The sequence below is a fragment of the Saccharopolyspora soli genome, from assembly GCF_022678645.1.
GTDB classification, from domain to species: domain Bacteria; phylum Actinomycetota; class Actinomycetes; order Mycobacteriales; family Pseudonocardiaceae; genus Saccharopolyspora; species Saccharopolyspora soli.
Window position 1 is genome coordinate 57672 of sequence record NZ_JALBWV010000001.1, and the last position, 230686, is coordinate 288357.

Below are 230686 nucleotides of genomic sequence, written 5' to 3' on the forward strand. Positions count from 1 at the left end.
GCTGTCGGCGGAGATCGAGGAGAAGCCCTTGACGAAACCGCCTGCGTTGACCAACTGTTGGATCTTCCGGGTCGCTTCCAGCACCGCCGGGTCGGACCAGGCCCCCGGCTTGTTGGCGACCACGTTGTTCAGCACCTCGGGCCCGCCGATGCGGTCGACCAGGTACGCCAACCACGGCAGCAGCGGCCACTTGGCCTGGCCGCCGACGGTGAACGGAGCGATCCCCGCGGCCTGGAACCTCGGCACCAGGGCCATCAGCTCGCCCCAGGTCTTCGGCGGCTGGGCGCCGATGCGGGCGAAGAGATCCTTGTTGTAGTAGACCATCACCGGCTTCACACCGTTGTTCGGCAGTGCGTAGGTGCGGCCGTTGACCTGCCCGGCCGCGGCGATCGAGGGCAGGAAGCGGTCCTTGAGCGCGGGGTCGGCGGCGAGGTCGGTGAGGTCGTCGACGGAACGAGCGTCTACATAGGACTTCAGTACGCCGCCGCCCCAACCGTAGACCAGCGTGGGTGCGTCACCCGCACCGACCGCGGTGCGGATCTTCTGCTTGTACGGGTCGTTCGCGAATGCCTGGATGCCGAACCGGCGGTCCGGGTGGCTGTTGTTCCAGGCATCGAAGGAGTTCCGGAAAGCCTGCTGCGTGACACCGTTGAGGATCCAGACGGAGGCGGTGCCATCGCCGCCGCCCGCGTTGTTGCCCGCCTGCGGTCCTGACGTGCCACAGGCGGCGGCTCCTGTCAGGAGCACGGCGAAACCGGCCGCCAGCAGTGTCCTTCGCGACGCCTTCATGCTGCCCGCCTCTCTGCCCCGGTCACGGCGGCGTGCCCGAGGACGTCGTAGTAGCGCGGCCCCGGAGCCCAGGCGACTGGCATCGGTGCCTTGCCTCTAGCTGGCGAAGCGAGGTCCTGCGCGGGCGACGACAGCGTCGTGCGAACCCGCATGGGCACGCAGGGCGTCAACGTCGTCCGTCGGCCGGGCGCTGCGGACAGGACCCGGCTCGCCTCGATTCGCGGACATCGTGCAGTGCCCGCGGATGCGGTGTCAATCGTTATCGACAACGTTATCGATAACGTTCTATACCTAGTAGCATTCAGGTGTGAGCAACAGCCGTGTGACCATCCGCGACGTCGCCGCGCAGGCAGCCGTGTCGGTGGCGACCGTTTCCAAGGTGCTCAACGATCGCCACGGCGTGGCGGCCAGCACCGTCGAGCGGGTGCGTGCGGTGATCGCCGAGCTCGGCTACGAGTCGAGCCTGGTGGCTCGCAGCCTGCGCAACCACCGCACGAACGTGATCGGAATCCTGGTGTGGGACATCGAGCCGTTCAGCGCCGAACTGCTCAAGGGTGCCGCCCGCGCCATCCGGGGGACCGGCTACGAGTTGGTCGTCTACTCGGCTGGCCGGGAAGGCGCCGACCAGGTGGGCTGGGAACGCCGCTACCTGTCCCGGCTGTCCGGGACGCTGATCGACGGGGCGGTGATGGTGACGCCCACCGTGCTCACGCCGGAGTCCAGTGCGCCAGTGGTGGCCGTCGATCCGCGCGTCGGCGGACAGGGTGTTCCGGCGGTGGATTCGGACAACTTCCACGGCGCCCAACTGGCCACCGAGCACCTGATCGGTCTGGGCCACCGGCGGATCGGCTTCCTCGGTCGGCCGCCACGCGACCTGGAGTCCGCGCGACGGCGCGAGGAGGGGTACCGCAGCGCGCTGGAAGCGGCGGGCATCGACGCTGACCCGGATCTGATCGGCGTCGCCGGGTACGACGAGGAGACCACCCGGGACGCCGCCCGACGATTGCTGTTGCTGCCGGAGCGGCCGACGGCGATCTTCGCGGCGAACGACCTGTCGGCTATCGCCATCATGGACGTCGCGCTGACGCTGGGCATGCGGGTGCCCGCCGACCTGTCGATCGTCGGTTTCGACAACGTTCCGGAAAGCCGCATGACGCAGCCCGCCCTGACCACGATCGACCAGCCGATCCAGCTGATGGGCCAGCGGGCGATCGAAATGCTGGTGGAGATGCTCGCCGGACGCGAGCTCGCCGAGCCGCACGTCCGCCTGCCAACCCGGCTCCTGGTGCGCGACTCATGCGCTGTGCCGCCCGCGCGAACCGACGACGTCAGGCCGGACGAACGACTGGAAACCGGCTGACCGCCCGTGGTCAGCCGCTGCTGGCGGTGGCTTTGACGCCGCCGATCTCGCCGTTGCGGAACGCGTCCACGAACAAGCGGTGGTCGTCGCGCACCACGTCGGCGTAGCGGAGCGCGAAGTCGGCCAGCCAGGCGGTGAACTCCGCCTCGCGCCCGCCGACGACTGTCGTGATCGCGTCCTCGGTCTGGAACCGCACCAAGCGGTTGTCCGACTGGGCATCCGAGACGCAGTGCACCTTGGCCATCGCCCTGCCGAGGAAGTCCAGCACCGGGAGGATCTCTTCGGGCTCGGTCAGGTCCTGCCAGTCCAGATCCGACTCGTACGGCGACAGTTCGTCGACGACGTAGCCGACACCGTCGATCTCGGTGTAGCCCAGCAGCGGGTCCGCGTGCGCCTGCAACGCGCGCTGGGACACCGCGGTGCGATGGCCGTGGTGGAGGAAGTAGTCGCGGATGTGCTCGTCGGTCACCACCCGCGACGGCGCGGCCACGTTGCCCTGCTTCATGGACAGGACGGTGTCGTTCTCCAGCGCTTCGGTCGGCCCCTCGATGAGGATGTTGTAGGCGGGTAGGCCAGCGCTGCCGATGCCGAACCCGCTGCTGCCGACTACGTCCTTGATCGTGTAGGCGACATCCCGCATCCGGTTCTCCGGTGGAATCGTGGCCAGGTAGCGCTGGAAAGCGGCCTCGACCTTCTCCCGCTCCGCCGCACCGAGTCGGCGAACCCCGCTGCCTGCTCGGAAACGGCGGTCGTAACCCTCGGCTTCGGTCATCCTGTCCAACATCGCGGTCCTGCTGCTCAACCGCGTCTGCTGCAGCAACTCGTGGATCGTGCCCTCGGTGGTCGCCAGCCGCAGCGAGTACTGCGAGTCGCCGTCGGCTTCGGAGAAGATCCGCACCTGGTCCAGATAGGACGTGGCAGCGTGTTCCACGAACGCGATGATGTCGTCGTCGGGCAGGGCCTTGCTCCACCCCAGCAGCGCCACGCTCGCCGCGAAGCGCTGCAGATCCCACGTGAAATGTCCGAGATACGCCTCGTCGAAGTCGTTGACGTCGAAGACCAGCACTCCGGACCCGTCCATGTACGTGCCGAAGTTCTGCGCGTGCAGGTCGCCCTGGATCCACACCCGACTCGTGCGCTCGTCCGCCCATGGATCTGCCAGGCGCACCACATCGGCGTAGAACAGGCAGGCGCTGCCCCGGTAGAAGGCGAACGGATCCGCGGCCATCTTCCGGAATTTCGTCCGGAATGCCGCTGGATCCCGGTCCATCAACTCGGCGAAGGTGCTGACCAGGGTCTCGCTGATCCAGGCTCGACGTACTGCGGGCGTGTCGGCGTCGAGAAGACGCGCAAGCTCAGGCATGGCAAACCTTCCGTGCACCCATCGCCTCCAAGCTTAGCTTGCGAGCGGAGCACCCGAACGTGACCTGGTTTCGGACGATTTGGCACTCGGTGTCCGCTTTGGTGGTCAGAATCCGTTGTGCGGCAAAACTTTTCGTTGGTCGAACGCCATTGCCAAGAAGACCGGAGGACGCCTGGTGGTCACCTGCGCAGCAACGCCGCGCGTAGGCGCCCACCCGCAGCGGCGACGACGAGTGGTTGCCCCGGAAACGGGAACAGCACCCACGAGCGGTGCTCCGCCGATCGTCCGGTGGATCCAGTGGTCACGTAGCGGCTCGCTGGTGCTGCGCTGGTCCGCTCAAAGTGGACGATCCGGGTTTCGTCGGCACGCGCGGAGAATCTCCGACGGGGGACTAGTTGAGGGTGAAGCGCAGCGAGATCCGACGCGAATGCCGCCGCGGCCAAGCCCGCAGGATCCCGTGGTGCTCCGCGGGCCACCGGCAGATGATCACGTTCAGCGGGCGTCCGAACTGATCCATCAACCGGACCAGGAACCCCTCGGTGTGCGCCGAATCGAACGGCCCGACCCGAGCCTGGAAGAACACCGCGCCGCGATTGGAGATCGCCTGCAGCACGTTGACGTCGCCGAAGTAGTTCCGGAATCCGGTCAGGAGGTTCTTCTTCCGAGTGGCCCCGGTCCGCTCGGGCGCGGCGTGCGGTAGCGTCCAGGCCACCCAGAGCACCTCGGCCTCCGGTATCCACGCCTCGTCCACGGCCGCCACAGCCCGCTGGCGCGGTACCACGGCCGTCACCCGAGCGCGCATCATCTCCCTCAGGTAGGGCTCGTCGATCAACCCCCAGCGCGCCAAGTACTGGCCAACGGTCGCCGGACTGAGCAGGATTCGGTACTCGCGGTTCACCAGTTCGGCCACGGCTTGCCGGGTCCACAACGCGTGGGGCAGGTCGTGCTCGTCGGGGGTGCCTGCGGCGATCGTCTTGACGGTCCACGCCTGTTGCGCCGGGGACAGCGCGAGCTGCTCACCCGGTCGCCGACCGCGGACCTTCGGGCGGAAGGACTCCTCGCCCGTTCGCCGGTAGGCCCGCAGCCACGCACCGACCGTCTTGCGGGACACCCCGAGCAGGCGCGCCACCTCCGTTCGGGAGGATCCCGATTCGACTGCGGCCACGGCCCGCCTGCGCAGCTCCTCCAGCGCTTCCGGGGAAAGATTGCGAGCGTCACGTGCGGTCATCATGCTCAAGCCCTGAAGTCTGCCGGATGTCCGGTCAACACCAGGCATCCGTGAGTGAATGATTGATCACCTTTGGTGTGCAGACCACCGCGGTAGCTGGTGCGCCGGGAACAACGCCCGCTTCGCGTCTGTTCGAACGAACGGACCACCGGTTGGCCCGCCGCTGGAATCCGCGGGCGCGTTCTTCCTCGAACTGAGCACAGTGGACACCACCGGCTCGGATGCCGTGGCGGCCCCTGGCGCGGGCGCGAACGGGGATCGGCGTCGCCTGAGCCTTCCGGAGTTGAACGTGCGCTGCAAATGCGGTGCGCGCATCGCGTTCCCTTCTTCTTTTGTCGAGGGCGAACCATCCGCCGCGATGGCGGAAACACCGCGGCACGGACATTACGGATGCCACCCGTTTCGACCGCGCGACCCGATGGTTAACTGTGCATCACAAGAGATTCACCGCGTGTTTCCGCTTGCGGTGCTGGGCCCATTTTCGCGCGGCGCTCCCGAACTGGCCGAAACGAATAGAGGTGTCGGCGGCCGCGCTCGACCCGACCCGCTCAAGAATGGTGAAGGCGCTGTTCAGCGGCCCGAGGGAGGTGCGGTGCCCACCGCCGGCCACATGTCACCTATTTGCGTCACCGATCATTATCTCGATATCTGACGGGATCGTCAGAATGCCGTCGCGGCTTCGGCGCGCGGTTAACCTCCGCGAGCCCGCGAGCTGCGAAAATCGTTGTCCTGGCGCTGTGTTTCTCCGCGGTGAACGAATATTGCCGCGCGGCGCCAATTGCTGGTCGGCGGTGTTGGCGGATGTGCCGCGCTCGTGCCACCATGTCGCTCCACCGGAAGATCAAAATCCTGCTGAGCGCGACCCGAGAATTCGGTCGCCGCGGCTGTCGGCTCACTGCCGGGCGCGGGTGTCGCGGGATCCAGCGGGCGTTCCGCCCGCCCGCTGGACCCCAATGGTGACCCCGTCCGCATTACAGGGCCGCCCCCAACTGTAGCCGGGGGGCAGCCGAATACCTGTGGGGAACCTATGAAAAGCGCCATGGGAACCTGTGAGAACGAAAGCGCGCACTCCGGTGGAACGCTGACCGCTGCGGTTCGACCGGGGCGACGGGAACGCCCAAATGTCCGCTGTGGACGGTTGGAGCCGGTCCTCCTCCTAGAGGTCCAGCACCAACCGGGCGCTGCACGATCGAGACACGCAGATCATCATCGTGTCGTTCGCGGCTCGTTCCTCGTCCGTGAGCAGGGAGTCGCGGTGGTCGGGAACGCCGTAGAGCACCGGCGTTTCGCAGGTGCCGCAGATGCCACCCCGGCAGGAGGACAACGCCGGAACGCCCGCCTGCTCGACGACTTCGAGGATCGACCTGTCCTCCGGAACCGTCACGGTGATCCCCGAGCGCGCGAGTTCGACGTCGAACGGAAGGCTCTTCCGCGTGTCGGCGCTCGTCTTCGGGGAGAACCGCTCAACGTGCAGGCTGCCGAGCGGCCACCGCGCACAGCGCTCCTCGACCGCGGTCAGCAGCGGTTCCGGACCGCAGCAGTAGACCGCGGTGGCTTCCTGCGGTCGCCCGAGCAGCCCGTCCAGGTCCAGCAGTCCGGCCTCGTCCTGCGGCCACACGCTCACCCGGTCGCCGTATTGCTCGGTCAGTTCGGTGCGGAACGCCATCGAGGTGCGCGTCCGACCGCCGTACACGAGCCGCCAGTCCGCGCCCCGCGCCTGGACCTGCGCGACCATCGGTGCGATGGGGGTGATCCCGATTCCGCCCGCGATGAACAGGTACCGCTGCGCATCGACGAGCCGGAAGTGGTTGCGGGGACCGCGGATCCGCACCATGTCGCCGTCGGCCAGTTGGTCGTGCACGTGCTCGGAACCGCCGCGGCCAGCGGGCTCGCGCAGCACCGCCACCTGGAGCACCGAACGGTCGGCCGGGTCACCGCACAGCGAGTACTGGCGCACCAAGTCCTCGCGCAGCACGAGATCCAGGTGCGCACCCGGTTCCCATTCGGGCAACTGCTTCCCCTCCGGGTGGCGCAGGGTCAGCCGCACCACGTCGTCGGCGACAAGTTCTTTCCGGTCGAGCAGGACCTCTAGCTCCACCTCGGTCCTGGACAGGACACCCGCAGTCATCAACGCCTCCTCAGCGAGAACTCACGCCGGTGCGCAGATCATGATCAGCGCGCCCAGGATCATCCTGGTTTCTCGGGATTGAATGCCGTTCACCGGCTTTCCGCTGCTCGCCGTCCGCTCGATCGGTGAGCGTGCCGATATGGCAGCGGTTGCTTTGTTCGGCAGCGCAATCGTGGCACAACGCGGTGCTTCTGACCAGCGGAGTTCCGCGCCGAGCGGCCTATTTTTGAACACGCTTTAACCTGCCGGAAACATCGGGTAGCGGCGGTGTTCGCGCAGTTCGCGGACGTTCCGCGGAACAACAGGACACGCGGTCGTGCTGGAACGCATGCAGGTGTCCCAGAAATGGCGGACGGGCAAATGTGTAACACCTCTGCGGCGCCTAGGGCGGTTGTCGTAGTGCTCTGATCAGCTGTTTTCTGGCGAAGTGCGGCGTTCGGCGAGTGTTCCTCGGTGTCCGGTATATGCGTGCCCGCAATTGTGGAAGCGCCCGGAGAATATGCGGAATTCACCACCGAGGAAACGGTGAAGGCAGGTCGAATTAATACCTCGTGATGCGGCGGTTATATGCCAGCCATCTGGTCGACACGGATACCCGACGTAATGGCGGGACCGCGACTTCCGCCGTCGCGGGCAGCCGCCGAACGAGGTTCCGCCACCTCCGATCGACCGGAGCGAACCGGTCGTTGTTCGGCGATGAACGCAGAAAGGAACAGCATGCTCGCACCGCATTTGCAGCACCTGTCCCCCTCCGCTCTGCCCAGTTCCCGCAAGCTCGCCACCGCCGTCGGAATCGGCGTTCTGGGCGTGCTCTTCCTGTCACCCACCGCCTCGGCGCACGTCTCGGTCACTCCGGATACCGTGGTGGCAGGTGAGCGGTCCACCGTGTCCTTCCGCGTGCCGAACGAACGCGATGACGCGTCCACGGTGCGAATCGAGGTGAACTTCCCGGCGGATCGGCCATTGACATCCGCCACGCCGCGCGCCGTCCCCGGCTGGACCATCACCGTCCACAAGCAACAGCTCAGCAACCCGATCAGCACCGAGCACGGAACCCTCAGCGAGGCGGTGACCTCCATCGTCTGGGAGGGCGGCCAGATCGCCCCGGACACGTTCCAGGAATTTCCGGTGAGCATCGACTCGTTGCCGCACGAGGCGGGCCCGCTCGTCTTCAGGTCGCTGCAAAGCTATTCCGACGGCGCGATCGTCAGGTGGATCGACACCGAGGCAGCGGGGCAGCCCGAGCCGGAATACCCGGCACCGTCCTTGTCGGTGGTACAACCACAGCCGCCCGCCGCCGCCGAGTCCACTTCGGACACCCCAGCCCGACTGCTCGGCGGCGCCGGGCTCCTCGCCGGACTGACCGGGCTCGGCTGGGCGGCTCTTGGCAGGCGCAAGCCTGCGCAAGCGCGAGCGGCCACGGCCGAGCAGAAGGAGATGGCGCGGGTGTAGGGACTGCCGTGGTGCTGCGAAGACTGCTCGGCGTTCTCGGCGTGCTCCTGATCCTCTTGGTCACCAATCCCGGCACCGCCTCGGCACACGCCGTGCTGTTGGGCACCACGCCGGGGAACTTCGAGGTGCTCACCACCGCGCCGCGCGAGGTCACACTCCAGTTCAACGAACCCGTCGACATCGGCCTGGCCGAGATCCGGCTCATCGGCCCAGGCGGCGCAGAGGTCGCGGGCATCGGCCGACCAACGCATCCGCCGGAACGCCTCGACGTCGTGGCCGCGACCTTGCCGACCGAGCTGGCTGCGGGCACGTACACGGTCGCTTTCCGGGTGGTGTCCACCGACGCTCATCCGGTGCCGGGCGCGTTCGCCTTCAGCGTCGGCCAGGTCACGGGCGGCGTCGCGTCCAGCGCGGGACCGGAGACCGGCGGTGCCGGCGGCGCGGTATCGGCGCTGTACGGCGTCGCCCGCTGGCTCGCGTACGTCGGGCTCGCACTGCTGGTGGGTACGGCCTTCTTCGTCGCGGCGTGCTGGCCGGGCGGCGAGGTGGTGGCCGGGGTGCGCCGATTGCTGTGGAATGCCTGGGGAATCCTGTTCGCGGGCACCCTGGGCGCGTTCGTCGCGTACGGGCCGTACGCCGCAGGCGGATCCATCGGCGACCTCGCCGATCCGGCCTTGCTCGGTTCGACCCTGGGCAGTCGGATGGGCGTGGTGCTCGCCGTGCGACTGGGTCTGCTGGGATTGGTCGCCGCCGCACTCGTGCACGCGCTGCGCCGCGCGCCGTTCGCCCAGCACGAGGCCCGAGACCAGCGCTTGCGGACCGGATTGGTGCTCGTCGGTGCTGTTGTGCTGGTCGTGACCTGGAGCCTGGCCAGCCACAACGCGAGCGGTGCCCAGGTCGTGCTGGCATTGCCGGTCGACGCGGCGCACCTGCTCGCGATGGCGGTTTGGCTCGGCGGGCTGCCGGTGCTGCTCGGCGTCTTGCTGCGTTCGCGCGACGTGGTGGGAATGCGGATCGCGATCCCCCGGTTCTCCCGAACCGCGCTGGTCTGCGTCGGCGTCCTGGTGGTGACAGGCACCTACCAGGCATGGCGCGAAGTCGGCACGCCGTCCGCCCTGTTCGGCACGACTTACGGCGCGGTGCTCGCGGTGAAGCTCGGCGTGGTCGTCCTGCTCGTGGGTTCGGGAGCGTTGGCCCGCAACTGGGTACGTCGGCACTACGGGTTCGATGCCGTCGCGGTCGCCGACAAACCGCGGACCCGCAAGGAGAAGCGGCGAGCCCGCAGCAGGCCCGGAGCTCGCGAAGTCAGCAGGTTCCGCCGGTTGATCGCGGTGGAGCTCGCACTCGCCGCGGCGGTGCTCGGAGTGACCGTGTCCCTGGTCAGCGCGGAACCCGCCACCGCCGAACTCGCCAGGATGCGTGCGGCGGCGGAGACCCCGACACGCGTCGGGCCGGTCAGCGGCATGCTGCCGTTCGACGCCGGTGGCGGCGAACAGGGCGTGGGCAAGCTGGCGGTGCTGGTGACACCCGGTGTGGTGGGCAGGAACGAGGTGCACCTCGCGGTGTTCGACGCGAACGGGCGACCGAAGCAAGTTCCCGAACTGCGTGCCGAACTCCGGCTGCCGACGCGTTCCGTCGGACCGCTGCCCGTCGACCTCCAGGTCATCGGCGGCACCCACGCCATCTCGCCGAACGTGCCGATCACGATGCCGGGGGAGTGGGAAATCGCCGTCACCGTGCGGACCTCCGAAATCGACCAGACCGTCGTGCGAATTCCGATCGGTGCGCGTTGACCCCAGGGAGACTGGATGTGGGATGGACCAGCACCCGAGCGTGATCAAGGTTGGTGCGCGCAGCCTGCCGGTGGAGGCGCTGGAGCGGCTTCGCCGCCAGGTCGTCGCCGCCGTCGAGTCCGGCGTTTCGCAATCGCACGTCGCGCGCACGTTCGGCGTTTCGCGGAAGACCGTCGGGACCTGGGTCCGCGCCTACCAGGAGAAGGGCGAACAGGCGTTTCGCCCGCGGCGTCGTGGCCGCCGCCGCGGGGAACAGTTGGCGCTGTCCACGGCACAGCAGGAGTGGCTGGTCACGACCGCTGTGCGCGGTTCACCGGACGAGTTGGGCCTGCCGCACCTGTTGTGGACCCGGCGGGCGGTCGCCGATCTGATCCGCGCGCGGTTCGCGATCACGCTCAGCCCGGCGACGATCGACCAGTACCTGTCCCGATGGGAACTGCTCGGCAGATCCGACCAACTCGCACCGGGGCACGACGGGTCGCGACGGGGCCTGGGCGGCCGCGAAGTGCTGTGGACGGCGTGGACGTGCCCGCGTCCGTTGGTGGGTCCCGATCGATTGCACGCACTGGTGGCGGTCACGAATCGCGGTGTGCTGTTCTTCCGGCTGGGTGAAAGCCCTTTCGACGGCGAGCGGCTGGCCGATTTCCGCAAACGGCTGCGCGTGCAACTCGCGAGCGACATAACCGTGGTAGTGCGGATGTGGCCGGCTGAACAATCACAACTGCTCGGGCACTGGCGGGCTGTCGAGCCCGACGTAGTCCTGGACTTGGCGACGCACTGAGCTCGCGGTCAGGCGCACTTTCCGCGCCTTCTGCGGTTCATCGTGTTCGGTGGCAAATGAACCGACACGACCCGCCGTATTCGATCGCCGCGGACTCGCCTCATTCGTGTCACGCGGCTGTTAAATGTGTTGGCAGATCTTCCTGGAACTGGTCGTCACGGTGCGTCGAGTCGGGATTTCCGGAGGGGCAAACATGTTCCACCAGGTTGCGCGGTCGGCCGATGTCGCGGCATGGCGCGGCCGTAACCTATTTGCGCGACAGTCGTCGGATCGGTCGATCGAAGCCAATCCGGTCCGCTCGTACCGGAAATCGCCGGAGACCAGTTCAGAAGATGCTTTCCCCGATCGGAAACACGGACGAAACCCGGTTGCGGCAACGATTTCCGAGCCACTGGGAAGAAGCCGTCGAGAGTGCCACCATGCCAGCAAGCCGTGTTTCTCCTCGCCCGAGAGTTCCACATCGGGCCACCGCACACCTGAGAGAAAGCCGAGAATTCGTCCCAGCTCGCACCAGGAGGCGAACCGCATGCGAACCCGGCGTTACCTCGCAGTCGGAGCGGCGACCCTCGCCTGCTTCAGCGCTGAGCCCGCCAGCGCCGCAGCTGCCACCGACCCGGTGACCGCCGCGAGTTGTACGGCGGTCTTGGACGGCGTGGCCGGCCAGGGGGTCCTGCTGGACCCCCGTGCGGTGGCCGATCCGATCGCCGGGGCCCTCGGCCTGCTGGATCCGCTCGACGGTCTGCGGGAACCGTTCCGCCAGGCGTGGAACGCCGCACCGCCGATCCCCGTTGGCGCCGTTCCCGTCGGCGAGGCGGTGTTGTCCGGGACCCAGATCGCCGACGCGGCCATCGCGCGGCTGCGGGAAATCCCAGTCGTGGCACCGGTTCTCGATCCGCTGATCCCCGCCGCGCATTCGGCGCTGAGCACGGTGTGCGGCATGGTCGTCCGCGGCGACCAGCCGGGAGCTCCCAGTGGTGGCGAGCCCCCGGCGTCACCACCACCGGGTCCGCCGTCCGCGCCGCCACCGTCCAACGAGGCGCACTGGAACGCGCCGGGGTCGTCGTCGGATTCGTCGAGTCGCGATGTCGTGCGCTTCGGCGTTCCACTCACCGGCACATGGCCTTTCGGGCTCGACAACCGCGTCGTCGGTGTTCTCCAGCCGGGCGCGCCCGGCGCGGGTGGTGGGGAAACCGAGGTGCTGAACTCCCAGGCCGATCTGTCGGCGGGACGTGCGGACCCGTTGCCCCCGGAAGCGCACCGCCCGCCTTTGGCGGCGCTGCTGGCGGCACTGTTGATCGCCCTGGTCAGCGCGCAACTGGTCCGCACGTGGGTGTCGCGGTCCAAGCCTTAGCGGCGAAAAGGGGCGCTTCGCGGGACGCCCGTTCAGGGGCGAGGATTTAATCGCGCAGGGCCGTCGGACGTGCGCCGTCGAGAACTCGGCGAAAATCATCCAAGCCGGGTGCCAACGCCTGGATCGCAAACACCTGCCGCCGCTGGGAAATACCCGCGTCGCAAATCAGATGGGGCTGCTTCCCGCGCTCTTCCCGTCTCTTGGCCAGCCATTCCGCGGCGCCGGTCGACACCGCGAACGTTCTGCGCCGTTTCTTCGCGACGCGGCTGGGAAGTATTTAGCTGAAACGCGTGTGGACCGGTTATCTGCACAGTTCCTCACTGGTCGGGTGAATTGCGCTGTGAGCGGCGTTTTACGGTCGGTTTACTCGGGTATCTGGTTCCTTGACGGTGATCATGTTCTAATTTTTGCGTTCGACTTGTTCGGACGGTGCCGTTGGTAGCCGACCGCTGGTGTGGGAACTCCGCGTTTTGCCGGGGATGGCGGTGGAGTTCGGCATTAATCCGTTTCGGGGCAGCGTTGTTGTGCGGCGCACTTCGAGGCGGGTCGGAACCACGGCTGGTTCGGGGGAGGTCCCGCCGGTGCGCGACGCCTTCGGACGTGCAACATCCGCTGGCGATCTGGAGATCGCACGGATACAGAAGGGAATCACATGTCCTCAAACGCTCCCCCAGGGGGCCGACGATTCCGCCCCACAACGGTGGTGTCGGTAGGCGTCGCGGTGGCCACCGCCTCGACGGTGGTCGCCGCGGCACCGGTGGCCGCCCTGCCGGTCGGCATCGGTCCGGTGCCGATCACCTTCACCCTCAACGACAGCAACGGCAACTGGTTCGATTCCGGGCTCGAACTCTTCGGCGGCAAGTCGCTCGCCGTCGCCGAGTTGCCACGGGTCGGCACGTCCGCCCTGGACGGCGGGATCGTCCCCAGTTTGCCGGACGGGGGTGGCTTGGGCCTGGGCAGCCAGAGCACAGCCCAGACCGCCGGGCTGATGAACGTCAACCTGGTGGACTCGCTCACCGGTCTGGTGACGGACCCGGCGAAATCGGCGCCGACACTGGGCCAGACCGGGGCCAGCCTGGCCGATGCGCTCAACCTGGACAGCACCATGGCAGCGGTGCAGTCGCTGGCCGCCGCCGAACCGGAGGCACGGCCGTACGCCGCCCAGGCGCAGGGGTTGCTGAACCAGTTCCAGGCGGAGGTGGCGAACCTCCCGGTCGACGCGCCGATCAACCTGAACAGCCTGCCGGTCGGTCTCGACCTCCAGCGGGCGCTGAACGATCTGGCGATGTTCGCGGAGAAGGGCCCGGCCATCACCGCGAACTTCACGATCGCCCAGCCGGACAACGAGTCGCTGCACGACATCACCTCGTTGATCTGGCCGGAGGGGGCACCTTTCTTCGAGCAGATGGGCGCCTTCGCCGGGGAGGATTCAACGCAGCTGACCGAGCCGGGCCTGTACGCCTGGGCGTGCACGATCCACCCGTACATGCTCGGTGCGACCGTGGTCGACGACCCGCTGACCATCGGCCTGGACTTCGGCAAGAAGCTCCAGGTCAACTCGCGGGATATGGCCGTGCCGTCGAGCGCGGACGTCATCCAGCAGCTGGTCCGGATCTTCTTCACGGCCACCGTGCCGGACAACTGGCAGCACTTCAGCAACAGCCAGCCGACCGAGTGGAATCCGGTGTTCCCGCCAGCACCGATCCTGCAGTACGACGAGCAGGGGAACCCGTTGCTGGTGCCCAACCTGGACGCGTACTACGACAAGAAGTTCGAGTACCCCAGGGCGTTGCCCCAGCTGACTCCACCGAAAACCCCTGGTGTGGGGGAGGTTTGGATAGATACCCAGATGGAGGAGTACGCGGGCAAGAGCAAGGTCGGTGCGCCCACGAAGATCAATGTTGAGAACTGGACGATCGACCGCAAGATCTCCGGTTCGAGCATCAACATGAACAACCCGCACAACATGTGGACGGACCGGGACTACAAGTACCTGTACCAGACGGAATGGTTCGACGATGAGCTTTCCGTCTTCGATCGGGCCACCGGTGAACACCTGCGGACGATCGAGGTCGGCCCGGATCCCTCCCACGTGATGACCCGCACCGATACCGACCAGGTGCAGGTCGCCATCAACGGTGGGACGGACGTCGTGGAACTCTCACCGGGTGCCACGAAGATCGACCGGCGGATCCCGGTCGGCCCCTCCAACGAGCCGCCGCAGCATCCGCACGCGTTCTGGCTCAGCGGGGACGGGAAGACCACCGTCACACCGAACGTCAACCCCTACGACGCCAGCGTGATCGACAACGCGACCGGAACGTACCGCAAGGAACCGACCGGCGAGCTGCCGATCGCCACCGGGATGACGCCGGACCAGTCGAAGTTCTACATGGCGGACTTCCTCGGTGCGAGCATTTCGTGCGTTTCGCTGGCGGAGGACGCTTGCGTGCAGGACGGCAAGAAGGTCCACAACGCGAGCATCGACTTGTGGGAGAACTACGACCCGGTCGCGGGGCGGGACGGGGACAAGCCGTGGGGTGGCCTCACCATCCAGCTCCCGGTGAGCCCGGACGGCAAGGCAATGCTGGCTGCCAACACCTTCAGCGCCACGGTCTCGGTCATCGACCCGAAGACCGACACGGTGGTCAAGGAACTCGGGTGCAACGCTGGCTGCCACGGCATCAACTTCGGTGCGAAGCAGGGCGGCGGTTACTACGCCTACGTGTCGAACAAGTTCTCCGACGCGGCGCAGGTGATCGACGTCGATCCCAACGGTGATGGCAACATCTCGGATGCCACCATCGCCGGTCAGTTGCTGCTCGAACCCACTGCGGACACCAAGATGGAGGACACCCTCACCGGGCAAGCCGGGATGGGCGGTCAGGGTGTGTTGCCGATTCCGCTGGTCTACAACGGTTGGTCGCAACAGGTTCCTGCTGGATGGCGGGAAAAGCTGACTCCGCAGCAGCTGAACCCGATCAGCTGAGTTGATTCCGCAACAACTCAGCTGCTTCGAGCCATCTGACGACAGCAGGTGAAATCGCGCCTGGGGCCGGGGTTTTCCTCGCCCGGTCCCAGGCTGCGACATCCCGGGAGATCCCATGGTTCATCGTCCGAATTGCTTCCCCGTCCGCTTGGCCGGGCTGCTCGTGGCGGTGCTGGTGACAACCTTCGGCTCGCTGGCCCTGGCCCCACCCGCCGCGGCCCGCGTCTCCATCGTGCCCGACACCGTGCGGGGCGGCGGTACCGAGACCTTCGCCTTCCGACTGGCCAACGAACGGTCGGATACCACGAGCAACCGGCTGGAACTCGTTTTCCCCCACGACGTGCCCATCGCGTTCGTCGAGGTCGTCCCGGTCCGAGGATGGACCGCCACCATCACACCCCGTCCGCTGGATCCGCCGGTCAGGGTGGGGGATCGGGTGATCGACGAGGTCGTCGGTTCGATCGTCCTGGCAGGTGGCCCCGTCGGACCCCGCCAATTCGAACCATTCCTCATCACGATGGGTCCGCTGCCGGCTGGTGGCCGAATGGTGTTCGAGGCGACGCAAACCTTCGGCGACGGTGCCGTCGAACGCTGGACCAGCGATGGCGGCCGGACCACCCCCGGTGCTCCGGTGATCGTCATCGACTCGGGAACCGCGCCCGGCGCTCCGCCTCCGCCGGTGGCCGCCGACCTGGGCACCCCGCCGCCAGGACCAGCGGATCGACCCCAGGCCAGGGAGGTGGGGGACGACACCAACAGCGGCCTGCTGGTCGGTGCTCTCGGCCTCGGCGCGGCGATCATCGCCCTCGTCGGGTTCTGGGAGTACCGGCGCCGACGCCCAACACCCGCGCCAGCAGCGAAAGCCCTGCCGACGAGCGAACCCGATGACGTCGAGCAGCCGAACGCCGTGGAGGTGGTTGACCGATGACGCTCGTTGAACAACGCCCCCGAACCGGGAGCACCGGCACCCGCGGGTCGGCGATCACCGGCGGGATGATCGCGTGGGTGCTGCTGGTGCTGGCCTGCTGGGGGACGCTGCTGGCGGTGGCCGCGCCGGTGTCCACCGATGTTCCCGTGCTGCGGTCGACTTCCCCCGGCGCCGGCGCGACGGCTCGGCCGGACGACCTGCTGCTGAGCTTCGACAGGCCGGTTCCCGCCGGATTGGCCGTGGTACGCATGACCGACCCCTACGACCGGGAGTTCGACCCGGGTCGACCCACCCACCCGGACGGCCGCGCGGACACCATCTCGGTGCCGATCCCGAAGCAGAAATACGCTGGCACGTACCACGTGGCGTGGCGCGTGCCGACCAACCAGCTCGGCTCGGTTGGCGGAACGTTCACCTTCGACCTGGCATCCCGCAGCCCGGTGCCAGCTGCTCCACGACTCGACGCCGGGCCGAGCACGGTCGCGACGATCGGCTTCGCGGTGGCCCAGTTCGGCGCGCTCGCCGCGTTGGCGCTGCTCGTCGGCACGGTGGCGTTCGTCGCGATGGTCTGGCCGAGAGCTGTCGACAGCACAGCTGCTCGTCGACTCGTCGGGTACTCGTGGGTCGGGCTCTTCGTGGCCACGCTCGCGGTCGCGGTGACCTACGGGCCGTACGCGGCCAACGCACCGCTGACCGAAACCTTCCACTTAGGACTCATGGTGGGCACGTTGCAGTCCGAGATGGGCGCCACGTTGCTCGCCCGGTTCGCCGTGCTCGCCCTGGCCGGGATCGGCCTCGCGCAGTTCATGTCCAGCGCGCCCGCGCAGACCGTGCGCTCGCGTTTGCTTGGCGGTGGTTCAGTCCTGGGCTGCGCGGCGGCATTGGCGACCACGTGGAGCTTTGCCAGCCACAGCGTGGTGGGGCCGTTGGTGCCGCTTTCGGTCGTGGTCGACGCCATCCATCTCACAGCTGCGGCGGTGCTGGCTGGCGGCTTGGTGATGTTCGGCGCGGTGCTGCGGCGCAAGGATGTGGTCGCCGACCTCCCCGCCATCGGGACTAGGTTCGCACGCACCGCGTTGGTGTGCGCGAGTGTGCTCGTGGCCACTGGCGCGTACCAGATCTGGCAGCAGGTCGGTGGATTCACCGCGCTGGGCACCCCAGCGGACTGGCTGTGGGTCGCGAAAATCGCACTCGTCCTGGTGCTCGCCTGGACCGGGTTGGTCGGATACTGGCGTCTGGGTCAACACCTGTACGAACCGGAATCCGTTGGCGCAGCGGAAAAACGCCGCGCCAAGCGTGGTTTGCCCGCCGGAGTGCCGAGCCGATTGCGCGGACTGGTGCTGGCCCAGGCGGGAATCGCCGCGGCGGTCGTGGCCGCGACGACGACGCTCGGCGTCGGGCAGCCCAGCCGCATCGCGCGGGCCGAACCCGCCGCCGACCGGCAACAGGCACCGCCTGCTCGGCTGGCGTTCGACACCGGGGGACGGGACGGCCAGGGCTCGTTGGACCTGATCGTCGTCCCGGCGGCGGGGGAGAGGGCGCTGCACGTCTCGGCGTTCGACCTGGCGGGCGAGGTCAAGGACGACCTGACGATCACCGCGGTGTTCAACCCGCCGACGCGGTCCGACAAGCCGGTGCCGGTTCCGCTCCGGAAGGTGGCAGCGGGTTACTCGGCTGGTTCGGTGCGCCTGCCGAGCAGCGGCCAATGGGAGCTCGCGCTGACGGCCCGGTCGATCGACGGGAAGCAGCAGACCTTCTACGGCGTGGTCGGCGTCGCCTGACGTCGTACCCAGCCCCAGCCCGCCTGCTCGACATCCCAAGGAGATGCCGTGTCCTCGCCCGGTACCGATCGGCAAACCCGCCCGCCCGTTGCCAAAGCCAACGCGAAGCAGCCCCGGACCAGCGCGGCTACTGCCGTCCGGCTGCTCGCTCGTCGGGTGCATTTCCTGGCCGGGATCGCGGTCGCACCTTTCCTGGCGGTGTTGTGCCTGACAGGACTCGTCTACGCGTTCAGCCCGCAGATCCACGATGACCTGTACCACTCCCAGTTGTACGCGAACGAGCCCGACGGCTCTCCGCGGCCGGTGTCGGAGCAGGTGCGGGCGGCGCTGGCCGCGCATCCGGAAGGTGCCCTGCGGTCGGTCATCACGCCGTCCGGGCCAGGCCGTACCACCCAGGTCGTGCTGTCGGTCCCCGGCCTGCGGGGCGTCGGTGACGGTGCCGAGGGCAGGACGGTGTTCGTCGACCCGTACACGAACTACATCAACGGCGAACTGACCACGGTCGGCAACCTTCTGCCCGCCAATGTCTGGCTGCGCCAGCTGCACAGCAACTTGCACCTGGGGGAGCCGGGACGGCTTTACGCGGAGTTGGCCGCGAGCTGGCTGCCGCTCATCATCCTCGGCGGCCTGGTGGTTTGGCTGGCCCAGCCACGTCGCCGGAAGCGCGTGACGTGGCGCGAGCTGCTCGTGCCCACCCAGCGCGGTGCCCCTGAAGGATGGGCGCGGCTGCGCGGCGTCCACGGACCGCTCGGGCTGTGGTTGGCCGTCGGCTTGCTCGTCCTCGGCGTCACGGGCCTGGCCATTTCCCAGTTCGCGGGAGGTAGGTCGGACCAGGCGGCCAACCCGCTGCACCTCCGGGCGCCGACGCTCACCGCGGCGCCGGTGCAGGTGCCGACGAGTCCGTCGGCGATGCCGGAAGTCCCGCCTCCGGTGACGCCGTCGCTGCTACCGGAAACCCCGCGGTCGACGTCGGAGGCGGCAGCGGGAGTGCCGGAAACTTCCACTGCGGAACCGGAACCGCCGTCGAGCACGCCGGAAACGCCGCCGTCGGTGCCGGAAACCACGACGGTGCCCGGAACGACCCCACCGGAGCCGACGACGCCGGAAACTCCTTCGCGAGAGCCGGAGCGCCCGTCACTGCTGCCGACGGTTCCCCCGCTGCTGCCCTCGATCCCACCAGAACTGCCCTCGATTCCGCTGGGGTCGTCTCCGGTTCTGCTGGTGTCGCCGACGTTTCCGGCGTCGGCGAGCCCCGTGCGGATCAGCATCGACCACGCGCTGGCCGTGGCCAGGGCAGCGGGCCTCGGCGGCGAGGTGATCGTCACCCCGCCCAACGGGGACGGCGGCGTGTTCACCGTCGCGGAACGCTCGGTGGGGCTGCCCATCCAGCGGGACAGCATCGCGATCGACCCCTACACCGCACAGGTGGCCGAGCGGATCGGCTGGGCGGACTACTCCTTCGCGGCGAAGCTGACCACGTTGAGCGCGGAGTTCCACACCGGCACGCTCTTCGGACTTGCCAACCAACTCCTCTTGGCGGTGCTGGCGATCGGGCTCCTCGTGCTGATCGGACTCGGCTACCGCATGTGGTGGGTGCACAACCCGTACCGGGGGAAGTGGGCCGCCCTGCCGCCCCCGGTGTGGCGCCAGTTGTCGCGCCCGGCCCTGGTTCTCGTCCTGCTGACCGTCGTCGCGCTGAGCTGGGTGCTGCCGGTGCTAGGCATCAGCCTGGTGGCTTTCGTCGCCCTCGACAGCGTGATCAACGCGGTCCGGCGGCGACGCGCTGGAACCGCGAATCGCTAGGCGACCGGTGCACGAATTCTTCAGACGGAGGTACCTGGCGTGTTTCTGCCCGACGAACACGATTGCTGGAAGAACCTCAGGAACCGCGCGGTGCTGCTCGTCGGGGTGCTAGCGCTGGCCGGACTGGACGGCGTGGTCCGGGAGGTCGATGTCGGCGACGCGGCGCGCGGCGTCGGCCCGCCCCCACCCGCGCTTGCTCCGGCCGAGCGCGGCGCCCCGCTGTACTTTGAGCTGCCGCCGGACTTCCCGGTCCAGGCGAACTCCGTTCCCGAGCCGCAGCAGACCGCGAGTCGGCCATCCGCATTCGGAATTCCAACCACGGTCCTGTCCGCCTACCGGCGCGCCGCCGACTCGGTCTCCGCGACCGATCCCGGCTGCCGACTCACCTGGTCGGTGCTCGCCGGGGTCGGGCGGGTCGAATCCAACCACGCGAGGAACGGGAACGTGACGGCCCGCGGTGACATGCGGGCACCGATCTACGGCCCGGAACTGGACGGGACCGGCGACAAGGCGGCGATCCGCGACGACGACGGCTGGGCTCGCGCCGCCGGACCCATGCAGTTCATCCCGTCGACCTGGGCGAAGTGGGCAGCTGACGGCTCCGAAGACGGCCGGGCGGATCCGCAGAACGTCTTCGACTCGACCTTGGCAGCGGGCCGCTACCTCTGCGCCGGGAACACCGATCTGTCCACAGCGGACGGACTTCGCGCAGCCCTGCTGCGGTACAACCATTCCACGCAGTACGGGTACGTCGTGACGGAATGGATCCGAGCGTACGAGCGGGGCGGACATGCGATGCCCGACCACCCCGAGACAGCTGATCCGCGGCACGAACTCGCCGCGGGCCCGCCACCCGCTGCCAACGATGGCTCTCCCGATCACACCGGTGCCGCTGAGCCGTCACCCGATCCGGCTCAACCGCCCCAGGATGATGGCCCAGCGCCGCCCGACAAGTGCCCGGCGCAGGACCCGGTCCGCACCGTCCACGGGATGCTGTGCCGAGTGGAGCCGGTGCTCGACCTGGTTGTCGGAACAGCACCGATCCACCAGGTGCCACCGCTGCGGGGAGGACATAACTGGTAGCGGAGGGTGGTGGAGCTGGCGATTTCGCGCGAAATCGCCCCACCGCCGCCCCAAGAACAGACTTCGAGATTGTCAGTCGAGGCTCCGGGGCCAACCAGTGCCCCGCGGCGATCCCGTTGGTACATCGGCCGATCAACGGTGATTCGCCTGCCGTCCATCTGGCGAAACTACGGTTTGTCCGCCTTTCTCCATTCCGTGTGGAGGCACACCGCTGAAAAGGTGGCACATGTCAGACAATCTCGGTCCCCGCGAGTCAACCCCGTCCCGCCGCCAGGTCCTGTTGGCCGGTACGGCCGCCATCGGCGCGGCCGCCCTGAGCACCACCGGCCTCGGCACTGCCGCGAACGCCGCTGGGGCGGGCGTTGCGGCCGTCCGCGCGCCGTTCACGCTCGGCGTGGCTTCCGGCGACCCCGTGCCGGACGGTGTGGTGTTGTGGACCCGCTTGGCCCCGAACCCGCTCGCCGAAGACGGTCTCGGCGGTATGCCCGACCAGATCGTGCCGGTGCAGTGGCAGGTCGCGGCGGACGAGAAGTTCCGCGACATCGTGGCCGCCGGGGCCGAGCTCGCCCTGCCGGAATCGGCGCACTCGGTGCACGTCGAGGTGTCCGGGCTGCGTCCCGGTGCCGAGTACTTCTACCGCTTCCGCGCCGGTGCCGAGCTCAGCCCGGTCGGCCGCACGAAGACCGCGCCGCGTTCGGGAGCGCGCCTCGACCGGTTCGCGTTCGCCTTCGCCAGCTGCCAGAACTACCCGGACGGCTACTACAACGCCTACGCCCACATGGCCGAGGAAGACCTCGACCTGGTCGCCTTCCTCGGCGACTACATCTACGAGGGCAACGCCGCGGGCAGCATTGGGCGCCCGCACGTGCCCGCGCGGGAGATCTTCACCCTCGCCGACTACCGCACCCGGCTCGGCCAGTACAAGTCCGACCCGAACCTGCAGGCCGCGCACGCGGCGTTCCCGTGGGCGGTCGTCTTCGACGACCACGAGGTGGAGAACAACTGGGCCGGGGACATCTCGCAGGTCGACACCGAGCCCGACCAGGACCCGGCGGTCTTCCGCGAGCGCCGCGCCCAAGCGTTCCAGGCGTACTACGAGCACATGCCGCTGCGCCGCGCCCAGCGTCCGACGGGGCCGGACATCCGCATCAACCGCCGGTTGACCTTCGGCGACCTGGTGGACGTCCACCTGCTGGACACCCGCCAGTTCCGCAGCGACCAGGTCCCGGCCGACCAGCGCGCGGACCCCTCGCGCACGATCCTGGGCACCGACCAGCGGGAATGGCTGCTGCGCGGCTTGGCTGGCCCGACCGCGCGCTGGAACGTCCTGGCGCAACAGGTGTTCTTCTCGCAGCGCGACTTCACCGCGGGTGACGCCGATTCCTTCAGCGACGACGCCTGGGACAACTACCTGGTGGAACGCAACCTGGTGCGCGACCGGTTGGCCGAGGCGTCCAACCCGGTGGTGATCACCGGTGACGTGCACGCCAACTACGTCGCGGACGTGAAGGCCGACTTCGACGACCCGGCCTCGGCGACGGTGGCCAGCGAGCTGGTCGGCACCTCCATCACCTCGGGTGGCAACGGGATCGACCAGAACCCCGGCGATCTGGTCCAACTCCAGGAGAACCCGCACATCAAGTTCATCAACCGCAACCGCGGTTACGTCCGCAACGTCATCACACCGACGGAGTGGACGGCGGACTACCGGATCGTGGATTACGTGAACACCGCTGGTGCCCCGATCCGCGACCGAGCCCGCTTCGTGATCGAAAACGGCCGCCCAGGCGCCGTCCAAGTCTGACCACGGGTGCGTGCGCAACCGACCCCTGCCCAGTTGCGCACGCACACCGCACGGGAACGCGGCTCAACAGCCAGCGGGCGGCAGGACCAGGGAGGCCGCCATTCGGAGGGCCGCCACCTGCGTTCCATCGCCCGCGTTCGGACGGTTGTCCGGCGCCAGCGGGATGAGCATCCTTGGCATACCGAGATCATCCCGCGACAGGGGCGCGTATGGGCGATACCCACGCCGAAACTCACCGCGGCACGTTCTGGGCGATGCTGGATCCGGCGGAGCGGGTGCTGATGCGCCAGGCCGGGACGGTTCGCCGGTTCGAGCCCGGTGAATCCCTGTGCAGGCAGGGGGATTCGTCCCGGCACGTCTACGTCCTGCTGCTGGGCAGCATCGAGATCGTCACCGACGTCGCCACCGGCTACGAGGGCGTGCTCGCGGTTCGCGGACCAGGTGACATCGTGGGCGAGTTCGCCGCGCTGGACGGCAAACCGCGCTCCGCGACGATGCGGGCGCTCGACCTCGTCGAGGCCATCGTGGTTCCCGTCGAACGGTTCAACGCGCTGTGCCAGTCCAGATCTCGGCTCGCGTGGACGGTTCTGCGGGTGATCGTGGAGCGATTGCGGGAGATCAGCCGTCAACGGGCGGAACACGGCGGTCGGTTGGTCGAACAACGCGTGGCGGCCCTGCTGATCGAGCTCGCGTCGCGGTACGGCGTGACGGCCGGGGACGGCGTCACGATCTCGATACCGCTCACGCAGAAGAGCATGGCCGGTCTGGTCGCGGCGTCCCGGGAGTCCGTGGTGCGCGTGCTGGGTGGGTTGCGGCGTCAGCGTTTGATCAAGACCGGCCGCAGGCGGGTGACAATCCTCCGCCTGGAGGAATTGAAACGGCTCGTTTCCTGATCCTCGAACGGCTTTCGGCCAATGAGTCAGGTGACGCAGTAGGCGGCAGCGGTTTGCCGTACATGTCTGTCATGGCCTTTCGAGGAGGAGGTTGACGGACATGGCAAGAAGTAGTTCGCAGCACACCAGCTCGGATGCTCCAGGGACGACGTCGATGCCCGCTATGCCGAAAGAGGAGACCACCGGACGCCATCGTCGTCGGCGGAGCCCGTCGACGCTGCTGTGGAACGCGTTGTTCACCGTCGTGCAGCTGTGGGGGCTGATCATCGTCCTGGTGCACATCCAACCCGACGGCATGGCCAAAGCGGCGCTGGCCGCGGTGATGGCTGCCGCGGTGATCGCGGTGATCTCGGCATGGCAGGAGGCGTCGTAGCTGCCGATGCTCAGCGGCAGCAGTACTCGACCGGTGGAAAGTGGTGCGTCCGCGCTGCTTTCCGCACGCCTTCGCGCGGCCGGTCGGCGAGCAGACGGCGGATGTCGATTGGACCGGCCGGAGGCGTTGGCTTTGCCAAATCGAAGATCAAACGGATCACCTGCGGGCCTACTGCCGCGATACAGTGCGTGGCAGGCCGATGTGTTGCGCCGGGGCTGTTGCCAGCGCTGATCGGAGTCACGGGGGGAGACGGCGCACGGGTATCGCGGGTTGGGAGGGGGTCTCATGCCGCAGTACTCAGAGGCGGAATTTCGGAGCATCGTGCTGGTCGATGTCGCGAGTTTCAGCGATGCGAGCCGGAAGTTCCTCGGTCAGCTCGCCGTGCATCGCGGTCTTGAGGAGTTGTTGGAGCGGGCCTTCGACGAGGCGGACGTCGGATGGCACTCGTGCGAGGTGGAGGATCGCGGCGACGGGAAGATAATCCTGGTGCCCCCGAACATCCCCAGGATCAGGCTGGCCGATCAGTTGTGGAACAGGCTGCTCGCCGGGCTGCGCCGACACAACGCGGTGCATTCCGACGCGGCGGTCATGCAGCTCAGGGTCGCGTTGCACGCCGGTGATGTCCGGCAAAGTCCCAATGGAAAGGTCAGCCCGGCAATCAATTTCGCGGCCCGCATTCTCGACGCGCGGGACGCGAAGAAGTCGTTGGCGCGGACGGGCAGCGCGCTGGCCCTGATCGCGTCGGAGGATTTCTTCCGGAACGTGATCGAGCACGACCAGGCGGCCGAGCCCGATGTGTTCCGGCAGATTTCCGTGGTGGTCAAGGAGACCAGCACCGTCGCGTGGTTGCGGCTGTCCGGCTCCACGGGTGAGACGACGACTTCCGAACCGGTGTCGGTGGAACGGGACGTACCGCACCGCGTCCTCGACCTCCTGCCAGACGACGACCTGAGCCAGTTGCGGGAATCGTTGAGCGAGGTCGTGGTCCCGCAGCTGCCGACGCTGCTGCGCCGAGCTGCGGGACCGGGCGTGCCGCCCGCGCCGCCCGGTGCGAGCGCATGGGAGGTCCTGGCGTATTTGGCTGATTTCAACGCGGGTGCCGATGGGTTTCCGCCAGCGCTGTCATTCGTCGAACTCCTGGCGCGGCAGGTCCCCGACAGCTCGCTGCGCGCTCGCCTTCGGGAATGGAACGACACACAGGCTCAGCGTCTTCAGCTCAGCTCCGAACTCGCGAAGCTTCGGGAAACCAACACCGAGCCGATCACGGCTGATGCCCGGCTGCATCTGATGATCGTCGTGCAGCACGATGGGATCGATCCGGACCGTTTCGTGGTTTCGCATTGGCGGCAGGATGATCCCGACGAATGGCCGCCCGCGCGTGGCGACATTCGTACGGTCCGGGGCGACGAGATCGAACGGCGGGTCGATGAGTTGGTGCTCGACGCCGAGCGGGCGTGGCGAGGCCACGCGGGCACCGTGGCTTTAGAGGTCGTCCTGCCCCGAGCTCTGCTGAGCCTTCCCGTCCACCTGTGGCGCAAGGAGCACGAGTCGGGAGTACCGCGCCCGTTGTGCCTGGACTACCCGGTCGTGGTGCGTTCGCTGGAACGGATGAGGTCCGACTACTGGCACCGGGTGTGGAAACGCCGTTGGCAGACGATGCGGGAAGACCCGTGGGAGGCGGAAGTCCACTTCGCCCGTCCGGCTGGCCCGGACAGCCCGCACGCTATCGATGCCGTGCTGGAGAGGGAACAGCGGTGTGCGGCGATCGTGCTCACCGAAGCCCCGCAGCCAGAACCCCGCAGCGGTGACCAGTTGATGTCCGCTCTGCGGTCCGGTTTGCCAGCAGTGCTGTGGCATCGTCGCGACGATTCGGAAAGCTTGCGGGAGATCGTCGAATGGTTGGCCAAAGAGGGCGGCTTGGGTGATCTGCCGCCCCGAACCCATACCGTCCGGCGGGATGCGCACCTCGATTCGCCTACTCCGTTCGATGTCAAGGCGGTGCAGGAAATGGTTGTGCTGTGGGATGATCCTGGGCGTTTGTTGACCCCCGACGAGCTCGCGGGCTAGGCAGAGGGACGCCTCGAATGGGCATCGACGAGCACCCCGACGGCGGCGCGGCACAGCGGCAGTCGCCGAGTTTCGGCACGCCTGGTTGGTGGATCTACCGCGGTACTGGCCGCCCGTTGCGCGACATCCGGCTGACCGACGTCCTCCCGGCTCCGCCGCCCTGGCGGGATTTCGGCGGCGGCCCGATCGCCGTGCGCGATGTGCCTCCGCCGGACGACGGTGAAGCTCGGCGTCGGCTCGGTGCGGAGTCGCACCTGTCGGAACGCAATGTCGACCCGCACGAGGTGGACATGGTGAACGCGGCGCTGTACTTGCGCCGCCCGTTGCTGGTCACCGGTCGGCCCGGCACCGGGAAGTCGAGCCTGGCGTACCGCATCGCCCGGGAATTGGGACTGGGCCGGGTGCTGAGGTGGCCGATCACGAGCCGCACCACGTTGAATTCGGGTCTGTACGCCTACGACGCCATAGGACGCGCGCAGGCCGCCGCGACGCGGCAGGCGTTGGCGCGGTGGGGCGTGGACGCGGACACCTCGTCGCTGAGCGCGGATCGCGCGATGACCCTCGCGGAACCGCCAGTTGGCGAGTTCCTGCGACTCGGACCGTTGGGGACGGCGTTCCTGCCCGCCGAGCTTCCTCGCGTCCTGCTGATCGACGAGCTGGACAAGAGCGAGGTGGACCTGCCGAACGACCTGCTGAGCATCTTCGAGGACGGCCAGTTCACCATCTCGGAGCTGGAGCGGATGCGGGACCGATCGCCCGAGGTGACCGTGCTGGCCGACGACCCAGGTACGACGGCCACTGTCGTCGACGGCCGGGTGAGCTGCCGTGCCTTTCCGATGGTCGTGATCACCAGCAACGGGGAGCGGGAATTCCCGGAGGCGTTCCTGCGCCGCTGCCTGCGGCTGACGATCAAGGAGCCCACCATCGAGCAACTCGCCGCGATGGTGGCCGCACACCTCGCCGATTCCGACGACGAGCAGCGGCAACGAATGATCCAGGAATTCCTCGACCGCGCGGCGGATGGAGGTGGCCTGCCAGCCGACAAGCTGCTCGACGCGGTGTACCTGGCGACCTCGGGCGCCTACCACGACGACGATTCGTGGTCGCGGTTGTTGGACGCACTGTGGCGGCAACTGACCTCGGTAACGTGACGTGCGCGCCGAAGGTGACTCGGAGTCGGCAGGTCCCGCCCGGTTGGCGGGACGGACGCCAGACGGCTCCGCAGCCACCCAGCGCCTCAGAACCGATGATCTCGCCTGGTCCGATCTGGCGGATGCCGTCTGGTTGACCGCCGCCACCCAGTACGCCTGGCGATGGCAGCGAACCAGCGACCGCGCGCAACCCAACGGGGAGAAACCGCACCCAGCTGCGCAATACGCAGAGGGTACGGACCACACGGCGGAATCGGGCCGAGACGACCGAGCATCGACCGAACCCGAACAGCGGTCCATCCAACGCGAGGACGCGGGCTACAGTTCTGAACAGCACACCACCGCAGAGCATGACGACGACATCCACGTCGAGCCGACGGCCAGTCGGTCGGCCGAGATGCCGGAACCCGTTGGCGGAGCCCCTGTTCGGCTCGACAACACCGCACGACCTGCGTTCCGCCCACGGGCCGCCGGGCCGAACATCGCCCGCGCATTGCGGCCGTTCAAACGCCAGGTTCGTTCCCCGCACCCGGAGGATGCGCTTCTGGACGAGGAGGCGACCGCCGAGCGGGCCGTTGAAGATGGGCTGTGGTTGCCTATGACCCAGCCGAACATGACGCGCTGGCTGGATTTGACGCTGGTCGTGGACACCAACCCGTCTATGGCGCTGTGGCGCTCGACGATCAATGCTGTCGTCACGTCGCTGGAACGGCTCGGTGCGTTCCGCTCGATCCAGCAACGCTCGCTGGACACCCGTGAAACACCGCTGTTGCGCGGCGCTACCACGGAAACGCCCACCCGCAGCCCTGCGGAACTGATCGATTCATCCGGTCGGCGGGTCGTTCTCATCCTCACCGACGGCGTCGGCGAGTGCTGGCGGCAGGGTCTGATCTCGCCATTGCTCGCTCAGTGGGGCACATCGATGTCGGTAGCGGTCGCGCATCTGCTACCGCAGCGGCTCTGGCGTCGCGGTGGCTTGCGCCCGCAGCGTGCGAGAGTGACCGCGCCACGCTCGGTGGCACCGAATCGACAGTGGACGGTCGAGCTACCGGACGCCTGGCTGGATCCCGACCCGGTGCCAGCCAACGCGGTCGCCGTGCCGGTCCTGGAGCTGGAAACCCGCTGGCTGGCGCGCTGGGCGCAGTTGGTCGCGGGGTACCGGACGCGATCCGCCGACGCCGTGGTTACATTCGCCCATGATCATTTGCCTGAACCGGCCGAGGACGAGACTTCCGCCCGTGACGATGACGACGTTATCGGGTCCCCTCAGCGGCGCGTCATGAAATTCCGCAGCTCGGCATCGCCGCCGGCGTTCCGCCTCGCGACGTTGCTGGCCGCAGTGCCGGTCAGCGTGCCGGTCGCTCGGCTGATCCAGGCCGAACTGGTTCCGGATTCCGGTCCTGCTCACGTGGCCGAGGTGTTCACCAGCGGCTTGCTGCGCGTGGACAACTCCACCGACGTGGCAGGTTGGGAAACGGCTCGCTTCGATTTCGACCAGCCGATCCGAGAAGTCCTGCTCAGCGGCGCCCGCCGCTCGGAGACTGCGCACGTCGTGCGTGTCGTCGCCGATGCTCTTGCCGACCGCGTCGCTGGCGTCAGCCAGCTCCGCGACGCCCTGGACGCTCCTGATGCGACGCCAATTCCTCGTCTATCACAAGAGACGGAGATTGAGCGGGCACTGATGCGCGCTCTTTCCGGGCCTTATCTCGTTCGCGCGGGCAGGTTGGACGAGCTGCTCCACCATAGCTCTCGACCGGAAGATACACCTTCGGTCGAAAATTCGGCCCCTTCATCGACCGATGCTTTTGACAGCAACATCCAAACGGTGAGTGAGAAAATGTCACTTTCGAGCACCGAATCAACGAACGACCCCCAAACATCGATCCCGGCCCCGGACGATTGGGGGGTCCGGTCGGCGACTGAGACGGGCGAGGGTGCGACCGACGCGGAGGATCCGGCCAGTCCACCGTCCACTGTGGCGGCCCGAATTCTCCGTGAACGGCGGCCGGAGGACGTCCCGCCGATCTGGGGCGACGTGCCGCCGCGCAATCCGATCTTCACGGGCCGCGAAGATCCGCTTGCGGAGTTGGACGGTCGATTGACGGCTGGCGGCACCACCGCCATCCTGCCTGCGGCGCTGCACGGCATGGGCGGCATCGGCAAGACCCAGATCGCGGTCGAGTACATATATCGCCACCTGCAGGACTACGACCTGGTGTGGTGGGTTCAGGCCGGGCAGTCCTCCCAGATCCGCGCCGGGCTCACCGAGCTGGCCCAGGCACTGCGCCTGCCCGGAAGCTACGAAGCCCACACGGCCGTGCCCGCGGTTCGGGAGGCGCTCCGGCGCGGTCATCCCATTCGAAGATGGCTGTTGGTGTTCGACGCTGCCGAAAGTCCGGAGGCGGTACGCCCCTTCTTCCCGTCCAACGGGCCGGGCGAAATCCTCATCACATCCCGGAATCCCGACTGGGCCGAAGTAGCTCGCCCTTTGGAGGTCACACTGTTCGAGAGGGCGGAGAGCAAGGAGTTGTTGCACAGCCGCGGCCCGGAGATCACTGATGAGGAGGCCGACGCGCTGGCCGACAAGTTGGGAGACTTGCCGCTGGCCATAGCCCAGGCCGCCGCGTGGCGAGCGGAGACCGGCATGCCGGTCAGCGAATACTTGCGCGTGTTCGACGAGAAGGTCGCCGAGATCCTCGACGCATCGGCAACCAACGACTACGAGGTGCCGCTCGCAGCTGCTTGGAACGTCTCGTTCGACCAGTTGGAGTCTCGAAACCCCGCCGCTCACCAACTCCTGCAGGTGTGCGCGTTCTTCTCGCCGGAGCCGATCTCCCGCAGCTTGTTCACCGGCGTCCGTGGCACGGTGATCTCGCCGGAGCTGGATGCCGCGTTGCGCGATCCGATCCGGCTGGGCCGGGCTATCCGCGACATCAACAGGTATGGCCTGGCGAAGATCGACCATCGAAATGACACCCTGCAGTTGCACCGGCTGGTGCAACTGGTCCTCCGCGACCGGATGCCACCACAGCGCCGTGCGAACATGTGCCACGGTGCCCATCTGCTGCTGGCCAACCTCAATCCGAACGACCCGGTTACCCCGTCGCAATGGCCGCGATACCAGGCCATCCTGCCGCATGCGTACGCGTCGGACGTGTTGGAATGCGAGGACCCCTGGGTGCGCCAGTTGGTCATCGACTTGATGGAGTACCTGTACTTCTGGGGTGACCACGAGGAGTGCGTGGCGCTGGGCCAGCGAGCCCTCGACGTATGGTCGACGACGTTGGACGAGACAGACCCCCAGTTGCTCCACGTGGCTGGCAAGCTGGGTGTCTACCTGTGCAAGCTGGGCCGATACGCCGAAGCTGCGGAGCTCAACCAGCGAACGCTTGCCCTGCGCCAGCAGACCTCCGGCGAGAACAGCGAGGAAACCCTGGACGCGGAACTCACCGTCGCGTTTGACTTGAAGGCCAAGGGTGAATTCCTGTCGGCCAGGGACATGAATGAGCAAACCTACCGCAAGGCGAAGGGACTGTTCGGCGCCGACGATCCGGTTTCCCTCGCCGCCGCACACGACCTGGCCGTGACCCTGCGGCTGGCCGGGGACTTCCAGCGGGCACGGGAGTTGGACGAAGACACCTACCGGCGGCAGGTCGAGGTACGTGGCTTTGACAGCTCGCAAGCCATCTCCACGTTCGCCGGGCTCATCCTGGACCGTCTTGAGCTGGGCGACTACGCCTGGGCCCACGGCGAAGCGGAACGCCTCGCCGACCGCTCCCGGCAGCTCTTGGGCGAGGACAACGTGAGGACCCTGCTACGACAGCACCAGTTGTCCATCGCGGCGCGCAAGAACGGGGAGCACCAGAGCGCATTGGAGCTGTCCAGTCAGGCATTGGAGCGGTTCCGCTTCCGCTACGGTGCCGATCATCCGAGCACCCTCAGTTGCGCCGTATCGCACTCCATGGATCTCCGGCAAACCGGTGAGCTGCAGGCCGCTCGTTCGCTCGGCGAAGACATCTTCGATCAGTTCCGCCGCAATCTCGGCGAGGACCACCCGCACACCCTGTCCGCGGCCGTTGACCTTGCGGTCACGCTCCGGTTGCTCGGCGAAGCCGACAGCGCGCGGCAGCTCGACGAACGGTCGGCCCAGCGGTTCCGCGCGGTGTTCGGCCCGGACCAAGCGCACGCCTTGGTGGCCGCGATCAACCTAGCCAGTGATGTGGCCGTGCTCGGGGAGGTCGAGACGGCCCTGACGCTGGGTACGGAGGCAACGGAACGTGCTGAACGAGTGTTCGGTATCGAGCACCCCACCACCCTAGCGGCGACCCACAATCTCGTTCTCGATCTCCGCGCCCTGGGCCGCACCGAGGAGGCGGAGTCCAAACATGCCGACGTGCTGATCCGCTATCGCCGAGCGCTGGGTGAAGCGCACCCCGGCGTGATAAGTGCTGCTAGAGGCGTTCGCGCCAATTGCGACATCGATCCCCCGCCGCTGTGATCTCGCCAGCTGGCCCGGCTCAGGTGAGGAAACGTCCGATCCAGTCGGCGAGCTCGTCCGGCGCAGTCACGCTTGCCGCGCCAGTTCGAACTCTCCGGTGCACTGCGCGGACCAGTTCGGGACAGGTCAGCAACGCCCGAGCGGCTGGTCGCGCACCCAACCCGGACAGGGCTAGGCCCAGCCCGACCCAGGAGGCAGGGCGGTCCGGGTCCGCGGCCAGTTCCGCCTGGTAGCCGACTACGGCATCGGTGAGGCGACCGCTGGCGTAAGCGAAATCCGCTGGCGTCGCATCGGGAACGGTCGACCACACTTCAGACGGCATGTGTTGGCCGTGGGAATCGGCTGGCGCGCTGGGCGCCGATTCGCCGAGGCCGAGGCGGACCAGGTCGGTCCGTGCCCGCGACCAGGGACCATCTGGTACGGGGGTGGGCGTCCGGTCGCTGACCACGCGGATCCCGGCCAGGCGTCGCCGCCCCGCCAGCCAAGCGTCCGCCACCGCCGCGACGGTTTCCGGGATCGGTCGCACATACCGAATTCGCCACCCGGCGTAGTGATCCGAGGCCAAGGCTGCGGCCATGTCGGCCAGGTCGGCGGGAATCGGTTCGTCCTGCCATGGGCCCAACCGCTCGGCGATGCCGTCGACGAACCGCCGCCCCGCCTGAGTCAGAACCGGATCGTCCCGCAGAACCTGGAGTGCGCCCCAGGTCACAGCACGCCAGTAGGCGAACTCGAATACGGCACGGCGATCTGAGAATCCCGGATCGGCGTGCGCCAACGCCCGCCAGAACATGGTGACGCCGAAAAACGCGTAGGTGCCTTGGAGCATTCCGGCCATTGGGCGCGGATCGTCCCGCCACGGCGCGTAGAACCGCTCCCGCGGATCCTCCTCCCGCAACCTGGTCAAGTGGAGCAGGCCCCCCAGCCGGATGTGCTGGAACTCGTGGACGAGCATGGCGGCCAACGCGACTGCGTCGGCTGGTCGGCTGACGATGGCGCTGCCGAAGGCTTCTCCGGTGGAAGCACTCGGCTCCCGGAACGGAATCGCCGGGCGTGGCACCAGTGAGTTCAGACCAGCGCTGAGGGCATCGGCGATTTCGGGGAGGTGCTGGACGATCAGGCGCCAGGCGTCCTTGAGCAGTCCTCGCCACGTGTCCATCTCGGTGGTGCTGATCCGCTGCGGCAACACCGGCTCGTAAAGCCCGCGGTAGGGATCTATATCGTCTAGGCGCACCGCGAGCGCCTGGCCATGCGCTCGAACCGAGATGTGCCGAATACCCCACCAGCCTGGGGCGTCCATGGAGTGATCGGGCGGTATGCGCACACACGCCGTCCCACTGCGGATTTCCAGCCGTCCGCTCTCGCCGTGCACGTCGGCCACCGAAAATCGTGCCTGCGCGGGCAGACGCGCTAGACCGATGGTCGGCAGAATCGCCCCGCCGTGCCACACCGGTACCGACGTCTCGAACCGAAGCCCGGCACGGATCGCCGCCGCTGCGGCAAGCGCATGTATATGTCCGATGTGTACCCACAGTGGACAGACCCCGGTGGTTTGGTGGTGGAACAAGCGCGTGGTGTAACCGGCCCAACTTCCCGTGTAGGGATGCGCGAGCATCAGATCAAGCACTCTAGGCGCTTTCGCTTGGACTCGCGTCAGCAATTCCCAGGACGATTCCGGGGAAGGTAGCGGTCCCCGCAGGTCTGGAACCTTGGCCACCTCGTCCACCAGTGCTCGCAGCAGGAGCAATCGCCGACTGCGCTCCGCGCGACGCAACCGGCGAACGGTGCGGGCACCACCCGAACCGCGAGCGAGGTCATCGAAGTCGGCCCACGACAGGCGGTGGAGAGCGACATCTTCCGGGACACTATCTCGGCCGACGGGCACGGCTGCTCCTCGACGGTTGGCCCGGACGTCCGCCGACTGAAACTAGCGCAGCGGGAAGCAGCGGAGTCAATCGGCCCTCTCTTTGCCGTCGTTGGTGCCCGATTCCGTCACCCCAATGTCCGCTGCCCGTTCCACCACGTGTCGTAATGATCGGTACAGCGCCGCATGGTTCAGTGTTCTCAGCTCTGAAAGTGGGACCATTTCGAGGTCGATTAGTTCCGACTCGACGCCCGGTTCGGCGTCAACCGAGAAGAAGGTCATGTTGACGGCTCCCTCGTGTCCGGCACGTGCGGGGGTGGGCACGTGCTTCCATGATGTCTTGTTGCACGCGCAATGTGAAGCCGATTTCTCGCAGTACCGCAGCATGACCCCGCCTGTTTGCCGCTGAATGCTCAGGACTTTCCGCTGGGTAATGGGCTCTTTCCGCGTCGGATTCGGGCTTTCCGCGTTGCCGGGTTCGTTGGTCTGCTCAGGCCAGGGTTTCGCGGTGGGTTTCTCTGGCTGTTAGGACCGCTGTTAGGGAGATCGCTGAGATGGCTGCGTAGTAGGCGACCACCGACCAGACCGTTCCCGTCGCCGCTAGTAGGGATGCCGCTATCAGGGGGAAGAAGCCGCCGATCACGCCTCCGAGTTGGCGGCTTACGCCCAGGCCGGAGAATCTTCTCGTCGCGCTGCGGAAGAGTTCGGCGTAGAAGCTGCCTTCCGTGGCGAACAGCATCGTTTGGATGAACGCTGGTGGGATCGCGATCGCCAGGATCACTAGCGCGTTGTTCCTGGTCGCCAGCAGCGGGAAGAAGACGAACGCCACGTAGAGCGCTCCGATGATCAACGAGGTCGCCATCATGATGCGGCGGCCGACGAAATCCGAAATCCGGCCGAACAGCGGGTTCGCCACGATGCCGACGACGTTTCCGATGAGCACGCCGATGAGCATCACGGAGTTCTCGATGTGCAGTTCCTGGGCTCCGTAGACCAGCACGTAGACCGTGAAGATCTGCAGCATGCTCGTTTCGGTGATCACGCAGAGGAAGATGGTGATGCACGCCTTCGGCTCCTCGCGCAACGCCGCGATCAGCGGCAGTTTGCGCGGGGTTTGCGCCGCTGCCTGCTTGAACACCGGCGATTCCTCGATCTTCGCGCGGACGTACACGCCGACCAGGACCAGCACGGCGCTGAGCAGGAACGGGATTCGCCATCCCCAGGAGATCCGGTCGTCGGCTGGCATCGCCGCCACCAGACCGGCACCCAACGAGGCCAGCACCGAACCCGCAGCCGCGCCGATCTGGATGACGCCAGCGTATCCGCCGCGCTTGCCCTCCGGCGCGCTCTCGGTTGCCAGGATGACCGCGCCCACGGTCTCACCGCCGAGCGCGATGCCCTGGATGAACCGCAGCAGCACGAGCAGGACCGGGGCGACGACGCCGATTGCGGCATAGGTGGGCAACAGGCCGATGGCCGTGGTCGAGGCGCCCATGACGATCAGCGTGATGAACATGACCGGTTTGCGGCCGATGCGGTCGCCGAAATGGCCGAACACGATGCCGCCCAGCGGTCGGGCGAGGTATCCGACCGCGAAGGTGCCCAGGACCGCGACCGTGGCCACCAGCGCGTTGGTCTTCGGATAGAACAGCTCCTCGAAGACCACCGGTGCGATCAGGCCGAAGAGCAGGAAGTCGAAGTACTCGATGGTGGTGCCGATCGTGCCGGACACCAGGATCCTGCGCCGCTGGGTGCGGATTCGCCGATCCTCCCGATCGTGTTCTGCCACGCTGCCGACGGCCATTTCCAGCCTCCTTCGGGTTGCCTTTGCACGGTGCTGCGACACCGGTTGGGAAGTTCGATCGAGAGTTGCCGGAGCACGCGCCGCAGCGCGGGTTCGCCTGATGCCGGAAGGTGCCGCGCGACCTGCGGTCAGTCCTCGTGGACGATGACCCCGCGGATGATCTTGCCGTCGTCCAGGTCCTGGTAACCCTGGTTGATCTCGTCGAGGCCGTACCGCTGCGTGATCAGCTCGTCGAGCTTGAGTCGGCCGATCCGGTACAGGTCGAGCAGGCGCGGGATGTCGTAGAGCGGATTGCACATCCCGAACACGTGGCCTTGGACCCGCCGCTGGTAGCCGACCAGCAAGCCGTTGGCCGCGAGCTGGATCTGGGTGTCCGTGCTGCGGCCCACCGAGGTGATGGTGACCTGACCGCCCTTGCCGACGATCGAGGTGGCCTGCGACACGACGTCCGCGGTCAGCACACCCACGGTGCAGATCGCGTGGTCCGCCAGCTGTCCGCGGGTCAGCTCGACTACCGCCTCCTGCGCCTCGGCGGCGTTGTCGAAGACGTGCGTGGCGCCGAAGTCGAGCGCCTTCTGCCGTTTGAACGACACGGGATCAACCACCACGATGTAGCGGGCACCCGCGTACCGCGCGCCCTGCACCGCGTTCGAACCCACCCCGCCGGCACCGAAGATGACCACAGTGTCGCCGGTGCGGACACCGGCGGCGTAGACGGACGAGCCCCATCCGGTGGGGACACCGCAACCGACGAGCGCGGCGACCTCGAAGGGGATGTCGGCGTCGATCTTCACGCAGGACGCTTGGGAAACGACCGCGTGCCGCGAGAACGTGCCCAGCATGCAGAACCCGCCGAGGTCCTCGCCAGCGTCGTCGTGGAAGCGGAACGTGCCGTCGGAGAGCATCCCGGTGGCCATCTGGGCGCCCTGGTCGCAGAGGTTCTGGCGGCCCGTCGAGCAGTAGCGGCAGGTACCGCAGGCCGGGATGAAGGAGCAGACCACGTGGTCGCCGCGCTCGACGCGGGTGACGCCCGGCCCCACGTCCTCGACGACACCGGCGCCCTCGTGCCCGCCCACGATCGGCAGTCGGCAGCGGCTGTCGCCGGTTCGCAGGTGCTCGTCGGAGTGGCACATGCCGGAGGCTGCGAACTTGATCCGCACCTCACCCTCGCGCGGCGCGTCCAGCTCCAGATCCGCGAGCTCCCAGGGCTCGCCGGACTCGCGGATGATGGCTGCTCTGGTCCTCATGGCCCTTCCCGTCTTCGTTGACTGGGTGAGTTCCCAAGTGCGGAACGGTACGTAGCTCGTAGCGTCAGTACGAGCGACAAATGTCGCTGCGGAGCCGAGTCATGCGTCACTGGTCCCGTGCGGCGGTCAGGTCCAGACTTCTTCGGCCACCTCGACCAGGAGGGCGAGCTTGGCCCACTGCTGATCGACCGTGATCTCGTTTCCGTCCACTGTGGAGGAGAAACCGCATTGGGGGGAGATGCACAGCTGGTCGAGGGGGACGAATTTCGCCGCTTGGTCTATTCGGTGCTTGAGGTCGTCCTTGCTCTCCAGGACACCCGTCTTCGTTGTCATCAGCCCGAGCACCACCTGTTTTCCGGGTGGCAGGAAGCGCAGTGGCTCGAAGCCCCCGGAACGCTCGTCGTCGAACTCCAGGAAGAAGCCGTCCACGTCGAGTTCGGTGAACAGCGCTTCGGCGACGTAGTCGTAGCCGCCTTCGGCGACCCACGAGGAGCGGTAGTTGCCGCGGCACAGGTGGACCGTGACCGCCAGGTCGTCCGGGCGGTCCCGGATGGCTGCGTTGATCTGCCGGATGTTCACCAGGTGTTGGGTTTCCGGGTCGCCGCCCAGTTCGGCCAACATGGCCCGCTGCTTCGGGTCGTTGAGGTAGGCCAGGCTGGTGTCGTCCAGTTGCAGGTAGCGGCAGCCCAGGTCGTACATGCCGCGCAGTTCGGCGGCGTACGCGGCGGCGAGGTCGGTGTGGAAGTCGTCGAGCTCCGGGTAGATGGTCTCGTCGATGGCCGATCGGCCGCCCCGGTAGAACACCATGCTGGGGGAGGGGATGGTCTGCTTCGGCTCGGCGGTGGTGACCATCCCGCGCAGCGTGGTGTGGTCCGCGCCGAAGATCGTGTGGTCGAGGTGGATTCGCTCGGTCACCCGCAGCGCGTCCGGCGTCCATTCGATGGTGTCGCCGCCCGCGTTCTGGAACCGCACCGAGCGCGTTCCCGCCGTGGTGCCGATGCCGCCGAGTTGGTGGATGAAGTCCATGTGCCACGTCGTCCTGCGGAACTCGCCGTCGGTCGCCGAGCGCAGCCCAATCTCCTCCTGCTTGCGCACGGCAGCTCGGATGGCGTCGTCTTCGACGGCGCGGAGCTGTTCGGCGCTGATCTCGCCATTGGCGCGCTGCTGCCGGGCGGCGACGATTTCCGGTGGCCGCAACAGGCTTCCGACGTGGTCGGCGCGGAACGGCGGCCGGGTGCGGTCGGTCATGTCGTGTCCTCCCAGATCTCGGTTGGGTATCGGTTGACCACGCGGCGTTTCGCCTTCGGCAACTGGCTGGTCGGGTCGCAGGAAACTGCCCCTGCCACCTGACCAGCGGTGGGCTGGTCTTCGTGGTAGTCAGTGCACGAAGTTACGCTGGGTTCCTGTATTTACTTTTGTCTTTGAAGCGGCGCAGCCGCTTAGCCCACCCTTGCATCCGGCACCGCCGCGGGTTCTCAGCGGTGCCATGCGGGGACACCCCGCACCCTGAGCTATCTCGGGAGGACAGCCTCGACGTGGTGTATTGGACATACATGATGTCGGGGATCCCGGACCGAGAAGACTTCTGAGGTTCCGCTACCTGCACCGCTACGCAAAATGAGTTCAAAGAATCTCAAACCGCGGCGGTGCGCCATCCGGGGCGGTAGGTCTCGCGGGCCATCGCCGAGTACGGTGCCGGGCTCACCACCGCGCGCACTGCCAGCTGTTCGTGGGGCTGGACGGTTGTCTTGCGGGAACCTCCGCCGGGCTCTCCCCACATCACCGTCACCTCGGCGCCCAGCGGGACGTCGGGGTTCACCGTCGCCAGCGAGAGCGCGGTGCGCTCGTTCGCGCTGTACCCGGTGAACAGGGACAGCCCGACCAGGTTGCCGTCGGCGTCCAGGACGGAGTCGAAGTTCGACGATCCGTAGTTGGCGTTGGGCAGGTCGAAGAACTGGTAGTCGGGGCCGTTCAGGTTGAACGGCGAGGCCAGGAGCTTCGTGACGTCCTCAGCGTTCCAGGCGAGGGTCACCTTGCGGCGCTGGGTCTCCGGCGTGATCGCCGCGAGCGCGTCGCGCCCCACGAAGTCGTGGTCGAACTTGACGAACGAGCCGTAGCCCAGCTCCCACGGGTTCAGGTAGTAGTCCTCGATCTTGTCGGACACGAAGCTGCCAGCCAGGGCGTTCGTCGCTTCGTAGCTGTCCGCGCCCAGCCACTCGCGGTACGGGCGGAGCTCCTCGCTGGTGTAGACCGCCGGAAGGGGTGACGGGATCCAGCCCGACTCCAGGGTGTTGCACGAGTACGCCCGCGCGCCCGCTGGCTCCAGGCCGAACTCGCGCCCGGCTTCGAGGATGGCGTCACGCACCTTGTCGTAGCTCTCGTAGGGACCCCAGAGCTCCAGACCCGGTGCCCCGGCCATGCCGTGGCGCAGGGTGCGGACCCGCTCGCCTGCCACGTTCAGGTGGCCCATCCGGAAGAAGCGCACCTGCTCGACCGGGCCGCCGTTGACCTTCTCGATGACCGGCCACGCGTTCGGTCCCTGGATCTGGAAGCGCCACAGGTCGCGCGTGACCGGCTTGCCGTAGGGCCGCGAGGGCGAGCGCTGGTCCTGGCGGATGTCGACCTGGTAGCCCTTGCCGCCCTGGTAGGTCAGCCAGTTGGCGACCGGGGCACGACCGACGAAGACGAACTCCTCCTCCGCGAGCCGGAACAGGATGCCGTCGCCGATGACGCCTCCCTCGGGGGAGACCGGGACGAACTGCTTCGCCGTGTCCACCGGGAACTTCGCCGTGCTGTTGATCCCGGTGTCGGAGAGCAACCGCAGCGCGTCCGGGCCGGAGATGAACAGGTTGACCATGTGGTGCGTCTGGTCGAACAGCACCGCCGTTTTGTTCCAGGCGATCACCTCGCGGCGCCAGTTCGTGAACTCCGCCGGGACCACCGGGTAGATGTAGGCCCCGAGCTGCGAGTTGCGGAGCAGTTCGACCGTATTTCCGGTCTGGTCCAGGACTTCCTGCAGGTTCTTCGCGCTCATGTGCTATCCGTTCGTGTACGAGGTCGATTCCCCCGGGCTTCGAGCAGCGCAGGCCGTGGGGGCGAACTGTGGTCGGCTCTCCGGGAAGCGGTCAGAGGCCGTACTCTTCGGCGGTTACGTACTCGACGCCCAGTTCCGCCAGCTTGGCGCGCAGGCCGTAGCGGTCGAGCCCGAGTTCGCCGTTGCGGAACGCTTGCCGCGACGCCTCTTCCTTGTCGACGCGTGCCTGTGCCGCGTCGAGTGCGCGGTCGACGTCCTGCCGTGGCACGACCATGACGCCGTCGTCGTCGGCGAGCACCGCGTCACCGGGGCGGATCAGCTGTCCGCTGACCGTGATCGGTACGTTCACCGCGCCAGCAGTCGCCTTGACAGTGCCCTGGGCGCTGACCGCCGCGGTCCACACCGGGAAGCCCATGGCGTGCAGGTCGGCGACGTCGCGGACGCCGGTTTCGGTGACGAGGCCGCGCACCCCGCGGACTTGGAGCGCGGTGGCGAACAGTTCGCCGAACATGCCGTCGGTGTTGGGGGAGGTGCTGGTGACGACGAGGACGTCACCGGGCTGGCACTGCTCGACGGCGGCGTGGATCATCAGGTTGTCGCCGGGCCAGCACAGCACGGTCACCGCGGTGCCGCCGATGCGCGAGCCGAGGTGCACCGGACGCAGCTCCGGACCGAGGTACCCGGTTCGGCCGAGCGCTTCGTGCACCGTCGCTACGCCGTATTCCGCCAGTTTGTCCACCTTTTCGATGGCGGCGCGGGGCGGGTTGGTGACGACGACCGTTCTCATGCGAGCTCCTCGGTCACTTGCGGGTAGAGGCGCATGTATGCCTCGCCCATCGTGTTGTGCGGCATCCCGAGGTTCGGGCCCGCGTTGCGCTTGACCTGCACGCCGCGGCGCTTGGCGAGATCGGTGTAGTAGTCCCACATGTGCTGCTGCGCGGGCAGGCATTCCATCGCCTTGCGCTTGGTGTCGAACACGGACGTGATGTCCAGCAGCACGTTCGGCTTGAAGTCGCACTGTTCGGGCTGGTGCGGTTCGAAGAAGAACACCGGCGGGGCGCCCAGCGGCTCGCCGGGAGCGTCGTAGCCGACGGCCTGCGCCAGCACTCGGGCCTGCAGCGCCATCCGGGCCGCGGCGGGGTGGTCCTGGTTGTAGGGGTCGACCAGCGGATGGGTGAGCACGACCGCCGGGTTCACCTCGCGGTACACGTGCACGATCCGGTCGATCAGCTCGTCGGACTCCCGCAGCGGGTAGTCCCCGGCGTCGAAGAACTCGATCTCCGCACCCAGCGCGTTCGCCGCGTTCGTGGCCTCCTCGCGCCGGATCGCCTTGATCTGCTCAAGCGACTTGCCCTCGCGCCAGGCTTTGGCCGACTCGCCGCGTTCGCCGAAGCTCAGGCACAGCACCTTCGCCCGTTGGCCACGGCTGGTGGCCAGGGCGATCGCGCCCGCCGCACGCCAGACGAAGTCACCGGCGTGCGCGCTGACCACCAGTAACGAACTCATTCCGGTATCTCCTTGGGTCGTCTTCGGCACTCACGAAGGACAGTAGGAGGCCGGGAGACGGGTTGTGAGGTCCCGCAGTCCGGTCTGCGCTACGTCATTTGACTCACCCGAGGCCAGCGGATTGACCCCGCGAGAGCCGACATCAGCCTGTTTTGGCGGCTTTACCGCTGTCAATAGCGTGATTCGGGTGAGAACGCGGGAAGACCGGCTCGGGTCGGTGGCGGGGCTGCCGTCCGGCACCCACGAGTCGTCGGCGTGCCCGCGAGAAGATCTCCGCATTCTGCACATGGCGGGCATCGCGAGCAAAGGGTCGTCGAGTCGATTCGGGCAGCAGGAGCCGCTGATGCGCGACACCGGCCTACGGCGAGTCGCCCGCGCGATCGGGTCATTTGTCGCGGTCAACTCGGCCTCGATGCCGGAGGAAACGCGGTGCTCGGTCGGCTCTACTGGCTACCGGCGGTGTTGCCGATCCGGAGCACCCGGACCACGGGTTCGGCCGCAGGAGGGACGTCATGGGTGTTGAGAGCCTGGAGGCCGCGATCCGGCGCGTCGGGTCGCCGCTCGAGCTGCTGCGCAACTCGACCGTTCGGCCGCACACGTTCCCCGTCGCCCCGGAGTTCACCAACTGGCGCTCCGAGCAGCGTGCCTGGCGCACCTCGTGCGCGCTGTTCGACCAGTCGCACCACATGACCGACCTGTACCTCAACGGCAAGGACGCGCTGCGGCTGCTGACCGATTTCGGGGTCAACTCCTTCGCGAACTTCGCGCCCGGCAAGGCGAAGCAGTACGTGGCGGCGAACCAGGACGGGTACTTCATCGGCGACGCCATCCTCTTCCACCTGGACGACGAGCTGTTCGACGTCGTCGGCCATCCGACGGTGCTCAACTGGTTGCAGTACAACGCGGAAACCGGCGACTACGACGTCCGGATCGAGCGCGACGAGAACTCCTACGACCGGCCGTCGGGGCCCCCGAAGAACTATCGCTGCGAGTTGCAGGGACCTACCGCGAAACCGCTGGTCGAGAAGCTGATCGACGCACCGTTGCCGGACGTGGGGTTCTTCCACATGACCGAGTTCGGCATCGCCGGGCACCGCGTCCGCGCACTGCGCCACGGCATGGCGGGTCAGCCCGGTTTCGAGCTGTTCGGCCCGTGGGCCGAGGGCGCGGCGGTGCTGTCGGCGATTCTGGCCGCGGGCGAGGAATTCGGCCTCGTCCGCGCTGGCGCCAAGGCGTACTCGACGGCCAACCTGGAGTCGGGGTGGATTCCCACCGCGGTACCGGCGATCTTCGGGCCCGAAATGCGCGGATACCGCGAGTGGCTCGCCGCGGACGCGCTCGGATCATTGGGCGGCAGCGTGGATTCCGCCGACATCACCGACTACTACGTCACCCCGTACGACATCGGCTACGGGCGCGCGGTCAAGTTCGACCACGACTTCCTGGGCCGGGAAGCGCTGGAAGGGATCGCCGCCAACGCGCGCCACCGCAAGGTGACCCTCGTCTGGAACGCCGAGGACGTCGCCGCCGCGATGCGGTCGCTGTGCGAACCGGGCATTCCGGCCAAGTTCATCGAAATGCCGAAGGCCCGCTACGCGTTCTTCCAAGCCGACCAGGTGCTGCGGGACGGAGCGCCGGTGGGCATCTCGCTGGACCTCGGCTACCTCGCCAACGAGCAGGACTTCGTCTCGCTGGCGACGGTCGACGTGACCGCCGCCGAGCCGGGCACCGAAGTCGCGGTCGTGTGGGGCGAGCAGCCCAACTCCACCAAACCAGCGGTCGAGCGGCACCGGCAGGTCGAGGTCCGGGCCACCGTCGCTCCCGCTCCTTATGTCCGGGAAATCCGCGACTCCTACCGCAAGTCCTGAACTTTGGCCAATTCCTACCGGGATCGAGGAGAAATGACGAACTCCCGCGAGGAGGTCGCCGACGGCTCGCGTCGGCGCTCCGATCTGGCGGAACTGGTGCGCAACATCAGCTACGAGGTGATGCCGTTCAAGAAGACCGAGCAGGACGTGCTCACCCACGTGCCCACCACGGTCCCGCTCACCGTCACGGTGACCGAGGCCAAGGGGATGGACACCACGCTGGATCTCACCGAGCGCCTGCTGCGGCTGGGCTATTGCGTCGCGCCGCACCTGCCCGCCCGGTTGTTCATCGACGCCGCACACGTCCAGGACGTGGTGGCCCGGCTCGGCGAGTCCGGGGTGAAGTCCGTCTTCGTCATCGGCGGTGATGCGCCCGAGCCCGTGGGCGCGTTCCCCGACGCGTACTCGCTGCTGCAAGCGATGGAGGCGGCGCACCACCCGTTCCAGGAGGTGGGCATCGGCGGGTATCCGGAAGGGCACGGCGCGATCCCGCAGGAAGCCATCGAGCTCGCGTTGAAGCAGAAGGCGCCGTTGGCCACCCGCGTGCTGACCCAGATCTGCTTCGACGCCACCACGACGAGCGCGTGGGCCGCGCGCATCGCCGCTGCGGGCGTCGAACTGCCCGTGTACGTTGGGATTCCGGGTCCGGTGAACCGGCAGAAGTTGATGCGGATCTCGGCAGGGCTCGGGCTCGGCCAGTCGGCGCGCTTCCTGCAGAAGCAGCAAAGCCTGCTGTGGCGGTTCCTGCTGCCGGGCGGCTACCACCCGACGAAACTGGCCAAGCGGCTGGGCACCGCGTTGCCCAAGGTCCGCAACAACATCCGCGGGTTGCACATCTTCACGTTCAACGAACTCCGCAGGACCGAGGCATGGCGGCAGGAACTGCTCGCCTCAGCTGCCGAGGGGAGTGATCGGCGATGATCGGGAACAGCGCCGCCGAGGACTACGGCCGTCTGATCGTGCAGGGCGCGGACCGACCGGGAATCGTCTCGACGGTGTCGTCGGTCCTGGCCGAGCAGGGCGCGAACATCGTCGCGCTGGACCAGTCCTCCAGCGACCCGTCGAGCGGGCGGTTCTTCCAGCGCACGGTCTTCCACCTCGCGGGTCTGTCCGCGCACCTCGGCGAATTGAACCGGGCGCTGGAGCAGCGGCTGACCGACGACCTGGGCCTGACCTACCGGCTGGTCGAGGCCAAGCGGCGCAAGCGGGTGGCCATCTTCGTGTCCAAGGCCGACCACTGCCTGCTCGACCTGCTCTGGCGGCAGCGGCGCGGCGAGCTGCTCATGAACGTCCCGATGGTCATCTCCAACCACCCCGATCTCGGCGATGACGTGCGGCAGTTCGGCATCCCGTTCTTCCACGTGCCGGTGGCAAAGGACGACAAGGCCAGCGCCGAGAAGGAGCAGCTCAACCTGCTCAAGGGCAACGTCGACCTGCTGGTGCTCGCGCGGTACATGCAGATCATCTCCGGGGACTTCCTGGACGAACTGGACGTGCCGGTGATCAACATCCACCACTCGTTCCTCCCGGCCTTCATGGGCGCTGGTCCCTACCAGCGGGCGAAGGAGCGCGGGGTGAAACTGGTCGGTGCGACGGCGCACTACGTCACCGAAGACCTCGACGAGGGGCCGATCATCGAGCAGGACGTCATCCGCGTGTCTCACCAGGAGTCGGTGCGCGACCTGCAACGCAAGGGTGCGGACGTCGAGCGGCTGGTCCTGTCGCGAGCGGTCGCGTGGCATTGTGACGACCGCGTCATCAGGGACGGCACCACCACAGTCGTGTTCTGAGGAGAACGAGTGACCGCACAAATATTGGACGGACGCGCTGTTTCGGCGACGATCCTTGACCGCGTGCAGAAAGAGGTCGCGGAATTCGTCGCCGAACACGGGCGCGTACCGGTGCTGGCGACGGTGCTCGTGGGCGACGATCCCGCGTCCCAAACATACGTCCGCATGAAGGCGAACCGCTGCGCGAACGTCGGGATGCAGTCCCGCCGGATCGAACTCGACGCGGACATCACGACCGGCGCGCTGTGCGCCAGATCCGGGAACTGTCCGACGATCCGGCCGTGGACGGGATCCTGCTCCAGCACCCGGTGCCCGAGCAGATCGACGAACGCGCGGCGTTCGAGGCGATCGCCGCGGCCAAGGACGTCGACGGGGTCACGCGCACGTCGTTCGCGACGATGGCCTTCGACGAGGGCGGTTTCCACTCGGCGACACCTGGCGGGATCATGGCGTTGCTGGACGCCTACGACATTCCGCTGGCGGGCAAGCACGCCGTCGTCGTCGGGCGCAGCCCCATCCTCGGCAAGCCGGTCGGCATGCTGCTGCTGGCCCGCGACGCGACGGTCACCTACTGCCATTCCCGGACCACCGGGCTGGCCGACTACGTCGCCGAAGCGGATGTGCTCGTCGCCGCGGTCGGTCGCCCGGAGCTGATCCGCGGCGAGTGGATCACGCCCGGTGCCGTGGTGGTCGACGCTGGCTACGCGGACAACACCGGCGACGTCGAATACGCGGCGGCGGCGGAGCGGGCCTCGTTCATCACCCCGGTGCCCGGCGGTGTCGGGCCCATGACCATCGCCACCCTCCTCGCGCAGACGATCAGGGCAGCCCGCGACCATGAAGCCGGGCGCCAGGAGGCCAGCTGGTGGGGAGCTGCGCCGTGATCGACTGTCCCGGCTCGCTGTTCCCGGGTCAGCTCGACGATGTTCTCGAATCTGGTTACCGCGGTTACCATTTCGACGGATCGAACGCCCGACGGTCGGCGAGGACCGAGCACCGGAACACCCGGCCGTCGGTTGTGGGCGAACGCGTCCGCCACTTGGTGCGGCAGGCGGGCGCGCACCGGCACGGCGAATGCTGGTGCGACCGGGTCCGGGACGGGCCCGAACCGGTCGGGCGCTGGTATTGGAAGGACGAGCGGCTGAACAGCACCCCGCGCGCCGATCCGCGAGAGCTCACAGCGACATCCCGGACTCCGTGAGGGAGGGGACATGGGAAAGGCGAAAGACGACTACGTTCTCGATCTGGCGCAGAACCGGCGGGGCTTGGCGCTCAACCGGATGTGCGGGTCGTTCAAGCACGCCGAGAACCGTGCGCGGTTCAGCGCGGACGAGGCCGCCTACTGCGATGAGTACGGGCTTTCCGCCGAGCAGAAGAAGGCGATCCTCGAACGCGACTGGACCGGCATGCTGGACCTCGGCGCGTCCATCTTCTACACGTTCAAGCTCGCCATGATGGACCAGAAGTCGATGCAGTACCTCGGTGGTGTGTTCACCGGGATGACGGCCGAGGAGTTCGCTGCGGCGATGCGCTCGGGAGGGCGGAAGTTTGGCTGAGGTGATCTGGGGTCTGGCGACCTCGCACGTGCCGTCCATCGGGGCAGCGATGGACAATCACAAGACCGAGGACGAGTACTGGAAGCCGCTGTTCGACGGCTACGCGCCAGCGCGGGCTTGGATGGCCGAGCACCGGCCGGATGTCGCCGTGATCGTGTACAACGACCACGCCAACGCCGTCGACCTGGACCTGGTGCCGACCTTCGCGATCGGCACGGCCGAGTCCTACGACGTGGCCGACGAGGGCTGGGGCCGTCGGCCGGTGCCCCAGGTCGTCGGTGCGCCGGAGCTGAGCGAGCACCTGATCCGCGAGCTGATGGACGAATCGTTCGACATCGCCACCTTCCACCAGCTCGACGTGGACCACGGACTGACCGTGCCGCTGTCGATCTACTGCCCCGAGCCGGGTGATGCCTGGCCGTGCGCCGTCGTTCCGGTGCTCGTCAACGTCATCCAGTACCCCCAGCCGACCGCTGCCCGCTGCTACGCGCTGGGCGAGGCGCTGGGACGTGCGATCCGGTCGTTCCCGCAGGACCTGAAGGTCGCGGTGTTCGGCACCGGCGGCATGTCGCACCAGTTGGCTGGCGCACGCGCTGGTCTGATCAACACCGAGTTCGACCGGATGTTCCTGGAAGCCATCGAGTCCGATCCGGCGAAGCTGACCGCGCTGACCCGCGAGGACTACATCCGCGAGGCGGGCACCGAAGGCATCGAGCTCATCATGTGGCTGGTCATGCGCGCGGCGATGAGCGAGAAAATCGCCCGGATCCACGACACCTACCACGTGCCCGCCTCCAACACGGCGGCGGGGCTGGCGCTGTTCGAGGACCTCGGCGACGCGGGAAAGGGATCGGTGGCCGCGTGAGCACTTTCGTTCTGGTGCACGGAGCCTGGCACGGCGGTTGGGTCTGGCAGCGGGTGGCTCCTCTGCTGCGCGCTGCCGGTCACGAGGTGCACGCCCCGACGCTGACCGGCCTCAGCGATCGCGCACACCTGCTCAACCCGTCGGTCGGGCTGAGCACGCACGTCCAGGACGTCGTAGCGCTCATCGAGGCGTACGACGCGCGGGACGTCGTGCTGGTCGGCCACAGCTACGCCGGACAGGTCATCAGCGGTGTCGCGGACCGGATCCCGCAACGCCTGGCCAAGCGCGTCTACCTCGACGCGTTCGTCGGCGACGACGGGGACGCCGCGATCGACCTCCAGCCCGAGACGGTGGCGGAGCACTACCGGGAGTCGGTGGCCGGGCCGGGGTTCGGCTGGCTCATCCCGGTGCGCTCCCTGCAGGTGCTCGGGGTCACCGAGCAGTCCGATGTGGACTGGCTGACGCCCCGCCTGACGCCGCACCCCTGGCTCACCTACACCGAACCGCTGCGGCTGACCGGGGCCGCGGACGGCGTCGCGGCGGCCTTCGTCGAATGCACCGACTGGATGCGGGTGTTCCAGACGCACGCGGAGCGGGCCGCGGCTCGCGGCTGGCCGGTGCACCACATCGCCACCGGTCACGAGGCCATGGTCACCGCCGCCAAGGAGTTGGCCGAGCTGCTGCTGGAAGTGCGCGCATCGTGAGCGCGGCCAGTCCGCCCAGGCCCTGATCATCGGCCGAACCGAGAACCTGGAGAGACGATGGAATTCCTGGTCCGCACCGAAAACCTCCTCCCGGCCGACACACCGGACGAGACCCGCGAACAGCTCCGCAAGGGCGAACGCGAACGCGCGCAGCAACTCCGCGAGGCGGGAATCCTCAAGCGGCTCTGGCGGGTTCCGGGCCGCAACGCCACTGTCGGGCTCTACGAGGCGGAGGACCCGGCCGCGCTGCACGACGCGTTGACCTCGCTGCCGATGTGGAAGTGGATGGACGTGACCGTCGAGGCGCTCGCCACCCATCCGCAAGAGCGGAAGTAGCCGCTACCGTCCACTTCGGACGCAGTCCTCGACGAGGACCGCGAAGCCGCGACGGACACCCCTGTTCGGCGGCATCGCTGCTCAGGGGCGAGATCTACGTCATTTGTCGCGGCTGTTGTGCGGCTGATTGCCGAGCTGGCTGAGTCATTGAGCTGTGTCTTCGAACTCCGCGGATTCCTACCATGAAACGCGGCTGTCGGACCGACTCGACGGGGAGCGCCGATATGGATACCAGCCGCCTGACCGCGATCGATGTGCACGCCCATGTTCTCGCCTCGGTCGCGGAGCAGGAGCGGACGGGTGCCTCGGCGGACTCCTTGGCCGGGGTGTTCGGCTCGATTCCGGAGCTGACCGTGCCGGAGTTGGCCGACTTCTACCGCGAGCGGCAAATGGCGGCCGTGGTGTTCACGGTCGATTCGATCACCCGGACCGGCGATGGGCTGCGGGTGTCCAACGAGGAGATCGCCGAACAGGCCGCCGAGCACCAGGACACCCTGATCCCGTTCGCCAGCGTTGATCCGGGGCGAGGTGCCGCCGGTGTCCGGATGGCGCGCAGGCTCATCTCCGACCACGGGGTCCGGGGCTTCAAGTTCCACCCCAGCAGCCAGGCTTTCTACCCAAACGACCCGGCGGCCTACCCGCTGTACGAGGTGATCGCCGAGGCCGGTCTGCCCACCATATTTCACAGTGGGCAGACGGCGGTCGGTGCCGGGCAGCGCGGCGGCGGGGGAATCCGGCTGAAGTACTCCAACCCGATCCACCTGGACGATGTCGCGGTGGACTTCCCCGACATGCCGATCATCATCGCGCATCCCTCGGTTCCGTGGCAGGACGAGGCGCTGGCCGTGGCGGGGCACAAGCCGCAGGTCTACATCGATCTGTCCGGGTGGTCGCCGAAGTACTTCCCGCCGCAGCTCGTCGTGCAGGCGAATTCGCTGCTGAAGCACAAGATGCTGTTCGGCTCCGACTTCCCCGCGCTCTCGCCGGACCGGTGGCTGAGGGATTTCGCCAAGCTCGACCTCAAGGACGAGGTCCGCCCGCTGATCCTGAAGGAGAACGCGATCCGCCTGTTCGGCCTCGACGCGGCGAAGGAGGGCTGATCCGGTGGACGTCTCCTACGGGACCATCTGGGAAGCCGTTGCCCGCCGGATGCCCGACGCCGTCGCCATCTCCGAGCCCGGTCGGGACTACACGTACGCGGAGTTCGAGCAGCGCTCCGCACGGCTGGCCGCGGCGCTGGCCGACACCGGCATCGGCCCCGGCGACAAGGTGGCGTGCTACCAGTACAACGGGGCCGCGTACCTCGAAACCGTGTTCGCCGCGCTGAAGATCGGCGCGGTCCCCATCAATGCGAACTACCGCTACACCCAGGACGAGCTGTCCGCGCTGCTCACCGACGCCGACGCGGCAGCGCTCGTCTTCAGCGGCGAACTCGCCGCGAACGTGACCCACGCCGTGCAGCACGTGTCGACCTTGCGCCTGTTGGTCCGGGTGGGTGCCGCGCCCGCCGACCGGCCGGGACCCGAGGTCGTCGAGCTCGCGGACCTGCTCGCGGCGACCGAGGCGCGCCCGGCGGAGGAACGTCCGGGGTCGGACCAGATCTTCATGTACACCGGCGGCACCACCGGGAAGCCGAAAGGCGTGATCTGGCGGCAGGCCGACCTGCTGCACTCGATCGCCGTCGCGACCTACCGGCCGCTCGGAGTCGACGCACTGCCTTCGACGCTTGACGAGGCGGTCGAGATCGCCGTCGCGGCGCACCAGCGTGGCCAGGCTCCCGCGACGATGCCGATCGTCCCGCTGATGCACGGCACCGGGTTCTTCAACTCGCTGGCATCCCTGCTGGTCGGTGGCCGTATCATCACCGCGCGCCCCGGCAGGCTCAACCCGCGGCATATCTGGGAGACCGTCGCCGAACAGCGCGTCGGGCGGATCATCGTCGCGGGAAACGCGGTGTGCCAGCCGCTGGTCGACGACTTGGTCGCCGCCGAACGGGCCGGGACGCCGCATGATCTCAGCTCGCTGAAGTCGGTCCTCAGCTCCGGCACGGCGTTCAGCGACCAGCTCAAACGCGCCCTGCACGAACGAGCCGACGTCACGATCAGCGATGCGATCGCCTCAAGCGAGGGCGGCCCCTTCGCCTTCGCGATCACCTCGTCCGTCGATGACTTGCCAGCCCGTTTCTTCCCGGTGCCCGCCACGAAGGTCATCGGGGCCGACGACAGGGAGGTCGTGCCCGGCAGCGGGGAGAAGGGCGTGCTGGCCTACAGCGGCCCGATTCCGCTCGGCTACTACAAGGACACGGCCAAGACGACCGCCACGTTCCGCGTCATCGGCGGGGTTCGCTACGCGATCCCAGGGGATTTCGCCGAGATCTCCGCCGACGGTGCCATCCGCTTCCTCGGCCGGGGATCGGGGGTCATCAACACCGGCGGCGAGAAGGTTTACCCCCAGGAAGTCGAGGACGCGCTGCTGACCCACCCGGACGTGACCGATGGTGTCGTCGTCGGTGTCGCGGACGAGACCTGGGGCGAACGAGTCGCGGCCGTGGTCGCGACGGCGAACGAAGAGCTGACGGAACAGGAGATCCAGAATTGGGTCCGCCGCAACCTGGCTGGGTACAAGGTGCCCCGCGACGTAGTGCTGCTACCCAGGCTGCCCCGAACACCATCCGGCAAGGTAGAGGTGTCCTGGGCCAGGAAAACCATCGAAGCCAACACCAAACCGACCGCGCGGTAGTGCTCGACCGCCGAGACGTGGATCGTTCGTTGCGCTGAACGGATCTTGTGGTACGGCCGTACGGGCAGGCAAACTCCTGGCCCATGGCGAAGTCTATGCGCTTTGCGCTGTTGTCCGTTCTCGTCGCCGTTCTCGCGGTGGTGGGATTCGTTGTGCCTTCTCAGGCCGCCCAGCGCGGCGGCGGGGTCGATCCAAGGCCCAGCACCGCTGAGCTCGCTCGGGAACTGCTGGAACTCCAATGGCGGAGCCGGGGCGAGATCCAGGTTTCCCCGATCGGCAAGTCCAACCAGGGCAGGCCGGTGTGGAGCGCGCGGGTGGGGGGCGGGCCGTTGCGCATCCTCTACATCACCCAGCAGCACGGCGATGAGCCGCTCGGCACGCCCGCGGCGCTGGAATTCCTGCGCGAAGTCGGTGTCGGGCAGAGCAGCGACCAGCGGTGGCTGCGGTCGCAGGTCACTGTGGACATCGTGGTGCGGGCCAATCCCGACGGCCACGAGCAGAACTGGCGGTACAACTACGCTCCCGACGCGGATCCGGAATACGGCGAGGCGGGCAAGGGCTACGACATCAACCGCTACCACGATCCGGCGGTCGCGCCCGAGGACAACCCGGCCACCGAATCCGGTCTGATCCAGCGGCACTACGCGGAGTTCCAGCCGCAGATCGTGGTGGACTACCACATGCAGGGCCGCTACCTCGACGACCAGGGTCGCGAAATCACCGCGTCGCTGATGTGGCCGACGCACCCGGACGTGACGGCGGACGACGTCGCGCTGGCCAAGCAGATCGCGGTGGTGGCGCAACGGTCGATGAACGAAGGCGGCGCCAACGTGTCGCAGTATCCCGGCGACGATTACCAGGGAATCGCCCGCAACGCCTACGGACTGCTCGGCAGCGGCAGCGTGCTCATCGAACTCAGCGACATGGGCGCGGAACACGAGCAAGCGCAGATCACCTCGGCACTGCAGTCCATGCTGGCGATCGCCAGGAGTGCGGCGGACGGTTCGCTGGGAACCGTCGATCCGGGCGAGGCCGACGCGATCCCGCCGCGCGGTGCGCCGATTCCGCAGAACACCGCGGTCAGCGCCGCGCATTCCGACTGAGGTACGTCGACAGCCGATTGCGGGTCTGTTGCCCGACGGCCTGAAAAGCCCGCTGACCAACGCAAAAATCGCGGACCGGCACCGGTCGCGCGAAGGGCTCTCGTCCGCGTTGGGTCGGCGGGCTTTCCGCACATGTCAGCCGTGACCAGGCCGTCACGGCTGAGGTGTCGCACGCAGCGCCACCACGGCCTCGGCCGTATGCGCGAAGAACGTCAGCGTTTCCTCGAAGTACAGCTGCACGCTCGTCTCGTCGTGCCGCAGGTAGCCGATCGAGACGTCTTGGCCGAGGTCCAGTTCGAAGTCGCCGCCGCGGGTGGACAGCAGGAAGGCCCCGTCGATGGCGGGCGCCGAGATGATCGTTTCGCCCAGCAGTTGGGCGAGGCGTTCGTACATCGGATAGCCATCGTCGGCGGCCTCGCTGACGGCGGTGTAGGCCGCGGCACTGAGCGCCAGCCCGTAGGGACCGCCCACACCGGCCCGTCGGAGCGCGGCCAGTGCGTCGCCGATGACGCGGGGGTAGTCGGCCACGTCCGCCGGTAGTGTCAGCTCCGGATTCGACGAGCTGGCGCGCAGGCCCGCGATACCGGCGGCGGCGTACCCCTCGAACACCGCGCGGTCCTCGGCGAACGCGATCTGCCGGGCGGCGTCCTTCACCGGCTGCCAGTCGGCGTCCTTGGCCCCGCGTTCGACGTCGTCGACCTGCTGGCGATCGACGGTGAAGGGCACCCGCAACTCGACGATCGGTTGGCTGCGGCGCGTGCGGGCGTGCACGCCCGCGGACGGCGAGTCGACGGCGTCCAAGTGGCCGGTCCCCACTGCGGACAGTTCGAGCCCGCCCGGCTCGGGCACCTCGACGAGTCGGCGGGCGGCCGCGTAGCTGGTGAACGTGCGTCGCGCCTCGTTCTCCAGGTCGACCCAGGCGGCGTCCGAGATGGGGGCCAGTTCGCGGTGCAGGTTGTTCATGGTGCTGTCCTCCCGTGCAGGTCACCGATCCCGAGGCTTCCGCCGGTCGGGACCCGCGGGCGCTGGGCTGGCCCGGCCGCGTCGGTTTCGGTCTTCGGTTGATCGGGGAGGTCGTCGAGGAAATCGGCGGTCGGTGCGAAGAACAGCGTTCCGGTCACGGCGGTGGAGAAGTCCAGGATGCGGTCGTGGCGTGCCGGAGGATTGCCCAGGAACATGTTTCGCAGCATCTGCTCGGTCACCTCCGGCGTGCTCGCATACCCGATGAAGTAGGTGCCGAACTCACCTCGTCCGACGTTGCCGAAGGGCATGTTGTCCCGCAGTATCTGCCGCTCGGTGCCGTCGGGATCGGTGATCGTGGTCATGGCGACGTGCGAATCCGCTGGTTTGACGGCGTCGTCCAACTCGATGTTGGTCAGCTTGGTGCGGCCGATGACGTTCTCCTGCGCCTCGGTCGAAAGCGCGTTCCAGGCGTCCAGGTCGTGCAGGTACTTCTGCACGATGACGTAGCTCCCACCGGTGAAATCCGGGTCCTCGTCGCCGACGAGGACCGCGGCGCTGGCCACTGGTCCGACCGGGTTCTCCGTGCCGTCCATGAATCCGAGCAGGTCGCGGATGTCGAAGTACTTGAACCCGTGCACCTCGTCACGCACCGTCACTGCCCCGCGCAGGCGCGCCATGATCTGGCTGGCGAGCCCGAAGCACAGGTCCAGCCGCATCGCCCGGATGTGGAAGAGCAGGTCCCCCGGAGTGGACACGGCGCGATGCCGCGGGCCGGTCAGCTCCCGGAACGGGTGCAGTTCGGCCGGGCGCGGCCCGCTGAACAGACGATCCCACGCCTGCGATCCCACTCCGGCAACGCAGCTCAGCCTGCCCTCGGGGGCTCCGAAACCAACGGCGCGCTGCAACCCCGACAGGTCGGCCAGCAGTTCGCGGGCGATCGGCTCGCGGCCCGAGTCGACCGTGACCACGAGGAAGATGGCCGCGGTGGTCAGCGGGCTGAGCACCGGCTGCGAAATCGCGCCTCGGGCCATCATCACTCCCTCGATCGTCGCATCGTGCTGGAGGTGCCGATGCCGCAACGGATCGGCCAGCACAAGCGTGCTGCGACGAGGTGCGCGATGCATCCCGAAGGGGCCGTTGGTCCCTCAACCATCGGGAACGCGGTCCGCCGTGCAGTGCCAGCGCCTGCTCAGTTGTCCTTGAGCGCGCTGGCGAGCATCTTGCGGGTCTGGTTCGGGGTGTGGGCGTCGACCGTGAGCCGGTGGGTGACCTTGCTGTACACCTCGACCTCGTCGGGCTTGTCCAGGTACAGGGCGCCGCAGAGGTGTTCCAGGTAGACGATGTCGGGGATTTCCGATTCGGCGAAGCGGAGGAGGGTGTAGGACCCCTCCGCGCCGGACCGGCCGAGTTCGAACGGCAGGATCTGCAGCGACACCATCGGCATCGTGGTCACTTGGAGCAGGTGCTCGATCTGCTCGCGGAGCACTTCCCGGCCGCCGATCGGTCGGCGCAGCACCGACTCGTCGATCACCGCCCACAACCGCGGCGCTTTCGCCTGGCTGAAGAGCTTCTGGCGCTGCATGCGCAACCGCACCCGCCGGTCGATCTCCTCCGGCGAGGATTCCGGACGTCCCTGGGCGGCGACCGCGCGGGCGTACTTCTCGGTCTGCAGCAGGCCGGGGACGAACTGGATCTCGTAGGTCTGGATCCGGGAAGCTGATTCCTCCAGGCCGACGTAGTCCTGGAACCACGACGGCAGCAGGTCGTTGAAGCTGTACCACCAGCCCGGTTCGTTGGATCGGCGCACCAGGTCCAGGAAGGTTTCGCGTTCCTCCGGGTCGGCCACCCCGTAGAGCGTCAGCAGGTCGGCGACATCGCGTTCCTTGAAGCCGACCCGGCCCAGTTCGAGTCGGCTGATCTTCGATCCGGAACCGCGGATGGCGTATCCGGCTTCCTCGCGGGAGATTCCGGTCGCCTCGCGCAACCTGCGCAGTTGGCTGCCCAGCACGAGACGGCGAGCGGTTGGGCCGCTTCCCGTGGCGCTTTCCGGGGCCACGCGAGACCTCCTGCTGCACTGGCCTTCACCCACTGCTGCGATTCAGAAGCAGAAGGTTACGCCCGAGATAGTAGCCGAGCCGTGCCACAGGTCGAGTGCCGTACCCGAATTGGCGTACCTGAGCCGATCCGACGTCGTCGATCGCCAGGTGGGTCCAGTTCCGAAGACCGAGTTAGCAGCACCCGGAACAAAGATTTCGCCAGGTGCTGGAAACGTGTCAGGATTCCGGCAATTGGCGGCCGCGGGTCTCGGGGCAGAACGGCACCACGAGCATTCCCACCACGTAGACCAGTCCGAGCGTGGAGGCGGCGATGCCGTAGCCGCCGAGGCGGTCGATGATCGTGCCAGCGGTCAGCGGTCCGAGGAAGGCGATGAACCGCGCCGCGTTGAATGCGAACGCCGCGCCGGTGGCGCGCAGGTGCGTCGGGTAGAACTCCGGCAGCCACACCGGCATCCAGGTGTACTGGCCCAGGGTGAAGAAGCCGTTCACCACGCAGAGCAAGAGGATCAGGGCGAGGTTCTGGGTCCACAGGAACAGCACCGGGGTCAACACCAGCGACGCCCCGAAGTACAGCAGCACCGTGGCCTTGCGCCCGAAGCGGTCGGCCAGGAAACCGAGGCTGATGTAGCCCGCGATCGCGCCGACGTTGTAGACCATGCCCGCGGTGCTGGCGAAGCTCTCCGCGGAGTGGCCGTCGCGCGCGGCGACGCTCCCGACGTAAGCCGGTACCCAGGTGGAGATTCCCCACCACGCCAGCGTGGTCACCGTCGACATGATCGAGCCGAGGATGGTCAGTCGACGCAACTTCGGGTCGACCATGATCTGGCGCAGCGTGAACCGCGTGTAGGAGCGGTCCGCGTCGGACAGTTCCTCGTGGCCGCGCAGTTCGGTGCGTCGGTTCCGGACCTTCGTCCAGCGCTCGGACTCCGGAACGCCGCGCCGCAGCCACAGGGCGAACAGCGCGGGCAGCACCCCGAGCAGGAACATGTACCGCCACGCGTCCGGTCCCAGCGGCGCGATGAAGTGCCAGCACGCCGAGGCGACGAAGAAGCCGAGGCCGAGCCCGCACTGCATGAATCCGGCTGCTTTGGCCCTGGCGCGCGTCGGCCACAGCTCGGCGACCAGCGCGGTTCCGGTGCCCCACTCCGAACCGAGCGTGATGCCGGTCAGCAGCCGCAGCACCAGGAAGGACTCCCACGACCACGCGAACGCCGACAACCCGGTGAACAGGGAGTACAGCACGATCGAGGTCAACAACATCCGGCGCCTGCCGACGTAGTCCGCGACGATCCCGCCGATGATGCCACCGGCGCCCCAGCCCAGGAGGGTGAGCGCGATGGTGAGTCCGATGTGGAAAGCGGACTGCCCGCCAGCCTCCGGGGCCAACTGCCGCAACGCCGACCCCGCGGTGAGGATGAGGGCGTAGGTCTCGAACCCGTCGAACAGCCAGCCGAGGTTGGCGGCGGTCAGCGCGCGCCACTGGGTCCGGTCCAGCGTCTGGTACCACCGCTGCGGCGGGGTGTCCGTTTCCGTCATCGCGATCTCCGTTGATTCGTGCGATTTTCCGGCCCTACTGGCCGGTGTTGCCCCGCATGCGGGTGCTGATCGCGACCTCACCGCGCGTCACGATCCAGTTCACGGCGAATCCGAGCACCCCGGCGATCGTGAGCAGCCCGTACACCTGTGCGGAAAGGTAGTTCGCCTGCGCCGCGCCCAGCGCGGCACCCAGCCCGTTGACCCGCGTCACGATCTCCACCAGCAGCGTGATGATCAGCGCGAGCGGCGCGGCGACCCGCACCCCGAGCAGCACTGCCGGTAGCAGCGCTGGCAGCAGGATCTTCGTGGCGCGGTGCCAGCGGGACAGGCCCAGCGTCCTGGGCACGTCGAGCAGGACCGGGCTCAGCGACCGCCTGGCCTGCCGGACCGCCAGCAGGATGGGCCACGTGGCGGGCAGCACCACGACGACGAGCTTCATCTGCGTGGTGTAGCCGAGGATGAGCGCCGCCACCGGGACCAGGGACGCCGCGGGCAGCGCCCGGAGGAACTCCAGGCTCGGCGAGAGCGCGCGGTCCACCGGGCGGCTCGCCCCGATCAGCGTGCCGACCACCGATCCGATCAACGTCGCCAGCGCGAGGCCGACGAGGAACGTCGCCGAGGTGGCGCCCACCGCGTCGAGGAGCTTGTTGCCGGTCAGCAGCGGTTGGATTCCCGCCACCCACTCCGAGGGCGGCGGGAAGTACGGCGAGTCCGGGTCGCCCACCAGTTGCCACAGCGCCAGCAGCGCTGCGAGCGGGAGCAGACCTCGAACCGGCGTGCCGCCGCGGCCCTGCTTCGTCCTGCGAGTCATCACACCTCCCCGGACGCGGCCAGCTGGCCGCGGAAGAGCAACCTCGCCGCACCCATCATGAGTCCGTTGAGCACGATGCCCGCGACACCGATCACGAAGACACCGGCGAACATCTGGCCCGGTTGCAGCGCCTGCGCCTTGCTGACCAGCGTGGCGCCCAGCCCGGCCGGGTTGCCGACCATCTCGGCGACCAGCGTGAGCACCAGCGCGATCGACAGCCCCAGCCGCAGGCCGACGACGATCGACGCGGTGGCGGCGGGCAGCCGGATCTTCCACAGCTGAGCGGGTCGCGACAGCCGCAGGACCACGCCGACCTCGACCATGCGGGCCTCGGTGCGCATGCCGCTGACGGAGTTGAGCAGGATCGGCCACACCGCCGCGTAGAAGCTCACCAGGATCTCCATCTGCACCGAGAAGCCGAACAGCAGCACGGCCACCGGTACGAACGCCACGATGGGCAGGGCGCGCAGGGCTTCCAGGCTGGCCATGGAGTAGCGCCAGACCGGGCGGACCAGCCCGAGCACAGCGCCCGCCGCGACGCCCACGACACCAGCCAGCGCCCAGCCGCTGAGCGCCGCGACGAGCGTGTGGCTGAGCGCGGTCCACAGTTCCCCGGTGCTGCTCAGCTCACCGAGCCCGACCGCGACGTCCGTCGGCGGCGGCAGGTAGGAGAAGTCGAGCAGCTTCGTGCGCACGGCCACCTCCCAGAGCACGAGCCCGAACGCGAACACGGCGATGCCGACGAAGTTGATCCGCCGCCACATCGCTCGTCCGGTGCTCGCAGTGTTGGCCTGGGGACGCTCAGTCATGTCCACCTCGCTCGCCGGTGCGGGCCGGGACGCCGACGTCGTGGCCCAGCGCCTCGTAGACGCGGTGCCGCAGCTCCAGGTAGTCCGCCCGCTCCTTGGTGGTGATCTGGTGCCGGGGGCGGTCCAGCGGAACGTCCAGGGACAGGCCGATCGCCGCCGGACTGCCCGCCAGCACCAGAACGCGGTCGCTGAGGTAGACCGCCTCCTCGACGTCGTGGGTGACGAACACGATGGTCGTCGCGGTGAGTTCCTGCACCTTCTGCAGCTGGTCCTGCAGGGAGGCTTTGGTCATCGCGTCGAGCGCTCCGAAGGGCTCGTCCATCAGCAGGACCTTCGGGCGCATGGCCAGCGCACGGGCGATCTGCACGCGTTGCTGCATCCCGCCGGAGAGCCGCCAGGGGTATTCGTCGGCTCGCTCGGCGAGGCCGACCATGCTCAGCGCCTCATCGACCCGTTCGTCGCGCTGCGGGCGGTCGAATGTCGCCTCGATGCCCAACGCGACGTTGCGGCGCACGGACCGCCACGGCAGCAGCGAGTGCGCGTAATCCTGGAACACGGTGACCACGCCCTCCGGCGGACCGTGCACCGCCGTGCCCTCGTGGTGGACCGCGCCTGCCGAGGCGGGCAGCAGTCCGCCGAGCACGCGGAGCAGGGTGGTCTTGCCGGAGCCGGACGTGCCGAGGATCGACACGAACTCGCCGCGGGCCACCGAGAAGTCGAGGCCGTGCAGGATGTCGAACGGGCCGGACACCCCGGGCAGGGTGACCGCGACACCGTGGCAGGTCAGGCTCTCGTTCGCTGCTGTGGTCATGACGTCGGTAATCCCATCGGCTCGGTCTCGGGCACCTGGTCGCCGCAACCGCGCAGCTGTCGGCTCACCCAGGCGGAGTCCACAACGGACCCGTACTTCATCTGGATGTCGAAGAGGTTCGCGGCGTGCGCGAACGGTGACCGGTCGAAGCAGGCGTCCTCGACGACCAGCACGCGGTAGCCGTGCGAGGCGCCGTCCACCACCGTGGCCCGCACGCAGCCGGAGGTGGTCGTGCCGGTGACGATCAGCGTGTCGACCAGGTGCGCGTGGAGGTAGGTCAGCAGTGGCGTGCCGAAGAAGGCACTCGCCTTGGCCTTGGCGAGCACGTACTCGTCGTCGCGCGGCTCCAGTTCCGGCGGGAACGGTGCACCGTGGACCAGCCGCGCGGTCTCCGGTCCCCGGCTGAGCTTGATCGCCCCGCCGACGAACGCCGCGTCGTCGGGCGCGCCGCGGGTGAGCACGCGCGGAATGCCGAGATTCCGTGCCGTGCCGAGCAGATCGCGGATCGCGGGCAACCGGCGCCAGCCTTCGGGACCGCAGCCCGTCGGGTAGTCCGGTCCGCCGTCCTCGCCGGGCCTGCGGCCCAGGAACGACAGCGTGACGTCGACGACGACCAGGCAAGGTCGAAGCCCCATCGGCACCGCGTCGCCGAACCCCGCGGCGCGCAGCCTCCGCTGTTCCTCCGCCGGGACCAGGTCGGCCCAGGCGGTGTTGCCGTTGCGGTCGGTCATCACGTCACCGCTGCGCAGCCACGAGGCTGTTGAGGTCGACGTCGCTGTTGAACCCGTCGGCGTCGCGCATGGCTTGCAGCCAGACCTGGAGATCCTGGGGACGGACCTCGCTGGTGTAGGTGGGCAGCTTCGCCTCGGTGATCACCCGGTCCGGCAGGCCGGTGTACTGCTTGAGCGCCTGGCGCGCCTGGGCGTCGTTGGCCGCGATGGCCCCCTGCGCCTCGTCGAGCGCGGCCCGGAAGTCAGCGATGACGTCCGGGTGCTGGCGGGCGAAGTCCTGCTGGGCGATCCAGAAGATCGCCGACAGTTCGGGGGCGAGCTTGAGGTAGGGGTCGCCGAGGTTGACCGCGTCCGGGCTGTGCAGCACGTTCGTGGCGAACGGCATCACGGTCTCGACCGCGTCGATCCGGCCGGATGCCAGCTGGTCGGCCTGCGCGGGCCCGTCCACCTGGACGATCTTCACGCTGTTCGGGTCGACGCCCTCGCGCTTGAGCCATGCCTTGGTGGCCACGTGCACCGTTCCGGTCTCGGTCAGCACGCCGAGCGTCTTGCCCGCGAGTTGCTTGACGTTGGTGACGCCGGTTTTCCGGGAACCGATCAGGAAGCCGGTCTCGTTGCCGGTGACGTCGACGGTGGCCCCGGCGACCTGCGTGACCTTGATGCCCTGCTGCGCCGCGGTGATCAGGGTCGTCGGCACCGACAGCGCGACGTCGAAGGAGCGTCCGAGCGCGCCCGGCAGCGTGCCGATGTTCTCGACCTTGGTGAACTCCACCTTCAGGTTGTGCTTGGCGAAGATGCCCTGCTGAAGCGCCACCTGGACGGGCAGGGCAGCCGCGTTGGAATTGTGCGCGATCTTCAGCGTCCGGGGATCGCCGTCCCCGGCCGAGCCGGAATTCGTGGCGCCCGTGCAGGCGACCAGGGTGATCGCGAGCAGCCCGGCGATGGCGCTGGCCGCGAGACGGCGGATGGTCATGAACGACTCCTCGTGGCAGTGGTCGTGGAGGCAGTGATCGGGCGGCGTGATCGGGCAGCGGGATCGGACACTGGGTAGACCCACCGAAGAGTGGACCTGTATATGAAACTCACTGTCCTGGGGAGCGGATAGTAGAGATCCGGCTGGACGGGCGTCAAGGCCCGTTTCGTCCGGGTTAACAGGTCATCGTTGCTGCACAAAATGCGGAGAAATGGGCGAGGTGTGCCACCTTGACACCCATATTTCGCTCTCCTAATGTCCTGCATACAGGATTTATTGTCTCCAATGGTGGTCCATATGAAGCTTGCTTCCGAGTTCTCCGTTCCCGCGTCACCGGAGGAGGTCTTCCCGCTGTTCTTCGACCCGGACACGATGCGCGCCTGCATACCGGGCTGCGAGGAACTGGTGCGGATCGACGAGCGGACCTTCCGCGGGCGACTGGTGAACGAGATCGCCCACGTGCGGTTCTCGGCCGGGTTCTCCGCCGAAATCCAGTCGCTCACCGAGCCCAGCGAAGTCGCGGCCGTGCTCAAGGGCGAGGACCGCCGACTCGGCAGCTCGATCAAGATCGACGCACGGCTCACCGTCCGCCCGGACGGCGCGGGCAGCGTCATCGGCTACGAGATGGACGTGGCGCTGTGGGGCAAGCTCGGCCGCCTGGGCGAGCCGATCATCCGGCGGCGCAGCCGCGAGGTGGAGCTGGAGTTCGCGAAGTCGCTGACCGCCGCCGCCAGCGGCGAGCCGATCGGGGTCGCGAAGCAGCCGAAGACGACGCCTGCACCAGCCATCGCGGCCAAGCCCGCCGCGCCGGAACCCGCTGTGGTCCCGAGCGCGCCGGATGACGACGCGAACCTGCGGAGACTCGCGATCGCCAGTGCCGCGATAGCGGCGCTGGCCTTGATCATCTCGCTGATCACCGCCGTGAGACGAGGACGCTGATGGCCCACCTGCACCGACCCGAGACGCTCGCCGAAGCCTGCGCGTTGCTGGCCGAGCTGGACGATCCGATGGTCTACGGCGGCGGCACCGCCATCCAGATCCTGCTCAAGCAGGGGATCCTCTTCGCGGACAACTTCGTGGACCTGGCACTGATCCCAGGTCTGCGGGAGATCGGGCGGAACGGCTCCGAGCTGCGCGCCGGGCCGATGGTGAGCGTGCGCCGGATGGAGACCGACCGCCAGGTCCGCGAATTCGCGCCGCTGGCCGCGTCCGCCTACCGGAACGTGGCCAATCCCCGCGTCCGCAACACCGCCAGCGTCGGCGGCAACATCGCGCACGGCGATTACCGCCTCGATCCGCCCACCGCGCTGCTCGTGCTGGACGCGACGGTCGACGTCGCTTCGGTGCGCGGCACGCGTTCGATCCCGGTGCGCGAGTTCTTCGTGGACTTCCAGCTCACCGCGCTGGAACTGGACGAGCTGATCACGGCAATCCGCATCCCGGCCGTGCCGCCGCGCGCGGCGGGCCGGTTCGTCAAGAACAGCAGCCTGAGCGCCAATGACTGGCCCTGCGCGTCAGCCGCCGTGCTGGTGGTCGATTCCGGCGCCAAGCGCGAGGTCCGCATCGGCCTGGGCGCGGTGGCCCCGGTGCCGCGTTACGTCTCCTTCGATGCCACCGGTCTGAACGACCAGGAGGTGGTGGACGCGGCGATCGAAGCGATCGCACCAGCTGTCGAACCGATTCCCGACGTGCGCGGAGGTGTCGAGTACAAGGAGCGGCTCGCGCGCGTCACCGTCGAAGACGCCGTCCGCGGCGCATGGAAGGACCTCGATGCCTGAGAGCCCGTCGTCATCGACCACCGGCCTCCCGACGCCGCTGGACTCCGGATGGGTCGGCGGCCGACGTGCGCGCTACGACATGTCCGGGCGGGTTCGCGGCACCATCGGACACGTTGGCGACCAGCCCGCTGGCGTGTGCGCGCACGTGGCCGTGCACCGCAGCACTTGGCCGCACGCGACCATCCGCGCGGTGCACATCGAGGACGCCTTGGCGATGGAGGGCGTCTACGCGGTGGTCACCGGCGCTGACCTGCACAAGCAGTTCGGCGACCGGCTGCTCACCGGTCCGGCGTTCGCCGATCAACCCGCCCTCGCCTACGACAAGGTCCGCTTCGTCGGTGAGCCGGTGGCAGCCGTGCTGGCCGCGGATCTGGCGACCGCCCGTGAAGCCGTGGACGCGATCTTCGTCGACTACGACGAACTGGAACCCGTGTACGACCTGGACGACGCGTTGCGCGGCACCTCGTTCGTGCACGACGAACTGCGCCCGTCCGCGGTCTTCGGCGACCTGCGCCACCTCAGCGGTGTCCGCGACACCAACGTCAACTACGAGTACATCCTGCGGCACGGCGAACCGGAGGAAGCCGCGGCTGGCGGCGCGCGCACCGTCAGCGGCGAGTTCTGGGCGCCGCCGACCCACCACGTGCCGATCGAGCTGCCGTCCACCACGGCGTGGGTCGAAGGCGACCGCCTGGAGATGCTCACCACCACCCAGACGCCTTCCTACGTCCGCCAGACCGTGGCCGACCTGCTGGACCTGCCGCTGAGCCGGGTGCGGATCATGACCCGGCCGCTCGGTGGCAGCTTCGGCGCCAAGATGTACGACCGCCTCGAACCGCTGGCAGCCGCGCTGGCGTGGCACACCCGGCGCAAGGTCCATCTCCCTGCCTCGCGGGAGGAATCGTTCCTGCTCACCACGCGGCACGGCGCTCGGGTCCGGTCCAGCCTCACCGCCGGGCCGGACGGCGAGCTGGTGTCGGCGATCGCCGACGTCGAGTACGACACCGGCGCCTACGCCGACGTCGGCCCGCGGATCACCGCCAAGTCCGGCATGGTCTCGCCGGGCCCGTACCGCATCCAGCACGCGGGCGTGCGGTCCCGCTGCGTCTACACCAACAAGCCCTCGGCCGGACCCTTCCGCGGTTTCGGCGTGCCGCAGGTGACGTGGTCGCACGAGACGCTGATCGACGAGCTGGCGCACGAACTCGGCGAGGACCCGTACCAGTTCCGGCGCCGCCACCTGCTCCGCGAGGGCGACATCGCTTCGACGGGCACCCGGATGCACAGCGCCGACTTCCTCGGCTGCTTGGACGCGGTCGCCGAGCGCATCGGCTGGGACACCCCGCTGGAACGCGGCGCGGGGCGCGTCCGCCGTGGTCGCGGGGTCGCCGTCGGCGTGAAGGCGGTGCTGACTCCGACCATCGCCAACGCGACGCTCCAGCTCAACCAGGACGCCTCGGCGACGCTGCTGATCAGCACGGTGGACATGGGGCAGGGCAGCGACACGATCATGGCGCAGATCGTCGCCGACGTGCTGCGGATGGACAGCCACCGCGTGCACGTCGTGAAGGCCGACACCGACGTGACCCCGTACGACACGATCACCGCGGGCAGCCGCTCCACCTACCACACCGGCAACGCGGTGCGCCGGGTCGCCGAGGCCATGCGCACCCGGCTGGTCGAGCTCGCCGCCGAACAGTCCGGTCAGGACGCCAGCGAGCTGGAGCTCGTCGCGGACGGGGTGCGGCACACCGGCACCGGGCACACGGCGCCGATCTCCGAGCTGATCCGGACCCGGTTCGGCGCGCGGGGCGCCACGCTGACCACCGAGGCGAACTTCACCTCGACCTGGGCGCCCTACGACAAGGAGACGGGCCGGTCGGAGAAGGTGACCGAACACTGGTTCGCCGGTGCGGTCGGCGTCCGGCTCGCCGTGGACACCGCCACCGGCCGCGTCCACATCGAGCACCTGGCGGTGGCCGGGGACGTGGGCCGGGCCATCAACCCCACGCTGGTGGAACAGCAGCTCACCGGCGCGGCGATCATGGGCATCGGCCACGCGCTGTTCGACCAGCTGGTGATCTCCCAGGGCCAGCTCGTCAACGGCACGCTGCTGGACTACCAGCTGCCCTCGATCCGCGACCTGCCCGATGAGCTAACGCCGATCGTCGTCGAAAGTCCGCACGCCGACGGCCCGTTCGGGGCCAAGGGCGTGGGGGAGACCGGAATCCTGGCGGTGGCCCCCGCGATCGGCAACGCGATCCGGGACGCCCTGGGCATCCGCCTGACCCGGCTCCCGCTGACTCCCGAGAGCATCGTCACCGCGCTGAGCGAGGAAGCCACCCGATGACCACCATCACCTTGACCGTCAACGGCACCACCCACCGGGTCGAAGTCACCGACTCAACCCTGCTGCTCGACGTGCTGCGCGAGCAGATCGGCTGCACCAGCGCCCGCGAGGGCTGCGGGGTCGGTGCGTGCGGCGCGTGCACCGTGCTGGTCGGCGGCATGAGCGTGTCCAGCTGCCTGGCGCTGGCGCTGCGCTACGACGGCGCCAGCATCACCACCGCCGACGGGCTCGACGAGAACGACGACGTGGTGTCCGCGTTCGTGGACTGCAGCGCCGCCCAATGCGGTTACTGCATCCCCGGATTCGTGTTGATGTCCCGCGAACTGCTGGCGGAGAACCCGCAGCCGACCGAGACCGAGATCGCCGATCACCTGGAGGGCAACATCTGCCGGTGCGGGACGTATCCGGAGATCCGAAAAGCAGTCGCCACGGCGGCGGAGCGGAGGGCTGCGCGATGAAACTGACGACCAGCTGGGGAGAACTCGCCGCGCTCGACGAGGGCACCGGCGAACCGGTGCTGCTGCTGCACTCGCTGGCCCAGCGCGGCGAGCTGTGGCGGCCGCTGATCGACCGCATGGCGCCGCACGCACGGGTGCTGGCCATGGATGCGCGCGGCCACGGTGACTCCACATGGGACGAAACGCCGTTCTCGGTGCAGGACCTGGCTGAAGACGCAGCGCGGCTGATCACCGAGCTGGACGCCGGTCCGGCCGCGGTCGCCGGGATGTCGATGGGCGGCTGCGTCGCGATCGCGCTGGCCGCCACCCACCCGGAGTTGGTGCGCAGCCTCGTCCTCGCCGACACCACCGCCTGCTACGGCCCGGACCGGCGCGAGCAGTGGGAGCAGCGCGCGCAGGTCGCCCTGGCGAAACCGCGCCGGGAGCAGACGACGTTCCAGCTCGACCGCTGGTTCTCCCCGGAGTTCGTGGCAAGCGATCCCGCGGAAGTGGCGCGAGTGGTGGAGATCTTCGTGCGGACGGACTCGCGCGCCCACGCGCAGGCGTGCCGGGCGCTGGGCGATTTCGACGGCACCGCGCTGCTCGCTTCGATCGCCTGCCCGACGCTGGTGGTGGTCGGCGAACATGATTACGCCACCCCACCGGACATGGCGCGTACCCTGGCCGACGGCATCCCGGACGCCGAATTGCGGGTGTTCACCGAGGCGCGGCACTTCAGCGTGCTGGAGAAACCGGACGCGAAGGACCTGGTCGTCAGCCACCTGCTCGGCAAGGAGGCGTAGCCCCATGTCCGAACCCCTGCTCAGCCTGCGCACCTGGTTGGACACCGTCGCGGGCTTCGGCGAACTGCGGCACGTCAAGGGCGCCCACTGGGACGTCGAGTTGGGCGCCATCGCGGAACTGAGCTACCAGCGGCCGAAACCGCTGGCGCTGCTGTTCGACGACATCGTCGACTACCCGAGCGGCCACCGGGTGCTCACCGGCAGCACCGGATCCGCCCGCCGCCTCGGGCACACCCTGCGCCTCGGCGACGACCTCGACGACGCCGGGCTGAAGGCGGCGCTGCGCGGCAAACCGTCCCAGTGGGCCGCGGCCGCCGCCGACCACCGCACCGAGGTGGTGACCGATGCGCCGCTGCTGGCGAACGTGGTCGAGGGACCGGACGTCGACCTGCTCGCGCTGCCGGTGCCCCGGTGGCACTCCGAGGACGGCGGCCGGTTCGTCGGGACCGGCTGCTTCGTGGTGACCTCCGATCCGGACACCGGCGTCATCAACGGCGGCTGCTACCGCATGGAGGTGCAGGACGAGGGCCGCTCCACCACCATCGCCGCCGTGCCGGGCAAGCACGGCGCGCAACACATCCAGCGCTGGTTCGAGAAGGAGGGCCGGGCGCCCGTGGTGGTGTCGTTCGGCCACGATCCCGTGCTGCTGGTCACCGGCGGCACCGAGGTGCCGAGCGGGATCTCCGAACTCGACTACGCCGGGGCGATCGTCGGCGCACCCGTGCCCGTGCTGCTCGGCGAGCACACCGGGCTGCCCATTCCCGCTGGCAGCGAAATCGCGATCGAAGGCTGGCTGCGCCCGGACCACCTCCGCGATGAGGGGCCGTTCGGCGAGTGGACGGGCTACTACTCGGGCGGGCGGCGGCCAGCCCCGGCGGTGGAGATCACGCGCCTGTACCACCGGGACAATCCCGTGCAGCTCGGCGCCCCGCCCGGCAAGCCCCCGCACGACTACTCCTACATGCGCACGGTCATGAAGTCGGCGATGATCGAGGACGCCCTGAACTCCTCCGGTGTCGCTGGCATCCGCGGTGCTTGGGCGCACGAGGCCGGTGGTGGTCGGCTGTTCATCGCGGTGTCGATCGACAACCGGTACGCCGGGCATTCCCGGCAGGTCGGGCACCTCGCCGCCCAGTTGCCCGCGGCGGCCTACATGAACCGGTTCGTGGTGGTGGTCGACGACGACATCGACCCCACCGATCTCGGCGAGGTGGTGTGGGCCATGAGCACCCGCTGCGACCCGGTGCGTGACATCGATGTCGTCCCCGGCACCTGGGGCAGTAAGCTCGACCCGATGCTGGTCGAGGGTGCCCCGCCCTACAACAGCCGCGCCGTGATCGACGCGTGCCGCCCCTTCGAGCGGCGTGCCAGCTTTCCGGCCGTGTCCACCGGGGATCCCGCTTACCTCGACGCGGTGCTGGAACGCTGGGCGGACGTGTTGAAGTGACGAACCGATGAGGAGTGATCGTGAGTGGCCAGTGATGTTCCCGCGGTGGCGTCGTCAGTGCGCATCCTGGAGCGGCTCGCGACCGACTGGCCGCAGCCCGTCGCGCCGCGGGAACTGGTCAATGACCTGGGGATGAACCGCAGCACCTGCTACAACATCCTGGCGACGCTGCAGCGCGCGGGCTGGGTCACCTCGACCGGCGAGCGGTCCGGTTGGACGTTGGGACCGAAGCTGCTGACGCTCACCGGTGTCACCGACGACATGGCCGCCGCCATCGGCCAGCGCGAGATCGACGAGTTGAGCAGGCGGCTGGGATTCGTCGTGTTCCTGGCGGATCCGGACGGTTCCGGCGGATATGTCGTCATCGCCAAGGCGGAGCGGCAGGTCGGCGTGCGGGTCACGGTCAGCGTCGGCGAGAACTTCCCGTTCTCGGCGCCAGCTCTGATGCACGCCTTCCACGCGTGGCAGCCGCGCGAGAACGTCGACGACCTGGTGGACCGGCTGGGCGTCAAACAGTTCACCCCGCACACCATCGTCGACCGCGATGAGCTGCACGATCGGCTCGCGCGGACGCGGCAGCGCGGCTACAGCACGAGCCTGCAGCAATACGACATGGCGCAGAGCGGAGTCGCCGCACCGGTGTTCGACCGCCGCGGCCAGGTGGCCCGCGTGGTGTGCTCGCTGGCGTTCTTCACCGAGCTGCACGCCGACAACGTCGCCCGCATCGGCAGCTTGGTCGCCGAGTGCGCGGACCGGATCACCGCGCGGACGGGCGGACGTCGACCCGTGGACGAGGAGGTCCAGCATGACCACTGACAACGGGCCGCGACGGCCCTGGGTCGTGGGCGTCACCGGGGCCAGCGGAACGCCCTACGCCGCAGCGGTGCTGCGCGGCCTGCTCGACGCCGGTGAGGACGTCGACCTGGTGCTCAGCCAAGCCGCGCGGCTGACGCTGCTGGACGAGACCGGACATACCGTGCGGGACAAGCACTGGCAGGCCGACGTCGGGGCGTGGATCGGGCGCGACGTGTCGCGGGTGCGCTACTGGACGGCGGGTGACATGGCGGCTGGCCCGGCCAGCGGCTCGTACCGGACGAAGGGCATGGTGGTGGTACCGGCGACCACCGCGTCGGTCGCCGGTATCGCTACCGGCACCAACAAGAACCTGTTGCAGCGGGCCGCCGACGTGACGCTCAAGGAGCGGCGCCGACTCATCCTGGTGCTGCGCGAAACTCCGTTGCGTCTATCCACATTGGACAACCTGCGGGCGTTGGCCGTGGAGGGCGCGATCATCATGCCCGCGAGTCCGGGTTTCTACGCCGGAGCCAACGACATCGACCAGCTGGTGGACTTCCTCGCGGGCCGGGTGCTGGATCTCTGCGACGTCGAGCACGACCTCTACCAGCGCTGGGCGGGCACCCTGGGAGCCGCCAGATCGCGGCAACCCGACCCCGGCCGCGACGACGACGGTGGCGGCGAATTCGATCTCGCCGACTCGGACACCGCATATCTGGCCCCGCGCGCCAGGTAGTTTCCTCCGGGGGCTCGCCGCTCCAGTGTGGACATCCGACGGGCTCGCTGTTTTGCGGTCCCGCGATCTGCCTGGTATGCCCGAGCGAGGCGATTTTCCGCTGCCGAACCGCACCCCGAAGGGACGCAGGATGCCCATCCCGAAGGCCGAGCTGCACGTGCACATCGAGGGAACCCTCGAACCAGAGCTGGCCTTCCGCCTCGCCGAGCGCAACGACGTCAGCCTGCCGTTCCGCTCGATCATCGAACTGCGGAAGGCGTACTCGTTCGACAGCCTCCAGTCGTTCCTCGACCTCTACTACCAGATGATGCAGGTCCTGCGCACGGAGCAGGATTTCGAGGACCTGGCGGCGGCGTACCTCGCACGGGCGGCGCGGCAAGGCGTTCGGCACGCCGAGATCTTCTTCGACCCGCAGGCCCACAGCGAGCGCGGTATCCCGATCGACCGGGTGATCAACGGCCTCTCGCGCGCATTGCAGGCCGCTGCGGAGCGCCACGGTATGACGACCCAGCTGATCTTGTGCTTCCTGCGGCACTTGCCCCAGCACGCGGCGGTGGCGACGCTGCGCGAAGCCGAGCCCCACCTCGATCGCATCAGCGGCGTCGGTCTCGACTCCAGCGAGTTGGGCCACCCACCGGAGAAGTTCCGCGATGCGTTCGCCATGGCGCGGGATCTCGGGCTGAGGTGCGTGGCGCACGCGGGCGAGGAAGGACCTGCCGACTACATCCGGGCAGCGCTGGACGAGCTCAACGTCGAGCGGATCGACCACGGCGTCCGGTGCCTCGACGACGGTGCGCTGGTGGCACGGCTGCGCCGGGAGCAGATCCCGCTGACGGTGTGCCCGCTTTCCAACGTCAGGCTGCGCGTCGTCGATGACCTCGCACAACATCCGCTGCGCACGATGCTCGCCGAAGGTCTGCTGGTGACCATCAACTCCGACGACCCCGCCTACTTCGGCGGGTACGTCGAGGACAACTTCACCGCGGTGCGCGACGCGCTCGGCCTCGGCGAGGAGGACATCAGAACACTGGCGCGGAACTCGTTCCACGCATCGTTCCTCACCGCCGAACAGCGCTCGCGGTATCTCGCCGAGGTGGACGCTTACCGATTCTCGTGAGCCCCGAAGTCCGTGCTAACGCGGGATTCTGCCAAACCCGACAAATCGTTACGCTGTTGGGACAGCGAGGGAGCCAAGGCGACTCCAGATCGGAGGTGGCGGCCATGCGGATCGCCGACGTCCTGCGGAACAAGGGATCGGAGGTGGCGACCATCTCGGCCACCAGCACGGTGTCCGAGCTGGTGGCCGAGATGGCCGACCACAACATCGGCGCGATGGTGGTGACGGATGCCTCCGGCGGGATCCTCGGCATCGTCTCGGAACGCGACGTCGTCCGTCGTCTCAACGACCACGGACCCGACATCCTGCAGGCGCCGTTGACGCGGATCATGACCACCGATGTGGTCACCTGCGGCCCCGAAGACTCGGTCGAGCGGCTGACGGTGGTGATGACCGAGCGCCGCATCCGGCACATCCCCGTCGTCGCCGCGGACCGCATGGTCGGCATCGTGAGCATCGGTGACATGGTCAAGAGCCGGATCAGCCAGCTTGAGCAGGAGCAGGAGCACCTGGAGTCCTACATCACCAGGGGCTGATCGGCGCAGACGTAACCTAGATCCGTCAAAGCGCTATCGCGGCTACGATGAGGTGCATGGATGTGCGCACTCAGATGCTCGAAGCCGCGGAGAAGCTGTTGGACGCGTCCCCGGACCGGGACATCGCGACCCGTGCCGTGTGCGAAGCCGTCGGGGTTGGCGCCCCGGTGCTGTACCGCCTCTTCGGCGACAAGAACGGGCTGCTCAGCGCGGTGGTCGACTACGGTTTCGACCGCTACCTGGCCACCAAGCGCGCCGCGGAGCCCTCCGAGGACCCGGTGGTGGACCTGCGGAACGGGTGGGACACCCACATCGCGTTCGCCCGCGCGCACCCGGCCGTGTACCGGCTGATGTTCTCGCCCAGCTTCGCCCAGGTGCCTGCCGCCGCGCAGGAGGCCATGCGGTTGCTGCAGGACGTGCTGGTGCGCTGCGCGGCGGTCGGCAAGCTGCGCGTCGCCCCGGACATCGCGGCGCAGGCCATCATGTCGGCCAACATCGGTGTCGCGCTGAGCCTGGTCACCCAGCCCGACACCTACACCGATCCGGGCCTGTCGGACCGAGTGCGGGATGCCCTGCACGACAGCCTGCTGGTAGACACCGAGCACTCCGGATCGAACAAGGAGCCGGGTGTCAGCACTGCGGCCCTGCAACTCCTAGCGCTCCTGCGCACCGAGCGCAGCCCACTGGGCGAGCCGGAAACCGCGCTGCTGATCCACTGGCTCGACGAGCTCGGCCGCTCCTCCTGACTGGCGTCGCAACAGCGTCCACATAGGACCCATTTGCGGGATCGGTACGGCGGCGCAGCCGGTTCGCGAACGACGGCGGTACCGTCGGCAACGCGCGCAACTGCCCGCGATCGCGGCAAAACTCCTAGTCAGCGGCTTGTCGTCGGGCCTGCCGGGTGGCGTAACCCGGTCAAGATGCCGGTGACCTGCGGCCGTAACGGCCACCTGCCACGGTATCCGGGTTCGGCGAGCCGACTGACGAGGAGTGGCTGATGTTCGCGGTTCCCGATTTGGATGAGGTGGTCTCGGCCGCGGCCACCCTGGGAATTCGGCTCGGACGGCAGGAAGCCGTGCGGTACCAGGAACACCTGGCCGAGCACCTCAGTGCGCTGGACGAGTTCGTGCAGGCGAGGATCGACGAGGGCAAGCCCGAGATCTCCCACCCGGCGAGGGATCCCGGTCACCGGCCGAGCGAGAACGAGGATCCGCTGGCGGCCTGGCTGTGGAAGTGCACCATCAAGGGAGCCGATGACGGGTTGCTCGCGGGCAGGACGGTCGGCTTCAAGGACCACATCGCGGTGGCCGGTCTGCCGCTGACCTTCGGTTCCTTCGCGATGGAGGGCTTCCTCGCCGACTTCGACGCCACCGTGGTCACCCGCACGCTCGCCGAGGGCGGCACCATCATCGGAAAGCACACCATGAACGGTTTCGCCGGTGGCTTCGGCTTCGGCGGCGGAATCGGGGACTACTGGCGCCCCAAGAACCCGCACAACCCCGAGCACGTCACCGGCGGATCGTCCTCGGGTTCGGCGGCGGCGGTGGCGGCCGGGGACGTGGACATCTCCTTCGGCGGAGACCAGGGCGGCTCGATCCGGATTCCCGCGGCGTGGTCCGGCACCGTCGGGCTCAAGCCCACCTTCGGTCTGGTCTCGCACTTCGGGATCGGGTTCGGTTCCGACCAGAGCCTCGACTTCACCGGTCCGATGACGCGCACTGCCGCCGACGCCGCGATCGCGTTGCAGGCCGTGGCGGGTTACGACGGCCTGGATCCCCGCCAGGGCCGGGAGGTTCCCGAGCGGCTGGACGTGCTCAGCACCCTGGAGGACGGCGTCGCCGGGATCCGGATCGGTGTGCTGGGCGAGGGTTTCGACGAGGCCGAGCCGGATGTGCGCGACGCCGTGATGGCCGCCGTGGACGTGCTGGCCGGGGCTGGCGCGGAAGTGTCCAAGGTGTCGATTCCCGAGCACCGCGCGGTGCACACCGCCGCCAATGCGCTGGGTGCTGAGGGCATGCGCGCGCTGTTCGACACGGGATTCTTCGGCATGTTCACCAAGACCTACTACCCGGCTTCGTTGATCGCGGCGATCAACAGGATGTGGGCCCGCGAAGCCGACCTGCTGCACCCGCGCACGAAGCTGAACTACCTGCTCGCCGAATTCAGTCGGCGGAACTACCACGGCAGGGTCTACGCGAAGGCGCAGAACGTTCGGGCGGCCTACGTCCGGGCCTACGACGCCGCACTGGCCGAGGTCGACGTGCTGGTGATGCCGACCTGCGTGTTGAAGGCGCCCCGGTACGAGGCACCGGAGGACCACCTCGCCGCGGTGGACTTCGACCTGAACGCCGCCGCCAATCCCGCTACCCGCAACACCAGACCGTTCAACTACACCGGCCACCCGGCCCTGGCCGTGCCGTGCGGGAAATCCGGTGGGCTGCCGGTGAGCATGCAACTGGTCGGCCGGTTCTTCAGCGATCCGCTGCTGCTGCGGGTCGCGCACACCTACCAGCAATCCCTTCCACACCAGGAGATCACCGCCGTCTAGCACGGGCGCTGGCGGGTTCGAGGCGAACAGCGCGCCACGGTGCGGTTCGCCGGGTCCGCGCACGTCTTCCGACAGGACGTCGCGGACGGAGAAAGGGGACAGGACATGAGCGAAACCATCGTGACGGGGGCGCCCCCGCTCGCCCGGCCGACCGAGACGACGTCCGCCACGCTTGAGGTGCGCAGGCTCGTCACCGATTTCCGCACCGAAAGCGGCACGCTGCGCGCCGTCAACGAGGTCTCCTTCCGGCTCGACCGCGGTCGGGTGCTCGCCGTCATCGGGGAGTCCGGTAGCGGCAAGAGCGCCATGCTGCGCTCGATCCTCGGCATCCAGCCGAAATCCGCCATCGTCACCGGCGAGGTCCTGCTCGGCGGGCGAGACCTGCTGCGGCTGTCGCCGAAGGAACGCGCCGCCACGCGCGGACGCGACGTCTCCATGGTCTTCCAGGATCCGCTCACCGCACTCGACCCCGTGTACACAGTGGAGCAGCAACTCGTGGAAACGGTGCGCACGCACGCGGAAGTCAGCAGGAGCACAGCCCGTCGGCGCGCGCTGGAACTGCTGGAGCTGGTGCAGATCCCGTCGCCCGCCGAGCGGCTGAGCGCCTACCCTTCCGAACTCAGCGGTGGCATGCGGCAGCGGGTGGTGATCGCCATGGCGGTGGCTGGTTCACCCAAGGTGCTGCTGGCCGACGAACCGACCACCGCGCTCGACGTCACCGTCCAGGCCCGCATCCTGCGGTTGTTCCGCGAACTGCAACAGGCGCAGGACATGGACATGATGATCGTGACGCACGATCTCGCCGTCGCCGCCGACATCGCGGACGACGTCGCCGTCATGTACGCCGGGCGGATCGTCGAAGCGGGACCGATCGGTACCGTGTTGCGGGCGCCGTCGCACCCCTACACCCAGGGCTTGGTCGAAGCGAACGTCCGGCCCGGACAGCGGATCCGGCCGCGGGCCATTCCCGGTGCACCGCCGAGTCTGGCGAGGCTGCCACCCGGCTGCTCGTTCGCGCCGCGCTGCGACGTCGCCACCGTGGCCTGCTGGCAGGAGTTGCCGGAACCGGTGGCGGTCGGCCCCGGTCGGTGGAGCCGGTGCCTGCACAGCACCCCGAGCGGCCCGGTGGAGTCGCCCCATGTCGCGTGACGGGCTCGGCCGGTCGCGGGCGGCCTCGCTGCGGAAGAGCATCGCGCTGATCGCGGTGGCCGCCCTGACGTCGGCGTGCATGGGAGTCAGCGGCGGCGCCCCGGCGGGCGGCCGGAACGGCATGGGCGGCACCCTGCGCATCGCGATGTCGGCCAGCAACATCCCGTTCCCCACCACGCCTCCGGACCAGGGTTACGAGGGGTACCGGTTCGTCGGCAACAACATCTACGACGGGCTGACCAAGTACGACCTCGACCAGTCGGATGCCATTCCCAGCCCGCAACCCGCGCTGGCCACCTCATGGACGCTTTCCCCGGACCAGCTCACCTGGACCTTCAACCTGCGCCGGGACGTCACCTTCCACGACGGCACCCCGTTCAACGCCGACGCGGTGATCTTCCAGCTGGACCGGGAAACGGACACCGAGCACCCGTTCTACGACACGCTCGCGGCCGGTCGCCTGGCCACTTACCTGCTGTTCTTCAAGAGCTGGCAGAAGATCGACGACTACACCGTGTCCATCACCACGACAGCCCCGTACGCCTGGCTGCTCTACGACCTCACGCACGTCTACTTCCCGAGCCCGACCGCGGTGATGAAGTACGGCAACAACAACTACGCGCAGCACGCCACCGGCACCGGGCCGTTCGTGATGACGAACTACGTCGACGGCCAGGTGATGGAGCTGTCCGCGAACGAACGCTACTGGGGCGGGCGGCCCAAGCTGGACAAGATCGTGCTCTACCCGCAGCCGGTCGCGGCGTCCCGGGTGGCGATGTTGCAGTCCGACGGGGTGGACTGGGCCGAGGTGCCGTCCCCCGACGCGCTCGACCAGCTCAAGAGCCAGGGGTACCAGATCTTCATGGGGGAGTACCCGCACGGGATCATGCCCCGGTTCAACCAGTTCCGCCCGCCGTTCAAGGACAACCTCAAGCTGCGGCAGGCGCTCAACTACGCGTTGAACCGGCCTGGCGCCGCCGCGCTGATCAACAACGTCGGCTACCCCGCCAAGCAGTACGTCTACCCCGGACACCCGGACTACGACCCGGCGTTCCCCGGCTACACCTACGATCCGCAGCTGGCCAGGCGACTGCTCGCGGAGGCCGGTTACCGGCCGGGACAGTTGAAGCTGCGCATGGGTTATCCGACCGGAGGGTCCGGGAACATGTTCCCGGACCCGATGATGCAGCAGTTGCAGGCTGACTTCAAAGCGATCGGCGTCGACGTCGAACTGCTGCCGCTGGAGTGGAGCACCATCCTGACCATCGGCTTGACCGGGCTGAACGCACCGGAGTGGTCGGACATCGACATCCTGTGGGCCTCGCCCGCGGCCGGGCAGGAACCGGACGGCTACCAGCTGACCTTCCTGTGCCAGCGGCCGGGGAACAAACCGAACGCGGCCGGGATGTGCAATCCCGACGTGGACCGCAACTACCTCGCCGCGTCGGCCTCCTTCGATCCGCAGGAGTCGAACCGCTACCTGCGGCAGATGATGGACGCCGCGCTGCGGAACGCGGATTTCCTGTTCTGGATGCACGACCTGAACCTGCGGGTGATGGCACCGCGAGTGCACGGTTTCGTGCAGCCGAAGTCGTGGTGGGTCGACTTCACCAAGATCTGGGTGGGCTGAGCATGCTTCGTACCGCGATCCGACGCACCCTGCTGGCGATCCCGACGCTGCTGGGCGTCACGGTGGTGGTGTTCCTACTGGTCAACGTCCTGCCAGGAGATCCGGCCGCGGCGATCCTCGGCGACAACGCCACGCCAGCCGCGCGTGAGCAGGTCCGGCAGCAGTTGGGGCTGGACGAGCCGCTGCCGCTGCGGTACCTGGACTGGCTCACCAGGGCGCTTTCCGGCGACCTCGGGTATTCGCCGTACCGGCAGCGCCCGGTGGCCGATCTGCTCGCCCAGGCCGTCGGCAACACCGCGGCGCTGGCCATCTGCTCGGCACTGGCCGGACTGCTGGGCGGGGTGGCACTCGGCTTCATCGCCGGACGGCGGCGCGGCACCTGGATCGACCGGGTCATCTCGGTCTTCACGCTCTCCGGGTTGAGCATCCCGTCGTTCTTCCTCGCCGTGGTGATGCTGATGGTCTTCGCGGCGAAGCTGCGGTGGTTCCCCGCCGCGGGGACCGGTTTGGACGTCGGTTTCGTCGCGTTCTTCCCGCACGTCGTGCTACCGCTGATCGCGGGCAGCCTGACCGCGCTGGCGATCACCACCAGGGTCACCAGGTCCAGCATCGTGGAGGCCGAGGCGTCGGATTTCGTGCAAACGCTGCGGGCCAAGGGATTGGGCGGCGCCGGGATCGCCCGGCACGTGATGAAGAACGCCATCTCGCCGGTGCTGACCACCTCCGGACTGCAGGTCGGCTACCTGCTCGGCGGCTCGGTGCTGATCGAGACGATCTTCAGCTGGCCGGGCATCGGAATGCTGGTCTACAACGCGGTGAGCACCCGCGACCTGGTCGTGGTGCAGGGCGCGACGCTCGTCATCGCCCTCACCTTCGTGATCGTGAACCTCGTCGTCGACCTCCTGCAGACGGCGATCGATCCACGCCTGCGCCGAGCAGTCCGGTAGGCGCCGTGGAAGTGCTTCGGAAGACCTTGTGCAGGACTGATGGGCAAGACTCCCCACCGGCTCATCGAGGACGACTGGGTGCGGGTGTCCCGCAGGAACCTAGGAGCGGTAGATGACCACGACAAGCGCACCTCAGACCGTCGAGGCGTTGCGCGCGGCCTGGTACGCCGGGGACGTCGGCGTCGAGGCGCGCACCTACTGGGCCGAGACGTGGCGGCGGTTCCGGCGCAACCGGGTGGGCCTGTGCTCGCTCGCCGTGCTGGTCCTGCTGGTCGGCGCGGCGGTGTTCGCGCCGCTGCTGACCCCGCACGATCCGTTGGTGGGCGAGCCGCTGGACCGGCTGGCACCGCTGTTGTCCGCTGGCCATCCGCTCGGCACCGACGAGTTGGGCCGCGACATGGTGGCCCGGCTGCTCCACGGCGGGCGGCTGTCCCTGCTGGCCGGTTTCGCGCCCACCCTGGTGGCGACGCTGATCGGCACGTTGATCGGCACCTGGGCCGGTTTCTCGCAGGGCGTGGTCGGCACCGTGCTGATGCGCGCGATGGACATGATCTACGCGTTCCCCGCCATCCTGCTGGCCATCGCGGTGAGCGCGGCACTCGGTCCGGGGCTGCGCAACGCCATCGTCGCGGTCACGATCGTGTTCATCCCGCCGGTGGCGCGGGTCGCCGAGCAGGCCACCCGCGCGGTCGTGGTGCAGGAGTACATGGAAGCGGCGCGGCTCAGCGGCGCCGGGCGCTTCAGGCTGGTGCGCACCCAACTGCTGCCGAACGTGCTGAACGAGATCATCGTCTACGCCTCCGGTCTGGTCGGGGTGGCGATGGTGATCGCGGCGAGCCTGAGCTTCCTCGGTCTGGCCTCGCAGCCGCCGACCCCGGAATGGGGCTACATGCTCGAAGGTCTGCGCGGCTCGATCTACCTCGCGCCGGAGATCGTCGTCCTGCCGGGCATCTTCATCTTCGTCACTTCGGTCGCCTTCAACACCTTCAGCGATGCGCTGCGCGAAGCCATGAACACCCGACTCAGCTGACCGTCGAGAACAGGGGAGACCACATGACAGCCGCCCAGCACACTGCGGCGCAGCCGCTGCTCCAGGTGGACCAGGTCAGCAAGACCTTCGGCGTCCGCCGCGGGCTGAAACGGGCCACCGTGCACGCGGTGGACGAGGTGTCCCTCGTGGTGCGGCCAAGTTCCACGCTCGGCATCGTCGGCGAATCCGGCTGCGGGAAGTCCACCCTCGCCCGGCTGGTGCTCGGCCTGTACCCGGTCGATGCCGGGGACATCCGCTTCGCCGGGAAGTTGTTGCCCCGCACCGGGAAACGGCCTCGTGCGGTGGTCGAGCAGATGCAGATGGTGTTCCAGGACCCGTACTCGGCGCTCAACCCGCGCGCCTCGGTCGGCGGCTCCATCGCATTCCCGCTGGAGGTCCAGGGCGTGGGCAACGCGGAGGTCCGCGAGCGGGTGGCGCAGGCGTTGGAGGACGTCGGCCTGCACGGCAACTACGCCACCTACTACCCGCACCAGCTCAGCGGCGGCCAGCGCCAGCGCGTCAACATCGCCAGGGCGCTGGCGATGCGGCCGAAGCTTATCGTGCTCGACGAGTCGGTGTCCGCATTGGACAAATCGATCCAGGCGCAGATCCTGAACCTGCTCCAGGACCTGCAGGAGAGCTACCAGCTGACCTACATCTTCATCAGCCACGACCTCAACGTGGTCGAGTACATGAGCGACCACGTGGCGGTGATGTACCTCGGGCAGGTCGTGGAGACTTGCGGTGCCGAGGCCCTCTACCACCAACCGCTGCACCCCTACACCCAGGTGCTGCTCGCCTCAAGCCCGTCGCTGGAGGTCACCGAGCGGACCACGGCGCCGGAGCCGACCAGCGGCGAGATGCCCAGCCCGCTGGATCCGCCCAGCGGCTGCCGGTTCCGCACCCGCTGCCCGTTCGCGATGCCGACTTGCGCGACCACCACCCCGGTGCTCGCCGAGGCCGCCCCCGGCCACCTGGTGGCCTGCCACCTGTACCCGTCGAGTCAACCCGCTGCGAAATGAGGAAGTTGTGGCTTGGTTCGCGCGGGTGGTCGCTCACCTGGCGCAAGCCCGGTCCACACGACCCCGCGAGGAGAGTGAAGTGGCTGCTGATATCAGGGCGACGGTGACGGTGCTGCTCGACACCGCCGGTATCACCGCCTCCGCCGAGGAGTTCGACAAGTTCACCGACAGCTACCCGGTGCTGCGGGCCCAAGCCGACGGCCTCTACCTCCCGCACCTCGACACCGAGGAGCCAGCATTGTCGTTCGATCCGGTCGTCGAATGACCACCGCACGGACATCCGGAGGAGCCATGTCGCAGGACCTGCCGTTGACGATCGAGGATGCCGCCGCCGCGCTGCGCGCTGGCGAGGTGACCGCAACCCAGCTGACGTCCGGGTTCCTGGACCGGATCGCCGCGCTGAACAACACCCTCGGCGCGTTCGTCGCCGTCACGCCCGAGACGGCCCTGGAGGCCGCCGCGGTGGCCGACGAGGACTTCGCGGCCGGGGTGGATCGCGGTCCGTTGCAGGGAATTCCACTGGCGGTCAAGGACATCATCGCCACCCACGACGCGCCGACCACGGCCAACTCGCGGGTGCTCGACCCGGAATGGGGCAAGGGGACGGACGCCCCGGTGGTCGCCCGGTTGCGCGCGGCTGGCTCCGTGGTGCTCGGCAAGTCCACCACGAGCGAGTTCGCCATCGGACTTCCCGACCCGGACAAGGGTTTCCTGGTTCCGCGCAACCCGTGGCAGCTGGAGCACAGCGCCTCTGGGTCGAGTTCGGGCACCGGGATCGCGGTGGCGGCAGGGCTCGCGCTCGGCGGGCTGGGCACCGACACCGGCGGCTCGGTGCGCAGCCCGGCGGCGTTCAACGGGCACACCGGGTTGAAGGTGACCTTCGGCCGGGTACCGAAGAACGGCGTCGCGCCGCTGGGTTACACATTGGACAGCGTGGGACCGATGGCGCGCAGCGCGCACGACTGCGCGGTGCTGCTGGAGGTGATGGCGGGCTACGACTCCGGTGATCCCTGCGCGGCGCGGGTCGACGTCCCGAAGTACGCCGAAATGCTGACCGGCGACGTGCGAGGTCTTCGGATCGGCATGCCGATCCCGTACTTCTACGACTCCGACGAGGTGAGCGAGGAGGTCCGCACCAGCGTGTTCGCCGCGGTGGAGGTGCTCAAGGGCGCGGGCGCCGAGGTGGACGAGATCGTGGTGCCCCATGCCAAACAGGCCAAGGACGCCAACCACATCACGCTGATCGCGGAGGCATACGCCTACCACCGCGACAACCTGGTCAACCGGTGGACCGACTACGGCCGCTACACCCGCCGGACCCTGGTGCGCGGCGCATTCCTCAACGCGGGCGACTACCCGCAGGCGCAACGGTTCCGATCGTTCTTCCGGCGAGCAGTGGCCGAGCTGTTGCGCGAATACGACGTGCTGATCACGCCATCCAGCCCTTCCCCGGCGCCACGCATCGACGAGATGTCACCGGAGAAGCAACTGTTCAGCGCGAACTTCACCGGACCATGGAACCTGATCGGATTGCCAGCGGCTGCGTTGCCGTGCGGGTTCAGCGGCGCGGGCTTGCCGTTGTCGATGCAGATCATCGGCAAGCCGTTCGCCGAAGGCGAAGTGCTCAAGGTCGCCGACGCCTACCAGCGGCTGACCGACTGGCACCGCAAGGTTCCCGAGGTGCTGTCGCCACAACCATGACAACGACTCCTCGCAGTCCCGATATATTCGAAGTGAAGGGCACCTTTGACCGACTGTGCCGGTCAAACGTGCCCTTCACTCGTCACACCGCAGGGGTGAATCCGAGGGCGGGGGTGCGAAATCGAGCATTTACGTCGGTGGTCGGCGGCGGCAACGTGGCGGCGGAAACTGGGGCTTGCGCCGCCGATACCGTGTCGTGCCGGGCGATTTGGCGGCGGACTCGCGAACGGAGGCGGCGTCGTGAGCTCGGGACCAATCGACGAGCGCGAGTACATGGCGAAGGCGCGTGAGCGCGCCCGGTCGGCGGGCGTCGTTCGGCAGCGTTCTTCGCTGCGGCTGCACGGTCTGATCCGATCGGGGATCAGGCTGGGCCTGCTGCCGCATCGGGGACAGCTGGTGGAAGGACAACTCGTTGACGACTACGCCACCAGCCGCAACGCCGCTCGCGAAGCGATGTCCTTGTTGGCCGAGGAGGGACTGGTCACCCGTCGTCCCGGCTACGGCACCGTGGTGGTCGGCATGATCCGCGAACTGGCGCTGGAGGACATCTCCGCGCAGCGCGGCAGCGCGACCGGCGCTGCGGTCGACAATCCGCACGAGTACCAGAACATCGAGATCGAGACGGCTCGCATCCCGATCACCCCGCTGTTGCGGAACCGGTTGCGCACCAACGAATCCACGGTGTGGGTGACGGAATGGATGACGCTGCGCGACGGCGAGCCCTTCTGCATCTACATCAACTACTCGCTGGGCAACAGCGCCCGGCAACTCGGCACCGACGCGGCCTCGGACGGCCTGCTCGCCATCTTCCGCCGCACCTACGGACGTGCCCTGGGACGGATCGACACCACGGTCGAATCCCTGACCTGCGATGCGCGCACCGGTCGGGCGTTGCGGGTCGAAGCGGGTTCGCCGCTGCTGTTCCGGGAGCGGCTGATGGTCGACGTAGACGGGAACCCGCGGGAGTGCAATCACACGTTCTTCGCCGGTGCGAAGGTGTCGCTGCGGTCGGTCACCACGATCGACTCCGACTGATGGTGCCCACCGCGATACCGGCGGTCGTGCTGATGAAGTCCTACCCGGCAGATGCGGGTTTCGACACCACAACCGGGGGTGGAATGCGCCCCGGCCTGGGGGACCGGGCTAGGAGCCGGGCAAATCGCGGAGTTCGGTACGTCTCGTAGTACTGGCGGCGAACCGGATGAAAGAGGTTAATTAGAGACACGAACGATCGCCGACAACGAAAGAGGTCCGCGCAGCGTGTCCACCTCCGCAGAGACCGCGAGTACGCACGGTGATTCCCGGCAATCCTTCGACGATCGCGAGGTGCGCCGACGCTGTCGGCAGGCCCTCGGCGTTACCACGCTCGGACTGATGTTGGTCCTGGTGAACGCCACGTCGCTGAACGTGGCGCTGCCCGCGATGTCCGCGTCCTTCGGGGTCTCGGCAGCCACCGCGGACTGGTTCCTGGTGGCGTTCATGCTCAGCAACACCGCGTTCATCCTGGTCTTCGGCCGGATCTCCGACCTGCTCGGCAGGCGCAGCATCTACCTCGTCGGGCTCGCGTGTTTCACCGTGATCAGCCTGCTGTGCGCGGTCGCCCCGAACGCCCCGGTGTTCATCGTCCTGCGGGTGTTGCAAGGCATCGCGGCAGCCACCACGGTCACCAACACGACCCCGATCCTGGCCGATGTGTTCCCGCCGGAGCGGCTGGTGCAGGGGATGGGCCTCAACCTCACCGCGGCGGCGGTGGCCAACACGATCGGTCCGGCGCTCGGCGGACTGATGATCACGTTCGTCGACTGGCGGGCGCTGTTCCTGGTCAACGTGCCGTTCGGGGTCGCGGCCGTGGTGTTGGGCGCCCGGCTGCTGCCCCGCAGACCGCGGTCGCGGGGCAAGCGGGAGCGCTTCGACGTCGGGGGAGCGGTGCTTTCGACGTTCGGGCTCGCCGCGGTCCTCTACGGCATCAACCGGATCGGGGTGTGGGGGCCCGACGATCCGCGGGTGCTCGGCGCGATGGTGTTCGGCGCGTTGCTGTTGGTGCTGTTCGTGCTGGTCGAGCGCCGGACAGCCGCGCCGCTGCTGGATCTCCAGCTGATCCGCAGGCCGGGTCGTGCCCAGGCTTACGGTGCCGCGTTCTTCAACTCCTTCTGCCGGGCCGGAGTGGTGGTGCTCGTCGGGCTGCACCAGCAGATGGTCGAACAGCGCAGCGCTGCGGTGGCGGGAATCGTGGTGCTGCCGCTGGCATTGCTGATGATGGTGTTCTCGCCGATCTGCGGGCGGCTGGCGATGCGCTGGTCGGCACGCTCGCTGTCGAGCCTGGGCGCACTGCTGGTCCTGATCGGTCTGGTCGGCTTGGCGGTCCAGATGGCGGCAGCGCACCTGCCGGTCGGAATGCTGCTGTGTTGGCTCGGTTTCGTCGGCGCCGGAATCGGCTTGTTCACCGCACCGAACACGGCGTCGATCATGGCCGGGGTGAGCAGCAACCAGCGCGCGGTGGCCAACGGCGTCCGATCGATGCTCTACAACAGCGCGCAAGCGGCTGGAACCGTGGTGACGTTGCTGATCGTTACCACCTGGCTCGGAACGTCGGGAATCACCTCGTACGCGGCGACCGCAGGGGCTTCCGCGGTGCGACTGGGTTTCGTCGTCGCGATGGCAACGCTGGCGGCATCGGCCCTGGTAGCTTTGCTCCTCTCGCTGCTGCGCGGCGGCTCGTGGCGGACCCAGCCAGCAACGCCCGCCGCGAGCGCACGTGCCGAGTAATTGTTCCCGCTGGGCATTCGGATTTCCGGAGTTGAGGTGCGAGGGACGCACCACTCGTAGCGCGCCGCAGTGGCTGGCGGGTTCTCAGAGCCCTGTCAGGGCGGCTGCGGTGGGAGCCCAGCGGTCGGCGTATTCCCTCAGCTTCGGGTCGTCGGCGTAGGTGGCGTCGATGAGGTAGAGGCCGGGGAGTGCGCACGTGGCACCGAGCTCGCTGAGGACCGGTTTGAGCAGTACGTCCGGAGCCAACGCGTGGGCGGGCCCAGCGCCGAGCATCAGCGGCACCGCGACCACCCCTTGCAGCCCGGTACCGCCCGCGAACTGGTCCAGGAACAGCTTGAGCATGCCGGTGTAGGTCGCCTTGAACGTCGGGCTGGCGAACACGACGAGGTTGGATTCCTGCACCGTGCGAACCGCCGCCGCCACCGCTTCATCGCCCCATCCGAGCAGCCCGGGTCCGAGCTCGACGACGTCCACCACGTTGTCGACCGGCCGCGACATGAGCGCTTCGGCGAGCATCCGGCCCGCGTCCAGGGTGCGGGACGCGGGTTTCGGGTTCCCGGCCACGACAGTCGTTTTCACGGCTCCTCCTCGGCTGATGTGTTGTGCGGGTTCCGCGGCGTTGACCGCGGAAATGCCCGGAACCTGCACAACGATGTCGGTGCGGATGGCCGCGCGGCCCCGTGGTCGCAGGGGATCGAAGGCTGTGCCTCGAAGCCAGCGCGCCCCTCGAAGGTAGACCAGGACACCACCTTCGATGCAGGTCGCCGTCGACACGCTGCTGAACTGCGGAGATCGGGTTCCGCGCCGGAAACCCGGCACTTGGTCGCAGGACTGGGCGAGTGATCGGCGGCGGAATCAGTCGGCGTGCTGAGGCCAGTCGAAGCGGGCCGGGACGCCCGGTGACCACAGCACGCTGACCGGTGGCCCGGTAACGCGCAGTCCGGCTGCCGACACGAAGGAATCGGCGAGGTGGGTGAGCTCGGCGCGGTGCAACCGCCAGCGCGGATGGGCGTTGGGGAGATAGCTGGTGCGGCCTCCGCGTGCGCGATGCAGTCCCCACCGGGCGGTGAGGAAGTGCTCAAGCTCGGTTGGGTCGCGCAGCGGCGGTCCGACGCGCACCGACATGCTGCTGGTGATGCCGCCTCCGCTGGGCCACCGACGGCGCGCAGTGTAGGTGAAGTGGTCGCCGTCGCAGACGACGGACATGCGCGACCACAGGTAGGGCAGGCCCATGCCGGCTCGTGCCGCCAGCACCGGGAGCAACCGGTTCGCGTCCATGGATCGGAAAACGACGCCCCGGCGCCCGGAGGAGTCCACCGAGTACAGACGCACGTTGGTCTCCGCGAAGCGGCCCAGGTACGGCAGCCCTGGGCTTCCCGCGACGCCGACGCGGTCCATGCGGAAAGCGACGAGCCCGACGTAGGTCTGCCCGTCCAGCACGTCAGGCCGCACGCCACCGGGCATCAGCGGCCGAACAACCGATGGCTCGACCGGCCAGTGCACGAACGTCACGTCCCGCCACCATTGCGTGCTCATCCGCCCGCGCACCGGCCGTTGGGGTGTAGGCGTGACTGGTTCCAGGGCTGCCATCCTGCTGCTCCAACGAGATTCGACCGGGCGAGTTGATCGTTCCGGGGACCCCTCCCGGTTTCGGTGCCGACAATGGGAAACGGCTCCGCCAGTTTGCCCGAGGAGGGGACGACGATGGATCTGCGGACGCGGCCCATACCGGCGCCAGCGGTCCAGCCCCGCGATCCGCTGGCCATCGCGTTGGCGAACGCCTCGCTGCTCGGCGCCGGGTACTTGATGCTGGGTCGGCGGCGGCTCGCGATCGCCGCCGGATCGGTCACAGCCGTGCTCGTCGCCATGCTGGCCTGGGTCGTGCCGTCGGTGTGGTTCGAGGTCGTCGTGCTCCTGTGGTGGGCGGCCGTCGTGGTGCACGGCTGGTGCCTGGCAGGTGGGCGGCTGACCCGGCAGCGCGGGGTGGCAACGCAGCGATTGATCGCCCTCGCCATCACGCTTCCCGTGCTGCTGTCCGTCGGCCTCCTCCGCTTCGACGCCGCGCGGATCGAGCGCGTCGCTGCCGAGGCTCGCCGCAACGGCGACTGCTCGCAGGCACTGGCGGTCCTGGACAGGATGTGGGTTGGCCACCGCTTGGCCGACGCGCCGCTGACCGCCCGTGGCGACGACACGGTCCAGGCGTGCGAACAGCTTGGGATGGCCAGGGGTGAGCTCGAAACCGCTCGCACTGGCGACATCGAGGCGCTGAAGCTCGGTTTCAGCCGTCTGTCCACAGTGCTCGCTGAACTGCCCGGTCACGAGAAGATGGTCGAGAACGCGCTGGACGGTTTCCTCGACCGCCTGCCCGCCGAGGACGCCTGCGACACCAATGCGATCATCGACTGGCTCGGCCAGCGGCAAGCCAGCGCCGATGTGCTGGACCGGGCGGTCGACGTCGTCCAGCGGATCGCGCCCGCGGCGATCGTCGGGTGCGGCGACGATCTCATGGCGGCCAACGACTGGCAGCAGGCACGTGCGCACTACCAGCAATTGCTCGACCAGTACCCCGGCCACGAGCTCGCCGCCAAGGCCGGTGAGGGCGTCACGCGGGCCACCCAGGCGATCGAGTTGGCGAACGTGCGGGGCCTTCTGCAACCTCCGTCCGAGGGTGAGCAACCCGCCTATTGCGCCAACCCGGCGCCCTACAGCGGCGCCGCCCCCTACGGTGTCGCCGGGCCGGACCGCGCAATGCTGTTCGGCAACGACGAGTACACCAACAGGCTCCCCGCCGACTGGAAGGCGGCCGACGCCGCCGATGCAGTGCTGGTGATCTGCGCTGGCGATACCGAGTACGGAGCCCCGGTCGAAACCTGCCCGTACGAGTCAACCTTCGCGCTCGACGGGTACGACGACGTGACGTTCCGGAAGACAGCGATTCCGGTCCGCGTCTACGAGGTGCGCACCGGGCGGCTCGTGGCCGACACCAGGGTGGAGATCGGCGGCGCGAGCTGTCCGGAAGTGCTGGAGTACACCACCTACAACTACCTCGACGTCGGCCCGCCATCCGAGGTGTACGTGGCCGCGTCGGATCCCGACATAGGCGCCGCCTTCGCTGCGCTGATCACCCCGTGATCCCGTTAGAACTCGCGCGGATTGGGGGTGACCGCAGGTGGTCGTCAGGCAAGCGGCGTGAGCCGCTTCTTCCCAACCTCGCAGCTTGCACCGCCGCGGGTTCACGGTGCCCACCCTTCTGGGGTTCTCCCCGCGAGGACAGCCCCGACGCCGCGTATTGGACATGCATAAGTCGGTGGACATACGTAAGTCGGGGATCCCGGAGTCGAGAAGACCGCTGAGGTTCCGCTACCCGCACCGCCACGCAAACCAACCGGCGCACCCTCCTATTCGTCCACCGTGATGGCCAGTGCTGGGCAGACGGATGCGGCGTGCTGGACGTCGGCGATCAGGTCCGCGGACGGGTTTTCGTTGAGCAGCACCACGATGCCGTCCTCGTCGCGCTGGTCGAACACCTCCCCGGCAGCCACGACGCACTGCCCGGAGGCCACGCACTTGTCCTGGTCGACGGTCACCTTCATGGGAACTCCTGGTCGTTGTTTTGGCCGGTCACCAGGTGACGGGCAGTTCGTAGACGCCGTAGACGGATCCGTCGTGCTTGAACGGGATTTGCTCGACGTCGGCGGCCAGCCGCAGGGTGGGGATGCGCCGGTAGAGGGTGCCGTAGACGACCTGCAGCTCCATCCGGGCCAGCGGCTGTCCGAGGCATTGGTGCACCCCGAACCCGAAGGCCACGTGGTGGCGGGCGTCGCGGTGGATGTCCAGCCGGTTGGGGTCGGGGAAGGCATCGGGGTCCCGGTTGCCGATGTCGTTGGCCATGATCAGCCCTTCGCCAGCGCGGACGACCTGACCGGCGATCTCGATGTCCTCCAGCGCGACCCGGCGCCGCCCGTTGTGCGTGATGTGCAGGTAGCGCAGCAGTTCCTCGACCGCCCCGGAGATCAGCTTCGGATCGTCGGTGTCGCGGAGCGTGGCCAGCTGGTCGGGGTGTTCCAGCAGGGCCAGCGTGCCCAACGCGATCATGTTCGCGGTGGTCTCGTGCCCCGCGATCAGCAGCAGCACCCCCATTCCCGCCGCTTCCTGCCGGGACAGCTCACCGGCCTTGACCCGCTCGGTCAGCCCGGACAGCAGGTCGTCACCGGGGTCGCGGAGCTTCTCGCCCATCAGGTCGTCCAGGTAGCGCGACAGCTCGCCGAAGGCGGCGGTCCGCTCTTCGGGCTTCGCGTCCCTCCTGATGATGATCTTGCTGTTGCTCTGGAAGAAGTCGTGGTCGGAGTAGGGGACGCCGAGCAGTTGGCAGATCACCAGCGAGGGCACCGGCAGGGCGAACGCCTCGACCAGGTCCACCGGTTTCGGCCCGGCCAGCATGCCGTCGATCAGGTCGTCCACGATCTTCTGCACGGCGGGCCGCAGCCCCTCCACCCGCTTGATGGAGAACGGTGCCGTCACCATCCGCCGCAGGCGCGCGTGTTCGGGATCGTCCATCAGGATGAAGCCGATGCTCGACCTGTTGGGATCGATCGGAGCCGGGCTCGGATAGCCGGGGCGGGTGATGTCGGCGCTGACCCGCGCGTCGGCCAGCAGGGCCCGCTGGTCGGCGTAGCGGGTCACCAGCCACGGCGTGCTGCCGTCCCACAGCCGGACCTTCGTGAGCGGGCCTTCTTCCTGCTTGGCCTGCAGATCAGGAGGTGGATCCAGCGGGCACCCCGTCGCCCTGACCATCGGGTACTGCGGGATCTCGGACGAGTTCTCGCCGGTTGGACTCAACGTGCTGGGCATTGCGTACCTCTCCTTTCGGGAGGACGTGCGCCGCGGGGTGCGCGCGTCTTTCACTTGCAGAACGGCGAGTTTCGACTGGGTCAGGTGGCTGCTACGAGGTCGGCGAGCGCATCGACGACCTCCTGCCGCCGCATTCGGGTCTGCTTCGGCATGTTCCAGCCCACCACGCCGATGACCGCGCCCGCCCGCCGGTAGCGCACGACGAAGCGTCGATCCGCCACACCGCCGTCCACAATGGATACTTCGGCGTCCGCGCCAGGCATCCCGTACGCCTGGATCTTGGCGTCGAACTGGTCGGTCCAGAAGTACGGCACCGGGGTGTAGGGCTGGTCCGCGCCGAGGATGTTGGCCGCGACGGTGTTGGCCTGCTCGGTGGCGTTGGTCCGGTTCTCCAGCCGCAGCGAGGTGCCGAGCTGGTCGTGGTGCCAGCGCGCCACGTCGCCGACGGCGTAGATCCCCTCCGCTGCCCGGCAGCGCGAATCGCACACCAGCCCGTTGTCGACCTGAAGGCCGCTGTCGGCCAGCCAGTCCGTTGCCGGATCGGCGCCGAGCGCCACTACGACGACGTCGCCGGGCAGGACCTCCCCGTTGTCCAGGCGAACTCCGGTCACCCTCCCGTGACGTCCGGTCAGACCGCTGACCGGGGCACCGAGCCGCAGGTGGACCCCGTGTTCGACGTGCAGTTCAACGAGCAGTCCCGCGATCAAGGGGCCGAACTGGCTCGCCAGCGGAGCTGGCTGGGGCCCGGTCAGGGTGACCGCGAGTCCCAATCCCCGTGCGGTGGCGGCGACTTCGGCGCCGAGTACGCCGTCTCCGACCACCACGACCCGCGATGCGGCCAGCAGATCTGCGCGCAGTGCCAGGGCATCGTCGAGCGTGCGAAGCACGTGGACACCTGCCAACTCGGCCTGGCCGGGAAGCATGCGCGGCCGCAGCCCCGTGGCCACGACGACAGCATCGGCGCGCAGGGCGCGTCCGGATTCGGTGTGCACGGTGCGGGTCGCGGCGTCCAGACCGACTGCTGGGTCACCGAGGACGATCTCGGCATCCAGTGTGGACAGATGGGTCTGCGGTCGCAGCTGTGCTCGGTCGAGATCCCACGAGCCGGAAAGCACCTGTTTGGACAGTGGCGGGCGATCGTAGGGCAGGTGCCGCTCGTCGCCCAGCAAGGTCAACGTTGCCCGGAAGCCCTTGCGCCGCAAGGACTCCAGGGTCGCCAGTCCGGCTGCGGAGGCGCCAACCACCAGGACGCTGGCTGGTTCGGTCATGCCTTCTCGCTCAACTGGATCGCGGCGGCGGGGCACATGCTCGCGGCTTCGCGGACCGTGGTGTGCAGCGGCTCGGGCGGCTCAGGATCGAGCAGGATCACGATGCCGTCTTCCTCGCGCTGGTCGAACACCTCTGGGGCGAGCAGCACGCACTGGCCCGCGCCGCAGCACTTGTCCTCGTCAACGCTTACCTTCATCAGCGGTTCTCCTCTGCCTGCGGTGCCGCGACCGCAACGCCTTCGTCGTCAGGCCCGCGGGGTCACCGGCGCCAGCCACAACCCCGCGATCGCGTCGATCAGCCCGGTCGCGGCGTCGTGCCAGCTGGACCGGGGTGTCGGGGCGCCCTCGGCGAGCGCGCGTTCGCGCTCGGCGCACGTGTGCACCATCAACTGGCGGGCCATGTCGCCGCGTTCCAGGCGAACTTCCACCGGCAGTTCGGGCAGGCACCGGTTGAAGCCTTCCAGGATCTGGCGCAGCGACGGTGAGGTCATGGCTTCGTCGATCATGATCGCCCGGAGCGCGGGATCGGTCATGACCTGGGCGCCGAACCGGGCGAACCAGGTGGGGGAGCCCAGGGCGGCCAGGTGCTCGGTGTTCGGGCGCACCAGGCAGGCCACCCAGTCCCGCACGTCGGTGGAGCCGTCGACCTCGGCCACCATCCGCACGCGCACCCGCTCGATCTGCTCGGTGTGCTTGCGCGCGATCGCCCGCACCAGATCGGCTTTGGTGCCGAAGTGGTAGCCGACGGCGGCGCTGTTGCCCTGACCCGCGGCCTCGCTGACTTGGCGGTTGGACACCGCGAACACACCGTGCTCGGCGAACAACCGCTCGGCCGCGGTGAGGATCAGTTCGCGCGTCGCGTTGACGCGTTCGGCCCGGACGGTCTTCCCGGCCACGGTCACCACCTCACCGGAACTTCGCGCAACCCGCCGACCGCCAGTCCCTCGACCCGGCGCAGCTCGTCCACGCCGACGGCGAGTGCCAGGGTGGGAAGTCGACGCAGCAGCACATCCAGCACGACCTGCAGTTCGGTGCGGGCCAGCGCCTGTCCCAGGCACGAGTGCGCCCCGGCGCCGAAGGCCAGGTGGGCGTTCGGGCTGCGGCCGAGGTCCATCTCGTCGGCGTCGTCGAACGCCGTGACGTCGCGGTTGGCCGCGGCCATGCTGCACACCACGGTGGTGCCGCCGGGCAGCAGCGTGCCAGCGACCTCGGCGTCCTCGCCGATGTAGCGTGGCATGCCGAACCCCTGGTTGGCGTCGAAGCGCAGCGCCTCCTCAACGGCAGTGCGCACCAGCGACCGATCCGCCACCAGCTGCTCCCACCGCGTGCGGTCGGCCAGCAGCATGGCCACCATCTTGCCGATCATGTTCGCCGTGGTCTCGTGCCCGGCGACCAGCAGACCCTGGCCGGTGGCCACCAGTTCAGCGTCGGACAACCGGCCACCCTCGGCGTCGGTGCCGGTGATCAGCTCGCTGAGCAGGTCTTCACCCGGTGCCGCCCGCTTGGCGGTCACGTGGGCGGCCATGTACTCGACGAATTCGGCCTGCGCCGCGTCGATCTCGGCCTGCGCGTACCGGGTCAGGTTGAGCAGCGTGTCGGACCAGTGGGCGAATTTGTCCCGGTCCGAGTCCGGGACGCCGAGCATGGTGCAGATCACCCACACCGGCAACGGGAAACCCAGGCCCGCCTTGAGATCCGCCGGATGGCCGTGCTTCACCATGTCGTCGATGAGCTGGTCGGCCATCGCTTCGATGCCGGGCCGCAGCGCGGCCATCCTCTTGGCCGTGAACCACTTGCCGATCATCCGCCGCCAGCGCTGGTGCCCGCTGCCGCTTTGGGGTATCGACTCGCCCATCGAACTGTTGAACACCCCGCCCGACTCGTTGGCCGCGATCCGGGCCGCGTCATCGGCGTTGAGCTGCCGGGTGAACCGCGGGTCGGAGAGCACCTGCTTGACATCCGCGTAGCGGGTGACCAGCGACGCCTCGTCCCCGCTGGGCAACGTCACCCGCGCGACCGGACACTCCTGCCGCAGCCGCTCCCACTGCTCCGGTGGCTCCAGCGCCGCTTCGCTGGGAATCGGGTAGTTCAGCACCTGCTCGCGGTCACCGTTTCCCGCCACGGTGTCCTCCTTCGCGTCGGCTCCGGTCCGTACCCAGTTAACCGATCCGGCTGGTTTAAGTCAATCAATTGATTTAATCTCGGACCGGTCGTGTGGATCGATTGCCCAGACGGAGGCCCTTGCCATGCCGAACGCCCTCGCCCAGCCCGACGATGCCGGGGCTTCCCGCTCCCCGCGGACGAACACCGTCGTGTTGGTGCTGGCCCTCGGCGGCATCGTGGTCTCGTTGATGCAGACCCTGGTGATCCCGCTGGTCCCCATGCTGCCCGCGCTGTTGAGCGCTTCGGCCTCCGACGCCACGTGGGCGATCACCGCCACGCTGCTGGCCGGTGCCGTCGCGACGCCGGTGGTGGGCAGGCTCGGCGACATGTACGGCAAGCGGCGCATGCTGCTGGTCAGCCTGGGGCTGCTGGTGGCTGGTTCGGCCGTCTGCGGGCTCAGCAGCACGCTGGCGCCGATGGTCGTCGGACGGGCTCTGCAAGGGCTGGCGGCCGGTGTCATCCCGCTGGGGATCAGCATCATGCGCGATGAACTGCCGGCCGAACGGCTCGGTTCGGCGACGGCGTTGATGAGCGCTTCACTGGGCGTGGGCGGCGCACTCGGCCTGCCCGCAGCCGCCTTCCTGGCCGAGCGCGCCGACTGGCATGTGCTGTTCTGGACGGCGGCGGGCCTCGGCGCGCTCGTCGCCGTGCTGGTGCTGACGCTCGTGCCGGAATCCGAGGTGCGCACCGGTGGGCGCTTCGACTTGGTGGGCGCGGCAGGACTGTCGGCGGGGCTGATCTGCCTGTTGCTGGCGATCTCCAAGGGAGCCGACTGGGGCTGGACCAGCGCTCGTACCGAGCTGCTGTTCGGTGCGTCGGCGGTCGTGCTCGTCCTGTGGGGCTGGTGGGAACTGCGCACCCGGCAGCCGCTGGTGGACCTGCGCACCACCGCGCGTCGCCAGGTGCTGCTCACCAACGTGGCGTCCGCCGTGTTCGGGTTCGCCATGTTCGCGATGTCCCTGGTGCTTCCGCAATTGCTGCAACTGCCCGAGGCCACCGGCTACGGTCTGGGGCAGACGATGCTGGCGGTGGGGTTGGTGATGGGGCCTTCCGGCCTGGTGATGATGGCGATGGCACCGGTGTCCGCGCGCGTCTCGAAAGCCAGGGGGCCCAAGGTGACGCTGATGCTCGGCGCGCTCGTGGTCGCCGCTGGCTACGGCCTGGGCGCCGCGCTGATGTCCGAGGTCTGGCAGCTGGTGCTGGTCTCCAGCGTGATCGGGGCTGGCATCGGTCTTTCCTACGGGGCCATGCCCGCGCTCATCATGGCGGCGGTGCCGGTTGCGGAAACGGCCGCCGCCAACAGCCTCAACACGCTGATGCGGTCCATCGGCACCTCGATCTCCAGCGCGGTCTCGGGCGTCGTGCTGGCGCAGCTGACAATCACGTTCGGCTCGCTCGTGCTTCCCAGCCAGAACGGTTTCCGCCTGGTCATGGTGATCGGCGCCAGCGCGGCGCTCGTCGCGCTCGCGATCGCGGCCTTCCTGCCCGCCCGACGCCCGACTTCCGCCACAGCGGTGCCGCACACCGCCGCGGCACCAGCCAAGGCCGGCTAGCGGCGGGGCGGATCCCCAGAATCGTCCACGGTGGACTATCTGATTGTGAATCCACTGTGATCGGCACGTCGAGCTGTCGATGCGGTCACACATTCGGTGTCGTGATTCGTGTCCTGGTATAAGCTGTGCTCCTACCGATTCGCGTCGGCCAGTTTCTTCCGCGGAACTCAAATCACCCAATTCGCTGAAGGGGGAATTTGAGTGGATGTCTTGCATGGCTCAGGTGTCTGCCAGGACGCCGAGGCCGATCGAAAACCCGCGCGCACCAGGCGGACGGCCTCGGTCGTGCGGAACCGGTTGCTGGTGGGGCTGTCGTTCTCCACTGGTGCGGTCGACGTGATTTGCTACCTCGCGCTGGGCAAGGTCTTCGCGGCGTTCATGACGGGAAATGTGGTGTTCCTCGGGCTGGCCGCGGTCAGTTCGCTGGACTCGGGCGGCTCGCTGGGACCGGACGTCGGACGAGTGGTCGTCGCGATGCTCGGATTCGCAGCGGGTGTGTTGTTTTCGGCGAAGCTCGTCATGCCCTTGAAAAACGGGGCCGTCGAAGTGTGGCCACGTCGAGTCTCGATAGCGCTCGCCGTCGTGGCCGCTGCTGAGGCAGCTTTCCTCATCCTGTGGCTGGCGATCGCCGGTCACCCGTCCACCGTGGTGGGCGACGTCCTGATCGGAATTCTCGCGGTCGCGATGGGAATTCAGATGGACGCCGTTCGATCGCTGCGAGTACCGGAGATCTCCACCACGGCCGCAACCGCCACCATCGTCAGCTTCGTCAACCAGCTCGCGAATCGGTCCGATTCCGCGGACCGCTGGCTGTACGCGCGAATCATGGCGGCCATGGTCGTCGGTGCGGTGGCCGGGGGAGTAGTGCTGTTGTTCGCACCGCTTTACGCCCCGATCATCCCCGTGGTCGTGACGATCGCGGTGATCGCGTTCGCCACGGCCGCGCTGAAGCCAGCAGCTCGCTAGACGGCGCCGTCCGGCGCTGCAAGCGGTCGTGAGTGTTCAGCCGGGCTGGAGCCCGGTTGCGCACTCACGACGCTTGTGGACACCAGTGATCGCGAATTCACTGAGCGCGCCAAAGCGAATGCTGTCGAATGGTTGACGGGTGCGATGATTGGAGGCGTCGCGGGAGCGACCGCGTGCGGCCCAGGCGGAGAGGAGTCGCCTCGTGCTGTTCCGTCAGCTGGAGTACTTCGTGGCAGTAGCCAGGGAGCGGCACTTCGCGCGGGCGGCGGAAGCCTGCTACGTGTCGCAGCCCGCGCTCTCGGCGGCGATCGCCAAGCTTGAACGGGAGCTCAACGTCACGCTGATCAACCGCGGGCACAACTACGAGGGCCTGACCCCGGAGGGCGAACGGCTCGTCGTGTGGGCAAAGCGGATCCTGGCCGAGCAGGACGCGTTCAAGGCCGAGGTGGCCGCCGTCCAGTCGGGCATCACCGGGACGCTGCGGCTGGGTGCGGAACCCACGGCGTCAACGACCGTGGCGCTTCCGGTGGCCGCGTTCTGCGCCGCGCACCCCTTGGCCAAGGTGCAGGTCCGCTCCCGGTCGTCGACGACCGAGCTGCGCCGCCAACTGCGCGATTTCGAACTGGACGCCGCCATCGCGCGCTTCGCGCCGCACGACCAGGAAGGTCTGCAAGTGGTGCCGCTGTACGAGGAGCGGTTCATGGTGCTGGCCTCCGGTGACCACCTCACACCCCAGACCGACACCATGCGGTGGGCCGACGCGGCCCAGTTGCCGCTCGCGCTGCTCACCTCCGACATGCGGATCCGACAGGTGATCGACAGCGCGTTCGCGGACAGCGGGGTCGAGGTGACCCCGCAGGTGGAGACGGATTCGGTCGCTTCCCTCTACGCGCTGGTGGGCGACGGCGAGTGGGCGAGCATCGTGCCGCACGCGTGGTTGCGCGCGATGCCGGTGATCGGCCGGACGAGAGTCGTCCGCCTGGTCGAGCCGGTCGCCAGGGCGCAAGTCTCGGTGGCGATCAATGCGGCGACACCGGGTTCGGTCGTGGCTCGGGCATTCGTCAAGGCGGCCATGGGTTTGCGCCTGGAGGAGTTCTTCGACCAACCGCTGCCGACCGAGCATCCCGTGCGGTGAGCGCGTACTTCTGTTCGATCGCCAGCCGGTCGAGCCCGCCCTTGGCGGTGTGCGGCAGCGCCGCGACGACTTCGAGCCGGTCGGGCACCTCGAAGGCGGCCAGCCGGTCGCGGCAGTACCGCAGGACTTGGTCGGAATCGACGCCCTCGTCCAGAACCACGGCAGCGCCAACCCGTTGCCCGTAGGTCGTGTCGGGGATGGCGAACACGGCCGCTTCGGTCACGCCGGGACAACCGCCGAGGATGTTCTCGACGTGCTCGGGCGAGATCTTCTCGCCCCCGCGGTTGATGATGTTCTTGATGCGCCCGGTGACGAACAGGTATCCGTCCTCGTCCAGCGAACCCAGGTCGCCAGTGCGGAACCAACCGTCGGCGAAGCTGTGCGCCGTCCCGGCCGGATCGGTGAGGTAGCCGCGGGCGACGGTGGCACCGCGCACCCACACCTCGCCCACGGTGCCGATGGGGCACGAGTGGCCGTTCTGGTCGACGACGCGGAGGTCCACGCCGGTCGCCCGGCCGACCGACCCGTGCTTCAGCGGGCCGCGGTGCGGCAGTGGCTCGCTGGTCGCCTGGTGCGTGGATTCGGTCATCCCGTAAGCGGACAGCAGCGGCACGCCGAGCATGCGCTCCAGCGCCCGTCCCGTGGCCGCGTTGAGGGGCGCGCTGCAACTGCGCACGAACCTCAACGGCGCGACCTGCGGGCCTGGGTACTCCCGAGCCGATCGCTCCAGCAGGATTTCGTGGATGGTCGGGACCGCGGTGAACCACGTTGCCGCTGCGGCGCGCACGTCGTCCCAGAACGTGTGCGCCGAGAACCGTCCCCGTTCGGGAAGCAGCACGCATCCCCCGCTGGCCAGGGAGGCCAGCAGCGACGCGAACAGCCCGTGGCCGTGGAAGAACGGCATCGCCGCGACCGTCGCATCGCCGGGTCCCAGCTCGTAGGTGGCGCAGATGTCTCGCACGGAGGCGGCCACGTTGGCGTGTGAGAGCGGAACCATCTTCGCCTGGTCGGTAGTCCCGGCGGTGAACAGGACGAGGGCGTCGCGGTCGGAGAGTTCGTGCGCCGCACCCCGGACGTTTCGCACGGCGTGCGGACTGGCGTCGAGTTCGGAAGTCGCGGTTTCAGCGCGGGAGAAGTCGACGCGCAAGGTCCACATCGGAACGCGAACCTCCGCCACGGGTTGGCCGACCAGTACGGCCTGCGCGCCCAATTCCTCGATCCGGGCGGACATCTGCGACTCGGGGAGTGCGGGGTCCAGTGGAGCGACCACCAGCCCGGCCCGCGCCGCACCCAGCAGCCCAACGACGAACTCGGCGGTGTTGGCGCAGACGAGTCCGACCGCGTCTCCGGGACGCAGCCCCGCGTTGCCCAATCGGGCGGCCACGTCATCGGCCAGGGCCGCGAGGGTGGCGTAGGACAGGTGGACGCGGTCTCCGGTGACGACGAGCGCGCTGGCGTCGGGACGATCGCGGACCTGCCCGTCCAGGAGGTCGAGCAGACCCGTGATCGCCGGAGGCCGGTAGCGGCTCGCGTCGTGTGCGGCTGCCGGAACGGTCATGACCACCACCTCCCTGGTTGGAGCCGTTGTCCGCGAGCCTGCGCTGGAGTGCCGCGCACGTCCAATACGCGCTGGTGAACGCCCGATAGCAGACCTCTATCAAGGTGGTCGCCAGGGCTTGCGGGTTCGATAACCACCGCTTACCAGCTCTTCGGTGACAGGTCTTGGACGCCGCAACGCCCGCTGCGGAGGGTGGAAGTAGCAGGCATCAACCGAACGGCAAGGACCTCGGGATCATGACCACTTCCACGCTGCAGACAGCCGAAAACCCGCGCACCGACGGGTACCACCTGGCCGTCGACGCGCTCAAGCTCAACGACATCCAGACCATCTACGGCGTGGTGGGCATCCCGATCACCGATCTGGCCCGCCTCGCGCAGGCGTCGGGCATTCGCTACCTCGGGTTCCGCCACGAGAGCGACGCGGGGCACGCGGCAGCCGCGGCCGGATTCCTGACCAAGAAACCCGGCGTGTGCCTGACCGTTTCCGCACCGGGCTTCCTCAACGGACTCGTCGCGCTCGCCAACGCCACCCGGAACTGCTTCCCGATGATCCAGATCTCCGGGTCCAGCGAGCGGCACCTGGTGGACCTCAAGCAGGGCGACTACGAGGAGCTCGACCAGCTGGCCGCGGCCGAACCGTTCGCCAAAGCCGCCTACCGGGTGAGCCGGGTCGAGGACATCGGCCTCGGCATCGCGCGAGCGATCCGCACCGCGGTGTCCGGGCGTCCAGGTGGGGTCTACCTCGACATCCCGGCCGCGGTACTGGGCGAGGTCGTCGACGCGGCAGCGGGCGCTGCCACGCTGCGGCGGGTTGTCGACCCGGCACCGCGCCAGCTGCCCGCGCCCGAGGCGGTGGACCGCGCGATCGAGCTCCTGGCAGGTGCGCAGCGGCCGCTGGTGGTGCTCGGCAAAGGCGCCGCATACGCGCAGGCGGACGACCAGATCCGTGAGTTCGTCGAGTCCACCGGCATTCCGTACGTGCCGATGTCGATGGCCAAGGGCCTGCTGCCCGACGGCCACCCGCAGTCGGCGGCCACCGCGCGTTCGCTGGCGCTGCGCCGCAGCGACGTCGTGATGCTCGTCGGCGCCCGGCTGAACTGGCTGCTCAACCACGGCCAGGCACCGCAGTGGAACCCCGACGCGAAGTTCATCCAGGTGGACATCGCCCCCGAGGAGATGGACAGCAACCAGCCCATCGCCGCGCCGCTCGTCGGCGACATCGGGTCGGTGTTCGACCTTCTCGCCGAGCGGGCCAAACCCGGCCAGATCGCGGCCCCCGCCGCCTGGCGGGACGAGCTAGCGGCGCGCTCCGCGCGGAACGTCGCCAAGATGGCGGAGCGCCTCAAAGCCGATCCGCATCCGATGCAGTTCATCGGCGCCCTGAAGGCGGTGCGCGACGTGCTGCACGAGCACCCCGAGGTCTACCTCGTCAACGAGGGTGCCAACGCGCTGGACACCGCCCGCAACGTGATCGACATGCAGGTGCCGCGCCACCGCCTCGACAGCGGCACCTGGGGCGTAATGGGCATCGGCATGGGCTACGCGATCGCCGCCGCCGTCGAAAAAGGTGCGCCGGTGGTGGCCGTCGAGGGCGACAGCGCCTTCGGATTCAGCGGTATGGAGCTGGAGACGATCTGCCGCTACCAGTTGCCCGTGGTCACCGTCGTGCTGAACAACGGCGGCGTCTACCGCGGCGATGACGTCAACCCGCTGGAGACCGACCCGTCGCCGACGACCCTGATGCCCGAGGCGCGCCACGACCAGATGATCGAGGCGTTCGGCGGCAAGGGGTACCGCGCGACCACACCCGCCGATGTCGCCGCCGCCCTGACCGATGCGTTGGCCGCGGGCGGCCCGGCACTCATCGACTGCGCGATCGACCCCTCGGCCGGGACCGAGAGCGGCCACATCGCACACCTCAACCCCAAGGGGATCACCGTCGGCAACATCGCGTCGCCGGAGCAGTGAGCCCCGCACACCGCCCTCTCACCGAGAACAACGAAAGAAGGAAGCACCATGACTGCAAAGCCACTCACCGGAATCAAGGTGATCGACTTCACCGGGGTCCAGGCCGGTCCGGCGTGCACCCAGCTGCTCGCCTGGTTCGGCGCCGACGTCATCAAGGTCGAGCGCATCAACGGCGGCGACGTGACCCGTCGTCAGCTGCGCGACGTCCCGGACCTGGACGCCCTCTACTTCACCATGCTCAACAGCAACAAGCGCTCGCTGGCCATCAACACCAAGTCCGCCGAGGGCAAGCAGGTCATGGAGAAGCTGGTCCGCGAGGCCGACATCCTCGTCGAGAACTTCGCGCCGGGCGCCCTGGACCGGATGGGTCTCGGCTGGGACCACCTCCACGAGCTCAACCCCCGCCTGATCTTCGGTTCGGTCAAGGGCTTCAACGAGGACTCGCCCTGGTCCGACCTCAAGGTCTACGAGAACGTCGCGCAGGCCGCCGGTGGCGCCGCGTCCACCACGGGCTTCTGGGACGGCCCGCCGACCATCAGCGGCTCGGCGCTCGGCGACAGCAACAGCGGCATGCACCTGCTGATCGGCCTGCTCACCGCGCTCATCCAGCGCAATGCGACCGGTGTGGGGCAGAAGGTGTCGGTGTCCATGCAGGACGCCGTGCTCAACCTGACCCGCGTCAAGCTGCGCGACCAGCAACGCCTGGAGCGGGTCGGCTACCTGGAGGAGTACCCGCAGTACCCGAACGGCGAGTTCGGCGACGCGGTGCCGCGCGGCGGCAACGCCGGTGGCGGCGGGCAGCCCGGCTGGGTGCTGAAGTGCAAGGGTTGGCAGACCGATCCCAACGCCTACATCTACTTCACCATCCAGGAGCAGAACTGGGCGCGCACCTGCGAGGCCATCGGCAAGCCCGAGTGGACCGACGACCCGGAGTACGCCACCACGGCGGCGCGCCAACCGCACCTCTTCGACATCTTCGCCGAGATCGAGAAGTGGTTGGCCGACAAGACGAAGTACGAGGCGGTCGACATCCTGCGCGAGTTCGAGGTGCCCTGCGCGCCGGTGCTCAGCATGAAGGAGATCGCCGAGGACCCCGCGCTGCGCAAGAGCGGCACGGTCGTCGAGGTCGAGCAGCAGGACCGCGGCCCCTACCTGACGGTGGGCAGCCCGATCAAGTTCTCCAGCTTCACGCCCGACATCACCGGTGCGCCGCTGCTCGGCGAACACACCGACGACGTCCTCGCCAGCATCGGCTACGACGCGGCCGACATCGCCAAGCTGCACGCCAACCAGGTCGTCGCCTGACCCGGACGCTCATGAAGGTTCCCCGCGCGCGAGCACGCGGGGAACCTTCATGAGCGACGGCGGAACGGCCGTGCGCGTGATCGGCCATCACAGGCCAAGACCGCGCAGCAGGATGCCGAAGCCGCGCCGGAACTCCTCCTCGGGTGGGATGGCTTGGGCCTGTACGGCGGTCTCCGACAGGAATGGGAATTCTTCGGACGGCAGTGCGGCCAGGGCAGTGGTGCCCGGTCCGGACAAGGGGCTGAAGTGTTCGACCTGCAGGGCGCCGAAGACGTATCCCAGGATGGCCCGGAAGGCGATCACCCGTTGCTTCCCGGTGAGTCCCGCTTCCGCCAGTACCGTCAGCACCGTCTCGCCCCAGCGGCGCGAACCAGGCGAACGGTGCCGGTAGGCGAGCAGCAATGGCATGACCGCCGGATGGTCGGATACCGCCACCCGCACTCGGTCGGCGAGCACGCTCAGGCGCCGTCCGGCCGAACCCCGCGGTGTGCTCAGGTCCACGGCTTGCAGGATCAGGTCGACCACGAGTTCCTCGACTTCGCTGCGATCGGTGACGTAGCGGTACAGCGACATGGTGCCCATGCCGAGTTCCTGGGCAACCGTCCGCATCGAGAGAGCGCCGAGCCCGTCGCGGTCGACGACCGCCAGCGCTGCGGTCGCGATCTGGGTGGGCGTCAGGGATCGAGGTCGTGGCATGACCTTTGACAGCGTACAGCATACGCGCATAGTTTCGTAGGCGTACACTGCACGCTTATGGAGGGTCCGTGATGCGAGAGGTCAGCGAGCGCGAGTTGGTAGCCGTCACCGGCGAGCGCATCCGAGTTCCCGATTCCGAGCACCTGGTGCACCTGCAGTTCCGGCGGTTCGCCGGTTGCCCGATCTGCAACGTGCACCTGCGCTCCATCGTTCAACGGCACGACGAGATCACCGCGGCGGGGATCCGCGAGGTGGTGTTCTTCCACTCACCCGCAGCCGAACTGCGCTCCTACGACCTGCCCTTCGCGGTCATCGGCGATCCGGGCAAGCGCTACTACCGCGAGTTCGGCGTCGAATCCAGCCTTCGTGCTCTGCTGCATCCGCGGACGTGGGGCGCGATCCTGCGCGGCTCAGCACTGACGCTCATGGGCAAGTACCGGCCGCCCGCGGCCGCGCAGGCGGGCGGTCGGCTTGGCTTGCCAGCGGACTTCCTGATCGCTCCCGGTGGCCGGGTGCACGCCGCCAAGTACGGCGCGCACGCCTACGACCAGTGGTCGGTCGACGAGTTGCTCGGACACGCTCGGGCGGCGACGTCCCGATGACGTGGTACGACCTGATGCGCTGCACCGACACCTTCGGCGGTGGCGCGTCGGCCCAGGAGACGCCAGTTGGTCGCGGACCTACGTCACGGAGGCCGTGACTGGTGCGGGTGGCGGTGGCCATCGTCGCCTGGCGTGGACGCGAAAAGGTTCCCCGTGCGCGATCATCGCGCGGGGAACCTCTTTCGCGTCGTAATTCTTCCCGCAGAACAAGCACTTCTGGGATCGGCTAGTGGGTGGTGTCCCCGCCGACGGCTCCGTTCACTCCGCTGTCGCCGTGGGAGCCGCTGTAGTTGGAGCCGTGTCCTCGCGGACCGCCGTCCACGCTGCCGTTGCTCGGGCGGGCGTGGGAGTGGTGGTGGGCGTCGTGGCTGCCCGAATGGTTGGCCTGCATCGCGGGCATGGCGGCCAGGTCGGTCGTGGCGGCCGAAGCAACGCCCCCGATGCCCAGCGCCAGCGGCGCGGCCAGGGCCAATCCGACCATTGCTCGTGAAGTGGTACGCATTGCAGTTCCCCCGTCTTGGAGATTGCGATTGATGCTGTCGAGCTTGGCTCGTCGAGCGTGCGTTCCGCGTCGCGGCTAGCAACCAGATGGGCTTACCGGCTAGCTGCAACCGGTGTCCTGGAAGGCCGTAACTACTGGGCGGCTGCCCGCGCCCGCCGCCAGGTGTTCGCCAAGCCGATCAGCAGCACCAGTACCCAGATCAGGCCGAGCGCGACGAGCAGTCCGGTTGACGTGTCGCCGTCGTGCAAGCCGGGACTCGGCGGAGTGCCGTAACGGCGCCACAGCAGCGGAACCGACAGCAACCCGAGCACACCGCTCAGTGCCGCACCTACCAGCAGCGGGCCGCGCCACGAATGCGGCACGACGCGCGTGATGACGAGACCGGCCAACCCGACGACCGGTGCCACGAGCCCGTCGTGCACCACTGGCCCGCCCAGCAACCACGCCCACGCGACGATGCTGCTCGACCCCTGCGACAGCACGAATTGTCCGAACAGGACACCGCCCCACACCAAGGCCGCCAGTCCGGGCAGCGCCAACACCACTCGCGCGGGCCTCATGCCGCCTCCAGTCGGCGCACCCATTTGGTCTGCAGCACGCCCGGCCGGTTCGGCGCGATGATCCGGCACGGGTAGCCGTGGTCGGCGTCGAGCGGTTCGCCGTTGAGCCGCAACGCCAGCAACGTCAACGGATCCGCGGTGTGCACGCCGGGCAGGATGCTGGCCCGGTAGAGCCCGTTGAGCTCCAGCGACACCACGTGCAGGTCGGTCCCCGGCTGGGCACCTGCCGTCCGCAGCAGGTCGGGCAGTGCGACCCCGGTCCAGGTCGCCGACTGGCTCCAGCCCTCGACGCACGCGATCGGCAACTCGGCCGTGGTCTGCGGCAACGCCGTGAGCTCCGACAACGAGAATTCGCTGGTACCGGAGCCGGTGACAACTTCAAGTCGCCAGGCCGGATCGTAAGCGGCCGCCAGCACACCAGCGGCAGCTGCGGTCCGGTTCACCGGCACGCCCTGCGGTCCGTTGTCCGTCCGCCACGACAGCACCGACACCCGGCGCAAGGCGGGCACGGTGGCTCCTGCGGTCGCCACCACCGCGACACCGGTGACCAGCGCGGTCGCGCCGAGGAACCCACGCCGGGACAGGCCCTGAGCTGCTGGTTCGTCCCGGCCCACGCGCTCGCCCAGCGCGCGGCTGATGATCGGCAGCTTCACCGCGATGTGCACCAGGATCGAACCGATCGCGATCCAGGCCACCGCGTAGTGCACGGTCGGGAAGTAGAAGTTCCACGGGTAGTTCTGCGCGACGTTGAGCAGGCCGGTGGTCAGTTCGAAGAAGGCCGCGGCGGACAGCACCAGGATCGACACCCGCTCCAGCGCGTGCGGCAGCGAACGCACCAGCGGCTTCTCGAAGAGCTTCGGGTAGACGCTCCAGAGTTTCGCGAACAGCAGCGGAATCGACGCGATACCGGAGATCACGTGCGTGCCCTGGGTGACCCGGTAGAGCCACACCGGCCGACTCGGCCAGCCGAACCAGGACGGCGGATGCTGGATCAGGTGGCTGATCAGACCCGTCACGAAGCACAACCCGAACGTGAGAGCGAGCCACAGCCCGATCCGCGCAGTCGCCCGCTCGTCGTGCGCTGCCGCACCGAACCGCGGCCCCTCCCGCAACCGTCTCAACACGCCAGCGACGCTAGAACGGCCCCGTGCCAGGTGACAGGGTTTGCCTGCTTACCGATTTGTGACGGGCGGACGCCAGTTGCTCAGGACTTTCCGCGCTGCGCCTCGGCGATGCTCGCGGTGTAGTGGTCGGCGATGTCGTCGCTCGTGCACAGCCAAACCTCCGGCGTCGAAGCGATCGTCTTGAGCACGCGCGCCAGGTACTTGAAGCGGTACGGCTGTCCGACGATGAAGGTGTGCAGCGGCAGGGCCATGACCCGGCCGGTGCTGGCCGAGTCCGCGAGCAGTTGCTCGAACTGGTCGAGGACGATCCGCTCGTAGTCGGGACCGGAGAGCCCAGGCGTCGTCACGAACATCATGAAGTCGTTGACGTCCAACGAATACGGCACCGACAGCATGCCCGGGACGTTCAGCTGGAACGGTTGATCGTCGCAGCACCAGTCGAGGAGGTAGCTGATCCCGGCGTCGGCGAGCAGTTCCGGTGTCGCGGCGGTTTCGGTGAGGCCGGGCCCGAGCCAGCCCCGTGGCCGGGCCGGGAGCGCGGCGTCCAGCGTTGCGAACATCTCCTGCAGGAACTGCGGCTCGGCCGCGGGATCCATGTCGTGCGCCATGATCGAGTTGGTCTTGCCGTGCGCGACCCATGCCCAGTCGCGCGCCACGCCAGCCTCGATGATCTCCGGGTACGCGGTGCACACGTCGGAGTTGACGATGCCTGTGGCGCGGATGCCGACTTCGTCGAAGAGGTCCAGCAACCGCCAGAAGCCGACCCGGTTGCCGTATTCGCGCCACCCGTGCGACAGCGGGTCGGGCACCGGACCACCGGCCCGGTCGATCGCGATGTCCGGGCGGAAGCGCTCGATGTTGAGACCGACGTAGAACGCCAACCGGGCGCCGCCCGGAAAGCTCAGCGGCGGTCGGGAGACGATCGGGGAATAGGAGAAGAGTGGCAGTACCGCCTCTCCGCGTTTTTCAGTGGTGGTTGCGTCCACGCGAATCTCGCGTTTCGTGGTTTCTTGTGGCTGGTTTGCGTCACGGTCCCCTGGGGTGCGGTTGAGGAGGGCTGGGGTTGGTACGGGGCTACTCATGTTTCCTCCACGACGCGGATCTTGGCGGTGGGTTCGCATGAATGCTCGAACCATCACATTAATGTGAAGGTCAAACGAGCCCTGCTATGACGTCGGGCACATGTGGAGATAAATAAGAAGGTGCGTGGGTTGGAGCTCGCCTTGGGGTCGTGAGTGGTAACGGTCGTCATGGCGACCATTTCCACTCACGACGCGGCAGCGGCTCGGACGGTAGGTGCTCGTGAGTGAAAGCGCCGGTTCCAACCCAACACCGCTCACAAGCCTCGGCACCACGCACGCCAATCCCGCACCCTTTACGAGTCGCTGGGCCCTGCGGGCGGGCGGAGTCCGTCGAGGATGATGCGCAGGTTTCGGCGCCCTTGATCGGTTTTTGGTTCGAGCCCGATGGTGTGGTCGGCGGGTATCGCGGTCGCGAGGACGAACGGGATGTCCCGCCAGTCGAGGTCATCGCGGATCACGTGCTTGTCCTGCGCCCGCTGGACGAGTTGGCGCACGGCCCGCTGTAGCTGGTTGATCCGCGGCTTGAGATCGAGATGGGCTCCGGCGCCGGACAGCGCGTCGTGCAAACCACAGCTCGACGTCCGCAACCGCACGTAGACCTCGGCGAACTCGACGAAACCCCGCCAAGCGTCGGAGGCTTCGAGCGCACGCCGGGCACTTTCGGTCATCTCGTCGATGGTGTCCGTGAGGATCGCCGCGAGCAGCGCATCCACTGACGGAACCCGCCGGTAGAGCGTCCCCAGGCCCACTCCGGCACGTTGCGCGATGTCACGAGTGGTGACGGCGAGTCCCTGCTCGTCGAGCGCTTGCCGTGCTGCGGTGATCAGCCGCTCGACGTTGCGTTGCGCGTCCGCTCGCGGGCGGGTTTTGCCCTGCGCGAGCAGCGCATCCACTGCGGAGTGCATGGTCGGAGTGTAGCTAACCGGGTCGCCATGTTCCGGTTCTGGTACGGTCGGATAAATGGAACAGCTTGACCCGGTTATGGAGGCGTGCGGATGACCAGGCCGATTCGCGTCGGGGTGCTGGGGGCCAACCCGGACCGGGGGTGGGCCGCGCGTGCGCACCTCCCGGCGATCATCGCGTCGCCCGAATTCGCACTCACTGCCGTCGCGACAACCCGCCAGGACAGCGCGGAAGCCGCGCGTGCGCGGTTCGACGCACGACACGCGTTCACTGATGCCCGCAGCCTCGCGTCGCACCCCGACGTCGATCTAGTGGTAGTCACCGTGAAAGTGCCCGCGCACGTCGAGTTGGTCACTGCGGCGCTGGAGGCTGGCAAGCACGTGTACTGCGAATGGCCGCTGAGCACGACGGCCGCCGAAGCCGCCGCGTTGACCGCGAACGCGAACTCCGCTGGGGTCCATGCGGCTGTTGGCTTGCAGGCGCGTTTCGCCCCCGCCGTGCGCCAAGCCCGCGCGATGATCGCGGACGGCCGCATCGGGACGGTGCAGTCAGCCACGCTTTACAGCGCTCGCAGCAAGGGGAACACGCGTGACGTTCCTGCCTGGACGGCCTACACCTACCACCGCGGAACCGGTGCCGGTCTGGTCGAGGTCCTCGGTGGACACGCGATCGACCTCGTGCAGCACCTGCTCGGTCCGATCCGCGAGCTGTCCGCGAGAACAGCAATCCGAAGCCCCGAACACCGGATCGCCGAAACCGGCGAACCGATCAACGTCACCGCCCCTGACCACTTCCTCGCCAACGCCGAACTCGACAGCGGCGCGGTCATGTCCATCCAACTGCACGACGGCGAAGCGGCCGCACCGAGGACGCGCATCCAGATCGCAGGCACGGAAGGCAACATCGCGCTCACCTCAGTGCCAGAAGCCAACCCCTGGGCGGCGCAACTGCAGATCGGCGAACTAGCGCTCGCCGAATCTCGACCAGAAAGACCACAGTGGACACCGGTGCCGGTACCGGCCGACGACGCGAGCGAACTGCCAACAGAAGTGGCCAACGTAGCGCGTTTGTACCGACAGCTAGCAAAAGATCTCCGAGCAGGCTCGCGCATCACGCCAGACTTCAGAGCAGCCCACGACCTGCACGAACTCATCGAACAGGCCCTGCTGCCCGGCCAGTGAGTCCGGAACCGCCGGTAAGCGCGTGAACGTGCAAGGAATTGTGCAGGCGTCGGCAAGAAAGGGTGGGTTTTCGGTTCTAGCGTCAGCGGTATGGCAGCAGTCACCATCGCCAGTGAGCAGGACGTCGCCGACTTCATCGAAGCGGATCGGCCCGCCGGTTCGCGGATGCGTTGGGTTTGGGTGCTCGGTCTGGGCGGCGTTTTCTTCGAGGCTTATGCCAACGCCGCGCTGTCCGCCGGGCTCGGACCGCTGACCGACGAACTTGGGCTCGCCGCTGGCGAAGTTGGCTTGCTGGCCGGGTCGTCGATGCTCGTGGCGCTGGTGCTCGGGCCGGTGGCGGGGTTGCTCGCCGACCGGCTGGGGCGGGTGCCGATGTTGGTGGCCGCGAAGGTCGTCGCGCTGCTGTCCGCGATCATCGCTTCGACCTCCTCCGACTTGGCGCTGCTGCTGCTCGGGCGAGGTCTTGCTGGCGTGGCTTGGGCGTTCGACTTCGCCGTCGTCATGGCCTACCTCGCCGAGTTCCTGCCGACGCGCAAGCAGAGCAAGCTCAACCGCTGGCAGGGCATCTGGTACGTCGCCACCACCTGCAACCTCCTGATCACGGTTGCCATCTACCAGGCGGGCGTCGGGCAGAGCATCTGGCGCTGGTCGCTCGCGTCGGCCGGGCTGATCGCTGCCGTGCTCGGCGTGCTGCAAGTGTTCCTGCTCAGCGAAAGCCCGCGTTGGCTGGCGAGCAAGGGCCGCTTCGACAAGGCCGCCCGAACACTGCGCGAGATCTACGGCGTCGACGTGGTCGCGGGCTCGGCAACGGCGGCACCCGCGCGGCCGCGGGAGTCGTCGCTGGGCGACATCTCCCAGTTGCTGCGTCGCCCGTACCGGCGGCGCACGGTGCTGGCCGTCGTCACATTCTTCTGCCAGGGTTTGGAATACTTCGCCATCGGCTGGTACCTGCCGGTGATCTCGTTGCAGCTGTTCGGCGACGACTTCACCGCCGCCGCGCTCGGTGCCACGCTGTTCAACGTGTTCGGCATCGTCGGCGGATTCGCTTCAGGCGTGCTGGCCCAGCGGTTCACCATTCGGCGCACCATGCTCGTCGGATTCGCGCTCGCCGCCGTCGTGCTGATCCTGCTCGGCGTCCTCTTCGACGGCATCCCGCTGTGGCTCGCGTTCACGCTGCCCGCGCTGTTCCTGCTGCTGCACTCCGGTGGCCCAGCGCCTGGCGGGATCAGCCTGGCCGCAGCGGCGTATCCGAGCAACCTGCGCGCCCTCGGCTCGGGCGTCACCAACATGGCGGGCAGCACTGGTGGCGTCGTCGGGTCGTTCGTGTTCCCGCTGGTCCTTGACGCACTCGGGGCGGGACCCGCGATCGTCGTGATGGCCGCCATCCCGCTCACCGGGTTCCTGACGTCCTTGTTGATCCGCTGGGATCCGGAACGAGATCAGCGGCCCAGCGACGCGCGCACGGCGGAGACGATCTCCCCAGCACCGGGCACGTAGGCGTCCTCCAATTCGGGGCTGAGCGGGATTGGCGCGAACGGTGCGCCAACCCGCTCGATCGGCGCGTCGAGGTAGTCGAAGGCGGCGTGCTGCACGGCCGCCGCGATCTCAGCTCCGAAACCCCCGTGCTCGACCGCCTCGTGCGCGACGACAAGCCGGTTCGTGCGGCGCACCGAGGCGACGATCGCGTCGAGATCCAGCGGCACGAGCGTGCGCGGATCGATCACCTCGACCTCGACTCCTTCGGCTGCAAGGCTTTTCGCCGCGTCTAGCGCCTCGTGAACGAGTCGCGACAGCGCGACGACCGTGACGTCCCGGCCCTCTCGCAGCACGCGGGCCTGGCCCAGCGGCAGCGGCTTGATGCGGTCCGGCACCGGCCCTCGGCGGAAGTACAAGGTCTTGTTCTCGATGACCACGACCGGGTTGTCGTCGTGGATCGCGCTCGCGAGCAGCCCAGCGGCGTCCTCCGCGCAGCTGGGCATCACCACCTTGAGTCCGGGTATGTGCGTCAGCCAGCTCTCCAGGCTCTGCGAATGCTGGGCGGCACCCCGGTAACCGGCACCGCCCTGGGTGCGCAACACCATCGGCACGCTCAGCTGGCCACCGGACATGAAATGCGCCTTGGCCGCCTGGTTCACCAGTTGGTCCAGGGCGAGGGTGATGAAGTCGATGTACATGATCTCCAGCACCGGCCGCAGGCCGGACTGGGCGGCCCCGACCGCGACACCGCAGATCGCGGCCTCGCTGATCGGTGTGTTGATCAGCCGCTTCGTGCCGAACTCGTCGGCCAGGCCCGCGGTCGTGGTGTACGGCCCGCCTTGTGCGACGTCCTCGCCGAGCACGAACACCCTGGGATCGGCGCGCATCGCCTCGGCGAGCGCGGTGCTGATTGCCTTCGCGTAGGTCGTTTCGGGCACGGCGCTCCTTCACGCGTAGACGAGCGACGCCGCGCGCGCCGCGGACGGCGCCGGGCTCGCCTTGGCGAACTCCACTGCTTCGGCCACCGCCCGTTCGGCGTCTTGCTCGGCGGATGTCACGTCGTCGTCGGTGAACCAGCCAGCCGTGGTGCCCTGCGCGGCCAACCGCCGGATCGGGTCCTTGCGCTGCCAGTCCTCGGCCGACAGCGCTTCCCGGTAGCGGTCCGGGTCGCCCTCGTAGTGGCCGCGCAGCCGGTGGGTCAGGCATTCCAGCAGCGCGGGCCCTTCGCCGTGCCGCGCTCGCGCGAGCACCTGCCCGAACGCCTCCCACACGGCCGCGGCATCGTTGCCGTCGACCGTCTCCCGTGAGAATCCGTACGGGGCAACCACATCTGCTACCCGCTCCACCACAGTGTGCGCCGAGCGGGGTGTGAACTCGGCGAAACCGTTGTTCTCGCAAACGAAGACCACCGGCAGCCGCCACAACGCGGCCAGGTTCACCGACTCCGCGAAGTGGCCAGCCTGCGCGGCGCCGTCTCCGAAGAACACCACGGCCACGGCATCGCGGTCGGACAGCTGGCTGGCGAGCGCGCTGCCGACCGCCATCGGGATGTTGCCGCCCACCACGCCGGTCGCGCCGAGCAGGCCGTGCTCGGTGTCCACCAGGTGCATCGATCCGCCGAGACCCTGGCACAGGCCGCCCGCGCGGCCCATCAGCTCGGCCATGATCCCGTCCAGCGGTGCGCCTTTGGCGATGGCGTGCCCGTGCGCCCGATGTCCGCTGTAGACGGGATCGTCGCTGCGCAACTGCCCGCACACGGTCGCGGCCACCGCCTCCTGGCCGACGCTGAGGTGGATCAGGCCGTGCACCTCGTCGGCGCGCTTGAGCTGCCCGACGCGTTCCTCGAACGCACGGATCCGGCACATCACGCGGAGCGCGGCCAGCGCCGTACTGCCTTCGAACGCGCTCATGTGGTGGCCTTCGCGTCCGCGGCGGGATCGAGCACCGCCCGCACGGCGAGCGCGATCTTGTCCTCGTCGGGCAGCACGTACTCCTCCATCGGCTTGCTGTAGGCGATCGTCGTGTCCAATGCCGTGACGTGCTTGATCGGTGCTCGCAGGTCGGCGAAACCGTGCTCGGACACCTCGCTGGCGATCACGGCGGCCACCGAGGCGTGCCGGGTGGCCTGGTCGACGAGTACCAGCCTGCCGGTCTTCGCGACGGATTCCAGGATCGTCGCGGTGTCCAGCGGTGCGATGGTGCGCGGGTCGATGACCTCGGCGCTGATGCCGTCGGCGGCCAGCCGCTCGGCTGCGGCGAGCGCGCGGTGCACGGTCCAGCCGGTCGCGACGATCGTGACGTCGCTGCCGGAGCGCTTGACGTCGGCCACGCCGAAGGGCACGGCGTAGTCGCCCTCGGGCACCTCGCCGTTGTCCAGCATGAGCAGGTAGTGCTGCAAGTAGAGCACCGGGTTGTCGTCGCGGATCGCCGTGGTCATCAGTCCTTTGGCGTCGGCGGGGGTGGACGGCAGGGCCACCTTGAGGCCGGGCACGCCGAGGAACATCCCGTAGATCGACCCGGTGTGCTGGCCAGCCCAGCCCGCGGTGAAGCCGTAGCCCGCCTTGAGCACCAGCGGCACCCGCACCTGGCCGCCGGTCATGGTGTGCATCCGCGGTGCTTCGTTGACGACCTGGTCCATGGCGACGAGCAGGAACTCGGCCATGTAGAGCTCGACGACCGGTCGGTAGCCAGCCATCGCGGCGCCCACCGCCATCCCGATCTCCGCGGTCTCCGAGATCGGGGTCACCCGCACCCGGTCGCTGCCGAACGCGGTCAGGTACGGATCGTTCTCGGTGGTCGCGATGTTCTGTCCGAAGTAGAGCACGTTGTCGTCGCGTGCCATCTCCTGCCGGATCGCCTCGTCGATCGCTGCGACGTAAGGCAGCTCACGTGCCACGTTCTCCTCCTGAGAGCCCGGTTTTCGAGTGAAGGGCACCTTTGACCGACATACCCGGTCGAAGGTGCCCTTCACCCATCACTGGATCGGTGGGTGGACTGGGCGGTTTCGGTCCGCGCGACCGCCGGGTTCACGAAGCCTCGGCGTAGGCGAGCGCTTCCTCGGGCTCCGGCAGCGGGCTCTCCAACCCGAATTCGACCGCCGCCGCCATCTCGTCCCGCACCACGTTCGCCAGGTCGTCGGCTTCGGCGGCGGTGAGCACACCTCCGGTGACGAGGGCGCCCCGGAACCGGGGGATCGGGTCGCCGCGTTTGGCGGCCTCGTACTCCTCGACCGCGCCGAACACCACGACCGCCTCGTGCTCGGGGAAGTGCAGCGGCACACCGGGCGGCGCGATGATGTTGCCGTGCGCGCTCAGCCGGTACACCTTGGACTCCACGAGCGTCGGCCCCCCGCCCCCGCGCGCCCGCGCGACGGCCTCGGCGACGGTGTCGTGCACGGCGATGGGGTCGCCGCCGTCCACGGTCACACCGGGCATGCTGTATGCGGTGGCCTTGATCGACAACGGCTCACCGGCGGCCGCGTTGGCGTCCTCCTGGTCGCTGCGCGTGACGACGTTGTAGTTGTTGTTCTCCATCACGTACACGATCGGCAGCTTCCAAAGCGACGCGATGTTCAGCGATTCGTGGAAAGCGCCCTGCTTCGACGCGCCGTCGCCGAAGAAGCACAGCACCACCTGCCCCGCGCCGCGCACCTGGGCGGCATACGCGACACCGGTGGCCTGCGGGATGTTCTGCGCGACGATGCCGGAGGTGCCGAGGAATCCGCGGCTGGGATCCGCGAGGTGCATCGAACCGCCGTAGCCCTGGCACAGGCCGGTCTTGCGGCCGTAGATCTCCGCCATGATCAGGCGCGGGTCGGTGCCGAGCACGATCGGGTACCCGTGGCAGCGGTACGTCGCCATCAGCTGGTCGCCGTCGCCGATCGCCGCCAACGAGCCGACGATGGACGCCTCAGCGCCGTCGGCGAGGTGCGTGTGCCCGCGGATGACACCGGGGTGCTCGGTGAAGGTCCGCTTCACCCGCTCCTCGAACTCCCTGACGCGCAGCATCTGGTTGAGCATCCACACCCGGCGGTCGTCGTCGACTCCGCTCACCGTGGGGCCTCCTGCATCGAATCGTGGACGGAGCGCACCGTCCGGTCGAACATTTCGGAGATGGGCAACGCGCGCAGTTCATCGGAGAGCACCTCGACGCCCCACGGGCCGTCGTAGCCGAGTTCGCGCAGCACCGACACGTAGCCCCGCACGTCGAACTCGCCCTCGCCGGGCAGCCGCCGGTACCGCGTGGTCTCCGAGACGTGGTCGGGCATGTCGGCCCGCATCCCGTCGCTGAGTTCTACATAGGACAGATAGCGGGGCGGTATGACGCGCAGGTCCTCCGGTGTCAGACCGAGCTTGCCGAGGTGCCAGAAGTCCACCGCCAGCCCGCTGTTCTCGGCACCGGCGCCCTCGACGACTTCCAGTGCGGTGTCGAGGGTCGGTGCGTTGAGGTCGAAGGGCATCAGCTCGTAGACGATCGGCGCGCGGTGCCGCGTGGCGGCGTCCGCGCACAGCTCGCCGAAGCGGTCGATGAGCTTGGCGCGCTCGCACGGCGTGCCGAGGATGTTGCCGACCTTGATGTGGTGCGCGTCCAGTTCCGCGGCGGCGTCGAAGAGCAGCTTGCGCGTCTCGTCGGAAGCCTGCCTGCCGGGCGTGCCGGGGTCGAGGAACCAGTCGTTGAGGAACTCGATCTCCAACACGTCGAGGCCGTGGTCGCGGAAGATCTGCCCGATCTCGGCGAGACTGCGGTGTTCGAGCAGGTGCGCGAGGTCGGCGTGCCACAGGCCGAGGCCAGCCATCCCGGTGCGCGCGGCTTCGGCGCAGCGCTGCGGCCAGTCGAACAGGCTCCACTCGCGGCCGGTGTGGACCTCGACCGGACCGGCTGTGGTCCAGTACGAGCCGAGTATGCGAGCCGTCATGGGTCGCTCCTTCCCCCGAGCAGCAGGGCCAGCGGTTCGGTGAGCAGTTCACGCACGCGCGCCAGGAATGCCGCCGCGTCGGCGCCGTTGAGGATGCGGTGATCTGCCGTGAGCGTCGCGCGCAGCACGCGGCCTACCGCTAGCACGCCGTCGCGCGCGCACGCGCGTTCCTCGACGGCGCCGACAGCGAGGATCGCCGCTTGCGGTGGGTTGATCACGGCGGTGAACTCGCTCACCCCGTACATCCCGAGGTTCGACACGGTGAACGTGCCGCCGTCGAGTTCGGCGGGTGTGAGCAGACCCGTGCGGGCGCGCTGGGCGAGCGTGTGCGCGGCGCGGTCGATGTCGGTCAGGGTGCGGGTGTCCGCGTCGAACACGGTGGGCACCAACAGCGCGTCCTCAGCTGCCACCGCGATCCCGACGTTGACCCGTCCGTATAGGTGGAAGGTGTCGTCGAGGTATGCCGCATTGACGCGCGGGTGTGCACGCAAGGCGAGCGCGACCGCCTTGACGACCATGGCGTTGTAGGTCGGTGCCTCGCCGGTGACCGTCGCGATCCGGTCCCGCAGCTCGGCGCAAGCGTCCATGCCGATCTCGGTGGTGACCGTGAATTCGGGGATCGTGCGCTTCGCCTCAACCATCCGCGCGGCCACCGTCCGCTGTCCGGTGGTCGGCTCGACGACCGTCACCGCACCCCTGGCATCCTGCTCAGCACTGGCGGATGGCGTGGCCGCCTCGACGTCGGCGCGCACGATCCGCCCACCGGGGCCGGTTCCGTTGATGGCGGCGAGGTCGATGTTCTTGTCCCGAGCGAGTCGTCTTGCCAGCGGAGACGACTTGAGCCGCACGTCCGCGGTGGCCGCTTCGATCCGCGCGATGGGCGCGCCCACCGCGCGGGTTTCGCCCGCCCCGGCAAGGATTTCCAGCCGCCCGGCGAGCTCAGCCTGGTAGGTCACCGTCGCTTTGTCGGTCTCGATCTCGACCAGGTCGTCGCCGGGGCGCACCTGGTCGCCGGACTCCCGCAGCCAGCCGACGATCACCCCGTCGCGCATCGACTCCGACAGCCGGGGCATGAGCATCTCGGACACCGCGTCACCAACCCGCGACGGAACCGGCGTCCACCGGCATCGCGATGCCGGTGACGAACGACGAGTCGTCCGAGCACAACCACGCGACGGCGGCGGCGACCTCGGCCGGATCACCAGGACGGCGCATCGCCTGCGGGCGCAGGATCTCCTCCTGCCGCTGCGGGCTGATGCCGCTCATCAGCGGCGTCATGATCGCTCCAGGGCACACGGCGTTGACCCGGATCCCCTCCTCGGCGTACTCGATGGCGCCGTTCTTGGTCAACCCGACGATGCCGTGCTTGCTGGCGGTGTAAGCGCTGAGCAGTCGCACGCCGCGCAGGCCCGCGTTCGACGAGGTGTTGACGATCGACCCGCCGCCACCGCGCAACATCTGCTGGATCTGGTACTTCATCCCGAGGAAGGTGCCGCGCAGGTTGACCGCGATGACCCGGTCGAACTCGGCGGCCTCGGTGTCGGCGAGCAGCTTGTGCACGCCGATCCCCGCGTTGTTGTGGGCGAAGTCGAGGGAACCGAACCTTTCGACGACGTGCGCGACGAGCGCTTCGTTGTCCTGCTCGCTGGCGACGTCGCAGGCGAAGAACTCGGCCCGCCCGCCAGCGTCCTCGATCGTCCGGACGGTTTCCGCGCCGCCCTCGCGCGCCGATTCGAGATCGGCCACGACGACCGCGGCACCCTCGGCCGCGAGCCGGATCGCGCAGGCCCTGCCGATTCCGCTCGCCGCACCGGTGACCAATCCTGCCTTGCCGTGCATCACGCTCGAAAGCTAAGCGCACCGGGCCGGGAAGACCTTAGTCTGCGTGCGGGATTACTTGCCCATTCATGCGCGTCGCGGCCGCCCGCCGCACCTCCCGCGGGCTCTGGCCGTACTCGCGCTTGAAGACGTTCGAGAAGTGGGCGGCATCGGAGAAACCCCAGCGGAACGCGATTTCCGTGACGGTGCTGGCACCGGGCTGCTCCAACTCGGCGCGGCAGCGCGCCAACCGGGACTTGCGCACGAACGCCGCGACCGACTCGCCGGTGTCCTCGAACAGGCTGTGCAGCGAGCGCAGCGAAATCGCGTGCGCCCTGGCGATGGACTCGGGGCCGAGACCGGGATCCTGCAGGTGGACCCGGATGTAGCGGCGGATGTCGGCGCGCAGCGCATCGCGAGCGGCGGCCTTGCTGCCGGGTAGCCCCGGCTCGACCGCGGCCCGCAGCAACTCCAGCGCAACGTCGGTGGCGGTGCTGACGGCCGAATCCGCACCAGCGGCCAGACCGGGCAATTCGTCGGCGAGCGCGTCCAGGTATCGGACGAGCAGGCGTGTGCTGGGACTTTCGCCGAGCGAGGGCAGCGCCTGCAGGTCGGCCAGCCGCGGGCACACCGCGAGCACCCGGTCCCTCGGGAAGATCAACGTGCGTTTCACGAACGGCTCGACGACCTCGACGTCGACCGGATGCGCACCGTCCCACAGGATTGCCTCACCGGAGGTGACCACGTGCTCGCCGGAGGCGTAGCGGATCCGCTCCGCACCCCGGCGGACCGTCTGGAAGCCGATCGCCGATTCGCCCACGCCGCCCATCAGCACGTCGTGGCGCCCGGAGAACGGCGTGCACACGCAGTCCACCAGCGTCAGCTCGCCGAACCTGCGGCGCACGACCGTGCCCTGGAACTTCTTGGGCGTGCGATGGGTGAACCGGACGTCGAAGCCGACGTGAGTCGACGCCAGGATGTCCGCCCACTCGTCGGCGACGCCGAAGCGGTCGGCCGTTCGCTGGATGCACCAGCGTTCGGGCGCGTTCGACAAGGGCGCCATTGCCCCGCCTCCCTGTTGCCGTGCGATCGTCCGGTCAGCCTGTCTCGAAAGGTGCCCTGCTTTCAACCGCCGTCTTGGCTACGCGCGCGCGAGTTGTTGTCACTTCACGCGGTTCCGACCGCGTTCGCGGAGTGTGGCGGTAGCGTCGCGGAGGGTCTGCGGAAGGGAGTGTCACGTGCGTGCCGGAGTGTTCCGCGGTGCGGGGCGGATGCCGATCGAGCAGGTGCCCGATCCGGTGGCCGGACCCGCCGACGTAGTGCTGGAAGTGCGGGCGTGCGGGGTCTGCGGCTCCGACCTGCACGCCTACACGCAGGGGTTGTTCACCAAGCCCGGCCAGATCATGGGCCACGAATTCGCTGGGGAGGTCGTGTCGGTCGGCGCGGAGGTCGCGGGTATTGCGCGCGGCGACCGGGTGACCGGGCTGCCCATCCAGCCGTGCGGAGCGTGCCGTCGTTGCCGCGAGTCGGTCGGGCACCTGTGCGAGGTGTGGAACACGCGCAGCATTGCGTTCGGGCTGCCGGGTGCCTTCGCGGAGCAGTTGCGGATTCCAGACGCGGTGCTCGGCTACAACGTCCACAAGTTGCCGGACGCCGTGACCTTCGAAGCAGGTGCGCTGGTCGAGCCGCTCGCCGTCGCCGTGCACGCTGTCCGGCAGGCGGCGCTGAGTCCGGGCCAGTCCGCGGTGGTGCTCGGCCTCGGCACGATCGGACTGCAAGTGGCGCAGGTCCTGATGGCCGAAGGAGCGTCGCCGGTGATCGGCGTCGACCGATCGCCGCTGCGCCGGTCGATCGCCGAACGGCTCGGCGTCACGGTGTTCGCCGACGTGGCCGACGTGCCCGGTGACCCGGAGATCGACACCGTCTTCGAGGTGACCGGCGCGCCTGCCCTGGTGGCTCATGCCGCCGAAATAGCCCGCCCACGGGGAACCGTGCTGATCGTGGCGCTCTACGAGGAGCCCGCCCAGTTGGACCCCACGCGGCTGGTGCACAAGGAGCTCACGGTGCGCGGAAGCGCGATGGTCACCCCGGAGGACTTCCGCGACGCCATCGACCTGCTCGCAACCGGAAAGGCCCAGACGGAACCCCTGATCACGCACCGCAAACCGCTGGCCGAACTGGGCGCCGCCTTCGACGCGCAAACGGACGCGGACCAAGCGGTGAAGGTCATGGTCGTGAACGACTAGGGACTGTTTCAGCAGTGGCCTGCCCGGACCGCAAGTGGCTACGCCGCCGGTAAAACCAGCCCCGGCCGCGCAGCCGGTTTCGAACGGGGACCGCCGATCTCCTGCGGCTGCGGTCGCCTGTCAATGTGGCCGTCACCGCCAGGTAGGCTCCGCACCGTGACGGATGATGCACGGGATGGCGACATCGCCGCAGCTGAGGCCGATCTTCCGGTCATCGACATGTCTGTTCCCAGCATTGCACGGGTCTACGACGCATTCGTCGGCGGCAAGGACAACTACGAGGTCGACCGCGCGCTGTACCGGCAGGTGCTGGAATTCGCGCCGGAAGCGCCCGCGTTCGCGCGCGAGCACCGCGACTGGCTGATCCGGGTCGTCCGCTTCCTCGCTGGCACCGCCGGAATCGACCAGTTCCTCGACTGCGGCTCCGGGCTGCCCACCGCGGAGAACACCCACCAGGTGGCACAGCGCGTCAACTCCGAAGCGCGGGTCGTCTACGTCGACAACGACCCGGTCGTGCAAGCCCATGGGCGGGCGTTGCTGGAGGAGAACGATCGAACTCGCTTCGTCGCGGGCGATCTGACGGATCCGGCTGCTCTGCTGGCCGATCCGATGGTGCGCGGGCACCTCGACTTCAACCGGCCCCTCGCGCTCATCCAGTGCAGCACCATCCACCACGTGCCCGATTCGCAGGATCCGAACGGGATCATGGTGGCTTACATCGACGCGCTGCCATCCGGCTCCTACGTCGCCCTGACCCACTGGTACGACCCGGCCGACGGCAGTGGCGTCAGCGCAACCGCACGCCGCATCCAGGACTTGTTCAACAACGGCGGACTGGGCTCGGCGACGTTCCGCAGCCGAGCCCAGATCGAGTCGCTGTTCACCGGACTGGAACTGCTCGAACCGGGACTGACCCGAATCGCGGACTGGTGGCCGAGCGGACCGAGGCTCAAGCCCCTCGCCGACATCGACGACATAGTCCTCGGCGGCGTCGGACGCAAGCCGTGAATCCCCGCGACCACACTCTGCACCACAGGATGACGGGCCCGATTGGGGTCGCGAGTGCGTAACCGGGCTCCAGTCCGGCTGTGCACTCACGAGATCTTGACGCCTCGTGCGGGTACGGCTTAATGTCCGTTGCGCGAAGTTTCTGAAACTTTCCGGAACTTTCCGGGAGACGTCGGTACCCAGGAGCGGAGTCCGCGATGATGCCGAACCGCCTCGTCACCGCCACTTTCGTCGCAGCGCTCGCAGTTCCGCTGGTAGCCCAAGCCGCTGCTGCGCAACCCACCGATCGCGGCGCGCCCGACACGCTGCGCGCGGCGGCGCCCGAGGGGTTCGTCATCGGATCGGCCGTCGCAGGCGGCGGCCACCACTCGGAACAGCCCTATCCCGATCCGTTCACTTCGGACGCGCCGTACCGGGACGTGCTCGCCAGCGAGTTCAGCTCGGTCTCGGCGGAGAACCAGATGAAGTGGGAGTACCTCCACCCCGAGCGGGACCGCTACGAGTTCGGCATGGCCGACGCGATCGTCAGCTTCGCCGAGCAGCACGGCCAAGCGGTGCGCGGGCACACCCTGCTGTGGCACAGCCAGAATCCCGAGTGGTTGGACAACGGCGACTTCTCCGCCGACGAGCTCCGCGAGATCCTGCGCGAGCACATCATGACCGTGGTGGGCCGCTACGCGGGCCGCATCCAGCAGTGGGACGTGGCCAACGAGATCTTCGACGACTCCGGCAACCTGCGGACAGCGGAGAACATCTGGCTCCGCGAGCTCGGACCGACCATCATCGCCGACGCGTTCCGCTGGGCCCACGAAGCCGATCCCGAGGCGGAGCTGTTCTTCAACGATTTCGGCGTCGAGGGCGTCAACGCCAAGAGCGACGCCTACTACGCGCTCATCAAGGACCTGCAGGCCCAAGGCGTGCCGGTGCACGGCTTCTCCGCGCAGGCCCACCTGAGCATCGAGTACGGTTTCCCCGCCGACCTGGAGGAAAACCTCCGCAGGTTCGACGAACTCGGCCTCGCCACCGCCATCACCGAGCTCGACGTGCGGATGATCCTGCCCGACAACGGCGTGCCGACCGATGCGCAGCTGGCGCAGCAGGCCGACTACTACCGCCGAACACTGGTCGCCTGCCTGAACGTCGACGGCTGCGACTCGTTCACCATCTGGGGCTGCACGGACAAGTACTCCTGGGTCCCGGTGACTTTCCCCGAAGAAGGAGCGGCAACGGTCATGTGGGACGGCTTCGTCCGCAAACCCGCCTATTTCGCGCTGCGCGACACGCTCGCCCAGACACGGGACAACCGCTGATCCAGGACCTGATCAACACCGATGATCCGAGGTCGCTGCGGGTCATGCGACCGGTACCCGCATCACCGGCCGGTAGTAACCGGCGGGCCACGGTTCGTCGCCGATCTCAACCAGGGCGGGAGGTTCGTAGGTGAGCTCGTGCTCGGTCATGCGATCAACTTCTTTTCGGGAGTGCTTTGGTGTTCCGCGTACGCCGAACGCTCGATGTGCGCTGGCATCCGGTCAGGGACCCGAGAGTCCCGTTCCGGTAAATGCCGTAGTTGTCCAGAGCGCTTTCTTCGCACTTTCCTGCCAGGGCGGGTGAAACGCAGACGCCCTGCGCCCCTGAGCCGTGCGGTCATCGGGACCTCCGGATGACCGCCGCACCGAGCGGGGCGAGCACGACCTGCTCGCGCACTTCCTCGCCGGACAGCAGATCCGTGCCGCCGGGCGACACCGGGATGGTCGCTTCCTCGTCGGCGCTGTGGTTGAGCAGGAACAGGAACTCCTCCTGCTCGCCCTGCCTGGTGGTGCATTCGACGTGGCTTGGCACGTTCGGGTGCGGCTGGGTGACGTCGGCCGCTGCGACGGCCTCCAGCAAGACCTGGTTGAAGGTGAGCTCGTCCAGCAGCGTCGCCAGGTACACGACTAGTCCGACGGCAGCCCGATTTGGTCGAGCAGGTTGACGATCGGGCTGGTGCCGGGCAGGTAGAGGAACGCCCAGATGATCGAGGCGATCACGCCGGGAATGGCGTAGGGCAGGAACGCGACCATCTGGAACACGCTGCGCAGCCGGACCACCACGGTGTCGAAGATCAACGCCATCAGCAGCGCCAACCCGAGCAACAGCGCGCAGCGCGGATGTTCCTCTGCGGCAAGGGATTCCGAGCTGGGCTCCGTGCAGCGGAGGTCGGGCTAGCGGTGGGCTGAACGGTGGCGGGCGGCGAGCCGTTGCGAGCTCTGCCGGATGATGAGCTCCGGGGCCACCTGCACGCGCTTTTGAAAGTTTCGGTCGCCACCGATCTGGTCCAGGAGCAGTTCGATGCTCCGCTGGCCCACGGAGGCGAAGTCCTGCCGGACCGTGGTCAGCGGCGGTGGGTAGTACGCGGCTTCCGGGACGTCGTCGAAACCGGCCACGACGACGTCGTCGGGTACCGCGATACCCGCCTCCGCGAAGGCGTGCAGCAGACCGATCGCCATCTGGTCGTTGGCCACGAACACCGCCTGCACGTCACCCCGTCTCGCCAGTTTGCGGCCGATTTCGTAGCCGTTCGCGGGGCTCCAATCGCCGCGCGGCGGATCGGGTACCCGTGCACCGGCGTGCACGAGTTCCTGCTGCCATCCGGCCAGCCGCGCCTCGGCCTCCAGCCAGTTGGCCGGTCCGGCCACGTGCCACACCGTGTCGACGCCCTGGTCCAGCAGGTGCCGCGTGGCCATCCGCGCGCCGAGTTCCTGGTCGACGCTGACGACCGGCAGCCCCGGAGCGACGCCTCCTTCGGCCACGACCAGGGGCAGCGTGTCGCGCAGCGTGTCGAGCGCGGCGACCGTCCCCAGGACCGGGGCGATCACGACGATCCCCTCCACGCCCTGATCGGTCAGCCGAGACACCGCCTCGCGCAGGCTGGCCGGGGTCGGTACCCCGGAGTTCGCGACGGCGACGAAGTAACCGGCCTCGCGCGCCGCGCGCTCGACGCCGTTGAGGGTTCGCATCGGCCCGTACAGCGTGGTCTCGTACCCGATCACGCCCAGCGCCTGGGAGCGCTTGGTCACCAGGGCGCGGGCGGCGCTGTTGCGCCGGTACCCCAACCGCTCGATCGCTTCCTGGACGCGTCGGCGGGTGTCGGGGCGAACCGAAGGGTGACCGTTGAGCACCCGCGAGACCGTCTGGTGGGAAACGCCAGCGGCCCGCGCGACATCCGTCACGGTCGCTGCCCTACCGGCCCGGTCGGGCAGATTCGGCTGACTGGCCATTCGCGGTCTCTCGCAATTTGGCCCGGAGTGGTCATGGGCCGTGTCCTGCCGAGGAAATAGCTCCTCAGTCGTTCGCAGTACCGACACTACATGTTAGCGCTAACAGATCTTTGATCATACTGTCCGCAGGCGAGCGGCCATCACGGGATCTTCGATCCGCTGTTGAGTTCGGGCATCGACCGGAATCCGCGATTTGTTCTTTAATTCTCCGTTTTCCGGCTGACCGTGACGCGCTGATTCGAACACGCCGTGCAGCCGGGGCAGCCACTCGCTGGTCGTGAGTTCCAGCAGCAGGCAGCTCGAATACCTGCCAGCCGCCAGGACGAATGGCGGCTGGCGGTGACGACATCCGGCTCGCGCGGCGCCACGCTCGCAATGGGGGTTCGTCAAGCGGGGCCCGAGGAGAGAGCAACCATGATGCCATCAGCAGCGGGCGCGGCCCCGGACCAAGCCGAATCCACCGAAACCCAGCCGCGCAAGCCGCGGACCAGACCGGGGTGGGTGCGGATCTTCGTCAGCGGACTGGTGCTGTGGTTGGGCTCGGTGCTGGTCACGTTCACGACCGGGAACGTCACCCTGATCCCCACCATCATCCTGCTGGGCAGCTTCCTGATCCCGGTCACCTTCGTCGCCTACGCCTTCGAGCACTCCGATCAGGTCGTCACCGGCCAGCGGGTCTTCACCGCCTTCGTGTCCGGCGGGGTGCTCGGTGTGCTGGGGGCCTCCGTCCTGGAGTCCGCCTTCCTCGGCCGTCCTTTCGGGCTGACCTACCTCGGCGTCGGACTGATCGAGGAGGCCGTCAAGCTCGCGGCGCTGTGGTTGCTGGCGCGGCGCTTGCCCCGCTACACGATGCGGGACGGGATGGTGCTGGGTGCCGCCGTCGGGTTCGGCTTCGCCGCGTTCGAAAGCGCTGGCTACGCCTTCAACGCGCTGTTCACCTCTGGCGGCGGCCTGTCGCTGCTGAACCTGGTCGAGACCGAGGCGCTGCGCGGCATCGCGGCACCGGTCGGGCACGGGCTGTGGACGGCGATCCTCGGCGCGGCGCTGTTCGCGACCGCCGCGCGGCGTGGCCGACTGAGGCTCGGCGGCGCGATCTTCGGTTGGTACGCGCTGGTGGTTGTGCTGCATGCCATGTGGGACGGCTCGCGGGGTATCGCGGGCTGGCTGACGCTGGTGCTGACCGGCACGCCGCGGCAGTGGCTGCTGATCGAACTCGGCGCGGCGTCAACCGCGACCCAGGGCCAACTGCACCTGTACACGGCGCTGATCTGGGTGTTGTTGCTGGTGGACGCGCTCATAGGTGTCCTGGCGCTGCACGGTCGCTGGCGGCGGGCGACCGCCACGCCGCGTCCGCCCGCGGAAGACGACGCGAATGACCGAATGTGATCAGCCGCGACCCGAACTCGCAGGAATGCGCTTCGGGGGTCGCGCTGGAAGGGTGGCGTTGTGTTCCGATGCCTGATCGTCGACGACAGTCCGCGTTTCGCCGCTGCCGCTCGCGGGCTGCTGGAAGGCGGGGACATCGCGGTCGTCGGGGTGGCCGCCACCGGTGCGGAGGCGTTGTGGCGGGCGGCCGAAATGCGGCCGGACTTCGCCCTGGTGGACATCGATCTCGGTGAGCAGAGCGGCTTCGACGTGGTCCGGCGACTGCACCGCGAAGCTGGCCTCGCGCCGTCCCGGCTGATCCTGATCTCCACCCACGCCGAGCAGGACTACGCGGAGCTGATCGAGGCCAGTCCGGTGGTCGGGTTCCTGTCCAAGACCGAGCTGTCCACCGCCGCCATCCACGAACTGCTCCGGCGAGCCCACGACGACGAGGGACCGGTCAGCGGGCTTCCAGGAAGGTGACCACGGCCAGCACCCGGCGGTGCACGTCGTCGGTTTCCCCGAGATTCAGCTTGGCCAGCACGTGCCGCACATGCTTCTCCACCGTTCCCTCCGTGAGCCACAACCGGCGGGCGATGCCCGCGTTGGAGCGCCCTTCGGCCATCAATGCCAAGACCTCGCGCTCCCGCGCGCTGAGCGCGGCGAGCGGGTCGTCGCGCCGGTGTGCGGTGACCAGTTCCCGCACGAGCGCAGGGTCCACGACCGAACCCCCTTTGGCGATGCGCTCCAGCGTGTCGACGAATTCGTCGACGTTGGTGATGCGGTTCTTGAGCAGGTAACCGATCCGCTGCCCGGTGGCCAGCAGTTCCATCGCGTGCTCCACCTCCGCATGCGCGGACAGCACCAGGATGGCGGTCTCGGGGAACTCGGCGCGGATCACCCGTGCCGCGTCCAGGCCCTCGGTGGTGTGCGTCGGGGGCATCCGGATGTCGACCACCACCAGCTCGGGAACCAGGTCGCGCACCAGCGCGAGCAACCCCGAGCTGTCGCCAGCCTGCCCGACGACGTCGAAACCCGACCGTTCGAGCAGACTGGCCAGGCCCTCGCGAAGCAGGACGTCGTCCTCGGCCAGAACTACTCGCACCACGGCTCCATCGGTTTGACCAGCATCTTCGACCAGCGTCTCACCGGTAAGCGTCCCACGCTGTGGGCATGTCGTGGAGACCGCGCAACCCGTCCGAGCCCCAGCTCAGCGCCGGGCTGACGCGCCGCATGCTCATCGCCAGCGGCCTGCTCGCGCTGGTCATCGGTGCTGCCTTCGCCGTCCTGCTCGCCTCGGTCGCCGACCTGCGCGCGTCGGAGCGCAGCACCCGCCAGTCCGAAGAGGTGGTCGTCGCGGCCAACCGGCTGGAGCGGCTGGTCGTGGACGTCGAGGCGGGCGAGCGCGGATTCCTCGTCACCGGGCAGGACGACAGCCTCGCGCTGTGGCGATCCGGGCAGGCTGCCATTCCCGCGCAGGCCGAGACGCTGCAACGCTTGGTGGCCGACAGCCCCGGACAGCTCGGCCTGGCCAGGCAGATCCAGCAGGCTGCCAACGCCTACATCCAGGACTACTCGACCCCGTTGGTCGAGACCGCGCGACGAGACCTGGCCGCCGCCCGAGCTCAAGCGGCCAACGGCGAGGGAGTGCGACGCATCGACGCGATCCGGGCTGAGTTCGACCGCCTGGTGACGGTCGAACAGGGTCTGGAGGTGGAGAGGCAGAGCCGCTCCGGCGCGGCTGGCCGCCGCGCCATCGCCGCGGCCGCCACCGGTCTCGCCGGATCGATCCTGCTCATCGTCATTTTCGCGGCCTACCTCGCCCGCGTGATCGTCGGGCCGGTCCGCCGGGCCGCGGCGATGGCCGGTCGGCTCGCCAGCGGCGACCTCGGCGCGCGGCTGCCGGAGCGCGGTGTTGGCGAGATCGGTGTCCTGGAACGCAGTTTCAACACGATGGCGCGCTCGCTGCAGTCCAGCCGGGAAGAGCTCGCCGCCTCGCGGGCCCGGATCGTGGCCGCGGCGGACCAGGCGCGGCGACGCATCGAGCGCGACTTGCACGACGGCGTCCAACAGCGGCTGGTGTCGCTGGCACTGGAACTGCGCGCTGCGGAGGCGGCCGCGACACCCGAGCTCAAGCAGCGGCTGGCCGGTGTCACCAGCGAGCTGGTGGGTGCGACCGACGACCTGCGGGAGCTGTCCCGTGGTATCCACCCGGCGATGCTGTCCGAGGGCGGACTACCGCCTGCGCTCCGGGCGCTGGCCCGCCGCTCGGCGGTGCCGGTCGAGCTCACCGCGGACATCCCGGAGCGGCCGCTCGAACAGGTCGAGGTGGCGGCGTACTACGTCGTCTCCGAGGCGCTCACCAACGCAGCCAAGCACGCCCGCGCATCGGTGGTCCACGTGGCGGTGTGGGCGCGGGACGACGGCCTGCACCTGGTGGTCCGCGACGACGGCGTCGGTGGTGCGACGACCGGGCAGGGCTCGGGACTGGTCGGGCTGACCGACCGGGTCCAGGCGCTGGGCGGAACGATCACGATCACCAGCCCGCCAGGCGAGGGCACCACGCTGGTGGTGGATCTCCCCACCGAAGTCCGCTGACCAGCACCCGGCCACCAACCCTTCGCTTCGGTCACACGTCGAATATCGCCGCACCGAGACCTCCAGTACGAGGTGAATATTCCAAAATCTCCACACCACAGCCTGTCAACCGCATCGGTGGACCACTCGCCGATAGTCGCAATTCCGGGCGGCGGCACTTAGCGTGTTTAACGCCCACAATGGCGAGATTCTCAATTTGAGAATGTTCCTCCGAGAGGAGCGTCCAGTGACGACGGCACTCGACAACCTGCATGTGGTGATGCTGGAATCCCTCCAAGATCCAGAGGTTGACGTCAAGAACTACAAGAACAACTTCCACACCCTGACATCCACTGCTGGCCAGGTTTATAGCTACAAGATTGCGCAGCTGAACGACCCCTCGCAGTGGCCTGGCGGTGCGGGGGCGTATTACGCGGCGCAGCAGAGCTGGAACAACGTCGCGTACGACCTCCAGAACTGGGCCAATACGACCCTCAAAAAGGCCAATTTGAACATCAGCGATTTCGTCTACGACGACGTCACGATTTCCCCTCGGTTGACCGAAGCGATCAAGTGTGCAGAACAATTGATCCAGAACCCGGGCGACGACCAGACGAAGGTCGACTTCCAAAAGGTGTCGAGGTGTAGCGAACCTTGGGAACATCGACCTTCGCACGTCGTTTTCAACTTGTTCGTCACGTCAACTTGGGGTGTTCGGCTATTCCGAGTCCGTCATGCCTGCCAGTTCCGTTAGCCGACGTTCGATGAAGCGCCGCTCGGCGCCGTCGTCGGTGAGTAGTCGGGCACGTCGGTAGGCGTCGCGCGCCTCGTCGATGCGCCCCAGTCGTCGCAAGAGCTCGGCTCTGGTCGAGTGCAGGTAGCGGAAGTCCTCGAGTCCGAGTTGGTCGACGATGTGAAGGCCCGCATCGGGGCCGTCCGTCTCCGCGACTGCGATCGCGCGGTTGAGCTCCACGACGGGGGAGCCGGTCAGGCGCGCTAGCTTGCTGTACAGCGCTCCGATCTGCGCCCAGTCGCATGGAACCTCGGCATGCAAGGAGGCGATGGCAGCCTGGATGACATAGGGCCCGCGCCCGCCCAGGGCGAGCGCCCGATCGAGCTCGGCGCGGCCTGCGGCGATCAGCTTGGGGTCCCACCGCGATCGGTCCTGATCATCCAGCAGCACGAGTTCGCCATTGCTGAACCGCGCCTCGCGGCGAGAGTCGTGCAAGAGCATCATTGCCCGCAGCCCGAGAACCTCCGGGTCGTCCGGGAGCAGTTCGGCCAGCGCCCGTCCCAGCCAGAGTGCCTCCGCGGCCAGCTCGTCACGCCCGCCGTAGCCCTCGTTGAAGATCAAGTAGACAACCGCGAGTACGGCATCGAGACGTTCGCGGAGCAGGTGATCTGGTGGCACCCGAAACGGGATCCTCGCGGCTTTGATCTTGCGTTTGGCGCGCACCAGTCGCTGTGCCATCGTTGATTCGGGCACCAAGAAGGCGCGGGCGATCTCGTCAGTACGGAGCCCGCCCAGGGTGCGCAGGGTGAGCGCCACCTGCGCTTCTACCGCAAGCGCCGGATGGCAGCAGGTGAAGATGAGTTCCAGACGCTCGTCCCGGAAAGTCAGTGGCGGTTCTGGCACGTCCCGACGCCCTTCGCTTATGAGCACCCCAAGCTTGGCCGCCAGGACCCGGTCGCGACGGATGCGGTCGGTCGCTCTGTTGCGCGCCGTCGTCGTCAGCCAGGCGCGCGGGTTCCGTGGGACGCCCTCGCGTTGCCACCGGTCGGCGGCTGTCGCGAAGGCCTCCTGTGCTGCTTCCTCTGCGAGGTCGAAGTCCCCGACGAACCCGACCACGCTCGCCACGATGCGGCCCCATTCCTCTCGGAAGACCCGCTCGAGCTCGATTACCAATACACCTCCGAGGGACGAATCTCCACGGCGCCGCCGTACCGCGCCGCTGGAACACGAGCGGCCACCTCGATGGCCGCGTCGAGGTCCTCGGCCTCCAGGATGAACAAGCTGCCCACAGCCTCTTTCATCCCTACGAACGGGCCGTCGGTCGTCAGAGTCTTGCCGCCTTCCACGCGGACGGTGGTCGCGTTCGCCGGCACACCCAGCGGCGGTACCGACGTAACGCCCGCCATCTGCCTGATGCCCTGGTAGTCGTCGTGCACCTGTTGCTGTTCATCCTCCGGCAGCGAGGCCTGCCGCTCCTGGGCGTCGCCCTGATAGACCAGCATCACGTACTTCATTCCATCTCCTCCTGCTCTCTGCCAGCCGCCTTCATCAGGCCAGGGATTCGAGATACTCCTGCGTCTCTCGCTTCTTGAAGTATTGCGCCCAGCCAGCCGGCTGCGCCCCGAACTGAGGTTCGCGGGCGGTTGGGTCCGCACCGTGCTCGACCAGAACTCTCACGGTCGCCAACTCGCCGGCCGCCGCCGCGTGGTGCAAGGGTGTGACGCCGTCGGAGGTGACGCCGTTGACCTCGAAACCAAGGGTCACGAGCAGTCGAAGCGCCGACCAGTTACGCGACTCGGCAAGCCGCGGCACCAAGTCCGCGTGTTCATCGCGCAGCCCGGGTTCTGCGGCCAGCAGCGACTGCAGCGTCGTCTCGTCAGCAGCCTCGGCCGCCTCTACAAAATTCATGTTCCTACTCCTCACGTGATGGCCACTCAAACCCAGGAACTACCGGTGAGCTCCAGGCCCGAACTCGCTGACCGGGCCGTTCAACCACTAAGACGAATGAGCAGTCGCGGAATCGACAGCTCCAGGCGAAAAGGCTGACTGCTTACGAGGCTCCGCGCGTGCCTAGCCATGCGTGGGAGCTTGGCGAACTGACCCTCAACTTTGATCGGCGCCAAGGATCGGGACCTCGACCTCGACCTCTACCCGACCACGGCCCCGGCACCCGCTACACCCTGCGCTGGGGTCGGTCGGCGTTGCGCGACTTCGCGGTGGTGCCGCCCGGCAAGGGGATCATGCACCAGGTGAGCCTGGATAAGCTCGCGCGCGTCGTCGTGGCCGAAGCGGGCTGGGCGTACCCCGACATCTGCGTCGGCACCGACTCGCACACCACCATGGTCAACGGCATCGGCGTGCTGGGCTGGGGGATAGGCGGAATCGAAGCCGAAGCGGCCATGCTCGGCGAGTCCATCAACATGCTGCTGCCCGCGGTCGTCGGCGTCCGGCTCACCGGCGCGCTGCCGGACGGGGCTACCGCGACGGACCTCGTGCTCACGATCACCGAACTGATGCGCGGGCACGGGGTCGTGAGCAAGATCGTCGAGTTCTACGGCGCGGGTGTCGGAGGGCTCTCGGTGCCCGACCACGAGCCCGGAGTTCGGTTCGACCCGCGCCTACTTCCCGATCGACGCGGAAACGATCCGCTACCTGCGGTTCACCGGACGCGCAGCCGACCAGGTCGCGCTCATCGAGGCGTACGCGAAGGCGCAAGGCTTGTGGCACCAGCCGGAATCGGTCGCCGACTACACGGAAACGGTCGAATTCGACCTGAGCACCGTGCAGCCGTCGCTGGCCGGACCACGACGGCCCCAGGACCGAGTTCCGCTGCGCGACGCATCGCGGAATTTCCGCACCGCACTCGCCGAATCATCACCCGATGCGGACCCAGCCACGACCATCCCGCTGCAACTGAACGGCACCGAGCACGCACTGCACCACGGCGTCGTGGGAATCGCGGCGATCACCTCGTGCACGAACACGTCGAACCCGGCCGTGATGATCACCGCCGGTCTGCTGGCGCGCAACGCGGTGCGGCGCGGGCCGCGGAGCAAGCCGTCGGGAGGTGTTGCGCGCGGCCGTCGGTGCACGACCTTCACCGAATCCGGAGAGTCTGCGGGTGGCGATTTCCCGCGAAATCGTCACCCATCCCCCCACGAGGAGCGCCGATTTCGCGAGAAATCGGCGCGTCCGCTCTCACTGCCCAGCGCGGACTTCGGCTGCTACGGCGACCACGATCGTCGCGGCACCGGCTAGGACCACCGGGTGGAAGGGCTCGCGGAGGGCGAACACTCCGATCAGGTAGGCGACGACCGGGACCGCATAGGCGTAGGTGCTGACCAGGGCAACCGGGGCAGCCCGCAGCAGCCAGTTGTAGAGCACGAAACCGGCCAACGAATCGATCAACACCAAGTAGCCGAGCGCGAGCCAGGAGCCGGTGGCGACTGCGGCAGGCGCGAAATCGCCCGGCTCGCCCCGGAAAACGCCGATGGCGAGCAGAACCAGGCCGCCGACCAGCAGTTGCACGACGGTCGCGGCCCGCGCGCCCGGCAGCGAACCCGACCGCGACGCCCACAGCGTCCCGCCCGCCCAACTGATCGCGGCGCCAACCACCACGAGCACCCACGCCGACCACCGGACACCGCCTCCTGAACCGGCGACCAGCACCACGACCACCCCGGCGAAGCCGACCAGCAGCCGCGCGACACCAGCCCGAGTTGGCCGATCACCGACGGCGACCCGCAGCACCACGACCCACAGCGGGACGACCGCCACCAGCAGAGCGGCGGTGCTGGCGAAGACGTGCTGCTCGGCGACGGCCACCATGCCCTGCGCGCCCAGCAAACAAACGCCGACCCCGGCGGCGGTGCTGAGTTGCCGACGGCTCAGCCCGCGCAGCGCGCTGGGCCGGGCGGCGCCGAGCACGATCCCGGCCACCACGAAGACAGTTCCGGAAGCCAGCAGCGGAGGCAGCGTCGCCACCATCACCCGCATCGCCGGGAACGACGAGCCCCAGCACAACCACAACCCCAGCATCGCCAGGACCACCGCGGTCGAAGCGCGTGGCCGAGACGAAGTCGTCACCGGAGAGGACATCCCACCGATCCTCCCAGGAATGTCCAACGATTTGCTCGATCCAGATCCGGAGTCCGCTGTGGACGGGCAAGGTCCAGTCGTGAGTGCGAAACCGGCCTCCAGCCCGGTTGTGCACTCACGATCGCGTTCGGGTGAAGGGTGAGGGGCACCTTTTACCAAGTAAGTTGGTGAAGGGTGCCCCTCACCTGTTCCCGTCGCCGGTTGGGGTGACGAAGTGTGGGCTCGTTAGAAGGGGCTCTTGCGGAGTCCGAAGTGGACTTGGGCGATCTTCATCGCCGTCCACTGGTACTGGGCCGAGATGTGTCCTCGGTACATCGAGACGTCGCGGAAGTAGCGTTGGATCGGGTGTCCGGCTCGGGCCGCGGACGAGCCCGCGGAGCGGTAGAGCAGGCCCACCGCTTCGCTGGCCAGCTCACCGGCTCGCTGGATGATCCCGTACAGGCGGACGTCCTTCTCCATGGTGAAGGTGATTCCCCGTTCGACCAGATCCGCGCAGTACTCCATGTACTGGTCGCAGGCTCGGATCACGATCGCCTCCGCCGCGTCGGTCATGGTCATGGCCATGCCGAGGTCGGCTTGGTGGTGCGGGTCGTCGCGGCGCAGGCCGAACGGCGGGAAGAGCATCGTCCGGGTGTTGATGATGTCCTCGTACTCGTCCACGGCGGCCTTGGCCGCGCCCACCATCGGCGTGACCAGGGCCAAGTGGAAGAACGCGGCGACCGGCCCGAGGTACATCGGGTTGCCGTGCAGCTCGTTGCCTTCCGAAGGCTTTTCGTAGTCGTGGTTCACCCAGTCGAACAGGCAGGTGCGGTGCGCGGGCACGAACACGTCGTCGGCGACCACGGTGTTCGAGCCGCTGCCGCGCAGACCGAGCGTGCCATCACCGCTCCAGTCGTCGAGCACCCGGAACTCGCCGCGCGGGATGATCGCCGCGATGATCTCGGGCAGGCCGTCCGGCCCGACGCTGTCCTTGACGGTGGCGTTCACGGTGGCATACGTGGAGTAGGGGACACCGGACTGGTAAGGCGATGCGCCGGTCACCCGGAATCCGCCGTCGACCGGCGTGGCCTCGACCGCGCCCGCGACGCTGTGCGAGGACCGGAAGTACCCGGCCGGGTTGTTGAACACCTCGTCCTGTGCCTCGGCTGACCAGTGCGACGCGGTGGTCAGGTTGTGGTTGTGGCCGAGGCTGTAGCACCAACCGGTGGAGGGGTCGCCTCGGGAGATCTCGATGACCACCCGCGCGTAGGCGGACAGGTCCATTTCGAGCCCGCCGTATCGGCGCGGGGTCAGGATTCGGTACAGGTCGGCGTCCATCAGGGCGTGGTGCACGTCTTCGTCGTAATGCCCCCTGGCCTCCGCGGCGTCCTGCTGCGCGCGGAGCATGGGGCGCAGGTCCGCGGCCCGCTGGACCAACTCGCGGGCCGTCGGTTCGTTGCCGACCGACCCGACCTGGTCAGCCAAGTGGTGCGTCAGATCCACGATGCCCTCGCCTTCGACGTTGCGGTTGCCGGACTTCGCTGCTGGGTCGTTGCGGGTAACTCGAATCCGGTTCCCCGGCCGTTTGCTGTCGTACCAGAGTTCCAAGCCGCCCGGTAGTCGCTTTCCGCACGAAGGAGACCTGTTCGGGCCGCGCCAACCGAGTGGTAGATGGGCGAAACTCCGCGCAGGGGCCGGAAACTCCGTGCGGCTGCCGCGCTGAGCTGGTGAAACCCAGATTCCGGGCTTCGCTGAACCGGCGGGAACGTAGCCGCGCGGCCGGTCCCGATCCTGGCATCCCGCGGCAAACCGGACGCAGGCGTGCAGATGCTCTCCCAGGCGAGGTTTATCAGGTTCTTGACGGTCGTCGCGGAATGCTGCAATATCCTCAACGCACGACGAGGTGCATCCGGTTTCTCCCACGGTCGTCAGCACCTCGGACTCCATTGTGGACAGGACGAGGTCTGTTATGCCCTCTCGACGGTTTTCGCGGTTGCCGCGCGGTCTCCTGGTTCTCATCGCCGTACTTCTCGCGCTGGTCACCAGTGCCTGTGCCGGGGGCAGTGCGAACAACAGCAACACGATCACGCTCGGGCTCCCGGTCGAGGCCACCACGCTGGCCTCGGTCTACCTGGCCAACGAGCGGAACATGTGGGCCGAACGCGGTCTCACCGTCAACACCGTGACCTTCAAAGGCGACGCCGAACTGGCCAAAGCCGTGCTCTCCGGCGACGTCGACGTGGCGATCGGTTCGCTGACCGGGCCGCTGACCGCAGAAGAGGCTGGCCAGGACGTCAAGGTGTTCTACGGCGGTTTCGACATGACCGCGTTCGCCTGGTACGGCACGCCCAACATCCGCAGCGTCGCCGACGGCAAGGGGCAGAAGTGGGGGGTGACCACCCTCGGCTCCTCCACCGACCTGCTCACCCGGTACGCGGTGGCGAAGGCCGGGCTGAACCCGGACACCGACATCAAGATCATCCAGGGCGGCGCGTCCGCCGCCCGGCTGGCGGCCATGCAGGCGGGCCAGTTGCAGGCCAACATCTTCACCCAGCCGCAGACGGTCTACGCCGAAAAGGCCGGCTACAACAAGATCCTGGACCTCAAGGACGTGGTGGACAGCTACCCGATGCACGTGGTCTGGGGCAAGTCGTCCTTCCTGGACGGCAATCCGGACCGGGCCAAGCGGTTCGTCGACACGCTCTCCGCGGCGATGCAGATGACCAAGGACCAGCCCGATGTCGCCGCGCAGGCGATGGCCACCGCGGTCAAGATCTCGCCGGAGGACGCGAAGGCCAGCATGACCGAGTGGATCGACCAGCTGTACCCCGACGGCCGGTTGCCGTCCCCGCAGGCGATGGACGCGTTCTGGGACATGGGCTTGCACGCCAAGGTCTTCAAGGCCCGCATCCCGGACTCGCAGTGGCTGGATCCCCGATTCCTGCCCGCGGCGAGCTGACGGAAAGGTGACCATGGCGCACATCTCCTTCGACCAGGTGCAGATCTCCTACCCCGGGAAGTCCGGCGCCTTCACCGCCGTGGACGGCTTCGCCGCCGACATCGAGGAGGGCGAGTTCGTCACCATCGTCGGCCCGAGCGGATGCGGGAAGTCCAGCGTGCTGATGGCCGCGGACGGGCTCGTGCCAGTGGCCGGGGGCGCGATCCGCATCCAGGGCGAACCGATCACCAAGCCCGGACCCGACCGGGCCATGGTGTTCCAGGACGCGTCGCTGATGCCGTGGCGCACCGTGCTGCACAACGTCGCCTTCGGGCTGGAACTCGCGGGTGTCGGCAAGGCCGACCGGCTGGCGACGGCGGGGACGTTCGTCGAACTGGTCGGCCTCGCCGGGCGCGAGGACAGCTACCCGCACGAGCTTTCCGGCGGCATGCGCCAGCGCGTGGGCATCGCCCGCGCCCTGGCGATGGATCCGGCCGTGCTGCTGATGGACGAGCCCTTCGGCGCCCTCGACGCGCAAACCCGCGAGTTGATGGCTGGCGAGCTGCTGCGGATCTGGGATCTGGACCGCAAGACGGTGCTGTTCGTGACGCACGGCATCGACGAGGCGATCTTCCTGGCGGACCGGGTGCTGGTCATGGGCCAGAGCCCGAGCCGGGTCATCGAGGTGATGGAGATCGACCTGCCCCGGCCGCGCGACGCGGCGGTGCGGGCCAGCGAGGCGTTCGGGCGGTACCGCACCCACCTCGCGGACCTGCTCTTCGGCAGCTCGGCAGAGACCCCGGTGGCGCGATGATCGCGAGAATTCCGGTGCAGGCCCGGATCGTCGTCACCAGCGTGATCGTCGTGCTGGTGGGCTGGCAGCTGGCCGGTCAGTCCGGGCTGGTGGACACCAAGTTCACCAGCACGCCCACCGCGATCGCCCAGGCCGGGTGGGAACTGGCGCTTTCCGGCGAGCTGTGGAGCAACGCGCAGATCACGCTGCTGGAATTCGTCGCCGGATTCGTGCTGGCGGTCGTCGTCGGGGTCCCGCTGGGCATGCTGATGGGTTGGCGGTTGCGGCTGCGGCAGACCCTGGAACCGGCCCTGGTCGCGCTCTACGTCACGCCGTCGTTGGCGCTGCTGCCGCTGATCGTGCTGGCGCTGGGCATCGGTCCCGCCGCCAAGATCGCCATGGTGTTCATCGAGGCGGCGATCACGATCGCGGTGAACGCGATGGCCGGTATCCGGGAGACCGACCCGCGCCTGGTCCGGGCGGCGCGTTCGTTCTGCGCCAACGACTTCGCGGTGTTCCGCAAGGTGCTGTTCCCCAGCGCGATGCCCACCATCATGGCCGGGCTGCGGTTGGGCGCCGGGCGCGGGGTGATCGCGGTGATCGTGGCCGAGCTCTACGGCGGCACCCAGGGCATCGGCCTGCAGATTTCCAGCTACGGCCAGAGTTTCGTCATCGCCCCGCTGCTGTTCCTGACGCTGCTCGTCGCGGTCTTCGGCTACTGCGTGACCACGTTGCTGCGCGTCACCGAACGCAGGTTCTCGTCCTGGAAGGGGGCCTGATGACCAGGCAGAGCCGGATCATCCCCGTCCTGCTGGGCGGCGGGTTCCTCGTCGCGGTCGCGGTCGTCTGGCAGCTGGCCGCCGCACTGGGGTTGATCAACTCGTTCCTGACCTCGTCGCCGCAGCTGATCTGGGAATCCCTGATCAGCCAAGGAACGTCTGGATTGCTGTTGCGCAGCATCGGTATCAGCGCGCTGGAGCTGCTGATCGGGTTCGTGCTGGCCGCCGTGGTGGGGGTCGTGCTCGGCCTGGTCATGGGCCGCTACCGGTACGTGGAGTACGCGATCGAGCCGTACGTCTGGCTGCTGTACTCGGCGCCGATCGTCGCGCTGTTCCCGCTGCTGGTGCTGATGCTCGGCCTCGGCAGCCCGACGGTCGTCGCGATCGCATTCCTGATGTCCGTGGTGCCGGTGATCATCAACTCGATGCAGGGCGTGCGCAACGTCGATCCGCAGCTCGTGCGCGCGGCGAAGTCCTTCGGCGCGAGCGAAGCGGCACTGCTGCACAAGGTGATCCTGCCCGGCTCGGTGCCGACCATCATGGCCGGACTGCGGCTCGGCGTCGGCCGCGCGCTCGTCGGCGTGGTGGTCGGCGAGTTCTTCGCCGGTGACGGCGGAATTGGTTACAACATCAGCTATTTCGCCGGGCACCTCGGCACCACCGATGTGCTCGCGTCGGTCTTCGTGGTGATCGTGGCCGGTGTCGGACTCAACGTGCTCGCCCGCCGGTTGGAAGGGCTGGCCGACTCCTGGCGTGCGAGTCTCGACTGACATGGAGCGCAAGATGAAACAGATCGCCGCCGACATCGGCGGAACCTTCACCGACTTGACCGCGGTGGACGAACACGGCGTGTTCAGCACGGCGAAAACGCTGACCACACCGCACGACCACGCCCAGGGCGTGCTGGACGGGCTGGACAAGCTCGGCGCGCACCTGCCCGACGCGGAGCTGTTCCTGCACGGATCCACCATCGCGATCAACACCGTGCTGCAGCGGGTCGGTGCCAAGACGGCGCTGATCACCACGGAGGGGTTCCGCGACGTCTACGAGATCGGTCGCGGCAACCGTTCGGAGCCCTACCACCTGTTCTTCGGCAAGCCGGTTCCGCTGGTGCGACGGCGGTTGCGTCGCGAGGTGCGCGAGCGGGTGCTGGCCGACGGTACGGTCCGCACTCCGCTGGATCTCGACGGGGCCGCTGCGCTGATCGGGGAGTTGCGCGCGGCCGGGGTGGAGTCGATCGCCGTCTGCCTGCTGCACTCCTACGCCAACCCGGACCACGAACTCGAACTCGGTCGGCTCATCGAACGGATGTGGCCGGAAGCGTACGTGACGCTGTCGCACCAGATCATGCGCGAGTACCGCGAGTACGAACGGACGTCGACGACGGTGCTCAACGCCTACGTCGGACCGGTGGTGTCGCGCTACCTCGACTCGCTGACCGATCGGTTGGCGCAGCGCGGATTCCAGGGGCGGCTGCTGATCATGCAGTCCAACGGCGGCATCATGTCCGTCGAGTCGGCCCGGCGCTCTCCGGTGCGGATGATGGAATCCGGGCCGGTCGCGGGCGTCATCGGGGCCGCCGCGCTGGCCGACGGGCTGGGCATGCCGCGGCTCATCCCGTTCGACATGGGCGGTACGACCGCGAAGACCAGCCTCGTCAAGGACGGCGAGGTCGACATCAGCGCCGGCTACTTCATCGGGGGATACGCCACCGGGCATCCGATGTCGCTGCCGGTGGTGAACATCGTCGAAGTGGGCGCTGGCGGCGGCAGCATCGCCTGGGTGGACGCGGCGGGCGCGCTCAAGGTCGGCCCGCGCAGCGCGGGCGCCGCGCCCGGACCGGCCTGCTACGGACTGGGCGGGGACCGGCCCACCGTCACCGACGCCAACCTGATCCTCGGACGGCTGGGCGCGAGCCGGTTCCTCGGCGGCGAGATGAGCCTCGACCGGGCGGCGGCGGAGGCCGCGATCCAGGAGCACGTCGCCAAGCCGCTCGGGCTCGACCTGATCGCCGCGGCGCGGGGCATCGTCACCATCGCGGACGCGCAGATGTCCTTGGCGGTCCGGGCCGTTTCGGTGGAGAAGGGCGAGGACCCGAGGGAGTTCGCGCTCGTGGCGACCGGTGGCGCCGGGCCGCTGCACGCGGTCTCGATCGCCCGGGAACTCAACGTCGGCACGGTGGTCGTCCCGGTGCTGCCGGGCCAGTTCTCCGCCAAGGGCATGCTGTCCTCGCAGGTCCGGCACGACCTGACCCGCACCCAGCTGGCCGTCTTCGAGCCCGCCGCGGTCGAGCAGTACGCGGTGACCCTCAAGGACCTGGCCGCCGAGGCGTCCGAGCGGCTGCGCGCCGACGTCGGCACACCCGCGCAATCGCCGATCGTGCAGCACTTCCTCGAACTGCGTTACCGGGGCCAGGAGTTCACCATCGCGGTGCCGGTGCCCGAGGAGGGCCTGTCGGCGGCGACCCACGCGGCGGTGCGCGCGGAGTTCGACGCGATGCACGAACGGCTCTACGGGCACCAGGCCCCCGAGGAAACCGTGGAGGCCATCGGGATCCGCACGGTGATCTCCATGCCGTTGTCCTCGATTCCGGTCGAGACCGCCGCGGATCGCCCGAGCGGCGAGGCGCAGCCGGTGGAGACGCGGCCCGTGGTCCTGCACGGCGGCGGCCCGGACCCGGTGCCCTGTCCGGTCTACGACCGGGAAACCCTCGCGCCCGGACAGCGGATCGAGGGTCCGGCAGTGGTGCAGGAGGCCACCTCCTCGGTCGTGTTCTACGAAGGGGACGTCCTCACCGTCGCCACCGACCTTTCCCTCGTCATCGCAGTAGGGAGCCCAGCATGAGTGGCACTGTGCCAACCCCAGTCGACCCCATCACCCTCGAAGTGGTCCGGTGCGCGCTGGTGGCGTATTCCGACGAGATGGCCGCCGCCCTGCGTCGCACGGCGTACAACCCGATGATCTTCGAGGTCCAGGACTACTGCGTTGGGTTGGTGGACACCGCCGGGGAACTCATCGCGCAGAACCTCGGCGGCCTGCCGATCTTCCTGGCCGACCTCGGCGTCTCGGTGGCCGACGGCATCGCCCGCTACGGGCTCGACGGGTTCGAGCCCGGCGACGCGATCGTGATGAACTACCCGTACGTCGCCGGTCAGCACCTCAACAACGTGGTCGTCTACACGCCGATCTTCGTGGACGGCCAGGTGGTGGCCTTCCCGGCAGTGCGCGCGCACTGGGTGGACATCGGTGGTTCGCGCATCGGCTTCGGCTCCACGGCCACGTCGGACATCTACTCCGAGGGGTTGCAGCTGCGCTCGATCAAGGTGCTGAAGGCCGGGAAGTGGGACGCCGACGTCCTGCAGATCCTCAAGGACAACATCCGGATGCCGGAGTCGTCGCTGGGCGACCTGCGGGCGGCGATCGCGGCCTGCCGACTCGGGGAGCGGCGGATCGCCGAACTCGCCGAGCGCTACGGCCTGGACACCGTGCTCAGCTGCGTCGAGGAGATGCGCAACCAGTCCGAGCGGCTGTCGCGGGATGCGGTGGCGCGGATGGCCGACGGTGAGTACTTCGCGTCCTCCTGGATGGACAACGACGGTCAGCGGTTGGACGACCCGATCCGGCTGGACATCCGGGTCGAGGTGGCGGGGGAGGAGTTGACCATCGACTTCTCCGACATCGCCGAGCAGGTCCAGGGCCCGCTCAACTCGGGCAAGTCGGGTGGCGTCGCGGCCGCGCGGGTCGCGTTCAAGGCGCTGACCCTGCCGACCCATCCGGTGGACGAGGGATCGTTCCGGAACCTGCACGTGATCCTGCCGGAAGGCAAGCTGCTCAACGCGAAGCCGCCAGCCGCGCTCGGGCAGTGGAGCATTTCGCTGCCGACCGTGGTGGACACGATCATCAAGGCACTTGCCCCGGCGCTGCCCGACCAGGTGCCCGCCGGGCACAAGGGCGACATGTCCGGCTTCACCTTCTACGGCGTCGACGAGCGGACCGGTTCGCGGTTCGTCTGCCTGAACATCAACGGCGGGGGCTGGGGTGGCCGTCCGGTCGGCGACGGGCCCAGCGCGTGCGTGTCGGTGTGCCAGGGCGACGTCCGCAACATCCCCATCGAAATCCAGGAAGCGCGCTATCCGCTCGTCTTCGCCAAGCACGAGTTGCGCGCCGACAGCGGTGGCGCCGGTCGGCACCGCGGCGGCCTCGGCCTGGAGATCGAAGCGCAGCCGCAGCAGGTGGTGTTCACCAACGTCGCCAACGAGCGCACCACGTGCCCGCCGTGGGGACTGCACGGCGGCCAGCCCGGGGCGGTCAACGACACGATCGTCGCCCAGCCGGACGCCGAGCCGGTGCACGTCAAGAAGCACACCGGATTGCGGTTGGCGGCCGGTTCGTCGATCACCTTCCGCACCGCCGGTGGCGGTGGCTGGGGCGATCCCTTCGAACGTTCGGTGGCGGACGTGGTCGAGGACTTCCTGGACGGGTTCGTCTCCCGCGAGGCGGCACGGGACCGCTACGGCGTGGTGCTGTCGGAAGACGGCGAGGTGGACCGGGAAGCCACCGAGGAACTGCGCAAGTCGGCCGATGTCGCTCGTCGCTGAGCTCGCCGACCGCGCGCACGCGGTCGCCCAGGAGCCCATTCCCGAACGGGTGCGCGAGGCAACCCAGGCGCACCTGGCGGACACCGTCGCGGCGGTGCTCGCCGGTCGCACCACGCTGCGAGAACCGGTCGAACGACTCGCCGACGGCCTGCAACTGGAGCCCGGGTCGCGACGCACCGCTTTCGTCGCTGGTGTGTACGCCAACGGCTGGGAGGTGGCCGGGATCCACCGCGCCGCCGTGCTGTGCCCCGGCTGCGTGGTGCTGCCAGCCACGCTCGCGGCACTGGAGATGCGTCCGGAGGTGAGCTGGGCGGAGTACCTGCACGCCTACCTCGCCGGGTACGAGGTCGCGCTCGCCGCAGCGCTCGCGGTGGGCGGGGACCGCCTCATCGCGCAAGGCTGGTGGCCGACCGCGCTGGTGGCGCCGCTCGGTGGCGCGGCGGCGGCGTCGATCCTGCTCGGCGAGCCGGTGGCGAAGACGGCGTCCGCGATCGCGCTCGCCGCGCAGCAGGCGGGTGGCGCGATCGCCGGTAGCACGGCCGATGCCAACGGGCGGTACCTGCTCAGCGGTCTCGCCGCCGAACGGGCGATCAGCGCAGTGCTGGCCGTGCGGGCGGGCTGGCGGGGACCACTGGACATCCTGGACGATCCGCGCTCGCCCCTGCTGCGCCAGCGCACCCCGCCGGATGGCTACTTGCTGCCGCAGACCAGCATGAAGGCGCACGCGGGCGCCAAGCACGTGCAGGCCGCGGTCGACGCATTGGCCACTGTGGACGGTTCCGATGTCCTCGGCATCCGGTGCGCTCTCCCGGCACAACTGGTTCGCGCGGTGGATCGGCCGCCGCCGTTCGGCTCGCCGCTGAACGCGTTGGCCAGCGCCCAGTACATGCTGGCCGTCTCGGTCCGGCGCGGACGCTGCTCGCCCTGGGAGTTCCAGCCGGAGCTGTTGCGGGACAAGGCGATTCTCGACCTGGCGGGCCAGGTGCGGGTGGAAGGCGCGGACGACCTGTCGGCGGAGTACCCGGCGAGCTGGGGGGTGCGCGTGGAGGTCCGGACGACCTCCGGTGCGGTCCAGTTCGTGCGCCGCGACGCCCGCGGCGACCCCGGTCACGAACTGACCACCGCCGAACTCGTCGAGAAGATCGTTACACTGACCGGCCGGTCACTCGGCGACGAAACGGCCCGCGACCTGGCGACGGCGCTGCTCGGCGCCGATCCCTCCCCAGCGGTGCTCACCACCCACGTGCTGCCGTTGCTGCGCCGACCGCACGCGTTTCAGGAGGCTTGATGCCCGGGGAAAGCCGCACACCGACGCCGCAGGCGGTCGTGATGACGATGCTGGGCCGGTACTGCGCGGTGGACAACCCGGCGATCTCGACCAACGGCTACATCGAGGTGCTGGCCCGGATCGGCCTGTCGGCGCAGGCCAGCAGGCTGACGCTGTCCCGGATGACCGAGCGGGGCCTGCTGCAGCGGCTGCGGCAGGGGCGGATCGCCTACTTCCGGGCCACCGAGGTCGGGCTGACGGTGGTGCGCAACCAGGAGAAGCGGACGTTCCACGACCCTGGTGCCACACCCGGCCCGGAAGGGGCCTGGACCATCCTGAGCTTCACGATCCCGGAGTCGCAGCGCGCCAAGCGCCACCTGCTGCGGCGGCGGCTGACCTGGGAGGGCTTCGGCCTGCTGCGCGACGGGGTGTGGATCGCGCCGGGGGACCACGACCTGAGCGAGATGGACGAGGCGCTGGCGGAGATGGGCATCGACCAGCGGATCGAGGCGTTCCTCGGATACCCGAAGTTCGACGACGTGCAGGGCATGATCTCCCGGGTCTGGGAGCTCGACGCGCTTGCCGAGCGGTACCACGAGTTCCTGCGGCAATGGGATGTTCCGCAACCAGCACCGGAGGCCACCGACGAACTCGGCCGGTACCTGCTGCTGATCAGCGGGTGGCGGACGCTGCTGCGGGAGACGCCGCGACTGCCCGCCACCCACCTCCCGGCGGACTGGCCAGCGGCGCGGTGCCAGGAGCTCTTCCGCACCCTGCACGATCAGTACGCGCCCGCCGCGGCGAAGTCGTTCGCCGAAATCCTGGTCGCCAACCAGGGGAGCGTCTGAATGCCCGTCCTCGGTCTTGTTCTTGGCAGCCCGGCCTACCGCATTCGCACCGCTACGCGGCAAGAATCCAACGGCAGGGCCTGACGAAAGGAGTTCTCCGATGCGGATTGTCGACTCCCACTTCCACTGGTTCCCGCGGTCGCACTTCGAGCACATGGCGAACCGGCTGGAACACCCGCGCGCCGAACGCGTCGGCGATGGCTACAAGTACTTCTACAACGGGGGCCGCGGTTTCCTGCCGCTGCCCGCGGTTTGGTACGACCTGGAGGCCGGGCTCGCCGCCTCGGAAGCCGTCAGCGGGCCGGAAACGGTCGTCGTGTGCACGACCGGCGTGCTCGGCGGCCTGCTCGATCAGCTGCCCACGAACGACGCGATCGACGCAGCGTTCGCCTACAACGAGGAAATCGCGAAAGCGCAGCGAACCCACCGCGGTAAGTTCTTCGGCACCGCGGCGGTCCCGTTGCAGGACACCGCGCAGGCGCTGGCCGTGCTCGATCACGCGATCGCAGACCTGGACCTGCGCGGGGTGAACCTCGGGCCGGTGACCGCAGGTGAGCCGATCGACGCGGACCGGCTCGACCCCTTCTACGCGCGGGTCGCGGAACTGGGGGTGCCGCTGATCGTGCATCCGACGGACCTCGTGTTCGGCGAGATGCTGTCGGACTACGGCGACGCGTTGCAGCGGACGATCGGCCGACTCTTCGATTCGAGCGTCACGGTGCTGCGGCTGATCTTCGGCGGAATCATGGAACGCCACCCCGACCTGAAGATCATCCAGACCCACGGCGGCGGGCTGCTGCCCTACCAGGCCGGTCGCGTCGACAAGAACGCGCGGCAACCGCTGCCGCTGCCGCCCAGCGAATACCTGAAGCGGATCTTCGTCGACACGGTCACACCCCAGGCGCTCACGGTCCGCACGGCGCTGGAGTTCTACGGACCCGACAAGGTCATCTACGGCACGGACTACCCGTGCTGGAGCCCGCGGGCGGCGACCGACGTCCTGGACGAAGCGCAACTGAGTCCCGAACAACGCACCCGAATCCAGTCGACCAACGCGGACGCGGTGCTGAACCTCACCAGCGCGGCGCCCGCCTGATCGCCTTCGTGCCGGGCTGCGGCGATTGGGAAATCGCCGCAGCCGTCGCTCACCAGACGAACGTCGCGCCGAGCACCACGATCGCGACGATGACGTCCAACACCGCGCAGAACTCGGCCATCGAGCGCGTGACGACCCGCGCGACGCGGTGGTGGTAGACGTCCCAGGCGGCGTGCGCGAGCAGCCCGGCACCGACCAGCAGCCCCGCCCACATCGCGTCGGCGCTGGCGGCGATGATCGAGGCGGCGGTCAGCACGACCATCGCCGCGGTCTGCAGCGGTACCCCCCACGGCGGCCGTATCGCGCCTCTGATCAGGCCGTACGCCACCAGGACCGCGGCGATGACGAGCATCCACCACGACGCCCACGCCGGGGCCAAGCCGGGCACGGCGGTACCGATCCCGATGACCACGAACGTTGCGAAGAACATCGGCCATGCCGCCGCACGCCGCTGAACCGCCGCGGCTGCGACGTAGACGAAACCGGATGCGGTGACCACCGGCGCGATGTCGGCAGCGTCGCCGCCAGCCGCGACGAACACGGCGAAGACGATGCCCGCGGCCGTGGGCCAGCGGTGGACGAGAGCCTGCGGGCGTCGGCCTTCGAGCCGGCCAGCAGTGCCTGTGGCGGTGACGTTCATGTTTCCTCCAGGCGAGGCATCGGTCAGGGCTGGGTGGCGAAGTGCCGTCGGTAGTGGTCGGGTGGCACGCCGAGGCGGCGCAGGAACGCGCGCCGCATCGTTTCGGCCGAGCCGAAGCCGCAGCGCGCCGCGGCCACGGTGACCAGGACGGGTTCGGATTCCAGCAGGCGGCGGGCCGCGTCCACCCGAACGTGCTCGACGTACTCCGCCGGTGACTGGCCCAGCGCGCGGTTGAACTCACGCGTGAAGTGGCGGACGCTCATGCCGACCTGGCGGGCGAGTTCGGGGACGCGGAGATCGGCGCTCGGATCGGCGTGGATGAGGTCCTGGGCGGCCCGAACCGACGAGCGCTGTGCCGGGGGCGCCCATGCTGGCGCGGCGAACTGGCTCTGCCCGCCTGGTCGGCGAACGAACACGAGCAGCTCACGAGCAACCTGCTGGGCGAGTTCGGGGCCGTGGTCGGCCTCGACGAGGGCGAGTGCGACGTCGATCCCGGCGGTCACCCCGCCCGAGGTCCACACCCGGCCCTCCCGCAGGTAGATCGCGTCGGGCCGCACCTGCACCGTCGGGTACTCGCGGGCCAAGGATCCGGCCCACCGCCAGTGCGTGGTGCTGGTGAGCCCGTCGAGCAATCCCGCTGCCGCCAACGGAAACGCCCCGGTGCACACCGACACGACTCGTTCGGCGCGCGGGGCCGCGCGCCGCAGCCACTCGACGAACTCGGGCGCGTCGCGCCCCGCGCGGCGCACGCCCATCCCGCCGGGAACGAGCAGGGTGCCGATCGGGCCGCGTTCGGGCAACGCCTCGGTGGCGACAAGACCCAGCCCGCTGTCCGCCGCGACGGCGCCAGGCTCGGCGGCTGCAATCCGCACGGCGTAGCCGCCGGATCCGCCGCCGAAGGCGAGCAGCGCGGTCGCGACCGAGAACACCTCGTGCGGACCGGTGACGTCCAGCGGCTGGTAGCCGGTCAGGAGTGGGACGAGAACGTCGTGCACACCTAAGATCTTCTGGGCACTTGGGAGATGGCGTCAATGACAGGTATCCCACGGATTGGGCCACGACCCGAGACCGAAGTCCCACTGGCGGATCGAGCTAGCGGAGGCAGTGGTAGAAGGCGATGTGCCGTTCGGCGGCCCGGTGCCAGGTGTGCTGGGCGGCGAGTTCCCGGCCCGCCGCCCGCCGGGCCGGGTTTTCGGTGGTGAGAGCGGAACCGAGTTCAGCCGCGAGGGTTTCCGGGGTGTCGCCGAAACCTGCGGTGCTGCCGAACACTTCGCGCAGGACGGGTAGATCGCGGACGACGAGGGGAACACCTGCGGCGAGCGCTTCCATCGCGGCGAGGCCGAAACCTTCCTTGGTGGACGGGAAGGCGAACGCGGCGCTGCTGGCGACGAGGGCGGGGAGGTCGTCATCGGGGACCGGTCCGAGCACGATCGGCTCGACGCCCAGCTCCGCCGCTGTGGTTTCCCAGCGGGCCCGGTAGTCGCGGTAGTCGAAGAGGGTTTCCCCGCCCGCGACAACGAGTTTCACCTCGGGATGCGCGGTGCGCAGCAGCGCGTACGCGGCCAGCAGGTCGAGGGAGCCCTTGCGGGGCTCGATCCCGCCGACCGCGAGGACGTAGCGGCCGAGGCGGTCCTTCCAGCGGGCACGAGCGGCGGGATCGGTCATCGCGAACCGTTCGTAGGCGACTCCGTTGGGGATGACGGTGGCCTTGATGCCCCAGCCGTCGGCGAGTTCGTCGGCGACCGATTTCGACACGCACACGTGGGCAGCAGGATCCACGATGGCGCGCTCGTGGCAGGCGGCCAACTCCGGCGTGGTGAAGTGGTCGATGTGGTGGACCGTGCGCACGCAGCGGCCGACGGCGTTGGCGCTGATGCAGTCCTGCGCGTGCACGACGTCATAGGCCGACGAGGTCGGCGCGAAGGCGTCGCGCAGCGTGGCGATGGAGCGCAGGACGCGCTCGCCGACCGTTTCCTGCGCTGGCCCGTCGGGAAAGGGCACGATCCGCAGTCGTACGGCGGGGTCGACCGGGCGGAAGAATCCGGAATCGCCGCCACGACCCAGCGTCCACACCGTCACGTCCTCGCCCGCTGCGGCCAGGGCCTCGGCGAGCGCCAAGGTGTGCACGACGCCGCCGCGCGGCTTGGTCGAATAGCTCAGCAGGGCGATCTTCACCCGGTGCCTCCCCGGTAGGCGGACGGTCGGCGCTCGGCGAGGTGCCGCAGGACGCGGCGGGCCCGGTCGATCTCGGCGGCCACGTCGACCTCAGCGACGGCCAGGCCAGCCTTGGACCAGGTGCGGGCCAGGATGTCACCGCCGGGGCCGACCACTTTGGCCTGGCCGAGGAATCGCATGCCGCCCATCGTTCCGGTCTGGTTGGAGGAGGCGAGCACCACCTGGTTCTCGGCGGCCCGAGTCTGGTCGTACAGGTCGAAGAGCTTGGCCTGGCGGTCCTGCGCCATCCGCGCCGCGCGGTTGGTGATGCTGGTGGGCCACGCGGACAGGCAGGCGAGGATCTCGGCGCCGTCCAGGGCCGCGGAGCGAGCCGATTCCGGGAACGTCTTGTCGTAGTCGATGAGCATGCCGACCCGCCCAACCGGGGTGTCGAACGCGTCGAAGCGGTCGCCGGGCGCGTATGCGGCGACTTCGCCAGCCGGTAGGTGCACCTTGCGGTGGCGGCCGAGCACGCCGTCGCCGCTGACGCAGACCGCTGCGTTGTAGCGCTCGTCGCCGCCGTCCTCGCAATAACCGACGCAGACGACCATCTCGGCGGCCAGTCCGGCGACCTGGAGGATCAGCGGATCGTCCGGTTTGAGCGCCGGGGGCAGCGCTGCCGGATCCGGATGGCGCAGGTCGGCGAGGTAGCCGCCCAGGGCGGCGTCGGGCAGGACGAGCAGTCCGGCACCCGCCTTGCGGGCGTCCTCGATCAGCTTGGCGATCCGCGCCAGGTCGAACTCCAGGTCGCGGCCGAAGTGCGCAGCCACGGCTGCGATCCGGACGGTGCTCATACTGGTCCGCCTCTCCGCGATTCACAGTGGTGGTTGCGGCCACACGAATCTCGCGTTTCGGGGTTTCTTGTGGCTGGTTTGCGTCACGGTCCCCTGAGGTGCGGTTGAGGAGGACTCGGGTTGACACAGGGCTGCTCATGCGCGGTTGGCTGCTGCGGTGTGCGGGTAGGCGTCCGGGCGTCGGTCGCGGAGGTGACCCATGAAGCGGCGGGCGGTTTCCAGGGCTTGCGGCACGTCGATTTCGGCGATCGCCATGCCCGGCGCGACCCCGGTGTCGGCGAGGATCTCCCCACCGGGATCGACCACCTTGGCGCTGCCCACGAAGCGCAGCGAACCGAACGTGCCCGCCTGGTTGGCGGAAACCCAAACCACCTGGTTCTCCAGCGCCCGTGCCCGGTCGAAGAGGTCGAACCGGCGTTTCCAGCGGTCCTGCGCCAGATCGGCCGCCGGGTTGGTGCGGGCCCCCGGCCAGGCGGAGATGCACACCCCGATCTCGGCGCCATCAAGCGCCAAGGCGCGCGCGGCCTCCGGAAACGCCTTGTCGTAGCAGATCAGCATGCCGATCCGACCGACCGGCGTGTCGAAAGCGCGGAAGTTCGCCCCGGAGTCGTAGCTGGCGTCCTCATTCAGCGGCTGGTGCACCTTGCGGTGGTTGCCCAGCACGCCGTCGCCGGTGACGCACACCGCGCTGTTGTAGCGGCGGCCGTCCCCGCCTGCTTCGCAGTAGCCAGCGATCACGGTCAAATCGCCAGCGAGCTCGGCAAGTCGTCGAACCTCCGGGCCGTCCAACGCCAGCGGGGGAGGGCCCGGATCGTCAGCCGCTCCGGTCGCCGAGTCGAGGCTCAGCAAGTAGCCGCCCAAACATGCCTCGGGAAGCGCCAGCAACTGGACGCCGTCAGCGCGTGCCTGCTTGATCAACTGCTCGACGAGGACGAAGTCCGCCTCCAGGTCGCGGCCGAACTCCGCCGCGACGGCGGCCATTCGCAGCGTGCTCACGCGGACCCCAATCCGGTCACCGGGCCGGTGACCGCCGGTGTGATCGCTCCGTCGGGCCAGCGCAGCCCGACGCCTTGCGCGGTGGTCAGCTCACCGCACACAGCACTCGTGGCCGGGCCCGCGGGCGGGGCCGGTGCCCCGGCTTCATCGGCCGTGAACATCGCGAAGCCGGGGAAGCAGGTGAGCCAGTCGCCGACTGACGCTTCGCGCGGGCGCGGGACGGCGGCGACATCCAGCACCGCGCCGCAGCCGCTCGCCTCCGCGAGCATGCCGAGGGTGCCCGCGATTCCGGCCATGGAGACGTCCTTGGCCGCTGCGGGGCGCACCGCGGCGACGGCGGCGAGCATCGCGCGCAGCTCTTCGGCACTGCGGTAACTTGTCGAATCCCATTGCCGTCCCCAGTAGCTCGGCCGCCACGCGCCGCCGACGTCGGCAGTGAGCCGGACCTCCTGGCCGGGACGTCCGCCTCCGCCGGGCACGGGGTGGTCGGTGCGACCCAGGGCAGTCACGGCCAGCGCTGCCGGGACGCCGAGCTGGGTGTGCCCACCCAGCAGCGGGATTCGCCCGTACGCCTCGGCAGCTCGCTTCAGCCCGGACAGGATTCGGTTGGCATGCGAAGCGTCCCGTGCGCCGAGCGCGTCCAGCAGGCCGACGGGCGTGGCGCCCATCGCGGCGAGGTCGTTGACGTTGACCAGCACCGAGCACCATCCCGCCCACTCCGGATCGCGCTCCACAATGGACGGAACGATCGCGTCGCAGGCCGCCACCAGATCGCTGCCGGGCACCGGTGACCCATCGTCGCCGACGAAGCCCGAACCGCCGAGGGCATGATCCGAGCCGTTGCGGGCAAGCGCCGCGAGCAGCGGGCCGAGCTCGGCCTTGGTGGCGCAAGCCTGCGCGCTGATCCGGCCGACGTGCCACCGCATCAGCACATGGGGTTGCCCGGCCGTGTCGACGTCGCGGACGCGGTGCCAGCCGAGCCGGTTGAAGAGCACCTCGGCGCGCGGCTGCACAGTCGCCTCGAAACGAAGCGCGCCTTCGGCTTCCGCACGGGCGCAGGCCGCCCGGACCAGTGCGGGGCCGACGCCGCCGAGGCGTCGAGCGGATGGCGCGACGACCAGGCGACCGCCGTACCACCAGCCCAGATCGGGGCCGTCATCTACCGGTCCGAGCCGCACACCGCCGAGCACTTCACCGGCGCTGTCGCGGGCCACCAGCACCACGGTGCGCGGATCGGCGTCCCGCTCGTCGAGATCGCTGGTTTCGAAAAGGCCCTGCTGCCGCACGAAGAACTCGTGCCGCTGGGCGCGGTATGCGGCCACCGCGGTCGGGTCTTCGGCCTGCTCGATCCGGAACGCGGCCTGCCGCGCCAGGGTTGCCCGATCACCGAGCAACGACAGGATGTCCGGTACCGGAGCGGACGCGTCGGCTCCCGTCAAGGTGAGCACATCGTCGAGTGCCATCGGATGTCACCCGCCCGCCGTTCGCAGCACCGAACACGCCCCGCAGGCCGCGCAGCCCGCCTTCTGGTCCGCGCCGGACATCCCGGCCGCCCGCAGCCGCTCCGCGACCGCCTTGGTGACGTATCGCAGCAGTTCGGCGCTGGGGGCGCCGATTCCGTCCCGCGCGGCCAAGGTCCCGCGCATCGGGCGGAACGGGACGACGAACGGGTACACGCCGCGCTCGATCAGCGAACGTGCGCCCGCGATCAGTTCGTCCGGATCCTCGCCCAGCCCGACCAGCAGGTAGGTGGAGACCCGGTTGTGTCCGAACACCCGGACCGCCTCGTCCCAGGCGGCCTCGTACTCGGCCAGCGCGACAGTGGACTTGCCCGGCATCCACCGCCGCCGCACTTCCTCGTCCAGCGACTCGACGTGGATGCCGATAGCGGTGGCGCCCGCCTCGCGCAACTCGCGGATCCACCGCAGCTCGCCGGGCGGTTCGCACTGCACCTGGATCGGCAATCCGGGCACGGCCGCGAGGACCGCCCGCACCGCGCGCACCAGATTGCGCGCGCCGCGGTCGGGCCCGGCAGTCGTGCCGGTGGTCATCACCATCTGCCGCACGCCGTCCAGCCGCACCGCCGCTTCGGCGACCTCGGCAAGCTGGGCCGGGGTCTTGGCCGCGACCGTGGCGCCGGAGCGCAGCGATTCCTCGATGGTGCAGAAGCGGCAGCGCTCGGATTCGCCGTAGCGGATGCAGGTTTGGACGACGGTGGTGGCCAGCACGTCCGCGCCGTGCAGCCGGGCGAGCTGCTCGTAGCGGACACCGTCTACTGTGGTCATATCGTAGAACTTCGGCCGCCGCACGGGCGAAATGGCCAGGCCGGTGTCCTCCTCGCCCAACCAGACCCGGCCATCGCGCACCGCATACGGGCTGGCTGGGTTGGTGGGCAGCGCGGCGTTGGCACCGTCGACGAGGACGTGCCCGTCGTCGCTGGGACCAGCTCCGTCCGGCCGCTTGACCGGTGCGTCCAACCGGATGCCGTGCAGGGCGAGCTCGGCGCGGGTCATGATCCGCACATCCACCGGTGTCCCGGTCATAGGTGTCTTGTCGGTGCCAACGCGCACAGCGCACCTCCCATCGAGAACGGGTTCTCAGAGCTGGTAGGTGGAATTGATGATCGCGCCCTTGCGGGCGTAGTGGATGATGGCGTCCTGCACGTCCAGCGGGTGGGTGGGGATCACGCCTTCGATCAGGTCCTCCTCGCGGGCGCCGTGCAGCGAGAGCCCGAACCGGCAGCAGTAGACCTTGCCGCCCTCGGCGATGAAGGTCTTGAGCTGGTTGTTGATGTTGTGCTCGCCGGGGAAGGCCGAGTTTCCGGTGGTGGGGAAGCCGCGGGTCGCGAGGCAGTTGAGCGAGCCGGGGCCGTAGAAGTAGATGGCCGACTCGAAACCCTTGCGCAGCGCCCGAGTCGCCTGCAGCACGGCGACGAAGCTGACCGAGGACTCGTGGGCGATGCCGTGGACGAGGGTGAAGTACGTTTCGCCGTCTTCGGCCTCGTAGTCGGGGAAGACCTTGGTGGCCCCGTAGATGCTGGAGCCCTCGGGCAGGGCGGGGTGCGGGATCTCGCCCAGCGACTTCTGCTCCAGCTCGGTGAGTTCGACGGTGTCGGACATGTGCGCCTCCTGGTGCTTCGTGGGAAAGGGGATCAGTCGTAGAGCGCGGCGAACGTGTCGCGGAAGACCCGCCCGCCGAGGTCGCCGTCGCCCGCTGCGGCGCGCAGCCGGGCGTATTCGCCCGTGAAGTCGCCCCACGGCTGGTCGCTGGCGAAGAGCACGCGGTCGTGGCCGATACCGCGCTGCTCGATCTCCTGCGCCAGCCAGTACGGCGCGAAGCCGATGGCCCAGGAGAGGTCTGTGTAGACGCGCTTCCCGGCGGCGATCCAGTCGAAGAAGCGCGAACCGCCGAGCTTGATGTGGCCGCTCATGCCGCCACCGAAGTGCACCAGGTGCACCGGCACGCGGTCGGCGTACCACTCCACCAGCTTCCCGACCTCGTCGATGTCGGAAGCGGCGCCGGGGGAGGTGTGCACGTGGACCACCAGGCCGTGCCGCTCGGCCTCGTGGAAGATCCGATCCAGCAGCGGGCGGCATGCCGGGTCGCCGGGCGATCCGCCGAGCAGGAAGCTCAGTTTCAGCGCCCGGACCCCGGCTTCGCCAGCGAGGGCGAGGGCGCCCGCGGTGCGGTGCTCGTCCTCGGGCCGAGCCGAAACCCACAGCCCGGCGCGGATGCGGTCGTCGGCCTGCGCGGCCTCGATCACCAACTCGTTGAAGGAGAACGCGACATCCGGGTCCGGCACGCCGTAGTTGGGCAGCACCAGGGCGCGTTCCGTGCCTTCGGCGTCGAGGTCGGCCAGCAGTTGCTTGACGCTGGCGCGGGCGGTCGTGTCGGGGTTGACGGGCGGACCGCCGTAGAACGGGAACGAGGGCAGCACACCGATGTGCCGGTGCGCGTCGAAGACGTGGTGCGCGGTCACGGTACGACGCCCTCCTCAGCTCATCAGGGGCCCGGCGGGCAGCGCCGGGGCCGAACCGGTCAGCGCGCCGCACACGTCGGTGCGCCGACCGGCGGCGTCGATGCGTTCGGCCAGGTACGCCGCGTCCCGGCCGACGGCCTCCAGCCGACCGGAACCCCAGGTGTGCTGCCAGGGCAATCCCAGGAAGTACAGGCCGGGCGCGCTGGTCACGCCGCGCCAATGGGTCGGATAACCGCGGCCGTCGAAGACCGGCACCTCGATCCACCGGTAGTCGGCGCGGAAACCGGTCGACCAGATCACCGAGGTGATACCGGCCGCGGCCAGCTCCAGCCGTCGCGGCTGGCACACCGGGTCCGGCGCCCAGACCGGCACGTACTGCGGCTCCTCCGGCGCGTCGATGCCGCGTGCCTCGATGTGCCGGTCGATGGCGTCCTTGATGGACTCGGCGACAGCATCAGCCGCGTCGAGATTGCGCTTCAGATCGGCGTCGAACTCCACGCGCCCCCCGACGATGCCGGTCAACCGGCCGTACAACCGCATGCCCTGGACGGCGAACGCGCGCAGGTCGATGTCCCGACCGCCGTCGCGGCCGGTCACGTAGTGGTTGACCCGCTTCCGCACGCCTTCGGCGTCGGAGAATTCGTCGATGGTCTTGGCGTAGTGCCCCATGTCCGCCAACCAGGCCACGCAGTCCCGGCCCCGGTAGCGACGGGCGACGCGCGGCGCACTGCCGACGGCCAGGTGCACCTGGCGTCCGGCGAGGTGCAGGTCCTCCGCGATCTGGGCACCGGACTGCCCGCTGCCGACGACGAGCACCGCGCCAGCGGGCAGCGCATCCGGGCTGCGGTAGTCGGCGGAGTGCAGCTGGTGGACCGCGCCGGGCAGTCGTTCGGCGATCCGGGGCGTGCTGGGGGTGTGGTACGCACCGGTGGCCACCACGACCTGTTCCGCGGTCAGTTCTCCGGCGGTCGTGTCCAGCTGGTACATGCCGGTCCCCGTGCGGCGCAGCCTGGTGACGCGCACCCCCTCGACGACCGGGGGCCGGAAGTGCGCGGCGTAAGCCTCCAAATAGGACACGACCGCATCGCGGCGCATGAAGCCGTCCGGATCCTGCCCCCGGTACGGGAAACCGGGCAGCGAACACTGCCAGTTCGGCGTGACCAGGCAGAACGAGTCCCAGCGCCGGGACCGCCAGTCGTGCGCCAACTGGTGCGCCTCCAGCACGATGTGCTCGATACCGCGCTCGCGCAGGCAGAAACTCGCGGACAGCCCGGCTTGTCCGCCGCCGATGACGGCGACCGGGAAGTGCCCTCCGGCGAAGTTCATCGTCGGCTCCCGCTGGCGGGCAGCAGGGCCTCGACGGTGACGGGGGCTTCGGGTTGGCCGGTGAATGCGGCAGCGGTGGTCTCGATCTCGATCAGCTGGTCGGCGGCCGCGGCGCAGGCTACCCCGTACCTGGCCCGCACCCGCGCGCTGGCAATTCCGAGCGCCTGCCGACTCCGCGCCACGAAATCGGCGACGGAATAGACCGCACCGGGTTCGAAATAGTCCGCGATCACGGTCGAAGGGGAATAGCAACGCTGGATTTCACCGTCCGGCCAGCGCACCCGGAAGTACATCTCAGGCATCATGTCCTCCAGGCAGGACATCGAGTTGACGGCAGCGTCGTCGCTGTTCCTGGGTGCAATTCCAGCCAGTTCGGATTACCGATCCGAGGCATCCGGAATAATGCGGAGTTACTGGATGTGCCGCCAAGTTACGGCCGCGATCAACCGAGCGTTGAAATCAGCGTCGTAAAAAATTTGGGTGCGCACCGGCGACGCCGTCAAATCCGCGATCGCGGTCACCGGCTCCGCGGCATCGCCACGGTGTAGCAAACCGCATTCCCCGACAGCGCCACCGTGCCGTCATCGCGGGTGACGGTCACCGCGAGCTTGGTGATGGGTTTGTCGGTTCGGACGTCGGTGATCTCGACCCGGCCGGTGATCGTGTCGCCGGGGCGCACCGGCGCGGTGAAGTCGAACTGGGTGTTGAGGAACACCGTGCCCGGTCCGGGCAATTTCTCGGCGACGACCGCGTTGAGGATCGCGCTCGTGACGCCACCCTGCACGACGATCTCGCCGAACCGGGAGGCGGCCGCGGCATCGGCGTCGTAGTGCAGCGGGTTGCGGTCGCCGCTGATCTCGGTGAACAGTTCGATGTCGCGGGCGGTGACCCGCCTGCTCAGCTCGGCGATGTCCCCGACCGCGGGTGCGCCGCGCGGCCAGCACGAGCTCATGACGTTCCTCCTCGCGGTTGTCCGCGCCGGACGGCGTGACCCGCCCGGCCGCCCAGCGCCCGCATGGCGAGCGCGCCGAGAATCGGACCGGGCGCGAGCACGAGGAAGGCGTAGCGCCAGCCGACGGTTTCGGCGAGCACGGGCACGAGGTTGATCGTGACGACGGTCAGCAGGAAACCGATCGCGGTCTGCGCGGTCAGCGCGGTACCGATGTAACGGGAGTCGGCGACCTCGCTGAGGGCCGTGGAGAACACGCCGGAATCCGCGATCACCGCCGCGCCCCAGACCACCAGCAGCACAACCAGCACCGGCCATGCCGCGCCGTAGACCAGCGGCGAGACCAGGCAGCAGGCGCCGCTGACGACGAGGGCCGCGCCTGCTGCGGGAGCCCGTCCGAAGCGGTCGGCTGCCCACCCGCCCAGCAGACAGCCGAACACCCCGGCAACGCCGATGGCCACGAACGACACCACCCCGACGGTCATCCGACCGGCGGCGGTGGCTGCGGCGACGAACGAGGGCAGCCAAGTCCACAGCGCGTACAGCTCCCACATGTGGCCGAAGTAGCCGAGGTTGGCCAGCCTCGGACCGCGTTCCCGGAACATGTCGAGCGCGTACCTCGGCCGGTGCTGCACCACGCTGCTCGCCAGGTGCGGTCCCGGTCGCACGAGCGTCGCGGCCAGCAGCGCGGCACCGACTCCGATGCCTGCCGCGGTGAACAGCACGCCCTGCCACGCCAGGTCGCCGAGGCCGTTGATCAGTTGCGGAAGCGCGGAACCGACGGTGAGCGCACCGATGAGCACGCCGAGCGCCAGCCCGCGGCCGGTCGAGCCGAACCACGACGCGATCAGCTTCATGCCCACCGGATAGACCCCGGCGAGGAAGAAACCCGTGCACAACCGGCAGAGCACGGCGGGGCCGAAGCCGTTTGCCAGCACCGGAACCGCAGCGGTCGCGGCCACCGCGCCGAGCGCGGCGCACGCGGCGACGCGCTGCGGCGGGAAGCGGTCGGGCACGTTGAACGCGGCCGAGGTGATCGCACCCGCGACGAACCCGACCTGCACCGAGGCGGTGAGCCAGACGGCCTGCGTGTCGCTGATGTGCCACACCCCGCGCAGCGCGGGCACGACCGCGGACGCGGAGAACCACATCGCCATGCCGAGCACCTGCATCGCGGCGATCAGGCCGAGCTGCACGTACCGGTTGTCAAGTGCCATGCAACGCTCCAGCCGGTCTTGCGAACGCACGCCCCGGTCCGCGTGCGCCCGCCATGACGCCAATCCCTCGACATCTACCACGCCGACAACGATTGTCCAGCGCTCGCGTCACCCCTGCCCGCCACCCGGTGGATGCGTTCGAGATGTCAGTTTTGCCCAAAACTCGCAACCGAAAACCGGCATAACGCCGCGTCAGTTTTAGGTGGAACTGCTCGCCGATTCAACTACCGGCGCATCGGCTGTGCACCGACAGAGTTGTTGATCAAAGTCGGCCGTATTTCGCGTAGACGTCGGCGACCGGGACGCCGGCCTGCACCTCCTCCCGGACCTTGTCCTCGATGTCCTTCGCTTCCTCGGACTTCGCGAGCACTTCTTCGAGTGCGTCTTTGGGGATCACCAACACGCCGTCTTCATCGCCGAAGATCCAGTCACCTGGGTTGACCCGCACCTGGCTGCTGAGCGTGCCCGTCATCGAGACCGGCACCTCCAGGTCGTGGATCCTCGACCGCCGCAACGACTCGATCGGCGTCGTGTAGCGCGCGAAGACCGACAGGCCGTCGATCTCGCGCACCAGGCGACCGTCCCGGATGCCGCCGTCGATGACCACGCCGGTCGCCCCGCGAGCTCGGCTGGCGTTGCTCATCAGCTCGCCCCAGATACCGCTCTGGCGCTCGCCCGCGGCACCCACGACCGCCACGCATCCCGCGTACATGTGGGTGAAGACCCCGAAGTCCGCCAGTTTCGCGTTCGGCGGCATCTCGCTGCGCTCCCGCATGTCCGGACTGGCCATCACGGTGTACGCCGGTCCGGCCACCTGCATCGATCGGTCCAGGGGCGCGATCGCGAGGTCGAGGCACTGGTTCGGCAGCCCCAACTCGTCCATGATGTCGTACACCACGGCCGAGTACAGGCCCTTCAGCCGCTTCGCGCTCCGCGCGATCCCATCGGCGTCGGGTCGTGCGCTTGCGGTCGTCATGTCCTGCCTCCCGTCACTCGAACAAGCTGTAACCGGACACGGCGTGCGCGCGCACGCCGTCCATGTCGAGTTCGACCCCGATACCCGGTGCATCGGGAAGGTCGATGTACCCGTCCTTGACGATGGAGCCGCCGTCCGGGCCCACCACGTAGCTGTCCCACACCTCCCGCTCCTCAAGCGCGTGCCACTCCTGCACCAGGAAGTTGGGGATCGCCGCGCACTGGTGCGAGGTGGCCATCGTGCCGAGCGGGGTGGAGACCAGGTGCGGCGCGAACGGGACGTAGTGCATCTCGGCGAGGTTGGCGATCTTCTTGCTCTCGGCCAGCCCACCGCACTTCGGCACGTCCGGCATCACCACGTCGACCGCGCCGCGTTCCAGCAGGTCCCGGAAACCCCAGCGGAGGTAGAGGTTCTCGCCCGCGCAGATCGGGGTGCGGGTCTGGGCGCGGACGCGGACCAGCGCGTCGATGTTCTCGGCCGGGATCGGCTCCTCCAACCACATCAGGTTGAACGGCTCCAACTCCCAGGCGATCCGGCAGGCGCTGGGCACGTCGTAGCGCGCGTGCATGTCGATGCACAGGTCGATGTCCGGGCCAACCGCTTCCCGGACCGCGGCGACCCGTTCGACCATCGTGCGCAGTTCGGCGGCGTTCAGCGTGTGGTTGAACTCGTCGAACTTCGCCGGGTGGCTCAGGTCGTCGATGTCGAACTTGAGCGCGGTGAAGCCCTCCTCGACCATCCGGCGGGCCCGGTCGGCGCAACCCGCGGCCGAACCGGCGGGGTCGTCCCCGTCGCCGCAGTCGGCGTAGAGCCTGATGCGGTCCCGGAACTTCCCGCCGAGCAGCCGGTACACCGGCAACCCGGCGGCCTTGCCAGCCAGATCCCACAGGGCCAGTTCGATCCCGCTCAGGGCGATCACGAACACGCCAGCCTGCGGACCGGCGAACACGTGCCCGCGCCGGAGCTTCTCCCAGCAGCGCTCGACGTTTCGCGGATCCTCGCCGATCAGGTCGTCTTTGAGGGTGTGGATCAGGCCGACCACAGCCGCCGCTCCCGCATCGGGATTGGCCTCCCCGAATCCGCTGATGCCCTCATCGGTATCGATGCGCACCAACGTGGCCTCACCGTGGTAAGCGACAACGGCCGTCGTGACGTTGACGATCCTCATGCTCCACCTTTCGAACAACCTGGCTCTGGACTCGTTTTGCGTGGCGGCGCGGGTAGCGGAACCTCAGAAGCCATCTCGGTCCGGGATCCCCGACATCAGGTATGCCGATACACCACGTCGTGGCTGTCCTCCCGAGACGACCTCTGAGAACCCGCGGCGGTGCAAGCGCCTTGCATGGGCTAAGCGGCTGCGCCGCTTCAGAACAAGAACTCAGGAGAGGAGTTGTCCGCCGGAGACGTTGATCTCGACGCCGACCGCGTGCTGAGCCCGGTCGGAGGCCAGGAAGACGACCCAGTTGGCCACGTCGTCGGCCTGCCCGACGCGGCCGATCAAGGTGCGCTCGCGGACCCTGTCGTACGCGCCGGGCTGCGACATCCACCCCTGCGTCATCGGCGTTTCGATGTTGCCCGGCGAGACGCAGTTGACGTTGATGTTGTACGGCGCCGCGAACCGCGCCAAATCCTTGGTGTAGGACAGGATTCCGCCGAACGCCGCGTCGTAGCCGGGGATGCCCGCGCTCACCCCGTGCGCGGTGAACGAGCACATGTTGACGATCTTGCCGTAGCGGCGCTCCATCATCTTCGGCAGCACGGTCTGGCAACCGAGGAAGACACCGGTCAGGTGCCCGTCGATCTGCCGGTGCCATTCCGCGTCGTCGGTCTCCAGGTGCCCGCTGACCGGAGCTGGCGCCGGACCGGCGATGTTGCACAAGATGTCGATCTCGCCCAGGTCGCGCTCGACGGATCCGACGAGTTCCCGCCAGCCGTCGCGGCTGGTCACGTCGAGCGGATAAGCCCGGCACGAGCCCGATCCGCCGTCGAGTTCTCCGATCACCGCGGAGACACCGGCTTCGTTCAGGTCGGCACCGCCGACCCGCGCTCCCTCGGCTGCCAGCGTCGTCGCGACCGCCCGCGCCAGACCGGACGCGGCGCCGGTCACCACCGCCACCTTGCCGTCGAGTGACAGATCCACGATTTCTCCCATCTTCTCCAGCCGTGCCGGGTCAGCCTCGAACCGCACCGGCGACGAGTCCCTTGACGAGATAGCTCTGCGCGAACCAGACGAACAGCAACGTCGGAACGACCATCAGGACACCGGCCGCCGACATCGGGCCCCAGTCGATGCCGAACTGGGTGACGAAGTTGGTCAGCCCGACCGGCAGGGTCTGGGCGGCCTCGCTGAAGGTCAGCGTGAGCGCGATCAGCAGATCGTTCCAGGTGAACAGGAACGTCAACACCGCGCTCGCGGCCAGCCCTGGGCCGATCAGCGGCGCCACGACCAGCACCAGCCGCTTGACCACGCCCGCTCCGTCGATCTCCGCGGACTCCTCGATCTCCCTGGGCAGGTCCTGGATGAAGGCCATCAGCAGCCAGATCGCGACCGGGAGTTTCGCGGCGGTGTGGGTGAGGATCAGCGCCCAGACCGAGTCCAGCATCCCGATCGAGGAGAACACCGCGAACAGTGGGATCGCGAAGGCGATGACCGGGATCATCCGCATCACCAGCAGCACGCCGACGATGACCTTGACGCCGGGCAACCGGATCCGCGCCAGCGCGTAGGCGGCGGGCAGCGCCAGGACCGTCACGAGCACGACCGTGGCCAGCGATACCACCACGGAGTTCACCAGGTAGTCGGCCATGTTGTAGTCGCTGAAGACCTTGATGTACTGGCTGAGCGTGACCGACTTCGGGATCAGTTCCACCGGCGTCGCGAAGATCTCGTCCGTCGTCCGCAGCGATGTCACGATCAGCCACAGCAGTGGGAAGATCGACAGGAAGACCGTCCCGACGAGCACCACGTAGCGCGCCACCAGGCCCGCGTTCACCCGCCTGCCGCGGGTCAGCGCGGATCCCGTCGTGTTCCGGGTTTCGAAGGCCAGCTCGGTCATGTCAACGCCCTCCGCGCGGTCAGCCAGGGAATCCCGTACAGCAGTGCCAGGAGGATCAGCGAGATCACCAGGGCGACGTAGGAAACCGCTGCCGCATGGCCGAAATCGACGCTCTGGAACGCCAGTTTGTACGCCTCGACGGTCAGCAGGTTCGACGCGTTGCCCGGCCCGCCCTGGGTCATCAACCAGACCACGTCGAAGGTTCGGAACAGATCGATGATCCGGATCATCAGCGCGATCACGATCACCGGTCGCACCAGCGGCAGGATGACCGACCAGAACGTCCGCCAGCTGGACGCGCCGTCGATCGCCGCCGCCTCCACCGGCTCCTTGGGAACCGCCTGCAGTCCGGCGAGGAACAGCAGGACCAGCAACGGAGTGTTCTGCCAGGCGCTGGCGATGATGATCGACACCAGCGCCCAGCCGGGATCGGACAGCCACGGGATCACCGGGAGGCCGACCGCCTTCAGCACGCCGTCGATCAGGCCGTACTGCTCGTTGAACAACCAGCGGAAGTTCAACCCCACCACCGCCGGGGCCACCATCGGCGGGATCAGCAGCAGCGTCCGCGCCGGGCGCAACCCGCGCAGCTTGCTGTTGAGCAGTACGGCGATCGCCATCCCGGCCACGCATTCCACCAGCAGCGACACCACCGTGAACACCACCTGGTTGCGCAGCGTCGGCCCGAACGACATGCCGGTGAACACGTCGAGGTAGTTGCCGAATCCGACGAAATCACTGTTGGTCGCATCGAGATCCCACCGGAAGAAGCTCTTGACGAGCGAAAAACCCAGCGGGTAAAGGAAAACCGCCAGCATGAGCAGCAGTGCTGGCACGGCCAGCGCGTATCCGCTCAGCCACGCGGGACGACCGCGCGACCGCTGCGGAGCAGTCGTCGTCATGATCAGCGCACCGTCCCTTCCTGCCGCAGGATCCGGGTGCTCTCCCTAGCGGCGGCGTCCAGGGCGGCCTTCGGGCTCAGCTGGTCGCTCAACGCGCTCTGCACGGCGGTCTGCACCACCGTGGACACCTTGTCGAAGCCGGGAACTTTGGGCCATTCCTTGCCGTTCTCGATCGTCGTCCGCAGGTCTTCGAGCCACTTGCGCTCCGCGCCCCCGGACTCGTTGGTGACCTGTTCGGCGATGCTCCGGCGGCTGGGGTAGTACTTGAACTTCTGGTACTGCTCGACCAGGGCGTTCGGGCTGACGGTGAACTTGATGAATTCGGCGGCGGCCTCCTTCTTCGCGGAGAACCGGTTGATCGCCATCGCGTGCGCGATCGCGCAGGAGATGCCGGTCCGGTAGCTGGCCAGCGGCGCGGTGCCGAACTTGCCAGCGGTCTTGGCCGACGACGGGTCCCCGTAGGTCGCATACGCCCCCGGCCAGTCGAAGACGGTCGCGCAGATCTCGTTGGAGAAGTTGGCCGAGTTCTCGTTCCACTGGTACGTGACGGAATCGGCGGGCACGACTTCGTAGCGCTTGATCAGGTCGCGGTAGAAGGTCAGCGCTTCCACGCCCGCCGGGGAGTTGAACGCGACGTTGTTGTCCGCGTCGAGCCAGTCGCCCCCGGCCTGCCAGAGGAAGTCGGCGAACTGCCGTTGCGCGGGGTCGCCCGAGCCGGGCAGGACCAGCCCGTACCGATCGCCGCCGGTGAGCTTGCGGCCCACGTCGATCAGCTCGTCCCAGGTTTTGGCGGGCTGGATCGAGTGCGCCGCGTACAGATCGGTCCGGTAGTACTGCGAACGTGAGTCCATGTTCCGCGGGATCGCCGCCAGCTGCCCGTTCGCGGAGTTGGTGAGTGCGGCCAGCGACACCGGGAAGAAGTCCGCCAGGTCGGCGTCCGTGAAAAACCTGTTGAGCGGCTCGAAATGGGGAAAGAACGCGCCGATCTGCGCGGTGTGCGTGCTGTAGACGTCGTACTGCGCGCTGCGTGCCGCCGAGAGCGTGATCTCCTTCGACAGCAGCGGGGTGAATTGCAGCAGGTCGTAGTTGACGGTGATGCCGGTCCGCGCCCGGAACTCGGCCGCCATCTTCGCCCAGTACGGCGGATAGCTGGTGCCACCGGTGATGAGCAGCGCGTTGATCTCGTCGGCACCCGCCTCGTCGGCTGCTGTCGAGCACGCGGACAACAACGGAGCGGCACTCAACAGCGCCATCGATCTGCCCAGGAAATCACGTCTGCTCAGGGCGCTCGCATGGTGCGTACCTCGCATACCAAAACCTCCTCGTTGAGGTCTTGCCGCTGCCTTCGCGTAATCGGGTCGCCTCCGCCAGCGCCCGGTCGAGCTGCCCGGTACTGCTGGTGGGGGAGCGCCAGCAGGTCACCTCGGCGTCCCGCCGACGCCGTGGCGGGCCGAGATCTGGAACCGAACGAGTCGAAGTTGGACGGCCGAAGGGCGGAATCTCGCGGGGAAATCGGAAAACCGTGCTGTAGTTCCCAACGATGGGTTTACTTGTCCGATAAGCTGATGACATGCCTAGGAGACAAGAGATGCCGGATGGTGTCAAGCTCCGCACTCTCCCGACCCAGGTGGCGGCGCTGCTGACCCGGCGGATCGTGGACGGCGAGTTCTCCGACGGACTGGCGCCGTCAGAGCTCGAAATCTCCCAGGAGTTCGGCGTCTCCCGCGTGGTGGCCCGCGATGCGCTCAAGATGCTTGCCGCGCTGGACATCGTGGAGATCTCCCAAGGCCGCCGCGTCGTCGTCCGGCCGCAGGCCGAATGGGACTACCTGGATCCGCTGCTCGCCGAATGGTTGCCCCCCGAGCACGTCGACGAACTGCTCGGGGAGTTGCACCAGATGCGGGTGCTGCTGGAGCCGGAACTGGCCGCGATGGCCGCCACCAGCATCACCGACGAGACCCTGGCCAGGCTCCAGGAGGACCTGGACCGGATGGCCGACCTGGAGTCCGATCCGGACCACTACCTCGACGCCGACCACGAGTTCCACATGCAGATCTGCCGCGCGGCGAACAACCGGATCCTCGACCGGATCATGTACTCCGCGCGGTGGCTGCTCACCGCCAGCCGACGGGTGACCAACGAGGCCCCCGATAGCCTGCGCCGGGCAACCTCGGCCCATGCCCAGATCTTCGCGGCGCTGCAGTCGCGGGACCCAGAAGCTGCCAGGGCGGCGATGCGTTCGCACCTCCAGCGGAACTTCCCGATCCTCGCGGAACAGAAGCGCAAGCACGGGCGGGCCAAAAGACCGGCTCGCTCAGCAAGGCAGTAACTCGGCTCCTCGATGTCCGAAACCGACGGGAAGGCGGAAAAGCATGGCGGGGAACGGGAGAACGGAGCCGATCCGGCTCGGGCTGATCGGAACCGGGCTGGCCGTCGCGCAGTTGCACTGGAAGGCGCTGCGGCAGCTCACCGACCGGTTCGTCGTCACGGCGTTCGCCGATCGGTCCGCCCGCCAGGGCGAGCACTTCTCGTCCTACAGCGGCGTCGACCTGGCCGACTTCACCGCCGACTACCACCAGCTGCTGGCCCGCGACGACGTGGAGGCGGTGCTGATCTCGGTGCCGATTCCGGACCTCTACCAGGTAGCGAAGGACTCGCTGGCCGCTGGCAAGCACGTGGTCTGCGAGAAGCCGACCGGCACCGACGAGCGGCAGGCGCGGCAGTTCCTGGCGCTGGCCGACGAGTACCCGGACCGGACGATCCTGATCGGGGAGAACTTCTTCTACCGCGACGACATCCGCTTCGCGCGTGCCCTGCTCGACGACGACGCCATCGGCGAGGTGCACCTGATGGCCTGGCGGGTGGCCGGGCAGATCGTGCCGCAGGAGGGCAGGTTCAACGGGACGCCCTGGCGGCTGCGACCGCAGTACCGCGGCGGCATGCACCTGGACATCGGCATCCACCACATCGCCCAGATCCGGATGCTCTGCGGTGATCCCGTCCGGGCCCACGGCGCGGTCCAGTGGGCCAACAGCACGATCGACTCGCCCTCGGACCTGACGCTGAACCTGGTCTTCGCCAGCGGCGCCATCGGCAACTACACGGCCAGCTACCCGGAGATCGCGATCCCACCGGAACCCAACGACATGCGGCTGTACGGCACGGAAGGCGTGCTGACCCTGGACGAGACGAACGCGCAACGCCGGGTGACGCTGATCCGCCCCGACGGGACGACGGAGACCAACCTCTTCCGCGGGATGGACAACGGCTACTACAACGAACTCAGCAACTTCGCCGACGCGATCCGACACGGCGCCGAGGTCGTCGGGACGATCCAGCAGAGCGTCACGAACATGCTGGTCATCCTGCGAGCAATGGATTCGGCCGAACAGGGCGTGGTGACATCGCTGGCCGACGCCAGTCCCGGCGGCGTGCCGCTGTGGCGACCGCACGGAGCGACCGGCCTGTTCGACGGCCTACCCGGTGAACGCGCCGCGACTCCGGCCTAGGAACCGTTTCCGCAGCTGTGGCCAGCGAAGCGGGCTGGCGTCGTGAGTGGCTATGGCCGTTCTAGCGGCCAAAAACACTCACGACGCCCTGCTCAAAGCTTGGCGTGCAGCAGTTCCTGGATGGCGCCTGCCGTTGCCATGACCCTGGGGGCGAGTTCACGTGCCGCCGCGGCGTCCATCCGGCTGGCGGGCACCACGACCGCGATTGCCGCCAGGGGGGCACCGGTGAGGTCGCGAACCGCGGTCGCGACGGCGCTGATCCCCTGCTCACCCTCCTCCAGGTTGATCGCGTAGCCGTCCTGGCGGATCGCGTCCAGTTCCTTTTCGAGTTCCGCCCAGGACCCGACCGAGGATTCGGTGCGCACCGCCAGGTCCTGGTCGGCGTACCGCCGAGCGAGCTCGGGCTGGGACAGGGCGGCGAGCAGCGCCTTGCCCCCGGCCGTGCAGTTGGCGGGCAGCACGATCCCGGTGCGCCCACCGACCCGCACGGATCGGGTGCCCTCCACGCAGTCGATGAACCTGATGTCGCGGCCTTCCAGCAGCGATAGGCTCACGGTCTCCTGGGTTTCGTCGCGCAACTCCTGGAGCACGGGCTGGGCGACGCGGCGGATGTCGATCCGCCCGATCGCGGCCAGACCGATCTCGTTGAGCACCGGCCCCGGTCGGTAGGCGCCGTTCGCCTTGTCCTGCATCGCGAAACCGTGCGCGCGCAGGGCGGACAGCAGCCGGTGGGCGGTGGACCGCGCCACCCCGAGGACTTCGGCGGCCTCGGCGACCCGCAGCGCGCGGCGGTCACCCAGCAGGGCCAGCAGGTGCAGCGCGTTGTCCACCGAGCTCAGGCCGCCCGATTTGGCTGGAACATTCGGCATGAAGGAATTATACCTCCAGGTTCTTCCTACATGAGGAATTACTCCTTACTGTCGCTGCTGTGCTGGTTTCCGAAGATCTCCCCGTGATCGTGGTCGGCGCAGGACCGGTGGGCATGACGGCGGCCGCCTCGCTGGCGAGCGCGGGCATCCCGACCGCGGTGGTCGAAGCGACCCCCGAGCCGCAGCCGGACTGGCGGGCGTCCACCTTCCACGCGGCCACCATGGAGTTGCTGGAGCACATCGACATCACCGGCCGGATGCTGGCGGAAGGGCTGGTGGTGCCGAAGTACCAGTTCCGGGACCGGCACGACGGGCTGATCGCCGAGTTCGACCTGGGACTGCTGGCGGATGAGACCAAGTTCCCGTTCCGGCTGCAACTGAACCAGCAGCGCCTGGTGCGGTTCCTGTTCGACCGGCTGATCGCCGATGATCTCGTCGACCTCCGCTTCGGATCGCGCCTGGTAGGGGTCGAGAACACCGGTGGGGGAGTCGAAGCCGTCATCGAGACGTCCACCGGCGAGCAGCGGTTGCGCGGCTCGTACCTCATCGGCGCGGACGGGGCCGGTAGCACCGTGCGCAAGCAGTTGGACCTGGCGTTCGAGGGCGTCACGTACTCGGAGCGGTTCCTGATCCTCAGCACGCCGGTCGACCTGCGGGAGCAGGTTCCCGGGATCGCCGAGGTCAACTACGTGGCGGACCCGGTGGAGTGGCTGTTCATCCTGCACACCCCCGAGGCTTGGCGGCTGCTGTATCCGGTGCCCGCCGAGGTCAGCACCGAGCAGGCCACCGACCCCGCGGAGATGCAGCGGCACCTGCAGAACTGGTCGGCCCGCGCGGACGGCTACCCGATCATCGACCACCAGATCTACAACGTGCACCAGCGGGTGGCGGAGTCCTTCCGCAGCGGCCGCGTGCTGCTGGTCGGCGACGCCGCCCACGTCAACAGCCCGGTGGGTGGTGTCGGGCTCAACAGCGGCATCCACGACGCCATGGACCTCACCCGGCGACTGGTGCGGATCCTCGCCGACGGCGCTGCTGAAGACGCCGAACTGGACGCGTTCAACCGCTTCCGCCGACGCATCGCGCTGGAGTACGTCCAGGCGGACACGCAGCGCAACACCGACCGGCTGCGGGAGACCGACCCGGAATCGCGCCGCGCCAACCAGCGAGAACTGCGAGAGCTGGCGGCCGATGCGGACCGGGCCCGCGACTGGCTGCGCCGGGTTTCGCTGCTGGAAAGCGTGCGGAAGTTCGGCATCGGTACGCCACCTGACGAGCACGCCGAGTTGGAAGGAGCGCAGTCATGACCGTCGAACAAGACGTGGACCAGGAACTCGCCGCGTTCTACCAGGACCTGGACGTGGTCGACCTTGCTCCACTGTGGACTATCACGGAGCAGTTGCTCACCCCGGTACCGCAACCGAAGTCCATCCCGTGGCTGTGGCGGGCCAGCACGTACGTGCCGTTGGCCGAACGCGCCATCAAACTGGTGCCGATCGAACGCGGCGGCGAGCGCCGAGTGCTGAGCCTGCGCAATCCGGGCTTGGGCGGCCGTCCCTACGCGGCCGGAACCCTGTGGGGCGCGGTGCAATGCCTGGGTCCCCACGAGAGCGCCCCCGCGCACCGGCACACCCCAGGTGCGATTCGCTTCGTCATCTCCGGTGAGGGCGTGTTCACCACGGTGAACGGGGACGCCTGCGACATGCGCGCCGGTGACCTCGTCCTCACACCGGGGATGGCGTGGCACGACCACTCGAACACCACCGGCCACAACATGCTCTGGTTCGACGGCCTGGACCTGCCGATGGTGGAGGCCCTGGACGGCATCTTCTTCGAACCGCACCCCGACCTCAACCAAGCCGTGGACGGCGAGCACAACCGCTCCGAACGGCAGTACGCCGACACCTGCCGCCGGTACGCAACCGGTTCGGTGCAGACCGAACTCGACCCGACGCCCTCTCCGCTGCTGATCTACCGCTGGGCCGACACCGACGAACGCCTGCGGCAGGAGGCGGGCAAGCAGTCCGGCGCGCCTTCGGTCGCCGTCGAGTACATCAACCCCCGGTCCGGGGCGAGCGTGCTGCCGACGCTGGCCTGCGGCGTGCAACGGGTGTTCGCCGGTCAGCACACGCTTCCGGTGCGGCGCACTGGAAACTGGATCTACGTGGTGCGCGCGGGCGCGGGCCACAGCGTGATCGACGGACAGCGCTTCGACTGGGAGACCGGCGACATGTTCGTGGTGCCCTCCTGGTCGGCGGTCGAGCACCACGCCGCGGAGCAGGCGGACTTCTTCACACTCAGCGACACCCCGGTGCTGCGGGCCTTGGGCGTCCACCGCGAACAGGCCCTCGACACCCCGCAGGCCGTGACCGGCACGTTCACCCCCCGCTGAAAGGACTCCTCGTGAAGCTGGCGCTGTTCAACGACTTCCGGCTCGGTGCGGTCACCGAGGACGGAATCGTCGACGTCACGGCGGCGCTGCCGTACCCGCACGATCCCGATCCGGTCACCGCCGGGTGGTGGCGCGCGCTGTGCCGGGATTTCCCGGGACTCGCAACCGATCTCAAGACCGTCGCCGAGGCGGGCACCCCGGTCCCGCTGGAGCAGGTCCGCCTGCGGGAACCGGTGCTGAACCCGTCGAAGATCATCGCCTGCGCGTGCAACTACCGCGACCACGTCGAAGAGATGCACGCCGTGCAGGAGCGCACCCTGGGCCACGTCGAGTCCTGGATGATGGACTTCGACGTGTTCCTCAAGTCGCCGTCGGCGATCAGCGGGCCGACCGAGGACATCGTGCTGCCCGCCGAAGTGGTCGCCGCTGGCCAGGAGATCCACCACGAGTCGGAGCTGGTGATCGTGATCGGGGCTGGCGGCAAGGACATCCCCGAGGGCGAGGCGCTGGACCACGTGCTGGGCTACACGATCGGACTGGACATCACGGTGCGCAGCGCCGCGGACCGGTCGCGGCGCAAGAGCTACGACACGTTCGCGCCGATCGGTCCGTGGATCACCACCGCCGACGAAGCCGGTGATCCGGCCGACTTCGAGATCGACCTGGTGCTCAACGGCGACGACCACCGCCAGCACGTGCACACCAAGGATCTGATCACGCCGATCCCGGCGATCATCTCCTACGCCTCGCGGATGATGACCCTGCTACCCGGCGACGTGGTGTTCACCGGCGCCCCGCCCGGTGTGGGACCGATCAGCGCCGGGGACGTGCTGGAGACCAGGATCAGCCGCCTCGGCGACATGACGTTGCGGGTGCGCTGACACGGGTGCGCTGACACGGGTGCGCCCCGCAGCGGTGCGTAGCAACCTGGCACCCTGTCCGCCGAACTCGTCAGGATCCATCCCGCGCTTCCAGCCCCACTTGGACAACCAACGGAGGTTGACATGGCTGATCGCTCGATCGACGTCCGCGCCGAACTCGACGAGGCGCCGCTACGACCGTTCCACTGGAAGCTCGTCGCGCTGGTCTTCCTGGCCATCTTGTTCGACGGCTACGACATCCTGGCACCGTCCTACGTCATCCACTTCGTCGCCAAGCCCTGGGGACTCAGCCCGGCTCAGTCCGGCCTGCTCGTCTCGGCGGGCCTGGTCGGAGTGATGATCGGCTCATTGGCGCACGGCGTGGTCGCCGACCGGGTCGGTCGGCGACCGACCATGATCGGCGGGTTGCTCATCTCCGGGGTGTTCAGCCTGCTGACCGCGACTTCCGCCAACTCCTACGAGAGCTTCGTCATCATCCGGTTGATCACGGGCATCGGGCTCGGCGTGGTCATGCCGCTGGGCACCGCCTACATCAACGAATACCTGCCGAACCGCAGTCGGTTTCGGTTGGCGACGTTGGCCGCGGCGGGGTTCTCGCTCGGTGGTGTCCTCGCCTCGATCATGGGCATCCTGTTCACCGAGCAGTACGGCTGGCAGTTCCTGTTCTACTTCGGCTCCGCCGCGGGGCTGATCGGGCTGCTGTTCATCGCGGTGTTCCCGGAGTCGACCGAATACCTGGTGTCGCGCGGCAAGACCGAGCAGGCCGCCCGGCTGATGGCCAAGGTGCGCCCGGACCGGGCCGAGCTCTACCACGAACTTCCCTTCGCCCGAGCGGGAAAGACCGGTCGGGCACGCGGCGACTGGATGATCCCGCTGCGCAAACCCTATGTGGTGGCCACCATCGCGCTGTGGTGCTCGGCGTTCTTCCTGCTGTTCATCAACTACGGGCTGTCCAGCTGGACACCGACCCTGATGATCGAGCGCGGCGGAAACTTCGCGCTGGGCTTCGGTTTCGGTGCGGCGCTGCACAGCGTGCCGTTCCTGGGTGGGATCGTCTGCGGCTACGTCGCCGACCGGTGGCTGGGGCGGCGGTTGAGCCTCGGCGTTTGGTGCGGGCTCGGTGCGCTCGTGACGTTGAGCGTGGTGATCACGCACGACCCGATCCTGAACATCATCGCGATCGCGCTAGCCGGGTTCTTCCTGATCGGCGGGCAGTTCATGCTCAACAACACCTGCGCGATGACCTACCCGGTGAACGCCCGAGGCACCGGAACCGGCTACATGCTGGGCATGGGTCGGCTCGGCGGGATTCTCGGCCCGTACATCGGAGGTCTGGTGCTCGGCGCCTCCAACAACAACACCAACGTGCCGTTCATCGTGGTCGCGATCGCGGCGGTGCTGACCATGGTCGCCGCTGCGTTCATCATCGTTTCGCGCAAGGCGGACCAGGACGCGGATGTTTCCGGCGATGCCGCGCTCGCCCCTCCGGAGCCGTCCAAGCCGTGAGGCCGCGCCGCGCGCCGAAGCCACTGCGACTTGGTCGCGGTGGCTTCGGCGCAACACGTGCGAAAGACCGGGCTGAGCCGGAGGATTGGCTCCCTCAGCTGTCGCGCTTGCGCCCGAGGCCCCCGAAGAAGATGTAGTTCTCCGGGTTGTCCAGGGTCTCGTTGTCCGGCCGCCACTCCGGCACGAAGACCGCACCCGGCGCCACCAGCTCGTAGCCGTCGAACAGCCCGGTGATCCAGGCGCGCGACCGGGCCACGGCCGGGTTGCTGCTGGTCGCGTACAGCGCTTCCAGCTTGCGCATGTCGTCCGGCCGGGCGTCACCGGTGGCGTGGGTGATCGCCAGGTAGCTGCCGTCCGGGAGCGCCTGCCGGTACTGGGCGACCAGCTCCGCTGGTCCGGCGCTGTCCGGGATGAAGTGCACGAGGGCCAGCATCAGCAGCATGATCGGCTCGGAGAAGTCCAGCAGGTCGCTCGCCTGCTCCAGCAGTTGCTCGGGCTGGCACATGTCCGCGCGGATGATCGAGGCGTGCTCGTTGCTGTCCAGGATGAGCTTGCTGTGCTCGACGGCGACCGCTTCGTTGTCGACGTAGAGGACTCGGGCACCGGGGTCGACCTCTTGCGCGATCTCGTGGACGTTGCCGACCGTCGGGATGCCCGACCCGATGTCGAGGAACTGGCGCACACCGGCATCGAGACCGTGCACGACCGCGCGTCGCAAGAACGAACGGTTGGCGCGACACGCCACGTCCACACCGGGGAACACCTGCTTCGCCTTGGCGGCGAACTCCCGGTCGACCTCGAAGTTGTGGGCACCGCCCAACAACGCGTCGTACACCCGCGCAGCGCTGGGTGTGTCGAGGTCAGCTCCGTCCGGAATCCAGTTCGTGTCGCGATCCAACAGTGGTCCGTTCTCGCCAGAGGGTGATTGGTTGTCGTAGTGACGCTCACGCAGGTCGTGACAGACGGAGAGCAACACCTGACGTAGCGCGCTGCCCAGCGAGTGCGCGTGATCACCTACGTGCGACGCGGTGACTGTATAGCACCGCGAGCACACGGACGGTACACCCAGTCGTGGAGCGCAACGGCGTGAGCGGACATCCGGGCGCGGACCAGTCCCGACGTGGCTTGACACGCCATCGCGGGTGCGGATGAATGGCCTCGTGGCGACGATGCTGGGACGCTCATGAAGGAGCACGGGTCCTCTCTGGCGAACCTGGATCTCAACCTGCTCGTCTTCCTCCGCGAGTTGCTCCGCGCCCGCAACGTCACCCGAGCGGCCGAGCGCATCGGCGTCACCCAACCGACGACGAGCGCCGCGTTGGCCCGGCTGCGCAGGCACTTCGACGACGAACTGCTCGTCCGGCGCCGGGGTGGCTACGTGCTGTCCCCGCTGGCCGTGGAACTGGCCGCCCAGATCGAGCCGCTGTGCGAGGCGGCGGAGCGGCTGTTCACCACGGCTCCGTTCGACCCGGCCACCACCCGGCGCGAGTACAAGCTGCTCATGCCGGACTACGTGCTGGACGCCGTGGGGGAGGCGGTTTCCCGAGCGCTTTACGCCCAAGCACAGGGGGCGAAGCTGCACGTCATGCTCGTGACTGGCGCTTTGCCCTCCGACGCCGTGGAAGCGCTTCGGCTCATCGACGGGCTCGCCTCGGCCCCGACCGCGCGGCTGAAGTTGTCCGGACTGCGCTGCGCGGAGCTCTTCCGCGACCGTTGGGTGTGCGTGGTCGACGCGGACACCGTGCCGATCAACCGGACGCGGCTGGAGACCGCCGAGCTGGAGCGCAGGCCGTGGGTCGTCCCGCACCACCCCGGCGGCGACTACCCGCCCACCGCCCCGCTCGCGCCGCTGATGATGGCGCTGGCGGTGAACCCCGAGGTCGCGGTGCGGGTGGACAGCTACCGCGCCACTCCGCACTTCGTGGCGGGCACCGATCGCGTCGCCGTCATCCAGGAGCGGCTCGCCCGCCGGTTCGCCAACCGGACCGATCTGCGGATCCTCGAATACCCCGGTGAACCCGAGCCGATCGTGGAATGCCTTTGGTGGCACGAGAAGCACGAGACCGATCCGGCGCACCGCTGGATGCGCGAGACCATCCGCGCCGCCGCCCAGAACTCGGGGCCATAGAGCGCATCGATGGTCCGCATCCCGATTTTCTTCTTCCTTACTGGCCAACGCTTTTCTTAATGTCGAATTCATGAGAATCGTGGTGGCCAGGCTCGACGAGTTCCCGCCTGGCGAGCGCAAGCTCGTGCAGGCGGGACGACGGTCGATCGGCGTGTTCCGGATCGGCGACCGCTTCTACGCCCTCAACAACTACTGCCCGCACCAGGGCGGCCCGCTGTGCGTCGGCCGCACCAAGCCGTGGGTCCAGTCCTCGGGACCGGGTGAGTACCAGATGGCCGGGGAAGAGGCGCTGGTCGCTTGTCCTTGGCACGGCTGGGAATACGACCTCGAGACCGGCCAATCGTTCCTCGGACCGGGCGAACCGCCCGTTCGCACCTACGACGTGAGCGTCGAATCCGCCGAGTCCTCGGCGGAGCCCAAGGGCGGACGGATGCCGGGCCCCTACGTCGCGGAGACCTTCCCAGTGCACGTCGAAGACGCCTACGTCGTGGTCGACACCAGCCCTCGCCCGGTCAAGCCGGGCACCGCACCCGGAGGTGAGAAATGACCAGCACGGCAGCAACTGAGACGCCCGTCCGCGCCGGTGCTCGCGCCGCCTACACGATCGTCGACGCCGACATCCACCCGCACGCGTTGGCCCGCGACATCCTGCCCCGGCTGGACGCCCGGCACCAGCGGCGGTTCGAGATGTTCGGCAGCCGGGTGCCCGGACCGCCGGAGATCTACCCGCGGGTGCGCAACGCCGGTTTCCGGCTCGACGCCTGGCCGGAGGGCGGTGCGCCGGGCAGCGACCTCCGGACGATGCAGGACCAGTTGCTCGACGAGTTCGACATCGATCACGGGGTCCTCATCCCGTTGCAGGGGCACAGCTGGGGCGTGGAGGAGCCGGAGTACGCCGCCGCGCTCTGCCGCGCCCTCAACGATTGGATCGCCGAGGAGTGGCTGGACCGGGAACCGCGCCTGCGCAGCTCCATCGCGGTTTCGATCGAGTCGCCGGAATTCGCAGCAGAGGAGATCCACCGCCGCGCCGGGGATCCGCGGTTCGTCCAGGTGCTGCTGTCGACCGGCGGCGAGTCGCTGTTCGGGCGGCGCAGGTATTGGCCGATCTACGCCGCCGCGGCCGAAGCCGGGCTGCCGATCGCCGCGCACACCGGCGGGCTGGAACAGCACCGGGGCGCGGGCTGGCCGTCGTTCTACCTCGAAGAGCACGTCTGGAACGGCAACACGATGGCCGCGCTGGTGATGAGCATGCTCACGGAGGGCGTCTTCACGGAGTTCCCATCGCTGCAGGTCGTCTGCGTCGAAGGCGGGATCGCCTGGATGGGGCCGCTGATGTGGGCGCTCGACGAGGCGTGGGGGCAGCTGCGCGAGGACGTTCCGCACCTGCGGCGGCCTCCGTCGGAGTACATCCGCGAGCACATCTGGTTCACCACCCAGCCCATCGAGGAGCCCGAGGACCTCGGGCAGCTGGAGACCGCGCTGCGGCACATCGGGATGAGCGATCGGATCATGTTCGCCTCCGACTACCCGCACTGGGACTTCGACTCGCCGCGACTCGCCCCGCGGCTGCTGCCAGCCCCCGTGCGCGAGCAGGTGATGGGTGCCAACGCCTGCCGACTGTACGGATTGCCGGAACGGAAGACGGAGGTTGCTCGATGACCGCGCCCACCGTCGTCGGTGCGGTCGACACCGACGTGCACTGCGCACCAGCGAGGCTCGCTGATCTGGAGCCCTACCTCGACGAGTACTGGCGCGGCTACGTGCTCGACGCGGGGATGTCGTTCTCCCCGACGCAGGGCGGGGCGTATCCACCGCTGGCGTCCACGAGTGCCACTCCGCTCGCCCGCGCAGCGGGGATCTTCCCACCGAGCACAGTGGACGATCTGCGCGCACAACTGCTCGATCCGCATTCGCTGCGCACTGCGGTGCTGAACTGCACGAGCTCGTTCAACTGCAACCGCAACCCGTACTACGAAGCAGCGCTGACCCGCGCGATCAACGACTGGCTGATCGAGGAATGGCTCGGCAAGGACGACCGGCTGCGGGCGAGCATGGTGGTCCCGACGCTCGACGCGAACGCCGCCGTCGCGGAGATCGAGCGCATCGGCGATCATCCGGGGATCGTCCAGGTGCTCCTTCCGGTGCGCGTCGATGCGCCGTGGGGCAACGTGCGGCACCGGCCGATCCTGCGCGCCGCGGCGGAGCGGGGACTGGTGGTCGGACTGCACGCATGGGGCCGGGTGGGCAACGCGCCGACCTCCAGCGGCTTCACGCACACCTATCTGGAGGACTACCTGGCCAACTCCCAGATCATCGTGCATGCGCAGGTGACCAGCCTGGTGACCGAGGGCGTGTTCGCCGAGCTCCCCGATCTGCGCGTCGTCCTGCTGGAGTGCGGGTTCTCCTGGCTGCCCACGTTGTTGTGGCGGTTCGACAAGGACTGGAAGGGGGTTTGGCGAGAGGTCCCGTGGCTCGGCAAGAAGCCCGCCGAGGTCGTCCGCGAGCACATCCGGCTCACGACGGCGCCCGCACACCTCCCGCACGACCCCGTGCAGGTGCGGGAGGCATTGGACCTGCTCGACGCGGGGGCGGTGCTCATGCACGCCAGCGACTACCCGCACGACCACGGCGACGGTGGCGGGCGGTTGCTCGCCGCACTCACCGACGCCGAACGGGACGCGGTGCTGAGCGGGAACGCGCTGGACTGGTACGGGCTCGACCGCTGATGTTCGAGAGTTTCGAGACTCGGGACGTGCCGACCCCGGCAGGGGCGAGGATCCGGGTGCGCGTGGGCGGCAGCGGGGCGCCGGTACTGCTGCTGCACGGCTACCCGCAGACCGCTGCGATGTGGCACCACGTCGCGCCCGGCCTCGCCCGTGACCGGACGGTGGTGGTCGCCGACCTGCGTGGCTACGGCGACAGCACGCCGCCGCCGGACGAGGTCGACGAGGTGGCGGCGTTCGGCAAGCGGGCCATGGCAGCCGACCAGCTCGCGGTCATGAGCGCGCTCGGCTTCGACCGGTTCGCCGTAGTCGGCCACGACAGGGGAGCGCGCTGCGCCTATCGCCTGGCGCTCGACCACCCCGAGGCGGTGACCGCGCTCGCGGTGCTCGACATCCTGCCCACCGCCGACGTCTTCGCCCGCGTCGACGCCGGGTTCGCCCGCGCTGCGTGGCACTGGTTCTTCCTCGCGCAGCCGGGCGATCTGCCGGAGCGGCTGATCGCCGCGGACCCCGACGCTTTCTTCCTCCGCGGCGCCAGCGAGCTGTTCGCACCAGAGGCGCTTGCGGCCTATCGCGCGGCGTGCCGCAGACCATCGGTGATCCACGCGATGTGCCAGGACTACCGCGCTGGGGCCACCGTCGACGTCGCCGACGACGAAGCCGACCGAGGCCGCCGGACGATCACCTGCCCAACACTGGTCCTCTGGGGCACCCGCGGACCGCTGGGCCGCGAGCCCGACGTCCTCGACGTCTGGCGGCGGTGGGCGCCCGAGGCGCGCGGTCACGTGCTGGACTGCGGGCACTACCTCGCCGAGGAACGGCCGGAGGAAACCCTCGCCGAGCTACAGGAGTTCCTGCGGAGTTCTTGACCTGCTGCGGTCGTTCAGTCGGCGTGTGTCCCCGCTCGGGGTTGCGCGTCGAACTTCGCCGGAAGAGTGGTGCGCAGGGCCTGGCCGTTCCGCGTGGCCAGGAACCGGTCCACGGCATCACGTCCGTTGCGGATCAGCGTGTCGCGGCTGTCCGGGGAGATGTCGAATTCGGTGATCCCCACATCGGAGGTGTCGACGGTGATCATCCGGTCGCGGACCTCGGGACGGCTGAGCTGGGTCTGGTCGTGTCCGACAACTGCCGTGATGAGCACCTTCTTGAGCAACTCGAACGGCGGCGGCAGCGGCAGGCCGAGCCCTGGGAAGACCTCGCCGATCCCCTTGGGCAGATCGGGGAGCAGGCGGATGCCGAAGGTGGGCCAACGGCGCCGGACTCCGTCGGCGCGGTCGAAGATCTCAACGGCGAAGTTCGACAGCACCGCACCGTCCACGATCAGCGACACCTCGCCGGTGACCGGATCGGTGAGCCGCTGCGGCTCGAAGAACAGCGGCAGCGACATCGACATCCGCACCGCCTCGGCGACCGACTGGCTATCGGGGTCCAGGTGGAGCAGGTGGTAGTCCCAGGGCAGCCGCAGCAGTCGGCCGTGCGTGATGTCGGTGACCAGCACGACGAGCTTGTACCGCTGGTCCGGCCGCAGCGTGGCGTCATCGCCGTCGGCGTCCTCGTCGTGGCGGCGGAGATCGCCGAACGTCGCGGCGCCGAGGGCGCGCAGCTCGCGATCCAACCAGTCCTGCAGGTAATCGCCAGCGTAGGCGCCACTGCGGGTGACCAGCGCCAGTCCTTCGCTGATCAGCGGCAGACCGGGCCGTCGCCGGTCGGGTATCCGCGACAGGTCCAGGCATCCCAGGACGTTCCGGATCCGCGCCGCGTCGGCTCCCGCAGCGGCGAGCGCGCCCACCATCGCGCCTGCGGACGTCCCGGCGATCCGGGGGAAGCGGTAGCCGTGTTCCAGCAGCCGGATGACGGCCGCCACGGTGCCGAGTCCTTTGACCCCTCCGCCTTCGAGCACGAGATCCGCTTGCGGCATGCCCGCCCTTTCCGTTCACCACGCACCACGGCTGCGGACCTCACGATCCTGCACCGGCAACGCCGTCGCCGCGCAACCGTCCAGGAAAAACCTGAACAGGTGGTCGCCGACGGTCGAGCTCGCAGCGATCCGCCGCCGCGGTTTCCGGAATTGTCCGCTTCGTACTCCGCGGTGTCCTCATTGGACGCCGTCGTCGAACGGCCCGCCGGTGTGTTGGCGATCCGCGGCACCCCATTCGGGTGATCTTCGCGGTTCGGTACGCACGGGCGAGCAACACAGCGGGGCCAACACGTGGTGTCGGTATGTGCTCATGCAACTACCAGTCGTAAGCTTGCGGCGGTGGCGACGGCCTGGGGGGACACCGTGCGCCACCGCCGTTGGGAAGGGAACCGACCCCTCCGGTGGCTGCAGGGGGCGGGCCCCGGGGGTCGGCCCCCGAAAGAAGGGGCGCGGGATTGGTCGCGGCCGTGGACCGGTCGCGATCATTCCCACGCGCAAGCTACGCGCTGTCAGATCGGGTGTCCTGTTGAAGAGAGCAGGGCTGCTACCGCCCACGTGGGGGAGCACTGCGGGCCGGTCGCAATCGATCGGGCAGCCATCGGCCGTGTGCTGACCTGCGTCAACGCATGATCCGCAGCGCCGAATCCGATGCCTGGCCCGGCTGCGGCGGGTGGCCGCGCACCGTCCGCGCGGCAGCTGTGGCGATCGGGTTGCTCCAGCTCAGCAGGGCCGTCTCACTCGTTCGGCTGGTTTAGGCGTCGGCTGACTCCTTCGGGGCACGCCGAAGCTCGCTTCGGCCACCGCGTCCGGGTGAACGCACGAGCCGGTGGCGGAGTCCTTGGCCACCACGGCAGTTCCGGTCGCAGGCTGATCGCTCGACAGTGTCGGAGAACGGCCCGTTAGTCTCGCCCGGCGCGGCCGGAGCCGGGAATGCGCACCGGCCCGATCGGGTCGGGCGCGAACTCCGGCGCGTGGCGCCCGGTCCTGAGCTCGCGGACGGGCGATGGCGCAAATCCGCTCGATCGTGGGACAGAGCCTTATCACGCTGCACGAATGCCTCCGTCGCGGAGACGTTATCGCCGCGTGGCCGGATCCGTGGCCGCGGTGCGCCCTGCCCGAGTTTGCCGGGTGCGGTACTACTCGGCTGGCATCTCGCTGGACACCCTCCCCAGCACACCCGGAAAGGTTGGCGCATGAGCGTGGCTGATGTGTCTTTCGAACGGTATCCGCAGACGGGCGTGGTGCGTGTGCGCGAGCTCATGCGGCGCTGCGCGGCCACTCACGATCACGCCGAACGGGCCGCACTGCTGGAGTGCATGGCCGACGAGCTCGACCGCGCGGCCGAGGGCGCGCCGCAAGAGCTGGCCATGGTGCTGCACGGACAGGCTGGCATGGTGCGGTTCTTCGCCGATCTGCAACGACGCGACCGGGCCTACCTCGCCACTGCCACCAGCGGCGGGCGTGACCTGCAACCGTGACATGCCGAGGGTGCCGATCGCGGCGACCCGGCAGTCGATCACGGCGTCGAGCTCGACCAGGCGTTGCTGGATCAGCTCGGCCTCCGCCGGGCAGGCGTCGGAGAGCTGCACGACGAGCTGGCCGTACTCGGCCAGCAGCATCGGCAGTTCCTCCGGCAGGTCGAATCGAGACATCTCCAAGCCCTCCCGCACCCGCGTACCCTGCCGATATTGCGGTCCTGGGCCGTCCCCGGCCAGTTGACCGCACCGGTGTCCCGGGCCAGTTCAGCCAACCGTGCGCCGCGCTGGGCTCAGTCCGGGTCGGAAAGGCCGAGCGCGTCGGAAATGGCTTCGTAGAGGTCCCGGTATCGCGACGTGAACCGCAGTTCGCGGGCGTTGCGCGGCCGGTCGAGCGTTACCGGGAACTCCGCGCGCACCCGTCCTGGCGCCGGGTTCATGACGACGACCCGGTCGGCGAGCAGCAGCGCTTCATCGACGTCGTGCGTCACGAAGATCACGGTGGTGCGCAGTTCTTCCCACAGCAGCAGGAATTCCGCGCCGATGCGCCGCCGGGTCAGGGCGTCGAGCGGCCCGAACGGCTCGTCCATGAGGAACAGCACCGGGTCCGCGGCGAGTGTTCGCGCGAGGGCGACGCGTTTGCGCATGCCGCCGGAGAGCTGGCGGGGCAGGTAGTTCGCGAACTCGGTGAGGCCGACTTGGTCGAGCAGTTCGCGGATCCGCACGTTCTGCTCGGCGCGGCTGCCGCCCGCGACCTGGAGGGGCAGCCGCACGTTCTCGTGCACGGTGCGCCAGGGCAGCAGGGCGTCGTTCTGGAACAGCATTCCCACCCCGGCTGGCGGCCCGGTGACCGGCTGCCCACCGATGCGAGCGCCGCCGGTCGCCGGTTCGACGAGCCCAGCGACGGCCTTGAGCAGCGTCGACTTGCCGCATCCGCTCGGACCGACCAGCGCGACGAATTCCCCTGCGGTGACGCTGAGTTCGGCTCCGTCGAGGGCGAGGTGACGGCCGCTGCGGGTGCGGTAGGCGACGCGCAGGTCCTGCACGGCGACCTCGGCTGGCGGTGTGGGATTGCGGATGTCGGGCATCGTCATGGTCGTCCCAAGAGGCGGAAGTCGAAGGCGTCGGCGAATGCCGGGATCTTGTCCTGCTGCGTCTGTCCAACTTGGACCAGCACCTGCGTGGTGTCCCGATAGGGCCCCTCGTCGATGGTGAGCCCGGCGGGTGCCTGGTCGAGCGTTGCCTGGAGCACGGCTGCCAGCACCTGCTGGCTCAGTCCGGGTGCTTGCTGCTGCGCGGCGGCCAGCAGGCTCGTCGGGTCGGACTCCGCGCGGTCCTGCGTGGCGCGCAAGGCTTTGACGAAGGCCCGCATGGCGGGCTGGTGGTCGTCGACCCAGGAGGATTTGGCGATCACCGCGAGGGCGACGTAGCGGAACGACGGCTGCCAGGTCACGGTGAACTTGCCGGACTGGACCATGGTCGTCAGCAGTGGATCGCTGACCATTCCGGCGGCGGCGCCACCCTTCTCGATCGTGGCCTGCATGGTGGCTCCGGTTCCGGCGCCCACCACGCGCAGTCCTTTGTAGGCGATCCCGGCTTCGGCGGCCGCCCGCTGGAGTTCGGTGTCCGACAGGCTTCCTGGCGCGGTGACGGCAACGGACTTGCCAGCGAGGTCGGCGACCTGCGCCACCGGGGCCGAGGTCGGGCTGACCAGGGAGTAGGGCGGTTTCTCGCTGACCACCGCGTAGCCCTTGACGTCGAGCCCCTTGGCCCGGTTGTTCACGATGTGCTCGCCTGCTCCGACGAAGGCGTCGATGCTGCCGCCAGCCAGTGCCTGCACGGCGTCGGAGCCGCTGTCGAAGCAGGTCTTCTGCGCCTGGAGGCCGTCCGGCAGGCCGCCTTCGTCGATGGTGATGGCGGCCAGGCTGATGCCGCCGCAGACGATGCCGACCCGGATGGACGGTGGTCCGGCCTCGGCGGAGCAGCCGGTGGCGACTGCGGCGGTGATTGCCAGGGCAGCGGCCCAGCGCCAGCGCTTGGTGCGGGTCATAGGTCGTTCCTCGCATTTCGGTGCAGGTCTCAGACGAGTGCTGGAGTGGTCAGTGGTGGCGCAGTACCCGGCGCTCGGCCCATTTGAGGAGTTGGTCGAGGACGATCGCCAGCACCGTGATCACGGCAAGACCGGCGAAAACCCCGGTCACGTCGAGCAATCCGGAGGAGTACTTGATGTAGTAGCCGAGACCGGCGCTGGCGGCGATCATCTCGGCGATGACGGCACCGATGAGCGCGATGCCGATGGACAGCCGCAGCGCGGTGATCAACCACGGCACCAGCGAGGGCAGCACGATCCAGTACCCGGTTTGCCAGCGCCGGGCGCGGAACGAGCGGGCCACGTCGAGCAGATCGGGGTCGATCTCCCGCACGCCCTGGTAGACGTTGTAGAAGATAACGAACAGCACCATCGTCACGACCATGGTGATCTTCGAGAGCAGCCCGACGCCGAACCACACGATGAACAACGGCGCGAGCGCCACCCGAGGCAGGCTGTAGAGCGCCATCAGGTACGGCAGCAGCCATCCGCTGAGCAACTGGGAGAAACCGAGGACGATCCCGAGCAGCATGCCGATCGGCACGCCCACCAGCAGTCCGATGGCCACCTCGACGAGGGTCTGGGTGAGGTGCGGCCACAGCTCGCCGCTGGTGACCAGCTCGGCGAGTCGACCGGCGATCGCGGCGGGCGAGGACACGTAGAACGCGGGAACGATCCGGTCCGAGGTGAGCTGCCAGGCGCCGAGCACGACCACCGCCACGGCGAACCGGCCAACCAGGACGGCGCGGCGGAAGCGCACCGCGTGCCTGCGGTCGCGTTCGAGAAGTTCGTCTCCGATCGTGGAAACGCCACCTGGGCGCTGCCGGCCGCTGTCATCGGGCGGCGCAGCGTGCGTGGCGGAAGCCGTTCCGCCGGAACTGCGGGCGCTCACCGTGGATCCTCCACTGTGGAGGGTTCCGGTCCGGTTGCCACCGGGCGATCGGGATCGGCGCTCCACGCGGAGAACGAGCCGACGTACAGCGGTGCTGTGAAGCCGAGATGCGCCAGCACCGCGACCCCGAATGCGCCAGCGACACCGCCCCCGCAGGACATTCCCGGAACCGGTGCACCAGGCGCGGCGAGCCCGTAGTGCGCACGCAACTCAGCGGCGTCGCGCAAGGTGCCATCCGGACCGAGTGCGTCTCGGGAGCTGATGTTGCGGGCGTTCGGAATGTGTCCAGCGTGGAACGCGTCCTCCGCCCGCGCGTCGATCAGCAGGTTCCGGGCCGCTAGTTCGGCGGCCTCGTCGGTGTTCAGCTCGGGCAGCGCGCCGCCGCGCAGTGTCACGTCACCGGGCGGAACGTCATCGGCCAGCGCTCCCAGCGCGCGACCAACGGCCGTCCACGCGCGCAGCCCGCCGTCGAGGATGCGGACCCGTTCTAGACCCGCCCAGCGCAGCACCCACCAGGCTCGGGCCGCGACCAGCCCGCTGCGATCGTCATAGACCACCGCAGTGGAGTCGTTGCGCAAACCCCAGCGCCGGGCGGCGCGTTGCAGCTCGTCGATCCGAGGCAGGGGACGGCGGCCCTGGGCGGGTGGCGCGTCGTTCCGGGCGAGTTCCGTGACCAGGTCGACGGCGACCGCGCCGGGCAGATGACCGATCGGATCGGCACTGCTCGCGCCGTCCGGTTCGCGGCGAACTTCCAGCAGCCGCACGTCGTCCCGGTTCTTGTCGAGCAGGTCAGCGAGTTCGGACGCGCTGACGAACACCGGCGCGCTCATTCGGGCACCGCCGCGGTCGCCGCTGCGGCGGTGAACCGGTTGCGCGGCCGCCGCAAACCGAGGTGGTCGCGCAACGTCGTACCCGCGTATTCGCGGTGGTGCAGCCCGCGTCGCTGGAGCTCCGGAACCACGAGGTCGACGAACGCTTCGACGCCGTGCGGCACCCGCGGTGGGAAGATCATGAACCCGTCGGCCGCGCCGGTGCTGAACCACTCCTCCAGGACATCGGCCACCTTCGTCGGCGACCCGACGACCTCCTTGAACAAACCGCCGCGGACCAGAGCGGCGGTGACCTCCGCGACCGTCACGCGCTCGTGTCCGTAGAGCTCGCGAGCCGACGCCACGAGCTGGCTCGCCTCGGGAGGAAGACCGGCGAGCTCGACGACGTCATCCAGCGGTGCATCTCCCCGCGCCGCAGCGAGATCGGTGCCGAGGACGTCGGACAGCTGCGCGCGTCCAGCCGTTCCCGTTTCCAGCAAGCCTTGCAACGTCGAGTACGCCTCCCGCGCGGCGCTTTCCGTCTCCGCCACGTAGACGGCCATGCCCGGAATGATGAGCTGCTCCGATGGTTCGCGGCCGTGCTGGGCCAACCGGCCCTTCAGGTCCGCGTAGTAGGCGCGAGCGTCAGCCAGCCCGAGCCGCGACGAATTGGTGAACCGCAGATCCGAGTACTCCGCACCGAGTTCGCGGGAGCGCTCGGATGCGCCCGCGTTGACGATCGGAAGCTGGCCCTGGACGGGACGTTCGACGTTCAACGGCCCGGCGACGGAGAAGAACTCGCCCTGGAAGTCGATGCGGTGCACCCGTTCTGGATCCACGAACTGGCCGGTCGCGGGATCGGCCACCCGGGCATCGTCCTCCCAGCTGTCCCACAGCAACCGCAGGACCTGGATGTACTCGGTGGCCCAGTCGTAGCGGCGGGCGTTGTCCCAATGCTGTTCGCGCCCGAAGTTGCGGGCCGCCTCGACGTTCTTGCCGGTCACGATGTTCAACCCCACCCGGCCGCGGCTGAGGTGATCGATGGTCGCCGTCGCCCGCGCGACGTTGTAGGGGTCCGAATACGTGGTGTTGATCGTGGTGATCAGGCCGATCCGCTCGGTCACCCCGGCGATGTTCGCGGCCAGCGTCAACGCCTCCGGTCGCAGGACTTCGTTGGGCGCCGCGAACTGGGACGCGGTCAGCCCGACCAACCGGTCGCCGATGAAGAAGAAGTCGAACACGCCGCGCTCGGCGGTGCGCGCGGCCTGTTGCAGCAGGGCCGGATTCGAGTTGCCGTCGCTGCGGGATCCGGGGATCCGCCAAGCCGCGGGATGAAAACCAGTCGGCCAGATGGTCAGGCCGAGATGCATGCGTCGAGAAGGTTCGGACATGACGAGAACTGCCCTTCGGCACAGGGGAAGCAGTCGCCCGACGATGGGCGCCGCGACGAGGGAGCTGACAGAGAACCGGAGAATCGCGCGGAAAACGACCTCGGGTTGAGCCGCCTCGGCGGCGAGCTCAACCGCGGTTCAGCCGCGACACAGGCAGGCGGTGACCAGCAACAGGTCCACGCACCGGCGCCGGACCAGCAGGACGGCGCTCGAAGCGGCGCCGCGGGTCGCGCCCCAGGACCGGCGCGCGTCCATCAGCCCCTCGGCCATGCGCCTCCCTCCTGAGCACGAGATCGCGTATACGAACGTATACGCGGGGTAGGTACGGGTCAACGCGCCGGTTTTCCCGTCTCAGCCAGTGGACAGCCGAACGAGAGTCGCCACTCGCAGATCGCGCATCCGCACCAGGTGTTCGGACATCGCCGCGCGAGCGCGCTCGCCATCCGTCTCGCGCACCGCGTCGAGCACCGCTTCGTGCTCCTCGACCGTCCGGTCGACGACCTTCGCCGCCGAGCGATCCGGTCGGTACACGGTCAGCAGGTCGTCGAGCTGCTCAAGCGTCGAGGCGATGACCTCGCTGCGCGCGGCGGCCCGCAGCGCGCGGTGGAACTGCTCGTTCAGCCCGACGTGCGTCGCCGGGTCCGTCGCCGCGCGGCGGGCATCCAGCAGGTGGTCGAGCCGTTCGAGGTCGAGGCTGCCCCGACGCTCGGCGGCCAGCGCGGCCGCAGTCGTCTCCAGCGGGATGCGGGCCTCGTAGATCGCCAAGATCTCCTCCGCCGAACGCTCCCGGACCACGAACCCGCGGGCGGAGCGCTCGATCAGCCGGTCCTGCGCCAACCGGGCCAGCGCCTCGCGCATCGGAGTCCGGGAAACGCCGTACATCTTGCCGAGCGCGGTCTCCAGCAGCACCGTCCCCGGCGGGAACCGCCCGCTGAGCAGATCCGACTTGACCCGGAGGTAGTGCACGTCGGCCGACGATCCGCCGCTGACGCTGTCCGCGCCCAACCGTTCCTCCCGCCTCCACCGAATTCCGGGAGGTCAGCCTACCTGCCACCGGGCGGTGACCCGCCCGCCGAGGAGAACTCCCGGTTGGTGGTCGCAGCACTCGGCGGTGCAAGTCGGAGAAAGCGTGGCAGCCTGGCATTCGTTGCCGAGATCGGGAGGACGACTGATGGGGTCGATGACCGGCAAGGCGGGGCTGGTGACCGGCGCGGCTAGCGGGATCGGGCGTGCCACCGCGATCCGCGCTGGCCAGGAGGGTGCGCGGGTGCTCGTGTCGGATTTGCCGTCCGCACGTGCCGAAGGCGAAGAGACCGTCCGGCTGGTCAGGGCGGCGGGCGGCGAGGCCGAATTCCAGTCTTGCGATGTTTCGCGTGCCGAGGACCAGGAGGCGTTGGTGGCGGGTGTCGTCGAGCGGTTCGGTACGCTCGATTTCGCGCACAACAACGCCGGGATCAGCTCAAGCGGGCGGCTGCTCGCGGATGTCGAGGACGAGGACTTCGACAGGATCATCGCGGTGAACCTGCGTGGGGTCTTCCTCGGGATGAAGCACCAGATCCGGCAGATGCTGCGCGGTGGGGGCGGATCCATCGTCAACACGGCGTCCAACGCGGGCCTGCGCGGAGTGAAGCGGCTGGGGCCTTACACGGCCGCCAAGCACGGACTCGTCGGCTTGACCAAGAACGCGGCCGTCGAGTACGCCGAGCACGGCATCCGGGTCAACGCCGTCGCTCCGGGGACGATCATGACGGGCTTCGCCCGCGGCGTCACCCCCGAGCGACTGAAGGAGATCATGAAGCCGCAGGCCCTGCAACGGATCGGGGAGCCCGAGGAGGTGGCCGCGGCCGTCGTTTGGCTGCTCTCCGACGACGCGTCGTTCGTGACGGGTGCGACGCTGCCGGTGGACGCGGGGTCCCTCGCGGGCTGGTGAGAGCAGTCCACGACGATCCATTGTGGACGTGGCATGCGGTGCCACTTTCCGCTGGTGACGCACGGTAGATGACGAGCCGCCACTAGGTGAGAGGCGAGCGCACTCTAATTCTTGACTGTTCGGTACACTAAAATTTATTGTGTACCGAACGGTCAAGAATGGACGAGAACCGCGCTCAGCCGAGCGCCGGATGGAGGGACGTGGCGATGTCGAAGCCTCTCAAGGGAAAGGTGGCTCTGGTCACGGGTGGCTCGCGCGGACTGGGTGCGGCGACCGCGCGGTCCCTGGGCGGTGCTGGCGCGGATGTCGCGATCACCTATGTGAACTCGGCCGACAAGGCGTTCGAAGTCGTCGCGGAACTGGAAGCCGACGGCGTCCGGGCGAGCGCTTTCCAGGCCGACCAAGCCAATGCCAGCACGGCTGGAAAGTTGATCGACGATGTCGTGACCCGGTTCGGCGGGCTGGACATCCTGGTCAACAACGCCGCGGTGTCAGTGGAGCAGGGCAGGCCGATCGACGATCCGGACGCCGACGTCGCCGCACTGGACCGAATGTACGCGACCAACTACACCGGCATCGTGGCCATCATCCGCGCGGCGGCGAAGGTGATGCGCGACAACGGGCGGATCGTCAATGTTGGCTCGGGCATCGCCTCCCGCGTCGGAGTTCCCGGACTCGCCGACTACGCCGCGACCAAGGCCGGTTTGGTGGGTTACACGAAGGGTGCCGCTCGCGACCTGGCACCGCGGGGCATCACGGTCAACGTCGTGCAGGCCGGGCTCATGCAGACCAGCATGCAGCCGCCGGATCCGGAGACCCTCAAGTTCATGTTGTCCGGCCTGTCGATCCAGCGGGTCGGCGACCCGGCCGAGATCGCCGCCGCGATCACCTTCCTGGCCACCCCGGCTGCCTCCTACATCACCGGCGCGGTGCTCGACTCAGACGGTGGATACACCGCCTGAGCCCGCGGTTGCGTTGATGCCGCGCTAGCCGCGATCCTCAAGGACGTCGGCCCGGACCGCTGGCCGCGTTGATCCGTTCGACGGGCGTTGCTGATGACCGGCGGTTCGGCCTGGCGGACAGCCGAACGTTGATCTCCTCCTCTGATGCGGTGTATACGGAGGAGAGCTGCGCCGGAGCCGCGCGGATACCTCGACGGAGGCGACGTCAGATGGACACGGGAGAGCAGACCGAGGAAACGATCTTCACCTGGGGCGCGCCACCGCTGAAGTTCGGTGCCGGTGCCGCCGATGAGATCGGTTTCGACCTCGCCCAGCACGGCGTCAACCGGGTGCTCGTCGTCACCGATCCGGGCATCGTGGCCACCGGCGTCCCCCAGCGCATCGCCGACGCCCTCAACCGCTACGACATCACCGCCGAGATCTTCGACGGCGTGCACGTCGAACCCACCGACGACAGCTTCGCCAAGGCCGTCGGCTACGCCGACGAGCAGGGGCCGTGGGACGGGTTCATCGCGGTCGGCGGGGGTTCGTCGATCGACACCGCGAAGGCGGTCAACCTGCTCACCACGTACCCCGGCGAGCTGATGGACTACGTCAACAAACCGGTCGGGCTCGCCAAGCACCCGCCGGGGCCGCTCAAGCCGCTCGTGGCGGTGCCCACCACCGCGGGCACCGGGTCGGAGAGCACCGCGATGTGCATCCTCGACGTGCTGTCGATGAAGGTGAAGACCGGGATCAGCCACTGGCGCCTGCGGCCGACGCTCGCCGTGGTCGACCCGCTGCTGACCATGAGCGTGCCGCCGGAGGTGACCGCCGCGACCGGGATGGACGTGGTGTGCCACGCGCTGGAGTCCTACACCTCGCGGGATTACCGGTCATTCCGGCGCAAGGCTCCCGAAGAGCGGGTCACCTACTGCGGTTCGAACCCGGTGTCGGACCTTTGGTGCGAGCACGCGCTCGGCCTCATCGCGCGCTCGTTCCGGCGAGCGGTGCGCGACGGCGCTACCGACGTCGAGGCGCGCTCGGACATGATGATGGCGGCGACCTTCGCCGGGATGGGCTTCGGCAATGCCGGGGTGCACATCCCGCACGCCAACGCCTACCCGATCGCGGGCATGGTGACCGATTTCGTCCCCGCCGGTTATCCGCCGGACGAGCCGATCGTGCCGCACGGGATGGCGGTGTCGCTGACCGCGCCGGAGGCGTTCCGGTTCACCTTCTCCGCGGCGCCGCAGCGGCACCAGCGGGCCGCCGAACTGCTGGCCCCGGACCAGTCCGGGATCGACCCGGCCGAGCAGTTGCCCCGCGCGCTGATCGACCTGATGCGCGACATCGGGATCCCCAACGGCATCGGCGCGGTCGGCTACGCCGAGCGCGATGTGCCGAACCTGGTGCCAGGCACCATGAAGCAGCAACGGCTGCTGGCGACCTGTCCACGGGAGGTGGGCGAGGACGAGATCGCCGAGATCCTCACCAAGTCGCTGCGGAACTGGTGAGGGCGATGCCGAGGTGCGAATGCGGCGCGCGCTCCAGTACCACGCCGGACCCGACGTAGGAGAACGGATGAGTAACCCGGTGTCAACCGCAGTCCTCCTCAACCGCACCTCAGGGGACCGTGAAGCAAGCCAGCCACCAGAAACCGCGAAACGCGAGATTCGTGTGGACGTAACCACCACTGAAAAACGCGGAGAGGCGGTACTGGAGGCGGAACTGGCATGAGCGTGTACGACGAGCGGCCCTGGCTCGCCCGCTACGACGCGGGACAACCTGCCGACATCGAGATCGAGTACCCGAATGCCCTGGCGATGTTCGCGGCGGCGGTTGGTCGGGCTTCGGATGCGACGGTCATCCGGTACTTCGACGGGCGGATCACGGTCCGGGAGCTGGACGACCTCTCCGACGCCTTCGCCTGCGCCCTGGTCGATCGCGGCATGCGGCGCGGTGACCGGATCGGCCTGTTCCTGCAGAACGTTCCGCAGTTCCTGATCGCCCTGCTGGCGGTCTGGAAGGCCGGATGCATCGCGGTGGCGATCAACCCGATGAACAAGGAGCGCGAACTCGGCCTGCTGCTGCGGGATTCCGGCGCGCGGGGCCTGGTGTGCCTGGAAGGTCTGCACGAGTCCGCGGCACGCGCGGTCATCGCCGACACCGACGTCGAGTTGACGGTCACGACTTCGGAGCTGGAGTACCAGACGCGCGACGATTCGCGCGTTTTCGCCGGTGTGCAACGACTTTCCTGCGAAGGCGCGGCCGACATGGCGACGCTGATCGAGGACTTCCGCGGGAAGCGGCCGGACCCGGTCGACTTCGCGCCGGAGGACGTCGCGGTGCTCACCTACACCTCGGGGACCACCGGTCCGCCGAAGGGCGCCATGAACACGCACCGCAACGTGGTCTTCAACGCCCAGACCTACCGGGATTGGATCGGGCTGGACTCCGGCGACGTGATCCTCGGCGTCGCACCGCTGTTCCACATCACCGGCCTGATCGGGCACGCCGCGCTCGCGCTGCTGCTACCAGCACCGCTCGTGCTGACCTACCGGTTCGAGCCGTCGCTGACCGTCGAAGCGATCCGCGACGAGCAGGCGACCTTCACGGTCGGCGCGATCACGGTGTTCATCGCGCTGATGAACGCACCGGGAGCCGCCCGCGCGGACCTGGCCAGCCTGCACAAGATCTACTCCGGCGGCGCACCGATCCCGCCGAGCACGACGCGCGCGTTCCGCGACCAGTTCGGGCAGTACATCCACAACATCTACGGGCTGACCGAAACGACGTCGCCGTCGCACGGTGTTCCGCTGAACGCGACGGCACCGGTGGACTCGACCTCGGGTGCGCTCTCCGTCGGGGTTCCGGTCTACAGCACGGTGGTCCGGATCGTCGACGACGAGGGCGAGGACCTGCCACCGGGGGAGATCGGCGAGCTGGTGACGGCCGGGCCACAGGTGGTGCCCGGCTACTGGCAGAAACCGGAGGAGACCGCCAACGCCCTGCCGGGCGGGGCGCTGCGCACCGGCGACGTCGGATACATGGACGCCGACGGCTGGTTCTACCTCGTCGACCGCAAGAAGGACCAGATCAACGCGGCCGGATACAAGGTCTGGCCCCGCGAGGTGGAGGACGTGCTCTACGAGCACGACGCGATCCGGGAGGCAGCCGTCGTCGGCGTCCCCGACGCCTACCGCGGCGAAACGGTCAAGGCGTACGTGAGCCTGGGCCAGGGAAAGCACGTCGAACCAGGCGAACTCGTCGAGTTCTGCAGGCAGCGCATGGCCGCCTACAAGTACCCGCGCGAGGTCGAGATCCTCGACGAGCTGCCGAAAACCGTCACCGGCAAGCTCCTGCGCCGCGAACTGCGCGCCCGCGACGCCTGAGCTCGGCACTCCTGAATCAGTCCCTGGATGGTTGATTTCTGATTGGGCCGCAGCCGCGATACCCCACGCGACGGCGGGTGAGCTGCCGCAAGCGCGCAGCGCTTAACCCACCCTCGCCGCTTGCACCGCCGCGGGTTCTGAGCGGTTTTCTCGCGAGGACAGCCCCTCCGCCGCGTATTGGACATACATCAGGGGCTCCCACAGTCGAGAAGGCCGCTCAGGTTCCGCCACCCGCACCGCCACGCAAAACGAGCCTGAAATCAACTATTTAGAAGACGATGACCAACCGACCGCGCGTGCCACCGGCTTCGAGAGTCCGGTGCGCTTCGCCCGCCTGCTCGGGCTCGAACGTCCGGGCCACCCGCAGGGTGATCGCACCGTCCTCGACCTGCTGGCGCAGCCGGTCGAGCTTCGCGTTCTCGCGGAAGTACTCGCGCACGAACACCGGGTGGTACTTCACATTCCGCTCCGCCTCGCCGTCGAATCCGCGAACCGTCGCCACACCACCACCGTCTCGCACGGCGGGAACCACCAACTCGTTCAGCAATGCGGTGTCGACCACGCCGTGCACCCCTTCGGGCTCGACCTCGCGGATCCGGGCGGCCACATCGTCGCCCCGGTCGACCACGACGTCCGCACCCAGGCTCCGCACCAGTTCGCGGTCGCGCTCGGCGGCGTCGGCGATCACCTGAAGGCCGTCGGCTTTGGCGAGTTGGATCGCGTAACCACCGAGTGCACCGGCGGCACCCGTCACGGCGAGCACTTGGCCAGCGTCCAGCGCGAGCATGTCCAACGCCATCCGGGCGGTCAGCCCGTTCATCGGCAACGTCGACGCGGCCACGTCGTCCACCCCGGCCGGGACGCGAACGACCGATTCCGCTGGCAGGACCAGGCTTTCGGAGTACCCGCCGTGCGACCCGCGGGGCACCACTATCGCCATCACGTGATCGCCCACCCGCAGATCGGTCTGCGCGCCCGCGCCGATCTCGTCGAGCACCCCGGCCACGTCCATCCCCGGCACGTACGGCGGCGGATGCTCGGCCAACAACTCGGCCCGAGCCCCGTTGCGGATGAAGGTGTCGGTCGGGTTGACCGTGGCGGCGTGCACCCGGATGCGCACCTCGCCGGTACTGGCATGCCGCTCGGGCACATCGACGACGCGAAGGGCCTCCGGCCCACCGAACTCGGTTACTCCAACAGCTCGCATACCGAGCACAATTCCAGACCGCGCCGAGGTATTCCTGGCCCGGCACCGGAACCGACCGAGCAGTGGGCGGATTGCGCGGTTCGGGCGCGGCCGTCGAGATTGATCAACAATCTCTTTGCGTGTTGTCCGTGGTATGTCCGTTAACTGAGCCAAATTTGGCGTATGGGCTGCTGGATATTGGCCTTGATTGTTGAACAGTCTGACGTTAACGTGGGGGCGTGCCGTCGGATGGAAGTGGATCTGCGGAGGCGTTGAGCGCGACCAGCCGAGTCGTCGATGTGCTCCGCGCGCGCATCCTGGAGGGGGCGCTCGTGCCGGGCGCGGCGCTGCGGGAGATATCGGTTGCCGCCGAGTTGGACGTCTCGCGCAACACGCTCCGGGAGGCGCTGCGGCTGTTGGCTTCCGAGGGGTTGGTCACCCAGGAGCCGAACCGAGGGGTGTTCGTCAAGACCTTCACCGCCTCGGAGGTCCGCGACATCTACCGCACCCGGCGAGTCCTGGAGATGCAGGCGGCCACCGAGAGCGCGGTGGCCGACGAGGAACGGTTCGCCGCGATGGAATCTGCGGTCGTCGCGAAGGAGCGGGCCGAGCAAGCACGCCGGTGGCGCGAGGCCGGAACGGCGAGCCTGCGCTTCCACCAGGCGTTGATAGCGGTCCTGGGCAGTTGTCGGCTCGACGAGTTCTTCCGGACGCTGCTCGCCCAGCTGCGATTGGCGTGGGCCGAGTCGTGTGACGAGGAGCAGTTCCAGCGTGGTTGGGCGGCCCGTGATCGGGAGTTGTTCGAGCTGCTGCGGCAAGGGCGCCGCTCCCAGAGCGTCGGTGTTCTGCTGATCTACCTGGAGGACTCCGAACGGCAGGTGCTCGATGGGCTTCGTCGGGCCCGAAGTGTGCAACAGCGGGGAAATGTGGGCGGTGCGTTCCTCGCGCACGAGTCAGGGGAGGAATGAGATGGGATCACCCGCGGCTTCGTACCAGCCGACAGTTGGCAGCGTCATGGACGTCGACCGGGACTTCTACGACCGGCTCGCCCAGCACACCGAGAGCCGGACGCTCGTCGAACGCTTCGTGATCCCGATCCGGTCGGGTCGCGCATGGGAAGTGCCCGCTGGTTGGTTGTGCCGGGTGAGCACCCCGGAAGGACCGCAATGCGGGGACTTCAACGTCTGGAACCGGCACAACCCGCGGGAGCGCCTGTGGGCGTCGCGCACTCGCCAGTTGCAGAGCGCGCACGTGACCCAGTACGACCGGCTCTGGTCAACGCTGCCGCACTTGCGCCCGCTGTTGACGATCACGGCCGATTCCCTGGAGTGGTACGGGGTGGACAGCGATGGTGCTCGGGTGCACGACCTGCTCGGCTCGCGGTGCGATCCGTACGTCAACCGGATCCTCACCGGCGAGGACTTCGACTTCCACTGCCACTCGAACCTGACTCGCGCTGTGCTGCCGTACGGTTTGACCGAGTTCGACGTGCACGACGTGCTGAACATCTTCACCTGCACCGGTCTCAACGACCGGGACGAGTACTACATGAAGCCGTCACCGGCGGAGGCGGGCGACTTCTTCGAGTTCTTCGCGGAGCAGGACCTGCTCTGCGCGTTGTCCACCTGCCCGGCCGGTGATCTCTCGATTCCGTTCTGGGGCCCCGATGCTCGCGATCCCATCGAGGTGTGCCGACCGCTCGCCGTGGAGGTCTACCGCCCTGCGGACGAGCTGACGGACGGCTGGAGCACGCCACCCATCGCCGCCTACCGAGGTCTGCACGGCATGGCACTGCCGGAGCGGCCCACGGGCCAGCCCGGCTAGCGGCGTCTTGCCCGGCGAACATCCACATAGGACTGGCTGGCCGGTGGATTTCGGTCATAGCTGGCGATTCGGGCGGTCGTTCGGTGCGCGGGCACGCCGTCGTCGTCGGGTCGATCGCATCTGTTGGACTTCGAGGTCGGGGTTTGGGCAGAGTGGGCATGTTCGCGATCTGATCGCGGACGCCTTCGTCGGTCGACACGAGAGGACTTCGATGGACTACGTCGCCGCACCCGACCGCTACCGCACAGCGATGCGGTACCGCCGCACCGGCCGGTCGGGACTCGACCTCCCCGTGCTGTCCCTCGGGTACTGGCACAACTTCGGCGACGACCGTCCCTTCGAGGTTCAGCGGGCCATCGCACGCCGCGCCTTCGACCTCGGGATCACGCACCACGACCTCGCGAACAACTACGGGCCGCCCTACGGCGCCGCTGAGATCAACTTCGGCCGCCTGATGCGGGAGGACTTCGCGCCGTACCGCGACGAGCTGGTGATCTCCACGAAGGCCGGGTGGGACATGTGGCCCGGCCCCTACGGGCAGGGTGGTGGTTCGCGCAAGTACGTGCTCGCCTCCCTCGACCAGTCGCTGCGGCGGATGGGGCTGGACTACGTCGACATCTTCTACTCGCACCGGCTCGACGAGAGCACGCCGCTGGAGGAGACGATGGGTGCGCTCGACACCGCGGTGCGCCAAGGCAAGGCCCTCTACGTGGGGATCTCCTCCTACGACGCGGAGCGCACCCGGCAGGCCGCCGCCATCCTGCGAGAACTCGGGACCCCGCTGCTGATCCACCAGCCGTCCTACTCGATGTTGAACCGGTGGATCGAGAAGGACGGTTTGCTCGACGCCGCCGGTGAGCTCGGCATCGGTGTCATCGGATTCACCGCGCTCGCGCAAGGCATCCTCACCGACCGCTACCTCAACGGCATTCCCTGGGATTCGCGAGCCGTGCAGGGCAAGTCCTTGGACCCCGCTTGGCTCTCCGAGGAGATGCTCCGGCGCCTGCGTGCGCTGAACGAGATCGCCAAGCGGCGAGGCCAGACGCTCGCGCAGTTGGCGCTGGCGTGGGCACTGCGGGATGAGCGGGTCACCTCGCTGGTCATCGGCGCATCCACGGTCCGCCAACTCGAACAGAACGTCGCGGCGCTGGACAACCTTCCGCTGTCCGCTGACGAACTCGCCGAGATCGACCAGCACGCATTGGACGGCGGGATCGATCTGTGGAAGGACACGCCTGACGGCGAGGCATAGCCGCCAGCTCAACTGGCATCCGTCGGTTGTGGACCCATCGTCGAACGCGAGTTCTCGGGTGTCCGCTACTTGTCGGCTGGGCCTACTTCGCGGCGATCCTGACGGCCGAATTGCTCGTTCGGCGTTTCGCGGTTGCGGGTGGGTCTTCGCGGCTGCCCGATGATCACCGGTCTGCTGGAGATGATCATTTCGAGTGGGCTGCCGCATTTGTCGGTGAACTCGCAGTCGCTTCTCGACTGCGAAGTTGTCCGATGAAACGCGCCTTTTCCGCGCCGAAGCCGTCTCGTGACGAGCTGCTGGCGGGCATCGAACCGTTATCGCTCGATCGTGTCGCGGGTGTGAAAGCTAGCTTTCGGGTGCGCATTGCGCGGACAGGGGGCGAATGAATCTTGAACCTTGGAAAAGAGGGAATCGATGATGCGGGGCCGAACTGGGACGAGCCCACCGTTTCCCTCCGCACTGCTGAATTAGTTTCAGGTACCGCCCCGGTTCCGGTCGACTCCGGCAACGGTGCGGGAGCGGGCCACGCCGGGTCGAACTCGGCATTGCATGCTGCGCCGCCGGACGAACACCCGGCCAGCAGCGCACCCGGACTTCGCCACGCTGGGGAGGCGGATGTCCTGCGGTGGTCGGCATGGCTGGCCAACGAGATCGAGCACATCGGACTGGACTGGGACCGCTTGGCGGCGGCATTGCAGGCGCACTGCCGCGTCGAACGGTTCGAGCGTCCGAGCCGGACGCAGATCGAGACCGCGGTGACCCTGGCCTCGCTCCAGTTCGAGGCGAGGTCGTGCGAGCGCATCGCGGCGCGACTCGGGGCCGCTGCCGAAGGGCTCGAAGCCCTGCTGACTGATGCGAAAGCCCGTTACGGACTCCTGTTGGCCGAGCTCCAGCAGGACGTGGGCGCGGTCAGCTTGGGCGCGCTGATCCGCGAGATCGACGAACTCGCCTCCGTGCAGGCCCTGGGCCTGCCGACCATGCTGCTGGCGAAGCTGCATTCCGACTCCGACGAGGACGGCCTGGAGTTCCTCATCCGGGAAATCGACCAGCAGGCCGCGCTGCAGGCGTTGTGCCTGCCGACGGGGCTCTTCGACGGTGTACCGGCGGCGCTGGTCGATGCGTGGCGCGCTCAGGCGGCGCGCTCGAAGCCCGAGGAACTGCTGGCCTTACCAGCGGATGTCAGGCTGACGCAGGTGGCCGCGCTGTGCTCGGCACGCCGCGGCGAGATCACCGACATGCTCGTCGGGGTCCTGATCGGATTGGTCGACCAACTCCAGCGACGGGCGGAGCATCGGCTCGACTGCGAAGTTCCCCGGCAACCGCTGTCCGAGAACGAGCGGGACGCCCTGCTGCTTCGGCTGGCCAGGACAGCGCTGGAAAGCCCGGACGACACCGTTCGGGACGCGCTGTATCCCATCGTGAGCGAGAAGAGCCTGCGGGAATTGCTGCGCGACAGCGAACGAGGCGAACCCGTTCAGGCCCGGCGGGAACGTGCCGTGTTGCGCAGCACGTACTCGTCCTACTACCAGCAGGTGCTGTTGCTGGTGGTGGGGGGTTTGGAGTTTCGCTGCCGCGAAACCGCGAGCTGGCCGATCATGGCCGCGCTGGGCGAACTCATGGACGACTACACCAGGGTTTGGGGCACCGCCCGCTACTACGAGGCCGAGCAGAACATACCCGTGGCGGGAATCGTGCCGAAAACGTGGCAGTCGGCCGTGGTGGATGGGCAGGGCCGCATCGAGCGCGTGCTGTACCAGCTGTGCGTGCTGGTGTCGCTCTGCGAGTTCGCCCGTCGCGGGAAAATCTACGTCGCCGGAGCCAGCGAGTGGGGTACGCCCAACCCATCGCGGGCCGTGGAAGGCGCGCACCGGCCCCGGCAACCGGTAGAACCCAACGAGATCATCGCGTGGCCCAACATGGACGACCGGCGCGTCGACCAGCCTGGGAACTGAGAGGGTGTGCGCGAGTCAGTCCGCGCACCCTCTTTGCTAGGCCGACACCTCGGAGCGGTCTGCTCCCCACAGGGTGTGGAACGAACCTTCGCGGTCGGTGCGGCGGTAGGTGTGGGCGCCGAAGTAGTCCCGTTGACCTTGGGTGAGCGCTGCTGGCAGCCGGTCCGCGCGCAGTGCGTCGTAGTACGCGAGCGCTGCGGCGAAGCCCGGCGTCGGCACGCCCTGGCGCACTGCGGCGACCAGGACCTCCCGCCAGTCGTCCTGGGCTGCTGCGATCTCCTGGGCGAACGTTTCGTCGGACAGCAGGCTCGGGAGGTCGGGGCGCGTGTCGTAGGCGGCGCGGATGCGGTCCAGGAACGCGGCGCGGATGATGCATCCGCCGCGCCAGATCGAGGCGACCCCGCCCAGGTCGACGTTCCAGCCGTACTCGGCGCTACCCGCGGCGATCTCGTGGAATCCCTGCGTGTACGACACGATCTTGGACGCGTACAGCGCCTGCTCGACTCGGTCGGCGAACGCGGCGGCCTCGGACTCGCCCAGCGGCTTGGCCGTGGGACCCGCGAGCCCGCGCGAGGCTTCGCGCAGCGCGGTGTGGCCGGACAGCGAGCGCGCGAACACCGCCTCGGCGATGCCGGAGACCGGGACGCCCAGTTCGAGCGCGATCTGCACGGTCCAGCGACCGGTGCCCTTCTGCTCGGCCTGGTCCTGGACCACGTCCACGAACGGCTTGCCGGTTGCCGCATCCACGTGCGAGAGCACCTCGGCGGTGATCTCGATCAGGTAGGAGTCGAGGCGGCCGGTGTTCCAGGTGCGGAAGATGTCCGCGATCTGGGCGGGGGAGTGGCCCGCGACGTCGCGCAGCAGCTGGTACGCCTCGGCGATCAGCTGCATGTCCGCGTACTCGATGCCGTTGTGCACCATCTTCACGAAGTGGCCCGCACCGTCCGGGCCGATGTGCGTCACGCAGGGCGCGCCGTCGTTGGCCTTGGCGGAGATCTTCTCCAGCATCGGTCCGAGCGAGGCGTAGGACTCGTCGGAGCCGCCGGGCATGATGCTGGGTCCGTGCAGCGCGCCCTCCTCACCGCCGGAGATACCGGTGCCGACGAAGTGGATGCCCTGTTCGCGGAGGTCGCGTTCCCGGCGCCGGGTGTCCGCGAAGTGCGCGTTGCCGCCGTCGATGATCATGTCGCCGGGCTCCAGCAGCGGCGCGAACTCCTGGATCACCGCGTCGGTGGGGTCACCGGCCTTCACCATGATGACCAGGCGACGGGGGCGTTCCAGCGCCGCGACGAAGTCGGCGGCGGTCTCGGCCGGGACGAATTTGCCCTCGTGGCCGAACTCCTCCAGCAAGGCGCGGGTCCGCGACGGGGTGCGGTTGTGCACGGCGACCGGGTAGCCGTTGCGGGCGAAGTTGCGGGCGAGGTTGCGGCCCATGACCGCGAGCCCGGTGATGCCGATTTGGGCTGAAGTGCTCATGCGGGTAGCTCCTGTTTGGTTGCACGCCGCTGGTGCGCGCTCGCGTCATCGACGCGCCGCGGCACCCGTGGCCCATGTTCCTCAATTCTCGACCAACGCTGCGGACGGCGCAGGTCTTCCATCTCCGGTGGGCAGGTTTTCGCAACTGGTCAGCGCCCCTGCTGCGCCAAGGCGAACGCCGAGCCTCGATGAACCGCTGCGACGTGCTCGGTGTGAATCCTCCACAAAGGACGCATTCGTCGGTGGGATCGCTACCTCGCGTGCCGAGCCGGTCCGGTGCCGCTGTGTTCGGCCGGTTCGGGATGGGTGAGCTGGTCGGGCACCACGACCTTGTCGAAGAGCGCTTCGCTGACACCCGATTTGATCGCGGCGTCCTTGAGCGTCAGGTCTTCGTCGAGCGCCCGGTGGGCGATCCGCGCGGCCTTGTCGTAGCCGATGACCGGGCTCAGCGCGGTGACCATCATCAGCGAGCGGTCGATGTTCTCCTTCAGCTGGGCTTCGTTGAGCTTGGCACCTTCGACGAGGTACTTCCGGAAGTGGTCGCAGGCGTCGGAGAGGATCCGGGTCGAGTGCAGGACGTTGTTGATGACGATCGGGCGGAAGGCGTTGAGTTCGAAGTTGCCCTCCGCTCCGGCCATCGACACGGCGGTGTCGTTGCCGACGACCTGGACGCAGACCATCATCAGCGCCTCGGCCTGGGTGGGGTTGACCTTGCCGGGCATGATCGAGGAGCCGGGTTCGTTGGCTGGCAGGATCAGCTCGCCGAGTCCGGTGCGCGGTCCGGAACCCAGCCAGCGCATGTCGTTGGCGAACTTGAACAGCGCGGCCGCCAGGGTCCGCAGGGTCGCCGAGACGCGGACGAGGCCGTCCAGCGATCCCTGGGCGGCGAACTTGTTCGGTGCGCTGACGAACGGGTAGCCGGTCAGCTCGGCGAGCGTCGCGGTGACCTCGTCGGCGAACCCGTGCGGCGCGTTGAGGCCCGTGCCGACCGCGGTGCCGCCGATGGCCAGCCGGTGCAGCCCCGTCAACGTGGTGCGGACGTGGTCGGCGGCGTCGTCGAGTTGCGCCGCGTACCCGGACCACTCCTGTCCGACGGTCAGCGGTGTGGCGTCTTCCAGGTGCGTACGACCAATCTTGACCACGTGCGCCCATTCCTCGCTCTTGCGCGCGGCCGCGTCGCGCAGCCGCGCGACCGCGGGGAGCAGCACGCCGTCGATGGTCCGGACCGCGGCGAGGTGCATGGCGGTGGGGAACGTGTCGTTCGACGACTGGCCCATGTTCACGTCATCGTTGGGGTGCACCGGGTCCTTGCTGCCGAGCCGACCGCCGACGAGTTGGATGGCCCGGTTGGAGATCACCTCGTTGACGTTCATGTTCGACTGGGTCCCCGAGCCGGTCTGCCACACGTACAGCGGGAACTCCGCGTCGAGCTGACCGGCGATCACCTCGTCGGCGACCCGGCAGATCAAGTCGGCCTTCCAGCGCGGCATCCGGCCCGCACGGGCGTTGACCGTCGCCGCCGCCTTCTTGACGTAGCCGTACGCGTGGTAGACGTGCTTGGGCATCCGGTCGTCGCCGATGTCGAAGTGGATCAGCGAGCGCTGCGTCTGCGCTCCCCAGTAGTGCGAGGCTGGTACGTCGACTTCGCCCAAGGAGTCGGACTCGGTGCGAGTGCCGGTGGCGTCCAATCCGATGGGCGCGTCGAGGATCCGCGGTGCGGACTGGTGCGCTGCCATCGTCATGCTCCCCGAACGGGCCGGTAGATCGGCTGCCACATCGCGTCGCGGACCTGCTGGTGCACGTCGTGCAGCTCGGCGCGAGCAAGACCTTCCTTGACCGCTTGGTCCGCCACGGCGGTGGCGACGGTGGCCGAGACCTCGCGGAGGTTGTCGACCTGGGGCAGCAGTGATGCGCCCGGAGCGTGCACGTCGACCAGGTGCGCGACGGCGTCGGCGGCCGCCAGGATCATCCCGGCGCTGACGCGGCGCGCCCGCGACACCACCGCACCGAGACCGAGACCCGGATACAGCAGGGCGTTGTTGGCCTGGCCGATGGTGTACGTGGTGCCGCGGTAGGTGACCGGGCTGACGGGGATGCCGGTGGCGACCAGCGCGCGCCCGTCGGTCCAGCGGATCAGATCGCTGGGCATCGCCTCGATGCGCTCGGTCGGGTTGGAGATCGGGAAGATGATGGGCCGATCGGTGTGCGCGGCCATCTCCCGGACGATGGCTTCGGTGAACGCGCCGTGCACGGTGGAGGTGCCGAGCAGCATCGTCGGCTGGGCGTGCGCGACGACCTCAGCGAGCCCGATGCGGCCGTCCGCACCCCGCCAGTCGGCCACCTCGGCGGCCGGGCGGGCGTAGGGCACCTGGAAATCACGCAGGTCGCTCATGTCGTCGGTGAGCAGCCCCGGACGATCGATGGCCCAGATCCGGCGAGTCGCCGCAGCGTGGTCGATGCCGTCGCGGACCATCGCGTCGCGCAACTGGTCGGCGATGCCGATCCCCGCGGTTCCTGACCCGAAGATGACGATCCGCTGCTCGCGCATCGGTGTCGCGGCAACGCGCGACGCGCCCAGCAGGGCGGCGAGCACGACCGCGCCGGTGCCCTGCATGTCGTCGTTGAACGTGCAGATGCTGTCGGTGTACTTCTCCAGGATCCGCCGCCCGTTGGCCGGGCCGAAGTCCTCCCAGTGCAGCAGCGCGTGGGGGAACATCCGCGTGGCGGTGGAGACGTAGGAGTCGATGAAGTCGTCGTAGCGCTTCCCGCGGACCCGAGGGTGCTTGCTTCCCAGGTAGTCCGGGGCGTCCAGCAGTTCTTCGTTGTCGGTGCCGACGTCGAGGGCGACCGGGATGACGCGGGCGGGGTCGATCCCGGCGGCGGCGGTGTAGACGGCCAGCTTGCCGACGGCGATGTCGATGCCGCCCACCCCCCAATCACCGATGCCCAGGATCTCCTCGGCGTCCGAGGCGACGACCAGGTCCACGCCATCGGCATCGAGGCCCAGGTCCTCGAAGGCGCGGGGGATGCCGTCGGGATCGTCGATGCAGAGGTAGATGCCGCGCGGGCGGCGGTATTCGGTGCTGTACTGCTTGATCGCCTGACCGACCGTCGGGTCGTACACGATCGGCAGCAGTTCGCGGAGGTGGTCGGAGAGCAGCCGGTAGAAAAGCACTTCGTTGCGGTCGTGCAGCGCGGTCAGGTAGACGTTCTTGAGCAGATCGGTCGGCTGCGCGTGGTACTGCCGGTACGCCCGCCTCGCCTGCTCCTCGATCGTCGTCACCGCCGACGGCAGCAGCCCGTCCAGGCCGAGTTGCGCACGTTCTTCCTGAGTGAACGCGGTCCCCTTGTTCAACAGCGGTGTCCGCAGAACCTCCAGACCGCGCAACGGTGTGCGATAACCACCGTCCGAGGTTCGTTCCAGGAGTTGATCTTTCGTGGTCGCACACATGAGATGCCCTCCGGCGGTTTCGGGCCACTAGGTCGCGAAGCACGACAACGACGGCAGCGCACTCCAACACCAGGCAACCAACTGCGGCTGCTCGTGATGAAGGGGCAAAGGTCTCTGGGTCCGCTATCGCGCGGTGCGGCCGATCCGCCGGTCGGTGGCTGCGGTGACCGCTGCGGCGAACAATCGCGGCGACTCCAGCGGCAGGAAGTGGCCGACACCGTCGATGAAGCGGACATCGATGTCGCTGAAGAACTCGCCCAGCCGGTCCGACCACGTTCGCGGGAACAGCGGATCGTGCTCCGGCCACAGCACCGTCGTCGGCACGCTCATCCGCTGCTGCCGTTCCGGGGCGACTTCCGCGATGGACCTGGCCACCGCACCAGCGCCCGCCCGGTACCAGGCGATCGAGGCGGCGAACGCGCCCGGCGGACCGTAGGCGGCCACCAGGTGGTCGAGGTGGGCCGGATCGAGCGGGTGCTCCGGCCCCGACCAGTGGGTCCAGAAGTGCGCCAGGTAGTCGCGGACGGCCTCCGGTTTGCCGTCGATCAACTGCTCGACGAGCGGCAACTGGTGGAACGCCTGGTACCAGAACTCGCGTTGGGCGTGCGCCTCCAGCACTCGTCGTCCGATGCCGGGCAGCGGAGGGGCGAGGACGAGCGAGCCGACCAGGTCCGGCCGATCTGCGGCCAGCGTCTGCGCGATGCGGCTACCGATGTCGTACCCGGCGATCACCGGCCGTTGCAGCGAGAGTTCTTCGATGAGCCCGGCAACACTGCGCGCCTGAGCCGCCGCGCTGTACTGCTCGGCCGGATCGGCGTCGTGCTTGTCGGACTCGCCGAACCCGCGCAGATCCGGGACCAGCACATCGGCCGAGTCGGCGAGCAGCGGCACCACCTCGCGGTAGTCGGCCCGATCGCCCGGCCAGCCGTGCAGCAGCACCACGCCAGGCCCCTGGCCAACCCGGTCGTAGGAGAGCTCGAAACCGTCAACGGCGGTGCTTCTCATCGCGCGGCCCCAATACGTCCCGACCCATCCACTACGGACACCGTCTTCCGCACGGCACGAAGATGCAAGCAACAGGAGGAGCCGCGCGGGGCCCCACACACGTCAGTCGGCACACTGGGGCCATGCTGGCTCGGGTCGTCGCTGCGGTCATCGGTGGTCTGTTCCTGGTGGCGGTCACCGTGAGCGTCGCCCGGACCCTGGTCATCGCGCGGTCTCGTCCGGGCATGCTCACCCGGCTCGTCAGCCAGGTGGTGGCCACGTTGTTCGTCCTGCTCACCTGGTCGGCCCGCGACTACCCGACGCGGGACCGCATCCTCGCCGCGCAACCGGTCACCTTCCTCGCCGCGACGCTGGCCGCGTGGCTGGTGGGCTACTTCGTCGGCTACACGCTCCTGCTGTGGCCGTGGGAACCCGATCTCGCCCACGCCGCCCGCGAGGCGGGTTCGTCGCTGTTCACCCTGGGGTTCTCCACCTCCACCGCGGCTGCCCCGAGCCTCCTCGACTTCCTCGCCGCCGCGACCGGACTGCTGGTCGTCGCGCTCCAGATCGCCTACCTGCCGACGCTGTACTCGGCGTTCAACCGCCGGGAGACCGATGTGACCCTGTTGGGCGCCCGAGCCGGGTCTCCACCGTGGGGGCCCGAGCTGCTGGCGCGGACCCGCTACGGCATCCGCCTCGGCGAGGACGACCTCACCGAGCTTTACCGGCAGTGGGAACGGTGGGCGGCCGACATCGCCGAGAGCCACAGCAACTACCCGGTGCTCATCCGGTTCCGCTCGCCGCAGCCGATGCACTCGTGGCTGGTCGGCCTGCTCGCCGTGATGGACTCGGCGGCGCTGCTGCTCGCGTTGTGCCCGAGCCGGGATCGGATCGAGCCGCGGCTGTGCCTGCGGATGGGCTTCACCGCGTTGCGGCAGATCGCGACCAGCATCGGCATCCCGGTTGACGAAGATCCGGATCCGGACGCCGAAATCCAGCTGTCCTACCAGGAGTACCGCGCTGGCGTCGCCTGGCTGGCCGAGGTCGGCTTCGCCATGGAACGCACTCCCGAGGAAGCCTGGCCGCACTTCCGGGGGTGGCGCGTCAACTACGAAGCCACCGCATACGCGCTGGCGGCAACGACGGATGCGGTACCAGCGCTGTGGTCGGGGCCGCGACGCTGGCCGAGCAAGCCGATCCCACCGGTGCGGCCCTCGACCCGCCGTCCCGGCGATGCGCGCTGACGGTGTCCGCCGGTCCGGCGAGTGTCCATTGTGGATTGATTTGTTGTGTTGCCTAACCGTCCAGGTGCTGGCGTAGGAAGTGCGCTGCTTGCGCGATCGCCGCGCGGGGTGCCGGGGTTTCCGTGATCGGGTTGAGCAGGACGAAGTCGTGGATCGTCCCGCCGTAGCGCACCTGGGTCACCGGTACCCCGGCCTGCGCGAGCTTGGTCGCATACGCCTCGCCCTCGTCGCGGAGCACGTCGTCGTCGGTGATCACCAGCGCTGGCGGCAAGCCGCGCAGCTGGTCCACGGACGCCTCCAAGGGGGAGGCGGTCGGCTCCCAGCGCTGCTTCTCGTCAGGCAGATACGCGTCCCAGAACCACTTCATCGCCGCACGCGTCAACCACGGGCCGTCCGCGTGCTGACGGTAGGAGTCGGTGTCCAGATTGGCGTCGGTGACCGGGTAGAACATCACTTGGGCCGCGATCCGCGGACCGCCGCGGTGCTTGGCGAGCAGGGTGAGCACCGCGGTCATGTTGCCGCCGACGCTGTCGCCGAGCAACGCGATTCGACTCGGATCGGCACCGAAGTCCGCGGCGTTCGCCGCCGCCCACTCAAGCGCGGTGTAAGCCTGTTCGTTCTGCACCGGGTAATGCGCCTCGGGCGCGGGCGTGTAATCGACGAAGACGACTGCGGCGCGGGCGGCATTCGCCAATTCCCGCACGAGGCGTTCGTGGGTGTCCTTGTCACCGAGAATCCAGCCGCCACCGTGCGAATGGATGATCACAGGCAGCACGTCGGTGGTGTTGCGCGGCTTGACGATCCGAATGCTCACCTCGCCGGTCGGACCACCTGGGATCATGCGGTCCTCGACGTCGGCGGGCATCAGCTCTACCGGGACGCTGCGCTGAGCGGCCCGCAGCACCTCCCGCGCATCCTGCGGCGAAAGCTCGTAGATCGGCGGACCACCAGCAGCGGCGAGCTGGTCCAGCCATTCCTGCGTGCGGGGTTCGACCGCGGTTGTTGCGGGCTTGGCGGTGCTCATCGTGATCGTCTCCGAAGGGTTGCCGGGCTCGACGCCCACTACCGACGTCGAGCCGAAGCGCGCCCGGCAGGGCGGTCTCGATGGCTGGGCATTGCCGGGGTGTCCACCGCTCCGGCTGACGACTGACCCGCCCAGGGTGGATCGATGCAGGTCGCTGTTCAAGAGCAGAAGGTCCCAGCGGCTGTTCGGCGTCGCGGATGGCGATCAGCTGGTTTCGGGCGAACCGGTGAGGTGCAGCTTGCGCTGGGCGCGTTGGTAGAACGTGGTGTGCCCGAGCCGCACGACGCGGGCGGCGGCGGGCTGGACGGTGATGTCGATGAGAGTGCCGGGCGAGCGGTGCGCGACGAGTTGGCCGTCGACTTCCACGCCGAGTTCGCTGCTCTTGGGCAGGATCCGCAGTGCGAGCTTCTCCCCCTGGGAGAGGAAGATGGCGCGGTTGAAGGCTGAGTGCGGGGCCACCGGGATGACCAGGAGTCCCTCGACCCTGGGGGAGATGATCGGTCCACCAGCGGAGAAGCTGTAAGCGGTGGAGCCGGTGGGTGTCGCGACCACGACGGCGTCCGAGGCGTAGCTGACGAAGGGATGTCCTTCGACCTGCACCTCGACCATGGCCATCCCGTCGCCGGGCACGCGCACCAGGGCGATGTCGTTGAACGCGACCACGGCCCGGTCCCCGCTGATGATGTGCAGGCCGGAACGGGTTTCGACGGTGAAGCGGTTGTCGTCGATGGCGCACAGCGCCCGATCGAGATCCGGCACGTCGATCTCGGCCAGGAACCCCAACCGGCCGAGATTCACCCCGAGAACCGGGGTCTGGTGCTCGCTGCCGAGCCGGAGCGCCCGCAGCATGGTGCCATCGCCGCCGAGGCTGACCAGCAGGCTGGCGCGCTCGGCGAGCCCTTCCGGGGAAAGCGCGGTGATCGGCTGGTCGTAGGGGGCGACTTCCTCGGCCACTCCGAGCACCTCGATGCCCCTGCCGCGTGCCCACTCGACGATAGTCTCGATCACCTCGGGACTGCGCCGGTCGGGGTGCAGAACCAAACCAACCGCGTTGACCAATCCCATGCCAACCCCTCCCGGTCCGGACGTGCGAGCGTGCCGCGTTGGCGGCGCCCAACGTCCACTGTAGAGCGCCGCGGACCAATCCAGCACGCCCCTCGGTCCTGGCGGATGGAAGCTGCGACGAGCAACAGCCTGCTCCTGCCGGGCGTGGTCCGAACGCAGTAGCTCACGAGCCCGATGAGACAGGCGTGCAAAGAAATGGTTGGACCATTCGGGTGGGATTTCATGGAACACGTTACGTGTCCGATTTGCCCGTGCTGCGGTGACTCTGCGTGCACCAAACCGTCAATTGATCATAGCACCGGGTGGGGAGGAGTTCGTGTTCAGGGCGCTGGAGTTCGACCTGAGCCTGTTCGGCCCGCTTTGGTACGGCGCGGGACTTGCGCACCAGGAAGGCGGCGAGGAACGGTTGGTCCCGCCGCCTCGGCTGCTGCAGTACTTCCCAGGTCTGGGCGAGCCCGATGACCCGATCGCCGAGTGGGAAAGGGCCCGCGACAAAGCCCGTGCACGGGGATTCCTCGATCGGGCGTCTCAAGCGGTCGAGTGGGTTGCCGACATCATGAGAGTGCTCGCCCACGCATCGACCGAAGCCGACACGAGATTCGCGCCGAAACGCGGCAAGCACGTCCGTGGCCTGGTGTCGTTTTCCGGAGATCACGCGGTCCGAACCTTGGTGCGAGGGCGCAAAGTTCGCATTGATCCGGTGCGCTCGACATCGGCGTATGCCGCATTGGTGGGTCTCTGGCCGGAAATCAAGCCGGTTTCTGGTTCGGCGGTCAGCATCCGGCTCGAAGATGTCGAAGCGGCTAGCAGAGCAGCTGCGGAGCACCGGGGTAAAGCGCAAGTCGATGCAACGGTTAGGGAGTTGCGGGCGCGCAACGTCCGCAGCGACGACGCGCGCGACTACGCGCGTTTGGTTTCTGGAGAACGCGTGCACGACGGCGAGTTCTCGGTGGCAGTCCGAGACATTCGGGGGAACCTGCACTCGGCTGATGATGTAGTTCTGCTGACTGGCACCCGTGAAGGCTCGTACGTTCAGTACCGTCGCGGCGAATTTCTCTTTACTGCTCCGGCCAATTCTGGTCTGGTGACACGAATCCTGGCCGAGCTTGCGGACGACCTGCGTCGGTGATGCGGATGTCCTTTTCCCGCACGCAGATCCGCGTGACTCCCAGGCCGACCAGCTGTTGACTTCACCGATGACCCACGGAAGAGGTGAGCCATGACCGAACCGAGCGACCCGGCGGCGCAAACGCGAAACACGCATGCCGTCACCATGAATCCCTTGACAGGTATGTTCCAGATCCCGCTGACCACAGCGTCGAGCTGCGGTGCCTCGACCGGCGGCTTCGAGGTCGCGCCGGAAGATCTCAACGCCGTCAAAGCAGATCTGGACGCGGCGCTCGACGAGCTGAAGCTCGCGGCGCGAGATGCCGATAATTTCCGCCATATTCGGCCACCCGGCCTTGATGAAGTCAGCATGGAAACGACTGACCAAATCATCCGCCACCTGACGGAAGGGTCCGGATCAGCGACCCAGACGGTGGATGACATGCGGAGTTGGGTCGAAGATTTCCGGAACAAGATCGAGTTGGCTCAGCGAGAATACCAGCGCATCGACGAAGAAAACGAGGTCAAGAATCGATGAACCGCACGCGATCCGCAATGGCGACTGCGGTCTGCATGACTGCCGTGTCTGTCGCTGCGTGTTCTCAGCCTGAGCCCGGATCACCTGTTCCCTCCGATACCGAGCCTGCGACCCCGTCAAAGGATCCGGGCAGACCAGAGGTCAGCAACCCGAAGAACCTGGAAGCTGTCAGCGACCCGTGCCGGCTGCTCAAATCGGAGCAACTACAGCAACTCGGAACGACCGGTGCGACGTCCCATCGTCCCTCTGCCTGGGGTGAGGACACGTGCACTTGGGGGGTGGATGCCGACGGGCTTCAGGTCTACCTCGCACCTGCGGTGACGACGAACTACGGCCTCAGCAGCGTGCTTCGAACTACTGGGAAATCGGCACCTGATGAAGATGTCGGCGGATACCCGATGGTGACGAGCGATCCGGCGACGTTCACGTGTGGGATCTACGTTGCGGTAAACGCGGACGATGTCTTCACGGTTGTCACAGATCGAGGCGACAGCGAGCGTCCGGAACACCAGGATACCTGCGCTGTGGCGAAACAGGTTGCGAGCATGGTGCTTTCGAATCTTCCGGCCCAAAACTGAAGGGACGACCATGTGGCCGTTCAGTCAACCGAAGATGGTCGAAGGTCGGCGGCAGGCTGCGTTCGATCACGCGAAGATCCATCGGGAGCTCAATACTGGCAAGGGGGCTGAGTCACTTTCGAAAGCTGCGGGCACACTTTCGAAGGAGTTCGCCGACCGGCTCCAGAACGTTGATGATCTGGTCCGGGGCGCGATCGGTCGATGCCGCAGGTCGTGGCGTGGCAAGGCCGCGGAGGCGATGGAGCAGGAGGCTTCGCCGTTTCGGGACGTGGTGCAGCAGTCGAGAGAACTCTCGGCTGCATTGGCGAGACGAGTCGAAAGCCAGGCCGACCATTTCAGTCGGACGAAGCACTCGATGCCGGGACCGCACGATGTGCCGCCGCTGGACCTCGGCCTCAGCGATCTCGTACCGACCAACCTCTCGGCGAAACTGGCGGGCCAGCAAGTCCATGAGGCCAAGCACAACGACGCCGAGCAGAGAGCACGCGAAATTTACGCGGCGTACCGGACTTCATCGGACGGCACGGTGCGGTCATTGAAACCGTACCCAGCTGTGCCCGCGCCCGTTGCTGATGTCGGTGTCGCAAGCACGCAGCGGCCGGATGCGGTCGATCCGAGTACCGGCTACCTCGGCACCAGTTCCTCCGCAGCGCCGACTTCCCGCACGGCCGACCCCGAAACGACTGCTTCGGGTTTTGCACTGCGAACCGATCAGGGCGGCCCCGGCGAGTCCGGCACATCGGATTCGCCCGCTGGGGCCGATTCGGCTTCGGCGGCTCCAACAGCTCCCGGAGCAGGGACCGCGTCGCCGCCGGGAACCGGTGGTAGCCCCGGCGTCGGAGGTGTCGTCGGATATGTCCCCGCAACCAGCGGCACTCCAGGCCGGGCAAGCGGTTCAGGCCCCGGCTTGGGAAGTCGCGGTGGCTCGGGTACTCGTGGCGGCCCAGGGGGAGGCCGGACGGGGGCCGGACCAGCGACCAACACTCCTGCCTCGGGTAGCAGCACCGCACGCGGCGGCTCGGGCGCGTTCGGCGGGCTAGCAGCGCCCGGTCCGCAGGACCGGCGTGGGGAAGACGAAGAGCACGAGCGCAAGTACGTCAAGAGCACCGACGAGCACTTCGAGTTCGATCCGGACGTCGATCCCGACACCGGCCAGGTGATCGCTCCTCCGGTGATCGGCGGATCGCGTCGATCCGAGCGGGAGGACCGGGAGACGGACTGATACCGCGTGCCCCGGTCGGTTCGGGGTGCGGCGTTTGGATGGTTACTGGTCGATGTAGCGCGTGTTAGGTTGATTGGCGCAGTTCATCCGGTGCTCATGTCGGCTACGCGGGGTATTCGGCGGCATCGGGGACGTGCGAGTGGCTCTACGGATGGTGAACCTGCGAGCCCATCGGTGCCCCAGGTCCGCCACCGGGCGTTGCTCGTGCTCGGCGGTGGGCTGTCCGGACGATGACGTCCGGACTTCGTCAACGGGGACGAGGTGGGCAGTGCGGCTCAGGGACGCGAACAAGTTCCGCATCGACTGGATGATCAGTTTCGCCGCGGTGGTGCGGCACGGCGGTTTCTCGGCGGCGGCGAAGGCGCTCTACCGGTCGCAGTCGCGGGTCAGCACCCATGTGGCCGACCTGGAGCAGGCACTCGGCACGCAACTGTTCGACCGCTCGGTGCATCCCCCGCAGCTCACCCCCGAAGGTAGGGTGCTGCGGCGGCATTTCGACGAGATCCTCCGGCGGTTGGAAGCGCTGACCGATGTTTCCGCCGCTTCCGGATCGGTTGGCGGCGAGGTGCGCCTCGGCCTCTACCCGAGCGCGGCGGCGTACCTGTTCCCGCAGGTCGTGCTGCGTCTGCAGCGCACCCATCCGGGCGTTTCCCTGGTCCTGCACGAATCGCACAACCGGGACTTGGACAGCGCGTTGCACCACGGCGAGGTGGATCTCACGGTGCGCCCGACCCTGCCGGTGGTCCGGATCGACAGATTCGCCAGCAGCGTGTTGTGGCGCGAGCCGTTGGTGGCCGTGTTCAACCGTGCGCACCCCAACGCAGCGACGGGTGGCGTGCGGCTGCGACAACTCGCCGATGAGCCGCTGATCGTCATGGGGGCGAGCACGGAAGGTGGCGGTCGGCAGTCCGAACCGAACCTCGCGTTCGCCAACGCGGGGCTGACCCCGAACGTCGTGTTCCGAGCCATGCAGCCGCAAACGATGGTGTCCCTGGTGCGGCACGGGCTCGGGGTCGGGATGACGAACTCCTTGTCCATGACCACGGCAAACCTCGACGGCGTCAGCCTGGTCCCGGTCGTCGACGCCGACTGCGACCGGGTGGTGGCGATGTGGTGGTGCGCGGACCAACCTCGGTCGGCCGCGATCGACGCGGTGCGCGAGGCGATCCTCGCCGTGCCGCCACCGCAGTTCTCGCGCAACGGCGGTGACCAGTCGGTCGGCGTGCCAGCGCCGTCCCGGTCTCCGGAGTTGGCGGACGTGGCGATGATGTCCGCTCCGGGCGACCCAACGACGCAACGCTGAATCGCTGCGGTGGCTGAGACCAGTCCGGCCGCTCCTACGGCGCGGCGCGTACTGCGATCTGTTTTGTAAGCGGCGTAGCCGCTTGCGGTGTGGGACTCAGCTCGCACCGCCGCGGGTTCTCAGCGGTCGCCTCGCGAGGACAGCCCCGACAGCGCAGTGAAACTGCGAATTGGAAGTACATGATGTCGGGGATCCCGGAGTCGAGGCGGCTGCTGAGGTTCCGCAACCCGCACCGCCACGCAAACCACTACTGGAACAGTCTCAAAATCACTCGAACCAGGTCGTGCCGGGGAACTGGTGCTGCCTGGCCACCTCTTCGTCCAGTTCGAGGCCGATCCCCGGGCGGTCGGAGAGCGTGATGGTGCCGTTGTTGATGATGTCCTCCTTGTCGGTGGTGATCGTCTTCCAGTAGTTCCGCGAAGTCCAGTGGAACTCCAGCGCCAGGAAGTTGGGCACCGTGGCGCACACCTGTGCCGAGGCCATCGTCCCGATCGGCGAGGAGACGTTGTGCGGTGCCACCGGTACGTAGTTGATCTCAGCCAGGTTGGCGATCTTGCGGCATTCCGAAAGCCCGCCGCACTTCGGGATGTCCGGCTCGATCACGTCGACCGCCTGGCTGCCCAGCAGATCGCGGAAACCGTGCCGCAGGTAGAGGTTCTCGCCCGCGCAGATCGGCGTCGTGGTCGCCTGCTTGACCTCGCGCATCGCGTCGACGTTCTCGGGCGGAACGGGCTCCTCCAACCACATCAGGTGGTACGGTTCGAGGTCCTTGGCCAACCGGATGGCGCTCGGCACATCTAGCCGGGTGTGCACGTCGGCGGCGAAGTCGATGTTGTTGCCCGCGATTTCCCTTGCTATCTCGACGGTTTGCACCATCCGCTCGTGTTCCCACAGGCTCGCGGTGTAGTTGAACTTGTCCTTGGTGAAGCCCGCCACCTCGCTGCCGCGATTTCCGTAGACGAAGATGTCCAGGTCGATCTTGAACGCGGTGAAGCCGCGTTCCAGGATTCCTTCGATGACGCGCCTGATCTCGTCGAAGTTCATCCCCGGTTCCACTTCGCAGTCGGCGTAGACCCGGACCTCGTCCCGGAACTTTCCGCCCAGCAGCTCGTAGATCGGCACGCCGAGCGCCTTGCCCTTCACGTCCCAGAGCGCCAGCTCGATGCCGGTGAGCGCGGTGACCAGCGCGCCCGCGAATCCGCCGTTGAACACGTTGGCGCGGCGCAACTCCTCGAACAGCGCGTCGATCTCGAACGGATCGCGCCCGATGAGCTTGGGTTTCAGGTGGTGGATGAGCGCGATGGCCTGGACACCGCCGTGCACGCACTCGCCGAGCCCGGTGATGCCTTCGTCGGTCTCGATCCGCACCCACAGGTGCATGCCGTGGCCACTCGTCGCGGCCGTCTTCACCGCGGTGATCTTCATGACTGACTCCTCGGGCGCTCGTTCGCCTGCGCTGCCCGCCACGCTTCGTACTCGGCCCAGCCTTGTTCGCTCAGCGGGTAGTACTTCTTCAAAGCGCCGCCTTCTTCCAGCTTCAGGCGGCTGAATTCTTCCCATTCCTCGTGGTCCAGGGTGTGTTCGAGCACCAGCTCGGCCATCTGCGCTGGTACCAGCACGGCACCATCGTCGTCGGCGATGATGATGTCGCCCGGCAGCACGAGCACTCGGTTGCACGCGATCGGCACGTTGGTGGCCCATGGGAACAAGGTTGTTTGCGAGGCGAAGTTCGGGGTGAATCCCCGCGTCCAGAGCGGAGTGCCGATTTCCTTTATCCGCGGCCAATCCCGGACGCAGCCGTCGACGACGATGCCCGCGCCACCGCGCCCCTTGAAATAGGTGACGAGCATTTCGCCCATGCAGCCGGTGTTGAGATCACCGAACGCCGAAACGGCCAGCACGTCGCCGGGCTGCACGGATTCGAAAACATCCCACAGCGCGCTCTTCTTCTCGACGTGCTCCTCCTGCGCGCCCGCACCGACGCCGGAGACGACGTCCTCGCGCTTAGGCATGAACTGCAGCGTCACCACGGGGCCGACGACCTTGGCGCCGGGCTGCCGAGGAATCGGTCCCTGGATGAAGGTCTGCCGCACTCCCATCCGGTGCATGACGGCGCTGGCGGTGGCGCTGCTGACGACCTGGAGCCTGCGGATGAGATCCGGGTCCGGCCGGGAGAACGGCGGGCCGGACAGCGGCAGTTCGCGCGCTATGTCGGGGATGGGTAGGCGGACGTCCACTGGCTCATTGCCTCGCGGTGGTCTCATCGCCTGCGTTCCTCGCTTTCGACGGGCCTCCAACGGAATGCGGCACCAATTGGTCCGCACGTGTATCGCGCACGATCGGGACGAATTCCCGCAGCGGATGCTTTTCGCGGCCGTCGCGCGGCACCGTGCTCCGGTGCGTGACCAGCCGCAGGCGTGCGCTCTCAGACGGGTGGCGGTTGCGTGAGCTGCGGCGAATGTAGCTCTCGACGGGCTACCGAAGGGCGCTGGCGGACGGTTCGGATAGGGCGGATCCGGGAGCGGGATGGGTAGTTGACGTACGTCACAGCCGGGGTGATCATTGTCGCGTTCGGCCAGGAATCCTCCGCCGTGAGCGGAAAGTCGACCCGCTCACGTTCCGCTGGTGCCTGGCCCCTTCCACAGGTGACCGCCACGATGCCGAAAACCCGCATCAGCCGCGCGCCCGTGGTACTGGGCGCAGTGCAGTGAATCCTCAACGAAGAGGTGGAAACTGATGGACAGAGACGACCTGCCAATGCTGAATCGGCGTCGATTGTTGGCCGGGGTCGGCGTGCTGACCTCGGGAATGCTGCTGCCGGGGCTGTCTTCCTGCGGCAGCTCGGGGTCGTCGACCGTACCCGCGGCCGCGGTGCCTCCCGATCTGGTGGAAGCGGCGAAGCAGTTGCCGAACAAGTCCGCCAGCGTGCTGTCGATGCAGATGTACACGAAACAGGCGGACAACGCGGTCAAGGACGCCTACGACGTCTTCGCCGAGCAGACCGGCACGAAGATCAGCAGTGCGAGCTTCAGCGCCGACGAGGGCAACTTCATCGCCAAGCAGGACGCGGCCGTCCGGGCCGGTCAGGTCCAGGACCTGGCGTTCATCTCGGCGCAGCGGTTCGTGGCCCAGATGCAGCAGCTCGGCATGATCCAGGACGTCTCCGACGTCGTCGCGGACATGACCGCGAAGTACGGTCCGCCACCACCCGTCGCGGAGAGCTACCTCAAGATCGGCGGCAAGTGGTGGGGAGTTCCGTTCTACTCGATCGGTGGCGGGTACTTCCTCCGCAAGGACTGGCTCGCCGAGAAGGGCATCAACGTCAGCGATGTCGTGACCTTCGAGAACGCCCGCGACGCCGCGCTGGAGGTGTCCGATCCGTCGAAGAACCGGTTCGGCTGGGGCTTTTCGGTCAACCGCGGTGGCGATGCGAACGGTTTGATCTCCGATGTGCTCAACGCCTACGGCAGTTCGATCTGCTCCGACGACGGCACCAAGGTCATCTTCAACAGGCCGGAGACCGTCGACGCGATCAGGTTCCTGGCCGATATCTACGTCAATCCGAAGTACCAACCGATGCTCCCGCCCGGACTCATGAGCTGGACGGACACCGGGAACAACGAGGCGTGGCTGGCCGGGCTGATCGGCATCACGCTCAACCAGGCCAGCCTGTACGCGCAGTCGAAGTCCTCGAAGAACCCGGTGTACGACGCCACCGCGATGCTCGCCGGGCTGACCGGGCCGGGCATCTCCGCACCGCTGGCGTTCGGTGATCTCACCGCCTTCGTCATCTTCAAGGGCGCGAAGAACCCCGAACTGGCCAAGCTGCTCCCGAAATACCTTGCGGCAGGCCCGACGATGCGCACCCTGGTGGAGGCTTCCGGCGCGGGCATCGCCCTCCCGGCCTACGACGGGGTGTGGAAGTCCGATCCGTACTTCCTCAACGGCGACCCGATCTACCAGGTGACCTACGACGGCAATGCCATGCCGATTCCGGCGGTGTCCACCACCGGACTGCACTTCCCGCAGGCGCCCAGCGCCGGGGAGAACGCGGTCCGCCAAGCCTACGTGATGACCGACATGATGGGCGAGATCATCCAGGGGAAATCCGATGTCCCTTCGGCAGTGGCGACCGCCCACGACCGCATGGTCCAGATCTTCGAGCAGCAGGGGCTGAACCAGTGACCACGTCCGCTTGGAGGGAGTAAGCGGTCATGGCGAACCTCTCCGGAAAGAAAGCCCTGGTGACCGGGGGCGGGATCGGCATCGGCAGGGGAATCGCGATCGAGCTCGCGCGGGCCGGGGCGGACGTCGCGGTCCACTACCCGCCCGTCGAGGAACCACCAGCGACCACGCAGCGCATCGTCGAGCTCGGCCAGAAAGCCTTCGCGGTGGAAGGCGATCTGCGCGAGCCCGAGGTCTGCCGAGACGTCGTCGATCGGGCGGCCGACGCATTGGGCGGGTTGGACATTCTCGTCAACAACGCCGGGGTGACCCGGTTCGTCGAATTCCTCGACATCGAACCCGATCTTTTCGACGACCTGTTCCACCTCAATATCCGGGGGTATTTCTTCTGCGCGCAGCAGGCGGTTCGGCATTTCCTGGCAGCAGGTGGGGGAAGCATCGTCAATCTCAGTTCGATCAACGGTAGCCGGGGCTTTCCCCGAGCCGCGGCCTATGCCGCGACGAAGGGGGCGGTCGACGCTTTCACCAGGGTGCTGTCCACGGATCTGGCGCCGCGTGGCATCCGGGTCAACGCGATAGCGCCGGGCAGCGTCGAGACGCCGCGCTCCTGGGTGGACCAGCCGGACTACTCGCGGGAGACCGCCGCCCAACGCATTCCGGTCCGCCGGGTCGGGCTGCCCGCCGACATCGGGCGCGTGGCGGCGTTTCTCGCGTCCGACGACGCCGGATACATCAGTGGCCAGGTAATCCACGTCGACGGCGGCTGGATGGCGCTGGGTGGGGGGTGACGCGTATCGGACTTTCGAATGGATTGGATCCGCCTGGCGCATGCTCTCTGGTAAATGGACTTGGCAGCTCAGCTGATTCGTCGCGGAGTCGCAATTCGACCGCCGGTGCGGGCTAATTCCAGCGTTGACACGGTGCGCACCGGATCGTAGTGTGACGTTCACCTGGTCTTCCTGCCGGTGTTGTCGTTCGAATCGTCGCCGTCGGAATTCGAATTTCCACGGCGCCCCCGCTCGCCCGAATTGTTCGCATCGGAAAAGCCACCCGCAACGCCCGCCGCAGCTACCCCTGGAGTTCGCATGAGGATCCAGCCCAGCCACGACGATTTGATCTCCTTGACCGCGGCGTGGTCGGGGGAGCGGTTCGCGGACGGGCGGCCACGGGTTCCCGACGATGTCCTCGCCCGATTGCGCGCCGCGACCACCGAAGAGGCGTGGAGCACCCTGCGGCAGGAGGGTTTCGACCGGCAGTTCGCGGGTGGCTGGCGGGAGACGCATCCGGGCGCGGTCCTGGTCGGGCGGGCGGTGACCGCGCAGTTCCTGCCGCACCGCCCGGATTACGACGCCGCCGTGGTGGCCGCCGGTGCCGAAATCGGTTTCACCGCAGGGGATCGGCAGAACTCGTGGATCATCGAATCGCTGCAGACCGGTGACGTGATGGTGACCAACATCTTCGGCAAGGTCAAAGACGGCACCGTGATCGGGGACAACCTCGGTACCGCGGTGGCCACGCGCACCGGTGTCGGCGCGGTGATCGACGGCGGCATCCGGGACCTCCAGGGGCTCACCCAGTTGGCCGGGGTCAACTTCCTGTTCCGAGACGCCGATCCCACCGCGATCCGCGACGTGACGTTGGCGGGGCTGAACGTGGCGATCCGGATCGGGTCGGCGACGGTGCTGCCCGGTGACGTGGTGCTGGGCACCCCGACCGGTGTCATCTTCATCCCGCCGCAGCTCGCCGAACGAGTCGCCGAGAAGAGCGAGGACACCCGCATCCGCGACGTGTTCGGCAAACTCCGGCTCGCCGAACGGGCCTACACCAGCGCCGAGATCGATGTGGCGCAGTGGGCGACCCACATCGAGGCGGACTTCCAGCAGTGGAAACAGCACCGGGTTTCAAAGGAGATGTCGTGACCGCGCGTCCCGAAGACCACGTCAGCAACTACTCCCGGCCGAGTGATCTGCGGATCACCGATCTGCGCGTCGCCAACCTGACCGGGGTCCCGTTCCGGTCCACCATCATCCGCATCGACACCAACCAGGGCATCTCCGGTTACGGGGAGGTCCGGGACGGCGCGAGCAAGACCTACGCACTGCTGCTGAAGAGCCGCCTGATCGGCGAAAACCCGTGCAACGTCGACAAGCTCTTCCGCAAGATCAAGCAGTTCGGCCACCACGCCCGGCAGGCCGGTGGGATCTGCGGCGTGGAGATGGCGCTGATGGACCTGGCTGGCAAGGCGTACGGCGTTCCGGCGTTCGTGCTGGCCGGGGGCAAGTTCCGGGACCAGGTGCTGTGCTACGCGGACACGCCGTCGTCGTTGGATCCGGAGGAGATGGGCAAGCGGCTGGTGGAGCGCCGCGATCGCGGTTACCAGTTCTTGAAGATGGACGTGGGCATCAAGCTGCTCCACGACGTTGCGGACTGCCTGATCGCGCCACCCGGCGCGCTGGAGACGACCGACGTCATGCATCCGTTCACCGGCATCCAGGTCACCGCCAAAGGCGTGCAGCTGCTGGCCGACTACGTCGCCACGGTGCGGGACGTGGTCGGCTACGACATTCCGCTGGCCGTGGACCACTTCGGACACATCGCGGTGGACTCGTGCATCCGGATCGGCCACGCGCTGGAACCGTTCACCCTCGCCTGGCTGGAGGACATGATCCCGTGGCAGTTCACCAGCCAGTGGCGGCAGCTGACCGCGGCGGTCAGCACCCCGACCTGCACCGGCGAGGACATCTACCTGAAGGAGAACTTCCGGCCGCTGCTGGACAACGAGGCGGTCCGGGTCATCCACCCGGACCCGGCCACCTCCGGCGGCATCCTGGAGACCAAGAAGATCGGTGATCTCGCCGAGGAGTACGGCGTGCCGATGGCCCTGCACATGGCGGCTTCGCCGATCGCGACCCTCGCGGCAGTGCACATCGCGGCGGCCACCCAGAACTTCCTGGTGCTCGAACACCACGCCGCGGACGTCCCGCGGTGGAGCGAACTCGTCACCGGCCTGCCGAATCCGCTGATCGTGGACGGGCACATCACCGTGCCCGACGCGCCGGGGCTCGGCTTCACCGACATCAACGAGGAACTGTTCCGCGAACACCTCGACCCGGCGGATCCCGTCTTCTTCGAAGACACCGACGCCTGGAACGACGAACGCAGCCACGACCGGCTCTGGAGCTGACGGGCCCACCAACAGCGGCAACGACGACGCTTGGCAGGGGTTATGACGCAAAACCAGTTCTGCGCCCACGCAGACACCAGGAGCAGCGGCAGCGCCGCGCCGCCGGGTCTGGTCAGTCCGGACCGGCCGGTGGAATTCGTCGAGCGGTTCGGGGTCCTGCGGTGAACCGGGCGCGGGAGTGGCGGATGGCGGTGCTGTTCGTCGGACCGCTGGTGCTGCTGATCTTCGGGCTGATCGCGGTTCCGTTCGTCGACTCCATCGTGCTCAGCTTCACCGCTCGGCACGGCGCGGACACCGTGTTCGTCGGACTGGCGAACTTCTTCGCGCTGCCAAGCGATCCGACGTTCCGCGCCGGGGCGCAGAACTCGTACGTCTTCACCGCCTACTCGGTGCTGTTCAAGATCGTGATCGGGCTGATCGTCGCGCTGCTGCTGCACAACCTGCGGCGCGGCCGGGCGCTGCTGGCGGGCATCGTCCTGCTGCCGTGGGTGATTCCGACCGTGGTCACCGCGTTCACCTGGCGGGCGATGCTCGATCCGCTCTTCGGGGGCGTCAACTCGCTGCTGACCTGGCTCGGGATCGGGCCGGTGCTGGAGTGGTTGCACCTGGTCGACCAGTGGCCAGCCACCTGGCTCGCGGATCCGGATCTGGCCATGCCCGCGGTGATCGCGGTCAACGTGTGGAAGGGCATCCCGTTCTTCGCGGTGAACTTCCTGGCCGGGCTGAAGGCGATCGACGCCCACCTCTACGAGGCCGCCGCGGTCGACGGCGCGGACGCCTGGCAGCGGTTCCTGCACATCACGCTGCCCGGACTGCGCTACGTCATCGTGGTGACCACGCTGCTGTCGTCGATCTGGACGTTCAACAACTTCGACCTGATCTGGTTGCTCACCCAGGGCGGTCCGGGACAGGCCACAACGCCGTACGTGCTGGTGGCGTACACCAAGGCGATCCAGCAACTGCAGTACGGCGCTGGCGCGGCGGTGGCGCTGGTGATGGTGCCGATCGTCGGGGTGCTGGTGTTCATCCTCGCCAGGTACCTGCGCAACCAGGGACCCGGTGTCAAGGAGGGCGCCATCAGCCGCTTCGTCGTCCGGTACCGACGGCCGCTGACTTGGATCGGCCTGGTCGCGCTGGTCGTCTCGCTGGTCGTGCTCCGCCCGTCGATCGCGTGGAAGGCCGCGGTCGGGCTCGCGATAATCGTCGGGCTCGGGGTGCTCTTCGGCCGGTTCGCCGGGGGGACGAACTTCACCGGCGGACCGCCGCGACAGGTTTCCCGGCGGATCCCGGCCTGGCTGGCGATGGCGGTGGTGCTGCTGTTCGTCGTCGGGCCGCTGTACTGGATCGTGGTGACGGCGTTCAAGACCGACACCCAGATCACCTCGCGCGCCAACGACCTGTTCCCGGTGCCGTGGAGCTTGGAGCAGTTCACCACGCTGTTCGACGAGCAACCGTTCGGAACCTGGTTCCTCAACACCATCCTCGTGTCGGGCGTCGCGACCGCGCTCACCATGGTTTTCGCCGCGCTCGCCGGTTATGCCCTCGCCCGGCTGCGCTTCCGCGGCGCGCAGACCCTGACCGGCGCGGTGCTGATCACGTACGTGATGCCCGGCGCGCTGCTGTTCATCCCGCTGTACCAGTTGCTCAGCGACCTGCAGCTGATCGACACCCGGTGGGCGCTGATCCTCACCTACCCGACCTTCACCCTGCCGTTCGCGACCTGGCTGCTGCTGGGCTACTTCCGGTCGATCCCGGTGGAACTGGAGGAGGCGGCGATGATCGACGGCGCCACCAGGTTCCAGGCGTTCCTGCGGATCGTGATGCCGCTGGCGAAACCCGCCATGCTGGCAGTGGCGCTGTTCACCCTGACAAACGCGTGGAACGAGTTCCTGCTCGCCTTCGTGTTCATCACATCCGACGACCTCAAGACGCTACCGGTCGGCCTGCAATCGATGATCTTCGGCGACGTGGTGCCCTACGGCGTGCTCGCCGCCGCATCGCTGCTGATCAGCATCCCGGTGGTGCTGATGTACTCCTTCGGTCAACGCTTCCTCACCGAAGGTTTGACGGCCGGAGCGATGAAGGGCTGAGGACGTGGCGCCGCTGCGGTGCACCGCAGGCGTGGTGCACCGCAGCGGTGCTCAGCGGAGCTTCTGGAAGAAGGCGCGGATGTCGCCGACCAGCTCCTTCGGTGCTTCCATCGAGAGGAAGTGACCGCCGCGCTCCAGTTCCGTCCAGTGCACGACGTTGTGGTCGCGCTCCGCCCAGCGGCCCAGCCGACGCCGGGCAACTCGTCCGGCCAGCGGGTGTTGGCCAGCCGCGCCGTCAAGGCGTCGAGCCGCGCCTGCGGGATGTCGATGCGAAAGGGGCGAATGCTCTGATCCGTGTTCATGCGTGCGACGCTAGGAAGCACTTAGGACGAATTCGGTCCTGATATGGCGGCGTGTTGGACACCTCCGCAGCGATTTCTCCGGGCAAGGAATCGACCACATCGAGGGAGACGTGCTGCTGATCGAGGACCGGAGTACGACCCGCGCGAGCGGGCAGCGAGGCTTCGGGTGGCCGCGGCCTCGTGGCCATCTCACCGATATGGTCCGCTTTTCGTGATTCTTCCCCGGATTTCGGGTCTTGCACACCGCGTAATCGGCTGGTGGCAGGCGCGGAGCGCGCCTGCGAGACTGGGAGCACTTACCCGGCGGCGGGGGCTCGGCGGGTTGGCCGCGGCAGCGATCTCAGGGCTTGCCGACACCAGCTCCTCTCGTCGGTGCGATCCCGGGAGGTAACGATGTTCACCAGTCCTGACGAGGTCCTGCGGTTCGTCTCCGACCAGGACGTGAAGTTCATCGACGTCCGGTTCTGCGACCTGCCAGGCATCATGCAGCACTTCTCGGTACCGGCGGAGTCCTTCGCGGCCGAGATCTTCGAGGAGGGCATCGCGTTCGACGGCTCGTCGGTGCGCGGCTTCCAGTCGATCCACGAGTCGGACATGCTGCTGCTGCCCGACCCCTACACCGCCCGGCTGGACCCGTTCCGGGCCGAGAAGACGTTGCTGCTCAACTTCTTCGTCCACGACCCCTTCACGTTGCAGGCGTACAGCCGCGATCCGCGCAACATCGCGCGCAAGGCCGAGCAGTACATCACCGAAACCGGCATCGCGGACGTGGCCCTCTTCGGCCCGGAGGCGGAGTTCTACCTGTTCGACTCGGTGCGCTTCTCGACCTCGGAGAACGCGTCGTTCCACGAGATCGACGCCGACGAGGGCTGGTGGAACACCGGCCGCGCGGAGGACGGCGGCAACCAGGGCTACAAGATCAAGTACAAGGCCGGGTACTTCCCCGTGCCGCCCACCGACCACCAGTCCGACCTGCGGGACGAGATCGTGCTGAACCTGATCGACGCGGGTTTCAGCGTGGAGAAGGCGCACCACGAGGTCGGTACCGCGGGACAGGCGGAGATCAACTACAAGTTCAACACGCTGCTGCACGCCGCGGACGATCTACAGCTCTACAAGTACATCGTGAAGAACACCGCGTGGCAGCGCGGCAAGAGCGCGACGTTCATGCCCAAACCGCTGTTCGGCGACAACGGTTCTGGCATGCACACCCACCAGTCGCTGTGGAAGAACGACCGCCCGCTGTTCTACGACGAGACCGGGTACGCGGGTCTCTCCGACCTCGCGCGGCACTACATCGGCGGCATCCTGCACCACGCGGCGAGCCTGCTGGCCTTCACCAACCCGACGGTGAACTCCTACCACCGCCTGGTGCCGGGTTTCGAGGCCCCGGTGAACCTGGTGTACTCGCAGCGCAACCGCTCGGCCTGCATCCGGATTCCGGTCACCGGCAGCAGCGGGAAGGCCAAGCGGATCGAGTTCCGGTGCCCGGATTCCTCCGGCAACCCCTACCTGGCCTTCGCCGCCATGGTGCTCGCGGGGCTGGACGGCATTTCGAACAAGACCGAGCCGCCGGAGCCGATCGACAAGGACCTCTACGAGTTGCCACCCGACGAAGCCCGCAACGTCGTCCAAGTCCCGTCCTCGTTGGACGCGGTCCTCAACAGCCTGGAAGAAGACCACGACTTCCTGCTGCGCGGTGACGTGTTCACCCCGGACGTGATCGAGACCTGGCTGGCCTTCAAGCGGGACCACGAGATCGACCCGCTGCGCCTGCGCCCGAACCCCTACGAGTTCGAGCTGTACTACGACGTGTGAGCGCTGTCCACATGGCACTGTTGCGGCTCATCGGATCGGTCGCTGCCTGATCGGTGTGAGCCGCCAGTAGAGGAAGGCCGTGATCGCGAAGCCGACGAGGAACGTGATGTCGCCGACCCAGGGGAAGGTCTGCGGGATCGGACCCGTGTAGCGGGATTGGTTGGCGAACAGCACCACGGAGCTGATCAGGCCGACGAGGAATGCGATGACTCCCGCCCTGTTGCGGTGTTCGGTGTCGTAGAGCAAGTCGTCGATTCGGGTTCCACGCCGCAAGTACTGGTCGATCAGCACGACTCCGAGCCACGGGCTGATCCAGTAGGAGATGATCAGCAGGAAGCTTTCGTAGGCGTGTCCGGCGTCGGCCAGGCCGAGCCAGGCCAGGACGAATCCGACCGTGCCGAACACCAGCGCCATGCCAGCGCGCCGCCAGGCCAGCGGCAGCCGGATTCCCAGGCACAGGAAGGCCAAGGCGCCGGAGTAGACGTTGAGCACGTTCGCCGCGATCGCACCGAGGGTGACGACGAGCAGCGTCGCTGCGGCGAGCACTCCAGGCAGGTGTCCGGTGAACACGGTCGTCGGGTTGTCCGACTCCACACCGCCGACGATGGTCATGGATGCCGCTCCGACCGCCATCAGCACGGTGGTGGACGCGAACAGGCCAAGACCGGCGAATACTCCCACCGCGCGGCGGTTCACCGATCTCGGCAGATAACGTGCGTAGTCCGCGGCGTAGGGATTCCAACCGGCGGTGTAGCCGAAAGCCGACCCGACGGCGAGCAGGAACCCGCCCAGACCGCCGTCACCGGCCACGTTCCCCGGACTGGTCTGGCTGAAGATCACCACCGCCACGACCGCGAAAACCACTGCGAGCACGCCGAAAACGTATTTCTCGTAAGCCTGGATAAGGTTGTGGCCGAAGAACGCGATCACGATCTGCAGCACGGTGACGATGCCCAGGCAGCCGAGCACCGGCAGGCCGGTCAGGGTGGCGAAGGCGAACGCCGCGCTGACGCTGTTGACGGCGAACCAGCCGACTCCGGCCATCACCGACATGAGCGCAGCTGGCACCACGTTGCCCCGGTGGCCGAACGCCACCCGGCCGAGCACCATTTGCGGTACACCGTGGCTCGGGCCGCGGGCGGACAGCGCGGCATGGGTCAACGCGCCGAGCAGGTTGCCTATCCCCAACGCGAAACACGCTTGCCAGAAGCCGAGTCCGAAGGCCGACACCGCGAGCACGCCGATGAAGATCGTGGCGAATTCGAGGTTCGGTGAGGTCCAGGTCCAGAACAACTGGCGGGCGCTGCCGTGCCGGTCCTCGTCGGAGACCGGCTCGATGCCGCCCGGCTCCACGGCGACCAGTCGATCGCCGTAGCCGTGCGTCGACCGCAGCGGTTCTGTGGTGTCCATCCGTCGACCTTTCCCAATTCTGGTCCCTTGTGGACACCGCAGCGTAGTGGCCGGATGTTGTGCGCGGTGCGCCGTCAGGTTTCGAGCGGGTGTCAGCCGACGGTGATGGCGTCCAGCTTCGCCTTCAGGTATTCCGCAGCGATGACGTCGGGATAGGTGGTCCGCCCGATCGGTGGGGTCAGGGAACTGATCCGGGCGTCGTGGTCGGTCTCGTAGAAGAAGATCAGCGAGGTCAGTTCCTCGTCGGGCGCGCTGGCATCCGGTGGCAGCACCCGGTGCCGCGTCGAACGCCACCGATCCCCGGTCCAGCGCGCCATCAGATCGCCGATGTTCACGGTGAACGCGCTGGGATCGAAGGGCGCGTCCGCCCAGTCGCCTTCCTCGGTGTAGACCTGCAAACCGCCGACGCCGGATTGCCGGCCCAGCACGGTCACCGTGCCGAAGTCGGTGTGCGGGCCGATCCGGAACTGGTTCGCCGCGGGTGCCCCGACCCGGTTCATCGCCGGGTACCAGTTGATGTTGAACGTGTAGGTCGGATGCCCGGTGTGCGCGGTGAAGTACGTCGGCGCCAGATCCAGCGCGACGGCGAAGATCTTCAGCAGCTCATCGGACAGCGCGCGCATCCGGGTCATGTACTCCTGGGCGGTCGCGGCGAATTCCGGAACTTCCGCAGGCCACACGTTGGGCTGGAACCAGAAGGAATCGACCGCTGGATCGCCGACCGGTGTGTCCGCGCCGATCGAGTAGGACTCCTTGAGGTCGGGCGGGGTCTCGGTGCCTTCCGCGTAGCCGTTGGCCTCGGCCCCCGGTGGCAGCCAGCCCCGCCCGGCGACGGACACCGCGTACGCCGCTTTCGTCTCCGCTGGCAGCGCGAAGAACCGGCGTGCCACCTCGCGGGTGCGTTCGCGCAGTTCGTCCGGAACGCCGTGCCCGGTGATCAGCAAGAACCCGGAATCCCGCAAGGCCAGGTCTATTTCGGCGGCGACCCGAGCGCGGTCCTCGGCGCGACCCTCGAACCACGGCCGCAGATCAACAAGTGGTACCGACGAGGCCATCCGTGCTCCTCACGTCCTCAGCGACTACACGGCTCCCAGCCACTTTCGGCCGAGGGAGGTCGGCTGGCAAGACAACACCGGGGATTTCACCTGCAGGAAATAAACCGGCGCCGGGACGTCGAGCGGCGCCTTGAAACCCGTTGTGGGCAAGGCGTTGCTGGAGGGCTCGCAGGTCAGCCGGTGTAGATGAGTTGCGCCGCGGTCGCGCGGGCTTTGTCGGCGGCGCGGGTGACCACGCCCAGGGCCTGGGTCGTGGTGGCGCCTTCGTAGAGCATCATGAGCTGGTCGACGAGCAGGTTCGGTGCGGTGTGCGGAACGTTGTTGGCTATTTCGGTCATGCGTTGCTGAACGGCCTGTTTGTGCGCGGCGACGACCGCGCGTGCTGGATGGTCGGGTCCGGGGAATTCGGCTGCCGCGTTGGCGAACGGACAGCCGCGAAAACGCGGATCGCCGTGCCAGGTCTTCAGCGCGTCGAAGAACGCCAGCAGTTGGGCGCGGGAATCGGTTCCGGCGTTGGCGATCGCTTCGTCCAGCGTGGCGCGCCAGCGGACATCCCGGCCTTCGAGGTAGGCGATGACGAGGTCGTCCTTGCCACGGAAGTGCCGGTAGAAGGTCATGCGAGCGACGTCGGCCGCGGTGATCACGGCGTCGACGCCGGTCGCGTTGATGCCGTGCGCGTAGAAGAGTTCGTCCGCGGCGTCGAGCAGTCGTTGCCGCGCTGAACCGGACTGCTGTTCGTCGTCGGACTGAGTCGTCATGCCGAGCAATATACCGATCGTTCTACCGCTTCTTTCCGGGAGCTGGGCGGGATTATTCGGTCGCGGTCGGGGTGGTTCTTGCGGTACACACGCGTGGTGGTTGACCGTCAGTTCGCCGATCCGAGCATCGCCAGGCTGTACGACTCCTTCTGCGCGGGAAGAAGGGATTTCGACTTCTACCTGCCCCTGGTGATGTCCGCGCGGTCGGTGCTGGACGTCGGTTGCGGCACCGGTCAGCTGCTGCGCCTGGCGAGGGAGCGCGGTCACGCGGGGCGGCTGTGCGGACTTGATCCCGCGGCGGCGATGCTGGACCAGGCGCGCAAGCGGTCGGACATCGAGTGGATCCTCGGTGACCTCGGCTCGGTGGGCTGGGACCGCGAGTTCGACCTGGTGGTGATGACCGGTCACGCGTTCCAGGTTCTGGTCGAGGACGACGAGCTGCGCGCCGCGCTGGCGGCGATCCGGTCGGCCCTGACCGAGAACGGTCGTTTCGCGTTCGAGACGCGCAATCCGCTTGTTCGGGAATGGGAGCACTGGACTCCGGACGACGTGGCCGAGGTGACCGACGACGCTGGCGCCGTGGTGCGCTCCTGGCACGAAGTCGACACCCGGATCGGCGAGGACGTGGTTGGTTTCGTCCAAACGTTCGCCAGCCCCAGTTGGGACGGGCCGCGTGCGAGCCGGAGCACGTTGCGGTTCCTCGACCGGGACGTCCTGAAGTCGTTCCTGGTCAGCGCTGGGCTCGCGGTAGAGGAGCAATTCGGGGACTGGTCCGGAGGCCCGTTGACGGACACGAGCCCAGAGATCATCACCATCGCAGGGCGAAGCGCGTGACTCACCGACCCCCGGTCGACCAAGCGCTCATGATGCTGATGCTGGCGTGACGATCACGACTCCGCTGTCGGCGTCGATGCGCACGTGGTCCCCGGTGGTGATGACGGCGAGCGGGTCGCGGTCCAGGCCGGTGATGGTCGGTACTCGGGTGACCACCGCCCCCAGCGCCGCCTTCGTGGTGACCGTGTTGAAGATCATCCCCAGCGGTGCGGTGCCCATCAGCCGGGTGCTCTGGAAGAACGCCGCCCACCCCGAGGAGCCCTTGGCACCGGGGAACACCAGGATCTTCCCGGCGAACGACACTCCGCACAGCTCGTGGCGGCGCTCGATGATCGTGCCGGTGGCCGGGTCGATCCCGCCCCAACCGGAGATGGTTTCCCGCGAGACCAGCGCCTCGCCTTCGGCGACACCGGGAACGACCTGCCTGCCGTGCAGCGTGATCACTTCAGCTCCCCTCGCCAGCGGCCGGTGATCGCCGCGTCGATGCAGTCCTCCAGGGAACCGAACCACGCCTCGATGCCCAGGATGGCTGGCAGGTAGTGCGCCTGCTTCGCCGAGTCGGTGGCGAAGACCCGCGTGCCCTCCGGCGCCGCCCTGGACATCGCCGGGCACGAGTCGGCGAGCACCCGCCCACCAGCGGCTTCGATGATCTCGGTGTACCCGCTGCGATCCGCGGCGGTCTTGAGCGAGCGCGGGACCATCATCCACAACTGCGCCCGCAGTCGGCTGCCGTCCAGCAGCTTGGCGGTCATCCGGACCTGGTCCAGCGACGCGTGCGGGCAGCCCAGCAGCACGAAGTCCACGTCGGTCGACGTGCCCTGTCCGTTGAGGGTTTCGTACATCGCCTGGCGTTCGCGCGCTCCGTAGGGGACCACTTCCGGGATCGGGTGCGTTCCGAACGCCGCCTCCACCGTCGGCGCCTCCGGCGTGATGCCCGGCAGGTGGTACAGCTCGACCCCGCCCGAAGACGCCGCGGCGGCACCGAAGTGCTTCAACTCCAGCAGATCCGGGATGGCGAGCTCGCCGACCACGACCGGCCGCGCCTCCTGGACCACGTCCCCGGCGAAGTAACCGAGCATCCCCCATTCCATCGGATCGTCGATCGCAACGCTGGCCTCGATCAGGTGGGTACCGTGGCGGTTCTCCGCCAAGTGGTTGCCCCAGCAGGGGATTCGGCCGGTCAGCGAGGCGGCCCCGGTGGATGCGGTTCCTTCGCAGTTGGTGCGGGCGCCGAGCACCGAGTTGGCGTAGATGACCGCCGAGGACTCCATCCACGCGCAGTGCTCGCCGCGCACCGGCAGGTTGCCGACCTGGTACGGCGTGCAGGTGGCGAGGATGTTCACGCCCTTGCGGCCGTAGAACGCCTCGGCCTCGCTCTGCAGCTTGATCATTTCCGCCGGATACGGAACCACTCCTGCGGAGTCGGGGCCGAAGCTCTGCTGCAACTGGCACGTCGGTACCCGCATGTCGGGGATCTCGATCTCGTCGTCGCAGTCCAGGTTGATCACCGCGAAAGCCTTGTGCCAGCCACCTTCGCGCACCAGGCGGGCCTTCACCGGGGACGGTTGCGTCATGGTGCCCGCGACGTTGCGCACATCGCAGAGCTGCTCGGCGTCGAGCGCCTGCCCGTATCGCACGAGCAGATCCATCGCTGCGGCCACAGCTGGGCCTTCGGCGCCGTCGAGCATCGCCTTGTCGTCGTCGGAGAGCTTCATATTTGCTCCTCTCGGCCGGTGAGCACCGCGCCTTGCTGGAGCGGCCGAACGGTCCGCTGGTAGATGGACAGCCAGCCCCTCTCGGTCGATCCCGGCCGGTCGAGCCGACTGCGGCGGTCGGTCAGCACGTCCTCCGGCACTTCGAGGTCGACCCGCCGCGCGAGCACGTCGATCGAGATCACATCGCCGTCCGCGACGAGTGCGAGCGGCCCGCCGTCGGCGGCCTCCGGTGAGACTTCACCGACCACTATCCCCTTGTTGACCAGTCCGGAGAGCTGTCCGTCGGTGACGACCGCTACCTGCCCGGTCAACCCTGCGCCATCCAGCGCGAACACCGGTCGGGAGGCCATGCCCATTCCCGGGCTGCCCTTCGGGCCGAGCCCGCGCAGCACCAGCACCTGACCGGGCTCGACCTCGCCGCGCTTCAACCCGTCCAGGGCGTCCAGCGGGGAGTCGTAGACGATGGCCGGGCCGGTGAAGCTCAGCGGCCGGTCGTCGTCCACCGCGAGCTTGACGATCCCGGTTTCGGGCGCCAGCGAACCGCGGATCAGCACGATGGACGGCCGCCGCCCATAGGGGCGATCTAGTGGCCTGATGACCTCGTCGTCCGAAACCTCGGCCCCGGCGAGGTTCTCGCCCAAGGTTCGGCCGGTAAGCGTGCGGGCGTCGGTTCCCAGCAGGTCCCGCAGCCGCGACATGATTCCCAGCGCGCCACCGGCCGCCTCGAACTGCTCGATGGAATGCGTGCCGTTGGGCCGGACCGCCGCCAGCAGCGGAACGTCGTCCGCGCACCGCTCGTAGAGCCCGTAGACGTCGACGTCCACTTCGGACTCCGCAGCCACCGCTTGCAGGTGCTTGACCGTGTTGATGGAGCCGCTAACCGACAGGACCACCATCGCGGCATTGCGGAACGATTCGGGTGTCAGGATGTCGCGCGGCTTGAGGTCTTCCTCGACCATCGCCACGACCCGGCGCCCGGCCTGCTCCACCGCGTCCCACATCTTCGGGCTGTTCGCGGCGACCGGGGTGCTGCCGGGCAGCGCCATGCCGAGTGCCTCGGCCGCGATGTGCATCGAGTTCGCGGTGCCCATCCCGGCGCACACTCCCGGACCTCGGACGGCGGTGTCGGCCATCTCGGTCAGTTCCGGCAGATCGATGCGCCCCTGGGCGTGGTGCCCGGCGGCCAGGAACACGTCTTCGATGTCGCAGTGCTTGCCCCGGAACTCGCCGCACGGTTGGTACCCGCAGGCCACGATGATCGTGGGGATGTTGAGCCGACCGGCGGCCATCAGCTGCGCCGGTGTGGTCTTGTCACACGAGGCCAGGCAGATCATGCCGTCCAGCAGCGGCCCTTCGACGGAGACCTCGATGTCGTTCACGATCAGGTCGCGGGCCGAGAGGATGTAACCGCCCCGGTGGCCCGCGCTGTGGATGAAGTCGCTCGGCGCGGTCGTGCGGACCTCGAACCCGATGCCGCCCGCGCGGGCGATCGCCTCCTTGGCCCGCGCCGCGATCGCGTCCAGGTGGCTGTAGCAGATCGCCAGCTGGGACGAGGAGTTCACGATGGCGATCTTCGGTTTCGTCATGTCGTCGTCGCTGAGCCCGAGCGCCCGCCACTGCGCCCGCCGAGTCGCCCACGGCGAGGTGCCCGGCTCGAAGTTGCTCCGCAGCGCCACCGTCAACGCCCCCTTCGGCCGAGGTCGTCGGGCGACAGGCGGTGTTGGTGTGATGGGTGGGGCATCGTCGCTCCTGTCCGCGTCAGACCAGACCCGTTGCGCGAAAAGATGTTTCCGGAAGGTTAGGGAGATTTTTCGAGCCACCGGAAGACATTCGGCGATAGAACGTTCGGCTGGGTCCCATAGACGGGATTTATGATCGCAGCGGTTCCGCGGCTGCGGTGAGGGTTTCCCGCAGCCAGCGGTGCGCCGGATCGTCGTCGAAATTGCGGTGCCACCAGAACTCCTCGACGACCGGTTCGAGATGCCCTGGCGGGTCGATCATCCGCAGTTGCGCCCCGTCGGCGAACTGGGTCGCCAACCGTTCCTGCAACAGCGCTATCCGGTTGGTGCCGATGAGGAAGTGCGGGACCGCGCGGTAGCTCTCGACCCGGATCGCGATCCGGGGACGCACGCCCAGCAGGGCGAGCTGCCGGGGGATCGGGGCAGCTGACGGCGGGCCCTGGTCGCGGTGGTAGGGCACCACCCAGTCCAGCCCGGCGAGGTCGTCCAGGTCCGGGGCGTCCGGCAGCGGGCTGTCGGCCGACACGAGGCACACCCACCGGTCCTGGAACAGCTCCATGGAGCTGATCTCCGGAATGCGGAACCGATTCACCGGCGGGGAGATCACGCCGTCGATGAGCCGGATCGACTCGGTGGCGTCCGCGATCAGCGACTCGCCGACCAGTCTGATGTGCAGGCCGATCCGCGGGGCCTGTTCGGCGACCAACCGGGAGAACCGCTCGCCCAGCACCGCGACGGTGTAGTCGGCCATCAGCAGGGTGAACTCGCGGGTCGAGGTTTCCGGGTTGAACTCCTTGCCGGTGGCGAACAGGCGTTCCAGCGCGGCGCAGACCACCTCGACCTGCTCGTCCAGCTGCGCGGCGAGGGGAGTGGGCACGTAGCCGCCGCGGCCCCGCACGAGCAGCTCATCGCCGAAATGCCGACGCAGCCGGGACAGGGCGGCACTCGCCGCGGGCTGGGTGATCCCGATCCGCTCGGCGGCGCGCGTGACGTTGCGCTCCCGGATCAGCTCGCGCAGCGCGACCAGGAGGTTCAGGTCGAGATTCGCCAGATGTGCACGCCCTCGTGTCATCGGCGAACTTTACGTCGCGGTCCGCGACGGCGGGAAGAACCGCGAGTTGCGCTGGTCGTCGGGTCAGGGCGTACTGGCTGTCCACAGTGGTCGTTAGGTGTGGAAGTCCTTTGGCTCGCGGGGATTTTCTTCGTTGATCGTGTTTTGTTCCGGATGGTTCGGCCAGGTCGGCCCGTGGTCATCTAGTCGTCAATGGATATGATTATTTCAGTATTGAATGAAATTAATCCCGATGTGGAACCCCGAACCGTCGAACCGAGGAGCGCGAGCCCCCGGGCTGGCCGCATGACCATGCGGAAGAGGCGGCCCTCCGCCAGCATGAGACCGGGGGGCGCGTCCGCCACCCGTCCAGCTCGGGCAGTTGGCCGACGCGTGCGGACGTCGAATGGGGAGGGCCAGGATGCGGGTTCTCGTCGACCTGAACCGTTGTCAGGCATTCGCGCAGTGCGTGTTCTTGGCACCGGACGTGTTCACCCTGCACGGCGAGGAAGCCCTGCGCTACCAGTCGCGCGTCGACGAAGCGCACCGCGACGAGGCGTTGCGGGCCGCTGCCGCCTGCCCGGTCCAGGCAATCCTGGTGGACCGCCTCGACGCCTCCGGCGCGGCTCAGCAGGAGGAGCAGCTCGATGGCCGCTGACGGCACCCCGCGCGAGCTCCGCGAGCGCGGCCGGATCGTGATCGTCGGCGCCTCGTTGGCCGGACTGCGCGCCGCCGAGCAGTTGCGCGCGGAAGGGTTCACCGGATCGCTCACCCTGATCGGGGACGAACCCCACGAGCCCTACGACCGACCACCGCTGTCCAAGCAGGTGTTGCTGGGACGGGTGCGGCCGGAGGACACCGATCTTCCCCGGCAGCGGCCGATCGACGCGCAATGGCGGCTCGGCGTGGCGGCCACCGGGCTGGACCGGGACGAGCGCCGGGTTCTGCTCGCGGATGGGGACGCCGTCGAGTTCGACCGCCTGCTGATCACCACCGGTGTGCGGTCCCGGCCGTGGCCGCACGAGACCGAGGCCGCGCTGGACGGCGTGTGCGTGCTGCGGACCAGGGACGACACCATCCAACTCGCACTTCGGCTGGCCCGGCGGCCCAGCCGGGTGCTGGTCATCGGTGCCGGGTTCACGGGGTCGGAGATCGCCTCGGTGTGCCGGGAACGAGGGATCCCGGTCACCGTCGCCGAGCGCGGGCAAGCGCCTCTGGTGGGGGCCCTCGGCGGGGTGGTCGGCGACGTGGCGGCGCAACTGCACCGCGAACACGGGGTCGACCTGCGCTGCGGGGTCATGGTCACCGCGCTGGAAGGCGACGCGGGTGGCAGGCTCCGGCGTGCCCACCTCTCCGACGGCACCGTGCTGGACGTCGAGGTGGCCGTGGTGGCGCTCGGCGCGGTGCGCAACACCGCGTGGCTGGCGGGGTCGGGGCTGGCCGCGGGGCCTCGGGGGATCGCCTGCGACTCCGGGTGCCGGGCCTTCGACGTGCACGGCATCGTCACCGACGACGTGTTCGCCGCTGGCGATGTGGCCCGCACGCCCCACCCGCTGTTCGGCTACCAGTTCCTCTCGCTGGAGCACTGGGGCAACGCCGTGGCGCAGGCCGAGATCGCGGCGCACAACATGATCAGCACCAGTTCTCAGCGCCGACCGCACCTGTGGATGCCGTCCTTCTGGTCATCGCAGTTCGGCGTCAACATCAAGTCCGTTGGC

208 protein-coding genes and 3 pseudogenes (2 of these 211 only partly in view) are annotated in these 230686 nt (G+C 68.3%); 111 read left to right on the forward strand and 100 right to left on the reverse strand.

Translation table 11 applies throughout. The annotated features are described in order from the left end of the window. Positions 1-789, reverse strand: the 5' portion of a protein-coding gene (locus MOQ72_RS00245; RefSeq protein WP_242179659.1) for an extracellular solute-binding protein. Its footprint begins 531 nt before the window's first position; the window shows 789 of its 1320 coding nt (coding positions 1-789); it begins with the start codon at positions 787-789; its stop codon lies beyond the left edge, outside the window. A gap of 307 nt (positions 790-1096) precedes the next feature. Between MOQ72_RS00245 and MOQ72_RS00250 the strand changes: the two genes are divergently transcribed. Further along, positions 1097-2149 (forward strand): LacI family DNA-binding transcriptional regulator, encoded by a 1053-nt coding sequence (locus MOQ72_RS00250; RefSeq protein WP_242179661.1) that lies wholly within the window; start codon positions 1097-1099, stop codon positions 2147-2149. A 10-nt stretch (positions 2150-2159) separates the two neighbouring features. On the opposite strand, the gene MOQ72_RS00255 is transcribed toward MOQ72_RS00250, so the two are convergent. Continuing rightward, positions 2160-3512, reverse strand: coding sequence for a DUF2252 domain-containing protein (locus MOQ72_RS00255; protein WP_242179663.1), 1353 nt, complete (start codon positions 3510-3512; stop codon positions 2160-2162). A 391-nt stretch (positions 3513-3903) separates the two neighbouring features. Continuing rightward, positions 3904-4743, reverse strand: coding sequence for a helix-turn-helix domain-containing protein (locus MOQ72_RS00260; protein ID WP_242179958.1), 840 nt, complete (start codon positions 4741-4743; stop codon positions 3904-3906). A 199-nt stretch (positions 4744-4942) separates the two neighbouring features. Here MOQ72_RS00260 and MOQ72_RS00265 point away from each other — a divergent pair, with 199 nt between their 5' ends. After that, entirely contained in the window at positions 4943-5392 is a 450-nt protein-coding gene (locus MOQ72_RS00265) for a hypothetical protein (RefSeq protein WP_242179665.1), read from the forward strand. Positions 5393-5896: 504 nt separating this feature from the next. Here MOQ72_RS00265 and MOQ72_RS00270 read toward each other — a convergent pair. Next, positions 5897-6868, reverse strand: coding sequence for a PDR/VanB family oxidoreductase (locus tag MOQ72_RS00270; protein WP_242179666.1), 972 nt, complete (start codon positions 6866-6868; stop codon positions 5897-5899). A 717-nt stretch (positions 6869-7585) separates the two neighbouring features. Here MOQ72_RS00270 and MOQ72_RS00275 point away from each other — a divergent pair. The 15 genes from MOQ72_RS00275 (at position 7586) to fxsT (ending at position 31615) form a co-directional block, all read left to right on the forward strand. Next, on the forward strand, positions 7586-8320 hold the full coding sequence (locus MOQ72_RS00275; protein WP_242179669.1) for a YcnI family copper-binding membrane protein: 735 nt from the start codon (positions 7586-7588) through the stop codon (positions 8318-8320). Positions 8321-8328: 8 nt separating this feature from the next. Next, on the forward strand, positions 8329-10113 hold the full coding sequence (locus MOQ72_RS00280; protein WP_242179677.1) for a copper resistance CopC/CopD family protein: 1785 nt from the start codon (positions 8329-8331) through the stop codon (positions 10111-10113). Between the two features lie 22 nt (positions 10114-10135). Then, entirely contained in the window at positions 10136-10894 is a 759-nt protein-coding gene (locus MOQ72_RS00285; RefSeq protein WP_242179685.1) for a helix-turn-helix domain-containing protein, read from the forward strand. A 526-nt stretch (positions 10895-11420) separates the two neighbouring features. Next, on the forward strand, positions 11421-12245 hold the full coding sequence (locus MOQ72_RS00290) for a hypothetical protein (protein ID WP_242179686.1): 825 nt from the start codon (positions 11421-11423) through the stop codon (positions 12243-12245). Between the two features lie 652 nt (positions 12246-12897). After that, positions 12898-15234 carry a YncE family protein gene (locus tag MOQ72_RS00295; RefSeq protein ID WP_242179689.1) on the forward strand — a complete coding sequence of 779 codons (2337 nt, stop codon included), beginning with the start codon at positions 12898-12900 and terminating at the stop codon, positions 15232-15234. A gap of 115 nt (positions 15235-15349) precedes the next feature. After that, a complete protein-coding gene (locus MOQ72_RS00300) occupies positions 15350-16162 on the forward strand; it encodes a DUF1775 domain-containing protein (RefSeq protein ID WP_242179691.1) in 813 nt (270 codons plus the stop codon). Then, positions 16159-17943 carry a copper resistance CopC/CopD family protein gene (locus MOQ72_RS00305; protein ID WP_242179694.1) on the forward strand — a complete coding sequence of 595 codons (1785 nt, stop codon included), beginning with the start codon at positions 16159-16161 and terminating at the stop codon, positions 17941-17943. Before MOQ72_RS00300 ends, MOQ72_RS00305 begins: the two co-directional genes overlap by 4 nt. A gap of 48 nt (positions 17944-17991) precedes the next feature. After that, positions 17992-19746, forward strand: coding sequence for a PepSY-associated TM helix domain-containing protein (locus MOQ72_RS00310; RefSeq protein ID WP_242179695.1), 1755 nt, complete (start codon positions 17992-17994; stop codon positions 19744-19746). A 39-nt stretch (positions 19747-19785) separates the two neighbouring features. Next, complete coding sequence (locus tag MOQ72_RS00315) at positions 19786-20829, forward strand: lytic transglycosylase domain-containing protein (RefSeq protein WP_242179697.1); 1044 nt, start codon at positions 19786-19788, stop codon at positions 20827-20829. 226 nt (positions 20830-21055) lie between these two features. After that, entirely contained in the window at positions 21056-22633 is a 1578-nt protein-coding gene (locus tag MOQ72_RS00320; RefSeq protein WP_242179699.1) for an alkaline phosphatase D family protein, read from the forward strand. A gap of 209 nt (positions 22634-22842) precedes the next feature. Further along, a complete protein-coding gene (locus MOQ72_RS00325; RefSeq protein WP_242179701.1) occupies positions 22843-23526 on the forward strand; it encodes a Crp/Fnr family transcriptional regulator in 684 nt (227 codons plus the stop codon). A 100-nt stretch (positions 23527-23626) separates the two neighbouring features. Next, on the forward strand, positions 23627-23899 hold the full coding sequence (locus MOQ72_RS00330; RefSeq protein WP_242179703.1) for a hypothetical protein: 273 nt from the start codon (positions 23627-23629) through the stop codon (positions 23897-23899). 285 nt (positions 23900-24184) lie between these two features. Beyond that, positions 24185-25966, forward strand: a complete 1782-nt coding sequence (locus MOQ72_RS00335) for a VMAP-C domain-containing protein (protein WP_242179705.1) — start codon at positions 24185-24187, stop codon at positions 25964-25966. Between the two features lie 17 nt (positions 25967-25983). Further along, entirely contained in the window at positions 25984-27117 is a 1134-nt protein-coding gene (locus MOQ72_RS00340; RefSeq protein WP_242179707.1) for an AAA family ATPase, read from the forward strand. A 1-nt stretch (position 27118) separates the two neighbouring features. Continuing rightward, positions 27119-31615, forward strand: coding sequence for an FxSxx-COOH system tetratricopeptide repeat protein (gene fxsT / locus MOQ72_RS00345; protein WP_308197809.1), 4497 nt, complete (start codon positions 27119-27121; stop codon positions 31613-31615). Between the two features lie 19 nt (positions 31616-31634). On the opposite strand, the gene MOQ72_RS00350 is transcribed toward fxsT, so the two are convergent. From MOQ72_RS00350 to MOQ72_RS00385, 8 genes are all read right to left on the reverse strand, one after another. Further along, a complete protein-coding gene (locus MOQ72_RS00350; RefSeq protein WP_242179711.1) occupies positions 31635-33497 on the reverse strand; it encodes an HEXXH motif domain-containing protein in 1863 nt (620 codons plus the stop codon). Between the two features lie 66 nt (positions 33498-33563). Beyond that, positions 33564-33758, reverse strand: coding sequence for an FxSxx-COOH-like cyclophane-containing RiPP peptide (locus tag MOQ72_RS00355; protein ID WP_242179713.1), 195 nt, complete (start codon positions 33756-33758; stop codon positions 33564-33566). A 208-nt stretch (positions 33759-33966) separates the two neighbouring features. Then, the gene (locus tag MOQ72_RS00360; protein ID WP_242179714.1) at positions 33967-35280 is read right to left on the reverse strand and encodes an MFS transporter; all 1314 of its coding nucleotides are present in this window, start codon (positions 35278-35280) and stop codon (positions 33967-33969) included. Between the two features lie 128 nt (positions 35281-35408). Next, positions 35409-36527 carry an NDMA-dependent alcohol dehydrogenase gene (locus tag MOQ72_RS00365; RefSeq protein ID WP_242179716.1) on the reverse strand — a complete coding sequence of 373 codons (1119 nt, stop codon included), beginning with the start codon at positions 36525-36527 and terminating at the stop codon, positions 35409-35411. Positions 36528-36653: 126 nt separating this feature from the next. Beyond that, on the reverse strand, positions 36654-37775 hold the full coding sequence (locus MOQ72_RS00370; protein ID WP_242179722.1) for a 5-methyltetrahydropteroyltriglutamate--homocysteine S-methyltransferase: 1122 nt from the start codon (positions 37773-37775) through the stop codon (positions 36654-36656). Between the two features lie 385 nt (positions 37776-38160). Further along, the gene (ligM, locus tag MOQ72_RS00375; RefSeq protein ID WP_242179724.1) at positions 38161-39561 is read right to left on the reverse strand and encodes a vanillate/3-O-methylgallate O-demethylase; all 1401 of its coding nucleotides are present in this window, start codon (positions 39559-39561) and stop codon (positions 38161-38163) included. A 91-nt stretch (positions 39562-39652) separates the two neighbouring features. Beyond that, complete coding sequence (locus MOQ72_RS00380) at positions 39653-40348, reverse strand: 4-carboxy-4-hydroxy-2-oxoadipate aldolase/oxaloacetate decarboxylase (RefSeq protein WP_242179725.1); 696 nt, start codon at positions 40346-40348, stop codon at positions 39653-39655. After that, complete coding sequence (locus MOQ72_RS00385) at positions 40345-41067, reverse strand: PIG-L deacetylase family protein (RefSeq protein ID WP_242179726.1); 723 nt, start codon at positions 41065-41067, stop codon at positions 40345-40347. Before MOQ72_RS00385 ends, MOQ72_RS00380 begins: the two co-directional genes overlap by 4 nt. Before the next feature lie 512 nt (positions 41068-41579). On the opposite strand from MOQ72_RS00385, the gene MOQ72_RS00390 reads away from it, so the two are divergent. The 11 genes and pseudogenes from MOQ72_RS00390 to MOQ72_RS00440 all read left to right on the forward strand — a co-directional run bounded on the left by MOQ72_RS00390 (position 41580) and on the right by MOQ72_RS00440 (position 52028). Next, on the forward strand, positions 41580-42935 hold the full coding sequence (locus MOQ72_RS00390; RefSeq protein WP_242179727.1) for an aminomethyl transferase family protein: 1356 nt from the start codon (positions 41580-41582) through the stop codon (positions 42933-42935). Between the two features lie 33 nt (positions 42936-42968). Continuing rightward, positions 42969-43856: a methylenetetrahydrofolate reductase gene (locus MOQ72_RS00395; protein ID WP_242179728.1), complete on the forward strand. Its 888-nt coding sequence runs from the start codon at positions 42969-42971 to the stop codon at positions 43854-43856. Then, a complete protein-coding gene (gene purU, locus MOQ72_RS00400; protein ID WP_242179729.1) occupies positions 43853-44725 on the forward strand; it encodes a formyltetrahydrofolate deformylase in 873 nt (290 codons plus the stop codon). Before MOQ72_RS00395 ends, purU begins: the two co-directional genes overlap by 4 nt. Positions 44726-44734: 9 nt before the next feature. Continuing rightward, a pseudogene (locus tag MOQ72_RS00405) lies at positions 44735-45609 on the forward strand (bifunctional 5,10-methylenetetrahydrofolate dehydrogenase/5,10-methenyltetrahydrofolate cyclohydrolase). Between the two features lie 327 nt (positions 45610-45936). Beyond that, positions 45937-46281, forward strand: coding sequence for a protocatechuate 3,4-dioxygenase (locus tag MOQ72_RS00410; RefSeq protein ID WP_242179730.1), 345 nt, complete (start codon positions 45937-45939; stop codon positions 46279-46281). Position 46282: 1 nt separating this feature from the next. Beyond that, positions 46283-47146, forward strand: coding sequence for a class III extradiol dioxygenase subunit beta (locus MOQ72_RS00415; RefSeq protein ID WP_504980033.1), 864 nt, complete (start codon positions 46283-46285; stop codon positions 47144-47146). Next, positions 47143-47850 (forward strand): alpha/beta hydrolase, encoded by a 708-nt coding sequence (locus tag MOQ72_RS00420; protein ID WP_242179732.1) that lies wholly within the window; start codon positions 47143-47145, stop codon positions 47848-47850. The genes MOQ72_RS00415 and MOQ72_RS00420 overlap by 4 nt, the downstream gene beginning before the upstream one ends. A 57-nt stretch (positions 47851-47907) precedes the next feature. Continuing rightward, on the forward strand, positions 47908-48186 hold the full coding sequence (locus MOQ72_RS00425) for a muconolactone Delta-isomerase family protein (RefSeq protein ID WP_242179733.1): 279 nt from the start codon (positions 47908-47910) through the stop codon (positions 48184-48186). 224 nt (positions 48187-48410) lie between these two features. Continuing rightward, positions 48411-49286, forward strand: a complete 876-nt coding sequence (locus tag MOQ72_RS00430) for an amidohydrolase family protein (protein ID WP_242179734.1) — start codon at positions 48411-48413, stop codon at positions 49284-49286. Between the two features lie 4 nt (positions 49287-49290). Then, entirely contained in the window at positions 49291-50925 is a 1635-nt protein-coding gene (locus MOQ72_RS00435; RefSeq protein ID WP_242179735.1) for an AMP-binding protein, read from the forward strand. 83 nt (positions 50926-51008) lie between these two features. Then, the gene (locus tag MOQ72_RS00440; protein WP_242179736.1) at positions 51009-52028 is read left to right on the forward strand and encodes a M14 family zinc carboxypeptidase; all 1020 of its coding nucleotides are present in this window, start codon (positions 51009-51011) and stop codon (positions 52026-52028) included. A gap of 153 nt (positions 52029-52181) precedes the next feature. Here the strand turns inward: MOQ72_RS00440 and MOQ72_RS00445 are convergent, their stop codons facing one another. The 9 genes from MOQ72_RS00445 to MOQ72_RS00485 form a co-directional block, all read right to left on the reverse strand. After that, the gene (locus MOQ72_RS00445; RefSeq protein WP_242179737.1) at positions 52182-52991 is read right to left on the reverse strand and encodes a family 1 encapsulin nanocompartment shell protein; all 810 of its coding nucleotides are present in this window, start codon (positions 52989-52991) and stop codon (positions 52182-52184) included. After that, positions 52988-54022, reverse strand: a complete 1035-nt coding sequence (locus MOQ72_RS00450; RefSeq protein ID WP_242179738.1) for a Dyp-type peroxidase — start codon at positions 54020-54022, stop codon at positions 52988-52990. Before MOQ72_RS00450 ends, MOQ72_RS00445 begins: the two co-directional genes overlap by 4 nt. 158 nt (positions 54023-54180) lie before the next feature. Continuing rightward, a complete protein-coding gene (locus MOQ72_RS00455; protein WP_242179739.1) occupies positions 54181-55047 on the reverse strand; it encodes a Sco1979 family transcriptional regulator in 867 nt (288 codons plus the stop codon). Positions 55048-55264: 217 nt separating this feature from the next. Then, positions 55265-56584, reverse strand: a complete 1320-nt coding sequence (locus tag MOQ72_RS00460) for an MFS transporter (RefSeq protein WP_242179740.1) — start codon at positions 56582-56584, stop codon at positions 55265-55267. 34 nt (positions 56585-56618) lie between these two features. Then, a complete protein-coding gene (locus tag MOQ72_RS00465) occupies positions 56619-57395 on the reverse strand; it encodes an ABC transporter permease (protein ID WP_242179741.1) in 777 nt (258 codons plus the stop codon). Further along, entirely contained in the window at positions 57395-58204 is an 810-nt protein-coding gene (locus MOQ72_RS00470; RefSeq protein WP_242179742.1) for an ABC transporter permease, read from the reverse strand. Before MOQ72_RS00470 ends, MOQ72_RS00465 begins: the two co-directional genes overlap by 1 nt. Next, positions 58197-59015 carry an ABC transporter ATP-binding protein gene (locus MOQ72_RS00475; RefSeq protein ID WP_242179743.1) on the reverse strand — a complete coding sequence of 273 codons (819 nt, stop codon included), beginning with the start codon at positions 59013-59015 and terminating at the stop codon, positions 58197-58199. The genes MOQ72_RS00470 and MOQ72_RS00475 overlap by 8 nt, the downstream gene beginning before the upstream one ends. Continuing rightward, positions 59012-59746: an isochorismatase family protein gene (locus tag MOQ72_RS00480; protein WP_242179744.1), complete on the reverse strand. Its 735-nt coding sequence runs from the start codon at positions 59744-59746 to the stop codon at positions 59012-59014. The genes MOQ72_RS00475 and MOQ72_RS00480 overlap by 4 nt, the downstream gene beginning before the upstream one ends. Positions 59747-59750: 4 nt before the next feature. Continuing rightward, entirely contained in the window at positions 59751-60719 is a 969-nt protein-coding gene (locus MOQ72_RS00485; RefSeq protein ID WP_242179745.1) for an ABC transporter substrate-binding protein, read from the reverse strand. 297 nt (positions 60720-61016) lie between these two features. Here MOQ72_RS00485 and MOQ72_RS00490 point away from each other — a divergent pair, with 297 nt between their 5' ends. The 21 genes from MOQ72_RS00490 to MOQ72_RS00590 all read left to right on the forward strand — a co-directional run bounded on the left by MOQ72_RS00490 (position 61017) and on the right by MOQ72_RS00590 (position 83511). Further along, positions 61017-61658: an SRPBCC family protein gene (locus MOQ72_RS00490; protein WP_242179746.1), complete on the forward strand. Its 642-nt coding sequence runs from the start codon at positions 61017-61019 to the stop codon at positions 61656-61658. Next, the gene (locus MOQ72_RS00495; protein WP_242179747.1) at positions 61658-62497 is read left to right on the forward strand and encodes an FAD binding domain-containing protein; all 840 of its coding nucleotides are present in this window, start codon (positions 61658-61660) and stop codon (positions 62495-62497) included. The genes MOQ72_RS00490 and MOQ72_RS00495 overlap by 1 nt, the downstream gene beginning before the upstream one ends. Continuing rightward, complete coding sequence (locus tag MOQ72_RS00500) at positions 62490-64847, forward strand: xanthine dehydrogenase family protein molybdopterin-binding subunit (protein ID WP_242179748.1); 2358 nt, start codon at positions 62490-62492, stop codon at positions 64845-64847. The genes MOQ72_RS00495 and MOQ72_RS00500 overlap by 8 nt, the downstream gene beginning before the upstream one ends. After that, positions 64844-65305, forward strand: coding sequence for a (2Fe-2S)-binding protein (locus tag MOQ72_RS00505; protein ID WP_242179749.1), 462 nt, complete (start codon positions 64844-64846; stop codon positions 65303-65305). Before MOQ72_RS00500 ends, MOQ72_RS00505 begins: the two co-directional genes overlap by 4 nt. Further along, complete coding sequence (locus MOQ72_RS00510; protein WP_242179750.1) at positions 65302-66087, forward strand: alpha/beta fold hydrolase; 786 nt, start codon at positions 65302-65304, stop codon at positions 66085-66087. The genes MOQ72_RS00505 and MOQ72_RS00510 overlap by 4 nt, the downstream gene beginning before the upstream one ends. Before the next feature lie 4 nt (positions 66088-66091). Next, positions 66092-67534: a UbiD family decarboxylase gene (locus MOQ72_RS00515; RefSeq protein ID WP_242179751.1), complete on the forward strand. Its 1443-nt coding sequence runs from the start codon at positions 66092-66094 to the stop codon at positions 67532-67534. Between the two features lie 24 nt (positions 67535-67558). Next, complete coding sequence (locus MOQ72_RS00520) at positions 67559-68350, forward strand: IclR family transcriptional regulator (RefSeq protein WP_242179752.1); 792 nt, start codon at positions 67559-67561, stop codon at positions 68348-68350. Beyond that, positions 68340-69065, forward strand: coding sequence for a UbiX family flavin prenyltransferase (locus tag MOQ72_RS00525; RefSeq protein WP_242179753.1), 726 nt, complete (start codon positions 68340-68342; stop codon positions 69063-69065). The genes MOQ72_RS00520 and MOQ72_RS00525 overlap by 11 nt, the downstream gene beginning before the upstream one ends. A gap of 130 nt (positions 69066-69195) precedes the next feature. Beyond that, entirely contained in the window at positions 69196-70182 is a 987-nt protein-coding gene (locus tag MOQ72_RS00530; RefSeq protein WP_242179754.1) for an adenosine deaminase, read from the forward strand. Positions 70183-70286: 104 nt separating this feature from the next. Then, the gene (locus MOQ72_RS00535; RefSeq protein WP_242179755.1) at positions 70287-70718 is read left to right on the forward strand and encodes a CBS domain-containing protein; all 432 of its coding nucleotides are present in this window, start codon (positions 70287-70289) and stop codon (positions 70716-70718) included. Positions 70719-70774: 56 nt separating this feature from the next. Continuing rightward, positions 70775-71464, forward strand: a complete 690-nt coding sequence (locus tag MOQ72_RS00540; RefSeq protein ID WP_242179756.1) for a TetR/AcrR family transcriptional regulator — start codon at positions 70775-70777, stop codon at positions 71462-71464. Positions 71465-71715: 251 nt separating this feature from the next. Beyond that, positions 71716-73266: an amidase family protein gene (locus MOQ72_RS00545; protein ID WP_242179757.1), complete on the forward strand. Its 1551-nt coding sequence runs from the start codon at positions 71716-71718 to the stop codon at positions 73264-73266. 105 nt (positions 73267-73371) lie between these two features. Continuing rightward, the gene (locus MOQ72_RS00550; RefSeq protein WP_242179758.1) at positions 73372-74415 is read left to right on the forward strand and encodes an ABC transporter ATP-binding protein; all 1044 of its coding nucleotides are present in this window, start codon (positions 73372-73374) and stop codon (positions 74413-74415) included. Next, positions 74405-76045: an ABC transporter substrate-binding protein gene (locus MOQ72_RS00555; RefSeq protein WP_242179759.1), complete on the forward strand. Its 1641-nt coding sequence runs from the start codon at positions 74405-74407 to the stop codon at positions 76043-76045. The genes MOQ72_RS00550 and MOQ72_RS00555 overlap by 11 nt, the downstream gene beginning before the upstream one ends. Positions 76046-76047: 2 nt before the next feature. Further along, the gene (locus MOQ72_RS00560) at positions 76048-76992 is read left to right on the forward strand and encodes an ABC transporter permease (RefSeq protein WP_242179760.1); all 945 of its coding nucleotides are present in this window, start codon (positions 76048-76050) and stop codon (positions 76990-76992) included. A gap of 112 nt (positions 76993-77104) precedes the next feature. Beyond that, positions 77105-78022 (forward strand): ABC transporter permease, encoded by a 918-nt coding sequence (locus tag MOQ72_RS00565; protein ID WP_242179761.1) that lies wholly within the window; start codon positions 77105-77107, stop codon positions 78020-78022. 23 nt (positions 78023-78045) lie between these two features. Next, the gene (locus MOQ72_RS00570) at positions 78046-79044 is read left to right on the forward strand and encodes an ABC transporter ATP-binding protein (protein ID WP_242179762.1); all 999 of its coding nucleotides are present in this window, start codon (positions 78046-78048) and stop codon (positions 79042-79044) included. A 79-nt stretch (positions 79045-79123) separates the two neighbouring features. Then, positions 79124-79309, forward strand: coding sequence for a hypothetical protein (locus tag MOQ72_RS00575; protein WP_242179763.1), 186 nt, complete (start codon positions 79124-79126; stop codon positions 79307-79309). A 26-nt stretch (positions 79310-79335) separates the two neighbouring features. Further along, positions 79336-80745: an amidase gene (locus MOQ72_RS00580; protein WP_242179764.1), complete on the forward strand. Its 1410-nt coding sequence runs from the start codon at positions 79336-79338 to the stop codon at positions 80743-80745. 240 nt (positions 80746-80985) lie between these two features. Then, positions 80986-81780 (forward strand): GntR family transcriptional regulator, encoded by a 795-nt coding sequence (locus tag MOQ72_RS00585; RefSeq protein WP_242179765.1) that lies wholly within the window; start codon positions 80986-80988, stop codon positions 81778-81780. A gap of 225 nt (positions 81781-82005) precedes the next feature. Beyond that, entirely contained in the window at positions 82006-83511 is a 1506-nt protein-coding gene (locus tag MOQ72_RS00590) for an MFS transporter (protein WP_242179766.1), read from the forward strand. A gap of 84 nt (positions 83512-83595) precedes the next feature. On the opposite strand, the gene MOQ72_RS00595 is transcribed toward MOQ72_RS00590, so the two are convergent. After that, positions 83596-84090: an NADPH-dependent FMN reductase gene (locus MOQ72_RS00595; RefSeq protein ID WP_242179767.1), complete on the reverse strand. Its 495-nt coding sequence runs from the start codon at positions 84088-84090 to the stop codon at positions 83596-83598. A 276-nt stretch (positions 84091-84366) separates the two neighbouring features. Further along, a complete protein-coding gene (locus MOQ72_RS00600; protein WP_242179768.1) occupies positions 84367-85101 on the reverse strand; it encodes a YqjF family protein in 735 nt (244 codons plus the stop codon). 114 nt (positions 85102-85215) lie between these two features. Here MOQ72_RS00600 and MOQ72_RS00605 point away from each other — a divergent pair, with 114 nt between their 5' ends. Next, positions 85216-86643: a tetratricopeptide repeat protein gene (locus MOQ72_RS00605; RefSeq protein WP_242179769.1), complete on the forward strand. Its 1428-nt coding sequence runs from the start codon at positions 85216-85218 to the stop codon at positions 86641-86643. Positions 86644-86909: 266 nt separating this feature from the next. On the opposite strand, the gene MOQ72_RS00610 is transcribed toward MOQ72_RS00605, so the two are convergent. The 6 genes from MOQ72_RS00610 to MOQ72_RS00635 all read right to left on the reverse strand — a co-directional run bounded on the left by MOQ72_RS00610 (position 86910) and on the right by MOQ72_RS00635 (position 91752). Then, positions 86910-87104, reverse strand: coding sequence for a ferredoxin (locus MOQ72_RS00610; RefSeq protein WP_242179770.1), 195 nt, complete (start codon positions 87102-87104; stop codon positions 86910-86912). A 28-nt stretch (positions 87105-87132) separates the two neighbouring features. Beyond that, positions 87133-88362: a cytochrome P450 gene (locus tag MOQ72_RS00615; RefSeq protein WP_242179771.1), complete on the reverse strand. Its 1230-nt coding sequence runs from the start codon at positions 88360-88362 to the stop codon at positions 87133-87135. A gap of 80 nt (positions 88363-88442) precedes the next feature. Then, positions 88443-89630, reverse strand: coding sequence for an NAD(P)/FAD-dependent oxidoreductase (locus MOQ72_RS00620; protein ID WP_242179772.1), 1188 nt, complete (start codon positions 89628-89630; stop codon positions 88443-88445). After that, entirely contained in the window at positions 89627-89827 is a 201-nt protein-coding gene (locus MOQ72_RS00625; protein ID WP_242179773.1) for a ferredoxin, read from the reverse strand. The genes MOQ72_RS00620 and MOQ72_RS00625 overlap by 4 nt, the downstream gene beginning before the upstream one ends. Positions 89828-89875: 48 nt before the next feature. Beyond that, positions 89876-90526, reverse strand: a complete 651-nt coding sequence (locus MOQ72_RS00630) for a TetR/AcrR family transcriptional regulator (RefSeq protein ID WP_242179774.1) — start codon at positions 90524-90526, stop codon at positions 89876-89878. 2 nt (positions 90527-90528) lie between these two features. Then, positions 90529-91752, reverse strand: a complete 1224-nt coding sequence (locus MOQ72_RS00635; RefSeq protein WP_242179775.1) for a cytochrome P450 — start codon at positions 91750-91752, stop codon at positions 90529-90531. Between the two features lie 124 nt (positions 91753-91876). Between MOQ72_RS00635 and MOQ72_RS00640 the strand changes: the two genes are divergently transcribed. From MOQ72_RS00640 to MOQ72_RS00650, 3 genes are all read left to right on the forward strand, one after another. After that, positions 91877-93346 carry an MFS transporter gene (locus tag MOQ72_RS00640; RefSeq protein WP_242179776.1) on the forward strand — a complete coding sequence of 490 codons (1470 nt, stop codon included), beginning with the start codon at positions 91877-91879 and terminating at the stop codon, positions 93344-93346. Between the two features lie 201 nt (positions 93347-93547). Continuing rightward, complete coding sequence (locus MOQ72_RS00645; RefSeq protein WP_242179777.1) at positions 93548-94312, forward strand: YoaK family protein; 765 nt, start codon at positions 93548-93550, stop codon at positions 94310-94312. A 202-nt stretch (positions 94313-94514) separates the two neighbouring features. Next, positions 94515-95447, forward strand: coding sequence for a LysR family transcriptional regulator (locus MOQ72_RS00650; protein ID WP_242179778.1), 933 nt, complete (start codon positions 94515-94517; stop codon positions 95445-95447). Here MOQ72_RS00650 and MOQ72_RS00655 read toward each other — a convergent pair. Next, entirely contained in the window at positions 95374-97005 is a 1632-nt protein-coding gene (locus tag MOQ72_RS00655) for a FadD7 family fatty acid--CoA ligase (RefSeq protein WP_242179779.1), read from the reverse strand. The genes MOQ72_RS00650 and MOQ72_RS00655 overlap by 74 nt on opposite strands. A gap of 236 nt (positions 97006-97241) precedes the next feature. Between MOQ72_RS00655 and oxc the strand changes: the two genes are divergently transcribed. Together oxc and frc are read left to right on the forward strand one after the other, a co-directional pair. Further along, on the forward strand, positions 97242-98975 hold the full coding sequence (oxc, locus tag MOQ72_RS00660) for an oxalyl-CoA decarboxylase (RefSeq protein ID WP_242179780.1): 1734 nt from the start codon (positions 97242-97244) through the stop codon (positions 98973-98975). A 48-nt stretch (positions 98976-99023) separates the two neighbouring features. Continuing rightward, complete coding sequence (gene frc / locus MOQ72_RS00665; RefSeq protein WP_242179781.1) at positions 99024-100280, forward strand: formyl-CoA transferase; 1257 nt, start codon at positions 99024-99026, stop codon at positions 100278-100280. 87 nt (positions 100281-100367) lie between these two features. Here frc and MOQ72_RS00670 read toward each other — a convergent pair whose 3' ends face one another. After that, complete coding sequence (locus MOQ72_RS00670) at positions 100368-100976, reverse strand: TetR/AcrR family transcriptional regulator (RefSeq protein ID WP_242179782.1); 609 nt, start codon at positions 100974-100976, stop codon at positions 100368-100370. A 71-nt stretch (positions 100977-101047) separates the two neighbouring features. Between MOQ72_RS00670 and MOQ72_RS00675 the strand changes: the two genes are divergently transcribed. After that, entirely contained in the window at positions 101048-101578 is a 531-nt protein-coding gene (locus MOQ72_RS00675; RefSeq protein ID WP_242179783.1) for a peroxiredoxin-like family protein, read from the forward strand. A gap of 226 nt (positions 101579-101804) precedes the next feature. Here MOQ72_RS00675 and MOQ72_RS00680 read toward each other — a convergent pair whose 3' ends face one another. From MOQ72_RS00680 to MOQ72_RS00700, 5 genes are all read right to left on the reverse strand, one after another. After that, a complete protein-coding gene (locus MOQ72_RS00680) occupies positions 101805-102080 on the reverse strand; it encodes a hypothetical protein (RefSeq protein ID WP_242179784.1) in 276 nt (91 codons plus the stop codon). Between the two features lie 131 nt (positions 102081-102211). After that, the gene (locus MOQ72_RS00685; RefSeq protein ID WP_242179785.1) at positions 102212-102640 is read right to left on the reverse strand and encodes a hypothetical protein; all 429 of its coding nucleotides are present in this window, start codon (positions 102638-102640) and stop codon (positions 102212-102214) included. Continuing rightward, positions 102637-103764 (reverse strand): molybdopterin-dependent oxidoreductase, encoded by a 1128-nt coding sequence (locus MOQ72_RS00690; RefSeq protein ID WP_242179786.1) that lies wholly within the window; start codon positions 103762-103764, stop codon positions 102637-102639. Before MOQ72_RS00690 ends, MOQ72_RS00685 begins: the two co-directional genes overlap by 4 nt. Before the next feature lie 80 nt (positions 103765-103844). Then, on the reverse strand, positions 103845-104750 hold the full coding sequence (locus tag MOQ72_RS00695; protein ID WP_242179787.1) for a polysaccharide deacetylase family protein: 906 nt from the start codon (positions 104748-104750) through the stop codon (positions 103845-103847). A gap of 389 nt (positions 104751-105139) precedes the next feature. After that, positions 105140-105751, reverse strand: coding sequence for a TetR/AcrR family transcriptional regulator (locus tag MOQ72_RS00700; RefSeq protein ID WP_242179788.1), 612 nt, complete (start codon positions 105749-105751; stop codon positions 105140-105142). A gap of 90 nt (positions 105752-105841) precedes the next feature. Between MOQ72_RS00700 and MOQ72_RS00705 the strand changes: the two genes are divergently transcribed. Together MOQ72_RS00705 and MOQ72_RS00710 are read left to right on the forward strand one after the other, a co-directional pair. Then, positions 105842-106930 carry a Gfo/Idh/MocA family protein gene (locus MOQ72_RS00705; protein WP_242179789.1) on the forward strand — a complete coding sequence of 363 codons (1089 nt, stop codon included), beginning with the start codon at positions 105842-105844 and terminating at the stop codon, positions 106928-106930. A 90-nt stretch (positions 106931-107020) separates the two neighbouring features. Further along, entirely contained in the window at positions 107021-108427 is a 1407-nt protein-coding gene (locus MOQ72_RS00710) for an MFS transporter (protein ID WP_242179790.1), read from the forward strand. On the opposite strand, the gene MOQ72_RS00715 is transcribed toward MOQ72_RS00710, so the two are convergent. The 8 genes from MOQ72_RS00715 to MOQ72_RS00750 form a co-directional block, all read right to left on the reverse strand. Further along, complete coding sequence (locus MOQ72_RS00715; protein ID WP_308197812.1) at positions 108370-109344, reverse strand: alpha-ketoacid dehydrogenase subunit beta; 975 nt, start codon at positions 109342-109344, stop codon at positions 108370-108372. The two genes, MOQ72_RS00710 and MOQ72_RS00715, sit on opposite strands and share 58 nt — an antisense overlap. A gap of 9 nt (positions 109345-109353) precedes the next feature. Continuing rightward, the gene (locus tag MOQ72_RS00720; RefSeq protein WP_242179791.1) at positions 109354-110316 is read right to left on the reverse strand and encodes a thiamine pyrophosphate-dependent dehydrogenase E1 component subunit alpha; all 963 of its coding nucleotides are present in this window, start codon (positions 110314-110316) and stop codon (positions 109354-109356) included. Then, positions 110313-111302, reverse strand: coding sequence for an alpha-ketoacid dehydrogenase subunit beta (locus MOQ72_RS00725; protein WP_242179792.1), 990 nt, complete (start codon positions 111300-111302; stop codon positions 110313-110315). The genes MOQ72_RS00720 and MOQ72_RS00725 overlap by 4 nt, the downstream gene beginning before the upstream one ends. Positions 111303-111432: 130 nt before the next feature. Next, positions 111433-112458 carry a thiamine pyrophosphate-dependent dehydrogenase E1 component subunit alpha gene (locus tag MOQ72_RS00730; protein ID WP_242179793.1) on the reverse strand — a complete coding sequence of 342 codons (1026 nt, stop codon included), beginning with the start codon at positions 112456-112458 and terminating at the stop codon, positions 111433-111435. After that, entirely contained in the window at positions 112455-113321 is an 867-nt protein-coding gene (locus MOQ72_RS00735; RefSeq protein ID WP_242179794.1) for a sugar phosphate isomerase/epimerase family protein, read from the reverse strand. Before MOQ72_RS00735 ends, MOQ72_RS00730 begins: the two co-directional genes overlap by 4 nt. Next, positions 113318-114400, reverse strand: coding sequence for a dihydrolipoamide acetyltransferase family protein (locus MOQ72_RS00740; RefSeq protein WP_242179960.1), 1083 nt, complete (start codon positions 114398-114400; stop codon positions 113318-113320). Before MOQ72_RS00740 ends, MOQ72_RS00735 begins: the two co-directional genes overlap by 4 nt. 13 nt (positions 114401-114413) lie before the next feature. Next, on the reverse strand, positions 114414-115160 hold the full coding sequence (locus MOQ72_RS00745; protein ID WP_242179961.1) for an SDR family NAD(P)-dependent oxidoreductase: 747 nt from the start codon (positions 115158-115160) through the stop codon (positions 114414-114416). Between the two features lie 37 nt (positions 115161-115197). Next, positions 115198-116202: a helix-turn-helix domain-containing protein gene (locus tag MOQ72_RS00750; protein ID WP_242179795.1), complete on the reverse strand. Its 1005-nt coding sequence runs from the start codon at positions 116200-116202 to the stop codon at positions 115198-115200. Between the two features lie 175 nt (positions 116203-116377). On the opposite strand from MOQ72_RS00750, the gene MOQ72_RS00755 reads away from it, so the two are divergent. The 3 genes from MOQ72_RS00755 to MOQ72_RS00765 all read left to right on the forward strand — a co-directional run bounded on the left by MOQ72_RS00755 (position 116378) and on the right by MOQ72_RS00765 (position 119703). Continuing rightward, the gene (locus MOQ72_RS00755; RefSeq protein ID WP_242179796.1) at positions 116378-117385 is read left to right on the forward strand and encodes a zinc-dependent alcohol dehydrogenase; all 1008 of its coding nucleotides are present in this window, start codon (positions 116378-116380) and stop codon (positions 117383-117385) included. 219 nt (positions 117386-117604) lie between these two features. Continuing rightward, positions 117605-118393, forward strand: coding sequence for an SAM-dependent methyltransferase (locus MOQ72_RS00760; protein ID WP_242179962.1), 789 nt, complete (start codon positions 117605-117607; stop codon positions 118391-118393). A 197-nt stretch (positions 118394-118590) separates the two neighbouring features. Next, positions 118591-119703, forward strand: coding sequence for an endo-1,4-beta-xylanase (locus tag MOQ72_RS00765; protein WP_242179797.1), 1113 nt, complete (start codon positions 118591-118593; stop codon positions 119701-119703). Between the two features lie 337 nt (positions 119704-120040). Here MOQ72_RS00765 and MOQ72_RS00770 read toward each other — a convergent pair whose 3' ends face one another. The 3 genes from MOQ72_RS00770 to MOQ72_RS00780 form a co-directional block, all read right to left on the reverse strand. Beyond that, complete coding sequence (locus MOQ72_RS00770) at positions 120041-120328, reverse strand: Beta-galactosidase C-terminal domain (RefSeq protein WP_242179798.1); 288 nt, start codon at positions 120326-120328, stop codon at positions 120041-120043. 2 nt (positions 120329-120330) lie between these two features. Beyond that, positions 120331-120528, reverse strand: coding sequence for a hypothetical protein (locus MOQ72_RS00775; protein WP_242179799.1), 198 nt, complete (start codon positions 120526-120528; stop codon positions 120331-120333). Positions 120529-120597: 69 nt separating this feature from the next. Then, on the reverse strand, positions 120598-121653 hold the full coding sequence (locus tag MOQ72_RS00780) for a LacI family DNA-binding transcriptional regulator (protein ID WP_242179800.1): 1056 nt from the start codon (positions 121651-121653) through the stop codon (positions 120598-120600). Positions 121654-122067: 414 nt separating this feature from the next. Between MOQ72_RS00780 and MOQ72_RS00785 the strand changes: the two genes are divergently transcribed. Then, positions 122068-123039: a PrsW family intramembrane metalloprotease gene (locus tag MOQ72_RS00785; RefSeq protein WP_242179801.1), complete on the forward strand. Its 972-nt coding sequence runs from the start codon at positions 122068-122070 to the stop codon at positions 123037-123039. Positions 123040-123099: 60 nt separating this feature from the next. After that, positions 123100-123501, forward strand: a complete 402-nt coding sequence (locus MOQ72_RS00790; RefSeq protein WP_242179802.1) for a response regulator — start codon at positions 123100-123102, stop codon at positions 123499-123501. Here the strand turns inward: MOQ72_RS00790 and MOQ72_RS00795 are convergent. Then, positions 123479-124123, reverse strand: coding sequence for a response regulator (locus MOQ72_RS00795; protein ID WP_242179803.1), 645 nt, complete (start codon positions 124121-124123; stop codon positions 123479-123481). The two genes, MOQ72_RS00790 and MOQ72_RS00795, sit on opposite strands and share 23 nt — an antisense overlap. Before the next feature lie 68 nt (positions 124124-124191). Between MOQ72_RS00795 and MOQ72_RS00800 the strand changes: the two genes are divergently transcribed. Next, positions 124192-125616: a CHASE3 domain-containing protein gene (locus tag MOQ72_RS00800; RefSeq protein WP_242179804.1), complete on the forward strand. Its 1425-nt coding sequence runs from the start codon at positions 124192-124194 to the stop codon at positions 125614-125616. A 226-nt stretch (positions 125617-125842) separates the two neighbouring features. Then, positions 125843-126349, forward strand: a complete 507-nt coding sequence (locus MOQ72_RS00805; protein ID WP_242179805.1) for a hypothetical protein — start codon at positions 125843-125845, stop codon at positions 126347-126349. Here the strand turns inward: MOQ72_RS00805 and MOQ72_RS00810 are convergent. The 3 genes from MOQ72_RS00810 to MOQ72_RS00820 are packed head-to-tail and all read right to left on the reverse strand — an operon-like array spanning position 126314 to position 128236. Next, positions 126314-127444, reverse strand: coding sequence for an RNA polymerase sigma factor (locus MOQ72_RS00810; RefSeq protein WP_242179806.1), 1131 nt, complete (start codon positions 127442-127444; stop codon positions 126314-126316). The two genes, MOQ72_RS00805 and MOQ72_RS00810, sit on opposite strands and share 36 nt — an antisense overlap. 50 nt (positions 127445-127494) lie before the next feature. Further along, a complete protein-coding gene (locus MOQ72_RS00815; protein ID WP_242179807.1) occupies positions 127495-127842 on the reverse strand; it encodes a YciI family protein in 348 nt (115 codons plus the stop codon). 34 nt (positions 127843-127876) lie between these two features. Continuing rightward, complete coding sequence (locus MOQ72_RS00820) at positions 127877-128236, reverse strand: ankyrin repeat domain-containing protein (protein WP_242179808.1); 360 nt, start codon at positions 128234-128236, stop codon at positions 127877-127879. 272 nt (positions 128237-128508) lie between these two features. On the opposite strand from MOQ72_RS00820, the pseudogene MOQ72_RS00825 reads away from it, so the two are divergent. Beyond that, a pseudogene (locus MOQ72_RS00825) lies at positions 128509-129388 on the forward strand (aconitase family protein); the annotation flags it as partial. A gap of 138 nt (positions 129389-129526) precedes the next feature. Here MOQ72_RS00825 and MOQ72_RS00830 read toward each other — a convergent pair. Beyond that, entirely contained in the window at positions 129527-130414 is an 888-nt protein-coding gene (locus MOQ72_RS00830) for an EamA family transporter (protein ID WP_242179809.1), read from the reverse strand. 237 nt (positions 130415-130651) lie between these two features. After that, positions 130652-132013, reverse strand: coding sequence for an acyl-CoA dehydrogenase family protein (locus MOQ72_RS00835; RefSeq protein ID WP_242179810.1), 1362 nt, complete (start codon positions 132011-132013; stop codon positions 130652-130654). Between the two features lie 385 nt (positions 132014-132398). Here MOQ72_RS00835 and MOQ72_RS00840 point away from each other — a divergent pair, with 385 nt between their 5' ends. The 9 genes from MOQ72_RS00840 (at position 132399) to MOQ72_RS00880 (ending at position 142724) form a co-directional block, all read left to right on the forward strand. Further along, complete coding sequence (locus MOQ72_RS00840; protein WP_242179811.1) at positions 132399-133364, forward strand: ABC transporter substrate-binding protein; 966 nt, start codon at positions 132399-132401, stop codon at positions 133362-133364. A gap of 13 nt (positions 133365-133377) precedes the next feature. Then, a complete protein-coding gene (locus MOQ72_RS00845; protein WP_242179812.1) occupies positions 133378-134157 on the forward strand; it encodes an ABC transporter ATP-binding protein in 780 nt (259 codons plus the stop codon). Continuing rightward, entirely contained in the window at positions 134154-134915 is a 762-nt protein-coding gene (locus MOQ72_RS00850; protein ID WP_242179813.1) for an ABC transporter permease, read from the forward strand. Before MOQ72_RS00845 ends, MOQ72_RS00850 begins: the two co-directional genes overlap by 4 nt. Then, positions 134915-135685: an ABC transporter permease gene (locus MOQ72_RS00855; RefSeq protein ID WP_242179814.1), complete on the forward strand. Its 771-nt coding sequence runs from the start codon at positions 134915-134917 to the stop codon at positions 135683-135685. Before MOQ72_RS00850 ends, MOQ72_RS00855 begins: the two co-directional genes overlap by 1 nt. Positions 135686-135698: 13 nt before the next feature. After that, positions 135699-137759, forward strand: coding sequence for a hydantoinase/oxoprolinase family protein (locus tag MOQ72_RS00860; RefSeq protein WP_242179815.1), 2061 nt, complete (start codon positions 135699-135701; stop codon positions 137757-137759). Beyond that, positions 137756-139513 (forward strand): hydantoinase B/oxoprolinase family protein, encoded by a 1758-nt coding sequence (locus MOQ72_RS00865; protein WP_242179816.1) that lies wholly within the window; start codon positions 137756-137758, stop codon positions 139511-139513. Before MOQ72_RS00860 ends, MOQ72_RS00865 begins: the two co-directional genes overlap by 4 nt. Beyond that, a complete protein-coding gene (locus tag MOQ72_RS00870) occupies positions 139497-140801 on the forward strand; it encodes an MmgE/PrpD family protein (RefSeq protein ID WP_242179817.1) in 1305 nt (434 codons plus the stop codon). Before MOQ72_RS00865 ends, MOQ72_RS00870 begins: the two co-directional genes overlap by 17 nt. After that, positions 140801-141628: a PaaX family transcriptional regulator gene (locus MOQ72_RS00875; protein ID WP_242179818.1), complete on the forward strand. Its 828-nt coding sequence runs from the start codon at positions 140801-140803 to the stop codon at positions 141626-141628. The genes MOQ72_RS00870 and MOQ72_RS00875 overlap by 1 nt, the downstream gene beginning before the upstream one ends. A 100-nt stretch (positions 141629-141728) precedes the next feature. Then, positions 141729-142724, forward strand: coding sequence for an amidohydrolase family protein (locus MOQ72_RS00880; RefSeq protein WP_242179819.1), 996 nt, complete (start codon positions 141729-141731; stop codon positions 142722-142724). Between the two features lie 49 nt (positions 142725-142773). Here the strand turns inward: MOQ72_RS00880 and MOQ72_RS00885 are convergent, their stop codons facing one another. From MOQ72_RS00885 to MOQ72_RS00975, 19 genes are all read right to left on the reverse strand, one after another. Next, the gene (locus tag MOQ72_RS00885) at positions 142774-143364 is read right to left on the reverse strand and encodes a hypothetical protein (protein WP_242179820.1); all 591 of its coding nucleotides are present in this window, start codon (positions 143362-143364) and stop codon (positions 142774-142776) included. A gap of 23 nt (positions 143365-143387) precedes the next feature. After that, positions 143388-144359, reverse strand: coding sequence for a GlxA family transcriptional regulator (locus tag MOQ72_RS00890; RefSeq protein WP_242179821.1), 972 nt, complete (start codon positions 144357-144359; stop codon positions 143388-143390). 97 nt (positions 144360-144456) lie between these two features. Next, complete coding sequence (locus MOQ72_RS00895; RefSeq protein WP_242179822.1) at positions 144457-145539, reverse strand: MSMEG_0565 family glycosyltransferase; 1083 nt, start codon at positions 145537-145539, stop codon at positions 144457-144459. Further along, complete coding sequence (locus MOQ72_RS00900; protein WP_242179823.1) at positions 145536-146372, reverse strand: carbon-nitrogen hydrolase family protein; 837 nt, start codon at positions 146370-146372, stop codon at positions 145536-145538. The genes MOQ72_RS00895 and MOQ72_RS00900 overlap by 4 nt, the downstream gene beginning before the upstream one ends. Positions 146373-146507: 135 nt before the next feature. Beyond that, on the reverse strand, positions 146508-147368 hold the full coding sequence (locus MOQ72_RS00905) for a carbon-nitrogen hydrolase family protein (protein ID WP_242179824.1): 861 nt from the start codon (positions 147366-147368) through the stop codon (positions 146508-146510). Continuing rightward, positions 147365-148831 carry an MSMEG_0567/sll0787 family protein gene (locus MOQ72_RS00910; protein ID WP_242179825.1) on the reverse strand — a complete coding sequence of 489 codons (1467 nt, stop codon included), beginning with the start codon at positions 148829-148831 and terminating at the stop codon, positions 147365-147367. The genes MOQ72_RS00905 and MOQ72_RS00910 overlap by 4 nt, the downstream gene beginning before the upstream one ends. Before the next feature lie 6 nt (positions 148832-148837). Next, on the reverse strand, positions 148838-149938 hold the full coding sequence (locus MOQ72_RS00915) for an MSMEG_0568 family radical SAM protein (RefSeq protein WP_242179826.1): 1101 nt from the start codon (positions 149936-149938) through the stop codon (positions 148838-148840). 27 nt (positions 149939-149965) lie between these two features. Further along, positions 149966-150487, reverse strand: coding sequence for an MSMEG_0572/Sll0783 family nitrogen starvation response protein (locus MOQ72_RS00920; protein ID WP_242179827.1), 522 nt, complete (start codon positions 150485-150487; stop codon positions 149966-149968). A gap of 32 nt (positions 150488-150519) precedes the next feature. Then, a complete protein-coding gene (locus tag MOQ72_RS00925; protein ID WP_242179828.1) occupies positions 150520-151347 on the reverse strand; it encodes an amidohydrolase family protein in 828 nt (275 codons plus the stop codon). A 15-nt stretch (positions 151348-151362) separates the two neighbouring features. Further along, the gene (locus MOQ72_RS00930) at positions 151363-152673 is read right to left on the reverse strand and encodes an MSMEG_0569 family flavin-dependent oxidoreductase (protein WP_242179829.1); all 1311 of its coding nucleotides are present in this window, start codon (positions 152671-152673) and stop codon (positions 151363-151365) included. After that, positions 152670-152975, reverse strand: coding sequence for an MSMEG_0570 family nitrogen starvation response protein (locus MOQ72_RS00935; protein ID WP_242179830.1), 306 nt, complete (start codon positions 152973-152975; stop codon positions 152670-152672). The genes MOQ72_RS00930 and MOQ72_RS00935 overlap by 4 nt, the downstream gene beginning before the upstream one ends. A gap of 215 nt (positions 152976-153190) precedes the next feature. Next, entirely contained in the window at positions 153191-153625 is a 435-nt protein-coding gene (locus MOQ72_RS00940) for a MaoC family dehydratase (RefSeq protein ID WP_242179831.1), read from the reverse strand. Continuing rightward, complete coding sequence (locus MOQ72_RS00945; protein WP_242179832.1) at positions 153622-154839, reverse strand: MFS transporter; 1218 nt, start codon at positions 154837-154839, stop codon at positions 153622-153624. Before MOQ72_RS00945 ends, MOQ72_RS00940 begins: the two co-directional genes overlap by 4 nt. Positions 154840-155101: 262 nt before the next feature. Further along, positions 155102-155815, reverse strand: coding sequence for an RraA family protein (locus tag MOQ72_RS00950; protein WP_242179833.1), 714 nt, complete (start codon positions 155813-155815; stop codon positions 155102-155104). A gap of 13 nt (positions 155816-155828) precedes the next feature. Next, positions 155829-156983 carry a mandelate racemase/muconate lactonizing enzyme family protein gene (locus tag MOQ72_RS00955; protein WP_242179834.1) on the reverse strand — a complete coding sequence of 385 codons (1155 nt, stop codon included), beginning with the start codon at positions 156981-156983 and terminating at the stop codon, positions 155829-155831. Between the two features lie 210 nt (positions 156984-157193). After that, positions 157194-157955, reverse strand: a complete 762-nt coding sequence (locus MOQ72_RS00960; protein WP_242179835.1) for an SDR family NAD(P)-dependent oxidoreductase — start codon at positions 157953-157955, stop codon at positions 157194-157196. Between the two features lie 31 nt (positions 157956-157986). Continuing rightward, positions 157987-158871, reverse strand: a complete 885-nt coding sequence (locus tag MOQ72_RS00965) for a carbohydrate ABC transporter permease (RefSeq protein ID WP_242179836.1) — start codon at positions 158869-158871, stop codon at positions 157987-157989. Continuing rightward, positions 158868-159773, reverse strand: a complete 906-nt coding sequence (locus tag MOQ72_RS00970) for a carbohydrate ABC transporter permease (RefSeq protein ID WP_242179837.1) — start codon at positions 159771-159773, stop codon at positions 158868-158870. The genes MOQ72_RS00965 and MOQ72_RS00970 overlap by 4 nt, the downstream gene beginning before the upstream one ends. A gap of 2 nt (positions 159774-159775) precedes the next feature. Beyond that, positions 159776-161083, reverse strand: coding sequence for an ABC transporter substrate-binding protein (locus MOQ72_RS00975; protein ID WP_242179838.1), 1308 nt, complete (start codon positions 161081-161083; stop codon positions 159776-159778). A gap of 278 nt (positions 161084-161361) precedes the next feature. On the opposite strand from MOQ72_RS00975, the gene MOQ72_RS00980 reads away from it, so the two are divergent. After that, a complete protein-coding gene (locus tag MOQ72_RS00980; RefSeq protein ID WP_242179839.1) occupies positions 161362-162102 on the forward strand; it encodes a FadR/GntR family transcriptional regulator in 741 nt (246 codons plus the stop codon). A gap of 43 nt (positions 162103-162145) precedes the next feature. After that, positions 162146-163282 carry a Gfo/Idh/MocA family protein gene (locus tag MOQ72_RS00985; RefSeq protein WP_242179840.1) on the forward strand — a complete coding sequence of 379 codons (1137 nt, stop codon included), beginning with the start codon at positions 162146-162148 and terminating at the stop codon, positions 163280-163282. Between the two features lie 92 nt (positions 163283-163374). Here the strand turns inward: MOQ72_RS00985 and MOQ72_RS00990 are convergent, their stop codons facing one another. Next, positions 163375-164151, reverse strand: a complete 777-nt coding sequence (locus tag MOQ72_RS00990) for an IclR family transcriptional regulator (protein WP_242179841.1) — start codon at positions 164149-164151, stop codon at positions 163375-163377. 59 nt (positions 164152-164210) lie between these two features. Between MOQ72_RS00990 and MOQ72_RS00995 the strand changes: the two genes are divergently transcribed. The 4 genes from MOQ72_RS00995 to MOQ72_RS01010 all read left to right on the forward strand — a co-directional run bounded on the left by MOQ72_RS00995 (position 164211) and on the right by MOQ72_RS01010 (position 168930). Further along, on the forward strand, positions 164211-165458 hold the full coding sequence (locus MOQ72_RS00995; RefSeq protein WP_242179842.1) for an FAD-dependent oxidoreductase: 1248 nt from the start codon (positions 164211-164213) through the stop codon (positions 165456-165458). Beyond that, the gene (locus MOQ72_RS01000; RefSeq protein ID WP_242179843.1) at positions 165455-166543 is read left to right on the forward strand and encodes a cupin domain-containing protein; all 1089 of its coding nucleotides are present in this window, start codon (positions 165455-165457) and stop codon (positions 166541-166543) included. Before MOQ72_RS00995 ends, MOQ72_RS01000 begins: the two co-directional genes overlap by 4 nt. 11 nt (positions 166544-166554) lie before the next feature. Then, complete coding sequence (locus tag MOQ72_RS01005; protein WP_242179844.1) at positions 166555-167424, forward strand: fumarylacetoacetate hydrolase family protein; 870 nt, start codon at positions 166555-166557, stop codon at positions 167422-167424. A gap of 123 nt (positions 167425-167547) precedes the next feature. Next, a complete protein-coding gene (locus MOQ72_RS01010) occupies positions 167548-168930 on the forward strand; it encodes an MFS transporter (RefSeq protein ID WP_242179845.1) in 1383 nt (460 codons plus the stop codon). Positions 168931-169024: 94 nt separating this feature from the next. Here MOQ72_RS01010 and MOQ72_RS01015 read toward each other — a convergent pair whose 3' ends face one another. Further along, on the reverse strand, positions 169025-169828 hold the full coding sequence (locus MOQ72_RS01015) for an SAM-dependent methyltransferase (protein ID WP_242179846.1): 804 nt from the start codon (positions 169826-169828) through the stop codon (positions 169025-169027). A 285-nt stretch (positions 169829-170113) separates the two neighbouring features. On the opposite strand from MOQ72_RS01015, the gene MOQ72_RS01020 reads away from it, so the two are divergent. From MOQ72_RS01020 to MOQ72_RS01040, 5 genes are all read left to right on the forward strand, one after another. Beyond that, positions 170114-171058: a LysR family transcriptional regulator gene (locus MOQ72_RS01020; protein WP_242179847.1), complete on the forward strand. Its 945-nt coding sequence runs from the start codon at positions 170114-170116 to the stop codon at positions 171056-171058. A 70-nt stretch (positions 171059-171128) separates the two neighbouring features. After that, on the forward strand, positions 171129-171605 hold the full coding sequence (locus MOQ72_RS01025) for a Rieske (2Fe-2S) protein (RefSeq protein ID WP_242179848.1): 477 nt from the start codon (positions 171129-171131) through the stop codon (positions 171603-171605). Continuing rightward, complete coding sequence (locus MOQ72_RS01030) at positions 171602-172717, forward strand: amidohydrolase family protein (RefSeq protein WP_242179849.1); 1116 nt, start codon at positions 171602-171604, stop codon at positions 172715-172717. Before MOQ72_RS01025 ends, MOQ72_RS01030 begins: the two co-directional genes overlap by 4 nt. Beyond that, the gene (locus MOQ72_RS01035; RefSeq protein WP_242179850.1) at positions 172714-173784 is read left to right on the forward strand and encodes an amidohydrolase family protein; all 1071 of its coding nucleotides are present in this window, start codon (positions 172714-172716) and stop codon (positions 173782-173784) included. Before MOQ72_RS01030 ends, MOQ72_RS01035 begins: the two co-directional genes overlap by 4 nt. Further along, the gene (locus MOQ72_RS01040) at positions 173784-174650 is read left to right on the forward strand and encodes an alpha/beta fold hydrolase (RefSeq protein WP_242179851.1); all 867 of its coding nucleotides are present in this window, start codon (positions 173784-173786) and stop codon (positions 174648-174650) included. The genes MOQ72_RS01035 and MOQ72_RS01040 overlap by 1 nt, the downstream gene beginning before the upstream one ends. A gap of 14 nt (positions 174651-174664) precedes the next feature. Here the strand turns inward: MOQ72_RS01040 and MOQ72_RS01045 are convergent, their stop codons facing one another. The 9 genes from MOQ72_RS01045 to MOQ72_RS01080 form a co-directional block, all read right to left on the reverse strand. Then, positions 174665-175699, reverse strand: coding sequence for a patatin-like phospholipase family protein (locus tag MOQ72_RS01045; protein ID WP_242179852.1), 1035 nt, complete (start codon positions 175697-175699; stop codon positions 174665-174667). A gap of 1136 nt (positions 175700-176835) precedes the next feature. Beyond that, positions 176836-177351 (reverse strand): hypothetical protein, encoded by a 516-nt coding sequence (locus MOQ72_RS01050; RefSeq protein WP_242179853.1) that lies wholly within the window; start codon positions 177349-177351, stop codon positions 176836-176838. 116 nt (positions 177352-177467) lie between these two features. Further along, positions 177468-178268, reverse strand: a complete 801-nt coding sequence (locus MOQ72_RS01055; RefSeq protein ID WP_242179854.1) for an ABC transporter ATP-binding protein — start codon at positions 178266-178268, stop codon at positions 177468-177470. Beyond that, a complete protein-coding gene (locus MOQ72_RS01060; protein WP_242179855.1) occupies positions 178265-179224 on the reverse strand; it encodes an ABC transporter substrate-binding protein in 960 nt (319 codons plus the stop codon). Before MOQ72_RS01060 ends, MOQ72_RS01055 begins: the two co-directional genes overlap by 4 nt. Before the next feature lie 49 nt (positions 179225-179273). Next, entirely contained in the window at positions 179274-180155 is an 882-nt protein-coding gene (locus tag MOQ72_RS45070; RefSeq protein ID WP_242179856.1) for an ABC transporter permease, read from the reverse strand. Further along, the gene (locus MOQ72_RS01070; protein WP_242179857.1) at positions 180152-180985 is read right to left on the reverse strand and encodes a sulfurtransferase; all 834 of its coding nucleotides are present in this window, start codon (positions 180983-180985) and stop codon (positions 180152-180154) included. Before MOQ72_RS01070 ends, MOQ72_RS45070 begins: the two co-directional genes overlap by 4 nt. Continuing rightward, positions 180982-182355, reverse strand: coding sequence for an NtaA/DmoA family FMN-dependent monooxygenase (locus MOQ72_RS01075; RefSeq protein WP_242179858.1), 1374 nt, complete (start codon positions 182353-182355; stop codon positions 180982-180984). The genes MOQ72_RS01070 and MOQ72_RS01075 overlap by 4 nt, the downstream gene beginning before the upstream one ends. 138 nt (positions 182356-182493) lie before the next feature. Further along, positions 182494-182625: a hypothetical protein gene (locus MOQ72_RS44240; protein ID WP_277953341.1), complete on the reverse strand. Its 132-nt coding sequence runs from the start codon at positions 182623-182625 to the stop codon at positions 182494-182496. A gap of 81 nt (positions 182626-182706) precedes the next feature. Further along, positions 182707-183360, reverse strand: coding sequence for a GntR family transcriptional regulator (locus MOQ72_RS01080; RefSeq protein WP_242179859.1), 654 nt, complete (start codon positions 183358-183360; stop codon positions 182707-182709). Between the two features lie 166 nt (positions 183361-183526). Here MOQ72_RS01080 and MOQ72_RS01085 point away from each other — a divergent pair, with 166 nt between their 5' ends. The 5 genes from MOQ72_RS01085 to MOQ72_RS01105 all read left to right on the forward strand — a co-directional run bounded on the left by MOQ72_RS01085 (position 183527) and on the right by MOQ72_RS01105 (position 188621). Then, the gene (locus MOQ72_RS01085) at positions 183527-184285 is read left to right on the forward strand and encodes an SDR family NAD(P)-dependent oxidoreductase (protein ID WP_242179860.1); all 759 of its coding nucleotides are present in this window, start codon (positions 183527-183529) and stop codon (positions 184283-184285) included. A gap of 206 nt (positions 184286-184491) precedes the next feature. Further along, the gene (locus MOQ72_RS01090) at positions 184492-185247 is read left to right on the forward strand and encodes an SDR family NAD(P)-dependent oxidoreductase (protein ID WP_242179861.1); all 756 of its coding nucleotides are present in this window, start codon (positions 184492-184494) and stop codon (positions 185245-185247) included. Positions 185248-185456: 209 nt separating this feature from the next. Further along, positions 185457-186743 (forward strand): hydroxyacid-oxoacid transhydrogenase, encoded by a 1287-nt coding sequence (locus MOQ72_RS01095; protein WP_242179862.1) that lies wholly within the window; start codon positions 185457-185459, stop codon positions 186741-186743. Between the two features lie 67 nt (positions 186744-186810). Then, entirely contained in the window at positions 186811-186966 is a 156-nt protein-coding gene (locus MOQ72_RS01100; protein WP_242179863.1) for a hypothetical protein, read from the forward strand. After that, entirely contained in the window at positions 186963-188621 is a 1659-nt protein-coding gene (locus tag MOQ72_RS01105; protein ID WP_242179864.1) for an AMP-binding protein, read from the forward strand. Before MOQ72_RS01100 ends, MOQ72_RS01105 begins: the two co-directional genes overlap by 4 nt. A 268-nt stretch (positions 188622-188889) precedes the next feature. Here MOQ72_RS01105 and MOQ72_RS01110 read toward each other — a convergent pair whose 3' ends face one another. Next, complete coding sequence (locus MOQ72_RS01110) at positions 188890-189828, reverse strand: NADP-dependent oxidoreductase (RefSeq protein ID WP_242179865.1); 939 nt, start codon at positions 189826-189828, stop codon at positions 188890-188892. 218 nt (positions 189829-190046) lie between these two features. On the opposite strand from MOQ72_RS01110, the gene MOQ72_RS01115 reads away from it, so the two are divergent. From MOQ72_RS01115 to MOQ72_RS01130, 4 genes are all read left to right on the forward strand, one after another. Then, the gene (locus tag MOQ72_RS01115) at positions 190047-190775 is read left to right on the forward strand and encodes a GntR family transcriptional regulator (RefSeq protein WP_242179866.1); all 729 of its coding nucleotides are present in this window, start codon (positions 190047-190049) and stop codon (positions 190773-190775) included. Between the two features lies 1 nt (position 190776). After that, the gene (locus MOQ72_RS01120) at positions 190777-191631 is read left to right on the forward strand and encodes an urea carboxylase-associated family protein (protein WP_242179867.1); all 855 of its coding nucleotides are present in this window, start codon (positions 190777-190779) and stop codon (positions 191629-191631) included. A 211-nt stretch (positions 191632-191842) separates the two neighbouring features. Then, positions 191843-192883, forward strand: coding sequence for an L-glyceraldehyde 3-phosphate reductase (mgrA, locus tag MOQ72_RS01125; RefSeq protein WP_242179868.1), 1041 nt, complete (start codon positions 191843-191845; stop codon positions 192881-192883). A gap of 545 nt (positions 192884-193428) precedes the next feature. Then, on the forward strand, positions 193429-194835 hold the full coding sequence (locus MOQ72_RS01130) for a hypothetical protein (RefSeq protein WP_242179869.1): 1407 nt from the start codon (positions 193429-193431) through the stop codon (positions 194833-194835). Positions 194836-194871: 36 nt separating this feature from the next. Here MOQ72_RS01130 and gnd read toward each other — a convergent pair whose 3' ends face one another. The 4 genes from gnd to MOQ72_RS01150 form a co-directional block, all read right to left on the reverse strand. Then, complete coding sequence (gene gnd / locus MOQ72_RS01135) at positions 194872-196311, reverse strand: NADP-dependent phosphogluconate dehydrogenase (protein WP_242179870.1); 1440 nt, start codon at positions 196309-196311, stop codon at positions 194872-194874. 251 nt (positions 196312-196562) lie between these two features. Beyond that, positions 196563-198047 (reverse strand): class II fumarate hydratase, encoded by a 1485-nt coding sequence (gene fumC, locus MOQ72_RS01140; RefSeq protein ID WP_242179871.1) that lies wholly within the window; start codon positions 198045-198047, stop codon positions 196563-196565. Positions 198048-198049: 2 nt separating this feature from the next. Further along, on the reverse strand, positions 198050-199762 hold the full coding sequence (locus MOQ72_RS01145) for an NAD-dependent malic enzyme (protein ID WP_242179872.1): 1713 nt from the start codon (positions 199760-199762) through the stop codon (positions 198050-198052). 123 nt (positions 199763-199885) lie between these two features. After that, the gene (locus tag MOQ72_RS01150; protein ID WP_242179873.1) at positions 199886-200767 is read right to left on the reverse strand and encodes an alpha/beta fold hydrolase; all 882 of its coding nucleotides are present in this window, start codon (positions 200765-200767) and stop codon (positions 199886-199888) included. A 122-nt stretch (positions 200768-200889) separates the two neighbouring features. Here MOQ72_RS01150 and MOQ72_RS01155 point away from each other — a divergent pair, with 122 nt between their 5' ends. Then, positions 200890-201990, forward strand: a complete 1101-nt coding sequence (locus tag MOQ72_RS01155) for a hypothetical protein (RefSeq protein ID WP_242179874.1) — start codon at positions 200890-200892, stop codon at positions 201988-201990. A 52-nt stretch (positions 201991-202042) separates the two neighbouring features. Here the strand turns inward: MOQ72_RS01155 and MOQ72_RS01160 are convergent, their stop codons facing one another. Beyond that, entirely contained in the window at positions 202043-203014 is a 972-nt protein-coding gene (locus tag MOQ72_RS01160) for an alpha/beta hydrolase (RefSeq protein ID WP_242179875.1), read from the reverse strand. Positions 203015-203218: 204 nt separating this feature from the next. Then, on the reverse strand, positions 203219-204079 hold the full coding sequence (locus tag MOQ72_RS01165; RefSeq protein ID WP_242179876.1) for an NAD(+)/NADH kinase: 861 nt from the start codon (positions 204077-204079) through the stop codon (positions 203219-203221). Positions 204080-204395: 316 nt separating this feature from the next. On the opposite strand from MOQ72_RS01165, the gene MOQ72_RS01170 reads away from it, so the two are divergent. The 5 genes from MOQ72_RS01170 to MOQ72_RS01190 all read left to right on the forward strand — a co-directional run bounded on the left by MOQ72_RS01170 (position 204396) and on the right by MOQ72_RS01190 (position 208827). Then, on the forward strand, positions 204396-205208 hold the full coding sequence (locus tag MOQ72_RS01170) for an ESX secretion-associated protein EspG (protein WP_242179877.1): 813 nt from the start codon (positions 204396-204398) through the stop codon (positions 205206-205208). A 90-nt stretch (positions 205209-205298) separates the two neighbouring features. Next, positions 205299-205724, forward strand: coding sequence for a PE domain-containing protein (locus MOQ72_RS01175; RefSeq protein ID WP_242179878.1), 426 nt, complete (start codon positions 205299-205301; stop codon positions 205722-205724). 35 nt (positions 205725-205759) lie between these two features. Next, positions 205760-206302 (forward strand): DUF3558 domain-containing protein, encoded by a 543-nt coding sequence (locus tag MOQ72_RS01180; protein WP_242179963.1) that lies wholly within the window; start codon positions 205760-205762, stop codon positions 206300-206302. Positions 206303-206336: 34 nt separating this feature from the next. Continuing rightward, positions 206337-207524, forward strand: a complete 1188-nt coding sequence (locus MOQ72_RS44245; protein ID WP_277953392.1) for a PPE domain-containing protein — start codon at positions 206337-206339, stop codon at positions 207522-207524. Between the two features lie 268 nt (positions 207525-207792). Further along, complete coding sequence (locus MOQ72_RS01190; protein WP_242179879.1) at positions 207793-208827, forward strand: LysR family transcriptional regulator; 1035 nt, start codon at positions 207793-207795, stop codon at positions 208825-208827. Positions 208828-209094: 267 nt separating this feature from the next. On the opposite strand, the gene MOQ72_RS01195 is transcribed toward MOQ72_RS01190, so the two are convergent. Further along, complete coding sequence (locus MOQ72_RS01195; RefSeq protein ID WP_242179880.1) at positions 209095-210252, reverse strand: mandelate racemase/muconate lactonizing enzyme family protein; 1158 nt, start codon at positions 210250-210252, stop codon at positions 209095-209097. Then, positions 210249-211091: a ribonuclease activity regulator RraA gene (locus MOQ72_RS01200; protein WP_242179881.1), complete on the reverse strand. Its 843-nt coding sequence runs from the start codon at positions 211089-211091 to the stop codon at positions 210249-210251. Before MOQ72_RS01200 ends, MOQ72_RS01195 begins: the two co-directional genes overlap by 4 nt. Positions 211092-211563: 472 nt before the next feature. Here MOQ72_RS01200 and MOQ72_RS01205 point away from each other — a divergent pair, with 472 nt between their 5' ends. From MOQ72_RS01205 to MOQ72_RS01225, 6 genes are all read left to right on the forward strand, one after another. Then, positions 211564-213012 (forward strand): type 2 periplasmic-binding domain-containing protein, encoded by a 1449-nt coding sequence (locus MOQ72_RS01205; protein ID WP_242179882.1) that lies wholly within the window; start codon positions 211564-211566, stop codon positions 213010-213012. 29 nt (positions 213013-213041) lie between these two features. Further along, positions 213042-213800, forward strand: a complete 759-nt coding sequence (locus tag MOQ72_RS01210) for an SDR family NAD(P)-dependent oxidoreductase (protein ID WP_242179883.1) — start codon at positions 213042-213044, stop codon at positions 213798-213800. Between the two features lie 297 nt (positions 213801-214097). Beyond that, the gene (locus MOQ72_RS01215) at positions 214098-214931 is read left to right on the forward strand and encodes an RraA family protein (protein ID WP_242179884.1); all 834 of its coding nucleotides are present in this window, start codon (positions 214098-214100) and stop codon (positions 214929-214931) included. Then, positions 214928-216196, forward strand: coding sequence for a mandelate racemase/muconate lactonizing enzyme family protein (locus MOQ72_RS01220; RefSeq protein WP_242179885.1), 1269 nt, complete (start codon positions 214928-214930; stop codon positions 216194-216196). Before MOQ72_RS01215 ends, MOQ72_RS01220 begins: the two co-directional genes overlap by 4 nt. Positions 216197-216238: 42 nt before the next feature. Next, positions 216239-216361 carry a hypothetical protein gene (locus tag MOQ72_RS44250; protein WP_277953342.1) on the forward strand — a complete coding sequence of 41 codons (123 nt, stop codon included), beginning with the start codon at positions 216239-216241 and terminating at the stop codon, positions 216359-216361. Positions 216362-216381: 20 nt separating this feature from the next. Then, entirely contained in the window at positions 216382-218286 is a 1905-nt protein-coding gene (locus MOQ72_RS01225; protein ID WP_242179886.1) for an ABC transporter permease, read from the forward strand. 188 nt (positions 218287-218474) lie between these two features. Here the strand turns inward: MOQ72_RS01225 and MOQ72_RS45520 are convergent. After that, positions 218475-218588: pseudogene (locus tag MOQ72_RS45520) on the reverse strand (epoxide hydrolase N-terminal domain-containing protein); the annotation flags it as partial. 393 nt (positions 218589-218981) lie between these two features. Between MOQ72_RS45520 and glnA the strand changes: the two are divergent. Further along, positions 218982-220406 carry a type I glutamate--ammonia ligase gene (glnA, locus tag MOQ72_RS01235; RefSeq protein ID WP_242179888.1) on the forward strand — a complete coding sequence of 475 codons (1425 nt, stop codon included), beginning with the start codon at positions 218982-218984 and terminating at the stop codon, positions 220404-220406. 27 nt (positions 220407-220433) lie between these two features. On the opposite strand, the gene MOQ72_RS01240 is transcribed toward glnA, so the two are convergent. The 3 genes from MOQ72_RS01240 to MOQ72_RS01250 all read right to left on the reverse strand — a co-directional run bounded on the left by MOQ72_RS01240 (position 220434) and on the right by MOQ72_RS01250 (position 223629). Then, positions 220434-221816: a purine-cytosine permease family protein gene (locus MOQ72_RS01240; RefSeq protein ID WP_242179889.1), complete on the reverse strand. Its 1383-nt coding sequence runs from the start codon at positions 221814-221816 to the stop codon at positions 220434-220436. Positions 221817-221908: 92 nt separating this feature from the next. Beyond that, positions 221909-222871, reverse strand: a complete 963-nt coding sequence (locus MOQ72_RS01245) for an isopenicillin N synthase family dioxygenase (protein ID WP_242179890.1) — start codon at positions 222869-222871, stop codon at positions 221909-221911. A gap of 173 nt (positions 222872-223044) precedes the next feature. After that, positions 223045-223629: a TetR/AcrR family transcriptional regulator gene (locus tag MOQ72_RS01250; RefSeq protein WP_242179891.1), complete on the reverse strand. Its 585-nt coding sequence runs from the start codon at positions 223627-223629 to the stop codon at positions 223045-223047. 96 nt (positions 223630-223725) lie between these two features. On the opposite strand from MOQ72_RS01250, the gene MOQ72_RS01255 reads away from it, so the two are divergent. Next, positions 223726-224463, forward strand: coding sequence for a class I SAM-dependent methyltransferase (locus MOQ72_RS01255; RefSeq protein ID WP_242179892.1), 738 nt, complete (start codon positions 223726-223728; stop codon positions 224461-224463). A 27-nt stretch (positions 224464-224490) separates the two neighbouring features. Here the strand turns inward: MOQ72_RS01255 and MOQ72_RS01260 are convergent, their stop codons facing one another. From MOQ72_RS01260 to MOQ72_RS01275, 4 genes are all read right to left on the reverse strand, one after another. Beyond that, a complete protein-coding gene (locus MOQ72_RS01260) occupies positions 224491-224907 on the reverse strand; it encodes an aconitase X swivel domain-containing protein (RefSeq protein ID WP_242179893.1) in 417 nt (138 codons plus the stop codon). Next, on the reverse strand, positions 224904-226178 hold the full coding sequence (locus tag MOQ72_RS01265; RefSeq protein WP_242179894.1) for an aconitase X: 1275 nt from the start codon (positions 226176-226178) through the stop codon (positions 224904-224906). Before MOQ72_RS01265 ends, MOQ72_RS01260 begins: the two co-directional genes overlap by 4 nt. Further along, complete coding sequence (gene ilvD / locus MOQ72_RS01270; RefSeq protein WP_242179895.1) at positions 226175-227854, reverse strand: dihydroxy-acid dehydratase; 1680 nt, start codon at positions 227852-227854, stop codon at positions 226175-226177. Before ilvD ends, MOQ72_RS01265 begins: the two co-directional genes overlap by 4 nt. Positions 227855-228047: 193 nt before the next feature. Beyond that, a complete protein-coding gene (locus MOQ72_RS01275) occupies positions 228048-228989 on the reverse strand; it encodes a LysR family transcriptional regulator (protein ID WP_242179896.1) in 942 nt (313 codons plus the stop codon). A gap of 400 nt (positions 228990-229389) precedes the next feature. Between MOQ72_RS01275 and MOQ72_RS01280 the strand changes: the two genes are divergently transcribed. Next, positions 229390-229626, forward strand: a complete 237-nt coding sequence (locus MOQ72_RS01280) for a ferredoxin (RefSeq protein WP_242179897.1) — start codon at positions 229390-229392, stop codon at positions 229624-229626. After that, positions 229616-230686, forward strand: the 5' portion of a protein-coding gene (locus tag MOQ72_RS01285) for an NAD(P)/FAD-dependent oxidoreductase (protein ID WP_242179898.1). Its footprint extends 324 nt past the window's final position; only the first 1071 of its 1395 coding nucleotides appear in the window; it begins with the start codon at positions 229616-229618; the stop codon falls past the right edge of the window. The genes MOQ72_RS01280 and MOQ72_RS01285 overlap by 11 nt, the downstream gene beginning before the upstream one ends.

Bases quoted from the DNA above. Each gene is read 5' to 3' on its own strand.
- MOQ72_RS00255 (WP_242179663.1), bottom strand. From the start codon at position 3,512: ATGCCTGAGCTTGCGCGTCTTCTCGACGCCGACACGCCCGCAGTACGT.
- MOQ72_RS00260 (WP_242179958.1), bottom strand. From the start codon at position 4,743: ATGATGACCGCACGTGACGCTCGCAATCTTTCCCCGGAAGCGCTGGAG.
- MOQ72_RS00270 (WP_242179666.1), bottom strand. From the start codon at position 6,868: ATGACTGCGGGTGTCCTGTCCAGGACCGAGGTGGAGCTAGAGGTCCTG.
- MOQ72_RS00275 (WP_242179669.1), top strand. From the start codon at position 7,586: ATGCTCGCACCGCATTTGCAGCACCTGTCCCCCTCCGCTCTGCCCAGT.
- MOQ72_RS00285 (WP_242179685.1), top strand. From the start codon at position 10,136: ATGGACCAGCACCCGAGCGTGATCAAGGTTGGTGCGCGCAGCCTGCCG.
- MOQ72_RS00290 (WP_242179686.1), top strand. From the start codon at position 11,421: ATGCGAACCCGGCGTTACCTCGCAGTCGGAGCGGCGACCCTCGCCTGC.
- MOQ72_RS00295 (WP_242179689.1), top strand. From the start codon at position 12,898: ATGTCCTCAAACGCTCCCCCAGGGGGCCGACGATTCCGCCCCACAACG.
- MOQ72_RS00300 (WP_242179691.1), top strand. From the start codon at position 15,350: ATGGTTCATCGTCCGAATTGCTTCCCCGTCCGCTTGGCCGGGCTGCTC.
- MOQ72_RS00305 (WP_242179694.1), top strand. From the start codon at position 16,159: ATGACGCTCGTTGAACAACGCCCCCGAACCGGGAGCACCGGCACCCGC.
- MOQ72_RS00320 (WP_242179699.1), top strand. From the start codon at position 21,056: ATGTCAGACAATCTCGGTCCCCGCGAGTCAACCCCGTCCCGCCGCCAG.
- MOQ72_RS00325 (WP_242179701.1), top strand. From the start codon at position 22,843: ATGGGCGATACCCACGCCGAAACTCACCGCGGCACGTTCTGGGCGATG.
- MOQ72_RS00330 (WP_242179703.1), top strand. From the start codon at position 23,627: ATGGCAAGAAGTAGTTCGCAGCACACCAGCTCGGATGCTCCAGGGACG.
- MOQ72_RS00335 (WP_242179705.1), top strand. From the start codon at position 24,185: ATGCCGCAGTACTCAGAGGCGGAATTTCGGAGCATCGTGCTGGTCGAT.
- MOQ72_RS00340 (WP_242179707.1), top strand. From the start codon at position 25,984: ATGGGCATCGACGAGCACCCCGACGGCGGCGCGGCACAGCGGCAGTCG.
- MOQ72_RS00355 (WP_242179713.1), bottom strand. From the start codon at position 33,758: ATGACCTTCTTCTCGGTTGACGCCGAACCGGGCGTCGAGTCGGAACTA.
- MOQ72_RS00360 (WP_242179714.1), bottom strand. From the start codon at position 35,280: ATGGCCGTCGGCAGCGTGGCAGAACACGATCGGGAGGATCGGCGAATC.
- MOQ72_RS00365 (WP_242179716.1), bottom strand. From the start codon at position 36,527: ATGAGGACCAGAGCAGCCATCATCCGCGAGTCCGGCGAGCCCTGGGAG.
- MOQ72_RS00370 (WP_242179722.1), bottom strand. From the start codon at position 37,775: ATGACCGACCGCACCCGGCCGCCGTTCCGCGCCGACCACGTCGGAAGC.
- ligM (WP_242179724.1), bottom strand. From the start codon at position 39,561: ATGAGCGCGAAGAACCTGCAGGAAGTCCTGGACCAGACCGGAAATACG.
- MOQ72_RS00380 (WP_242179725.1), bottom strand. From the start codon at position 40,348: ATGAGAACGGTCGTCGTCACCAACCCGCCCCGCGCCGCCATCGAAAAG.
- MOQ72_RS00385 (WP_242179726.1), bottom strand. From the start codon at position 41,067: ATGAGTTCGTTACTGGTGGTCAGCGCGCACGCCGGTGACTTCGTCTGG.
- MOQ72_RS00390 (WP_242179727.1), top strand. From the start codon at position 41,580: ATGGGTGTTGAGAGCCTGGAGGCCGCGATCCGGCGCGTCGGGTCGCCG.
- MOQ72_RS00395 (WP_242179728.1), top strand. From the start codon at position 42,969: ATGACGAACTCCCGCGAGGAGGTCGCCGACGGCTCGCGTCGGCGCTCC.
- purU (WP_242179729.1), top strand. From the start codon at position 43,853: ATGATCGGGAACAGCGCCGCCGAGGACTACGGCCGTCTGATCGTGCAG.
- MOQ72_RS00410 (WP_242179730.1), top strand. From the start codon at position 45,937: ATGGGAAAGGCGAAAGACGACTACGTTCTCGATCTGGCGCAGAACCGG.
- MOQ72_RS00425 (WP_242179733.1), top strand. From the start codon at position 47,908: ATGGAATTCCTGGTCCGCACCGAAAACCTCCTCCCGGCCGACACACCG.
- MOQ72_RS00430 (WP_242179734.1), top strand. From the start codon at position 48,411: ATGGATACCAGCCGCCTGACCGCGATCGATGTGCACGCCCATGTTCTC.
- MOQ72_RS00440 (WP_242179736.1), top strand. From the start codon at position 51,009: ATGGCGAAGTCTATGCGCTTTGCGCTGTTGTCCGTTCTCGTCGCCGTT.
- MOQ72_RS00445 (WP_242179737.1), bottom strand. From the start codon at position 52,991: ATGAACAACCTGCACCGCGAACTGGCCCCCATCTCGGACGCCGCCTGG.
- MOQ72_RS00450 (WP_242179738.1), bottom strand. From the start codon at position 54,022: ATGGCCCGAGGCGCGATTTCGCAGCCGGTGCTCAGCCCGCTGACCACC.
- MOQ72_RS00460 (WP_242179740.1), bottom strand. From the start codon at position 56,584: ATGACGGAAACGGACACCCCGCCGCAGCGGTGGTACCAGACGCTGGAC.
- MOQ72_RS00465 (WP_242179741.1), bottom strand. From the start codon at position 57,395: ATGACTCGCAGGACGAAGCAGGGCCGCGGCGGCACGCCGGTTCGAGGT.
- MOQ72_RS00470 (WP_242179742.1), bottom strand. From the start codon at position 58,204: ATGACTGAGCGTCCCCAGGCCAACACTGCGAGCACCGGACGAGCGATG.
- MOQ72_RS00475 (WP_242179743.1), bottom strand. From the start codon at position 59,015: ATGACCACAGCAGCGAACGAGAGCCTGACCTGCCACGGTGTCGCGGTC.
- MOQ72_RS00480 (WP_242179744.1), bottom strand. From the start codon at position 59,746: ATGACCGACCGCAACGGCAACACCGCCTGGGCCGACCTGGTCCCGGCG.
- MOQ72_RS00485 (WP_242179745.1), bottom strand. From the start codon at position 60,719: ATGACCATCCGCCGTCTCGCGGCCAGCGCCATCGCCGGGCTGCTCGCG.
- MOQ72_RS00490 (WP_242179746.1), top strand. From the start codon at position 61,017: ATGAAGCTTGCTTCCGAGTTCTCCGTTCCCGCGTCACCGGAGGAGGTC.
- MOQ72_RS00495 (WP_242179747.1), top strand. From the start codon at position 61,658: ATGGCCCACCTGCACCGACCCGAGACGCTCGCCGAAGCCTGCGCGTTG.
- MOQ72_RS00500 (WP_242179748.1), top strand. From the start codon at position 62,490: ATGCCTGAGAGCCCGTCGTCATCGACCACCGGCCTCCCGACGCCGCTG.
- MOQ72_RS00505 (WP_242179749.1), top strand. From the start codon at position 64,844: ATGACCACCATCACCTTGACCGTCAACGGCACCACCCACCGGGTCGAA.
- MOQ72_RS00510 (WP_242179750.1), top strand. From the start codon at position 65,302: ATGAAACTGACGACCAGCTGGGGAGAACTCGCCGCGCTCGACGAGGGC.
- MOQ72_RS00515 (WP_242179751.1), top strand. From the start codon at position 66,092: ATGTCCGAACCCCTGCTCAGCCTGCGCACCTGGTTGGACACCGTCGCG.
- MOQ72_RS00525 (WP_242179753.1), top strand. From the start codon at position 68,340: ATGACCACTGACAACGGGCCGCGACGGCCCTGGGTCGTGGGCGTCACC.
- MOQ72_RS00530 (WP_242179754.1), top strand. From the start codon at position 69,196: ATGCCCATCCCGAAGGCCGAGCTGCACGTGCACATCGAGGGAACCCTC.
- MOQ72_RS00535 (WP_242179755.1), top strand. From the start codon at position 70,287: ATGCGGATCGCCGACGTCCTGCGGAACAAGGGATCGGAGGTGGCGACC.
- MOQ72_RS00540 (WP_242179756.1), top strand. From the start codon at position 70,775: ATGGATGTGCGCACTCAGATGCTCGAAGCCGCGGAGAAGCTGTTGGAC.
- MOQ72_RS00545 (WP_242179757.1), top strand. From the start codon at position 71,716: ATGTTCGCGGTTCCCGATTTGGATGAGGTGGTCTCGGCCGCGGCCACC.
- MOQ72_RS00550 (WP_242179758.1), top strand. From the start codon at position 73,372: ATGAGCGAAACCATCGTGACGGGGGCGCCCCCGCTCGCCCGGCCGACC.
- MOQ72_RS00555 (WP_242179759.1), top strand. From the start codon at position 74,405: ATGTCGCGTGACGGGCTCGGCCGGTCGCGGGCGGCCTCGCTGCGGAAG.
- MOQ72_RS00560 (WP_242179760.1), top strand. From the start codon at position 76,048: ATGCTTCGTACCGCGATCCGACGCACCCTGCTGGCGATCCCGACGCTG.
- MOQ72_RS00565 (WP_242179761.1), top strand. From the start codon at position 77,105: ATGACCACGACAAGCGCACCTCAGACCGTCGAGGCGTTGCGCGCGGCC.
- MOQ72_RS00570 (WP_242179762.1), top strand. From the start codon at position 78,046: ATGACAGCCGCCCAGCACACTGCGGCGCAGCCGCTGCTCCAGGTGGAC.
- MOQ72_RS00580 (WP_242179764.1), top strand. From the start codon at position 79,336: ATGTCGCAGGACCTGCCGTTGACGATCGAGGATGCCGCCGCCGCGCTG.
- MOQ72_RS00600 (WP_242179768.1), bottom strand. From the start codon at position 85,101: ATGGCAGCCCTGGAACCAGTCACGCCTACACCCCAACGGCCGGTGCGC.
- MOQ72_RS00605 (WP_242179769.1), top strand. From the start codon at position 85,216: ATGGATCTGCGGACGCGGCCCATACCGGCGCCAGCGGTCCAGCCCCGC.
- MOQ72_RS00610 (WP_242179770.1), bottom strand. From the start codon at position 87,104: ATGAAGGTGACCGTCGACCAGGACAAGTGCGTGGCCTCCGGGCAGTGC.
- MOQ72_RS00615 (WP_242179771.1), bottom strand. From the start codon at position 88,362: ATGCCCAGCACGTTGAGTCCAACCGGCGAGAACTCGTCCGAGATCCCG.
- MOQ72_RS00620 (WP_242179772.1), bottom strand. From the start codon at position 89,630: ATGACCGAACCAGCCAGCGTCCTGGTGGTTGGCGCCTCCGCAGCCGGA.
- MOQ72_RS00625 (WP_242179773.1), bottom strand. From the start codon at position 89,827: ATGAAGGTAAGCGTTGACGAGGACAAGTGCTGCGGCGCGGGCCAGTGC.
- MOQ72_RS00640 (WP_242179776.1), top strand. From the start codon at position 91,877: ATGCCGAACGCCCTCGCCCAGCCCGACGATGCCGGGGCTTCCCGCTCC.
- MOQ72_RS00655 (WP_242179779.1), bottom strand. From the start codon at position 97,005: ATGACCGTTCCGGCAGCCGCACACGACGCGAGCCGCTACCGGCCTCCG.
- oxc (WP_242179780.1), top strand. From the start codon at position 97,242: ATGACCACTTCCACGCTGCAGACAGCCGAAAACCCGCGCACCGACGGG.
- frc (WP_242179781.1), top strand. From the start codon at position 99,024: ATGACTGCAAAGCCACTCACCGGAATCAAGGTGATCGACTTCACCGGG.
- MOQ72_RS00670 (WP_242179782.1), bottom strand. From the start codon at position 100,976: ATGCCACGACCTCGATCCCTGACGCCCACCCAGATCGCGACCGCAGCG.
- MOQ72_RS00675 (WP_242179783.1), top strand. From the start codon at position 101,048: ATGCGAGAGGTCAGCGAGCGCGAGTTGGTAGCCGTCACCGGCGAGCGC.
- MOQ72_RS00680 (WP_242179784.1), bottom strand. From the start codon at position 102,080: ATGCGTACCACTTCACGAGCAATGGTCGGATTGGCCCTGGCCGCGCCG.
- MOQ72_RS00685 (WP_242179785.1), bottom strand. From the start codon at position 102,640: ATGAGGCCCGCGCGAGTGGTGTTGGCGCTGCCCGGACTGGCGGCCTTG.
- MOQ72_RS00700 (WP_242179788.1), bottom strand. From the start codon at position 105,751: ATGCACTCCGCAGTGGATGCGCTGCTCGCGCAGGGCAAAACCCGCCCG.
- MOQ72_RS00705 (WP_242179789.1), top strand. From the start codon at position 105,842: ATGACCAGGCCGATTCGCGTCGGGGTGCTGGGGGCCAACCCGGACCGG.
- MOQ72_RS00710 (WP_242179790.1), top strand. From the start codon at position 107,021: ATGGCAGCAGTCACCATCGCCAGTGAGCAGGACGTCGCCGACTTCATC.
- MOQ72_RS00720 (WP_242179791.1), bottom strand. From the start codon at position 110,316: ATGAGCGCGTTCGAAGGCAGTACGGCGCTGGCCGCGCTCCGCGTGATG.
- MOQ72_RS00735 (WP_242179794.1), bottom strand. From the start codon at position 113,321: ATGACGGCTCGCATACTCGGCTCGTACTGGACCACAGCCGGTCCGGTC.
- MOQ72_RS00740 (WP_242179960.1), bottom strand. From the start codon at position 114,400: ATGCTCATGCCCCGGCTGTCGGAGTCGATGCGCGACGGGGTGATCGTC.
- MOQ72_RS00745 (WP_242179961.1), bottom strand. From the start codon at position 115,160: ATGCACGGCAAGGCAGGATTGGTCACCGGTGCGGCGAGCGGAATCGGC.
- MOQ72_RS00750 (WP_242179795.1), bottom strand. From the start codon at position 116,202: ATGGCGCCCTTGTCGAACGCGCCCGAACGCTGGTGCATCCAGCGAACG.
- MOQ72_RS00760 (WP_242179962.1), top strand. From the start codon at position 117,605: ATGTCTGTTCCCAGCATTGCACGGGTCTACGACGCATTCGTCGGCGGC.
- MOQ72_RS00765 (WP_242179797.1), top strand. From the start codon at position 118,591: ATGATGCCGAACCGCCTCGTCACCGCCACTTTCGTCGCAGCGCTCGCA.
- MOQ72_RS00780 (WP_242179800.1), bottom strand. From the start codon at position 121,653: ATGGCCAGTCAGCCGAATCTGCCCGACCGGGCCGGTAGGGCAGCGACC.
- MOQ72_RS00785 (WP_242179801.1), top strand. From the start codon at position 122,068: ATGATGCCATCAGCAGCGGGCGCGGCCCCGGACCAAGCCGAATCCACC.
- MOQ72_RS00800 (WP_242179804.1), top strand. From the start codon at position 124,192: ATGTCGTGGAGACCGCGCAACCCGTCCGAGCCCCAGCTCAGCGCCGGG.
- MOQ72_RS00815 (WP_242179807.1), bottom strand. From the start codon at position 127,842: ATGAAGTACGTGATGCTGGTCTATCAGGGCGACGCCCAGGAGCGGCAG.
- MOQ72_RS00820 (WP_242179808.1), bottom strand. From the start codon at position 128,236: ATGAATTTTGTAGAGGCGGCCGAGGCTGCTGACGAGACGACGCTGCAG.
- MOQ72_RS00845 (WP_242179812.1), top strand. From the start codon at position 133,378: ATGGCGCACATCTCCTTCGACCAGGTGCAGATCTCCTACCCCGGGAAG.
- MOQ72_RS00850 (WP_242179813.1), top strand. From the start codon at position 134,154: ATGATCGCGAGAATTCCGGTGCAGGCCCGGATCGTCGTCACCAGCGTG.
- MOQ72_RS00855 (WP_242179814.1), top strand. From the start codon at position 134,915: ATGACCAGGCAGAGCCGGATCATCCCCGTCCTGCTGGGCGGCGGGTTC.
- MOQ72_RS00860 (WP_242179815.1), top strand. From the start codon at position 135,699: ATGAAACAGATCGCCGCCGACATCGGCGGAACCTTCACCGACTTGACC.
- MOQ72_RS00865 (WP_242179816.1), top strand. From the start codon at position 137,756: ATGAGTGGCACTGTGCCAACCCCAGTCGACCCCATCACCCTCGAAGTG.
- MOQ72_RS00870 (WP_242179817.1), top strand. From the start codon at position 139,497: ATGTCGCTCGTCGCTGAGCTCGCCGACCGCGCGCACGCGGTCGCCCAG.
- MOQ72_RS00875 (WP_242179818.1), top strand. From the start codon at position 140,801: ATGCCCGGGGAAAGCCGCACACCGACGCCGCAGGCGGTCGTGATGACG.
- MOQ72_RS00880 (WP_242179819.1), top strand. From the start codon at position 141,729: ATGCGGATTGTCGACTCCCACTTCCACTGGTTCCCGCGGTCGCACTTC.
- MOQ72_RS00885 (WP_242179820.1), bottom strand. From the start codon at position 143,364: ATGAACGTCACCGCCACAGGCACTGCTGGCCGGCTCGAAGGCCGACGC.
- MOQ72_RS00900 (WP_242179823.1), bottom strand. From the start codon at position 146,372: ATGAGCACCGTCCGGATCGCAGCCGTGGCTGCGCACTTCGGCCGCGAC.
- MOQ72_RS00910 (WP_242179825.1), bottom strand. From the start codon at position 148,831: ATGGCACTCGACGATGTGCTCACCTTGACGGGAGCCGACGCGTCCGCT.
- MOQ72_RS00920 (WP_242179827.1), bottom strand. From the start codon at position 150,487: ATGTCCGACACCGTCGAACTCACCGAGCTGGAGCAGAAGTCGCTGGGC.
- MOQ72_RS00930 (WP_242179829.1), bottom strand. From the start codon at position 152,673: ATGAACTTCGCCGGAGGGCACTTCCCGGTCGCCGTCATCGGCGGCGGA.
- MOQ72_RS00935 (WP_242179830.1), bottom strand. From the start codon at position 152,975: ATGCCTGAGATGTACTTCCGGGTGCGCTGGCCGGACGGTGAAATCCAG.
- MOQ72_RS00940 (WP_242179831.1), bottom strand. From the start codon at position 153,625: ATGAGCTCGTGCTGGCCGCGCGGCGCACCCGCGGTCGGGGACATCGCC.
- MOQ72_RS00945 (WP_242179832.1), bottom strand. From the start codon at position 154,839: ATGGCACTTGACAACCGGTACGTGCAGCTCGGCCTGATCGCCGCGATG.
- MOQ72_RS00950 (WP_242179833.1), bottom strand. From the start codon at position 155,815: ATGACGACCGCAAGCGCACGACCCGACGCCGATGGGATCGCGCGGAGC.
- MOQ72_RS00955 (WP_242179834.1), bottom strand. From the start codon at position 156,983: ATGAGGATCGTCAACGTCACGACGGCCGTTGTCGCTTACCACGGTGAG.
- MOQ72_RS00965 (WP_242179836.1), bottom strand. From the start codon at position 158,871: ATGACCGAGCTGGCCTTCGAAACCCGGAACACGACGGGATCCGCGCTG.
- MOQ72_RS00970 (WP_242179837.1), bottom strand. From the start codon at position 159,773: ATGACGACGACTGCTCCGCAGCGGTCGCGCGGTCGTCCCGCGTGGCTG.
- MOQ72_RS00975 (WP_242179838.1), bottom strand. From the start codon at position 161,083: ATGCGAGGTACGCACCATGCGAGCGCCCTGAGCAGACGTGATTTCCTG.
- MOQ72_RS00980 (WP_242179839.1), top strand. From the start codon at position 161,362: ATGCCGGATGGTGTCAAGCTCCGCACTCTCCCGACCCAGGTGGCGGCG.
- MOQ72_RS00985 (WP_242179840.1), top strand. From the start codon at position 162,146: ATGGCGGGGAACGGGAGAACGGAGCCGATCCGGCTCGGGCTGATCGGA.
- MOQ72_RS00990 (WP_242179841.1), bottom strand. From the start codon at position 164,151: ATGCCGAATGTTCCAGCCAAATCGGGCGGCCTGAGCTCGGTGGACAAC.
- MOQ72_RS01000 (WP_242179843.1), top strand. From the start codon at position 165,455: ATGACCGTCGAACAAGACGTGGACCAGGAACTCGCCGCGTTCTACCAG.
- MOQ72_RS01010 (WP_242179845.1), top strand. From the start codon at position 167,548: ATGGCTGATCGCTCGATCGACGTCCGCGCCGAACTCGACGAGGCGCCG.
- MOQ72_RS01020 (WP_242179847.1), top strand. From the start codon at position 170,114: ATGAAGGAGCACGGGTCCTCTCTGGCGAACCTGGATCTCAACCTGCTC.
- MOQ72_RS01025 (WP_242179848.1), top strand. From the start codon at position 171,129: ATGAGAATCGTGGTGGCCAGGCTCGACGAGTTCCCGCCTGGCGAGCGC.
- MOQ72_RS01030 (WP_242179849.1), top strand. From the start codon at position 171,602: ATGACCAGCACGGCAGCAACTGAGACGCCCGTCCGCGCCGGTGCTCGC.
- MOQ72_RS01035 (WP_242179850.1), top strand. From the start codon at position 172,714: ATGACCGCGCCCACCGTCGTCGGTGCGGTCGACACCGACGTGCACTGC.
- MOQ72_RS01040 (WP_242179851.1), top strand. From the start codon at position 173,784: ATGTTCGAGAGTTTCGAGACTCGGGACGTGCCGACCCCGGCAGGGGCG.
- MOQ72_RS01045 (WP_242179852.1), bottom strand. From the start codon at position 175,699: ATGCCGCAAGCGGATCTCGTGCTCGAAGGCGGAGGGGTCAAAGGACTC.
- MOQ72_RS01050 (WP_242179853.1), bottom strand. From the start codon at position 177,351: ATGTCTCGATTCGACCTGCCGGAGGAACTGCCGATGCTGCTGGCCGAG.
- MOQ72_RS01055 (WP_242179854.1), bottom strand. From the start codon at position 178,268: ATGACGATGCCCGACATCCGCAATCCCACACCGCCAGCCGAGGTCGCC.
- MOQ72_RS01060 (WP_242179855.1), bottom strand. From the start codon at position 179,224: ATGACCCGCACCAAGCGCTGGCGCTGGGCCGCTGCCCTGGCAATCACC.
- MOQ72_RS01070 (WP_242179857.1), bottom strand. From the start codon at position 180,985: ATGAGCGCGCCGGTGTTCGTCAGCGCGTCCGAACTCGCTGACCTGCTC.
- MOQ72_RS01075 (WP_242179858.1), bottom strand. From the start codon at position 182,355: ATGTCCGAACCTTCTCGACGCATGCATCTCGGCCTGACCATCTGGCCG.
- MOQ72_RS44240 (WP_277953341.1), bottom strand. From the start codon at position 182,625: ATGGCCGAGGGGCTGATGGACGCGCGCCGGTCCTGGGGCGCGACCCGC.
- MOQ72_RS01085 (WP_242179860.1), top strand. From the start codon at position 183,527: ATGGGGTCGATGACCGGCAAGGCGGGGCTGGTGACCGGCGCGGCTAGC.
- MOQ72_RS01090 (WP_242179861.1), top strand. From the start codon at position 184,492: ATGTCGAAGCCTCTCAAGGGAAAGGTGGCTCTGGTCACGGGTGGCTCG.
- MOQ72_RS01095 (WP_242179862.1), top strand. From the start codon at position 185,457: ATGGACACGGGAGAGCAGACCGAGGAAACGATCTTCACCTGGGGCGCG.
- MOQ72_RS01100 (WP_242179863.1), top strand. From the start codon at position 186,811: ATGAGTAACCCGGTGTCAACCGCAGTCCTCCTCAACCGCACCTCAGGG.
- MOQ72_RS01105 (WP_242179864.1), top strand. From the start codon at position 186,963: ATGAGCGTGTACGACGAGCGGCCCTGGCTCGCCCGCTACGACGCGGGA.
- MOQ72_RS01110 (WP_242179865.1), bottom strand. From the start codon at position 189,828: ATGCGAGCTGTTGGAGTAACCGAGTTCGGTGGGCCGGAGGCCCTTCGC.
- MOQ72_RS01120 (WP_242179867.1), top strand. From the start codon at position 190,777: ATGGGATCACCCGCGGCTTCGTACCAGCCGACAGTTGGCAGCGTCATG.
- mgrA (WP_242179868.1), top strand. From the start codon at position 191,843: ATGGACTACGTCGCCGCACCCGACCGCTACCGCACAGCGATGCGGTAC.
- gnd (WP_242179870.1), bottom strand. From the start codon at position 196,311: ATGAGCACTTCAGCCCAAATCGGCATCACCGGGCTCGCGGTCATGGGC.
- fumC (WP_242179871.1), bottom strand. From the start codon at position 198,047: ATGGCAGCGCACCAGTCCGCACCGCGGATCCTCGACGCGCCCATCGGA.
- MOQ72_RS01145 (WP_242179872.1), bottom strand. From the start codon at position 199,762: ATGTGTGCGACCACGAAAGATCAACTCCTGGAACGAACCTCGGACGGT.
- MOQ72_RS01150 (WP_242179873.1), bottom strand. From the start codon at position 200,767: ATGAGAAGCACCGCCGTTGACGGTTTCGAGCTCTCCTACGACCGGGTT.
- MOQ72_RS01155 (WP_242179874.1), top strand. From the start codon at position 200,890: ATGCTGGCTCGGGTCGTCGCTGCGGTCATCGGTGGTCTGTTCCTGGTG.
- MOQ72_RS01160 (WP_242179875.1), bottom strand. From the start codon at position 203,014: ATGAGCACCGCCAAGCCCGCAACAACCGCGGTCGAACCCCGCACGCAG.
- MOQ72_RS01165 (WP_242179876.1), bottom strand. From the start codon at position 204,079: ATGGGATTGGTCAACGCGGTTGGTTTGGTTCTGCACCCCGACCGGCGC.
- MOQ72_RS01175 (WP_242179878.1), top strand. From the start codon at position 205,299: ATGACCGAACCGAGCGACCCGGCGGCGCAAACGCGAAACACGCATGCC.
- MOQ72_RS01180 (WP_242179963.1), top strand. From the start codon at position 205,760: ATGACTGCCGTGTCTGTCGCTGCGTGTTCTCAGCCTGAGCCCGGATCA.
- MOQ72_RS44245 (WP_277953392.1), top strand. From the start codon at position 206,337: ATGGTCGAAGGTCGGCGGCAGGCTGCGTTCGATCACGCGAAGATCCAT.
- MOQ72_RS01195 (WP_242179880.1), bottom strand. From the start codon at position 210,252: ATGAAGATCACCGCGGTGAAGACGGCCGCGACGAGTGGCCACGGCATG.
- MOQ72_RS01200 (WP_242179881.1), bottom strand. From the start codon at position 211,091: ATGAGACCACCGCGAGGCAATGAGCCAGTGGACGTCCGCCTACCCATC.
- MOQ72_RS01205 (WP_242179882.1), top strand. From the start codon at position 211,564: ATGGACAGAGACGACCTGCCAATGCTGAATCGGCGTCGATTGTTGGCC.
- MOQ72_RS01210 (WP_242179883.1), top strand. From the start codon at position 213,042: ATGGCGAACCTCTCCGGAAAGAAAGCCCTGGTGACCGGGGGCGGGATC.
- MOQ72_RS01215 (WP_242179884.1), top strand. From the start codon at position 214,098: ATGAGGATCCAGCCCAGCCACGACGATTTGATCTCCTTGACCGCGGCG.
- MOQ72_RS44250 (WP_277953342.1), top strand. From the start codon at position 216,239: ATGACGCAAAACCAGTTCTGCGCCCACGCAGACACCAGGAGCAGCGGC.
- MOQ72_RS01225 (WP_242179886.1), top strand. From the start codon at position 216,382: ATGGCGGTGCTGTTCGTCGGACCGCTGGTGCTGCTGATCTTCGGGCTG.
- glnA (WP_242179888.1), top strand. From the start codon at position 218,982: ATGTTCACCAGTCCTGACGAGGTCCTGCGGTTCGTCTCCGACCAGGAC.
- MOQ72_RS01240 (WP_242179889.1), bottom strand. From the start codon at position 221,816: ATGGACACCACAGAACCGCTGCGGTCGACGCACGGCTACGGCGATCGA.
- MOQ72_RS01245 (WP_242179890.1), bottom strand. From the start codon at position 222,871: ATGGCCTCGTCGGTACCACTTGTTGATCTGCGGCCGTGGTTCGAGGGT.
- MOQ72_RS01250 (WP_242179891.1), bottom strand. From the start codon at position 223,629: ATGACGACTCAGTCCGACGACGAACAGCAGTCCGGTTCAGCGCGGCAA.
- MOQ72_RS01265 (WP_242179894.1), bottom strand. From the start codon at position 226,178: ATGAAGCTCTCCGACGACGACAAGGCGATGCTCGACGGCGCCGAAGGC.
- MOQ72_RS01275 (WP_242179896.1), bottom strand. From the start codon at position 228,989: ATGACACGAGGGCGTGCACATCTGGCGAATCTCGACCTGAACCTCCTG.
- MOQ72_RS01280 (WP_242179897.1), top strand. From the start codon at position 229,390: ATGCGGGTTCTCGTCGACCTGAACCGTTGTCAGGCATTCGCGCAGTGC.